The 230,686-nt window shown below is 54.8% G+C and carries 224 protein-coding genes and 1 pseudogene (2 of these 225 only partly in view); 76 read left to right on the plus strand and 149 right to left on the minus strand.

Annotation, left to right across the window (positions count from 1 at the left end):
- On the plus strand, positions 1-1,037 hold the 3' portion of the coding sequence (locus RO22_RS00255) for a TRAP transporter large permease (protein ID WP_041157252.1). The gene continues 247 nt to the left of window position 1, outside the view; only the last 1,037 of its 1,284 coding nucleotides appear in the window; its start codon lies off the left edge, out of view; its stop codon occupies positions 1,035-1,037.
- Between the two features lie 138 nt (positions 1,038-1,175).
- Here the strand turns inward: RO22_RS00255 and RO22_RS00260 are convergent, their stop codons facing one another.
- On the minus strand, positions 1,176-2,231 hold the full coding sequence (locus tag RO22_RS00260; RefSeq protein ID WP_041157483.1) for a substrate-binding domain-containing protein: 1,056 nt from the start codon (positions 2,229-2,231) through the stop codon (positions 1,176-1,178).
- 129 nt (positions 2,232-2,360) lie between these two features.
- Here RO22_RS00260 and RO22_RS00265 point away from each other — a divergent pair, with 129 nt between their 5' ends.
- Genes RO22_RS00265 through RO22_RS00285 form a run of 5 tightly spaced genes read left to right on the plus strand, consistent with a single transcriptional unit; the run spans position 2,361 to position 8,394 of the window.
- The gene (locus tag RO22_RS00265; RefSeq protein WP_041157253.1) at positions 2,361-2,855 is read left to right on the plus strand and encodes a formate dehydrogenase subunit gamma; all 495 of its coding nucleotides are present in this window, start codon (positions 2,361-2,363) and stop codon (positions 2,853-2,855) included.
- Complete coding sequence (locus tag RO22_RS00270; protein ID WP_041157254.1) at positions 2,852-4,408, plus strand: formate dehydrogenase beta subunit; 1,557 nt, start codon at positions 2,852-2,854, stop codon at positions 4,406-4,408. Before RO22_RS00265 ends, RO22_RS00270 begins: the two co-directional genes overlap by 4 nt.
- Positions 4,405-7,296, plus strand: coding sequence for a formate dehydrogenase subunit alpha (gene fdhF / locus RO22_RS00275; protein WP_041157255.1), 2,892 nt, complete (start codon positions 4,405-4,407; stop codon positions 7,294-7,296). The genes RO22_RS00270 and fdhF overlap by 4 nt, the downstream gene beginning before the upstream one ends.
- Entirely contained in the window at positions 7,293-8,138 is an 846-nt protein-coding gene (fdhD, locus tag RO22_RS00280; protein WP_052475463.1) for a formate dehydrogenase accessory sulfurtransferase FdhD, read from the plus strand. Before fdhF ends, fdhD begins: the two co-directional genes overlap by 4 nt.
- 10 nt (positions 8,139-8,148) lie before the next feature.
- Entirely contained in the window at positions 8,149-8,394 is a 246-nt protein-coding gene (locus tag RO22_RS00285) for a formate dehydrogenase subunit delta (protein ID WP_041157256.1), read from the plus strand.
- A gap of 100 nt (positions 8,395-8,494) precedes the next feature.
- Here RO22_RS00285 and RO22_RS00290 read toward each other — a convergent pair whose 3' ends face one another.
- A complete protein-coding gene (locus RO22_RS00290; protein ID WP_041157257.1) occupies positions 8,495-10,282 on the minus strand; it encodes a methyl-accepting chemotaxis protein in 1,788 nt (595 codons plus the stop codon).
- Positions 10,283-10,721: 439 nt separating this feature from the next.
- Between RO22_RS00290 and RO22_RS00295 the strand changes: the two genes are divergently transcribed.
- Positions 10,722-11,648 carry a YihY/virulence factor BrkB family protein gene (locus RO22_RS00295; protein ID WP_022521358.1) on the plus strand — a complete coding sequence of 309 codons (927 nt, stop codon included), beginning with the start codon at positions 10,722-10,724 and terminating at the stop codon, positions 11,646-11,648.
- 2 nt (positions 11,649-11,650) lie between these two features.
- Here RO22_RS00295 and ureG read toward each other — a convergent pair whose 3' ends face one another.
- The 8 genes from ureG to RO22_RS00335 form a co-directional block, all read right to left on the minus strand.
- A complete protein-coding gene (gene ureG / locus RO22_RS00300; protein WP_041157258.1) occupies positions 11,651-12,289 on the minus strand; it encodes an urease accessory protein UreG in 639 nt (212 codons plus the stop codon).
- Between the two features lie 29 nt (positions 12,290-12,318).
- Entirely contained in the window at positions 12,319-13,074 is a 756-nt protein-coding gene (locus tag RO22_RS00305) for an urease accessory protein UreF (protein ID WP_200890212.1), read from the minus strand.
- Positions 13,064-13,591 (minus strand): urease accessory protein UreE, encoded by a 528-nt coding sequence (gene ureE, locus RO22_RS00310; protein WP_041157485.1) that lies wholly within the window; start codon positions 13,589-13,591, stop codon positions 13,064-13,066. Before ureE ends, RO22_RS00305 begins: the two co-directional genes overlap by 11 nt.
- Before the next feature lie 158 nt (positions 13,592-13,749).
- Positions 13,750-15,465, minus strand: a complete 1,716-nt coding sequence (gene ureC / locus RO22_RS00315; RefSeq protein ID WP_041157260.1) for an urease subunit alpha — start codon at positions 15,463-15,465, stop codon at positions 13,750-13,752.
- Entirely contained in the window at positions 15,462-15,782 is a 321-nt protein-coding gene (locus RO22_RS00320; RefSeq protein ID WP_041157261.1) for an urease subunit beta, read from the minus strand. Before RO22_RS00320 ends, ureC begins: the two co-directional genes overlap by 4 nt.
- Positions 15,783-15,935: 153 nt before the next feature.
- The gene (locus RO22_RS00325) at positions 15,936-16,238 is read right to left on the minus strand and encodes an urease subunit gamma (protein WP_022521353.1); all 303 of its coding nucleotides are present in this window, start codon (positions 16,236-16,238) and stop codon (positions 15,936-15,938) included.
- Between the two features lie 37 nt (positions 16,239-16,275).
- Complete coding sequence (locus RO22_RS00330; RefSeq protein WP_009286154.1) at positions 16,276-17,160, minus strand: urease accessory protein UreD; 885 nt, start codon at positions 17,158-17,160, stop codon at positions 16,276-16,278.
- A gap of 227 nt (positions 17,161-17,387) precedes the next feature.
- Positions 17,388-18,749 (minus strand): diguanylate cyclase, encoded by a 1,362-nt coding sequence (locus tag RO22_RS00335; RefSeq protein ID WP_022521351.1) that lies wholly within the window; start codon positions 18,747-18,749, stop codon positions 17,388-17,390.
- A 411-nt stretch (positions 18,750-19,160) separates the two neighbouring features.
- On the opposite strand from RO22_RS00335, the gene RO22_RS00340 reads away from it, so the two are divergent.
- The 4 genes from RO22_RS00340 to RO22_RS00355 are packed head-to-tail and all read left to right on the plus strand — an operon-like array spanning position 19,161 to position 22,962.
- Entirely contained in the window at positions 19,161-20,129 is a 969-nt protein-coding gene (locus RO22_RS00340; RefSeq protein WP_009286156.1) for a metal ABC transporter solute-binding protein, Zn/Mn family, read from the plus strand.
- Between the two features lie 23 nt (positions 20,130-20,152).
- Positions 20,153-20,935 (plus strand): metal ABC transporter ATP-binding protein, encoded by a 783-nt coding sequence (locus tag RO22_RS00345; RefSeq protein WP_041157262.1) that lies wholly within the window; start codon positions 20,153-20,155, stop codon positions 20,933-20,935.
- A gap of 3 nt (positions 20,936-20,938) precedes the next feature.
- Positions 20,939-22,045, plus strand: coding sequence for an iron chelate uptake ABC transporter family permease subunit (locus RO22_RS00350; RefSeq protein WP_041157263.1), 1,107 nt, complete (start codon positions 20,939-20,941; stop codon positions 22,043-22,045).
- A complete protein-coding gene (locus RO22_RS00355) occupies positions 22,042-22,962 on the plus strand; it encodes a metal ABC transporter permease (protein ID WP_009286158.1) in 921 nt (306 codons plus the stop codon). Before RO22_RS00350 ends, RO22_RS00355 begins: the two co-directional genes overlap by 4 nt.
- A 97-nt stretch (positions 22,963-23,059) precedes the next feature.
- Here RO22_RS00355 and urtE read toward each other — a convergent pair whose 3' ends face one another.
- The 10 genes from urtE to RO22_RS00405 all read right to left on the minus strand — a co-directional run bounded on the left by urtE (position 23,060) and on the right by RO22_RS00405 (position 35,001).
- Positions 23,060-23,767 (minus strand): urea ABC transporter ATP-binding subunit UrtE, encoded by a 708-nt coding sequence (gene urtE, locus RO22_RS00360; protein WP_027957898.1) that lies wholly within the window; start codon positions 23,765-23,767, stop codon positions 23,060-23,062.
- Positions 23,767-24,603 (minus strand): urea ABC transporter ATP-binding protein UrtD, encoded by an 837-nt coding sequence (gene urtD, locus RO22_RS00365; RefSeq protein ID WP_022521345.1) that lies wholly within the window; start codon positions 24,601-24,603, stop codon positions 23,767-23,769. Before urtD ends, urtE begins: the two co-directional genes overlap by 1 nt.
- Complete coding sequence (urtC, locus tag RO22_RS00370; RefSeq protein WP_041157264.1) at positions 24,600-25,772, minus strand: urea ABC transporter permease subunit UrtC; 1,173 nt, start codon at positions 25,770-25,772, stop codon at positions 24,600-24,602. Before urtC ends, urtD begins: the two co-directional genes overlap by 4 nt.
- Before the next feature lie 3 nt (positions 25,773-25,775).
- Positions 25,776-27,389 carry an urea ABC transporter permease subunit UrtB gene (gene urtB, locus RO22_RS00375; RefSeq protein ID WP_041157265.1) on the minus strand — a complete coding sequence of 538 codons (1,614 nt, stop codon included), beginning with the start codon at positions 27,387-27,389 and terminating at the stop codon, positions 25,776-25,778.
- A 193-nt stretch (positions 27,390-27,582) separates the two neighbouring features.
- Positions 27,583-28,944 carry an urea ABC transporter substrate-binding protein gene (gene urtA / locus RO22_RS00380; protein ID WP_041157266.1) on the minus strand — a complete coding sequence of 454 codons (1,362 nt, stop codon included), beginning with the start codon at positions 28,942-28,944 and terminating at the stop codon, positions 27,583-27,585.
- Between the two features lie 415 nt (positions 28,945-29,359).
- A complete protein-coding gene (locus RO22_RS00385; protein WP_027957903.1) occupies positions 29,360-30,886 on the minus strand; it encodes a tripartite tricarboxylate transporter permease in 1,527 nt (508 codons plus the stop codon).
- Complete coding sequence (locus tag RO22_RS00390; protein ID WP_027957904.1) at positions 30,886-31,338, minus strand: tripartite tricarboxylate transporter TctB family protein; 453 nt, start codon at positions 31,336-31,338, stop codon at positions 30,886-30,888. The genes RO22_RS00385 and RO22_RS00390 overlap by 1 nt, the downstream gene beginning before the upstream one ends.
- Entirely contained in the window at positions 31,338-32,339 is a 1,002-nt protein-coding gene (locus tag RO22_RS00395; RefSeq protein WP_051430621.1) for a Bug family tripartite tricarboxylate transporter substrate binding protein, read from the minus strand. Before RO22_RS00395 ends, RO22_RS00390 begins: the two co-directional genes overlap by 1 nt.
- A 188-nt stretch (positions 32,340-32,527) precedes the next feature.
- The gene (locus RO22_RS00400; protein WP_041157267.1) at positions 32,528-33,259 is read right to left on the minus strand and encodes a response regulator; all 732 of its coding nucleotides are present in this window, start codon (positions 33,257-33,259) and stop codon (positions 32,528-32,530) included.
- A gap of 32 nt (positions 33,260-33,291) precedes the next feature.
- Positions 33,292-35,001, minus strand: coding sequence for a sensor histidine kinase (locus RO22_RS00405; protein WP_052475465.1), 1,710 nt, complete (start codon positions 34,999-35,001; stop codon positions 33,292-33,294).
- A gap of 101 nt (positions 35,002-35,102) precedes the next feature.
- Here RO22_RS00405 and RO22_RS00410 point away from each other — a divergent pair, with 101 nt between their 5' ends.
- Complete coding sequence (locus tag RO22_RS00410) at positions 35,103-35,873, plus strand: YdiY family protein (protein ID WP_041157269.1); 771 nt, start codon at positions 35,103-35,105, stop codon at positions 35,871-35,873.
- A 14-nt stretch (positions 35,874-35,887) separates the two neighbouring features.
- On the opposite strand, the gene RO22_RS00415 is transcribed toward RO22_RS00410, so the two are convergent.
- From RO22_RS00415 to RO22_RS00425, 3 genes are read right to left on the minus strand one after another with little or no spacing between them, the layout of a single operon-like run.
- Positions 35,888-36,658, minus strand: a complete 771-nt coding sequence (locus tag RO22_RS00415) for an ABC transporter permease (RefSeq protein ID WP_041157270.1) — start codon at positions 36,656-36,658, stop codon at positions 35,888-35,890.
- 34 nt (positions 36,659-36,692) lie between these two features.
- Positions 36,693-37,475: an ABC transporter ATP-binding protein gene (locus RO22_RS00420; protein ID WP_041157271.1), complete on the minus strand. Its 783-nt coding sequence runs from the start codon at positions 37,473-37,475 to the stop codon at positions 36,693-36,695.
- 2 nt (positions 37,476-37,477) lie between these two features.
- The gene (locus tag RO22_RS00425; protein ID WP_233975257.1) at positions 37,478-38,560 is read right to left on the minus strand and encodes an ABC transporter substrate-binding protein; all 1,083 of its coding nucleotides are present in this window, start codon (positions 38,558-38,560) and stop codon (positions 37,478-37,480) included.
- A 347-nt stretch (positions 38,561-38,907) separates the two neighbouring features.
- Between RO22_RS00425 and RO22_RS00430 the strand changes: the two genes are divergently transcribed.
- Positions 38,908-40,476 carry a BCCT family transporter gene (locus tag RO22_RS00430; protein ID WP_041157272.1) on the plus strand — a complete coding sequence of 523 codons (1,569 nt, stop codon included), beginning with the start codon at positions 38,908-38,910 and terminating at the stop codon, positions 40,474-40,476.
- Between the two features lie 24 nt (positions 40,477-40,500).
- Here the strand turns inward: RO22_RS00430 and RO22_RS00435 are convergent, their stop codons facing one another.
- Both RO22_RS00435 and folK read right to left on the minus strand, forming a co-directional pair.
- Entirely contained in the window at positions 40,501-41,319 is an 819-nt protein-coding gene (locus tag RO22_RS00435) for a flagellin (RefSeq protein WP_041157273.1), read from the minus strand.
- Positions 41,320-41,395: 76 nt separating this feature from the next.
- Complete coding sequence (gene folK / locus RO22_RS00440) at positions 41,396-41,842, minus strand: 2-amino-4-hydroxy-6-hydroxymethyldihydropteridine diphosphokinase (RefSeq protein WP_052475467.1); 447 nt, start codon at positions 41,840-41,842, stop codon at positions 41,396-41,398.
- 167 nt (positions 41,843-42,009) lie between these two features.
- Between folK and RO22_RS00445 the strand changes: the two genes are divergently transcribed.
- On the plus strand, positions 42,010-42,756 hold the full coding sequence (locus RO22_RS00445; RefSeq protein WP_027957912.1) for an SDR family NAD(P)-dependent oxidoreductase: 747 nt from the start codon (positions 42,010-42,012) through the stop codon (positions 42,754-42,756).
- 98 nt (positions 42,757-42,854) lie between these two features.
- On the opposite strand, the gene ybiO is transcribed toward RO22_RS00445, so the two are convergent.
- From ybiO to RO22_RS00470, 5 genes are all read right to left on the minus strand, one after another.
- On the minus strand, positions 42,855-45,254 hold the full coding sequence (gene ybiO, locus RO22_RS00450; RefSeq protein ID WP_041157274.1) for a mechanosensitive channel protein: 2,400 nt from the start codon (positions 45,252-45,254) through the stop codon (positions 42,855-42,857).
- A gap of 158 nt (positions 45,255-45,412) precedes the next feature.
- A complete protein-coding gene (locus tag RO22_RS00455; RefSeq protein WP_027957914.1) occupies positions 45,413-45,844 on the minus strand; it encodes a YqaA family protein in 432 nt (143 codons plus the stop codon).
- 17 nt (positions 45,845-45,861) lie between these two features.
- The gene (locus RO22_RS00460) at positions 45,862-46,683 is read right to left on the minus strand and encodes an IclR family transcriptional regulator (protein WP_041157275.1); all 822 of its coding nucleotides are present in this window, start codon (positions 46,681-46,683) and stop codon (positions 45,862-45,864) included.
- Positions 46,684-46,843: 160 nt separating this feature from the next.
- Positions 46,844-47,650: an enoyl-CoA hydratase gene (locus tag RO22_RS00465; RefSeq protein WP_041157276.1), complete on the minus strand. Its 807-nt coding sequence runs from the start codon at positions 47,648-47,650 to the stop codon at positions 46,844-46,846.
- 98 nt (positions 47,651-47,748) lie between these two features.
- Complete coding sequence (locus RO22_RS00470) at positions 47,749-48,699, minus strand: rhodanese-related sulfurtransferase (protein WP_041157277.1); 951 nt, start codon at positions 48,697-48,699, stop codon at positions 47,749-47,751.
- 210 nt (positions 48,700-48,909) lie between these two features.
- Between RO22_RS00470 and RO22_RS00475 the strand changes: the two genes are divergently transcribed.
- Positions 48,910-49,599, plus strand: a complete 690-nt coding sequence (locus RO22_RS00475) for a pirin family protein (RefSeq protein WP_041157278.1) — start codon at positions 48,910-48,912, stop codon at positions 49,597-49,599.
- Positions 49,600-49,709: 110 nt separating this feature from the next.
- On the opposite strand, the gene serA is transcribed toward RO22_RS00475, so the two are convergent.
- On the minus strand, positions 49,710-50,954 hold the full coding sequence (gene serA, locus RO22_RS00480) for a phosphoglycerate dehydrogenase (RefSeq protein ID WP_039857612.1): 1,245 nt from the start codon (positions 50,952-50,954) through the stop codon (positions 49,710-49,712).
- A 237-nt stretch (positions 50,955-51,191) separates the two neighbouring features.
- On the opposite strand from serA, the gene RO22_RS00485 reads away from it, so the two are divergent.
- The 4 genes from RO22_RS00485 to djlA are packed head-to-tail and all read left to right on the plus strand — an operon-like array spanning position 51,192 to position 55,094.
- Positions 51,192-51,482, plus strand: coding sequence for an exodeoxyribonuclease VII small subunit (locus RO22_RS00485; RefSeq protein WP_022521324.1), 291 nt, complete (start codon positions 51,192-51,194; stop codon positions 51,480-51,482).
- Complete coding sequence (gene ispA, locus RO22_RS00490; protein WP_009286173.1) at positions 51,476-52,369, plus strand: (2E,6E)-farnesyl diphosphate synthase; 894 nt, start codon at positions 51,476-51,478, stop codon at positions 52,367-52,369. The genes RO22_RS00485 and ispA overlap by 7 nt, the downstream gene beginning before the upstream one ends.
- A gap of 2 nt (positions 52,370-52,371) precedes the next feature.
- Positions 52,372-54,297 (plus strand): 1-deoxy-D-xylulose-5-phosphate synthase, encoded by a 1,926-nt coding sequence (gene dxs / locus RO22_RS00495; RefSeq protein WP_041157279.1) that lies wholly within the window; start codon positions 52,372-52,374, stop codon positions 54,295-54,297.
- Between the two features lie 32 nt (positions 54,298-54,329).
- Complete coding sequence (djlA, locus tag RO22_RS00500) at positions 54,330-55,094, plus strand: co-chaperone DjlA (RefSeq protein WP_027957921.1); 765 nt, start codon at positions 54,330-54,332, stop codon at positions 55,092-55,094.
- An 80-nt stretch (positions 55,095-55,174) separates the two neighbouring features.
- Here the strand turns inward: djlA and RO22_RS00505 are convergent, their stop codons facing one another.
- A complete protein-coding gene (locus RO22_RS00505) occupies positions 55,175-55,912 on the minus strand; it encodes an SDR family oxidoreductase (protein WP_041157280.1) in 738 nt (245 codons plus the stop codon).
- Between the two features lie 98 nt (positions 55,913-56,010).
- On the opposite strand from RO22_RS00505, the gene RO22_RS00510 reads away from it, so the two are divergent.
- Together RO22_RS00510 and RO22_RS00515 are read left to right on the plus strand one after the other, a co-directional pair.
- Positions 56,011-56,964, plus strand: a complete 954-nt coding sequence (locus RO22_RS00510) for an AraC family transcriptional regulator (protein ID WP_041157281.1) — start codon at positions 56,011-56,013, stop codon at positions 56,962-56,964.
- A gap of 42 nt (positions 56,965-57,006) precedes the next feature.
- On the plus strand, positions 57,007-57,630 hold the full coding sequence (locus RO22_RS00515; protein WP_027957924.1) for a glutathione S-transferase family protein: 624 nt from the start codon (positions 57,007-57,009) through the stop codon (positions 57,628-57,630).
- 72 nt (positions 57,631-57,702) lie between these two features.
- Here the strand turns inward: RO22_RS00515 and cheZ are convergent, their stop codons facing one another.
- From cheZ to ribA, 3 genes are all read right to left on the minus strand, one after another.
- Positions 57,703-58,389: a protein phosphatase CheZ gene (gene cheZ, locus RO22_RS00520; protein WP_022521318.1), complete on the minus strand. Its 687-nt coding sequence runs from the start codon at positions 58,387-58,389 to the stop codon at positions 57,703-57,705.
- A 281-nt stretch (positions 58,390-58,670) separates the two neighbouring features.
- On the minus strand, positions 58,671-59,390 hold the full coding sequence (gene trhA, locus RO22_RS00525; protein WP_041157282.1) for a PAQR family membrane homeostasis protein TrhA: 720 nt from the start codon (positions 59,388-59,390) through the stop codon (positions 58,671-58,673).
- 36 nt (positions 59,391-59,426) lie between these two features.
- Positions 59,427-60,062 (minus strand): GTP cyclohydrolase II, encoded by a 636-nt coding sequence (gene ribA / locus RO22_RS00530; RefSeq protein ID WP_041157283.1) that lies wholly within the window; start codon positions 60,060-60,062, stop codon positions 59,427-59,429.
- Positions 60,063-60,338: 276 nt separating this feature from the next.
- Here ribA and hemE point away from each other — a divergent pair, with 276 nt between their 5' ends.
- The 7 genes from hemE to RO22_RS00565 all read left to right on the plus strand — a co-directional run bounded on the left by hemE (position 60,339) and on the right by RO22_RS00565 (position 67,343).
- Positions 60,339-61,451 (plus strand): uroporphyrinogen decarboxylase, encoded by a 1,113-nt coding sequence (gene hemE, locus RO22_RS00535; protein WP_035539256.1) that lies wholly within the window; start codon positions 60,339-60,341, stop codon positions 61,449-61,451.
- Positions 61,451-62,317 carry a polyamine aminopropyltransferase gene (gene speE, locus RO22_RS00540; protein ID WP_041157284.1) on the plus strand — a complete coding sequence of 289 codons (867 nt, stop codon included), beginning with the start codon at positions 61,451-61,453 and terminating at the stop codon, positions 62,315-62,317. The genes hemE and speE overlap by 1 nt, the downstream gene beginning before the upstream one ends.
- Before the next feature lie 269 nt (positions 62,318-62,586).
- Entirely contained in the window at positions 62,587-63,612 is a 1,026-nt protein-coding gene (locus tag RO22_RS00545) for an amino acid ABC transporter substrate-binding protein (protein ID WP_041157285.1), read from the plus strand.
- Between the two features lie 101 nt (positions 63,613-63,713).
- Positions 63,714-64,904 (plus strand): amino acid ABC transporter permease, encoded by a 1,191-nt coding sequence (locus RO22_RS00550; protein ID WP_022521314.1) that lies wholly within the window; start codon positions 63,714-63,716, stop codon positions 64,902-64,904.
- Between the two features lie 15 nt (positions 64,905-64,919).
- Entirely contained in the window at positions 64,920-66,020 is a 1,101-nt protein-coding gene (locus tag RO22_RS00555; RefSeq protein ID WP_009286182.1) for an amino acid ABC transporter permease, read from the plus strand.
- 54 nt (positions 66,021-66,074) lie between these two features.
- On the plus strand, positions 66,075-66,851 hold the full coding sequence (locus RO22_RS00560; protein ID WP_022521313.1) for an amino acid ABC transporter ATP-binding protein: 777 nt from the start codon (positions 66,075-66,077) through the stop codon (positions 66,849-66,851).
- A 99-nt stretch (positions 66,852-66,950) separates the two neighbouring features.
- The gene (locus RO22_RS00565; protein ID WP_041157286.1) at positions 66,951-67,343 is read left to right on the plus strand and encodes a RidA family protein; all 393 of its coding nucleotides are present in this window, start codon (positions 66,951-66,953) and stop codon (positions 67,341-67,343) included.
- A 19-nt stretch (positions 67,344-67,362) separates the two neighbouring features.
- Here the strand turns inward: RO22_RS00565 and RO22_RS00570 are convergent, their stop codons facing one another.
- The gene (locus RO22_RS00570) at positions 67,363-68,826 is read right to left on the minus strand and encodes a diguanylate cyclase (protein ID WP_041157287.1); all 1,464 of its coding nucleotides are present in this window, start codon (positions 68,824-68,826) and stop codon (positions 67,363-67,365) included.
- A gap of 50 nt (positions 68,827-68,876) precedes the next feature.
- A complete protein-coding gene (locus RO22_RS00575) occupies positions 68,877-69,476 on the minus strand; it encodes a histidine phosphatase family protein (RefSeq protein ID WP_041157288.1) in 600 nt (199 codons plus the stop codon).
- Between the two features lie 173 nt (positions 69,477-69,649).
- On the opposite strand from RO22_RS00575, the gene phnD reads away from it, so the two are divergent.
- The 7 genes from phnD to RO22_RS00610 all read left to right on the plus strand — a co-directional run bounded on the left by phnD (position 69,650) and on the right by RO22_RS00610 (position 77,736).
- Entirely contained in the window at positions 69,650-70,642 is a 993-nt protein-coding gene (gene phnD, locus RO22_RS00580) for a phosphate/phosphite/phosphonate ABC transporter substrate-binding protein (protein WP_022521309.1), read from the plus strand.
- 56 nt (positions 70,643-70,698) lie between these two features.
- Complete coding sequence (gene phnC, locus RO22_RS00585) at positions 70,699-71,496, plus strand: phosphonate ABC transporter ATP-binding protein (RefSeq protein WP_022521308.1); 798 nt, start codon at positions 70,699-70,701, stop codon at positions 71,494-71,496.
- Complete coding sequence (gene phnE, locus RO22_RS00590; protein WP_022521307.1) at positions 71,483-72,295, plus strand: phosphonate ABC transporter, permease protein PhnE; 813 nt, start codon at positions 71,483-71,485, stop codon at positions 72,293-72,295. Before phnC ends, phnE (RO22_RS00590) begins: the two co-directional genes overlap by 14 nt.
- Positions 72,289-73,098 (plus strand): phosphonate ABC transporter, permease protein PhnE, encoded by an 810-nt coding sequence (phnE, locus tag RO22_RS00595; RefSeq protein WP_022521306.1) that lies wholly within the window; start codon positions 72,289-72,291, stop codon positions 73,096-73,098. Before phnE (RO22_RS00590) ends, phnE (RO22_RS00595) begins: the two co-directional genes overlap by 7 nt.
- Positions 73,099-73,190: 92 nt before the next feature.
- Positions 73,191-73,619, plus strand: coding sequence for a host attachment protein (locus RO22_RS00600; RefSeq protein WP_022521305.1), 429 nt, complete (start codon positions 73,191-73,193; stop codon positions 73,617-73,619).
- A gap of 125 nt (positions 73,620-73,744) precedes the next feature.
- A complete protein-coding gene (locus RO22_RS00605) occupies positions 73,745-75,616 on the plus strand; it encodes a methyl-accepting chemotaxis protein (RefSeq protein WP_041157289.1) in 1,872 nt (623 codons plus the stop codon).
- 11 nt (positions 75,617-75,627) lie between these two features.
- Positions 75,628-77,736: a methyl-accepting chemotaxis protein gene (locus RO22_RS00610; RefSeq protein ID WP_041157290.1), complete on the plus strand. Its 2,109-nt coding sequence runs from the start codon at positions 75,628-75,630 to the stop codon at positions 77,734-77,736.
- A gap of 4 nt (positions 77,737-77,740) precedes the next feature.
- Here RO22_RS00610 and RO22_RS00615 read toward each other — a convergent pair whose 3' ends face one another.
- Positions 77,741-78,667 carry a LysR family transcriptional regulator gene (locus RO22_RS00615; protein ID WP_009286188.1) on the minus strand — a complete coding sequence of 309 codons (927 nt, stop codon included), beginning with the start codon at positions 78,665-78,667 and terminating at the stop codon, positions 77,741-77,743.
- Between the two features lie 180 nt (positions 78,668-78,847).
- Here RO22_RS00615 and RO22_RS00620 point away from each other — a divergent pair, with 180 nt between their 5' ends.
- Positions 78,848-79,624 (plus strand): ferredoxin--NADP reductase, encoded by a 777-nt coding sequence (locus RO22_RS00620; RefSeq protein WP_007112363.1) that lies wholly within the window; start codon positions 78,848-78,850, stop codon positions 79,622-79,624.
- A gap of 156 nt (positions 79,625-79,780) precedes the next feature.
- On the opposite strand, the gene glnK is transcribed toward RO22_RS00620, so the two are convergent.
- The 3 genes from glnK to RO22_RS00635 all read right to left on the minus strand — a co-directional run bounded on the left by glnK (position 79,781) and on the right by RO22_RS00635 (position 81,941).
- Positions 79,781-80,119: a P-II family nitrogen regulator gene (gene glnK / locus RO22_RS00625; protein WP_027957942.1), complete on the minus strand. Its 339-nt coding sequence runs from the start codon at positions 80,117-80,119 to the stop codon at positions 79,781-79,783.
- 190 nt (positions 80,120-80,309) lie between these two features.
- Positions 80,310-81,557, minus strand: a complete 1,248-nt coding sequence (locus RO22_RS00630) for an ammonium transporter (RefSeq protein WP_009286189.1) — start codon at positions 81,555-81,557, stop codon at positions 80,310-80,312.
- A 45-nt stretch (positions 81,558-81,602) separates the two neighbouring features.
- A complete protein-coding gene (locus tag RO22_RS00635) occupies positions 81,603-81,941 on the minus strand; it encodes a P-II family nitrogen regulator (RefSeq protein ID WP_007112359.1) in 339 nt (112 codons plus the stop codon).
- A gap of 344 nt (positions 81,942-82,285) precedes the next feature.
- Between RO22_RS00635 and RO22_RS00640 the strand changes: the two genes are divergently transcribed.
- From RO22_RS00640 to RO22_RS00670, 7 genes are all read left to right on the plus strand, one after another.
- Positions 82,286-82,633 carry an accessory factor UbiK family protein gene (locus RO22_RS00640; protein WP_022521302.1) on the plus strand — a complete coding sequence of 116 codons (348 nt, stop codon included), beginning with the start codon at positions 82,286-82,288 and terminating at the stop codon, positions 82,631-82,633.
- A 143-nt stretch (positions 82,634-82,776) separates the two neighbouring features.
- Complete coding sequence (locus RO22_RS00645) at positions 82,777-84,954, plus strand: TonB-dependent receptor (RefSeq protein ID WP_235270457.1); 2,178 nt, start codon at positions 82,777-82,779, stop codon at positions 84,952-84,954.
- A gap of 49 nt (positions 84,955-85,003) precedes the next feature.
- Positions 85,004-86,002, plus strand: a complete 999-nt coding sequence (locus tag RO22_RS00650) for a helix-turn-helix transcriptional regulator (protein WP_052475469.1) — start codon at positions 85,004-85,006, stop codon at positions 86,000-86,002.
- A 157-nt stretch (positions 86,003-86,159) separates the two neighbouring features.
- Complete coding sequence (locus RO22_RS00655) at positions 86,160-88,262, plus strand: TonB-dependent siderophore receptor (protein WP_041157291.1); 2,103 nt, start codon at positions 86,160-86,162, stop codon at positions 88,260-88,262.
- A gap of 170 nt (positions 88,263-88,432) precedes the next feature.
- Positions 88,433-89,323: an ABC transporter substrate-binding protein gene (locus RO22_RS00660; protein WP_041157292.1), complete on the plus strand. Its 891-nt coding sequence runs from the start codon at positions 88,433-88,435 to the stop codon at positions 89,321-89,323.
- A gap of 86 nt (positions 89,324-89,409) precedes the next feature.
- A complete protein-coding gene (locus tag RO22_RS00665; RefSeq protein WP_027957947.1) occupies positions 89,410-89,697 on the plus strand; it encodes a DUF1778 domain-containing protein in 288 nt (95 codons plus the stop codon).
- The gene (locus RO22_RS00670; protein ID WP_027957948.1) at positions 89,694-90,194 is read left to right on the plus strand and encodes a GNAT family N-acetyltransferase; all 501 of its coding nucleotides are present in this window, start codon (positions 89,694-89,696) and stop codon (positions 90,192-90,194) included. The genes RO22_RS00665 and RO22_RS00670 overlap by 4 nt, the downstream gene beginning before the upstream one ends.
- Before the next feature lie 102 nt (positions 90,195-90,296).
- Here the strand turns inward: RO22_RS00670 and RO22_RS00675 are convergent, their stop codons facing one another.
- Positions 90,297-90,902 carry a GntR family transcriptional regulator gene (locus RO22_RS00675; RefSeq protein ID WP_027957949.1) on the minus strand — a complete coding sequence of 202 codons (606 nt, stop codon included), beginning with the start codon at positions 90,900-90,902 and terminating at the stop codon, positions 90,297-90,299.
- Positions 90,903-90,965: 63 nt separating this feature from the next.
- On the opposite strand from RO22_RS00675, the gene RO22_RS23980 reads away from it, so the two are divergent.
- Positions 90,966-91,436, plus strand: coding sequence for an OsmC family protein (locus tag RO22_RS23980; protein ID WP_081742675.1), 471 nt, complete (start codon positions 90,966-90,968; stop codon positions 91,434-91,436).
- A 179-nt stretch (positions 91,437-91,615) separates the two neighbouring features.
- Here RO22_RS23980 and RO22_RS00680 read toward each other — a convergent pair whose 3' ends face one another.
- On the minus strand, positions 91,616-91,948 hold the full coding sequence (locus RO22_RS00680; RefSeq protein ID WP_027957950.1) for a type II toxin-antitoxin system PrlF family antitoxin: 333 nt from the start codon (positions 91,946-91,948) through the stop codon (positions 91,616-91,618).
- A 166-nt stretch (positions 91,949-92,114) separates the two neighbouring features.
- On the opposite strand from RO22_RS00680, the gene RO22_RS00685 reads away from it, so the two are divergent.
- Both RO22_RS00685 and RO22_RS00690 read left to right on the plus strand, forming a co-directional pair.
- Positions 92,115-93,665: a YifB family Mg chelatase-like AAA ATPase gene (locus RO22_RS00685; protein ID WP_268747773.1), complete on the plus strand. Its 1,551-nt coding sequence runs from the start codon at positions 92,115-92,117 to the stop codon at positions 93,663-93,665.
- Positions 93,666-93,707: 42 nt separating this feature from the next.
- Positions 93,708-93,968 carry a HigA family addiction module antitoxin gene (locus RO22_RS00690; protein ID WP_041157294.1) on the plus strand — a complete coding sequence of 87 codons (261 nt, stop codon included), beginning with the start codon at positions 93,708-93,710 and terminating at the stop codon, positions 93,966-93,968.
- A 110-nt stretch (positions 93,969-94,078) separates the two neighbouring features.
- Here the strand turns inward: RO22_RS00690 and RO22_RS00695 are convergent, their stop codons facing one another.
- Positions 94,079-94,657: an NADPH-dependent FMN reductase gene (locus RO22_RS00695; RefSeq protein WP_022521278.1), complete on the minus strand. Its 579-nt coding sequence runs from the start codon at positions 94,655-94,657 to the stop codon at positions 94,079-94,081.
- Between the two features lie 219 nt (positions 94,658-94,876).
- On the opposite strand from RO22_RS00695, the gene RO22_RS00700 reads away from it, so the two are divergent.
- Complete coding sequence (locus tag RO22_RS00700; RefSeq protein WP_027957963.1) at positions 94,877-96,187, plus strand: esterase-like activity of phytase family protein; 1,311 nt, start codon at positions 94,877-94,879, stop codon at positions 96,185-96,187.
- Positions 96,188-96,264: 77 nt separating this feature from the next.
- Here RO22_RS00700 and RO22_RS00705 read toward each other — a convergent pair whose 3' ends face one another.
- Together RO22_RS00705 and wrbA are read right to left on the minus strand one after the other, a co-directional pair.
- Positions 96,265-96,900: a DsbA family protein gene (locus RO22_RS00705; RefSeq protein ID WP_041157295.1), complete on the minus strand. Its 636-nt coding sequence runs from the start codon at positions 96,898-96,900 to the stop codon at positions 96,265-96,267.
- Positions 96,901-96,915: 15 nt separating this feature from the next.
- On the minus strand, positions 96,916-97,527 hold the full coding sequence (gene wrbA / locus RO22_RS00710; protein WP_022521275.1) for an NAD(P)H:quinone oxidoreductase: 612 nt from the start codon (positions 97,525-97,527) through the stop codon (positions 96,916-96,918).
- 140 nt (positions 97,528-97,667) lie between these two features.
- Here wrbA and RO22_RS00715 point away from each other — a divergent pair, with 140 nt between their 5' ends.
- A complete protein-coding gene (locus RO22_RS00715; protein ID WP_041157296.1) occupies positions 97,668-98,570 on the plus strand; it encodes a LysR family transcriptional regulator in 903 nt (300 codons plus the stop codon).
- Between the two features lie 72 nt (positions 98,571-98,642).
- Here the strand turns inward: RO22_RS00715 and RO22_RS00720 are convergent, their stop codons facing one another.
- On the minus strand, positions 98,643-99,626 hold the full coding sequence (locus RO22_RS00720; RefSeq protein ID WP_041157297.1) for an alpha/beta hydrolase: 984 nt from the start codon (positions 99,624-99,626) through the stop codon (positions 98,643-98,645).
- Between the two features lie 217 nt (positions 99,627-99,843).
- Here RO22_RS00720 and RO22_RS00725 point away from each other — a divergent pair, with 217 nt between their 5' ends.
- Both RO22_RS00725 and RO22_RS00730 read left to right on the plus strand, forming a co-directional pair.
- Positions 99,844-102,030, plus strand: a complete 2,187-nt coding sequence (locus RO22_RS00725) for a malate synthase G (protein WP_041157298.1) — start codon at positions 99,844-99,846, stop codon at positions 102,028-102,030.
- Positions 102,031-102,100: 70 nt separating this feature from the next.
- Complete coding sequence (locus tag RO22_RS00730) at positions 102,101-102,517, plus strand: PaaI family thioesterase (protein ID WP_027957965.1); 417 nt, start codon at positions 102,101-102,103, stop codon at positions 102,515-102,517.
- 11 nt (positions 102,518-102,528) lie between these two features.
- Here the strand turns inward: RO22_RS00730 and RO22_RS00735 are convergent, their stop codons facing one another.
- The 3 genes from RO22_RS00735 to RO22_RS00745 all read right to left on the minus strand — a co-directional run bounded on the left by RO22_RS00735 (position 102,529) and on the right by RO22_RS00745 (position 105,278).
- Entirely contained in the window at positions 102,529-102,972 is a 444-nt protein-coding gene (locus RO22_RS00735; protein WP_027957966.1) for a DUF411 domain-containing protein, read from the minus strand.
- A 234-nt stretch (positions 102,973-103,206) separates the two neighbouring features.
- Positions 103,207-104,619 carry an ATP-binding protein gene (locus RO22_RS00740; protein WP_041157299.1) on the minus strand — a complete coding sequence of 471 codons (1,413 nt, stop codon included), beginning with the start codon at positions 104,617-104,619 and terminating at the stop codon, positions 103,207-103,209.
- Positions 104,616-105,278: a response regulator transcription factor gene (locus RO22_RS00745; protein ID WP_009286204.1), complete on the minus strand. Its 663-nt coding sequence runs from the start codon at positions 105,276-105,278 to the stop codon at positions 104,616-104,618. The genes RO22_RS00740 and RO22_RS00745 overlap by 4 nt, the downstream gene beginning before the upstream one ends.
- A 217-nt stretch (positions 105,279-105,495) precedes the next feature.
- Between RO22_RS00745 and RO22_RS00750 the strand changes: the two genes are divergently transcribed.
- The 4 genes from RO22_RS00750 to RO22_RS00765 all read left to right on the plus strand — a co-directional run bounded on the left by RO22_RS00750 (position 105,496) and on the right by RO22_RS00765 (position 109,504).
- The gene (locus RO22_RS00750; RefSeq protein WP_041157300.1) at positions 105,496-106,686 is read left to right on the plus strand and encodes a glycosyltransferase family 9 protein; all 1,191 of its coding nucleotides are present in this window, start codon (positions 105,496-105,498) and stop codon (positions 106,684-106,686) included.
- 77 nt (positions 106,687-106,763) lie between these two features.
- Positions 106,764-107,141 carry a diacylglycerol kinase gene (locus RO22_RS00755; protein WP_235270458.1) on the plus strand — a complete coding sequence of 126 codons (378 nt, stop codon included), beginning with the start codon at positions 106,764-106,766 and terminating at the stop codon, positions 107,139-107,141.
- Complete coding sequence (locus RO22_RS00760; RefSeq protein WP_041157301.1) at positions 107,123-107,809, plus strand: phosphatase PAP2 family protein; 687 nt, start codon at positions 107,123-107,125, stop codon at positions 107,807-107,809. The genes RO22_RS00755 and RO22_RS00760 overlap by 19 nt, the downstream gene beginning before the upstream one ends.
- A 24-nt stretch (positions 107,810-107,833) precedes the next feature.
- A complete protein-coding gene (locus RO22_RS00765) occupies positions 107,834-109,504 on the plus strand; it encodes a phosphoethanolamine transferase (protein ID WP_041157302.1) in 1,671 nt (556 codons plus the stop codon).
- A 461-nt stretch (positions 109,505-109,965) separates the two neighbouring features.
- Here the strand turns inward: RO22_RS00765 and RO22_RS00775 are convergent, their stop codons facing one another.
- Positions 109,966-110,349 (minus strand): DUF423 domain-containing protein, encoded by a 384-nt coding sequence (locus RO22_RS00775; protein WP_027957973.1) that lies wholly within the window; start codon positions 110,347-110,349, stop codon positions 109,966-109,968.
- Between the two features lie 137 nt (positions 110,350-110,486).
- Here RO22_RS00775 and thiS point away from each other — a divergent pair, with 137 nt between their 5' ends.
- From thiS to trmB, 3 genes are read left to right on the plus strand one after another with little or no spacing between them, the layout of a single operon-like run.
- Positions 110,487-110,693 carry a sulfur carrier protein ThiS gene (gene thiS / locus RO22_RS00780; protein WP_022521266.1) on the plus strand — a complete coding sequence of 69 codons (207 nt, stop codon included), beginning with the start codon at positions 110,487-110,489 and terminating at the stop codon, positions 110,691-110,693.
- Between the two features lie 10 nt (positions 110,694-110,703).
- Complete coding sequence (locus RO22_RS00785; RefSeq protein ID WP_041157303.1) at positions 110,704-111,513, plus strand: thiazole synthase; 810 nt, start codon at positions 110,704-110,706, stop codon at positions 111,511-111,513.
- A gap of 15 nt (positions 111,514-111,528) precedes the next feature.
- Complete coding sequence (trmB, locus tag RO22_RS00790) at positions 111,529-112,299, plus strand: tRNA (guanosine(46)-N7)-methyltransferase TrmB (protein WP_041157304.1); 771 nt, start codon at positions 111,529-111,531, stop codon at positions 112,297-112,299.
- 6 nt (positions 112,300-112,305) lie between these two features.
- On the opposite strand, the gene RO22_RS00795 is transcribed toward trmB, so the two are convergent.
- The 3 genes from RO22_RS00795 to RO22_RS00805 all read right to left on the minus strand — a co-directional run bounded on the left by RO22_RS00795 (position 112,306) and on the right by RO22_RS00805 (position 114,562).
- A complete protein-coding gene (locus RO22_RS00795) occupies positions 112,306-112,908 on the minus strand; it encodes a glutathione S-transferase family protein (RefSeq protein ID WP_022521263.1) in 603 nt (200 codons plus the stop codon).
- 45 nt (positions 112,909-112,953) lie between these two features.
- Positions 112,954-113,118 carry a hypothetical protein gene (locus RO22_RS23985; RefSeq protein ID WP_231500633.1) on the minus strand — a complete coding sequence of 55 codons (165 nt, stop codon included), beginning with the start codon at positions 113,116-113,118 and terminating at the stop codon, positions 112,954-112,956.
- A 529-nt stretch (positions 113,119-113,647) separates the two neighbouring features.
- Positions 113,648-114,562 carry an AEC family transporter gene (locus RO22_RS00805; RefSeq protein ID WP_009286215.1) on the minus strand — a complete coding sequence of 305 codons (915 nt, stop codon included), beginning with the start codon at positions 114,560-114,562 and terminating at the stop codon, positions 113,648-113,650.
- A 106-nt stretch (positions 114,563-114,668) separates the two neighbouring features.
- Here RO22_RS00805 and RO22_RS00810 point away from each other — a divergent pair, with 106 nt between their 5' ends.
- Both RO22_RS00810 and RO22_RS00815 read left to right on the plus strand, forming a co-directional pair.
- Entirely contained in the window at positions 114,669-115,172 is a 504-nt protein-coding gene (locus tag RO22_RS00810) for a hypothetical protein (protein WP_041157305.1), read from the plus strand.
- Between the two features lie 5 nt (positions 115,173-115,177).
- On the plus strand, positions 115,178-115,771 hold the full coding sequence (locus tag RO22_RS00815) for an SCO family protein (protein WP_041157306.1): 594 nt from the start codon (positions 115,178-115,180) through the stop codon (positions 115,769-115,771).
- A 1-nt stretch (position 115,772) separates the two neighbouring features.
- Here RO22_RS00815 and RO22_RS00820 read toward each other — a convergent pair whose 3' ends face one another.
- The 7 genes from RO22_RS00820 to RO22_RS00850 form a co-directional block, all read right to left on the minus strand.
- Positions 115,773-116,879, minus strand: a complete 1,107-nt coding sequence (locus tag RO22_RS00820; protein WP_041157307.1) for a PHB depolymerase family esterase — start codon at positions 116,877-116,879, stop codon at positions 115,773-115,775.
- 3 nt (positions 116,880-116,882) lie between these two features.
- On the minus strand, positions 116,883-117,563 hold the full coding sequence (locus tag RO22_RS00825) for an FKBP-type peptidyl-prolyl cis-trans isomerase (protein ID WP_041157308.1): 681 nt from the start codon (positions 117,561-117,563) through the stop codon (positions 116,883-116,885).
- 132 nt (positions 117,564-117,695) lie between these two features.
- Positions 117,696-118,139, minus strand: a complete 444-nt coding sequence (locus tag RO22_RS00830) for a universal stress protein (protein ID WP_022521256.1) — start codon at positions 118,137-118,139, stop codon at positions 117,696-117,698.
- Between the two features lie 21 nt (positions 118,140-118,160).
- A complete protein-coding gene (locus tag RO22_RS00835) occupies positions 118,161-119,444 on the minus strand; it encodes a TRAP transporter large permease (protein ID WP_022521255.1) in 1,284 nt (427 codons plus the stop codon).
- A 30-nt stretch (positions 119,445-119,474) separates the two neighbouring features.
- Positions 119,475-120,053, minus strand: a complete 579-nt coding sequence (locus tag RO22_RS00840; protein ID WP_022521254.1) for a TRAP transporter small permease — start codon at positions 120,051-120,053, stop codon at positions 119,475-119,477.
- A 354-nt stretch (positions 120,054-120,407) separates the two neighbouring features.
- Positions 120,408-121,469 (minus strand): TRAP transporter substrate-binding protein DctP, encoded by a 1,062-nt coding sequence (dctP, locus tag RO22_RS00845; RefSeq protein WP_022521252.1) that lies wholly within the window; start codon positions 121,467-121,469, stop codon positions 120,408-120,410.
- A 185-nt stretch (positions 121,470-121,654) separates the two neighbouring features.
- Positions 121,655-122,242, minus strand: coding sequence for a TIGR02444 family protein (locus RO22_RS00850; RefSeq protein ID WP_041157309.1), 588 nt, complete (start codon positions 122,240-122,242; stop codon positions 121,655-121,657).
- A gap of 29 nt (positions 122,243-122,271) precedes the next feature.
- On the opposite strand from RO22_RS00850, the gene RO22_RS00855 reads away from it, so the two are divergent.
- The gene (locus RO22_RS00855; protein WP_041157310.1) at positions 122,272-124,248 is read left to right on the plus strand and encodes an ATP-binding cassette domain-containing protein; all 1,977 of its coding nucleotides are present in this window, start codon (positions 122,272-122,274) and stop codon (positions 124,246-124,248) included.
- Between the two features lie 26 nt (positions 124,249-124,274).
- Here RO22_RS00855 and dtd read toward each other — a convergent pair whose 3' ends face one another.
- From dtd to RO22_RS00900, 9 genes are all read right to left on the minus strand, one after another.
- Positions 124,275-124,712, minus strand: a complete 438-nt coding sequence (dtd, locus tag RO22_RS00860; RefSeq protein ID WP_041157311.1) for a D-aminoacyl-tRNA deacylase — start codon at positions 124,710-124,712, stop codon at positions 124,275-124,277.
- Between the two features lie 90 nt (positions 124,713-124,802).
- Positions 124,803-125,648, minus strand: a complete 846-nt coding sequence (locus RO22_RS00865) for a universal stress protein (protein WP_041157312.1) — start codon at positions 125,646-125,648, stop codon at positions 124,803-124,805.
- Between the two features lie 124 nt (positions 125,649-125,772).
- Positions 125,773-126,603: a bifunctional hydroxymethylpyrimidine kinase/phosphomethylpyrimidine kinase gene (gene thiD / locus RO22_RS00870; RefSeq protein WP_041157313.1), complete on the minus strand. Its 831-nt coding sequence runs from the start codon at positions 126,601-126,603 to the stop codon at positions 125,773-125,775.
- Between the two features lie 139 nt (positions 126,604-126,742).
- Positions 126,743-127,855 carry a TRAP transporter substrate-binding protein gene (locus RO22_RS00875; protein WP_009286225.1) on the minus strand — a complete coding sequence of 371 codons (1,113 nt, stop codon included), beginning with the start codon at positions 127,853-127,855 and terminating at the stop codon, positions 126,743-126,745.
- 168 nt (positions 127,856-128,023) lie between these two features.
- Complete coding sequence (locus RO22_RS00880) at positions 128,024-129,430, minus strand: TRAP transporter large permease subunit (RefSeq protein WP_022521229.1); 1,407 nt, start codon at positions 129,428-129,430, stop codon at positions 128,024-128,026.
- Entirely contained in the window at positions 129,430-129,990 is a 561-nt protein-coding gene (locus RO22_RS00885) for a TRAP transporter small permease subunit (protein ID WP_009286227.1), read from the minus strand. The genes RO22_RS00880 and RO22_RS00885 overlap by 1 nt, the downstream gene beginning before the upstream one ends.
- 101 nt (positions 129,991-130,091) lie before the next feature.
- A complete protein-coding gene (locus RO22_RS00890) occupies positions 130,092-130,925 on the minus strand; it encodes an endonuclease/exonuclease/phosphatase family protein (protein WP_089691363.1) in 834 nt (277 codons plus the stop codon).
- Positions 130,926-130,930: 5 nt separating this feature from the next.
- Positions 130,931-131,563, minus strand: coding sequence for a thiol:disulfide interchange protein DsbA/DsbL (locus RO22_RS00895; protein ID WP_027957988.1), 633 nt, complete (start codon positions 131,561-131,563; stop codon positions 130,931-130,933).
- Positions 131,564-131,766: 203 nt separating this feature from the next.
- Positions 131,767-132,396: a c-type cytochrome gene (locus tag RO22_RS00900; RefSeq protein ID WP_022521226.1), complete on the minus strand. Its 630-nt coding sequence runs from the start codon at positions 132,394-132,396 to the stop codon at positions 131,767-131,769.
- A 350-nt stretch (positions 132,397-132,746) separates the two neighbouring features.
- Between RO22_RS00900 and yihA the strand changes: the two genes are divergently transcribed.
- On the plus strand, positions 132,747-133,385 hold the full coding sequence (yihA, locus tag RO22_RS00905) for a ribosome biogenesis GTP-binding protein YihA/YsxC (RefSeq protein WP_009286228.1): 639 nt from the start codon (positions 132,747-132,749) through the stop codon (positions 133,383-133,385).
- On the opposite strand, the gene RO22_RS00910 is transcribed toward yihA, so the two are convergent.
- From RO22_RS00910 to RO22_RS00940, 8 genes are all read right to left on the minus strand, one after another.
- Positions 133,358-134,116: an HAD family hydrolase gene (locus RO22_RS00910; RefSeq protein WP_041157314.1), complete on the minus strand. Its 759-nt coding sequence runs from the start codon at positions 134,114-134,116 to the stop codon at positions 133,358-133,360. The two genes, yihA and RO22_RS00910, sit on opposite strands and share 28 nt — an antisense overlap.
- A complete protein-coding gene (locus RO22_RS00915; RefSeq protein ID WP_041157315.1) occupies positions 134,113-135,057 on the minus strand; it encodes a tyrosine recombinase XerC in 945 nt (314 codons plus the stop codon). The genes RO22_RS00910 and RO22_RS00915 overlap by 4 nt, the downstream gene beginning before the upstream one ends.
- The gene (locus RO22_RS00920) at positions 135,050-135,760 is read right to left on the minus strand and encodes a DUF484 family protein (RefSeq protein ID WP_022521223.1); all 711 of its coding nucleotides are present in this window, start codon (positions 135,758-135,760) and stop codon (positions 135,050-135,052) included. Before RO22_RS00920 ends, RO22_RS00915 begins: the two co-directional genes overlap by 8 nt.
- A 16-nt stretch (positions 135,761-135,776) precedes the next feature.
- Positions 135,777-136,610 carry a diaminopimelate epimerase gene (gene dapF / locus RO22_RS00925; protein WP_022521222.1) on the minus strand — a complete coding sequence of 278 codons (834 nt, stop codon included), beginning with the start codon at positions 136,608-136,610 and terminating at the stop codon, positions 135,777-135,779.
- On the minus strand, positions 136,610-137,881 hold the full coding sequence (gene lysA / locus RO22_RS00930) for a diaminopimelate decarboxylase (RefSeq protein WP_022521221.1): 1,272 nt from the start codon (positions 137,879-137,881) through the stop codon (positions 136,610-136,612). The genes dapF and lysA overlap by 1 nt, the downstream gene beginning before the upstream one ends.
- Before the next feature lie 33 nt (positions 137,882-137,914).
- On the minus strand, positions 137,915-138,046 hold the full coding sequence (gene lptM / locus RO22_RS24930) for an LPS translocon maturation chaperone LptM (RefSeq protein WP_022521220.1): 132 nt from the start codon (positions 138,044-138,046) through the stop codon (positions 137,915-137,917).
- Positions 138,043-139,446: an argininosuccinate lyase gene (argH, locus tag RO22_RS00935; RefSeq protein ID WP_022521219.1), complete on the minus strand. Its 1,404-nt coding sequence runs from the start codon at positions 139,444-139,446 to the stop codon at positions 138,043-138,045. The genes lptM and argH overlap by 4 nt, the downstream gene beginning before the upstream one ends.
- 97 nt (positions 139,447-139,543) lie before the next feature.
- The gene (locus RO22_RS00940; protein ID WP_041157316.1) at positions 139,544-141,601 is read right to left on the minus strand and encodes an EAL domain-containing protein; all 2,058 of its coding nucleotides are present in this window, start codon (positions 141,599-141,601) and stop codon (positions 139,544-139,546) included.
- Between the two features lie 136 nt (positions 141,602-141,737).
- Between RO22_RS00940 and hemC the strand changes: the two genes are divergently transcribed.
- From hemC to RO22_RS00960, 4 genes are read left to right on the plus strand one after another with little or no spacing between them, the layout of a single operon-like run.
- A complete protein-coding gene (hemC, locus tag RO22_RS00945) occupies positions 141,738-142,682 on the plus strand; it encodes a hydroxymethylbilane synthase (protein ID WP_041157317.1) in 945 nt (314 codons plus the stop codon).
- Positions 142,679-143,458, plus strand: coding sequence for a uroporphyrinogen-III synthase (locus RO22_RS00950; RefSeq protein ID WP_041157318.1), 780 nt, complete (start codon positions 142,679-142,681; stop codon positions 143,456-143,458). Before hemC ends, RO22_RS00950 begins: the two co-directional genes overlap by 4 nt.
- Positions 143,459-143,471: 13 nt before the next feature.
- A complete protein-coding gene (locus RO22_RS00955; RefSeq protein WP_041157319.1) occupies positions 143,472-144,968 on the plus strand; it encodes a uroporphyrinogen-III C-methyltransferase in 1,497 nt (498 codons plus the stop codon).
- Positions 144,965-146,242 (plus strand): heme biosynthesis HemY N-terminal domain-containing protein, encoded by a 1,278-nt coding sequence (locus RO22_RS00960; RefSeq protein WP_041157320.1) that lies wholly within the window; start codon positions 144,965-144,967, stop codon positions 146,240-146,242. The genes RO22_RS00955 and RO22_RS00960 overlap by 4 nt, the downstream gene beginning before the upstream one ends.
- 60 nt (positions 146,243-146,302) lie before the next feature.
- On the opposite strand, the gene mscL is transcribed toward RO22_RS00960, so the two are convergent.
- The gene (gene mscL / locus RO22_RS00965) at positions 146,303-146,830 is read right to left on the minus strand and encodes a large-conductance mechanosensitive channel protein MscL (protein WP_022521214.1); all 528 of its coding nucleotides are present in this window, start codon (positions 146,828-146,830) and stop codon (positions 146,303-146,305) included.
- 150 nt (positions 146,831-146,980) lie between these two features.
- The gene (locus tag RO22_RS00970) at positions 146,981-147,424 is read right to left on the minus strand and encodes a universal stress protein (protein ID WP_041157321.1); all 444 of its coding nucleotides are present in this window, start codon (positions 147,422-147,424) and stop codon (positions 146,981-146,983) included.
- Positions 147,425-147,633: 209 nt separating this feature from the next.
- On the opposite strand from RO22_RS00970, the gene RO22_RS00975 reads away from it, so the two are divergent.
- Positions 147,634-148,536, plus strand: coding sequence for a LysR family transcriptional regulator (locus RO22_RS00975; RefSeq protein ID WP_022521212.1), 903 nt, complete (start codon positions 147,634-147,636; stop codon positions 148,534-148,536).
- Between the two features lie 18 nt (positions 148,537-148,554).
- On the opposite strand, the gene RO22_RS00980 is transcribed toward RO22_RS00975, so the two are convergent.
- From RO22_RS00980 to mdlC, 16 genes and pseudogenes are all read right to left on the minus strand, one after another.
- On the minus strand, positions 148,555-149,358 hold the full coding sequence (locus RO22_RS00980) for a universal stress protein (protein WP_041157322.1): 804 nt from the start codon (positions 149,356-149,358) through the stop codon (positions 148,555-148,557).
- A 28-nt stretch (positions 149,359-149,386) separates the two neighbouring features.
- Complete coding sequence (locus RO22_RS00985) at positions 149,387-150,595, minus strand: benzoate/H(+) symporter BenE family transporter (RefSeq protein WP_041157323.1); 1,209 nt, start codon at positions 150,593-150,595, stop codon at positions 149,387-149,389.
- A gap of 74 nt (positions 150,596-150,669) precedes the next feature.
- On the minus strand, positions 150,670-151,401 hold the full coding sequence (locus tag RO22_RS00990) for an ABC transporter ATP-binding protein (RefSeq protein ID WP_022521209.1): 732 nt from the start codon (positions 151,399-151,401) through the stop codon (positions 150,670-150,672).
- A complete protein-coding gene (locus RO22_RS00995; RefSeq protein WP_041157324.1) occupies positions 151,398-152,165 on the minus strand; it encodes an ABC transporter ATP-binding protein in 768 nt (255 codons plus the stop codon). The genes RO22_RS00990 and RO22_RS00995 overlap by 4 nt, the downstream gene beginning before the upstream one ends.
- Before the next feature lie 3 nt (positions 152,166-152,168).
- The gene (locus RO22_RS01000) at positions 152,169-153,227 is read right to left on the minus strand and encodes a branched-chain amino acid ABC transporter permease (RefSeq protein ID WP_041157325.1); all 1,059 of its coding nucleotides are present in this window, start codon (positions 153,225-153,227) and stop codon (positions 152,169-152,171) included.
- Between the two features lie 12 nt (positions 153,228-153,239).
- Positions 153,240-154,100, minus strand: a complete 861-nt coding sequence (locus tag RO22_RS01005) for a branched-chain amino acid ABC transporter permease (RefSeq protein WP_027958003.1) — start codon at positions 154,098-154,100, stop codon at positions 153,240-153,242.
- A gap of 65 nt (positions 154,101-154,165) precedes the next feature.
- A complete protein-coding gene (locus RO22_RS01010; protein WP_041157491.1) occupies positions 154,166-155,338 on the minus strand; it encodes an ABC transporter substrate-binding protein in 1,173 nt (390 codons plus the stop codon).
- Positions 155,339-155,427: 89 nt separating this feature from the next.
- A pseudogene (locus tag RO22_RS23990) lies at positions 155,428-155,655 on the minus strand (aromatic-ring-hydroxylating dioxygenase subunit beta); the annotation flags it as partial.
- Between the two features lie 47 nt (positions 155,656-155,702).
- Positions 155,703-156,677, minus strand: coding sequence for a catechol 1,2-dioxygenase (catA, locus tag RO22_RS01020; protein ID WP_041157327.1), 975 nt, complete (start codon positions 156,675-156,677; stop codon positions 155,703-155,705).
- A gap of 576 nt (positions 156,678-157,253) precedes the next feature.
- Positions 157,254-158,717 (minus strand): benzaldehyde dehydrogenase, encoded by a 1,464-nt coding sequence (locus tag RO22_RS01025; RefSeq protein ID WP_041157328.1) that lies wholly within the window; start codon positions 158,715-158,717, stop codon positions 157,254-157,256.
- A 33-nt stretch (positions 158,718-158,750) separates the two neighbouring features.
- The gene (locus RO22_RS01030; RefSeq protein ID WP_041157329.1) at positions 158,751-160,229 is read right to left on the minus strand and encodes a tripartite tricarboxylate transporter permease; all 1,479 of its coding nucleotides are present in this window, start codon (positions 160,227-160,229) and stop codon (positions 158,751-158,753) included.
- Positions 160,230-160,253: 24 nt separating this feature from the next.
- The gene (locus RO22_RS01035; protein WP_041157330.1) at positions 160,254-160,730 is read right to left on the minus strand and encodes a tripartite tricarboxylate transporter TctB family protein; all 477 of its coding nucleotides are present in this window, start codon (positions 160,728-160,730) and stop codon (positions 160,254-160,256) included.
- A gap of 73 nt (positions 160,731-160,803) precedes the next feature.
- Positions 160,804-161,763, minus strand: coding sequence for a tripartite tricarboxylate transporter substrate binding protein (locus RO22_RS01040; RefSeq protein ID WP_041157331.1), 960 nt, complete (start codon positions 161,761-161,763; stop codon positions 160,804-160,806).
- Between the two features lie 56 nt (positions 161,764-161,819).
- Positions 161,820-162,971: a mandelate racemase/muconate lactonizing enzyme family protein gene (locus tag RO22_RS01045; protein ID WP_041157332.1), complete on the minus strand. Its 1,152-nt coding sequence runs from the start codon at positions 162,969-162,971 to the stop codon at positions 161,820-161,822.
- A gap of 21 nt (positions 162,972-162,992) precedes the next feature.
- Positions 162,993-164,135: an alpha-hydroxy-acid oxidizing protein gene (locus RO22_RS01050; protein WP_041157333.1), complete on the minus strand. Its 1,143-nt coding sequence runs from the start codon at positions 164,133-164,135 to the stop codon at positions 162,993-162,995.
- A gap of 2 nt (positions 164,136-164,137) precedes the next feature.
- On the minus strand, positions 164,138-165,748 hold the full coding sequence (gene mdlC, locus RO22_RS01055; protein WP_041157334.1) for a benzoylformate decarboxylase: 1,611 nt from the start codon (positions 165,746-165,748) through the stop codon (positions 164,138-164,140).
- A 100-nt stretch (positions 165,749-165,848) separates the two neighbouring features.
- Here mdlC and RO22_RS01060 point away from each other — a divergent pair, with 100 nt between their 5' ends.
- Positions 165,849-166,748: a LysR family transcriptional regulator gene (locus tag RO22_RS01060; RefSeq protein WP_041157335.1), complete on the plus strand. Its 900-nt coding sequence runs from the start codon at positions 165,849-165,851 to the stop codon at positions 166,746-166,748.
- 208 nt (positions 166,749-166,956) lie between these two features.
- Here RO22_RS01060 and RO22_RS01065 read toward each other — a convergent pair whose 3' ends face one another.
- From RO22_RS01065 to salA, 10 genes are all read right to left on the minus strand, one after another.
- Complete coding sequence (locus tag RO22_RS01065) at positions 166,957-168,201, minus strand: benzoate/H(+) symporter BenE family transporter (RefSeq protein ID WP_041157336.1); 1,245 nt, start codon at positions 168,199-168,201, stop codon at positions 166,957-166,959.
- Between the two features lie 94 nt (positions 168,202-168,295).
- Positions 168,296-169,096, minus strand: coding sequence for a benzoate diol dehydrogenase BenD (benD, locus tag RO22_RS01070; protein ID WP_041157337.1), 801 nt, complete (start codon positions 169,094-169,096; stop codon positions 168,296-168,298).
- The gene (benC, locus tag RO22_RS01075; protein WP_041157338.1) at positions 169,093-170,118 is read right to left on the minus strand and encodes a benzoate 1,2-dioxygenase electron transfer component BenC; all 1,026 of its coding nucleotides are present in this window, start codon (positions 170,116-170,118) and stop codon (positions 169,093-169,095) included. Before benC ends, benD begins: the two co-directional genes overlap by 4 nt.
- A 24-nt stretch (positions 170,119-170,142) precedes the next feature.
- Entirely contained in the window at positions 170,143-170,631 is a 489-nt protein-coding gene (gene benB / locus RO22_RS01080) for a benzoate 1,2-dioxygenase small subunit (protein ID WP_041157339.1), read from the minus strand.
- A gap of 26 nt (positions 170,632-170,657) precedes the next feature.
- Entirely contained in the window at positions 170,658-172,040 is a 1,383-nt protein-coding gene (locus RO22_RS01085) for a Rieske 2Fe-2S domain-containing protein (protein ID WP_318025881.1), read from the minus strand.
- An 84-nt stretch (positions 172,041-172,124) separates the two neighbouring features.
- A complete protein-coding gene (gene catA / locus RO22_RS01090) occupies positions 172,125-173,099 on the minus strand; it encodes a catechol 1,2-dioxygenase (protein ID WP_041157341.1) in 975 nt (324 codons plus the stop codon).
- Positions 173,100-173,165: 66 nt separating this feature from the next.
- The gene (catC, locus tag RO22_RS01095; protein ID WP_041157342.1) at positions 173,166-173,456 is read right to left on the minus strand and encodes a muconolactone Delta-isomerase; all 291 of its coding nucleotides are present in this window, start codon (positions 173,454-173,456) and stop codon (positions 173,166-173,168) included.
- Between the two features lie 58 nt (positions 173,457-173,514).
- The gene (locus RO22_RS01100) at positions 173,515-174,633 is read right to left on the minus strand and encodes a muconate/chloromuconate family cycloisomerase (protein WP_041157343.1); all 1,119 of its coding nucleotides are present in this window, start codon (positions 174,631-174,633) and stop codon (positions 173,515-173,517) included.
- A 512-nt stretch (positions 174,634-175,145) separates the two neighbouring features.
- A complete protein-coding gene (locus RO22_RS01105) occupies positions 175,146-176,318 on the minus strand; it encodes an ABC transporter substrate-binding protein (RefSeq protein WP_041157344.1) in 1,173 nt (390 codons plus the stop codon).
- 67 nt (positions 176,319-176,385) lie between these two features.
- Entirely contained in the window at positions 176,386-177,699 is a 1,314-nt protein-coding gene (gene salA / locus RO22_RS01110; RefSeq protein WP_052475471.1) for a salicylate 1-monooxygenase, read from the minus strand.
- A 203-nt stretch (positions 177,700-177,902) separates the two neighbouring features.
- On the opposite strand from salA, the gene RO22_RS01115 reads away from it, so the two are divergent.
- On the plus strand, positions 177,903-178,808 hold the full coding sequence (locus RO22_RS01115; protein WP_041157345.1) for a LysR family transcriptional regulator: 906 nt from the start codon (positions 177,903-177,905) through the stop codon (positions 178,806-178,808).
- Between the two features lie 13 nt (positions 178,809-178,821).
- Here the strand turns inward: RO22_RS01115 and RO22_RS01120 are convergent, their stop codons facing one another.
- From RO22_RS01120 to RO22_RS01135, 4 genes are all read right to left on the minus strand, one after another.
- Positions 178,822-179,229, minus strand: coding sequence for a nuclear transport factor 2 family protein (locus RO22_RS01120; RefSeq protein WP_041157346.1), 408 nt, complete (start codon positions 179,227-179,229; stop codon positions 178,822-178,824).
- A gap of 39 nt (positions 179,230-179,268) precedes the next feature.
- Positions 179,269-180,090, minus strand: coding sequence for a 3-keto-5-aminohexanoate cleavage protein (locus RO22_RS01125; RefSeq protein ID WP_041157347.1), 822 nt, complete (start codon positions 180,088-180,090; stop codon positions 179,269-179,271).
- 113 nt (positions 180,091-180,203) lie between these two features.
- The gene (locus RO22_RS01130; RefSeq protein WP_041157348.1) at positions 180,204-181,706 is read right to left on the minus strand and encodes an SLC13 family permease; all 1,503 of its coding nucleotides are present in this window, start codon (positions 181,704-181,706) and stop codon (positions 180,204-180,206) included.
- Positions 181,707-182,138: 432 nt separating this feature from the next.
- Positions 182,139-182,615 (minus strand): MarR family winged helix-turn-helix transcriptional regulator, encoded by a 477-nt coding sequence (locus RO22_RS01135; RefSeq protein ID WP_041157349.1) that lies wholly within the window; start codon positions 182,613-182,615, stop codon positions 182,139-182,141.
- 170 nt (positions 182,616-182,785) lie between these two features.
- Between RO22_RS01135 and RO22_RS01140 the strand changes: the two genes are divergently transcribed.
- Positions 182,786-183,802, plus strand: a complete 1,017-nt coding sequence (locus tag RO22_RS01140) for an AraC family transcriptional regulator (RefSeq protein WP_041157350.1) — start codon at positions 182,786-182,788, stop codon at positions 183,800-183,802.
- Between the two features lie 23 nt (positions 183,803-183,825).
- Here RO22_RS01140 and RO22_RS01145 read toward each other — a convergent pair whose 3' ends face one another.
- The 3 genes from RO22_RS01145 to RO22_RS01155 all read right to left on the minus strand — a co-directional run bounded on the left by RO22_RS01145 (position 183,826) and on the right by RO22_RS01155 (position 187,070).
- On the minus strand, positions 183,826-184,890 hold the full coding sequence (locus RO22_RS01145; RefSeq protein WP_041157351.1) for a TRAP transporter substrate-binding protein: 1,065 nt from the start codon (positions 184,888-184,890) through the stop codon (positions 183,826-183,828).
- Positions 184,891-184,961: 71 nt separating this feature from the next.
- A complete protein-coding gene (locus RO22_RS01150) occupies positions 184,962-185,939 on the minus strand; it encodes a 3-hydroxybutyryl-CoA dehydrogenase (RefSeq protein ID WP_041157352.1) in 978 nt (325 codons plus the stop codon).
- 24 nt (positions 185,940-185,963) lie between these two features.
- Positions 185,964-187,070, minus strand: coding sequence for an NAD/NADP-dependent octopine/nopaline dehydrogenase family protein (locus RO22_RS01155; protein WP_041157353.1), 1,107 nt, complete (start codon positions 187,068-187,070; stop codon positions 185,964-185,966).
- A gap of 504 nt (positions 187,071-187,574) precedes the next feature.
- On the opposite strand from RO22_RS01155, the gene RO22_RS01160 reads away from it, so the two are divergent.
- Positions 187,575-188,624, plus strand: coding sequence for a TRAP transporter substrate-binding protein (locus RO22_RS01160; protein ID WP_052475472.1), 1,050 nt, complete (start codon positions 187,575-187,577; stop codon positions 188,622-188,624).
- Between the two features lie 85 nt (positions 188,625-188,709).
- Here RO22_RS01160 and RO22_RS01165 read toward each other — a convergent pair whose 3' ends face one another.
- The 24 genes from RO22_RS01165 to pobA all read right to left on the minus strand — a co-directional run bounded on the left by RO22_RS01165 (position 188,710) and on the right by pobA (position 211,450).
- Positions 188,710-189,492 (minus strand): class II aldolase/adducin family protein, encoded by a 783-nt coding sequence (locus RO22_RS01165; RefSeq protein WP_089691332.1) that lies wholly within the window; start codon positions 189,490-189,492, stop codon positions 188,710-188,712.
- Positions 189,493-190,548 (minus strand): ketopantoate reductase family protein, encoded by a 1,056-nt coding sequence (locus RO22_RS01170; protein ID WP_041157354.1) that lies wholly within the window; start codon positions 190,546-190,548, stop codon positions 189,493-189,495. It lies immediately after the preceding gene.
- An 11-nt stretch (positions 190,549-190,559) separates the two neighbouring features.
- Complete coding sequence (locus RO22_RS01175; RefSeq protein WP_041157355.1) at positions 190,560-191,126, minus strand: nuclear transport factor 2 family protein; 567 nt, start codon at positions 191,124-191,126, stop codon at positions 190,560-190,562.
- Positions 191,127-191,176: 50 nt separating this feature from the next.
- On the minus strand, positions 191,177-192,109 hold the full coding sequence (locus tag RO22_RS01180; RefSeq protein WP_041157356.1) for a flavin reductase: 933 nt from the start codon (positions 192,107-192,109) through the stop codon (positions 191,177-191,179).
- Between the two features lie 36 nt (positions 192,110-192,145).
- Positions 192,146-192,337 carry a 2-hydroxymuconate tautomerase gene (locus RO22_RS01185; protein ID WP_035565068.1) on the minus strand — a complete coding sequence of 64 codons (192 nt, stop codon included), beginning with the start codon at positions 192,335-192,337 and terminating at the stop codon, positions 192,146-192,148.
- A gap of 43 nt (positions 192,338-192,380) precedes the next feature.
- Entirely contained in the window at positions 192,381-193,409 is a 1,029-nt protein-coding gene (locus RO22_RS01190; protein ID WP_041157357.1) for a TRAP transporter substrate-binding protein, read from the minus strand.
- Between the two features lie 114 nt (positions 193,410-193,523).
- Complete coding sequence (locus tag RO22_RS01195) at positions 193,524-194,849, minus strand: TRAP transporter large permease subunit (RefSeq protein WP_041157358.1); 1,326 nt, start codon at positions 194,847-194,849, stop codon at positions 193,524-193,526.
- Positions 194,842-195,390 carry a TRAP transporter small permease subunit gene (locus RO22_RS01200; protein ID WP_041157359.1) on the minus strand — a complete coding sequence of 183 codons (549 nt, stop codon included), beginning with the start codon at positions 195,388-195,390 and terminating at the stop codon, positions 194,842-194,844. Before RO22_RS01200 ends, RO22_RS01195 begins: the two co-directional genes overlap by 8 nt.
- A gap of 24 nt (positions 195,391-195,414) precedes the next feature.
- Positions 195,415-196,371: a PDR/VanB family oxidoreductase gene (locus RO22_RS01205; RefSeq protein WP_041157360.1), complete on the minus strand. Its 957-nt coding sequence runs from the start codon at positions 196,369-196,371 to the stop codon at positions 195,415-195,417.
- Between the two features lie 16 nt (positions 196,372-196,387).
- Positions 196,388-197,146: an SDR family NAD(P)-dependent oxidoreductase gene (locus tag RO22_RS01210; RefSeq protein WP_041157361.1), complete on the minus strand. Its 759-nt coding sequence runs from the start codon at positions 197,144-197,146 to the stop codon at positions 196,388-196,390.
- Positions 197,146-197,631 (minus strand): aromatic-ring-hydroxylating dioxygenase subunit beta, encoded by a 486-nt coding sequence (locus RO22_RS01215; RefSeq protein WP_041157362.1) that lies wholly within the window; start codon positions 197,629-197,631, stop codon positions 197,146-197,148. Before RO22_RS01215 ends, RO22_RS01210 begins: the two co-directional genes overlap by 1 nt.
- A 5-nt stretch (positions 197,632-197,636) precedes the next feature.
- The gene (locus RO22_RS01220; protein ID WP_041157363.1) at positions 197,637-198,911 is read right to left on the minus strand and encodes an aromatic ring-hydroxylating oxygenase subunit alpha; all 1,275 of its coding nucleotides are present in this window, start codon (positions 198,909-198,911) and stop codon (positions 197,637-197,639) included.
- A gap of 36 nt (positions 198,912-198,947) precedes the next feature.
- Entirely contained in the window at positions 198,948-199,292 is a 345-nt protein-coding gene (locus RO22_RS01225) for a hypothetical protein (protein WP_041157364.1), read from the minus strand.
- A gap of 36 nt (positions 199,293-199,328) precedes the next feature.
- Positions 199,329-200,474: an acyl-CoA dehydrogenase family protein gene (locus RO22_RS01230; RefSeq protein ID WP_052475473.1), complete on the minus strand. Its 1,146-nt coding sequence runs from the start codon at positions 200,472-200,474 to the stop codon at positions 199,329-199,331.
- Positions 200,475-200,477: 3 nt separating this feature from the next.
- Entirely contained in the window at positions 200,478-201,614 is a 1,137-nt protein-coding gene (locus tag RO22_RS01235; RefSeq protein ID WP_041157365.1) for an amidase, read from the minus strand.
- A gap of 84 nt (positions 201,615-201,698) precedes the next feature.
- Positions 201,699-202,988, minus strand: a complete 1,290-nt coding sequence (locus RO22_RS01240) for a TRAP transporter large permease (RefSeq protein WP_041157366.1) — start codon at positions 202,986-202,988, stop codon at positions 201,699-201,701.
- The gene (locus RO22_RS01245) at positions 202,985-203,461 is read right to left on the minus strand and encodes a TRAP transporter small permease (RefSeq protein ID WP_041157367.1); all 477 of its coding nucleotides are present in this window, start codon (positions 203,459-203,461) and stop codon (positions 202,985-202,987) included. The genes RO22_RS01240 and RO22_RS01245 overlap by 4 nt, the downstream gene beginning before the upstream one ends.
- A 73-nt stretch (positions 203,462-203,534) precedes the next feature.
- Positions 203,535-204,575 carry a TRAP transporter substrate-binding protein gene (locus RO22_RS01250; protein ID WP_041157368.1) on the minus strand — a complete coding sequence of 347 codons (1,041 nt, stop codon included), beginning with the start codon at positions 204,573-204,575 and terminating at the stop codon, positions 203,535-203,537.
- 349 nt (positions 204,576-204,924) lie between these two features.
- Complete coding sequence (locus RO22_RS01255; protein WP_041157369.1) at positions 204,925-205,650, minus strand: aspartate/glutamate racemase family protein; 726 nt, start codon at positions 205,648-205,650, stop codon at positions 204,925-204,927.
- A 30-nt stretch (positions 205,651-205,680) separates the two neighbouring features.
- Positions 205,681-206,871 (minus strand): mandelate racemase/muconate lactonizing enzyme family protein, encoded by a 1,191-nt coding sequence (locus RO22_RS01260; protein WP_084625219.1) that lies wholly within the window; start codon positions 206,869-206,871, stop codon positions 205,681-205,683.
- Positions 206,872-206,887: 16 nt separating this feature from the next.
- Complete coding sequence (locus tag RO22_RS01265) at positions 206,888-208,210, minus strand: TRAP transporter large permease (protein ID WP_041157370.1); 1,323 nt, start codon at positions 208,208-208,210, stop codon at positions 206,888-206,890.
- Positions 208,210-208,737, minus strand: coding sequence for a TRAP transporter small permease subunit (locus RO22_RS01270; protein ID WP_041157371.1), 528 nt, complete (start codon positions 208,735-208,737; stop codon positions 208,210-208,212). Before RO22_RS01270 ends, RO22_RS01265 begins: the two co-directional genes overlap by 1 nt.
- An 81-nt stretch (positions 208,738-208,818) precedes the next feature.
- Entirely contained in the window at positions 208,819-209,844 is a 1,026-nt protein-coding gene (gene dctP, locus RO22_RS01275; protein WP_041157372.1) for a TRAP transporter substrate-binding protein DctP, read from the minus strand.
- A 421-nt stretch (positions 209,845-210,265) separates the two neighbouring features.
- Positions 210,266-211,450 (minus strand): 4-hydroxybenzoate 3-monooxygenase, encoded by a 1,185-nt coding sequence (gene pobA, locus RO22_RS01280; RefSeq protein ID WP_041157373.1) that lies wholly within the window; start codon positions 211,448-211,450, stop codon positions 210,266-210,268.
- A 146-nt stretch (positions 211,451-211,596) separates the two neighbouring features.
- On the opposite strand from pobA, the gene RO22_RS01285 reads away from it, so the two are divergent.
- On the plus strand, positions 211,597-212,499 hold the full coding sequence (locus RO22_RS01285) for a helix-turn-helix domain-containing protein (RefSeq protein ID WP_041157374.1): 903 nt from the start codon (positions 211,597-211,599) through the stop codon (positions 212,497-212,499).
- 5 nt (positions 212,500-212,504) lie between these two features.
- On the opposite strand, the gene RO22_RS01290 is transcribed toward RO22_RS01285, so the two are convergent.
- From RO22_RS01290 to RO22_RS01325, 8 genes are all read right to left on the minus strand, one after another.
- Positions 212,505-213,794, minus strand: a complete 1,290-nt coding sequence (locus tag RO22_RS01290; protein ID WP_041157375.1) for a TRAP transporter large permease — start codon at positions 213,792-213,794, stop codon at positions 212,505-212,507.
- Positions 213,784-214,329 carry a TRAP transporter small permease gene (locus tag RO22_RS01295; RefSeq protein ID WP_041157376.1) on the minus strand — a complete coding sequence of 182 codons (546 nt, stop codon included), beginning with the start codon at positions 214,327-214,329 and terminating at the stop codon, positions 213,784-213,786. Before RO22_RS01295 ends, RO22_RS01290 begins: the two co-directional genes overlap by 11 nt.
- A 12-nt stretch (positions 214,330-214,341) precedes the next feature.
- The gene (locus RO22_RS01300) at positions 214,342-215,367 is read right to left on the minus strand and encodes a TRAP transporter substrate-binding protein (RefSeq protein WP_041157377.1); all 1,026 of its coding nucleotides are present in this window, start codon (positions 215,365-215,367) and stop codon (positions 214,342-214,344) included.
- 444 nt (positions 215,368-215,811) lie between these two features.
- Positions 215,812-217,263 (minus strand): aldehyde dehydrogenase, encoded by a 1,452-nt coding sequence (locus RO22_RS01305; RefSeq protein ID WP_041157497.1) that lies wholly within the window; start codon positions 217,261-217,263, stop codon positions 215,812-215,814.
- A gap of 43 nt (positions 217,264-217,306) precedes the next feature.
- Positions 217,307-218,137 (minus strand): p-hydroxycinnamoyl CoA hydratase/lyase, encoded by an 831-nt coding sequence (locus RO22_RS01310; protein WP_041157378.1) that lies wholly within the window; start codon positions 218,135-218,137, stop codon positions 217,307-217,309.
- 163 nt (positions 218,138-218,300) lie between these two features.
- Positions 218,301-219,620, minus strand: coding sequence for a TRAP transporter large permease (locus RO22_RS01315; RefSeq protein WP_041157379.1), 1,320 nt, complete (start codon positions 219,618-219,620; stop codon positions 218,301-218,303).
- Complete coding sequence (locus RO22_RS01320) at positions 219,620-220,255, minus strand: TRAP transporter small permease (RefSeq protein WP_084625221.1); 636 nt, start codon at positions 220,253-220,255, stop codon at positions 219,620-219,622. The genes RO22_RS01315 and RO22_RS01320 overlap by 1 nt, the downstream gene beginning before the upstream one ends.
- A gap of 154 nt (positions 220,256-220,409) precedes the next feature.
- Positions 220,410-220,913 carry a MarR family winged helix-turn-helix transcriptional regulator gene (locus RO22_RS01325; protein ID WP_041157380.1) on the minus strand — a complete coding sequence of 168 codons (504 nt, stop codon included), beginning with the start codon at positions 220,911-220,913 and terminating at the stop codon, positions 220,410-220,412.
- 143 nt (positions 220,914-221,056) lie between these two features.
- On the opposite strand from RO22_RS01325, the gene RO22_RS01330 reads away from it, so the two are divergent.
- Both RO22_RS01330 and RO22_RS01335 read left to right on the plus strand, forming a co-directional pair.
- A complete protein-coding gene (locus tag RO22_RS01330; protein WP_235270459.1) occupies positions 221,057-222,868 on the plus strand; it encodes a feruloyl-CoA synthase in 1,812 nt (603 codons plus the stop codon).
- A gap of 94 nt (positions 222,869-222,962) precedes the next feature.
- Entirely contained in the window at positions 222,963-224,198 is a 1,236-nt protein-coding gene (locus RO22_RS01335) for a thiolase family protein (protein WP_041157381.1), read from the plus strand.
- Between the two features lie 161 nt (positions 224,199-224,359).
- Here RO22_RS01335 and RO22_RS01340 read toward each other — a convergent pair whose 3' ends face one another.
- Together RO22_RS01340 and RO22_RS01345 are read right to left on the minus strand one after the other, a co-directional pair.
- Complete coding sequence (locus RO22_RS01340; protein ID WP_041157382.1) at positions 224,360-225,553, minus strand: DcaP family trimeric outer membrane transporter; 1,194 nt, start codon at positions 225,551-225,553, stop codon at positions 224,360-224,362.
- Between the two features lie 217 nt (positions 225,554-225,770).
- Complete coding sequence (locus RO22_RS01345) at positions 225,771-226,448, minus strand: GntR family transcriptional regulator (protein ID WP_041157383.1); 678 nt, start codon at positions 226,446-226,448, stop codon at positions 225,771-225,773.
- 166 nt (positions 226,449-226,614) lie between these two features.
- On the opposite strand from RO22_RS01345, the gene RO22_RS01350 reads away from it, so the two are divergent.
- The 3 genes from RO22_RS01350 to RO22_RS01360 are packed head-to-tail and all read left to right on the plus strand — an operon-like array spanning position 226,615 to position 229,705.
- Complete coding sequence (locus tag RO22_RS01350) at positions 226,615-227,658, plus strand: aromatic ring-hydroxylating oxygenase subunit alpha (RefSeq protein ID WP_041157384.1); 1,044 nt, start codon at positions 226,615-226,617, stop codon at positions 227,656-227,658.
- Complete coding sequence (locus RO22_RS01355; protein ID WP_041157385.1) at positions 227,655-228,623, plus strand: PDR/VanB family oxidoreductase; 969 nt, start codon at positions 227,655-227,657, stop codon at positions 228,621-228,623. Before RO22_RS01350 ends, RO22_RS01355 begins: the two co-directional genes overlap by 4 nt.
- 59 nt (positions 228,624-228,682) lie before the next feature.
- Positions 228,683-229,705, plus strand: a complete 1,023-nt coding sequence (locus RO22_RS01360) for a TRAP transporter substrate-binding protein (RefSeq protein ID WP_041157386.1) — start codon at positions 228,683-228,685, stop codon at positions 229,703-229,705.
- 172 nt (positions 229,706-229,877) lie between these two features.
- Here the strand turns inward: RO22_RS01360 and RO22_RS01365 are convergent, their stop codons facing one another.
- Both RO22_RS01365 and RO22_RS01370 read right to left on the minus strand, forming a co-directional pair.
- Positions 229,878-230,141 carry a PAAR domain-containing protein gene (locus tag RO22_RS01365; RefSeq protein WP_041157387.1) on the minus strand — a complete coding sequence of 88 codons (264 nt, stop codon included), beginning with the start codon at positions 230,139-230,141 and terminating at the stop codon, positions 229,878-229,880.
- Positions 230,138-230,686 carry the 3' portion of a hypothetical protein gene (locus RO22_RS01370; protein ID WP_041157388.1) on the minus strand. 366 nt of this gene lie beyond the right edge of the window, so only the last 549 of its 915 coding nucleotides appear in the window; its start codon lies off the right edge, out of view — the gene reads right to left on this strand; it ends in the stop codon at positions 230,138-230,140. The genes RO22_RS01365 and RO22_RS01370 overlap by 4 nt, the downstream gene beginning before the upstream one ends.

Genomic DNA, 230,686 nt, shown 5'->3' on the forward strand with positions numbered 1-230,686 from the left:
CCCCTCTGTTCGCGCGTGTTCCAGGGCAATTACTCCATACCAACATTGCCGTCTGCACGCTGTTTGGTGCGGTTAGCGGGTCAAGCACCTCTACCGCAGCCGCCATAGGCGCAGTTGGCTATCCTGAACTGACAAAACGTGGGTATAAGCCAAGTGTAGTGGTGGGCACGTTAGCTGCAGGGGGCACCCTTGGGCTTCTCATTCCTCCCAGCTTGGCATTGATCATCTACGGAGCGACTCAAAACGTCTCTATCGGCCAACTCTTTATCGCTGGTATGCTGCCAGGCTTGCTCATTGCTGCCGCCTTTTCCACATGGATCATGATCCGCTCTAAAATTGGCGAGCCAGTAACCCCTACGTTTAAAGAGAAAGTGACCTTCAAGCACGTAATAACCGGACTCAAGGAGATATGGCCTCTTCCCGTACTTATTTTCTTCGTGCTGGGAACTATTTACCTGGGGATCGCGACGCCTACGGAGTCGGCGGCTTTGGGCGTAGTGGCCAGTATCGTTTTAGGTTTAACATGGGGTGATTTAACCTTCAAAAGACTATGGCAGGCGTTTAAGCACGCCTCGATCATGTTTACCGCTATCGGTATGATTTTGATTGGTACAGTGATCCTTTCTCAAGCCGTCAGCCTACTAGGCATTCCTCGTACTGCAGTCGAAACGATTGGCAACTTTGGGCTAGGCCCATATGGCATACTGCTGATGATCGTCATCGTCTATATCGTGCTAGGTTGTTTCTTTGATGGCATATCACTGCTTCTCATGACTCTCCCCATCACCTTCCCGATGATCACAAGCTTAGGGTTCGACCCCATCTGGTTCGGTATTATTGTCACGCTACTTATAGAGATCGGTATGATAACGCCGCCCGTAGGACTCAATCTTTTTGTCCTATCATCCATTTCTAAAAATGAAGTTAATTTAACATCTGCAGCAAAGGCCTCCTTGCCTTACTGGCTTATTTTACTTGGCGCCATAGGAGTATTTACGCTATTTCCCAACATCATTTTGTGGGTCACTAACTTTTAGGATAAGCGCCAGCCACTAAATGATATTGCTGAACTATAGGCCCTCTCTAGCTAAAGAGAGAGCCTATAGTTTAAATACGATACTCATGATACTTACACCAACGTAGCTACCTCTGACACTCTTCCAACCAGCGCGACCTTATAAAAAGCTGGCAAGCTCGATCACGCAGCCACACTGGCTCGGGCTATAACCCGGCAGGCGCTGCACCGCCTCCTGGAAGGAAGCGCTGCGCAGCGCTTGCAAAAAGTCGTCAAATTTAGGCTCTTTCAGGGAGCGTTTGTGGCAGGCCAGCAAGTAGTCTTCGGTGGCCAGCGGCACAAAATCAAGTCCAAACCGCTGCGCAGCTGCCTCGACACCGAAGCCTGCATCCGCCATTCCCGCCGCTACATAGGCCGCCACCGCCGAGTGGGTGTACTCCTCAATCTCATAACCGTTCACTTTGGCTGCAGCAATACCCGCCTCGGCCAGCAGGCCATCCAAAAGCTCCCGGGTTCCCGACGACGCCTGCCGGTTTATAAACGTGGCCGACCTGTCGGCCAGCGCTGCAACGCCATCAATCCCCAACGGGTTACCCGGCGCCACCATTAGCCCCTGTTGGCGGGCGATAAAACCTACCAGCCGATGATAGCGAGGCTTGAGCAGTCGGCGGTATTTGCGCCGCATGCTCTCGCCCACCGCGCCTCGGGGAAGATGGCAACCCGCCAGATCGCAGCTATTGCGGTTAAGCGCCGCCAACGCTTCCAGAGGGCTGCAGTACTGCAGGTCAAGCTGCAGATCCCCCAAATGCTGCGGCAGCAGCTCTATCGCAAAACCGTGGCTGGCGTGGAGACGCAGTACGGGGTGCACGCCTTCCTGGTGCTGCTGGATGGCAAGGTTAAGCTCTGAGCTCAGGCTATCAAGCTGCGGGCTTAACCGAGCGGTGGCGCGTTGTTCGGCCCATAGCAGCTTTTCACCCAGCGGCGATAACCGCGCCCCTCGCCCACGCGCCATTTCTACCAAGGTGACACCAAAAAACTCTCCGCCCTGGCGCAGTAAATTCCACGCATGGCGATAGGAAATACCCGCCTCTTCGGCAGCATGGGTCAACTTGCCATGACGATGCACCGCCCCCAGCAGGCGCAGAAGGTTGGTATCGAGACGGTGCCCATCTTCATCGCTAAAGCACCAGGTGGGCGTTACCTTGATCCGTTTCATAGGCATACAATTTCATATTTTGCAGTCATTAACTTGATGCTAGCGTTAGATCAACCGTGATGCACGTCTTTTTAAATATGAAAAACAGTGCATATTTACAACATAATAAACAGTAGTGAGGAAGGCACCATGAACCATTCCCAGGAGTGGGCGCCACAGGCTATTCAGGCCGAGGTCGACGCCCTGAAGCACAAGCCCGGCGCCCTACTGCCGATCCTCCACGCCCTTCAGGATCGCATCGGCTTTATTCCTGAGGCAGCAGTGCCGATCATCGCCGATAGCCTCCACCAGACACGTGCCGAAGTGCATGGCGTCATCAGCTTCTACCACCACTTTCGCACCACGCCGCCGGGGCGCCACGTAGTGCAGATCTGCCGCGCCGAGGCCTGCCAGTCGGTAGGGGCGCGCCAGCTCGAGGCCCACGCCAAAGCGCGTCTGGGGGTCGATTACCACCAGACCACGGCGGATCGCGAAATTACTCTCGAGGCCGTGTACTGCCTGGGCAACTGCGCCTGCGGCCCGTCGATCCGCGTGGACGACAGCGTACGCGGCCGCGTCACGCCGGAAGCCTTCGATGAATTGATAGATGAGCTACAAACCCGGCCGCTGGAGGTGATGGGATGAGCATCCGCGTTTATGTACCTCGCGATACCACCGCGCTTTCGCTGGGCGCCGATACGATCGCCAGCCGACTGGAGAGGGAGGCAACCGCACGCGGCCAACCCATCACGCTGGTGCGCAATGGCTCCCGCGGGCTGAGCTGGCTTGAGCCGCTAGTAGAAGTCGACACCCCCATCGGCCGGTTCGCCTACGGCCCGGTAGCCCCCGGCGATGTCACCGCGCTGCTCAATAGCGGCCTGCTGGAAGGCAGCGTCAGCCACCCACTGGCGCAGGGCCCCACGGAAGAAATCGACTACCTCGCCCGCCAGCAGCGGCTGACCTTCGCGCGTATCGGTATTACTGACCCGTTATCGATTGAGGATTATCGCGCCCATAACGGTTTTTGCGGCTTGGAGGCTGCGCTGCAACGCGAGCCCCAGGATATCGTCGAGGAAGTCAAAGCCTCGGGGCTTCGCGGACGCGGCGGGGCGGCATTCCCCACCGGCATCAAGTGGCAGACGGTGCTCGATACGCCAGCCGATCAGAAGTACATCGTCTGCAATGCCGATGAAGGCGACTCCGGCACCTTCGCCGACCGTCTGGTGATGGAGTGCGACCCCTACATGCTGATCGAGGGCATGGCGATTGCCGGCCTCGCGGTGGGCGCCACCCAAGGCTATATCTACCTGCGCTCGGAGTATCCGCTGGCGAAAGAGATCCTCGACGAGGCCATTCGCCGCGCCGAACAGGCCGGGTATCTCGGCGACGACCTCCGCGACAGCGGCCGCGCCTTCCATCTGGAAGTACGTCTGGGCGCCGGGGCATACATTTGCGGCGAAGAGACATCGCTTCTGGAAAGCCTGGAGGGCAAGCGCGGGCTGGTGCGCTTCAAGCCACCGCTGCCCGCCATCGAGGGCCTGTTCGGCCGCCCTACCGTGGTCAACAACGTGCTCTCTTTAGCTGCAGTGCCGTTTATCCTCGCCGAAGGTGCCGAGGCCTACGCATCCCATGGAATGGGCCGCTCCCGGGGCACCCTGGCACTGCAACTGGCGGGCAACGTTCGGCGCGGCGGCTTGGTGGAGCTGGCGTTCGGTACCACCCTGCGCACCCTGATGGAAGCGTTCGGCGGCGGCACGGCAAGCGGCCGAACGCTGCGCGCCGTGCAGGTCGGCGGCCCGCTGTGTGCCTACCTGCCCGAAAGCCAGTGGGATATGCCGCTGGATTACGAAACCTTCGCCGAAGTCGGTGCAGGCGTCGGTCACGGCGGTGTGGTGATGTTCGATGACAGCGTCGATATGGCCGAGCAGGCGCGTTTCTCCATGGAGTTCTGCAAGGTGGAGTCCTGCGGCAAGTGTACACCCTGTCGTATCGGCTCGACCCGTGGCGTGGAGGTGATCGATCGCATTCGCGCCAACGACAATCGCGAGGCCAACCTCGCCCTGCTGAGTGATCTTTGCGAAACGATGGTAGACGGCTCGCTCTGCGCCATGGGCGGCATGACCCCCTTCCCGGTGCAGAGCGCCCTGAAACACTTTTCTGAGGATTTCCAGCGGACGGCGAACGGAGACAGATCATGATTCAGCACTTCGACCCCAGCCAGCATGCCAGCAACGCCGGGCATAGCAAAGACCTCGGCACGCCCTTCCCTGCTCAGGCCGTCGGCACTGCCTCGGTGAGCCTTGATATCGACGGCGTGACGATCAGCGTGCCGGAAGGCACTTCGGTGCTGCGCGCTGCGGCGCTGGCGGATATCAACATTCCCAAACTCTGCGCCACCGATAGCCTGGAAGCCTTTGGTTCCTGTCGACTGTGCGCCGTGCAGATAGAGGGGCGTCGGGGCTTTCCCGCCTCCTGCACCACGCCGGTGGTGCAGGGTATGAAGGTGACCACCCAGAACGAACGGCTGGCCAAGCTGCGTCGCAACGTGATGGAACTGTACATCTCCGACCACCCGCTGGACTGCCTGACCTGCCCCGCCAATGGCGACTGTGAGTTGCAAGACATGGCGGGCAGCGTGGGGCTTCGTGAGGTGCGCTACGGCTTTACGGGCGAGAGCCATCTGGACGTCGTCAAGGACGAATCCAACCCCTACTTCACCTTCGATCCCAGCAAGTGCATCCTCTGTTCGCGCTGCGTGCGCGCCTGCGACGAAGTCCAGGGTACTTTCGCGCTAACCATCGATAGCCGCGGGTTCGACTCCAAGGTGTCGGCGGGCCAGAACGACGCCTTCATGGACTCGGACTGCGTCTCCTGCGGGGCTTGCGTGCAGGCCTGCCCCACGGCCACGCTGATGGAAAAAAGCGTCATCGATCACGGCTTGCCGGATAGAAGCGTGGTGACTACCTGTGCCTACTGCGGGGTGGGCTGCTCTTTCGAAGCCCAGATGAAGGGCGATCAGTTGGTTCGCATGGTGCCCTACAAGGGCGGCGACGCTAACCATGGCCACTCCTGCGTGAAGGGGCGCTTTGCTTTCGGCTACGCTACACACCCGGATCGCCTAACCACACCGATGATCCGCGACAGCATCGACCAGCCATGGCGCGAAGTAAGCTGGGAAGAGGCTATCGGCTTTGCCGCAACCCGTCTCAAGGCGATTCAAGCTGAGCACGGCCGCGAGAGCATCGGCGGCATCACCTCGTCGCGCTGTACCAACGAAGAGACCTATCTGGTGCAGAAGCTGATTCGCGCTGCATTCGGCAACAACAATACCGACACCTGCGCACGGGTCTGCCACTCGCCCACCGGCTACGGCCTGAAGACCACGCTGGGCGAATCCGCTGGTACCCAGACCTTTGATTCGGTGATGAAGGCGGACGCCATTATCGTGATCGGCGCCAACCCCACCGATGCCCACCCGGTGTTTGGCTCGCTGATGCGCAAACGCCTGCGCCAGGGGGCGAAGCTGATCGTCGCCGACCCTCGCCGTATCGACCTTTTAAAGACCCCGCACATGAGCGAGGCCCAACATCTGCCGCTGCGCCCGGGCACCAACGTGGCGCTGGTCAACGCGCTGGGTCACGTGGTGGTGACAGAAGGTCTTGAAGACAAGGCGTTCGTGGCCAAGCGCTGCGACACCGATGCCTATAACAGCTGGCGTGAGTTTATTGCTGAACCGCGCCACTCCCCGGAGGCCACCGAAGCGATTACCGGCGTACCCGCCGAGGCCGTGCGCCAGGCCGCCCGCACCTATGCCACGGCGGGCAACGGCGCGATCTACTACGGGCTGGGCGTCACCGAACACAGCCAGGGTTCGACCATGGTGATGGGCATTGCCAACCTGGCCTTGGCCACCGGCAACATTGGTCGCGAAGGCGTGGGTGTCAACCCGCTGCGTGGCCAGAACAACGTCCAAGGTTCGTGTGACATGGGCTCCTTCCCCCATGAGCTGCCTGGCTACCAGCACGTGGCCGACCCTATCGCCCGCGGCCGCTTCGAGGCCGTGTGGGGCGTGAAACTGGACGACGAGCCGGGGCTGCGCATTCCCAACATGTTCGATGCTGCCATCGAAGGCACCTTTAAGGCGCTCTATGTTCAGGGCGAGGATATTGCCCAGTCCGATCCCAACACTCAGCACGTCGAGGCGGCGCTCACGTCGCTGGACTGCCTGATCGTGCAGGATATTTTCCTCAATGAAACGGCCAAGTTCGCCCACGTGCTGCTGCCGGGTTCAAGCTTTCTGGAGAAGAATGGCACCTTCACCAACGCCGAGCGACGCATCAACCGGGTGCGCAAGGTGATGCCGGCGCTGGCAGGCAAGGAAGACTGGCAAGTCACCCAGTATCTGGCCAATGCGCTGGGCTACCCGATGCACTACACCCACCCCTCCGAAATCATGGACGAAATCGCTCAGTTGACGCCAAGCTTCGCGGGCGTCAGCTACGCCAAGCTGGAGGAACACGGCAGCCTGCAGTGGCCCTGCAACGCCGAGTACCCGCTGGGCATGCCGACCATGCACGAGGTTGAGTTCCCCATCGGGCTGGGCCGCTTTGCGATTACCGAGTACGTGGCCACCGAGGAGCGGGCCAACCGCCGCTTCCCGCTACTGCTCACCACCGGCCGGATCCTTAGCCAGTACAACGTGGGAGCCCAGACCCGGCGCACCGACAACCAGCGCTGGCACGACGAGGACGTATTGGAGCTACACCCTTCTGACGCCGAGCTGCGCGGTATCCGCGATGGCGACTGGCTGGGCATCACCAGCCGTGCCGGCCAGACGGTGCTGCGTGCGCGGCTCAGTGAGCGTATGCAGCCAGGAGTGGTTTACACCACTTTCCACCACCCCGGCAGTGGCGCCAACGTCATCACCACGGACAACTCGGACTGGGCCACCAACTGCCCGGAATACAAGGTCACGGCAGTGCAGGTGGAAAAAGTCAGCCAACCGTCAGCCTGGCAGCAGCGCTTTAGCGCCTTTGACCTGGCCCAGCGTGATTACCTGGCCAAGGCCCAGCAGGAGGTTCCATGAGTGCACCTATGAACGGCACGGCGTCAGTACCGCAGGCGGCCCTGATGCGCCAGCGGGTGGAAGTGCACCGGGGTACCAACGGCTGGTACGCCGATGCCCAGGAGGATCTACTGGCATTGGAAAGGCCAGTGGCACTGGTCTACAACGGCATCTCCCACGCGGTGATGATGGCCAGCCCGACGAATCTTGAGGAGTTTGCCCTGGGCTTCAGCCTTTCCGAAGGCATCCTGGCAAACGTTGACGAGTGCTACGATCTGGACATCCACGAACAGCCTCAAGGCCTCACCATTCATCTCACTATTGCCAGCCAGCGAATGGCCGAGCTCAAACAGCGGCGGCGCAGCCTGACAGGACGCACTGGCTGCGGGCTATGCGGTACCGAAGCCCTGGAGCAGGCAATACGCCCGATTCCCCATGTCATGGCGCCGCCCTTGAGTGATGCCGCCATCCAGCGTTCCCTGCGGGAGCTGTCCTCCCACCAGCCGCTGCAGGCGGCCACTGGCGCCAGCCACGGTGCCGCCTGGTGCGATGTTTGGGGGAACATTAGACAACTGCGCGAGGATGTCGGTCGGCACAACGCCCTGGACAAACTGATCGGCGCGCTCGCCCGCGAGGCCAGCCCGCTAGGTGAGGGGTTCGCGCTCGTCACCAGCCGCGCCAGCTACGAGATGGTTCACAAGTGCGCCAGTGCCGGCATTGGCGCACTGGTGGCTGTCTCAGCGGCCACCGCCCTGGCTGTGGAGCAGGCCCAGGCGTCGGGGCTGCTGTTGGCAGGCTTTGCACGGCCCGGCCGCCATTTGATCTACCATCGACCCGCTACGGCGGCAATGGCCACGGCTTAGGAGATACACCATGTCGTCGCACCACGATAACCAGCTGATTCACATGACCAACCAGATCGCCGCTAACCTGGGCGGCGGTCGCGATGAAGAAACGGCGGCAGCGGCCACCTGCCGCCACCTGGAAACCTTCTGGGCACGGTCAATGAAGCATCGCCTGGTCGCCACACTGGAACGCGAGGATGCCCTGCTTTCACCGCTGGCAAAGCGGGCCGTCATCTTGCTGGCTGAAGGACTGGCCAGGCGGCATGCCGGATAAGCATCACTGGCGTTAACACAATGGGGCTTGCCAAATGGCAAGCCCCGTTTTTATACCCATCTTTCCCAAGCGCTGATATCACAAGCACTGGTAGCGAACGTTAGAACTCTTCCCACTCATCTGCAGCATGCTTTGCCGGTGATGGCTTTGATGATGGCTGTGATGAGGAGTGCGATGAAAGCGCAGGGCGCTTCATGGCGCTATCACTGCCACGTTGCTGAGGGGCCGGAGACGCTAGCGCTTCGTGCCGCGGCGTGGGCTCATCGTCACCAAGTACGAAGGAGTTGATTAACTGATTCAGGTGCTCCGCATGGCGGCGCATATTGGCGGCAGCGGTGGTGGACTCCTGCACCATGGCGGCGTTCTGCTGGGTCATGGTGTCCATTTCAGCCACGGCAGTGTTGATCTGGCCAATACCGCTGCTCTGCTCTTTAGCGCCAGCGGTGATCTCACCGATTACATCGGTGACTTTCGCCACGCTGGAGACAATCTCACGCATGGTATCACCGGCGCTGCGTACCAGCTTCGCACCGGAGTTAGTGTGCTGAACCGATGCATCAATAAGCGCACGAATCTCTTTGGAAGCATCGCTGGAACGACTGGCCAGAACCCTAACTTCTTGTGCCACCACGGCAAAGCCGCGGCCATGCTCACCTGCCCTTGCGGCTTCCACCGAGGCATTAAGCGCCAAAATATTGGTTTGGAAGGCAATCGAATCGATCATGCTGATGATGTCACTGATGCGCGATGCGGAGTCGTTAATATCGCTCATGGTGCTTTCCACCTGCCCCATCGAGGTCTCACCTTCGCGGGCTACATCAGCAGTAGACTGCACCAGCGTATTGGCCTGCTGGGCATTGTCGGCGCTGTGATTAACGGTCGAGGTGATCTCTTCCATGGAAGCTGAGGTTTGTTGCAGGTTCGCGGCCGCCTGCTCGGTACGGGTGGCAAGCTCATCAGAGCTTTGTGATATCTCCCCCGCGGCCTGGTGCACGCTGAGCGTACTGCTGCGTACATCACGAAGTGTGTTCTGCATCCGCGCTACAAAGGCGTTGAATTGAACGCTAAGCTCGCCAATTTCGTCACCGCTTTCAACTGCTAAGCGACGGGTTAAATCACCGCGCCCCTGGGCAATATCGTGCATAGCCGCAGTAGTGCGCTTGATCGGCCCCAGCGTGCGACGCACCAAGCCATACGCTATCAGTGCAATCACAATAAATAGACCCAGACCCAACAAGGAGGCAAATATAATGCCCTGGCGCAAATCGGCGGCGGCCGCGGCTTCAAGTTCGGCAATAGCATCGTCAGCATCGGTGACATAAACGCCTGCACCAATGAGCCAGTCCCATTTTTCAAGGCGGTCAACGAAGGAGTGCTTGGGTTCAATTCTGTCGGTACCTGGGTAATCCCACATATAGCTGTAGAAGCCCCCGCCACTCTGAGCAAGCTGAATGATCTCGCGAATCAGATAAGTGCCATCGGGGGTTTGCGCGTCGATCATGTTGGTACCTTCACGCTCCGGTGCAGGCGCCGTGACGATATTGTTACCGTCATAGTCGTAGATAAAAATGTAGTTGTTATCTTCAAAGCGCATGGAACGCACCAGCTCGGCTACCTGCTGCTTGGCTGCCTCATCGTTGGCACCGGCTTGTTCGTAAATGGGCTCGATGGCAGAAGTCGCCATCTGGACGATATCGCGCACCGCATGGCGGCGCTCTTCAATCAGCATTTCACGCTGGTTTGCCAACGTATCGCGGGTGTCTTGGGCGCTGCTGTAGGCTTTAAACCCGACCAACACAACCGTTAGTAACAAAAGAGGGAGCAGTACAAGCATCAGTACCTTGGTTTGTAAACCAAGGGCTCGTTTGGGAGCAGAAGGAGTGGACATATGTGAGCAAGCTCCAGAGTCAGTCTTGAGTGAAGAGTTTTTAGTAGTTATAGGAGCCTTATCGACCTAAAGTGCACGAACTTTACCAGTTTTTTATTTTTTTACTTAAGATTCAAATAATTAGCAACTAATAGTTAGGTTCATAACCTAAGTTAAGGTTATTCATAAAGTAAAGGTTCACTGTGAGGATGTGGTGGCCAGGGATGGCCCGTTTTAAGCAAGTCGCTTAACCACAATCTTCGGTTGCCCTGACCTCCCTACCGCCTGGTCAGGGCGACCTTTTTGTTTGTAGGGCGGTAAGTTAGCTTCTGCCTCTTACTACTCTCTCCTGAAGCCAGATCAGGCAATTCGGGACTTCCTTGATATTTGCCCTTGTTATTTGCCATTGCCATCAGCGTATCATGGCGATAGGGCCTAATGTCCAAGGAGAATAGCAAGCATGGTTCGAAACCACCCATTTGTTAGCGCTGTCTTGCTCCTGCTCCCTAGGTTGGTTCACTTTGCTTGGCGCGTATTACGCAATTTTCTGAAAAATCACGGTGTCCTGCTGGCCGGCGGAGTGGGCTACAACATCCTGCTCTCTATCGTGCCGCTTTTTGCCGTGCTCGTTGTGCTGTTAACCCAAGTCGTCGATCAGCAGCACTTACTCAATGTGCTGGCCGTACAGGCACGCCATATGGCGCCTGCCCACGCGGAAGTGTTGCTGGAGGCCGTTCGCAGCCTGCTGGAATCGCGTGATGTGATTGGCATTCTGAGCTTTCCCATTCTGCTCCTGTTCAGCTCATTCGCCTTTCGTATGCTGGAAGACGCCCTGGCGATCATTTTCCATGCGCCGGATAGCCCGCATATCAAGCGCAGCGTTTGGGTTTCGGTAATGTTGCCCTACGCCTTTATGGTGGTACTGGGGGCGGCGCTTATGGTTCTCACGCTGGTAGTCACCCTGGCCAGTTCGCTTAATACGCTGGTGATGCTGCTATTTGAACGGGAACTGCCGCTGGCGGGGTTTTCAGAGCCGGTGCTTAACCTGGCCAGTTTCACTGGGGTGTTCCTGCTGTTCAGCGCTATCTACAAAGTGCTGCCGGTGGTGCGCATCGCCTTGCGTCGGGCAATCGTAGGAGGCTTTGTGGCAGCACTGCTGTGGGAGGGGGTTCGCCTGTTGCTGGTTTACTACTTCGCCAATCTCTCGTTCGTTAACGCCGTCTACGGTTCGCTGGCAGCGCTGGTGGTCGTACTGATTAGCCTGGAAGTGGGCGCCATCATTTTACTGCTGGGCGCCCAGGTGATTGCCGAATTAGAGCGCAATACCCGCCTTGGCTTGCCATGGCACGTCGACCCCAATCGCCAGCCGATTACGCGGGTCGATTGACGTTAGCTAGCGGTCACTTCGGCCTGCGGACGCCGCTCATCAAGCATCCCTTTATCGAGAATAAAGCGGATAATCTCCTCAAGCCCTACTCCGTCATAAAGATTGGTGAACACGAAGGGCCGCTCGCCGCGCATTTTCTTGGAGTCGCGCTCCATTACCTCTAGTGAGGCGTGCACCTGCTCGGCGATATCGATTTTATTGATAATCAGTAGATCCGATTTGGTAATGCCCGGCCCACCCTTGCGGGGGATTTTGTCGCCTGCCGAGACGTCGATGACGTAGAGCGTTAGGTCGGAAAGCTCGGGGCTGAAGGTCGCCGAGAGGTTGTCGCCGCCCGACTCGACCATGACCAGCTCTAGCTTGGGATGACGCCCCTGTAACTCATCGATGGCTGCCAGGTTCATCGAGGCGTCTTCACGAATGGCAGTATGCGGGCAGCCGCCGGTCTCAACCCCCAGAATACGATCCGCCGGTAGGGCATCGTGCTTGAGCAAAAAGTCGGCGTCTTCGCGGGTGTAGATATCGTTAGTGACTACGGCGATATCGTAGTAATCACGCAGCGCTAAACAGAGTTGCTTGAGCAGCGCGGTTTTACCAGAACCAACCGGGCCACCCACACCAACGCGTAAACAGTGAGTCATTGTTCTCTCCTCGTTAACTTCTAGGTCATCTAACTTCGAAACAGGCGCGAATATTGGGTTTCGTGCAAGGCGCTAGCCAGTGCCAGACCGGGCAGCACCGGGCCCAGCTCTTCATCATCCAGCGTAAGTGCCTGATTAACGGCATTCACTAGCGCGGGGCGCAGTTGTTCAATTACTCGCTGGGCAGCGGTGTGGCCAAGTGGCAAGGCTTTACAGGCCACCGCCAGTTGGTTCTCCATCCACGCCCAGGCAAACCCCAGCAGCGTTTGGCGAACAGACACGCCACGGACGTGGGCCGTGTAGGCAAACAGCGTTACATAACCTGCTTGGGGCGGAAGCAAGGGTGGGAGCAATCCCTCACTTTGCAACTGCTGCTCTCTCGGCAACAAGTTCAAGCTGCCCAGTAGGCGTTTTAGCGAGGCGCCCAGCCTGCTATCTTCGGCGGCGAGCTCGGCGGTTTCCCGGGTGGCGGCCAGCCACTCATCCCACGCGGCAATTGATTTACGACCTTCTGCCATGTCCGCTTGGCCAAACGCCTGACCAAATGCATCGTGCAACCGCGCCAGCACCGGCAGTTCGCAGCGGGTCAGGCCATCTTCCAGTACGCCGCTTAGCCATTCGGCAAGGCTGGCTTCATCACGCACCCAGTCCAGCTCAAAGGCGCTTTCCAGCCCTTGAGAAAAAGCAAAGGCGCCGATGGGCAACGCTGGGCTCACCAACTGCATCAGCCCTAGCAGCGCTAGCTCATCACTTTGGCTTTCTAGCGCAGTGAGTTCAGTGGGCATGGTGGTGCTCATGCGAGTGGTCATGATCGTGGTCGTGTGAATGACCGTGCGAATGACCATGTGAATGTCCGCCACCTACTTGGTTATAAGCACCCGGCTCCGGGTCGAACGTTGCGTTGTGGTGCTCTAGTTCGGCACCTAACAGCTCGGCGAGCTCTTCCAACACATGATCCGGCGGGAAGCGCACCCAGCCGCCCTTTTCATCTTCACCCAGCGCCAGCTGCACGTGGCGATTGCCCAGGTGGTAGGCCAGCCGCGCCAGCGGTAAGCCAGTACTCACTCGCGCGGTAACCACCGGTTCTACCGCGGCGCAGACACGCACCACTTCGCCGCTTTCGGCTTTTAGACCTTCGCCGCTGCGCAGCACCGGGCCGCGATCAAGAAACAACCCCAGCTCACGGCCACTATCGCTTTGGGCTTTTAAGCGCCCGCGAATACGTAGCTCAAAGGGCAGCGTGAGTGTGTCGCTCGCCGCGCTTTCCTCTATCGGCCCTAAGCGTTCTATGAGTTTAAGCATTGCTATCGTCCCGTTGAAATTTTCGCGGCCTAGCCGGGGTAGCTCTACGTGAGGGCGCTGTAAATACATCCTTGTAAGCTACTTTTGCCATCCATGGCAAAAGACCCTCACTACGAGCTACCCCGGCTAACCTGACTGTAGAGGTGTCGCCCACTTTTTCAGAACAAATGGTAGCGCTGGGCCAGCGGCAGCTCGGTGGCGGGCTCGCAGGTTAAAATTTCGCCATCGCAGCGCACTTCATAGGTTTGCGGGTCGACGGTTAGTTCTGGGCAGGCATCGTTTAGCTTCATATCCTTTTTGCGCACTTGGCGCACGTTTTTGCACGCCCCCAGTTCGCTATTTAGCCCCAGTGTCTCTTTGATGCCCGCATCCAGCGCGGCCTGGCTGACAAAGCTGAGCCGGGTTTGGCTGGCCGCACGGCCAAAAGCGCCGAACATATAGCGGTAATGCACCGGCTGCGGGGTGGGAATCGAAGCGTTGGGGTCGCCCATGGGCGCCGCCGCAATCATGCCGCCTTTGATCATCATCGCTGGCTTGACGCCAAAGAAGGCCGGTTTCCAAAGCACCAGATCCGCCAGCTTACCGACTTCGATGGAACCTACTTCGTGAGCGATGCCGTGAGTGATCGCCGGGTTAATGGTGTACTTGGCGATATAGCGCTTGGCGCGTAGGTTATCGGCACCCAGGGCTTCGTCTTCCGGCAACAGGCCGCGCTGCACCTTCATTTTATGGGCGGTTTGCCAGGTGCGGCAGACCACCTCACCGACCCGCCCCATGGCTTGGGAATCCGAGGCAATCATCGAGATCACGCCCAAATCGTGGAGGATATCCTCAGCGGCGATGGTTTCCCGGCGAATGCGCGAGTCGGCAAAGGCCACGTCCTCAGGGATATTGGGATCCAGGTGGTGGCACACCATCAGCATATCGAGATGTTCGTCGATGGTGTTGACGGTGTAGGGCCGCGTTGGGTTGGTAGAAGAGGGCAGCACGTAGGCTTTCGAGCAGGCAGTGAGAATATCCGGGGCGTGGCCGCCGCCAGCGCCTTCGGTGTGGTAAGTATGGATACAGCGCTCTTTAAACGCGGCCAGGGTGTCTTCCACAAAGCCCGACTCATTCAGGGTGTCGGTGTGGATCGCCACCTGCACATCATAGGCATCAGCGACGTTAAGGCAGTTATTGATCGAGGCAGGCGTGGTGCCCCAATCTTCGTGCAATTTGAGGCCCATGGCGCCTGCTTGGAGCTGGAGCTCTAGGGACTCAGGCAGGCTGGCGTTGCCTTTGCCCAGAAAGCCGATATTCATGGGCATATCGTCCACCGCTTGCAGCATCTTACCGATGTGCCAAGCGCCGGGGGTACAGGTGGTTGCGTTGGTACCAGTCGCCGGACCGGTGCCACCGCCCAGCATGGTGGTGATACCGCTCATCAGCGCTTCTTCGACCTGCTGGGGGCAGATAAAGTGGATATGAGAGTCGATACCGCCTGCGGTCAGGATCTTGCCTTCGCCGGAGATGATTTCGGTGCCGGGGCCAATGACGATTTCAACATCAGGCTGTACGTCTGGATTGCCTGCCTTGCCAATCGCCGCGATGCGGCCATTTTGAATGCCCACGTCGGCTTTGACGATACCCCACCAATCCAGAATCAGCGCGTTGGTAATCACGGTATCCATTACCGTGTCGTCAGCACGCTGGCTTTGGCCCATGCCATCCCGGATGACTTTGCCGCCACCGAATTTCACTTCGTCACCGTAGTGGGTGGCGTCCTGTTCGACTTCAATCCAAAGCTCGGTATCGCCCAGACGCACGCGGTCGCCCACCGTGGGGCCATACATATCGGCGTAGGCTTGCCGACTGATCTTATTAACCGGTTTCATTGCTTACCTCCGTCGAGCGTACCCATGACATCGCCGCGAAAACCGTAAATTTCCCGATTGCCGACATAGGGAATCAACGTGACTTCGCGGGTCTGGCCAGGCTCAAAGCGAATCGCCGTGCCTGCGGCCACGTCCAGGCGAAAGCCTCGGGTTTTGTCGCGATCAAACACCAGCGCCGGGTTGGCTTCGGCAAAGTGGTAGTGGGAGCCGATCTGGATCGGGCGGTCGCCGGTATTGGCCACCTCGACGCTAATCCGCTCACGTCCCGCGCACAGCTCGATTTCACCTTCTTTTAACTTGTATTCACCGGGAATCATTTGGTTGCTCCTTTGTTTTTTTGTGAGGTGTTAGGCGAGAGGTGTGAGGTGTAAAGAGAGAGGTATGAGGGGTGCGTAACCCACTACTACTCACCCCTAACTATTCACTCCTCACCCCTCACAATCCACCCCTCACTCCTCACAATTAACCCCTCACACAATTGGCGTATGGACAGTGACCAGCTTGGTGCCGTCGGGGAAAGTGGCTTCCACCTGCACTTCGTCGACCATCTCGGCGACACCGTCCATCACATCCTCACGGCTAAGGATTTCGCGACCATAGCTCATTAAGTCCGCTACGCTGCGGCCATCCCGGGCGCCTTCCATAATCTCGAAGCTGATCAGCGCCACCGCTTCCGGGTAATTGAGTTTTAAACCACGCGCCTTGCGGCGCTCCGCCAATTGGGCGGCTGAGAACAGCAGCAGCTTGTCTTTGTCTCTTGGGGTTAATTCCATGGAATGTGTCTCCAGCAGTGCATCGCAGTGATGCTAATTAGGTTAGCCAAATTCGTGGTGTATGTGCTTCACGCTCGATCCAGCGGGGGCGCAGCAGTTGCCAAGCCTGTTCGCATAACGCCCAGGCTTCGTTACGCGAGTTGCCTAAATAGCGCAGCAGCAAAACACCGTGGCGGACGGTGACCGCCCAGCGCGGGTTATCCGGCAGCGCTTCACGCAAGGCTTCAATGGCAGCAGGCGCGTCGGCAATCCCCACTGCCCAGAGCGTGGCCTGCACCGTGGCTCCGCCCTGACCCCATCGCCCGGCAAAGCGAGGGTGTAGTGGGTCTAGCGGTTGGCGCTCTAGCCACAGCGGTTTGCCATCCAGGGTTAAGCGGAAGTGCTGCTCAATGCGTCCGGAAACATAGGGTAAGTCGCTGGCCGGGCGGCCCAGCGCCATCACTTCCCAGCCCAGGCAACGGGCGCTGCCGTGAAGATCAATTTGGGTGCGCTGCTCGCCCTTGGAACCATCAAAGGCAATGGTCTCCTGGGGCAGCCATTCAAGTGTCGCGCCATCTTCAACGCTCAACCGGGTATGCTGCGTCCATGCCACGCCCTGGCTGTCGGCTTTATAGAGTTTATTGGCAGCCGGAGTCGTCAGCAGCGCATGGGCACCGCTCTCTACATGGGCACTAATGGTAAGCGCATCGCCGCTGACTAACCCGCCCGGCGGGTGAAGCACATAAACATGACAAGCCTCACTACGCCCTTCGGGATAGAAAGGGCGCTGCACCCGCAGTGGTCCCTGATGACGCGCCTGCACCATGCGAGTAGCACTGCCCCGATGAGCGAAGGTGAGTGCTAACGAAGCTGCCCAATGGCGGCCTGCATCGAAGCGGTGGCCAGAGGCAATGTGTGGTTTGGCGAGTTCGCACAGGATCATGGGTTGCTACCGCTTCCTTTTCACTAAGCCTTTGACATAGGTAAGCAATTAATGCGCCAAAATGGTGAAAAGCCCTGCTGTGCGGTCAATGGTAGGGATGAACGGCGGTGACTGGCAGTGCTACGCATCTAGGCGCACCAAAACAGCACCACATCAGACCTCAAATGCACCAAATAAATGCACTCACTACTTGCTTAGTGCTCAGCCTGCACTCACTCTTCACACCATTACTGCACAACGACCCGGTCACGCCCACCGCGCTTCGCTTCATAAAGGGCCTGATCAGCACGCTGCAGGGAGTGGTGATAGTCTGGGTGACCATCGTGAAGCGTTACACCCACGCTAATCGTCACGTTAAGCAGCGTATCGGCACCGGCGAGCATCGGCTCCTTAGCCACCGATTGGCGTAAACGCTCAGCAAATAACCGGCTGCCGTCATGGTCAGTATTGACCAGCACAATCAAAAACTCCTCGCCGCCCATGCGAAACACGTAATCACCCCCACGGGTGGAGCGATCAAGGATGCTCGCCACCTGCTGCAGCACGTTGTCGCCGGCGTCGTGCCCATGGGTATCGTTGATCGATTTGAAGTGATCGATATCTACCATCAACAGCGCAAAGCAGTGCTCCGAGTGGCGGGCAATGTCTATTTCGCGACTAAGCACCACTGACAAAAACTTGCGGTTGAGCAACCGGGTTAAGCTGTCGCGCCCTGCATCCAAACCGGAGGCGCGCTCTAATACATTGTCGAGCAGCATCAACACCGTACGGGCGGCATCACGAATCTCGCCCAGCGCCTTAAGTCGCTGGCTAGCATCTTCATGCATCAGCACTTCCAGCCACTCACGATCCACTTGCTGAATATGGCGTGAAATAGTGGCAATCTCCGGCACGCCCTCGAACGCATGGCACGCTTTATGGAAGTACCACAGACCAAAATCGGAATTGGATAACCGCGGCAGCGTGGCGATATCCTGCTGGGCAGCTATGGCAAACATCAGCGCATTCTCCCAATTCAACAACGCCGAACGCTGGCGTTCACGCTCGTCGCCAATGCTCTGGGTGAGTGAAAACAGCTTGTACGCCTCTTCAGTGCGCGCATTACGGTCACTGGCCACCGAGTAGGCGTGGCTCATGATTTCCATGGCCATATCAATATGGTCGGAGACGTACACCGAGGCATCCCCCGGCGATAGCGGGCTTTTGAACGTGGCGTTGATCTGTTGATAAAACACCTGCTTAAGCTGCCGCGCTCCACTTAGCACCAGGTTGACCGGAATATCGATGCGGGCATGCACCTGCCCCACTTTTTCCTGCTGCTCAACCAGGGACTCAAAATCGGCGTGCTCAACGGCAAACATGGCTTTCAGCCAGCGCTGCATTGAGGGGTGTAAACGCTGCTCCACTTGATCGTTGGAGAGAAACAGCGAAGCATGCGGGTCTTCCAACATCACCCGGTAAAAGTGGTCAGCAAAGCTTTGCCCGTGGTGCTCTACCAACGTCTCGACTGCTTGCCGCAACGGTTTGGGCGTGCGCTCCAGAAGCGCTTGCCACTCGGCGGCGAGCTGATGTTTATCTTTATAGCGCATACCCCACCTGCTTCTTATTGATCAACAGCCAATATTACACGCCAAGCATTTTCGTCAACCGAACACAGAGCAGGGTTTTAGCGAATAAGCCCACAAGCGGCTCGCATGGCGGCGCGGCAGCGGTGCTTCGCCATACTATAGGGCCAATCGGTAAGCGAGTGACGCTCCAAAACATAACCAAGGCCTGTTGATGCCTTACCTGGCGTAGAGGTACGTGAGTAGCGCACCTTGCGCTTACTCCCGCCATAACTCAGGCTCCCCTTTTCAGCCCACCTCAGCGCCTTTTATCCGCTTGACATTTCATGAATAGCGCCACAAACTTAGCCAAGGCTATACTTCTTTCCTCGGGACAATCAGTTTACACAAAGCAATTTCAGCCCATCTACCTCATGACGAGTCTGGAGCTAAATAATGGCAACAAAATATGCCGTGATTCTATTGGGAACGCTGCCTTTTAGTGCGTTGGCAACTGCCGATGAAACGCCCTTAAACGTGGTGGCAACGATTGGGATGATTGCAGATGTAGCGCAGGAAGTAGGCGGCGAATGCGTTAATGTGGAAGCCATGATGGGCCCCGGCGTAGACCCCCACCTGTATCAGGCAAGCGCTAGCGACGTGGCCTTGCTGCGGGGCGCCGAACACATTCTCTACTCAGGCTACTCATTGGAAGGACAGCTGGGGAGTGTGCTGGAGAATTTCTCGGCACGAACACCCACGCTTGCCGTGGCGCCCGCTTCCATTGATCCGGCGTCGTTGATCACCGCTCAGGATGTCTACGGAGTCGACCCTCACCTGTGGATGGATGTCTCTTTATGGGCCCAAACACTGCCCACCCTAAGCGATGCATTGAGCGAAGCACGCCCTGAGTGCGCCACGACGATTGAAACCAATACCGAGCGTTATCAGGCTCAGTTGCTAGCCTTGCATGAGTGGGTTAAAGAGAGCATTGCCAGCATCCCCGAAGAGCAGCGTATTCTTGTCACCGCCCACGACGCTTTCAGCTACTTTGGTCGTGCCTATGACATTGAGGTGGAAGGGATTCAGGGCATCAGTACCGAAACCGAAACTGGGATCGCCGATATTCGCAGCATGGCGGATAGCGTTGTTGCCCGTAACGTGCCCGCCATATTTGTCGAGAGCACCATCAACCCGCGCACCATTCAGGCAGTGATCGATGCCGCAAGGCAGCAAGGCCATGATGTGACCATCGGCGGCCAGCTTTATTCCGACGCCATGGGCGATGAAGGCACGGTAGATGGTACCTATATGGGCATGATCTACCGTAACACCCAGCACATTGTCGAGGCGCTAGGCGGTTCGCTGGCCCCGCTGCCAAAGGCACTGGATGACTGGGCCAGCGAGTGGCAACTCGCTCAATAAGCATTCGATAAGGCAGTGCATCCATGGCGATATTCAACCCTACAGACACCGCACTGAGCATTAAAAACCTGACGGTGAGCTACCATAACCAGCCCGTGCTATGGGATATCGATCTGGATATCCCCGCCGGTGTCATGGCGGGCATTGTCGGCCCTAACGGGGCGGGCAAGAGTACGTTGATCAAAAGCCTGCTTGGGCTGGTGCCGTCGTTGTCGGGAGAGGTGATGGTGCATGGACGGCCCTACGCCACACAGCGTAAACGGGTGGGCTACGTGCCCCAGCGCTCAAGCGTTGACTGGGATTTTCCCACCACGGCGCTGGATGTGGTCACCATGGGGCTTTACGGGCGCTTGGGCTGGCTCAAGAGACCGGGTCGCAAAGAGCGCCATGAAGCGCAGGAAGCACTTGAAATGGTCGGTATGAGCGCCTTCGCTGAACGACAGATTAGCCAGCTTTCTGGTGGCCAGCAGCAGCGCGTGTTTCTGGCTCGCGCGCTGGTGCAGCAGGCCGATGTGTATTTTCTTGATGAACCCATGGCGGGCGTCGATGCCACCACCGAGCGGGCCATTATCGATATCCTGCGCCACCTGCGCGACGCGGGCAAAACGCTGATTGTGGTACACCACGATCTGCAAACGGTTCGCACCTACTTTGACTGGCTACTGCTACTCAACGTGCGAGTCATCGCCAGCGGCAAGGCCGAGGAGGTGTTCAAGATCGATCACCTGCGCCAGGCTTACGGCGGCCAAATCGCGCTACTTAACGACAATGAATCGTTAATGTTTTCCGCCTCAAAGGTGAAGTAACCCATGGTGTGGCTTGAGCTTTTATCTGACTACACCTTTCAGAATGTAGTCATTGGCGCCTCGCTGCTGGGGCTGATCAGCGGCCCGCTGGGCTGTTTTGCGGTGCTGCGTCGCCAAAGCCTGCTGGGAGACGCAATTTCCCACGCAGCCCTTCCCGGCATCTGTTTAAGCTTTATCATCACCGGCAGCCGGGATATTGGCGGGATTATTATTGGTTCACTGATCACCGGCTCCGCCGCCGCGCTGATTATGCTGATGCTGACGCGCTTAAGCCGCCTGAAAACGGACGCAGCCCTGGGCACCTGCCTCAGTATCTTTTTTGCCGTGGGTATCGTTCTGCTCACCTATATCCAGAGTACCAATAACGCCTCCCAGGGCGGTCTTGAGGCCTTTCTTTTCGGCCAGGCCGCCGCGACGCTGCGCTCCGATTTATGGGTGATGGGCAGCATTACGCTGGTTACGCTGCTGCTGCTTGCCGTCTTCTGGAAACAGGCCAAGCTGGTCACCTTTGATGCGGAGTACGCCCGCACGCTCGGCATGCCTATCACCGTGATTGAAGCATCGCTCACCGCTATGGTTGCGCTAGCGGTCGTCGTCGGCCTGCAGATGGTCGGTGTGATTTTGATGGCCGCCATGATCGTGGCACCCGCGGCCGCCGCCCGACAGTGGAGCCGCCACCTAGGCGGCATGCTCACCATCGCCGCAGGCGTCGGTATTGTCAGTGGTGTTTCAGGGGCAACCATCAGCACCCTATCGCGTGGCCTGGCAACCGGCCCGCTGATTGTCCTTACCGCAACCGCCATCGTGCTTATATCGTTGGCATTGGCGCCCGGCCGTGGCCTGCTGTGGGGTGTGATAAAGCACTATCGCCAGAAGTCAGCGCTGCAGAAACAGCAGCTACTTTATGCGCTATATAAACACTCGGCCGATCCCTCATGCGCCCCCTCAACACTCGGTTCACGCAGGATGCTCAACAAGCTTAAGCAGCAAGGCTACCTAACCCGCTCTCCACGCGGTGCCACCCCAAGCGACGGCGGCTGGGGGCTAACGGCACAGGGCCAGGCGGAGGCTAGAAGAGTGGTCGCGGCTTTTGAGGAATTAGCATCATGATGGCAGAGCTACTGACCACAACTGCCCTGCCCATTATGCTAGTGGGCGCGATGGTAGGCATCGCCTCCTCGGCGGTGGGCACCTTTTTAGTGCTGCGCGGCAACAGCATGTTATCCGACGCAATCAGCCATTCGATTGTGTTTGGCATCGTCATCGTCTGGCTGCTGACCAAGCAACAGAGCGGGCCGGTACAACTGATCGGGGCCGCCCTCACCGGGCTGTTAACCGTCCTGCTCACCGAAGCCTTAGCAAGCACCAAACGGGTCAAGCAGGATACCGCTATCGGCCTGGTCTTCCCGGCGCTGTTCTCTATCGGCGTGCTGCTGTTGAATATTTATGCCAATGATGTGCATATCGACACGCATACTGTGCTGCTAGGGGAGATCGGTTTTGTCTGGCTGGATACACTCGACATCTTCGGCCTGCCCATCCCCCAGGCGCTGGTATCGATGAGCGTGATGACGGTGCTCAACTACGCGTTTATCGGACTCTTTTATAAGGAGCTGAAGCTGGCCACCTTCGATCCGGCGCTGGCCAAAACGTTCGGCTTTATGCCCTCGATTCTTTTCTATGTGCTGCTAATGCTAACTAGTTCCACTGCCGTGGCGGCCTTTGATGCGGTAGGCGCGGTGCTGTTTATCGCCTTTGCCATTGTTCCCGCCTCCGCCGCCTATTTGCTGACCGACCGGCTGTGGATGATGTTTATCATCGGTGCGCTAATTTCTATCGCCTCGAGTATTTCTGGCTACTACCTCGCAGTGTATCTCAACGTCTCCATTGGCGGCATGATGGCCGTCATGACCGGCGTATTCCTGATGCTCGCCTTTCTGGCAGGGCCACGCTACGGCGTGATTACCCAACTGGTCAAACGCCAACGGGCACGCCAGGCGCCGGTGGAGCCGCCGCCCAGCGTTTGAAGCCCAGCTTTTGGAAACACCGCTCATCCGCGCGCAAAAAAGCGACCGCCTTTCGACAGCCGCTTGGCCGGGCAGGCGGTAACCGGGTGTGGATAACTTAAACCGTCAGATGCTGCTTGATCAGCTCATTGGAGAGCTCGCTGATCTCCCCTTTGGCCACCGGTCGGCCGCGATCCATAATCACAAAGCGGTCGGCGTATTTACGGGCAAAGGGCAGCTTCTGCTCCACCAGTAGTACCGTAAGGCCATCCTCGTTGATCAACTGACGAATCACCTGACCAATTTGGGCGACGATATTGGGCTGAATGCCCTCACCTGGCTCGTCCAAAATCAGCAGTTTGGGTTCGATGACCAGCGCACGGCCAATCGCCAGTTGCTGCTGTTGCCCACCGGAAAGGTCGCCGCCACGGCGGTGTTTCATCTCCTTGAGCACGGGGAACAGCTCATAGACCCGCTCGGGAATCTTTTTTAGCCCGTCACTGCGGGCGGCAAGACCGGTGCGCAGGTTCTCCTCCACGGTCAGCAGCGGAAATATCTGTCGCCCTTGAGGCACGTAGCCAATTCCCAACCGCGAGCGCGCCTCAACGGCTTTTTTAGTCAGCTCGATCTCGCCGGTCTCGGAGGTGTAGCGCAGCTCGCCACTTTTGACGGCCACTTCGCCCATCACGGCTTTCAGCAGCGTGGTTTTACCCACGCCGTTGCGTCCCATCACGCAGGTACACTGACCGGCGGGTACCTCAAGATCGAGATCCCAGAGGGTGTGGCTTTCGCCGTAAAACTGGTTGAGCTTTTCGATCGCTAGCATCAGGCGGCCTCCTCGTCATCGGCACCCAGGTAGACCTCAATTACTTTGGGGTCGCTGGAGACTTGATCCATGGTGCCTTCCGCCAGCACGCTGCCCTGATGCAAGACCGTCACCTGGCGGGCAATCGAACGCACAAAGCCCATATCATGCTCCACCACTACCACGGACTGTTTACCGGCCAGCCCGGTGAGCAACTCGGCAGTGCGCTCCATCTCCTGCTCGGTCATGCCCGCCACCGGTTCATCCACCAGCAGCAGACGCGGGCGCTGCATCAGCAGCATGCCGATCTCCAGCCACTGCTTCTGGCCGTGGGAGAGAATACCCGCGGGCTGATGACGCAGCTCTGTCAGGCCGATGGTTTCCAGTACTTCATCGATGCGGTCTTTGATCTCGCCGGTCATGCGGGCGGTCAGGGTAGGAAAAATCCGCTTGTCGGCGGCCATGGCCAGCTCCAGGTTTTCAAACACCGACAACGCTTCGAAAACCGTGGGCTTTTGAAACTTGCGGCCAATGCCCAGGCTGGCAATATCGGGCTCGTTCATATGCAGCAGGTTATGGCGGCTGCCAAACCATACACTGCCGCTGGTGGGCCGGGTTTTACCGGTAATAATATCCATCATGGTGGTCTTGCCCGCCCCGTTAGGGCCGATAATGCAGCGCAGCTCACCGTCGTTGATGGTCAGGTTGAGGTTATTGATGGCTTTAAAACCATCGAAGCTCACGGTGACATCTTCCATGTAAAGAATCGGCCCATGGCGAACGTCCACCGGCGAGGCTTGGGGCGCCATAAAATCGAACACCCGGTCACGCTGGGACAGCGATTGCAGCAAACTCATGCGGAGGCCTCCTTGGACGTGTGTTGATGGTCAGGATCCGTCGTTTGTTCCTCGCGTTTACGGCGCTTGAGGTAGCGAAACAGCCCCGCGACACCCTTGGGCAGAAACACCGTGACCAGTACGAACATCGCACCCAGGGCAAACAGCCAGGCATCGGGCATGACGCCGGTAAAGATGGTTTTGGCGTAGTTAACTAAAATGGCGCCAATCACCGCGCCATACAGCGTGGCGCGACCACCCAGGGCGACCCACAGGACAATCTCGATGGAGAAAATCGGCGAGAATTCACTGGGGTTAATGATTCCCACCTGAGGAACATAGAGCGCTCCCGCCAGGCCTGCGAGCATCGCCGAGACCACAAAGACGAAGAGTTGAAAGCGCTCGACCCGATAGCCGAGAAAACGCGTGCGCGCTTCGGCATCGCGGGTGGCCACGCTCACCCGGCCCAGCTTGCTGGTCACAATCGCACGGCACAGGATATATCCCAGCGCCAGCGCAACGCCGGTGGCCAGGAACAACCCTAGGCGCGTGGCGTCGCTGCGCAGGTCAAAACCGACGATCTCGCGGAAGTCAGTCAGGCCGTTATTACCGCCGAAGCCCATCTCGTTGCGGAAGAAAGCCAGCATCAAGGCAAAGGTCAGTGCCTGAGTGATAATCGATAGATACACCCCGGTGACCCGTGAGCGAAACGCCAAAAAGCCGAATACCAGTGCCAGCAGCCCGGGGGCCAGCAGCACCATGGCAAAGGCGAACCAGGCCATATCGAAGCCGTGCCAGAACCACGGCAGACTGTCCCAGTTCAGGAACACCATAAAGTCCGGCAGTACCGGGTGGCCGTAGGTGCCGCGGTCGCCAATCTGGCGCATCAGGTACATGCCCATGGCGTAACCGCCGATGGCGAAGAAGGCGCCATGCCCCAGGCTTAAAATTCCCAAATAGCCCCACACCAAGTCCACCGCAACGGCCAGCAACGCGTAGCTTAGGTACTTACCGAACAGATTGACCGTATAGGCGCCCACATGCAGCGGGTTCTCCGGCGGAACCGCCACGTGCAGGATAGTGACCAGCGCCAGCGCGGCGACCAGAACGCCCAAAAAGATCTGCGTGGAACGCTCGCTGAATGGGCGTGTTAGCCAAAAATTCGTCGATGATTCGGTCGTTAATGACATCGCTTAGCCCTCCGCAGCCCGGCCCTTCTGCGGGAAGAGTCCACGCGGGCGTTTTTGAATGAATAGGATGATGAAGACCAGCACGATAATTTTGGCCAATACCGCGCCTGCCCAGGGTTCCAGCACCTGGTTAATGACCCCCAGCGATAGCCCGGCCACCAGCGTGCCCCACAGGTTACCCACGCCGCCGAACACCACCACCATGAAGGAGTCGATGATGTAGTTCTGCCCCAGGTTGGGGCCGACGTTGGTGAGCTGGGAGAGCGCAACTCCGGCAAGCCCGGCTACACCGGAGCCCAGCGCGAAGGTCATGATATCCACACGAGTGGCACGAATGCCCATGGAGCGTGCCATGGCGCGGTTCTGCGTGACGGCACGCACCTCGAGCCCCAGCCGCGTGCGGCGCATGATCAGCATCAGGCCGGCAAACACCACCAGCGCAAAGCCGAGCACGTACATGCGGTTTAGCGTTAATGAGAGTGCATCGTTAACCACCAGTGAACCGCTCATCCACTCCGGGGTAATCACGGTGCGGTTAAGCGGTGAAATCACCGTGCGCACCAGCTGCTGCAGAATCAAACTGATACCAAAGGTCGCCAGCAGCGTCTCCAGCGGACGGCCTTTGAGGAACTGGATAACACCGCGCTCGATCGCCACACCAGCCAAAGCGGCGACCATAAAGCCCGCGGGAATCGATAGAATCAACGCCAGCCCAGGCTGGCCGGGCAGCAGCTGCTGCATCGCCCAGGTGGTGTAGGCGCCCAGCATCATCAGCTCGCCGTGGGCCATGTTGATCACGCCCATGACCCCGAAGGTGATCGCTAGGCCAATGGCCGCGAGCACCAGCACTGAGCCGAGGCTCAAGCCGAAATAGAGCGTTTCCAGACCACGATTGATTTTGAGCTGCTGCTCAATGCCCGCCAGAGAAGCGGCAGCGGCATTGGCGACGACGGGATCATCACTATTGGCTGCCCGGCTCAATGCCACGCGGGAGCGGGGGTGAAGGCTGCCGTCCAGCGCTTCGATCCCGGCCATTTCACCTGCTTCGGCGCGGTAGATCGCCACGGCTTGGGTCAGCCGATAGCGCACCTGCTCGTCCTCTTCCTGTTCGATCAAGTCGTCGAGGGTGGGCACCAGCTCACCATCTACTTCACCTAACAGGCGCTCGGCCGAGGTGCGGCGGCGCTCCACATTAGGCGAGTAGAGGTCAACTACCGCGATGGCACTGCGCAGTTGATTACGTAGGTTGTTGTTGATGCCGATACGCTCCAGATCACGACGGGACATCTCGCCCAGCGCTTCGCCGGTTAGGACATCGGCCACCGGCCAGTCCCGGCCGCGGTTATCGAGCACCAGCACAAAGCGGTCATCTTCGGTACGCTGCAAGCGGCCATCCAGCAAGGCCTGCAGCCAGTCTCGGGCGCGTTCGTCATCGCTTTGCAAAATGGCGGTGATCGCGTCGCCTTTGTCAGCGTAAGATTCAACGTCCAGCGCCTCTAACAACTCGAGCGCGGCGTCATCGTCGGCAGTATTCGTGGAGCTCGTTTGTGCTTGGGCGGTCACTGTGATGCTTAACAACAGTAGGCACAGCAGCCCTAAGGAAAGGAAACGCCTCATGGGGTTCTTCCTTTGGTTATCTAAGAGGGTAACTGAATATATCGGTGCCAGCGCAGGCTTCCGCGAGGGCGCTGTAAACCCATCCTTGGGCGCTACTTTTGCCATCCATGGCAAAAGACCCTCGCTTCAGCCTGCCCTAGCACCAGCGAGCGGGCAGTTTTAAAAGAAGTTATTTCCACTGCGATAGACGTGCTTACTCAGCGAGCGCCGCTTCGGCTTCTTCTGCTGCGGTGCTGCCACCGCACGAGCCGTTCACGACGTTGAAGTTGCCGCACTCCATCGGCTTGCGCCAATCGGCAATCAGGTCACGGGAGCCAGGCAGGTAGTCAGACCAGGCGTCGCCCGCCACGGTAGACGGCGTCTGCCAAACGATATCGAACTGACCGTTGTCCTGAATCTCACCGATCAGCACCGGCTTGGTGATGTGGTGGTTGGGCATCATCGCCGCATAACCGCCGGAGAGGTTAGGTACGGTCACACCGATAATGGCGTCTTTCACCGTATCGACGTCTGTCGTGCCCGCTTTGCGAACCGCTTCGGCCCACATATTGAAGCCGATGTAATGCGCTTCCATTGGGTCGTTGGTCACTGCCATATCGTCGCCGGTGTACTCAATCCAGGCATCGATAAAGTCGTAGTTGTCATCGTTATCGACGCTCATGAAGTAGTTCCAGGCAGCCAAGTGGCCTACCAGCGGGCCAGTATCAATACCGGTAAGCTCCTGCTCACCCACAGAGAAGGCGATGACGGGAATATCGGCAGCGTCGATACCCTGGTTGGAGAGCTCGGTATAGAACGGCACGTTGGCGTCGCCGTTAACCGTCGAGATTACGGCGGTCGGTTTACCCTCTTCACCGAAGCGGCGAATTTCTGCCACGATGTTCTGCCAATCGGAGTGACCGAACGGCGTGTAGTTGACCATGATGTCCTCATCCGCAATGCCGTGTTCATCCTTGAGGAAGGCCTCGAGGATACGATTGGTAGTGCGCGGGTAGACATAGTCGGTACCCACTAGCGCAAAGCGCTCGATACCGACTTCGTTGATAAGGTATTCAACCGCAGGAATCGCCTGCTGGTTAGGCGCTGCGCCGGTGTAGAAGACGTTTTCAGAAGACTCTTCGCCTTCATACTGCACCGGGTAGAACAGCAGCCCGTTGAGCTCCTCTACGACGGGCAGTACGGATTTACGCGAAACCGACGTCCAGTTGCCGAAAATCACGTCCACTTCTTCCTGGTCTAGTAGCTCCCGGGCGCGTTCGGCAAACAGCGGCCAGTTAGACGCGGGATCAACCACCACGGCTTCTAACTGACGGCCGAGCAAACCACCGGCTTCGTTCTGCTGCTCGATAAGCATTTCGACGGTGTCTTTGAGGACGGTCTCACTAATCGCCATGGTGCCGGAAAGCGAGTGCAGGATACCGACTTTGATCGAGTCATCGTCTTGGGCGACGGCCTGGGTGCTGGCACCCATGACGGCAGCAGTGAGTAGAGCCGTCGCGAAACGGCCACGTGACAGGAATGAGAGTGAGTGTGTCGAGCGTTTTAGAATGGTCACTTGAACCTCCTTGCACCCCTTTTGTCCGGGGCTTGTTGATTGGCTTCGCACTCGGGGTTGTTGTGTTAGCTACCCCAATACGTCCACTAGCCATTAACACCTGCAAGGGGTGCGCCAGATTGGCACAAAGTTGTCTTATAGCTATCTAATCAGCCACTTAATAATCATCAGAAAATCTCGACTTTCTCAATATGCACCAAAATAAAGCGCAGAAAAGCAGCTAAAGCACCCTGCCAATGCACCAATAAGATTCGGCGCACCAATTAGATACGCGGGCTTTTAAAATACATAACAGCAACCCAGTGATTACTTATCAGTTACAGAACCACTCTTTGTTACCCGTCAAAAACGGAAATAAAAAAAGAGCGCCGACTTTCGTCGGCGCCCCGTTGCTCAACATTACTTCTTTAAGTATTTAATCGCTTTCAGGCGAACCTGAATTGGGGGTTGCCTTCATACCACGACGCAGCAGAGGGCCCACAATATAAGGCAGGATCAAGCCCAATCCAGCAAAAACCCAAAGGCCGATAGCCAGACCGCTATCCCAAAGAATCATCCAGTCGCCATCAGAGATATCCATGGCATGGCGCAGATTCTTCTCCATCTCTGGCCCCAACAACAAGCCAAGAATCACTGGCACCAGCGGAATCTCAAGCTTGCGCAGGACATAACCACCCACCCCAAAGGCCACCATAAAGTAGAGGTCAAAGATGGTGTTACTGATCGAGTAGATACCCACGAAGGCAATCATCGTGACGATTGGCAGCAAGTACATCGGCGGCACGGACAGCAGCTTGACGAAGATGCCCACCAACGGAATATTAAGGATCAGCAGCAAAAAGTTACCGATCAATAGCGCTGCGATCACGCCCCAGACGATGTCGGCATTCTGGGTGAACATCAGCGGCCCAGGGGTAATATTGAGCGAAATCAACAACGCTAAGAGTACTGCAGTAGTACCACTACCCGGCACACCTAGGGTTAGCATGGGAACCAGAGCACCGCTCGAAGCAGCGTTGTTGCCAGATTCTGGAGCAGCCACACCACGCGGGTCGCCTTGTCCAAAATAGCCTTTCTTACCCAACACACGTTTTTCAAGGGTATAGCTGATGAAGCTACCCAACGAAGCACCAGCACCAGGCAGCACCCCGGCGACAAACCCTAGCACCCCACCGCGAAAACTGGTGGGAAGAATCTCGCGGATATCTTTCCAGGAGAGCGAAAGTTTGTTGACCTTCATCTTCTCTTTACCACCGCCTGCACGCTCTTCGATGAAGAAGAGCAGCTCGGAAATGGCAAACAGACCGACGATAGCAATGATGAAGTCCACGCCTTCAAAAAGTTCGAGCACCCCAAAGGTGTAGCGCTGCACACCGGTATTGTCGATACCCACCGTGGCGATCATTAGACCAATACAGGCGGCAACCACTGTTTTGATGGGGTTTTTACCGGTAATACCGCCTAAGGTAGCGAACGCCAGCAGGAAGAGCGCAAAATATTCCGCAGGGCCGAACGTTAAAGCAAAGTTAGCCAACAATGGTGCCAGCAAGATCAAACCAATAGTGGCGATAAGACTACCGATAAAAGAGGCCACCGCAGAGATCGCCAGCGCCTCGGAAGCCTTGCCCTTCTGGGCCATAGGATAACCATCAAGACAGGTCATCATGGCCGGTTCATCGCCGGGAATATTTAACAGAATCGATGAGATACGCCCACCGTACATGGCACCCGCATACACTGACGTCAGCATAATCAGAGCCGTTTCTGGAGCGAGCCCTAAACTAAATGCCAGCGGTATCAGAATGGCCACGCCATTGGCAGGGCCTAACCCCGGCAAAGCGCCGATCAACGTGCCAAGAAAAGCACCTAGCAAGGCGAACATCAGGTTATGGGGTTGCAGAGCAACGCCAAAACCATCCATTAGGTAACCTAGAGTTTCCATCAGTTCACCTCCAGGAATGACAACAGACCCAGCGGTAAGGCGAGATCAAGTGCAAAACTAAACAGAAAGTACACGACTACTGCCGAGACTGCCCCGGTCATGTAAGCATTGAACGGCCGAGCCCCCATGCGCCAGCAAAGCGTTCCCACGGCAAGCGTAGTGCTAATAATGAAGCCCAGCGGCTGAAGCAGCATGGCGTAAAAGATCAGCACCACCACGGCGATGATTAGCTCGACACCCGTACGGCTCCAAGGCCAGGCGTTGTCGGGATCAGGGCGTACAATCAAATAAAGGCTGGAAATTGCCAGCACCACGGCCAGCAATTTCGGAAAAGTGTCAGGGCCGACGGCTTCGGCCCCACCAAACGGCTCCGGGAACTGAGTCGCGGCCCAGCCGTACGCAACGGCCAGGACGATCATCAAGACCCCAAAGATGCGGTCATTGAAAGTCATTACTGAATCAATCCAATATCTTTAGAGAGCTGTTCAATGTCACTGATCTGGTTGAGTACAAACTCTTCAAACTCACCAGCGGTCATGTGGAAAGGCATCAAACCGTTTTGAGCCATGACATTCTGCCACTCTTCACTCTGGTAAATAGTGTCCATGGCATCGGTCCAATACGCTTTAGCTTCTTCGGAGACATCCGCAGGCATATAAAAGCCGCGCCAGTTGGGGCCAAGGGCGTCGATGCCTTGCTCGCGTGCGGTGGGGATATCAGACAGGTCACCCGGTAGGCGCTCTTCGGAGAGTACCGCTAGGACGCGCAAGTCGCCAGACTCCATAAACCCTTGGGCTTCGGTGATATCACCGGTAAAGGCGTCTACGTGCCCGCCGATCACTTGGGTTAACGCTTCACCACCATTGTTGTACGAAAGGTAGGCAATACGCGGAAGATTCTCGACATCGGCTGCCTGAGCAGCAATCAACACTTTAAGATGATCCCAACCGCCCTTAGCGCTACCGCCGGCGAACTTGACACTACGCGGGTCTTCCTTAAGTGAGTCCATCAATTCATTCAGGTCATCGATCTCGGAATCAGCGGCTACGGCGATAATCCCGTAATCCGCACCTAGAGCACCGATCCAGTTGACCTGATCGGCGGTCAGCCCAGGGAATTGTCCTTGAGCCAGACGAGTCGTAGTAGCCGTGGACGCCGCTACCAGCAGATGGTCGTCACCGGCGCGCTTGCTTATAGTATGAGCAAACGCCACACCGCCACCAGCGCCAGCCATATTGATGGTTTGTACATTCGCCGGTACTAGATCAAGCTCCTGCATGACATTACCCACACTGCGGCAGGTAAAGTCCCAGCCGCCGCCTGGATCGGACGGAGCGATACATTCCACCTTACCCTCCGGTTCGAAGGCAGCGGCAGTGCTAGAGAAGGCTGTAACAGCCGCCAGTGGAAGGGCCAGCAGGGTTATATATTTAAAGGCAGGCTTGAGAATCATGGCGTTCTCCACGTATCAGTTTTGTTGTGTGATGAGTTTGTTGTTTAAAGCTTCTTATTGTGAGACTGCACGCCGCGAACGTTAGAAGACCACGCCCCTGACCGACAAGCTTGTGCGCATAAAAGACAAAATGTTCTTTATGGGCATTTTGTTCATTTTGTTCACGCCGACTTACTTATAGCATGCGCTTATAGAGAAGCCAGCCACTCGTGTGCTGCCTCCAACAGCCGATAGCGGCGCTCAGGCCGCCCTACATCACCATAGCCCAGCTCAGCACTCACCGCCTGCTCGGCAACTAAAAACTCTAAATAACGGCGGGCGGTTGAGCGACTGGCACCCATGATGCGCGCCATCTGCATGGCGGTGAGCGAGTCGGGTGCGTCGGCCAGGGCATCAATCACCCGGCGCAGCGTCAGCCGATCAATACCTTTAGGCAGGGTTTGGCTTTTAGCACGCAACGGCTCGCCGGGCTTCAGGCGCGCCAGCACGGAGTCCAGTTCATCCTGATTCATCTCGGCACGGTTGGCCAAGGCTTCACGCTCGCGACGAAAGCGGGTCAGCATTTGGGTCATGCGTGTGGCTTCAATGGGCTTAATAAGGTAGTCAAACACCCCACCACGCAGCGCCTCGCTGATGGTTTCCACTTCTCGTGCGGCGGTGACCATGACGATATCCACATGCACATAGTCGCGGCGAATCGCCCATAGCAGCTCCAAGCCTTCAACATCAGGCAGGTAGGCATCGAGCAAGATCAACTGGATGTTGGTGGCCTGCTCCGCCATGATCGCCTTGGCTTCGCTGCCGTTGCGCGCCATGCCCACCACATAAAAGCCGTCGCTCTGTTCAATGAAGGCCCGGTGGATATCGGCAATGCGAAAATCGTCTTCAATGACCAAAATGCCGTACTGCCCATCAGACATTGCGTTCCCCCTAGCCGTTGTGTTCACTGTTTTTAAATTTGTTGTTGAGACGGTTGTTGAGACTGCTGTTGGTCTTGCTGCGCACAGAGCGAGCGGTCGAGCACCGCGATAAAGCATGCGCCCCCCAGCTCGCTCTCCTCCAGGGTCACCGCACCGCCGTGCTGGCGACAGAGCCTGGCCACCAGCGCCAGGCCAATGCCCTGGTGTTTGCCCGTTTTGGTCGAAAAGCCTTCCTGGAAAATCGATTCGGCGAGCTGGGCAGGAACTCCGGGCCCGTTGTCCTCCACTTCGATCAACAGCTGCTCGCCCAAATCGGTGAAAAACAGGCGTACTTTGGGCGCTTTATTCGGCCCATTCAGCGCTGCGTGGCAGGCGTTGTCCAGCAAGTTACCCACCACGCTCATCATCACTTCTTGGCCGGTGGGCGTTAGCGGGCAGGAGAGTGAGCTTTGCTCATCGACTTCCAACGCTACGCCCAGCTCCCGCGCCCGGGTAAGTTTACCCAGTAGCGTACCGCTAAGCACGGCGTCGGCTACGTTGCGCATTAAAAAGCTCATCTGCGCCTGGGCGCGTTCGGTTTCCTGATGGATCAGCGCGAGGGCTTCCTCGATGCGTTCTAACTGCAGTAATCCTGAGATGGTATAGAGCTTATTGGAAAACTCGTGGGCCTGAGCGCGCAGCATATCCACATCGCGGCTGGCTTGGGTAAGCGCGTGGGATAGATCCACGATCTCGCGACGGCTGCGGAAAGTGGCCACAGCCCCCTCAATTTCGCCTTCGTGCAGAATCGGCACGCGGTTGACCACCACCGGGTGATCGCCCAGCCACATCTCCTGGTCGAACTCCTGTTCGCCGCGCCGGAGCACCTCCAGTAGCCGCGAATTGGGCACCACCTCGCGGATGGGTTGCCCCAGCAGCACGTGCTCATCGTCCAGATTGAGAAAGCGACGCGCCTGCTGGTTGACCAGGGTAATATGACCTTCCCGGTTAATCGCCAAAATGCCCTCATGGATCGACTGCAAAATGGCCTCTTTCTCCATGGCCAAGCGGGCAATTTCGTAGGGTTCCAGGCCCAAAATGACCTTTTTGAGATGCTGCGACAGCCAGTAGGCACCGGCAAAGCCTAGACAAATCATCAGCGCCACCAGCGCCCAGCCAAAGCTGTTGTAGCGCGCTACGTCCATGTCCACGCGATCCATCATAAAGCCGACTGAGACCAAGCCAATGATATTGCCCTCTTCGTCCCAAATGGGCGCTTTGCCACGAATGGCAGTGCCCAATGACCCGGTTGCCTCGGACACATAGTATTGGCCATGAATCAACGCCTGGTCATTATCGCCCCCCACCATTGGCTTCCCAATCCGCTCCGGCACGGGGTGGGAATAGCGAATACTTTGGGCGTTACCTACAACGACATAGCGCGCGCCCGTTTCATGGCGAACGCGCTCTGCGAGGGGCTGAATAATGAAAGAGGGGTCGGGAATTGAAAAGGCGTTGATAATTTGCGGCATCGACGCCACCGTTTTGGCCACCGCCAGCGCTCGCTCGCCCATCTGCTGGCTTATAATTTCCGCCTTGCGGTGATTGAGATACGTACCCTGTGCCAGTAGCATGCCTGCCAACAGCAGCCCGACTAGCAGCATCACCTGAAGGCGAAAACTGCGTTTGTACCAGCTGCGCCTTGCGCGGGTGCGGCGCCAGCGCTGCAGGTCGGCTAACGTTCGGGGGCGGGAAGCGCTCATAGGTAAACTCGCAATGCGTGACCGCGCCATTATGGCACGCGCTAGCCAACGGCGTTAATCGCCGTCACCCCAGAGTCATCGTTCGCTGATATAATGGCCTAATGCCGAAATCAAGGAGGGATGTAGTGGCGATCGTTAGATGGATACTCTTACTGGCCTGCTGGCCGCTATGGCTAACCGTGGCATATGCCAACCCGTTCTACGCCCCACCGCCCCCCCAGGAAGATGCGCCCGTATTCAGCGGCGATGCTGAACTGGGCTTTACCCGCCTCTCGGGCAATACCGATAGCCAGACGCTGATCGGTAAAACGCTGCTGACGTGGCTTACTGGTAACTTCACCTACTCGCTACGTGGTGAAGTGCGTAACGTCACCAAGGATGACGAAACCAGCGCCGAGCAGTACTTAGTCGCAGGACGCGAACGCTATGAACTGGATGGCCCCCACTATCTGTTTGGGTTTGCCCGCTGGGAGAAGGATCGCTTTGCCGGTTACGACCAGCAGCTGTCGGCGATTGGGGGTTATGGAAGACAGATTTTAGAGAGCAATACGCATCTTTTGTCGCTGGAGGCAGGACCAGGCTACCGTCATGACCGACTACGCGAACACGGCGATTATCGGTTAGCAGTGGCTTATACCGCGCTGGATTATCACTGGTTTTTTTCTGACTACGCCGATATTCAGCAGGAAATGTCGTTTGAGTATACCGACCAAAATACCACGTCTCGGTCGCTTACCGCGCTCACGGCAAGGCTCAATTCAAAGCTGTCGCTGCGCTTATCTCACGAAATCAAGCACAACTCCCAACCGCCTGACGACACCAGCGAGCGCACCGACAACACCACCAGCGCTTCACTGCTTTACCGCTGGTGAGCTGCGCACTGGCCCTAGCGATTCTGACCGCGGTGCGCCCAGCCGGTCATGCGTTTTTCCAACTGCGCAAATAGCTCGTACATCACCATCGCCATGGCGCTGATCACCAGCAGTCCGGCAAAGACCAGCCCCATGCGCATTTGCGAACCGGCGCTCATCATCAGATAGCCAATGCCCTGATTGGAGGCGACCGTTTCTGACACTACTGTGCCTACAAACGCCAGAGTAATGGCGACTTTCAGCGAGGCGAAGAAGTACGGCAGCGAGCGAGGCAGGCCCACTTTCAGCAGCACATCCATACGCCGCGCGCCCAGCACTCGCAGTACGTCTTCCATTTCAGGCTCCAGCGTGGCTAAACCGGTAGCCACGTTCACCACGATGGGGAAGAAGCAGATTAAAAAGGCGGTGAGTATCGCCGGCACCGAGCCGATCCCAAACCAGACGACCAGGATGGGCACGAAAGCCACTTTGGGAATGGCATTAAAGCCGACTAGCAGTGGGTAGCAAGCGTTATATAGAAAGCGCGACGAGCCGATAATAAAGCCCAACACCAGCCCCACGACCACACCCAATCCAAAGCCAATCAGCGTTGTCCAGAAGGTTTGCCAGGAGTGCATGGCGATAGGCCCGGAATAAGTTACCAGCGCCTGGGCCGTCTCCAAGGCACTGGGGAAGATAAAGCTGGGCACATCAAACACCCGCACCGTTACTTCCCAAATGATGACCAGTGCCACCACCGCTATCCACGGCGCCAATCGTTCGATTAACTGATTATTTTTCGTCATAAGTGCGCCTTTCATCAGGTGCTGGGGGCTTTTATTAAGTGCTGCGCACTTCGCCAATTTGAGCCCGCAGCTCCTGAACCAGATCAATAAAGGGTTTTTGGTAGGTGGTTTCCAGTGCACGGGGTCGCGGCAGCTCGATTTGACGGCGCTCGATCACTCGGCCTGGGCGGCGGCTCATGATGTAGACGGTATCGGCCAGAAACGCCGCCTCGCGCAGATCGTGGGTCACCAGCACTACCGTAAAGCGCTGCGCTTCCCACAGGTCGCGCAGCACGCACCACAGCTCCTCGCGGGTAAACGCATCCAGTGCACCGAAGGGCTCATCCAGCATTAGCAGGCGCGGCTGGTGAATCAGCGCCCGGCAGATCGATGCCCGCTGCTGCATACCACCGGAAAGCTGCCACGGGTACTGCTCTTCGTAGCCTTCAAGCCCCACGGTCTTGAGCAGCTTGCGCGCCCAGCCTACAAACTCTTCGCGCCGTTTACGAAACTGATGGCGGTAGGGTTTAACGATCTCCAACGGCAGTAGGACGTTATCCAGTGTGGTGCGCCAGGGCAGCAGGTTGGCGTTTTGAAACGCCATGCCGGAGATCTTCAACGGCCCGGTGACCGGTTCTCCATCCACTTGCACGGCACCGGTGGTAGGCGCATGCAGACCGGTACAGAGCTTCATAAAGGTCGATTTACCGCAGCCGGAGGGGCCCACGAAAGCGACGAACTCGCCTTCGTGAATACTCAGGTTGATGTCTTCAATGGCATTACCCGACGAATCATAGGCCAGGCTAACGTCATCAAAGGTGACGAACGCTGCCGACATGCTTATTCGCCCTCGGCCGGAAACAGCATGCGTTCTTCCTGGGCAGGTAAGTAGCTTGAACTAAACACCTGATCGGGCGAAGGAATTGACGTGAGGTCGTAAGCATCGGCAACCAGTTGAATCGCCTGAGCCAAGCGCTCGTCATCCACCCCGCCCACGCCATTTTCGCGCACTTCGGGAGTGTCGACGACGCCATCCAGAGCGAGTTTTAAGCGCCGCGTCTCCATTTCCACATCGATCAGGCCGTCGCGGTTTTTAACATACTCAATAGCAGCCTCGGGATCGGCAATAGTGTCACTCAGGGCGCGGTTGAAGGCACGCAGAAAGCCCTGCACGGCTTCTGGATTTTCTTCTGCGAAGGATTCACTGGCGATGATAGCGTTGCCATACAGCGGCACGCCGTAGTCCGGAAACGGCATAATAGTCAGCTCGTCTTCACTCATTCCCCGTTCTTCAAGATTGAGCAGGCTGGTGAAGTAGAAGCCAGTGATTGCATCCACATCGCCCCGGGTCAGCAGCGTTTCGCGCAGCGTAGGGTCGACGTTTTGCCACTCCACCGCGTCGGCGTCTAGATTATTAGCCGCGGCAAACACGCCCCAGGCGCGGTAGCCGGTATCGAAGGTGGGGGCGGCGATGGTTTTACCGGCTAAATCAGCCGGGCTCTCGATGCCGCGGTCTTTGCGGGCAAACACCGCCGCGGGGGTGCCGTCGTAGACGATATAGACGCCTTGGATACCGGGACCATCGGGGTTTTCGGCGAGAAACTCGACCAGCGCATTAAGATCGCCAAAGCCCATTTCGTAGGCCCCGGACGCCACGCGGTTAATCGCACCCGCCGAGCCGCTGCCGGAATCAATCTGAACGTCCAATCCCTCCTCAGCGAAGTAGCCTTTCTCAGCAGCCATTAAAAATGGCGCGGAGGGGCCTTCAAAACGCCAATCCAGCTGAAAACGTATTTGGGTATCGTCGGCGTAACTGATAGCCGGTATTAACATCAGCGCTGCCGCGCAGCCGGTGAGCAGGCGCACCGTAGAAAAACCTGGTGTTGCAGTGGGAAAACGGCGTTTAGAAGTGGAGGTCATCATCGTGATGCATACCTTGTATACAAAATATTCTTTAGCATTGCAGCAATACTGCCATTATTGATTTTTTATTTAATTTTCATGCTATTAGGTAGACAGCTAAGTGCCGCCGCCCTCCGCTATATGGCCAAAATGGTGCATTTGCCCCTGAGCAACGCACCAAGTTAAAACATATTAGACGTTGGTCTAAATTGGCGATATACTAAGCTCAGTTTCCTGTCTTGCGCCATTCCTTGAATGGCGCTTTTTTTTACCTGTTATTTGGCACGTTAACCAGCACTACGCCGCTTAACAAAAGGTGTTAATAGGCTGCTGTTTTAGCTGGCCCTCCCCCCTACAAGGTATTTAACATGAATCACCCCGCCTCTATCGGCGAAGCCCCTGACACTTACAGTTCTGGGCGGCTTTCGCTCGGCGATCCTATTGTTTTGCTCTTGAGCATCGGCTTTATCGTCGCTTTTTTGTCGCTATCACTTTACGACGTGACGCTAGTCGCTGAGTCCATCAGCAGAGGCTTCGCCTGGACGGCGTTAGCCTTGGGTAGTTACTTCCAATTGCTTCTGCTGCTCACTTTCTTTATTGCGATGGGATTGGCGCTCACACCCGCAGCAAAAGCCAAAATCGGCAACTTAGATGCACCAGAAATGAGCACGTTTAAGTGGCTCTCGATTATTTTGTGTACGTTACTTGCGGGCGGCGGGGTATTTTTTGCCGCCGGGGAGCCGGTCTACCACTTCATCGTCACGCCGCCCGCTTTTGAGAGCGAAGCAGGTACGGCGGAAGCCGTTTCCAACGCCTTGGGGCAGTCATTTATGCACTGGGGATTTATTGGCTGGGCGGTATTGGGATCGCTGACCGCGATCGTGCTGGCCCATGCTCACTATGTGAAAGGCCAGCCGTTACAGCCACGCACCCTGCTCTATCCGCTGCTGGGAGAGCGGCTAATGCGTGGCCCTCTGGGTGGAATCATTGATGCCTGCTGTGTCATCGCGGTTGTCGCCGGTACGGTAGGCCCTATTGGCTTTTTGGCTACACAGGTCAGTTTTGGCCTGCATGAAGTGTTCGGCCTTCCCAACAGTTACACCAGTCAATTGGTCATATTAGCGGTGTTAGCCAGCATGTACGTGCTTTCCGCCATGAGTGGCGTCCATAAAGGGATGCAGATGCTTAGCCGTTTCAACGTGTTCCTGGCCCTTGCCGTGGGCGGCGTGATTATGGTGTTTGGCCCAACGCTGTTTTTATTTAATAGCTACCTTTCCAGCATGGGTGTTTATATTAGTGAATTCTTCCCCATGGCGACCATCACAGCAGAAACCGCTCCCGACTGGTGGATGCAGTGGTGGACGGTATTCTTCTTTGCGTGGTTCATTGGATTTGGTCCGCTGGTGGCGATTTTTGTAGCGCGTATTTCCCGCGGCCGCAGTATCCGCGAGATGATCATCGCAGTGGCAGTTCTCGCCCCCATTGCCACCACCGTGTGGTTTACCCTGCTCGGCGGGTCGGGTATTTACTACCAAATGACGGGCGCCATTGAGCTAAGCGAGGCGCTTAATAACTTCCAGTTTGATGTCGCCACCTTGACGGTTGCCCAAGCGTTGCCGGGCGGGGCCTGGATGACGCTAGCCATTTTAGTGCTGACGACAATATTCGTAGCCACCACCGGTGACTCGATGAGCTACGCCATTGCGGTTGTTGGCGCAGGCCACGACGATCCAAGCCCTTATATACGCGCCTTCTGGGGGATCGCCATGGCGGTTATGGCGGCGGTGCTGTTATATATGGGAGCTGGTCAAATTTCGGCCCTTCAACAATTTATTGTGATAACCGCCATCCCGGTGTCGTTTATTCTATTGCCCTCACTGTGGGATGGCCCTAAAGCGGCCTACGCCATGGCCCGGGAACAGGGCATTATTGATTAAGAGAGCTGCGCTACAGTGCTTACCTTATAGCCCTTCCAGCAGGCGCAGAATCATCTGCGGCTGCTGGTTGGCCTGAACCAACATAGCAATGCCTGCCTGCTGCAGGATCTGGGCGCGCACAAGGTTGGAGGCTTCCTTAGCATAATCGGCATCCTGAATACGCGACTGGGCAGCGGAGGTGTTGATAATGTTGGTATTAAGCCCATCAATCACGCTTTCAAAGCGATTCTGCACGGCCCCCATATAGCTGCGCTGACGATCTACGCGCTTGATAGCGTCATCCATGGCCGCCAGCGGGCTCTCTGTCGCGCTTCCTTCCAAAACGCTAAAGCCCTCCAGCCCCAGCGCCTGCAAGCTCATCCCTTCAAAACGCACTGTGATGATATTGCCATCGTTAGCACCGACCTGGATATTTAGCGATTTTGACTCGTCAATCAATCTACTGCCATTGAAATTACTCTGCCCGGCGATCCGCTCAATCTCTTCTAAACGTTGATCAATTTCGTCTTGGATAGAAACAAGATCGTCGGAAGAGTTGGTACCGTTAGCTGCTTGTACACTCAGCTCACGGATGCGCTGTAGGTTGTCGTTAATCTGATTAAGCGAGCCTTCTGCCGTCTGCACCATTGATATGCCATCATTGGTGTTGCGGATCGCCTGGGTCATACCTTTGATTTGCGCCGTCATACGGTTGGCAATCGCCTGGCCGGCAGGGTCATCCTTGGCACTATTGATGCGCAGCCCAGAAGAGAGGCGCTGCATGGCGGTCTGCATGGCCTGCTGACTGCCGCGCAGATTATTCTGCACGATAAGCGACATCAAATTGGTATTTAGGCTGAACAACGCACACCTCGGGCAAAAGGGTAGCCCCCCCCAAAACCTGGAGGCTATGGCGTTACTATCGGCCTAAACGCAAAAATCATGAACACTTTTGAGGCTCAAGGCTGCGGCCACTACTCGCCAGCACTTCATCGACGGGCTTTTTCACGTAGTCGTGCAGGTAGTAACCGTCATCGACCACCTCTCCATCCCAAGCCACAATGTCTAGATCCATGGTACGTGGCCCCGATTTAATCGCTCCCCGAACACGTCCCAAACGATCTTCCACCCCTTTGAGATAAGCACGAAACGCTTCACGCTCAAGCGGTGTGCTCACCAATAGCGCGGCGTTTAGGAAGTCGGGTTGCTGCTGGTACCCCACCGGCTGGGTGCGAATCGTTTTGGAACGGGCCAACAGATCGCACTCACGGTTAATGATATCGACCGCCTGAGCCACATAGTGGTCTGGGTCGATGTTAGAACCTAAAGAGATCAAGCACTCATGCAGCGCTTCAGATTGTTTGGTAAACAACGTCGTTGGTGGCATAGCGACATCCTGTTAAAAGTGACGTCTTCTTGAATGGCCCTGTAAGCAGGACTCATCTATCAATACCTCTAAGCACGTGCCACGTGCAAGCTGTGTATAAGTTATTGACAAACGCTACACTCACGCAGAAAGTCTTCCTATACCAATAAAACAGTAGGGAACGCTTTATGCATCATCAGGCTGCTCTGGTAACCGGCGGTGCTACCCGCTTGGGCCGATTCTTCTCCGAAGCGTTGGCTGATGCCGGTTTTGATATTGCTCTACACGTTAATCGCTCCCGCAAAGAGGCCGAAGAGGTCGCCAGCGGTATCCGCGCTAAAGGGCGGGAGTGCGAAATATTTTCCTGCGATTTTTTAAACGAAGACTTAAACGACTTACTCCAGTCGGCCAAGCAGCGCTTCCCAGGGCTTAATTTGCTGCTGAACAGCGCCTCTGCCTATGAACCAGCGCCGATCTCGACGACCGAGCTGGCGATGCTGGAGACACAGTTCAGGGTCAATATGTTTACCCCGCTACTGCTCACCCGTTACTTTGCCGAAACCGTTCAAGAGGGCCAGGTGATCAATATCATCGATAATAAGGTGGCCTATCACCAGTATCCCTATGCAGCCTATTTGCTATCGAAAAAGAGCCTAGCGGAGATGACTCGTATGGCGGCACTGGAGTTCGCACCGCGCATTCGCATTAACGGCATCGCCCCTGGCGTGGTACTGCCCGCTTCCCAGCGCACTAGCGCCTATATTGAGTGGCGTATTGAAGGCATTCCGCTCAAGCGCCAGGGGCACCCCGACCACCTTGTACAAGCTCTGCACTACTTGTTGGACAACCCCTTTGTAGCGGGGCAGATTCTGTTTGTCGATGGCGGAGAGTCAATCAACCTAGAGGGGCGTCACTCGGAAAATTACTCGGCTTAAAGAACTTTACTTAAGAACTTGGCTTTAAAATTTCTTCTGCTCCAAACGCAGCGGGGCCGCCCGAAGGCGGCCCCGCTGAATGCTAAGATGAGCACCGTTTAGGTTTCATCAACATCGTCGTGGTCGGGCTTTAGATGGTCAGGTTCGCTAATCTTCTGCACGTCCTGCTGGGTGTCGCTCTTAGCAGCCGGTGTAGCCACCGCTGACTCCTCCACCTTTTTCTCTTTAGCGGTCGACTCCAATACCCGCACATGGGCAGGCGGTGGGTTGCCGTTTTTGTTATCGCCAAAGTAAAGCGTGGTGTGCGGGAAGGGTATTTCGATACCCGCCTCATCAAAGCGCAGTTTAACCAGACGATTGTAGGCACGGCCGACGGCCCACTGATCACCCGGCGTGGTTTTAATGACCACACGGATATTTACAGAGCTATCTGCCAGGGCAGTAACCCCCGCAACGGTGAGATCAGCCAGCAGCTTGTTGCCGTGCTCTTCGCTGGCTTTGAGATCCTCAAAGGCCAGTTTGAGCTGCTCAATGGCTTCGTCAATGCTCTCGTTATAGCCAATGCCGTATTCGCCCACATGGTTGCCGTACTCACGCATGTAGTTAGATACGGTATCCACACTGGAGAACGGCACGATGTGATAAGTACCGGATAGATCACGAATCCCTACAGAGCGGATACTGAGCCGCTCGGCGGTGCCCGTCACGCCGCCTACTGTCACCACGTCACCGGTGTTCATGGCATTCTCAACCTGGATAAACACCCCGGTGATAACGTCCTGCACCAGTTTCTGGGCGCCAAAACCAATCGCTAGACCAAGCACACCGGCACCGGCAATCAGTGGGCCGATATTAATGCCAATTTCCGACAGCACGATCATGCCGGTAATCGTGACCATAGCGATTGCCAGGGCATTACGAAACAGGCTGAGCAGGGTTTTTGCCCGCGCCGAGGGCTCACCGTAGCCGGTTTCCGGATTGAGCTTATGCTCGATCAGGCTTGCCAGACCCAGCCACACGGCGAGCGCCACGATCAAAATCACCGCAACACTGGTCAGGTTACCGACCAGCACGGCGCCACCTTCAGAGGCATACCAGGCAGCTAGGTCAAAGGCGCCCCAAGCGTTCAGCACCATCATGATGACCACAATCAGAATGATCGTACGCAGCACGCGAAGCGCATTGGGCACGTAGCTGTTCAAGCGCTTTTCAAGCAGCGGTAGTTTGCGCCGCAGATCGTCCGACAGGGTAATCCGACGGCCAATGGTCTGGGTAAGAAGCGAGGAGACCAATAACCCCACAACAATGGCAGCCAGGGACTTCAAGGTGGCAAACATTACAAACGGCAGCGCATCGCCAGGGCGCGTTAACGTCAGCACAAATACGATCAAGAAATAGAACAGCGCGAACAGGTGCCAGGTACGTGCAAATAGCTGCAGAGAGACGCGGCTGGCAGTCAGCGTTGATTTTGCCGCCATCTCGTTCAGGTTATCGCGCAGACGGGCGCGGTTTCTTAGCACCACAACCACCGCATAGATAAACGCCAACAGCATAATCAGCGTACCGACCGCTTGACCCAGCGAGGCCGCCACATAGAAGTTAACCAGCGGGACTACCACCATCAGGCCATAACCGACCATGCCGATCAGCCGCGCTAACCAGCGGTTCCAGTAGGAGGCTTCCTGGGCAGAGATAGGCAGTAGCCGCAGCCCTTCGTAGCGCGAAGAGAACAGCATCCGCACACCGGCTTTGAGCAGTTCAATAATCAAGAACGCATTTAAAAACAGCGAGGCACGGGTCGAGAGCTCCCCTGCTTCACCAATCGCAAAGGTGGCCAGCAGATTACCACCCACATAGGCCAAGCCGACAATCAGCACATCGATGACTGCCGCAATCGCCACGCAGAAAACCAAACGTAAAACGGGGGTTAAATTTTTACCATTCAGCGACCAGCCGCTGATTTTGGTAAACAGCGGCTTAGCCAACCGCCGAACAATCATAAACAGTGCAAAGGTGGCGACAATCACCATACCCAGATTAATCGCCGCACTGGTGAAGGCGGCCATATCAAAGACACTGTCGGCCTCTTGGCCAGAAAACAGACCGCCGACAATGCCTACCACTTGCTCGAATTGGCTACCCACATCGCTTACCACACGACTGGTGAGCTCAGCGAGTTGGCGTGGCAGCGAGACATCCTCCGGCGCTATCTCACTGCCTTGAGCGGCCGCTTCCGGGGAGAGTTCGGTAGCAACGCCATTGGGTAGCGCTGAGGCTTGATTGCGCAACATCTCAATCAACTCTTGCCGCGACTGCTCATCCTCTAGCAGGTTCGCCAGCGCCTCATAGGACGTAGGCGCTGCTTCTTCAGAGGATGCTGCACCATCGGCGCTGGCCGACTCACTTGGCGCGCTCTGCGCCATTGCTGGCGTGGCTATTAAGGCAATCATTGCCAATAGCCAGACACCTAGCCAGGGTAATAAACGAAGTGGCTTCACACCTAAACCTCCTTTTGGGTGAGTGTTCTGTTCAATCTAACGGCTGCTTAGTTTTACGCAAGCCAATAATAGGCAGCCCAAGTTGCTTACACTCTACACTGCCAGCGCCGCTTGTGAAAAAGTTGTACAGGTTAACATGACTTGATTAATAAGGCGTTTCACTGGCAAAGCGGTAATAGCCACTGCTGTGCTAGCAGTAACACCACCGCGTAACGCACACCTTTAGCGACCACAATCCACGCTAGCGCCCGCCACCAGGGCAGCCGGAAAACGCCGGCCAGTACAGTGAGAGGGTCACCAATAATCGGTGCCCAGGAAATCAGCAGGCTTAGCTCGCCAAAGCGATGATACCAGCGCTCCGCTCGGGCTAAGCTGCGTGGCGAGGCCGGAAACCAGCGGCGATCTTGAAACTGACGCGCATAGCGGCCCATCGCCACGTTGATCATGCTGCCGAGAGTGTTGCCCGCCGTGGCTACCGCCCACAGCCCCAGAGGCGGCTCACCGAGACACCACAGCCGCGCTAGCCACACTTCAGACCCACCGGGAAGCAGCGTGGCGCTGACCAGGGCGACAAAAAACAGGCTTAGCATAGACTCAGTGAGCGACGTTAACGGGGCACCTGCCCACCCAACTGCTGGGTTATCTCATCGGCCGTTTGGCGAACCAGCACCCCCAGGGTGAGTAAGCGATCTTCCGGGATGCGCGCCACCGGGCCAGACACCGAGATCGCCGCCAACGGCGTGCCGTGCTCATCAAACACACAGGCGGCCACGCAGTGCAGGCCAATGGCATGCTCTTCACGGTCACAGGCAAAGCCTTGGGCACGAATCTGCTCCGTTTCCATTTGAAGTGTGTCGGATTGATAGAGCGTATTGGCGGTCACTCTTGCCAACTCGCTGCCATCCAGCAGTTTGGCGCGCTCATCATCAGGCATCCACGCTAGCAGCGCTTTACCTACGCCAGAGGCATGCAGCGGCGCGCGGGAACCTAGGCGGGTGATCATGCGCATCATTTGCGGTGATTCATGCTGCGCTAAAAATACCGCCGTGACCCCATCGCGAATGCCCAAATTAGCGGTCTCGCCGGTCTCAGCGGTTAAACGGCGTAGAAAAGGGCGACTTGTGGCCACCACGTCGCGGGCTTCAAGAAAGCTATTGCCGATACGGAAGGTTTTGACATCGATTCGCCATAGGCCTTGCTCGTTCTCCTGGGTCACAAACCCCTGACTCTGCAAGGCTTGCAGCAAGCGGTGGGTGGTAGAGGGCGCCAATTCGGCCATCTCTGCCACTTCTGAAAGGGCCAACCCAAGCGGGCTGGCCGCAAGGTACTCCAACAGCGTTAAGCCACGCACCAACGACTGGCTATGGCCTCCGCTAGCTTTGGCGGTACTCGCCGGACGACCGACCGTCCTGCGTTTGGCTTCACTCACTTGGCTTTCTCCAAATAGGCACTACTAAAAGACGCTCCCAAAAGCGCTCCTACTACTTACTAAAAGCGCCCTTGCTGACGACGGCTTCCCTGAAAATACAAAGGGTGTCAGGATAACGTGACAACATGGCAATTGTCGCGTTTACGGAAACGAATTCCATTCAGCGATGGTTCCAGCGCGGTAGCCGCTTGGCTATAAACGCATCAATCCCCTCCCCCACATCTTCGGCCAACATATTGCAGGCCATGGTTTCCCCGGCAAAGGCGTAGGCTTCGTCGAGCGGCATGCTCAACTGACGGGCAAACATGGCTTTTCCGGTGCGCACTGCAACAGCACTTTTCGCGCAGATACTGGTGGTCAGGGCTTCAGTTGCTTCGTCCAGCGCGTCATCATCTGCCACGCGGTTAATCAACCCCCACTCAGCGGCTTGATCCGCGCTTATAAACTCCCCGGTAAGCAGCATCTCCATGGCGTGTTTACGCGCAACGTTGCGGGAAAGCGCTACCGCTGGAGTAGAACAAAACAGGCCAACATTGATACCGGAAACAGCAAAGCGTGCGCTGCGCGCCGCCACAGCCAGATCACAGCTCGCCACCAGTTGGCAGCCCGCAGCGGTGGCTATGCCCTGCACTTTGGCGATGACCGGCACAGGCAAGTGCACAATGGCCTGCATCACTTCGCTACAGCGGGCAAACAGCGCTTGATAGTAGGCTTTATCGGGGTTGGCACGCATCTGCTTCAGATCATGCCCGGCGCAGAAGGCTTTGCCTTCGGCGGCAAGTACCACACAGCGCACGCTGCTATCGTCGGCAATTTCGGCTAACGCGTCGTGAAGCGCTTGCAACATGGCTTCCGAGAGCGCGTTAAAGCGCTCTGGCGCGCTCATCGTCAGCGTTGTGACGCCTTGCTGGTCAAAACGTTGTAGGAGGGAGGCCGTTGTGGAAAGGTCATCAGTGGTGATGGGCATGGTGAACTCCTGAGGTTGAGTAACACTTTGCCCATCAGTCTAGCGCACAAGCTTTACGTACGTTTTTGTTTAAAAATCTTACCTACAAGTGCGCTACTTCATTTTTTCATTAGGCGGGTGTCACGGCCTAAGGGGTGCGGCTCGCCGCGCTGTTTGGCTAAATCGATTTGGCGTTGGCGCTCACGGGCCGCCGCGCGGGTCTTCTCCGGCAACGAGTCGATGCAGTGGGGGCAGCTAATCCCTGGCTCGTAAGCAGAAGACTGCATATCCTCGGCGGAGATCGGCATGCGGCAAGCGTGGCACTGCTCGAACTCGCCTTTGCTTAAGTCGTGGCGCACCGTGACCCGGTTATCGAACACAAAGCACTCACCGCGCCACAGCGACTGCTCTTCCGGGACTTTTTCCAGGTAGTTCAGCACGCCGCCTTTTAAGTGGTAGACCTCTTCAAAGCCTTCTTTAAGCATAAAGCTGGAGGCTTTTTCACAGCGGATGCCGCCGGTGCAGAACATCGCTACTTTCTTATGTTTTTCCGGGTCGTAGTGCTCGCGCACGTACTCAGGAAACTCTCGGAAAGTGGTGGTTTTAGGATCGATCGCCCGCTCGAAGCTGCCAATCGCCACTTCGTAATCATTGCGGGTATCGATCACCAGTACTTCTGGATCGGCAATGATGTCGTTCCAGTTTTCCGGCTCGACGTAAGTGCCCACGGTATCGTTAGGGTCGATATCCGGCACGCCGAGGGTGACGATTTCTTTTTTGAGTTTGACCTTGGTGCGGTAGAACGGCGTTTCGTCACAAAAAGACTCTTTGTGATCAATATCAGCCAAGCGTGGGTCAGCAGTCAGCCAAGTCAACAGTGCGTCGATACCTTCGCGGCTACCCGCCACCGTGCCGTTAATGCCCTCTTTGGCGAGCAGCAGCGTGCCCTTTACATCGTTATCGAGCATGGTTTGGCGCAGCGGTTCGCGCAGCGCTTCAAAGTCATTGAGGGTGACAAATTTGTACAGCGCAGCGACCACAATGGGCGGCGTTTGAACAGTTACTGACATGCAAAACTCCTGGTAGTCACCCTCGCAAAGGGCGGACCGGGTTAGAAGAGGCCAGGATTTTACTCGAAAGCTAACCAAAAGTTTAGCGCTGGCAATCACATTTAATACATCGATTTATTCGACAGGAACGTGCAGAAAGCTTCACCCCACGGGGCGTCAGTAAGGCGTATATTGTCATTATTCAATCTCACGCAACCTGCGGAGCACACCATGATTATTCGTCGTTCAAACGAGCGGGGCTACGCCGACCACGGCTGGCTGCGTTCTTTCCATACCTTTTCCTTTGCCAACTACGTTGACCGCAACCATATGGGGTTCCGCGCTCTGCGCGTGATCAATGAAGACCGCGTAGCGGGCGGCCATGGTTTTGGCGCCCACCCTCACCGGGATATGGAGATTATCTCCTATGTGCTTGAAGGTGAAATGGAGCACAAAGACAACATGGGCAATGGCGAGGTGATGCGCCCAGGCGATGTGCAGCGCATGTCGGCGGGCACTGGGGTACTGCACAGCGAGTTCAATCACTCCAAGGAGAATGAGCTGCACTTCCTGCAGATCTGGATTGAACCCAAGCAGCTCGGTATCAAGCCTAGCTACGAGCAGAAGGCTTTCCCTGTCGCTGAGCGTCAAGGGCAATGGCGTTTAGTGGCTTCTGAAGAAGGCCGCGACGGGTCTGTGAGCATCAACCAGGATGTGAACCTTTACGCAGGCTTGTTTAACGCTGGCGAACAGGCAACAGCGCCGCCTTCGCGCTACGCTTGGCTGCATGTAGTGAACGGCGAAATGGAGGTTAACGGTGAGACGCTGAGCGCAGGCGACGCCGCGGCGTTCCAACCGGATGAGGCGATTAACCTTACCGGCAAGGAAGCAGGCGAAGTGCTGCTGTTTGATCTTGCTTAAAGACCGAACCTACTAAACTGCCTAAACCGAAACGGCGCCTCGCAAGAGGCGCCGTTTTTACAGCCAACTTATTTAACCAATTGCGTTAGCTATTTTTTTAACCAATTGCGTTAGCTATTTTGCGCCGAGTAGAGCGCACGAATTTTCAGCGTGTGATCCACTTGCTTCAATGCTTCCAGCGCCTGGGGGCCGTAGGCTTTATCTACATCAATGACCACATAACCGACTTTTTCGTTGGTCTGCAGGTATTGACCGGAGATGTTGATGTCATTTTCAGACAGCACGCGGTTAATCTGCGACAGCACGCCCGGTACGTTATCGTGAATATGCAGCAAACGGTGCTTGTCCGGGTGAGCGGGCAGCGCCACCTCGGGGAAGTTGACCGAGGTCACGGTGGTGCCGTTATCAGAGTAAGTAATCAGCTTTTCTGACACTTCGATACCGATATTCTCCTGAGCTTCCAGGGTAGAGCCACCGATATGCGGGGTCAGAATCACATTCTCCAAGCCACGCAGCGGGCTCTCAAACTCTTCTTCGTTGCCTTTCGGCTCTACCGGAAAGACGTCAATCGCCGCGCCGTTGAGATTGCCCGCTTTAAGCGCTTCGGCAAGCGGTTCGATTTCAACGACGCTACCGCGGGAGGCATTAATAAAGATCGCACCGGGCTTCATGGCAGCGATCTCTTTTGCGCCGATCATCCAGCGGGTAGAGGCAAGGTCAGGCACGTGCAGGCTAATGACATCGGAACGACCCAGCAGCTCTTCAAGGCTTGCTACCTGGTTTGCATTACCCATACCCAGCTTGGCGATGACATCATAGTAAATGACGTTAAAGCCCAGCGATTCGGCCAGCACCGAAAGTTGCGCACCGATGCTGCCGTAGCCAACGATACCCAGCGTTTTACCGCGCGCTTCGTGGGAGTTCTTCGCTGACTTCAGCCAGCCACCCTGGTGAGCGCGGGCGTTTTTCTCTGGGATACCGCGCAGTAGCATAATCGCTTCTGCCAGCACCAGCTCGGCCACCGAACGGGTATTGGAGTACGGCGCGTTAAATACCGCGATACCGCGGGTGAGGGCAGCGGTTAAATCGACCTGATTGGTGCCGATACAGAAACAGCCAACGCCGACTAGCTTCTCTGCCGCCTCGAACACGCGCTCCGTTAACTGGGTGCGGGAACGAATACCAATGAAGTGAACATCGCGGATCTTTTCGATCAGCGCATCCTCATCAAGGGACGTCGGCAGGTGCTCAATATTGGCGTACCCTGACGTGTGAAAATTGTCCACCGCACTTTGGTGGACGCCCTCGAGTAGCAGGATCTTGATCTTGCTCTTGTCCAGGGACGTTTTGGCCATGGCTGAATCAACCTCTATGGTCGGCGGCATGCGCCGTGTATCGGTTCACGGGAGGCGCATATCGTAGCACAGCCCGCATCGTTCAGGCCGGGTGTGAATGATGAAAAGTCTGCGTGGTGACAATGAATGGATCGCAAGTCGCGCAACAAGCTGTATTGAAGAGGGCAGACGCCGCCCCCCAGCCTCGGTGTATACTGTGGGCTTATTTTAAAAATACCGGTTTACAGGCACCCCCCAATGAGTGACACGACATCACCCCCACAGGACTTTGCCGCGACGGTTGAGCAACTCGAAACCATCGTTGAACGTCTCGAGTCAGGCGAGCTCTCATTGGAAGATGCACTGACCGCGTTTGAACAGGGCGTGCGGCTGACCCGCGATGCCCAGCAGCGCCTGGATAGCGCCGAACTCAAGGTGCGGGCGCTGAGTGAAGATAGCGAAGGACGTTTAAACGTAACGCCCTTTACTGGCCCCGACGACCCTAAGGATGCGGCCGAGGATGAGAGCAAGGAGACGCCCCCATGGTAGCCATGCAGCCTAGCCAGCTTGCCACCCTGCGTCAGACCAGCAATGCCCGCGTAGATGCCACCCTAGCGGCGCTGTTTGATAACCGCCCAGCGGTAGCGCCACGCCTCGAGGCGGCAATGCGTCATGGCCTGCTGGCCGGCGGCAAACGCCTGCGACCGCTACTGGTGTATATGGCTGGTCAGGCACTCGGTGCTAAAGACGATGCTCTGGATGCCCCCGCCGCGGCCATTGAGCTAATCCACGCTTACTCGTTGATCCATGATGATCTTCCAGCCATGGATGACGACGACCTGCGTCGTGGTCAGCCCACTGTGCATAAAGCCTTTGATGAAGCGAGTGCGATTCTGGCCGGAGACGCCCTGCAGGCGCTGGCCTTCGAAGTGTTGGCCAGCAATGCGCACCCCCGGCTGAGCCATTTGGTGCACACCCTGGCCTCCGCCTCTGGCCGTGATGGCATGGTGGCGGGGCAGGCGCTGGATTTAGACGCCGTCGGCGATCACCCAGATGTCGATGCCCTGGCCCATATGCACGCCCATAAAACCGGCGCACTGATCGTCGCTGCAGTGCGTTTGGGCGGCCTGGTAGCCGTCGACGACGATGACCCGCGCTTAGACGCGCTTACTCGCTACGCCCGCGCCATTGGTCTAGCCTTTCAGATTCACGACGACATCCTAGATGTGACCGGCGATACCGTTACCCTAGGCAAAACGTCAGGCGCCGATGCCGCACGCGCCAAGCCCACCTACCCCAGCCTGCTGGGGTTAGCGGGTGCTCAACGCAAAGCGCACAGCCTGATTGACGAGGCCATTGCCGCACTCGCCCCATTAGGCGAGCGTGCTGCACCGCTGGCCGACTTAGCCCACTACATGATCGAGCGCGACCACTAAAGATGCCCATGAAGCTGTTCGACGAAATCCCCCGCGAGCGCCCAACGACGCCGCTGCTCGACTCCTTTGACCACCCCGCCGCGCTGCGGGCCATGAATGCCTCCCAGCTCGCCCAACTGGCCGACGAGCTACGCGCCTACCTGCTCTATAGCGTGGGTGTTTCCGGCGGTCACTTTGGCGCTGGGCTCGGCGTGGTCGAGCTGAGCGTTGCCCTGCACCATGTCTACCAAACGCCCCACGACCGACTAGTGTGGGACGTGGGCCATCAGGCCTACCCGCACAAGATTCTCACCGGCCGCCGCGAGGCCATGCTAAGTATTCGCCAGCACGGCGGTCTGGCAGCATTTCCACGCCGCGCCGAGTCCGAGTACGACACCTTTGGCGTCGGCCACTCCAGCACGTCGATTTCGGCGGCATTGGGTATGGCACTGGCAGCGAAGGCACAGGGCGATAAGCGTCACGTGTGCGCGATTATTGGCGACGGCGCATTGACCGCCGGCATGGCCTTTGAAGCCCTCGCCCACGCTGGCCACGTGAATGCCAATCTATTAGTAGTGCTCAACGACAACGAGATGTCGATTTCCGAGAACGTCGGCGGCATGGCGACCTACCTAGCCCGGGTGCTCTCCAGCAAGCCCTACCTGAAAATACGCGAAGAGAGTAAAAAAGTGCTTTCGCACCTGCCCGGCGCCCTGGAACTTGCCCGGCGCACTGAAGGGCACATGAAAGGCATGGTCAGCCCCGCCACGCTATTTGAAGAGATGGGTTTTAACTACGTAGGCCCCATTGATGGCCATGACCTAGACGCGTTAACCCATACGATCGAAAACCTGCGCGACCTCGACGGCCCGCAGTTTCTGCATATCAAAACGGTGAAAGGCAAAGGCTTTCTGCCCGCCGAAGCGGATCAGATTGGCTACCACGCTATTACTAAGCTGGAAAAGCCCGAAACGTTAGCCAACGCGACGACAGTCAAGAAACCGGTGGTTACCCCGCCACCCGCTAAGAAAAAATACTGCAATGTGTTCGGCGACTGGCTGTGCGATATGGCGGCAAGCGACAAGCGCCTGATGGGCATTACCCCCGCCATGCGCGAAGGCTCCGACCTGATTCGCTTCTCCAAAGAGTACCCTCAGCGCTATTTCGATGTGGCGATTGCTGAGCAGCATGCGGTAACGCTCGCGGCGGGTATGGCCTGCGAAAGCATGAAACCCGTGGTGGCGATTTACTCCACCTTTCTGCAGCGCGGTTACGACCAGTTGATTCATGACGTTGCCGTACAGAACCTGGATGTCACCTTTGCGATTGATCGCGCGGGCCTGGTGGGCGAAGACGGCCCCACGCACCACGGCAGCATGGATCTCTCCTTTCTGCGTTGCGTGCCCGGCATGGTGATTCTGGCCCCGGCGGATGAAGCCGAGTGCCGCGCCATGCTCAGTGCCGCCTATCACCACCCTGGTCCTGCTGCTGTGCGCTACCCCCGTGGCACCGGCCCAGGTGCGAAAATTCCCGCGCACCTTGAGCCACTCGCCATTGGCAAAGCGGAAGTGCGCCGCCATGCCGACAACGATGGTGTGCGTATTGCGCTGCTCGCCTTTGGCAGCCTCAACAGCGCCGCAGCGGAAGTCGCCGAACGACTCAACGCAACCCATATCAATATGCGCTCCATCAAACCGCTGGATCGCGATGCGGTGCTGCACGCAGCCGACGAGCACGAACTATTGGTGACACTGGAAGAAAATGTGGTTGCCGGTGGCGCAGGTAGCGCCGTGAATGAGCTGCTCCACGCCGAAGGCGTTCAGGTGGAAGTGCTCAATCTCGGCCTGCCGGACGCCTTTGTAGAGCACGGCACTCCCGCGCAGCTGCTTGCCGACTGTCAACTGGATATCGAAGGCATTGAGCAGGCTATTCGCGCTCGACTGCCATAAGCCATTATTTTTTAAATTACTTTGAGACTAATATGCTATTTCTAATTATTATTTTCGCCTTGATTGGCCTTGCGTTTGGAGGCCCGGTAGGGCTGCTGATTGGCGGTGGCCTGGGCTGGTGGCTAGGCAAGCGCCTTAGCCGCCGCCTGAATATCGCGCGGATGCGCATCCAGGAAGGCTTTTTGGAGTCGATTTTCTCGGTGATGGGCTGCTTATGCCAAGCCGACGGTAAAGTGACCGACGGCGAGTTGGACGTTGCCGAAAAGCTGTTTGATCAAATGCACCTCCAGGGCGAACAGCGCGCCAAGGCTCGCGCCGCCTTCGAGCGTGGCCGCGCCGATGACTTCGATCTAGACGCCGAGCTGGCCACCGTTAACCGCTTAACCCAACGCCAGCCGGTACTGCGCCAGGTATTTATCCAGGTTCAGCTTTCTGCTATCGCCGCAGATGGCGTGCTTCACCCCGCCGAGCACGAGATGATTCTACGTGTCGCCCGGGGCGTAGGCTGCAGCGACGCCGAAGTGCAGCAGATCGAAGCGATGTTGCACGGCGCGGCCGCGAACTCTCAAGGCGCCAGCGAAGAGGCTCTCAAGGACGCTTACCGCGTATTGGGGGTTTCTGATGACGCCAGCGATGCTGAAATCAAAAAAGCCTACCGCCGTCTGATGAGCCAAAACCACCCGGACAAACTGGCCGGCAAAGGCCTGCCCGAGAGCATGCGTGATATCGCACAGGCACGCACCAGCGAAATCGGCAATGCCTACGAGCGGATCCGCGAGGCAAGGGGGAACGCTTAGTCTGACCGCAATCGCCAATTTCCAAAAGCTAGTTAACGAGGCCCCACAAGGGTAACTTCGATAGCTCTAGGCCTTTGATCTTACCCTTGCGCCGTTGGCCGAACGACAATGTCTCCAATATCGACTTCGGATGGTTGGGCAATGGCAAAAGCGATGGCCGATGCAACAGCAGCAGGGTCAATGGCTATTGACTCCATGCTGTCCGCAACCTTATTTCGAAGCTCTTGAGAAGGGATAGCGTCGCCAAAACTCGTGCGAATTATGCCGGGAGATATCCCCGTTACTCGCAGGTTGGGGCCTGCTTCTTGTCGAAGTCCCTCGTGGATAGTGCGTACGGCATTTTTTGTACCTGCGTAAATAGCCTGCCCTGGAACGATCTTTAGCCCGGCTGTTGAAATCACACTCACGAAGTGCCCCGAGGACTGCCGACGGAAAATCGGTAGTGCAGCCGCGATGCCATAGATGACTCCGCGCAAATTCACATCAATCATCGCATCCCAATCGTCAACGCGCAGTTCATCTAACATTGAGATGGGGCCGATGCCTGCGTTGGAAATGAAAACATCAAGCTGACCAAACCGCTGACAGGCAACGTCAACCAGTCTCTGCAGATCCTCGCGGACGCAGACATCCGTTATTGCGAAGGCCGCTTCGCCCCCCATCAGCGTTATCTCTTCCTCGAGGCTTTCCAGCGCTTCCCTTTTGCGAGCCCCTAGAACTAGCTTTGCCCCCACTCCAGCCAGCTTAAGTGCGGTTTCTCGGCCAATGCCGCTGCTTGCTCCCGTGATAGCGATAACCTTGCCGCTGATACCCGTCATTTCATATCCCCCTTCTCGGTCAATGAAAATATTATGGTGAGCCTCAGCTGGTTTATCTATGCTGGAAAATACAGTTTTTTATAGAGATCGTATTAATAATGAGCGATACGCTAACGGAAGTATTTTCGCTACTCGATTTGCGTAGTGCGCGATGTACCAGACTCGAAGCCGGTGGGGACTGGGCACTTCGCTTTCCTGCAAAACCTGCTCTTAAATTCGCAGCCGTTATGCGTGGAGGCTGCTGGCTGATATATCCAAACCAAGAACATATCTGGCTTGATGAAGGTGATGTATTCCTTCTTTCACACACGCCACCCTACGTTATTGCCAGTGATCCCAACCTCTTGGCCGAGGACGGAGTGGCCGTTATCGACTGGGAACATTCCGATACTGGTCATTACGGCGGCGCCGAGACAGTACTGCTTGCTGGAAGCTTTCTATTAGATGATCTACACGCGCAATTATTGATCGACACTCTACCGCCATTCATGCGAATTCCGGCTGCTGCACCATCGGCAGCCTCTTTGCGACATACTTTAGAAATCCTGGATACCGAAATCCGTCGTACCGAGATTGGTTTCGGTTTAATGCGGCGACATTTAGCTGACATGCTGCTGGTTCAACTTCTACGTGCTTTTGCAAAACGGGAATATGCTGGCACCACAGCGGAACCTGAAGATGTTTTAACCAGCTGGATTGGAGCACTGAATAACTCTCAAATTGGCGCCGCGTTAGATCTCATGCATTCTGAGCCTAGTCGCCCCTGGACAGTCGCAGACCTATCACATCGAGTCGGCATGTCGCGATCTTCGTTCTCTAATGCCTTCCGAACAGCTGTAGGAAAATCACCGATCGATTACTTGTTGCATTGGCGAATGCAGCTGGCGCAAAGATTGATTCAGGAAGGCCTAAGTATCGCAGAGGTTTCTGAAACCGTGGGTTATATGTCACAGAGTGCTTTCGGCGCCGCCTTTAAACGAACCGTTGGACACTCCCCCAAAGCCCAGTTAAAAAAACCTGTGGGCAAGGAAGAGAATCGACAGCATCGCTAACGACCGCTAGATTAAAGAATCGTTTTTCGCCAGGAGCACGCCATGATCACGCTGTACAGCTTTCCCCACTCCCGCTCGCTACGAGCAGCGTGGACGCTTGAAGAGTTAGGCCTAGAGTATCAGTGCCAGCATGTGGCGCTGGATAAAGGCGAGGGGCAAACAGCCAAGCATTTGGCGCGTCACCCGGATGGCAAGGTGCCAGTTCTTGAAGATGGAGAAGTATCGCTATTTGAATCAGTGCCGATTTGCCGTTATCTAGCGGAGCAATATGGCGACGGCACCCTCCTACCCAGCAGCCCTGCCGCTCGAGCTCAGGTCGACCAGTGGCTCAGCTTTATCGTCACCGAAATGGAACAGCCATTGTGGAATCAGGCCAAGCATAAGTTTGCCTTGCCCACAGACAAACGCGTTCCCGCTATTTTGCCGGTCTGCGCATGGGAGTTTCAGCGTGCGCTAAGCGCGCTGGAGCGCCGCTACAACGGGCAAGAAAACTTGGTGGGTAACACCTTTACCCTTGCGGATCTGTTTTTAACCCATACTTTATCGTGGGCGGTCAGCATGAAGCACCGCTTACCCGAACCGCTATTGGCCTATCGCGAACGCCATATTCAGCGCGCCGCGATGGCTAGAGCAATCGAAAAAGAGCAGGCAGCAGCAGAGAGTTAATCAACATCTAAACGCTTTAAAAACCGTTGCTGGCAGTATGTGGCAACGGTTTTTAAACTAGTCGGGCGTTGCTTAAAAGCCAAGGTCATCAAGCAAATCGTCTACTTGATCCTGCCCTGCCACCACATCCGTCTTATTTTGGTTCACCTGCGGCCCGTTACGAAGCTTGGCATGTTCATCGCGGTCATCTTCCATCTTAACGCCGTCGGTGACGTGAGGAACATTATCGACCAGCACCTGAACAAGCTGCTCTTCGATGAGCTTGATGACTTCCATCATTTTCTTAATCACCTGACCGGTGAGATCCTGAAAGTCTTGGGCCATCATGATTTCAAGCAGCTCTTTTTGAGTAGCCCCGGTTGCGGTGGGAAGCTTACTGCTCAAAAAGTTCTGTGTATCCTCGACGAGCTTAGCATCACCTTCTACTGCCGCGAGCTTAGCTGCCGCCGCCTGCCAGCGCTCATTAAGCGCAGCGCCTTCTTCTTCAAGGCTGTCTTGCACCGGTTGAGCGCGCTCAACGGCATTCAATGCCCGCTCTGCGGCCTGCTCCGTCATTGAGGCAACGTAGTTGAGCCGGTCATTGGCATCCGGTATTGCCTGCGCCGCCTGGCTAATCTGCTGATCTAGGCCCAGCTCTTTCATGCTGTCCCGCAGTAGGCGCGTTAAGTGGCCTATGCGATGCACCATCTCATCAGTACTGTCTTTTTTGCCCAGTACCGACGGCATCGTCGTGTCGTGGGCGTTGTTAACAGTGCTCATGACAATCCTCTTGTTGGAAAAGCTTATTGAATGTCGTTTTGGGTGTGGCAATAGACATCACTATACGAACCCACTGTGTTTTTTCAGGATGCACGGCGTTAAATACATCAAGGTCTGCATCTAAACCTGATACTACTGTCGGCTCAACATCCTAAAACTTAAGTTTAACGTTTAGTCTACAGTGGGAAACTGCGAGTTACAGGTATTTTTAACCCCTTAAAAACCATCTAATTTACAGGCGGGTTCAAGCAGGCAATGGTTCGAAGTCGAGCGATTAACCATTAAGCAGCTGAAACGTGCGGTAGAACGGCGCTATAAACGGCAAAGTAGTGACAGATGCTGCCAGCCACTACAAACAGATGCCAAATCGCATGGTTGTAGGGAATCGCACGCACGGCGTAGAAAATCACCCCTAGCGTGTAGGTAATTCCTCCTGCGGCCAGCAGGGCAATGCCGGTCGTTGAAAGACTTGCCGCCATCTCTCCTGATGCCAGCACGATCATCCAGCCCATGAGTAGATAAATCGCCACACGTAATATCGAAAAACGTTGAGGCCATAGCAGTATGCAGGCGATCCCCACCAACGCCAGCGACCACACGGCGGCAAACAAAACCCAGCCTGTTGTGCCGCGCATATTGACGAGTAAAAAGGGCGTGTAAGTACCTGCGATGAGTAAATAAATCGCGCAGTGATCAAGTAACTGAAAGCGCTGCTTCCAGCGCCGATGAGGGATGCCGTGGTAAAGGGTAGAGGCGGTATAAAGCAGGACTAGCGTGGTGCCGTACAGGCTCAGGCTGACAATTTTCCACGGGTCGACATGGCCGGCGTAACTCGCCGCAACCAACAGTACTACCATTCCCACCAAACTGAGCACAGCACCGATACCATGGGTGATACTGTGCAGCCACTCTTCGAATACACTGAATTCGCCCTGCTCTTCGGGAGGGTTTTCACGCTGCTGTTTATACTGCTTGTACTGCTCCTTACTGACGGCGTTCATCCTGGAGCGCTCCTCGCATGCCATCCCCCACTCGTATCACCCCTTGCGCTCAATATCCACATCACTGGCGTGGGTGAAGTCATCCAAAGCCATCATATGACCAAGCTTGCCCGCTTTGGTTGAGAGATACTGCTCGTTATGAGGGTTGAGACCGGTGGTGATCGACAAACGTTCGACGACATTCACGCCGTCGCGGGTGAGGGCATCCACCTTGCGCGGATTGTTGGTCATCAGCCTTAACGATGTGATGCCCAAATGGTTAAGCATCGGCACGCACAGATCATAGCGACGCATGTCGGCGCCAAAACCGAGCTGCTCGTTGGCCTCGACCGTATCAGCGCCCTGATCTTGCAGGTGGTAGGCACGAATTTTGTTTAACAGGCCTATTCCCCGCCCCTCTTGGCGCAGGTAAAACAGCACGCCGCGGCCCTCTTCAGCGATGCGTTTCAGCGCTTCCTGGAGCTGATAGCCACAGTCGCAGCGCATGGAGAAGAGTGCGTCACCGGTCAAACACTCGGAGTGCACCCGCCCTAACACCGGCTCGCCGCCGGTCACATCACCCAACGTTAAGGCGATATGATCCTTGCCGGTAGCCTCATCTTCGAAGCCATGCATAGTAAACGTTGCCCAGGGCGTGGGCAGCCGGGAAGCGGCAATGAAGCGAATGGTCACAGGTTACCTCGCTGATTGACCAAACCAGTTAACCACACCAGTGTTGGCAAAGTGGGCCAGTATTCTAACAGGAAGCGGCGCCCGCCTCACGCTGACAAAGCGACTAAATAATGGAGAAAAATTGGCCGGGTGCGACGATTTTTGCCATCGAGTACGCCGCCCTAACACCTATCTTCAAGTACAATTGCCCTCATACGATCCCCAAAACGGTTTCTAGTACGCTCCCAAGTACGGTTTCCAATACGATGCGGGCAAATTTCCTAAGAGCAAGTGTCTATGACCACTACACCTTTGCAAAATGATCGCTTTCTTCGCGCACTAGCGCGCCAGCCCGTCGACCGCACCCCGGTGTGGATGATGCGTCAAGCGGGCCGCTACCTGCCGGAATACCGCGCCAGCCGGGCCGATGCGGGCAGTTTTATGGATCTTTGCCGCAACCATGACCTGGCCTGCGAAGTCACCCTGCAGCCCTTGGAGCGTTACCCGCTGGATGCAGCCATTCTGTTTTCAGATATCTTAACCATTCCTGATGCAATGGGCTTGGGGCTCTATTTTGAAACCGGCGAAGGCCCAAAATTCCGCAAAACCGTGCGTACACAGGAAGAAGTCGCCGCGCTAAGCGTGCCCGACGCCGAGCGCGACCTGGATTACGTGATGCGTGCGGTGTCGACCATTCGTCGTGAGCTGAACGGCCGCATGCCGCTGATCGGCTTCTCAGGCAGCCCCTGGACGCTGGCGACTTACATGGTGGAGGGCGGCTCCAGCAAGGACTTCCGCCATCTGAAAACCATGCTTTACGATACCCCGGATACCATGCACCAGTTGCTGGATACGCTGGCGCATGCGGTAACTGACTACCTGAACGCCCAAATTCGCGCGGGCGCCCAGGCGGTGCAGATTTTTGATACCTGGGGCGGCGCACTTTCTACCCCTGCGTACCTTGAGTTCTCGCTGCGCTACATGGAGCAGATCGTTTCGGGACTGATCCGCGAGCACGACGGTCGCCGCGTACCGGTGATTCTCTTCACCAAAAACGGCGGCCAGTGGCTTGAGCATATCGCCTGCGCCGGTGCCGATGCATTGGGGATCGACTGGTCTACCGAGCTTTCCGATGCCCGTGCCCGGGTTGGTCACAAAGTGGCGCTACAGGGCAATCTTGATCCCAACGTTTTGTTTGCCCGCCCCTCGGCTATCCGCGCTGAAGTAGCCCGCGTGCTGGAAAGCTACGGCCATGGCCCTGGTCACGTGTTTAACCTGGGCCATGGAATCAGCCAGTTTACCAACCCCGACAACGTCACTGCCTTTATGGAGGCACTGCACGAATTGAGCCCGCAGTATCACCGCGATATTCCAACGCACACAAATGCACAGCACTCAGGAGCCAATTGATGAGCGATTTACGCGACGACCAATGGTTTACCGAAGTCTTTGATAGCCACGGCAGCGCTTTCTCACTGAAGATCTCTGAAAAACTGCTGGATGTACAGAGCCAATACCAGCACCTAGAGGTCTACGCCACCGAGACCTACGGCAACCTAATGGTGCTGGACGGCTGCGTGATGCTGACTGATCGCGATAACTTCCTCTACCATGAGATGATTGCGCATCCGGCGCTGTTTACTCACCAAGAACCCAAGCGTGTAGTGATTATCGGCGGCGGCGACTGCGGCACCTTAAAAGAAGTTCTCCGCCACCCAGGTGTGGAGAAAGTGACCCAAATTGATATCGACGAAGAAGTGACTAAAGCGTCTGAGCGTTTCTTCCCGTCGTTGGTAGCGTCGAATAACGACCCCCGTGCTGAACTGCTGTTCGCCGACGGCGTCAAGTGGGTGGACGATGCACCTGATGAGAGCATCGATGTGCTGATTATCGACTCCACCGACCCGGTTGGGCCCGCTGAAGGGCTGTTTAAAACCGATTTTCTCAAGCGCTGCCACCGTATTTTGAAAAGCGGCGGCGTAATGGTGCAGCAGAGCGAATCACCGATTTACCACAGTGGCTCGATCATCCGAGAGCTGCGCAACGACATGTTGAAAGCCGGTTTTGACAGCGTTGCCACGCTGCCCTTCCCGCAGCCGGTTTATCCTTCAGGCTGGTGGAGCGTAACATTGGCGGGTAAAGCCACCGACGTGAATACGTTCCGCGAGCAGGCAGCCACCAACCACGACTTGCCGCTTGAATACTATAGCGTTGACGCCCATCGAGGTGCGCTCGCCCTTCCGCCATTTATGCGCAAGGCATTCGCAGCCGAGTAAACCACGCCTAATACCTGCCTTCGTGTTACCGCCCACCTCAGCTTGCCCTATTACGGTGCAATGCGAGGAGGGCGGTAACCTTTTTTGCACCTAGACCTTCGTCTCGAATTCGTTGAGTAGCGTTGAAAAGCGCTGAATTAACGCCTGTACCCTTGTTGGCATCTTCCTTGCTAGGTTTAGTGACATGCTACGGCATGCATAACTATTTCAACTACTGGTTTCATTAACTGATTTCAGTAGCTGATTCCAATAACTTCGAGGGAAACTAGATGTTCAATAAAAAACACTTAGCGCTTCTGGCGTCCGCTGGCTCACTTAGCCTGGCGGGAATGGCAACTGCTCAAGCCGACACCCTGGAAGATACCATTGAGCGTGGCGCCGTTCAGTGTGGTGTGAGCGATGGTTTGCCGGGCTTCTCAGCTCCGGACGACGACGGTAACTGGCAAGGTATCGACGTTGATGTATGCCGCGCTGTAGCGGCAGCGGTACTCGGCGACTCAGAAGCCGTCAACTATATTTCACTCAACGCCGTAGAGCGCTTCACCGCCCTGCAATCAGGTGAAGTCGACGTTCTATCACGTAATACCACCTGGACGACTACCCGCGATACTACTCTGGGCCTGAACTTCACCGGGGTTACTTTTTACGACGGCCAGGGCTTCATGGTATCCCGTGACCTGGGTATTACCGGTGCTGATGAACTCGACGGCGCCTCCATCTGCATTCAGTCTGGCACCACTACCGAGCTGAACCTAGCTGACTACTTCCGTGCTAACGACATGGAATTCAACCCGATCGTATTTGATACCTCTGAGCAAACCGTGGGTGGCTATCAGGCCGGCCGCTGTGACGTGCTAACCTCCGATACCTCTCAGCTAGCGGCGCTACGTATTCAGCTAGACGATCCTTCAGCCTCGATGATCCTGTCTGACGTTATCTCCAAAGAGCCACTAGGCCCTGTGGTTCGTCATGGTGACGATCTTTGGTTCAACATTGTGAAATGGTCGCTGTTCGCCATGATTAACGCCGAAGAGTACGGCGTCACCAGTGAAAACGCTGAAGAAATGCTTAACTCTGAAGACCCCAACATCGCTCGCTTGCTAGGCCAAGACGGCAACTACGGTGAAGGCATGAACCTAGAAGCAGATTGGGCCTACAACATTATTAGCCAAGTGGGTAACTACGCTGAAAGCTTCGACCGCAACGTGGGCATGGGCTCGCCGCTGGAAATTGAGCGCGGTGTTAACGCCCTGTGGACCGACGGTGGTTTCCAGTACGCTCCCCCGATTCGCTAAGCGTCTCGCTTGACCCCGGCCCGCCGCCCTCTTCACAGGTATCTGTTTAAAGGTCGTGGCGGGCCATTTGATTGACCTTCCGTGTAGCGGAGACGCCATCCATGTCTGTAAGACCTAACGTTCGCCCCGCTGGCCACAAGCCGCCGTTTTGGCGAGACCGCGCTAAGCGCGCACTTATTTTTCAGCTTATATTGGTCGCCGTTGTCGCGGCTTTCCTGATCTATATTATCGGCAATACCCAAGCCAACCTGAATGCTCGCGGCATTACCACTGGCTTTGGCTTCCTGGGCAACACAGCCGGCTTTGGTATTGGTCAAAGCTTAATCGAGTACTCCTCCCAAAGTACCTACGGCCGCACTTTTGTGATTGGCTTGCTCAATACGCTGCTAGTCGGTGGATTGGGGGTGTTAGCTGCCTCGATTATTGGTTTTATCGTCGGTATCGCGCGGCTATCGCCCAACTGGTTGATCGCTCGGCTAGCCAATGCGTATATCGAAACGTTTCGTAATATCCCCCTGCTGCTGCAAATTTTCTTCTGGTACTTCGCGGTACTGCGGACGTTACCTAGCGCTAGAGAGAGCATGGCCTTTGGTGAAGCCATTTTCCTGAACGTGCGCGGGCTGTACCTGCCTCAGCCACTGTTCGAGTCAGGGTTTGGTCTTATCCCAGCTACCTTCGTGGTGGCTATTATTGCCAGCATCGCACTGGTCATGTGGAACAAGCGCCGTCACGAAGCCACCGGCAAGCGCCTACCGGTTTTCTGGATGTCTCTGGTGATTATCTTTGGCCTACCACTGCTGGTACTGGTCGCTACAGGTGTACCGGTGACCTGGGAGATGCCGGTACTGCGCGGCTTTAACTTCGGCGGTGGTATCACCATTATCCCTGAATTTTTGGCCCTGTGGCTGGCGCTGTCTATCTATACCGCGTCCTTCATTGCGGAGATTGTGCGCTCGGGCATCCAAGCCATCCCCCATGGCCAAACGGAAGCCGCCCAGGCATTGAGCTTGCCGCGCAAGCTAGTGCTGCGCCTAATCATCATTCCCCAGGCTATGCGCGTCATTATTCCGCCACTCACCAGCCAATACCTCAACCTGATTAAAAACTCGTCACTGGCCACCGCCATCGGCTACCCCGACCTGGTATCGGTTTTTGCCGGCACCACGCTCAACCAGACCGGTCAGGCAATCGAAGTCATTGCCATGACCATGGCGGTTTATCTGATCATCAGCTTGCTGGTGTCCATGTTCATGAACTGGTTCAACGCTCGCGTTGCGCTGGTCGAACGCTAGGCCGGAGGCGACCCCATGATTCACAATAAAGAAACCATACCTCAGCGCCCGGCGCCTAAAGGCACCATTGGGCCGGTTGCCTGGCTACGCGGCAATCTGTTCAACGGCCCTATCAATAGCATCTTCACGCTACTGGGCCTGTACGTGCTCTATCTACTCGTGGTGCCAACGGTTCAGTGGGCATTTATTGATGCCAACTGGGTGGGCGACAGCCGCGAAGACTGCACACGGGTGGGCGCCTGCTGGGTATTCGTTAACGCACGCTTTTCCCAGTTTATGTACGGCCTCTACCCGAGTGAGGAGTATTGGCGCGCCAACATCGTGTTTGCCATGTTCGCGGGCATTATTGCCTGGATGGTCATTCCGCGCCTGCCGTTTAAGCGCTGGATGACACTGTTTGCGCTGCTGATCTTCCCGGTGATCGCCTACGTGCTGCTACACGGCGGCTACTTTGATCTACCGCGTGTCTCCACCCACCGCTGGGGCGGTTTGATGCTGACGCTGCTACTGGCTAGCGTGGGGATGATTGGCGCACTGCCTATTGGCATTGTATTAGCCCTTGGGCGACGCTCGAACATGCCCATCGTCAAAACCTTCTGCGTGATTTTTATCGAGTTTTGGCGCGGTGTGCCGCTAATCACCATTCTGTTTATGGCCTCGGTGATGCTGCCGCTGTTCCTGCCGTCTGAACTTAACGTGGATCGCCTTATACGTGCGCTAATCGGCCTGACGCTGTTCCAAAGTGCCTATATGGCCGAGGTTATTCGCGGTGGTTTGCAGGCGATTCCCAAAGGGCAAGATGAGGCCGCCGCGGCACTGGGGATGACGTATTGGAAGCGCATGGGGCTAATCGTGATGCCTCAGGCACTGAAAATGATGATTCCTGGCATCGTCAATACGTTTATCTCACTGTTTAAAGACACCACCCTGGTCATGATCATCGGGCTGTTTGACCTGTTGGGCATTGTGCAAGCGGCGCTTTCCGACTCGCGCTGGCTGGGCTTCTCGGTAGAGGGCTATGTATTTGCCGCGTTCGTGTTCTGGATATTCTGTTTCAGCATGTCGCGCTACAGCCAGTACTTGGAGCGCAAGCTAAACACCGGCCATAAGCACTAGTTCGAGTTTAAATACGAGCGCCGCATCTCATTACGTTTTAAGTAGGATTTCAACATGACACAAGCAGCCACCAACACCTCTGACACCAGTGCTTCTGACCTGATGGTCGAGATGCACAACGTTAACAAGTGGTACGGCGATTTTCACGTACTGCGGGATATCTACCTTGAGGTAAAACGCGGCGAACGTATCGTGGTTTGCGGCCCATCAGGTTCGGGTAAATCAACGCTAATTCGCTGCATTAACCACCTTGAAGAGCACCAAAAGGGTGAAATTGTGGTGGGCGGTCTACCGCTGACCCAAGACGTCAAACGCATTGAGCAGATTCGTCGTAGCGTCGGCATGGTGTTTCAGCACTTCAATCTGTTCCCGCATTTATCAGTGCTGGAAAACTGCTGTATTGCGCCAATGTGGGTACAAAAGAAGCCCCGCAAAGAGGCCGAAGCGCTAGCCATGGAGTACCTAGAACGGGTGCGCATTGCCGAGCAGGCAACTAAGTACCCGGGGCAACTCTCGGGCGGTCAGCAGCAGCGCGTAGCGATTGCCCGCTCGCTGTGCATGCACCCCGACGTGATGCTGTTTGACGAGCCCACCTCCGCCCTCGACCCCGAGATGATCAAAGAGGTGCTGGACGTTATGGTGGAACTGGCGGAAGAGGGCATGACCATGATCTGCGTGACCCACGAAATGGGCTTCGCCAAAACCGTCGCCGACCGGGTGATCTTTATGGATCAGGGGCAAATCATTGAAGAGAATGCGCCAGAGCCGTTCTTCAACAACCCGCAGTCTGAACGTACCCAGCTGTTCTTAAGCCAGATTCTGGGGCATTAATACACAGCCCCAGCGACAAAGCAGCTGTGGATAAGTTCGTCATCATGGGCCTCACTTGAGGCCCATGATGTTTTAAAAACATTAAAAAAGGATAAAAACATGATTGAAAAGCTGTTTATCGACCGCGCCCCGCAACCGATTGCGCCTTTTTCCCACGCCTGCCGCGTAGGTGATCTGGTCTTTATCACTGGCCAGATGCCGACGGTGCCAGAGACCAACGAGATGCTTTTGGGCACCTTCACCGAACAGACTCATCGGGTAATGCAGAACCTGGCGATTGTGCTGGAAGAAGTCGGAAGTGCCTTCGAATATGTGGTGCAGTCCCGGGTGTTCATTACCAATATGGGCCACTTCGACGAAGTGAATAAGATCTACGCCAGTTACTTTCCCCAGCCTCTACCCACCCGCACCTGTATCGGGGTAACCGGCTTGGCCGGCGGCGCTGATGTGGAAGTCGATATGATTGCCTGGATTCCACCGTCGCAGCAATAAACCTCATCAGTCGTCGTCATCACGGCTGCCAGTGAGCCACAACGCGATTTCGCCCCGCCTCTTTGGCGGCATAGAGCGCTTGGTCGGCCTGGGCAACGGCTACTGCCTGACTGTGGTCTAAATCACTGGTGAGCGCCAGAGGTGCAATCCCCACGCTGACGGTGAGTGTCACCATCATCGGCGCTTGCGAATCACCCGCCGTCAGGTAAAACGGCTGCTGGGCTACTCGTTGGCGAATACGCTCACCCAGCTGGACTACCTGTTGGTGCGATAAATCACCCGCCGTAACAGCAAACTCTTCACCGCCGAACCTTGCCAGACAATCCTCGGGCCGCAGGGCCTCGTGTACTCGCTTTGCCATTTCCACCAGCAGCGTATCCCCCGCGGGGTGACCGTAGCGATCATTAATATGTTTGAAGTAATCAATATCAATCATCAGCAAATAATAGGCTGCCGCTTCAGCTTGCTCATTGAGTTGTGCTAAGTGATTAGCCAAGCCACGTCGATTGCGTGTGCCGGTCAAGGCGTCAAACTCCGCCGCCGCCCAGGCCTGCTCTTCGCTTTTTTTACGTTGACTAATATCGATGACTAGGCCGCCGATACGCGCTAAATAGCCATCATCGGAGTAGTAGCTTTCCATCACCAGCTCATGCCAACGCCATTGCCCGGATGCGACCCTGAGCTGAACATCAATGCGGCATTGGGTTTGCAGCCGCTGTTGGCACTCGCGGATCAAACCAAACACCCGTAAGCGGTCAGTGGGCATGGCATGAGCCAGTAAGCGGCGCAATGGGAGCCTTGCATAATCACCAGGATAACCCAGCGAAAGCAGCAACGCCGAAGAGCACCAGGTTGCGCCACTGCGAGTATTAATCTCCCAGGTGCCGCAGGCGGCGACCTGCTGCAGCAGATCAACCTGCCGCTGCCTGCGGGTAAGCTGCTGACGATAAATAGCCGAAGCGATCAGTTCAGCGCCGATCACTAGCGCCTGCAACCCCGCTCCCTCCCAGTCAACTTCACGCTCACAGTCATCGAAGCCCAAAGTGCCCCACCACTGACCATCCACCATAATCGGAACGGTCACCATCGATAAAATCGACTGGCTTTCCAAATTGTCGCGCAGCGACCCTAAATCCACCTGCGAGGTAATACAGGTGTGCGAGTCACCACGCTCCCGACGATTGACCATTTCCTCATACTCGGAATCGTCGATCAGCGTGGTAAAAAAGCGAAAGCGTTTTTGCGTTCGCTCACGATAGTGCGATGAAGATGCCCACTCAAAAACAAAATCCTGCAAGACACCGTTTGGGTTGCGCTCTATGGTTTGAAATATCCACACCCGATTGACACCCGACGCTTCCCCTAGCGCCGCCAATAGCTGATCGACGCCCTCACTCCAAAAGTGCGCGTCGATGAGCGCGCGGCTGCCCACAGCAAGGGCATTCAGCAGGCTCGGCGCATCCGGCGAAAAAGGAGCAGGCATAGCAGGTTCTCTTTACTTTTCTTAGAGACTACCACACAGCTTTTAGTGGATTACACGCCATGCCCATAAAGAGTAATGCTAGCGGGTGCTAACGGGGTTTGCTCACGGTGGGACGTCAGCGGTTTCCCGGCCAGGGCAGTCAGCAGAATTTGCAGCGGATCACCGTGACTGACGAGCAGAATGACTTCCCCGCTTACCTGTTGTTCCCAATCACCGATCACCGCCTGCATACGGCTCGCCACCCGGCTCAACGCTTCTACTCCATGGTGCTGGTGTTCAGCATCCTCGGCATCTAACGCCCATACACTGGGATAGTGCTCGTCCCCCAACCCCTCTAGTTCGCCAAAATTTCGTTCCCGCAAGCGCGTATCCACGTTGGGTACCAACTCGAACCTGGCCGCCACATGGGCAGCGGTTTGGGTGGTACGCAAAAAGTCTGAATGCACCACGCGGGTCGGCACAGGCCACTGCCAGTCGGCAACGAGCTGGGCAAGCTGTTGCTCACCATGTTCGGAGAGACCAAAGTTTTCCACCCCGCGCCCCGGCGAGCTGACAATCACCCTCTGTTGATTAGCCTGACTATGGCCGTGGCGCATGAATAAATAGCGGTTGCGCCAATGGTCGGAGAGCGGCTGTAAAGTATTTGACATAAGTTTGTCACAAACCCTAGATTGAAGGTGTCTACTTTCGAAAATAACCATCCTTGACGCGGAATGTCCACTTACGAAACAGTTTCCGCTTTCAATAGTGGCAAAACGCAGCCAAGGAAATACAGCCTGACCCATAGCAAGAACACAACAATAACGCACAAACGAGGCTCACCATGACAACTTCGCTCTTCCGCCAGCGCCCGCTTGCGATACTTATCGCTACATCCCTACTACCGCTCACCCTGCTCTCTACCCATGCCTTCGCGGAGTGCGAACGTGGCGCCCTGGATACCATCTATTGTGATGAAGATGGCGATATGGTGGCGGATCGCCCTGCCGATGAGGCTGAGTGGGTCAATCCAGACACGCTGATTTTTGCTTATACCCCCGTGGAGGATCCGGCTATCTATTCGGATATCTGGCAGCCGTTTATCGATCACTTGGCCGAGGTTACCGAACGGGATGTGCGTTTCTTCGCCGTACAGTCAAACGCTGCCCAAGTTGAAGCCATGCGCAGCGGTCGGCTGCATATCGCTGGCTTCTCCACTGGCCCTACGCCGTTTGCGGTGAATTTGGCCGGTGCCGTGCCGTTTGCCTTGATGGGCTCTGATGACGGCCAATTCGGTTACACCCTGCAGTTATTTACTCATGTCGACTCTGATATCCATGAGGTTGAGGATCTCAAAGGCAAACGCGTTGCCCATACCTCACCCACCTCAAACTCGGGCAATTTAGCCCCTCGTGCGCTGCTGCCGGAACTCGGCATCACCCCCGATGAGGATTACGAAGTGGTCTATTCGGGTAGCCACGACCAATCCATGCTGGGCGTGGTGGCCAAGGATTACGACGCGGCCCCCGTGGCCTCAGAAGTCGTCGAGCGGATGGCAGCACGCGGTCTTTACGATGAAGAAGACGTGCGCCTGATCTACGAATCCGACCGTTTCCCCACTACCTCCTATAACTACGCGCACAACTTGCATCCCGACCTGGTCGAGAAAATAGAGGAAGCCTTTTTTAGCTTTGATTTTGTCGGCACCGAACTTGGTGAAGAGTTTGAGGGCGTCGAGAAATTCATACCCATCAACTACCAAGACAACTGGCAGGTAATTCGTACCATCCAAGCGGCCAATAACGTGAGCTATACGCCAGAAAACCTGGAAGAGTAAACGTAGCGCACCGCCGCCGGCGGTGCGGTTATTGTCTCGACGATGGAAGCGGACACATGCTGGAAATTACCAATCTGGTCAAACGTTATGGCCACGATGAAGCCGTGCTGAAAGGGCTTGACCTCAAGGTAGAGGGAAACAGCGTTGTTTCTATCGTAGGCGCCTCGGGTGCGGGCAAAAGCACCATGCTGAGATGTATCAATCGCCTGGTCGAGCCAACCTCCGGCTCGATCAAACTCAACGGCAATGAGCTGGTGAACCTGAAAGGCGCCGAGCTGCGCCGTGCTCGCCGCAAGATCGGCATGGTGTTCCAAGGTTTTAACCTACTGGATCGCTTGACCGTGATGGAGAACGTGTTGGCCGGGCGGTTGGGTTATGTGAATCTCTATCAAGCGATATCGCGCCGCTACCCTCAGGCTGATATTGAGCGTGCGTTTGTGCTAATGGAGCGGGTGGGAATCGCTCATTACGCCAACAAGCGCGCTGATGAGCTATCCGGTGGCGAGCGCCAGCGGGTAGGCGTCGTGCGAGCCCTGATGCAGGAGCCTGATGTTCTGCTGGCGGACGAACCAACTGCCTCGCTGGATCCACGCACCTCCGAGCAAATCATGATACTGCTGCAAAGCCTGGCCAGTGAGCTCTCGCTGCCAGTACTCATCAATATCCACAACGTCGCACAGGCCAAAACCTATACCGAGCGGATTGTGGGCCTACGCCACGGCAAGATGATCTTTGATGGGTTGCCTGCCGATTTCAACAAAGACGCGTTAGACGCCATCTACGGTGGCATTGAAGCGCCGGACGATGCGATTACTGATACGCCAGCGGAGGAACCCTCACATGACTCCGCCTGAGGCCCCTTCAACGGCGCCCCGCACCTGGCGAAAGCCGCCGTTCATTGCCAACCCGTTGCTACGCTATGGGTTAATCGTGGTTGCCGTGGTTTATCTGGTCTGGGCGTTCGGCTCGCTGCCGTTCAACTGGGCGCGGATCTCTGAAGGGTTGCCCCGCGCGGCACGCATATTTAGCGGCGGCTTCCCACCCAGCCTAGAGCGCTACGAGCTGCTGCTGACAGGCTTTAAAGAGAGCTTTCAAATCGCCATTCTGGCGACGCTATTGGGGGTTTTACTCTCTATTCCCTTTGCCGTGATGGCGGCACGTAATATCGCCCCAATGCCTATCTATGTGATTGGCCGGTCGGTGATTATCGTATCGCGCAGCTTTCATCCGGTAATTGTTGCCATCCTGTTTGTCGCTGCCGTTGGATTTGGCCCACTCGCAGGTATTCTGACTCTGACACTCTACTCCATCGGCTTTGTGGGCAAGTTGCTCGCCGAAGAGATCGAGGAGATTGATTGGGGCCAAGTAGAGGCGATGAAAGCCGCCGGCGCTGGCTATGTGGCCATTCTGTTTTATGCGGTCTTTCCGCAAATTCTGCCACGCCAGGTAGGGCTATCCATGTACCAATTGGATAGTAACTTGCGCGCATCAGCGGTGGTCGGAATCGTTGGGGCAGGCGGCATTGGCGGCACCCTGATGAATGCCTTTGGGCGTTACGACTACGATTTCGCCTTTGCGATTCTGCTCATTATCATCGCGGTCATTTTGCTCAGTGAAGGTGTCAGCGGCTGGGTAAGGAAAAAAATATGGTAGATCACGCACAGCAGCTTGCCGATCGTATTTGGCAACGCTATGACCGCAAACAGCGCCTGATTCGTTACGCCGTTCTGCTAGCTACCTTGATGTTAGTGGTTTGGGCGGTGCGCGATATTGATATTTTCTGGCCCTGGGTGTGGGATGCGCCCAACCAAATCTCCGGGCTTGGCGCACGCATGTGGCCACCCAGTGCGGCGGGGCTCAATGGCATTATCGCAGCGCTGATCGAGACCGTGCATATCGCTACGCTGGCTACCTTTCTGACGATTTTCCTGGCGCTCCCGGTGGCCTACATCGCCGCCCAGAATACTACCCCCAACCGCGCCTGTTTGTGGTTTGGTCGCTTCATTCTGGTCTCAAGCCGTTCGGTGAACACCATCATCTGGGCGCTGCTGTTCGTGGCCATTTTTGGCCCTGGGGTATTAGCGGGCATACTCGCCATCATGTTTCGCTCGATTGGCTTTATCGGCAAGCTGATGGGCGAAGCAATAGAGGAGATTGACCGGCGCCCCGTAGAGGCCATGGAAGCCACCGGGGCCTCCAAGGCCAAAGTGGTCGCCTATGCAATCGTGCCTCAGGTCATGCCCGCGTTTTTTGCCATCGTCATCCTCCGCTGGGATATCAATATCCGCGAATCGACGGTACTTGGGTTGGTGGGCGCCGGGGGTATCGGCGTTATCCTCCAGGGCGCAATTGACACCTTTGCCTGGCCTACCGTGGCGACCATTTTGATTGCCATTATTGTGCTGGTACTGATTGGTGAAGCCGTCACCAGCTTGCTGCGTAGCAAGGTGCTGTAACCCACGTTGCTTAAGCCGAGGCAAGCGTTTGACCTAACGCCAAACGCTTGCCATGGTTAGATGACCATCAACGACATGGAGTATGCACAGCGATGACAACCTATATCGTGGTAGCCGACGCCGCTCGCGCACGCATTTTTACCCGAGATGCCTTAACGTTGGCAGAGCAAGAAAGCATGGTTCACGCTGAAGGACGTCTACACGAAGGTGACTTGGTCACCGACGGTCGAGGCGATGTGCATGAGTCGATGTCCACTACCTCTCGCTCGGCTGGCGAAGAGGGAACGGCTACTAAGCACGAAAACGAGTTGTTTGCGAAAGAGGTCGCTCAGCGACTTTATAGTGCTCGAGTAGGCAACAGTATGAAGAAGCTCATTATGGTGGCGCCACCTAAATTTTTAGGGCTTTTACGCGATAAACTCGATGCCCCTACCCAAAAGCTGGTGATTCATTCCCTATCAAAAGATCTAAGTAAAGCTTCAATGGCCGATATTCAACAAGCAGTTAGTGATTTACGCTAGTAATATCCAAAACTTAAAGACCATGTAAGACTAAAGAAAGGGTCGCTCTCGCCGATAGCCTAGAAGACATTATAAACGGTACCTCCCCCTGAGTACTGACATGCACTTCTACGTCGAGAGCGACCATGCTATCTACCCTCCGAGCACGCATCCTATTGGCTGCATTAGTGGCGATTACCCTCGCCCTGGTGGTTAACGGCATTGCCAGTTACACCACCGTAAAACAGCACAATAGCCAGCAAGTTAACCGCAACTTAGAAGCCGTTGTTCGCGGTAATACGCAAGCACTTCAGGAATGGACGGCTTCTCGCGCCACTATGCTATCGGCCCTGGAACAGGCCACTATAGAAGACAACCCGCTGTCAGCACTGCAACAGCTGACCGCATCCGGTGGGTTTATGACCTCCTATATGGCTTATCCAGACACCCCAAACGCTATTTTTTCTGATGGTTGGGAGCCACCTAGCGATTATGATCCGCGCCAGCGCCCTTGGTATCAAGACGCAGTCAATGCAGAAACAACCGTAGTAACAGCACCTTACATCGACATGATCAGTAACGAGCTAGTCGTATCATTTGTACACCCCTACTACCGCGGGGGTGAACTAATCGCTGTGGTGGGCGCCGATATCAATATTAATGATGTTGTAGAGATTGTAGCGGCCATTGCTCCTACCCCTTCAAGTTTCGGCTTCTTAACCACTGGCGATGGCACCTTGGTGGCCCACCCGGATAGCAACCTCAGCCTAGAGCCCTCCACCACCCTCAACAGCGAACTGGATAACAACCGCTTAGCACAAATCACTAGCGCGGAGCAGCCTCAAGCCATGGAGCTCCAGGGCAGCAATAAGCTACTGCTTGGCCAGCCAGTAGGTGGCAACAGCGACTGGCAACTTGTAGTGGCACTCGATGAAGCAGAGGCAACAGCGGGCCTGCGCGCCATCGCCAAGACATCGATAGTCACGCTGCTGATTGTGGCCGCAATCACGGCAGTGGTCTTCGGTTTGCTGCTTTCTCTGCTGCTACGCCGCTTGCTGGGAGTTCGTAATGCGATGGATGATATCGCATCGGGAGAGGGCGATTTAACCCGACGCTTGCCCGAAGAGGGTAATGATGAAGTCACTCAAATTGCCAAGGCCTTCAACCGTTTCGTAGGTAAAATGGAGGCCGTATTAATCGATGTACGCACCAGCAGTGAATCTGTTCACCACGCGGCCAATGAGATCGCCATGGGTGGCCAGGACTTATCACGCCGCACCGAGAACGCCGCCTCTAGCCTGCAACAAACGTCCGCTTCGATTGAAGAAATCACCAGCACCGTGCAGCACACTGCTGCCTCGGCTCAGGAAGCCAACAAGCTCTCTCAAACTGCCTCAGAAGTAGCCAACGAAGGCGGCAAGGTGGTGGCGAATGTGGTTACCACCATGGAAGACATTACCCACGCCTCCGATAAAATCGGTGAAATCGTCACGTTAATGAACAGCATCTCTTTCCAGACCAACCTGCTGGCGCTTAACGCGTCGGTGGAAGCTGCCCGCGCTGGCGAGCATGGCCGTGGTTTTGCCGTGGTGGCCGACGAAGTACGCAAGCTGGCTGGGCGTAGCAGTGATGCCGCCAACGATATTCAAAAGCTGATTGAGGACTCTCAAACCAAGGTTAACAATGGCACCACTTTAGTGCGTAATGCGGGATCTACCATGCAAGACATCGTCGCGCATATTACCCGCGTTACCGATGTTTTGGAGGAGATCAATGCGGCCACCAGCGAGCAAAGCGATGGCATCAATCAGGTCAACATTGCCGTCGCAGAACTGGATCGCATGACTCAGGAAAACGCGGCCATGGTGGAAGAGTCCACGACCGCCGCCGAGCAGCTAAAAGAACAGGCCGATCATCTGGCAGGCACTATCAGTAGTTTTAAGCTGTCTCACGCCGCGGCACCTGCCCTGCAAGTGCAGTACCAAGCACATGACAACCGCCGCCATCACATTACTTAAGGGGTAACGTTATGCATTTTCGTTCGTTACGCTCTTTTGTCGTCGCACTTGCGGGCCCTTGCTTGCTCGCGATTGTGGCTGCGCTAGTCATCTATAACTTGGTCGCCGCGGCCCGCACCCAGCAAACGGTGAAGGAGCATACCGGCGCATTGATGGAAAGTGCATTGAATGCGCGCTTGGATGCCATTGCCGAAGCAGAGGGTGGGCGTATTCAGCGCGAACTCAACAATGCCATGACTATCGCCAATCAATTGGCGACTACTAATGCTTTGATGGGTATGGAGGATGAAGAGGGGCGCCGCTCGCTTTACCTGAACCGCCGCGAACTATCTAACTTAGTGCGCCAAACTGTGGCCGACAACCCGACACTGCTGGATGCATTTATCGGCTGGGAGCCCAATGCGTTTGGTGACGACGCACGATATGCAGGAGATGAGCGCTATGGCCATGACGGTAGCGGTCGCTTTATGCCCTGGTGGTACCGCACCGAGGATGAAACGCTAGAAGTGCTGCCGCTGGGAGATACCATGGAGAGTGAAGAACGCCTTCCCAGCGGCGTTCGGGAAGGAGAATACTATCTTTGCCCTCGTGAAACCCTAGTTCCTTGCATTATCGATCCGGCGGCTTATGACTATGGCGGCGAGACGCAACTGGTCACTTCGTTTAACGCCCCCATTTTGGTGGATGGCGAGTTTCGTGGCGTTGCGGGGGTAGACCTCTCCCTTAACTTTATCCAAACCCTGCTAAGCGATGCCAACCAAGCGCTATACGAAGGCGCTGGGCGCATGGCTCTCGTCGCGGGAAGTGGGGGGCTAGTCGCCGACACGACAGGCGTAGAGAGTCTGGGCTCGCCTGCCAGTGACTCCCTTAGCAGTACAATTCTCGCGGGCATCCGAGAGGCATCAGAGCAAGGTAGCCTGCAAAGCAGCGTTAACGATGGTCTACTGCAGCGCTATCAGCCTATTACCATTGGCGATACTCGCCTCCCCTGGGTGTTGGTACTCCAGCTCCCTGAAGACGTAGCGCTTGCGGAGTTAGGCGAGCTGCAAGCAGTTCTCAGCGAGCAGCGCCAGCAAAATACGCTGGGCATGACGGTAGTAGGGCTACTTCTGGCAGCATTGGGGGTGGCAGCGCTATGGTGGATTGGCGGGCGAATCGCACGGCCTCTTAAGCGGCTTGCAAGCCGCATGGCAGAGATTGCTTCAGGCCATGGTGACCTTACCCAACGTCTACCGGTGCATGGGCGAGATGAAAGTGCCGCGGTAGCTGAGCAGTTCAATGCCTTTGCAGAAAAAATTCAGGTTATTCTGCTGGATGTGCGCCGTAGTAGTGAAGCCGTCAACCACGCGGCTAATGAAATTACTCAAGGTGGCCACGACCTCTCACGGCGCACTGAACAGGCCGCTGCCAGCCTGCAGCAAACCTCCTCTGCGATGGAAGAAATCAGCAGCACCGTTAGCCATACCACTCACGCCTCGCAAGAAGCCAGTGGGCTTTCACAAACCGCCTCGCAGTTAGCCTCGCGTACCGACAGCGCGTTTGAGCAAGTCGTGGCAACGATGGATGATATTCGCTCCAATTCCGATGAAATTCAGGCCATCGTGACCGTCATCGACGGCATCGCCTTTCAGACTAACCTGCTTGCCCTGAATGCTTCTGTGGAAGCCGCCCGGGCTGGCGAACACGGTCGTGGGTTTGCCGTGGTCGCCGACGAAGTTCGCAAATTAGCCTCTCGCAGTAGCGAAGCCGCCAAGGATATCCGCCAGCGTATTAATACTTCGGCTGGCAAGGTTGAAAGCGGTACCCAAATGGTTCGAGATGCGGAGTCGGCAATGCACGAATTAGCAGAAAGCGTCACGCGGGTAACGCAAATGTTGGGAGATATCAGTACGGCCGCTCGAGAACAAAGCGAGGGCATTAGCCAGGTGAGCATTGCCGTCACCGACCTAGACCAAATGACCCAGCAAAACGCCGCGCTTGTGGAGGAGTCGACGACCGCCGCTGAACAGCTAAACGATCAGGCGGATAGGCTCGCTGCGCTGGTAGGCGGCTTTACACTTGAGCCAAAAAACGCCCCTAGCAACCATCAGTTGCCTGCTCCCGAATTGACTGAGCGATAAACGCTTAAGGAATCGGCGGCAGCGCAATATCGTCGCTGCGCTTGGCCCCAGCGGTCATTTCACGGCACAGGCGCAGAAATTCGCGCACGCCGGTGGTGAGGTATTTGTGCCGGTGCCAGATAAACGTAAACTGACGCTTTAGATCCAACTCCGGCGTAGGCAGCGGCACCAAGCTGCCGCGCCGGAAGGCATCTCGCAGTGCCAGGCGCGAGACACAGCCAATCCCCAGCCCTGATTCCACGGCACGCTTAATACCTTCCGTATGCTCTAGCTCTAGCAGGGTGTTAAACCGGCTGCGGCGGTGGCGCGCGGCATGCTCCAGAGTCATGCGGGTGCCAGAGCCCTCTTCGCGCATAATCCAGTCCTCACGCAGCAGTTGTTCAAGTTCAAGGTGCTCGCGGCCTGCCAGTGGGTGTCGCGGCGAGCAAAACACGCACAGCTCATCTTCCACCCAGGGTTGGCTGATGATCATGTCATCGTCGCACTGCCCCTCGATCAAGCCTAAATCCAGCGAGTGCTGGCGCACGCCTTCGATAATATGGCGCGTATTGCGCACTGCCAAGCGCACCCGGCTACCGGGGTGGCGCTGCATAAAATCGCTGATCAGCAGCGTGGCCAGGTAGTTGCCAATGGTCAGCGTAGCCCCTACATCCAGCGACCCAACCCCTTTCTGGCCACGTAGAAGCTCTTCAATCTCTTCGCCGCGATCCAGCAGCGCCACCGCTTTGGGCAACAGCTGAAAACCCAGTGCGTTAAGTTTTAAGCGTTTACCAATCCGATCCAGCAGTTGGCAGTCGAACTGCCGCTCAAGCTCCGCAAGCGCCGTGCTGGTTGCCGACTGAGACATGGCCAGCGCCCGCGCCGCATGGGAGACGCTCTCATGCTGAGCAACCGCCACAAAGACTTCCAACTGCCGCAGGGTGTAGTGCATAGAGTCTGACCTTTATTTGATCTATATCTATTTTTCAGATAACCGTTATCAATATAATTCGCTTAACAGATATACCACCCTTTGCTTAGACTTGCTGGCAACATATTTAATCATTTTTATTCTTTTTAAGAATATGACCGATGCGGACTAGCGCCAGCATCGACTAATGGAGAAAACGGCATGAGTAAGTTTGCTCTGGAAGAAGTGCTTAGCGTCCATCACTGGAACGATACCCTGTTCAGCTTCCGCACCACCCGCGAGCGCAGCCTGCGTTTCAAAACCGGTCAGTTCGTGATGATTGGTTTGGAAGTGAACGGCAAGCCGCTGATGCGCGCTTACTCCATTGCCAGCCCCAACTACGAAGACCACCTTGAGTTCTTCAGCATTAAAGTACCCGACGGCCCGCTCACTTCACGCCTTCAGCACCTGAAAGTAGGCGATCAGATCATGGTTAGCCGCAAGCCCACCGGCACACTGGTATGCGATGACCTACTGCCGGGCCGCAACCTCTACATGCTCTCCACCGGTACCGGCTTGGCGCCGTTTATGAGCCTGATCCAGGATCCTGAAGTGTACGAGCGCTTCGAGAAGGTAGTGCTGGTTCACGGTGTGCGGGAAGTTTCTGAATTGGCCTACGCCGACTTTATCACCAAAGAGTTGCCAGCCCATGAATACCTGGGTGAAGACATCGCTGAAAAGCTGGTCTACTACCCCACCGTTACTCGGGAGGAGTTCCACACCATGGGGCGCCTAACCGACCATATCCGTACGGGCAAGCTGTTTGAAGACACCGGCCTGCCGCCCATTGATCCGCGCCAGGATCGCGCGATGATCTGCGGCAGCCCCGCCATGCTGGACGATACCAGCGCGCTACTTGACGAGCTGGGTCTGAATATCTCGCCGCGCATGGGCGAGCCGGGCGACTACGTCATCGAGCGTGCGTTTGTCGAGAAGTGAGACGTAAATAGTGAATCGTAATGAGTGAGTGGTGAAAAGAAAAAAGTTTATAGCCGCCAGAATGATCGCATCACTCATACAAAGCCCCTGGGGAGAGCATCCACAGGGGCTTTGTCTACTCGGCACTACTTACCATTCACACCTTACCCTTCACCGTTAAACCGCGTCTTTGCCCGTTTCGCCAGTACGGATACGAATCACCTGCTCCAGCGGCATCACAAAGATTTTGCCGTCGCCGATTTTACCTGTGTTCGCCACCTGGGTGATGGCATCAATCACCTGCTCGACCATGTCGTCGTCCACGGCGACTTCCAGCTTCACCTTGGGCAGGAAGTCCACCACATACTCAGCACCACGATACAGCTCGGTATGCCCTTTCTGGCGCCCAAAGCCCTTCACTTCCGTCACCGTAATACCCTGAACGCCGATATCGGAGAGCGACTCGCGTACATCGTCGAGCTTAAACGGCTTGATAATCGCTGTGATCAATTTCATTACCATATCCTCTAACTGGGTGGCCATGATGGGGTCGGGTTGAACGGCTGCTAATGTTGCAGCCGTTAACCGCTAACTACCAGCATACACCGCTATCGACAGAGAATAAAAAAGCCTCCCACTAAGGGGAGGCCAGAAGGAGCACGCCTGCTCACTAGGTCAGCATTAAATTATTTCTTAATGCCGCTGTTTATTTCTTAATGCCAAATTCGGGATAGGCTTCGAGACCGCACTCAGCGATATCAACGCCTTCATACTCTTCTTCTTCGCTAACCCGGATGCCCATGATGGCTTTCAGGATGAGCCATACCACCAGGCTGGCCAGGAATACCCAAGCGAAGATACCTACGATACCGATGATCTGGGCACCGAATGATGCGCCGTCATTGTTCAGCGGCACTGCCAGCACGCCCCAGATACCGACAACACCGTGAACCGAGATCGCGCCGACCGGATCATCCAGCTTCACTTTATCGAGGGTGACGATGGCTGCGACCACGATGATGCCGCCAATCGCGCCGATAATGGTAGCGCTCAGTGCGGTCGGAGAGAGCGGATCGGCGGTGATGGCCACCAGGCCAGCCAGGGCACCGTTCAATGCCATGGTCAGGTCAGCTTTGCGGAACCACAGTTTGGCCAGGATCAGTGCCGCAATCACACCACCTGCCGCTGCTGCATTCGTGTTTACAAACACCTGTGCCACGTTGTTAGCAGAATCGACAGCCGCAAGTTTAAGCTCGGAACCGCCATTGAAACCGAACCAGCCCATCCACAGAATGAAGGTACCCAGCGTTGCCAGCGGCATGTTGGCACCGGGAATAGCGTGGATAGAACCGTCTTTACCGTATTTACCTTTACGTGGGCCTAGCACGATCACACCCGCTAACGCAGCCGCCGCACCGGCAAGGTGCACAATGCCGGAACCCGCATAGTCAGAGTAGCCCACTTCAGACAACCAGCCGCCACCCCAAGTCCAGTAGCCAGACACCGGATAGATAAACGCGGTCATTACCACAGCAAAGGCCAGGAATGCCCACAGTTTCATACGCTCAGCGACGGCACCCGACACAATTGACATGGCGGTTGCCACGAACACGACTTGGAAGAAGAAGTCAGAACGCATGGAGTAGTAGGGCGCGTCATCGCCGCCTGCGGTAACCGCATCCACACTGTTTTCAGCGCCAATCAAGAAGCCCAGATTGGGCAGGAAGCCGCCAGCGCTGCTGGAGTACATGATGTAGTAGCCCACCAGCAGATACATGGTGCAGGCAATGGCAAACAGCGCGATATTCTTGGTCAGGATCTCAGCGGTGTTTTTGGAGCGTACTAAGCCCGCCTCTAACATGGAGAAGCCTGCCGCCATCCACATGACGAGCACACCGCAAATTAGAAAGTAGAACGTATCGAGCGCGTAGCTCAGATCAGTCAACTCATTCATTGTAAGTTCCCCGTTGAACTATAGAAATGATCCGAAAAAGCAGCGTTAAACGGCGTCTGCACCGCGCTCGCCTGTCCGAATCCGAATAACGTCTTCAAGCGGTGTCACAAACACCTTGCCGTCACCGATCTTGCCGCTGTTAGCCGCACTACAGATTGCATCCAATACGCTCTCCAAACGGGCGTCGTCTACGGCCACTTCCACTTTTACCTTGGGTAGAAAGTCGACGACGTACTCCGCGCCACGATACAACTCGGTATGCCCTTTCTGACGGCCAAAACCTTTAACTTCAGTGACCGTAATGCCCTGAACGCCGTTGTCGGCCAATGCCTCACGAACGTCGTCGAGCTTAAATGGCTTGATGATAGCGGTGATGAGTTTCATCCCGGATCTCCCCTGCTGGATAAGTCCTGCTAGATTGGTAGCGGCACAGCCGCCAGAATAAGCACCTGAACCGATAATGCGCATACTGTGCCAGCTGACTTTTTTTTCTTACAAGTCAGTTGATTAGCCGCTACCAAAAGTAATCTTCAGGGCTAAATCCGAGCAAAGCCATTGTCATACCACCGCTATTGCACCAAAAAAGAGCGTAAGCAAAAGTAGCCTGCTCTATTTCGATGCACACCCTGAGTTAAGCAGTAAAAGCACGCGATACATGCGAATTCGCCAACTGTTGCGTATCCTTACCGGTAAGCAATATTTAAAGCAGGTTTATCTAGGAGAGAACGATGGCGCCTCAAGACCGTATTAGCCGCTTGGCCCAGCAGATTGGTGACCGTTTACAAAACGCCTCCCAGGCGCCAGAAGATATTCAAAAGGGCGTGCAGCAAGTCGTGCGTGGCGCCTTCGACCGCCTGGAGCTTGTCTCACGGGAAGATTTCGACATTTTAATGGATGTACTGCAGCGCACCCGTTCGCGGGTAGAGGCGTTAGAGCGCCAAGTCGCTAACCTTGAAGCAGCCGTTGATGCCTCCGCGCCAACGACATCCACGCCACTCGAAGCTGAAGCCCCACCGGTCCCAGAGCAGCATGCGCCGGAATCAGATGCAGAAGACGAGAAGAATAAACCCGCTTAACTTTCAAGCTTCATTAGCAGCAATAGGGAAATGGCCTATTGCTGCGCGAACCACAAAATAAATACGAATCACTATCGTTGACTTTGTTTTTCGTGGTGATACTCTCCGCCTTTGATTTTCTTACCGTCTGCGGATTGTTCACTATGCACGCCCTGTCACTATCAAACCTATCTGTTGCAAAGCTGCCTTTTGCAAAGCCTTTTTTTTCGCCGTCGTCTGTTTCAATATCTGGGCTTATTGGCACCGGCCTGTTACTGAGCTTCTCCAATGGCGTTGTCGCCCAAAATACTGCGTCTAGCGCCGACGAGACCATGGTGGTCGTTGGATCGCGCACTCCTAGTCAGATCAGTCAAATTCCCGGTGCTGTATGGGTAATTGACAAAGAGATGCTGCAACAGCAGACCCGCAATGGTGCAGACCTAAAGACAGCATTGGGGCATCTGGTACCGGGGTTGGATCTGGCGCCGCAAGGGCGCACCAATTATGGGCAAAACATGCGAGGCCGGGGCGTGCAGGTACTCATTGACGGCGTATCGCTGAACAGTTCCCGTGGGCTTTCCCGTCAGTTCGATGCCATCGATCCCTTCAATATTGAGCGTGTGGAAGTACTTTCCGGCGCCAGCAGCCTATATGGCGGCGGTGCGACGGGGGGCTTGATCAACATCATCACGCGCAAAGGCGAGGAAGGATTGAATTGGCGCACGGAAGCGGGCATTACCACCGGCTTCAACAACAGCGATGACATAGATCGACGCCTCGCACAATCCATCAGCGGTGGTAACGAGCGGGTTCAAGGCTATCTGGGTACCGCCATTGGCGACAACGGCCGCCACTATGACGGCAGCGGCCAGGAAATCTTTCCCGATATCGCCCAGACCGACCTACAGGATAATCGCAGCATTGATGTATTGGGCAACCTCTCTTTCCGCTTGACCGATGAACAGAGTCTGGAACTGGGTGCCCAGCTGTACCGTTCAGGCTATGAAGGTGACCGGGGTGTTTACTTTCCCAACCTCGACGCTGCCACGCCCAACTTGAACGATGCCGAAATTCGCGATGGCTACCGTTCACAGCGCGATCCGGAAACCGACCGTAAGCTCGTCAACGTCAACTATCACCACGCCAACCTGTGGGGGCAAAACTTCTACCTGCAGGCGTTCCACCGGGAGGAGGAGTCCAGCTTCCAGGCATTTCCCTACCCAGTCTCCAACGGCCTGCAATTTCGCGCCTCGCAACAAAACACCGATTTAAGCGGCATCAAAGCGCTGTTTGAATCGCGCCTGGGTGATGACGTTTCGCTAACCTACGGCCTTGATCTGGATCGGGAAACCTTCGATGCCAGCCAGATGCTGTTCGATACCGACATATCGGATGCTTCCGGCGGCCTGGTTCAGCAGGCATCGGGGGTTGAGCCCCGCTACCCCGGTTATCAAGTGGACGGGCTTTCAGGCTTCCTCCAGGGCGATTGGCAGGCCACCCAGGCGCTCAAGCTCTCCGCAGGGTTGCGGCAGCAGCATATGGACGTCGAAGTGGATGAATTCCAGGGGATTCCTGGCGGCAAGAATGACTACGAAGCAACGCTCTTCAATGCCAGCGCTCTTTACGACTACCGCAACGGTCACCAGAACTGGCTGCAATTTAGCCAGGGCTTCGAACTGCCAGATCCTGCCAAATATTACGGCAAGAGCCCCGACGTAAGTGTCGATAACAACCCGTTATCTGCCATCGAGACGGATCAGATAGAGCTAGGCTGGCGCTACCAGGGTGGCAACTGGACGACCCAAACAGCGCTTTACTACGCCTGGTCGGACAAAGCGGTAGAGAACGCCGAGGATTTAAGCGTCAGCGTCGTCGATGAGAAGAAACGCGACTTCGGCCTGGAAAGCGCCGTGACCCGTTACTTTGATAATGGCCTGGAGGCAGGGGGCACTCTGCACCTGGTGCGTTCCGAGCAGGAGAACGACCAAGGGGAGTGGGAGAAGCGTGACGCCCGCTATGCATCGCTCTCTTCCGCCACTGCCTTTATTGGCTGGACGGACTATGTACGTTCGGCTCGCTTGCAGGCCAACCACAACTTCGACCTGAAAGACGATGCCGACCGCGAGATCGATGGCAATACCACCCTCGACTTATCGCTCAGCCAGGAAACCGATTTTGGCACCTTAAGCCTGGGAGTGCAGAACCTGCTGGATGATCAGTACTCCACCGTCTGGGGTCAGCGAGCCGCCATGTTCTATTCGCCCTACTACGGCCCAGAGTACCTCTACGACTACCAGGGCCGCGGGCGTACTTACACCCTGAACTGGTCGATGGAGTACTGAGTGCTGGTTCGCTACTCGCTGACAACCGCTCAAGGGTGAGGTAACGGGGATGGCCACACTCGGCTCAATAACGCCATCTTGCGTACCACTAACCACCCATGACCTGCTGGCTATTGGTCAGCGCTTCGGGATCGACTACCGCTTTCCCGAAGCGCCTGACCGCTCCCAGCCAGCGCCTTGTGTTGCCCATGGGCGGGTGATGGACGTCGAGGTAGACCCCACACTGCGGGTGACACACTCTGATCTTGATGTCCTGCACGCTTACGCCTCCACTTCCCGGCGTGCCGCGCCGTGGTTTCTCAGCGTGATACTCGAGGGCCATATCCAAGTCGGCCTAGGGCACCAGTCGTTTCAGTTGCAGGCCGGCGACGCCTTCAGTGCCCATTTCAACGAGCAGACCGGACTTGAGGTCTTCCAGCCCGCGCCACAACGATTGCGCATTCTCAACGTATCGATTCTGGCTTGCACAGAGCCTCTCTCTTTCTCGCCCATTAACTGTTCGCCTATCAATGTTGCCCCTCCGGCAACGCCCGTACTGCATACTTGGCAGGTGCCGCAGTTCCTTATTCATAGCCTGGAGGCAGCACTGGCTTCGAACTGGTCAGTAGAGCGGCAGCGCCTGCTATGGCAGGGGCTCGCGCTCCAGTTGTTAGCTCATGGGCTGCCTGCCGCCTCCCTTGAGTCCAGCGACGAAGAAAAGGCAGTCAGCCTGCCACCGGGTTTAACCCAGCGCGACCACCAGCGCCTGGAGCACTTGCGTCAGCAGCTCGAACACTCCCCCAACCAGGATTATCGGCTTGAGCAGTTGGCCCGCAATGCCGCGATGAGCCCGAGCAGCCTACGCACCAAGTTTCACCGCTGTTACGGCTGCTCGATATTCGACTACCTACGACGTTGTCGCCTGACCCAAGCTCAAGCGTACTTACGCAAAGGTTATAGCGTGCAGCAAACCGCTCACGCCTGTGGCTACCGCCACGCCACCAATTTTGCCACCGCCTTTAAGCGCGCTTTTGGCATTGCGCCCCATGAAGTACACCATCGCCATTAAAGCCGCAGGGTTGTTTTTGGAGCGCTAAGTTCCTCTGTTGGACGTTTTTTGGCAGTACGCATACTCCCTTTGTCATTGCGCATACCTTTCAGTAGCCATTAAGCGCAATAATTCTCATTAACACATTGGTTAATTGATGCTTATTGCAGGTGCCTCCATGCTCATCCCCCATCACCGTTTTCTACGCTCTCCGCTTAGCGTCGCCGTTCTCTCGGCACTGGCTGTTTCCCCGGTATACGCTCAAGAAAGCACCGAGTTAGCCACCGTCACGGTGACTGCCCAGCAGGCTGCCACCAAAGTGGAAACGCCGACGATCGAAATACCCCAGAGCGTTTCCACGATCACCCGCGAACAGATGGATAACCGCGGCGTAAGTACCGTGCAGCGCGCCACCGACTACACGCCAGGTGTTTACAGCAATCAGGTAGGCGCCTCCAATCGCTTCGACTACCTGGTACTGCGCGGTTTTTCTGACGGCAGCTTGAGCAATACCTTCCTGGATGGCCTGAAAGTAATGGGGGATGCCAACTCCCATAGCAGTATGCGCATTGACCCATGGTTTCTGGAAAGCATTGAAGTGGTGCGCGGGCCCGCCTCGGTACTCTATGGACGCGCCTCCCCTGGCGGGGTAGTCGCCCTGAACAGCAAGCGGCCAGAATTTGAACAGGGCGGTGAGCTGCGTTTTCGAGTGGGTAATAATAACCAGCGCAGCGCCGCTTTTGACCTCACCGGCCCTATTGGCGAAGAGCAGCGGGTGGCCTTTCGCCTGACCGGGATTGCCAGCGCCGCGGATACCCAGTTTGGCCCGGCAGAAGAGGAGCGCTATGCCATTGCGCCCCGGCTCACCTGGGATATCACCGATGACACCAGCCTCACCGTAGAAGCCTACCTACAGGATGAACCCGAAGGCGGCTACCACTCCGGCGTACCCTATGAGGGGGCCGTGGTCGCCCATAATGGCCACAAGATCAGCAACAACTTCTTTGATGGTGAAGAGGATTACGACACCTACGAGCGAACCCAACGCATGTTCGGCTACGCCCTGGAACACCGCTTCAACGACCAGGTGACCGGCCGTCAATTGATGCGCTATCTCAATTCCGACGTAGTGCTCAATCAGGTCTACGGCTTTGGTTGGACGTCACCGACGTCTAATGAACTCACCCGCTACTACTCCGGCAGCAATGAATCTCTGGAAGCCTGGACACTCGATAACCAGCTTGAAGCCACACTCAGCAGCGGCTTTATGGATCACACGCTGCTGTTTGGAGTGGATTACCAGCAGCGGGAAAACGACGTGTCATGGCCCACTGGGTATTTCCCGCCGCTCAATGCGTTTGACCCGGTTTATGGCAGCGACCCCATCGAGTTTTACGCCCCGGTGCGCGAACGCCATGAGATCGACCAGACCGGGGTTTACCTGCAAGACCAGATAGCCCTCGATAACTGGCGCTTCACCCTGGGTGGCCGCTACGACTGGGTCAATATCGACAATGCCAACCGCGATAGCGGTGATACCAGCTCCCTTAGCGATACCCAGTTCAGTGGCCGCGCCGGGGTGGTCTACCTGTTCGATAACGGCGTAGCGCCCTACCTGAGCTACTCTACCGCCTTCACCCCCACCAGTTTCGTGGATGAGAGTGGCGATCTGCTCCAGCCCATGGAAGGCGAACAGTGGGAAACCGGCGTTAAATACCAGCCTAACAGTAGCCAAAACCAATACAGCGCGGCGCTGTTCCATATCGGTCAGGAGAACGTCGCCACCAAAGAGCAGCCCACCGACCCATACCGAGCCGTAGGGGAGATCGAATCCCAAGGGCTGGAGCTGGAAGCGCAAACCCAGCTAACGGATACCCTCTCGGTTCAGGCAGGCTATAGCTTCACCGACATCACCTACGCCAAAAGCGACGACGGTAACCAGGGCAACAACGCCATTTACTCCCCCCGCCACCAAGTACAGCTCTGGGGCCGCTACGAGGCCAACAAGGGCTGGCTAAACGGCGTGGATATGGGTGTCGGCGTGCGTCACTACGCGGATATCGCCGCTGACCGGGCCAATACCGAAACCGTGCCCGACTACACTCTGGTGGATGCCACCATTGGCTACGACCTCAGCCAACTCGGCGTAGAAGGGGTCGAAACACGTTTAAACGTGAACAATTTATTGGATAAAGAGTACGTGGCCTCCTGCAACTCCCTGGAGTACTGCTACTTCGGTGCCGAGCGCGGCGTCACCGCCAGTGTTCACTACCGTTTCTAAACGCTCGTGCTAGGCGACGGCTCAAGCCCTTGTCTAAGCATTATTAACTTATTGTAACCTAACCTGCCCAGGCCACTGTGCCTGGGCTTTTTTTCTTGAATGCAGGTTTGCAAACAATAAATATTATCGTTTAAATACAGCTCTTATTTTCTGGATGGCCTCTCACCACCATGTGCCACACCAACCTGTTCTCATTGCTCGCGCGCTGCGGGCTGTTCGCCGTTTGTATGCTGAGCGTTTCTACTGCCCAGGCGCAGTGGGCCACGGTGGACTGGACGATTGCCGAAACCTTGCTGGCGATTGATGCGCCGGTTAGCAGCGTGGCTCAGCAAAGCGATTATCAGGAGTGGGTGGGCGAGCCCCATATACCCGACAGTGTCACCGATATGGGGCTACGTACCCAGCCCAATATGGAACTGCTGGCTCAAGTGCCACCAGAACAGACGCTGATCTCGCCCATGTTTGCCGGTTTGACACCGCGCCTGGAGCGCATCGCCCCGGTCACTTCATTCTCGCTCTACTCCCCCGGCACCGATACCTGGCAGGAAATGCAAACCCTGACCCGTCAGCTGGGCGAGTTAACCGAGCGCCAGCCCCAGGCCGAGCAGCTTATTGAAGAAACCCAGGCCTTGATGACCAGGCTGCGCGAATCCCGGCCCCTCTCACAGTCAGAAATCGCGCCGCTACTGATGGTGCAGTTTATGGATGCCCGCCACGTGCGGGTGTTTGGGGAAAACAGCTTGTACAACGCCGTTCTGGAGCAGCTCGACCTCCCCAATGCCTGGGATCAATCCACAAATGCCTGGGGATTTGCGCTGGTAGGGATTGAAGCGCTGGCGCGCTACCCCGAGGCAACGTTGGTGATCATCGACCCGCTGCCCACAGGAGTCGAAGAGAAGCTTGCAAAAAGCGGCCTGTGGCAGCAGCTCCCCAGTGTCAGGCACAACAGGATAGTTCACCTGCCGCCGGTATGGAGCTTCGGCGCACTTCCCTCCGCCCAGCGCTTTGCCCGGAAGCTGACTACGGCGCTAGAGGCTGCGCCAGCGGATTTAGCGTTTTAGCCCGCGGATACCTCGATCACATCAAATTGAAAAAGGCACCATTTTGACGTACATTTATTCTAGATGAACCACATCAGGAATCCGTCATGAACGTAGCCACCGATGCCAAACAAGAGCGTATTAATCTCCGGTTGAAACATAGCGCCAAAATGGCGCTTGAACGCGCGGCAAGCTTCGAAGGGAAAACCGTCAGCAATTTCATTCTGACCAGCGCGTTAGCGCATGCCGAAAAAACCATTCATGCGCATGAAGCCATGAGTCTAAACAGCCAAGACGCTGAAGCCTTTTTCCATGCGTTGGATAAGCCGGTTAGCTTTAACAAAAAACTGGCAGCCGCTTTCGAGGAGCATGACCGGCGTGTCACTAGCCAATGACCGATGATACAAACCTGGTCATACGACCACTGAACAGCGATCACTACAGGCCAGGGTTTCACTGCGGCGTACCCTCACTGGATAACTATATTCAAAAACAGGCGCGCCTTGATGTGAAGCGTCGTGTCAGTCGGGTATTTGTGGCAACAATGGTGGAGCAGCCAACAAGCATTGTGGGCTATTACACGCTCTCCACGCTGTCGATTGAACTCGGGCAATTGCCCCAAGACCTCGCTCGTAAACTCCCGCGGCACCCTATCCCAGCAGCCCTGCTCGGCAGGTTAGCGGTTAATAAAGGCGCCCAGACCCACGGGGTGGGAAAAATGTTGCTGGTCGATGCCATTAAGCGAACGCTGGCTGTCAGCGATGAGATCGCCATTTACGCCATGGTAGTCGACGCTATTGATGAGCGAGCACAGCGCTTTTATGAACAGTTTGGTTTCTCGCTTCTCAGTTCAGACAGCCAACGCCTATTCCTTCCGCTTAAATCCATCTGAATGTATTGCCTCAGAATTTATTAGTAGTAGCCAAATCGTCTTAGCGTATGTTTTCCTTCCATTAAACTTCCTCTCCGACAAAACCTATTTGCCAGCCTATACTTAGCCACTAGAACCTAACTTAGCGCGTGAAGCGATAATGTGACTGCGTAGGATGGAGCTGGCCTCTTCGCTCAAACCATTTACAAACGCACGAACGATTGCCTCGTGATCATCTAACCAGCGGTTAGTTTCTGATGATAAATCTTCATAATTGCTAGCATACAAGGCACAGCTAGTCCGCAACTCCTCGACAATGGCTAGCTGACGCGGTCTACGCGCAGGTAAGTAAAGCGCTCTGTGAAATTGCCAATCTCCTGTTTGCCATCCCGGGCGTCCCGCTTCCAGGGATGACTTTTTGAGTGCATAGCTAACTTCCGTGTGATCACTGTTATTTGCTAGATAGATAGCGCGCTCAAGAAGGTCGCACTCAAGTGTAACCCTAAGGTCATAGATCTCATCTAGCTCTTCGGACGTTAAAGAGATGACACGGGCTCCCTTTCCTGGAATGACATGGACTAACTTCTCCGTGGCAAGAGCCTGTAAAGCATCTCTCACAGGTATACGACTGACCTCATATTTAGCGGCAAGCGCAGCCTGATGCAGCATCGATCCAGGGGCATACCGTCCTTCTAAAATTTCCATTCGAATTTTTTCGACAAGACCCATTGTCATTCCCTTCAACGCAAGTGTATACATGTATACATACTATCAAAACCAAGAGACAAAACCATGGGTCATGAATATTCTTCACATGTTGTTTGGACTGGAAGTCGTGGGAACGGTACGACTGGCTACCACGATTTTGATCGGACTTGGGATATTTCCATAGCTGGTAAGTCTGTCATTCACTGTTCTAATGACCCACTTCTAGGTGGTGATCCAACAAAGATGAATCCAGAAGACCTTTTGCTATCAGCATTGTCTGCCTGCCATATGCTCTGGTATCTGCATTATGCGTCCGATGAAGGCATCGTGGTTACATCTTATGCAGATGACCCTGTCGGGCTAGGAAAGGTCGGACGAGGAGGAGCAGGGCGTTTTTCATCCGCTACTTTGCGTCCTCAAATAACGGTGAAGACAGGGACTGATTTACAAGCTGCAGAAGCTATCCACCACCGGATACATGAGGTTTGCTTTATTGCACGATCAATAAATTTTCCTGTGAACTACGAGCCCACCTTCACTACAGAGGGAAGCTAATTAATAGCATTTCCACGACTGGATGATGCTTGTATCAACCGTTCTACTCTGCTCGTCTACGCGTTGGCCTAATTGACGACGGGATCTTTACAGCCGTTTCACCTTCGCGGCGAGCATTTCGGTTTTTTCCCAAAACATCGGATGGGCATAGATTGTCCATCCATTCACCGCTAGAGATTTCATTCGTCATCATTCTCTTCCAGCACCTCTTCGAGGTCTGCCTCCATGCCTGCGATGAGACATTCGACCTCGACAAAACTACCTGCGGTAACAGGACAAATGCTCTCTGGATACACCAGAAGATCGCGCTCTAAAAAGTTAAGAAAATTAACCATCACAGGACCATGTTTAGTCTCATTACTGGCACGGGAAAACACCACTTCACCATTCGAGCGGACGGAATAGTGGATACGGTCTCGCCGTTTCAGCTTTAGCGCCCGGCGAATCGATGCTGGAACAGTCGTTTGATAGCGATCCGTCAGAGTAGAGTGATCTGCAATGGGAGTGCTCATCATCGCTCTCCGCTTAGTGGCAATGCAAAAGTGATGCGCGATAATTTAAGGCAGCCGCATTACCTCGACAAGCTGCCCAACTATTTTAAACCGGCCACTTAAGCGCTACCAAAGCGTTCTTCATTACGATAGGTTAAGCACTTAAGATAAAGTAGAGTTCGCTTACATTGGGTTTAGGGCTTTTAGCAAACAACAGCGAGGGAGTGCAATGACGCTAGCCATTGTAGCCACGCGGGCAGGCGTAGGTTTAGATGCACCGGCGGTGCATGTTGAGGTGCATCTGGCTAACGGCTTGCCGGGTCTAACGCTAGTGGGCTTGCCGGAAACGACGGTAAAAGAGAGCCGCGAACGGGTGCGCAGTGCACTGGTTAATGCGGGTTTTGATTTTCCCAACACTCGCCGTATTACCTTAAACCTCGCCCCCGCTGATCTTCCCAAAGAGGGTGGCCGTTTTGATCTGCCCATTGCCCTAGGTATCCTCGCCGCCTCCGGGCAAATTCCCGTGGAAGCGCTGGAAGGTATGGAGTGCGCTGGTGAGCTGGCCCTGGATGGCAAACTGCGCGCGGTGCCGGGCATACTGCCCTTTGCCCTGGCCACCCGGCGGGCAAAAAAAGCACTGATCATTCCCCGCGACTGCGCCGATGAGGCCGCCCTAGCAGGCGATTTGCCGGTGCTGCCTGCCGATACTCTCTGGCAGGTAGTAGCTCACCTACTCGACCAAGAGAAGATCTCCCCACACAAACTCAGCGCTTCGGTGAAAACCACCGCCCCGGTGGATGACCTCGCCGATGTGCGCGGCCAGCAGCAGGCGCGCCGGGCGCTGGAAGTCGCTGCGGCCGGGGGGCATAACCTGTTGTTTGCAGGCCCTCCTGGCACCGGTAAAACCATGCTGGCCAGCCGCCTGCCGGGCATTCTGCCGCCGCTTTCCGAGGAGAATGCCTTGGAAGTCGCTGCCGTGCGTTCGGTTTGCGGGCTACCGCTGGAAGCAGACTGGGGCAAAAGGCCATTTCGACAACCCCATCACAGTGCCAGCGGCGCCGCCCTGGTAGGTGGCGGCTCAAAACCCAAACCCGGTGAGATTTCGCTGGCCCACCACGGCGTGCTGTTCTTGGATGAGCTGCCGGAGTTTTCCCGCCATGTGCTAGAGGTACTTCGGCAACCGCTGGAAACCGGCGAGATTCATCTCGCACGCGCCAGTCATGAACGTCGCTACCCTGCTCAATTTCAGTTAGTAGCCGCAATGAATCCCTGCCCCTGCGGCCACTTGGGCGACCCACGCCAGCGCTGTCAGTGTACCGCCAGCCAAATCCAGCGTTATCAAGCACGGCTTTCCGGGCCATTGCTAGACCGTATCGATCTGCAAGTGGAAGTGCCCGCGCTGCCGCCAGAGCAGCTCACCGCACAAACCCAAGGCGAGTCGTCAGAAGCCGTGCGCGAGCGGGTGATGGCCGCCCGAGAACGCCAAATGGCCCGTGGCGCGCTGAATAGCCAGCTAAGCGGCAAAGCCCTGGAAGCCGCCTGCGCGCTTAACGATGAAGAGCGCGCTTGGCTTGCGGGCGTGCTGGAAAAGCTCAAGCTCTCCGCCCGCGCCTATCACCGCGTACTACGTGTAGCCCTGACCCTTGCCGACCTTCAGGGCGAACCCAAACCCACCCAGCCGCATCTAATTGAGGCGATTGGATACCGACAGCTGGATCGGATGCTAAAAGGGACTTAGCATTGAAATAGTCGATTACCACTCATAAAGGGAGGTGACAAAATGGCAAAACTTCCTAATATCCATCCCGGTGAAATTTTGTACGAAGATTTCATGCAGCCAATGGCGCTGAGTAAAAATGCGCTGGCTAAGCAGATGGGCGTCCCAGCGACCCGCATTGGTGAAATCACCTTGGGCCGCCGAGCGATTACGGCAGATACTGACTTACGTCTAGCCAAGGTCTTCGGCACGAGCGAAGGTTACTGGCTTCGTTTGCAGAACGCCTACGACCTGGAAGAAGCCCGCCGTCACCAAGTGGCATGACCAGCTCTCTCATTTAACGACTCAAACACCCGTACTTACATTGAGGCCATTGGATACCGCCAGCTGGATCGGATGCTAAAGGGGGGCGTAAGCCCCCGAAAGCCGGACGGTTAGTGGGTGGCGGCCAGTGAGTCCACTAGGCGCTGACACAGCGCATCCAGCTTCTGCCCCGTGGTTTCATCATGTAACGCGCCACTATCGTTGAAGGCGCTGCCAGCTTTCGCCAGCGACAATGGCTGTGGCAGCACGACCAGCCCCAGATTGGCTAACAGTTGTTGACCAAGCGGTAGCGCACGGATGCCACCTAGCCCACCAGGGGAAGCCGCCACCAGCGCTGCCCACTTACCGGCAAATAACTTGAGCCCCGGCGTATCCTGATAAGGTCGTGACAGCCAGTCCAGTGTGTTTTTCAGCAGCGGCGTGATAAAGCCGTTGTACTCTGGCGAAGCGATCATCACTGCCTGGTGATCCGCCAGAATCTCACGCAGCTTCAGCACATTCTCCGGCACGCCCCGGGCTTCAATATCTTCATCAAACAGTGGGCAGGGATAATCTTTTAAATCGATAAAGGTTGCTTCCCCGCCAAGCGCCTCAATACGCTTGGCGGCCAGCTTGGCTAGCTGCTTGTTCAGTGACGCTTCTCGGGCACTGCCTGCAAAGACCAGTACCTTTTTGACCGATGATCCCATTGCCATTTCCTCTTTGAATAATGTATTTGAAAGCCACACCATTTATTAATATTTACGCCTGTTGAGCAAGACGTATTTTACGACTCAGGGCCAGACTCGACGTGAAACCCTGCTGCCATTAAAACGTCTGCACTTTGTCATTCAACTATCACTATTACGGATGAAAATTAGCAAAAGCTGCACCTGCCCTAATTTTTCCTCCGAAATGGTGAAATAGTGATGACAAAGCCGTTACTAGCGACTGCTCTACTCGCCTTTGCGTTTACCAGTGCGGCACACGCCCAGCAGAGTTTTCCCGCCACATTGTCCGGCCATGCCCAGCTACCCGGCAGCACCTTTGTGGCAGCTCCTTCCGGTGCCGCTGAGCACTATAACGTCTCAGGCCGTTTTACTGGCCAAGAGGGCCGCGTTGAGCAGTTGTATACGAACATGCAAGCCACCGGCTTAGCGCTACCCTTCCCCAGCCAGCCCCTGCAGGGTTTTTCAGGTATTCGCTCACTTGGCAATGACCGTTTCCTGGTGTTGACCGATAACGGCTTTGGCTCCAAGGCGAACTCCTCCGACGTCATTCTGATGTTTAACATCATAAAGACCGACTGGGACACTGGGCGTGTCATCATCGAGGAAACCGTTCAACTCTCGGATCCAAACCGCAAGGTGCCCTTCCCGATTATGAATGAAGCCACTCCTGGTCGTTTTTTAACCGGGGCTGATTTCGATATTGAATCGATACAGCCGGTGGGCGATAGCTACTGGATTGGCGATGAGTTTGGCCCGTGGATTATCCAGGTGGATAATCAGGGCGAAGTTCTGCAAGTGCTGGCCACCAATCCTGGTGGGACGCTGATGCGCTCCCCCGACAATGCCTTTGCCCTCACCCCGAACCCTGGCGCGCCTCTCGCTGATGATGTGAGGGTGTTTCGCTCCGGTGGTTATGAGGGCATGGCGCTCTCCGAAGACCAAACAACCCTCTACCCCTTACTGGAAAAGCCCATCTGGGATAGCAACGCCAACGCCCCGGAAACGATTGATGGCACCCCCGTATTAAGAATGTTCGAGCTCAACACTAAAACCGGCGAATGGGGCGACACAACCCGCTACTACCCCTTGGAATCAGCGGATCACGCCATCGGCGATTTCAACCTCATTGGCGGAACTCGCGGCTTGATCATCGAGCGTGATAGCCGCCAGGGCGACCCGCGAGAAGAGTGGGCAGACAACCCTGCCGAGTTCAAACGCATCTATCTCGTCGATCTCGAACGTACGGACGAGCAGGGTGTGCTTGAGAAAATCGCCTATATCGACTTGATGGACATCCAGGATCCAGAGGGCCTTGCACCGCGCGGCACGATCAACGGCACCTTTAACTTTCCCTTTGTGACCATTGAAAACGTGGATCGTGTCGATGAGAGCACCATCGTGGTCGCCAATGACAACAACTACCCTTTCTCGATTGGCCGCCAGCAAGGCCGCGCCGATGATAATGAGCTAATACTGCTCGATGTAGAGGACTTCCTGAACGCCCAGTAATGTGAGCAAGCGTGGGGCCGGGGCGCTCAATTATGACCCTAGCCTCACGTTAAAACGTCAGCAATCTCTCGACAAATTCAGCCAATATGCTGGCGGACTTCCTGTAACTGGAGACGCAGGCTTTCTATCGGTTGCGCACCATTAATCAGCCATCTGTCTTCAACAATCAATGTCGGCACCGACTGAACTCCCAACTTGGACGCGAGGTGGTGATCCTTTTTCACCGCCTGCTGAGTTGTTTCCGAGAGCACGTCTAGATCATAACGAACCATGTCGAGCCCGATTTCTTCAGCCAGTGATCGCAGCACCTGGCTATCACCGATATTGCGGCTCTCCGTCAGGTGCGCGTACTGAACACGATCAAACATACGCCAGTGCCCTTGTTGACCTGCCTGCATTTCAGCCGCCTTACACGCCAGCGCGCCAGGCATCCCGTGAGGATACTCGAAGGTTTGGGCACGCATACCATCAATGTTGATACGCGGGGTATCCTCTGCGGCAACGCATTTTTCCCAATGACCGAGAATTGTTTCTTTGGCATCACCCATAGAGCCGAAGGCTTCTAGCATGGCTTTTCTACTTGCTTGAAGCGTAAAGCACTGGTGATGCACATCCAGGTTCAACTGCTTGGCAAGCGAGTGCAGCCGGGGAGAGAGAAGGTAACACCAACCGCAAACAACATCGTGCACAAACACCACCTTTAATGGATGCATGTCTCACCTCCCCCTCTAATCGTTGTGTGAACTGAGCGAACGCGCAATGGATGCCACGTGCTGACCCTGAAATTCAGCAATGCGCAGCTCTACCGCCGACGGCTGCCGCGAGCCATCTGTCGCCGCCAAGGTTGATGCGCCATAGGGTGTGCCTCCGCTGATCTCGTCCATCGTCGTAAGGTCGGGACAAGAATAAGGTACCCCCACGATGACCATGCCGTGGTGTAACAAGGTGGTATGGAAGGACAATAGGGTGCTCTCTTGACCTCCATGCTGACTCGCGGTGGAAGTGAATGCTGCACCAACTTTGCCGATAAGCGCCCCCTTAGCCCAGAGTCCACCGGTTTGATCTAAGAAATTGCGCATCTGGGAGGCCATATTGCCAAAGCGAGTGGGCGTGCCGAAAATAATGGCATCGTAATCAGCCAGTTCACTCGGCTCGGCGATAGGCGCAGACTGATCCAATTTAGCCCCCGCCTTGAGGGCGACCTCTTCTGGCATCAGTTCTGGCACGCGTTTGATGGTCACTTCAGTGCCAGGGATGCTGGCCGCGCCTTTCGCTACAGCGTCAGCCATCGTCTCGATATGGCCATAGGTTGAATAATAAAGGACTAGTACCCGGGTCATCGTGATTCTCCATGCGTTGCTATTCGAATACGTTCTGAGTAGGCGATCTCGTCGATGCCATGAATCCCAGGATAAGCTTTGTTTAAATAGAGATAATCAGTAGTATTCGAAAATGATATTTTCCTTACTGGAAACAATGCATGGATAAGCTGACGGCAATGCGCACCTTTCGGCGAGTCGTAGAGCTGCAGAGCTTTTCTGCGGCCGCGAACGACCAGCGGCTCTCCAACGGCGCTGTGAGTAAACAGGTAGCGGAACTGGAGGCCAGCCTTGGGGTAACGCTGTTGACGCGTACCACCCGGCGGCTGAGCCTTACCGATGCGGGGCGGGCGTACTACGAACGCTGCGCCTGCATCCTCGACGACATTGAAGAAACCGAGCTAGCGTTGGGAGTTCACCAAGCAATCCCGCGGGGATCTCTTAAGATCAACTGCCCCATGTCGCTGGGGCTTTTGCATATCGCGCCTTTGATCCCCGTATTTGCCGAGCGCTACCCGGAAATCAACATCGAACTGGTTATGAATGACCGCCGCGTAGCGTTGGTGGAGGAAGGATTCGACGTCGCCTTACGTGCCGGTGACCCACTGGAAGATTCATCACTGATCGCACGCCGACTACAAAGCATTCATCGCGTATTGTGCGCCTCGCCAGGCTATCTCGAGCGATTCGGCGAACCGACAACACCTCAAGCACTTTCTGAGCATAAATGCCTGCTCTACAGCCTGGGCGCCGCACCGGAAGTGTGGAGCCTTGGCTATGCAGGGCAGACTATCGAACAGCGAGTGAAAGCAACCCTGACCGCCAATAGCAGCATCGCCCTGCGAGAAGCGCTGCTTGCGGGCATGGGCATTTCTCTAACCCCGACCTTCGTAGTCAGTGCGGATCTCAAGGCTGGGCGCTTGATTGAAATAATGCCGACATACCGCCCCCCTGAGCAAGGCCTCTATATTCTCTATCCAGCCAGCCGCTACCTCTCGCCAAAGGTACGCTGCTTTGTAGACTTCATGGTAAATCAGCTCGGCGGCACACCGCCCTGGGGGTAAAGCAGGGCTCATTGAGAGGGTAGAACAGGGCCCTAGATCCAGGGATGCCTCTAGGGTCTGGAATTGCCGACGTTATTTACTAACACTATCGACAAACCCATCTACAAAATTATCCAGCGCTTCAAACAGCACTTCACGAATGGGATCTGCCTCATTTACCAAGTGGTGGCGAGCTTCCGGGTGGCGGTGAATTTCGGCATTGGGAAACTTCTTCGCCAAAATCGCTAAATTCCACTCCCAATCGACGGTCAAATCCTGCTCGCCCTGGAGTATCAGGGTAGGCAGCGGGTTGGGCTCCTGGGCCAGTAGGCGAGGCATCCAGCGGCGCATGGCGCTCACCCAGGCAACGCTCAAACGCTCGGGCTGCAGCGGGTCACCCTCGCGTAGAAACTCGGTGAACTGCTCGTCGGTAGAGTTGGGGCGATATTTACGCGGCAACTCTTTTACAAACGGGCTGGCAATCAAGTGCAGCCAGCTGGTTTGGCTCCATCCCCAAGGCCGCACCAGGGGCGCCAGCAGCACCAAACCCGACCAGCCGGAAGCCCCACGACGGGTGAGTGCATCGGTAGCCAGAATCGCCCCACCGGTACTCTGGCCCACGCCTAACCACGGCTCAGGCGCCATGCCTTGGCTCTTTAGAGTCATCTGCAAGTGAGCCAGGCAGTGCTGATAATCATCGAAATCTTCTATTGCCGCCCGCGCACCGCTGGAAAGGCCGTGGCCGGGAAGATCCCACAGCACCACTCGCCAACCCTTAGCCAGCAGGCGTTCAAGCAAATGGCGATATAACCCCATATGATCGAAATAGCCGTGCACCACAAAGGCAGTGCCCACCGGCTGCGGGGGGCTCCACACTTGGCACCACAGCGCAAAGCGCCCCGTATCGATAAAGCCTGCATGCACTTCACTGGTATCTAACAGCAGTGCTTCCAAGCCATAGTGGTGGAAATAGTCTTGCATGGCGTTTGCCAATAATTCCCCAGGCAACAGGCGGCTAAGGGCGGTATCGCCCGAGGCGTGGCGAAACAAGCCTTCCAGATGTTGGAAATCACTCATCGATGTTTCTCCATAACGCCATTGCCCTTTGACCTAGGCACGGCTGATGTTTCGCGCTTTCAGAACCAAATGCCTAGTCATTTGGTCGAGCATTTTAGCGCATTAGGGTCTACGCTGTTTACATGCCCGGCCAGGTGTGGAATTATTTTCCATAAATACATTTTACGCTGACCGTAGCAAACACATCACCCACTGGCATCCTCACAGGAGAAACCCCATGAGCGAGCGTATCACGCGCCACCGTTTACAGGTGGCAGCCGATCTAGATCGTTTTATAAATGAGCAGGCGCTACCGGGAACAGGTGTTGATGAAAACGCCTTTTGGGCCGGTGTGGATGCCCTGTTTCATGATTTGACCCCTAAAAATCGTCAATTGCTCGAAGAGCGCGACACGCTGCAAGAGAAGCTAGATGCATGGCACCGGGAAAACCCCGGCCCGGTCACCGATATGCCGGGATACCGCCGCTTCCTGAAAGAGGTTGGCTACCTGGCAGAAGCGCCGGCTAACGTAAAAGCGACCACCGCCAACGTTGACCGTGAAGTTGCCGTTCAGGCAGGCCCGCAGTTGGTTGTGCCGGTGAGCAACGCACGCTATGCGCTGAACGCGGCGAACGCCCGCTGGGGCAGCCTTTACGACGCCCTGTACGGCACCGATGCGATTTCCGAAGAGGATGGCGCGGAGAAAGGCACCAGCTTTAACCCGAAACGTGGCGCCAAAGTGATTGCCTACGCCCGTGGCGTGCTTGACCGCGCGGCACCGCTGGCGACTGGCTCGCACCGGGATGCGGTGAACTACGCCATTCGTGATGAGCACTTGGTAGTAACGCTGGAAGGTGGTCGTGAAACCGGCTTGAAGGATTCCGGCAAGCTGATCGGTTTTAACGGCGAAGCGGCGAAACCCGACGCGATTCTGTTGGGGAACAACGGCCTGCACCTGGAAATCCAGATCGACCCTAACGACGCCATCGGCAAAACCGACCCGGCAGGCGTTAAAGATGTCGTGGTGGAAGCCGCCCTGACCGCCATCATGGATTGCGAAGACTCCGTTGCCGCAGTGGATTCAGAAGACAAGGTGGGCGTTTACAGTAACTGGCTGGGCCTGATGAAGGGCGATCTGGAAGAGAAGATCGAAAAAGGCGGCAAGACGTTTACCCGCAAGCTGAACGCCGACCGCACCTGGCAAACCACCGATGGCAGCAGCGTCACGCTGCCCGGCCGTTCGCTGATGTTCGTGCGCAATGTGGGTCACTTAATGACCACACCGGCGATTTTGGATGAGAACGGTAACGAGCTGCCGGAAGGTATCCTTGATGCCGTGGTTACCTCGCTGCTCGCGTTGCATGATCTGAAGAAAGACGCTGACCAGCCGCGCAACTCGCGCACTGGCTCTGTTTATATCGTCAAGCCGAAGATGCACGGCCCTAAAGAAGTTGCCTTCGCCAACGAGCTGTTTAGCCGCGTTGAAGACATTTTGGGCATGAACCGCGACACCCTGAAAATGGGTATCATGGACGAAGAGCGTCGCACCACCGTTAACCTCAAGGCGTGTATCGCTGAAGCGGCTTCACGGGTGGCATTTATCAACACCGGCTTCCTCGACCGTACCGGCGACGAAATGCATACCGCCATGGAAGCGGGTCCCATGGTGCGCAAGGGCGACATGAAAAGCGCCGCTTGGATTCAGGCCTACGAGAAGAGCAACGTGCAAGTGGGCCTTGCCTGCGGTCTGCGCGGTCGTGCCCAGATTGGTAAAGGCATGTGGGCCATGCCTGACCTGATGCACAACATGCTAGAGCAGAAAATCGGCCATCCGAAAGCGGGTGCCAACACGGCTTGGGTGCCTTCACCTACGGCCGCTGCGCTTCACGCGCTGCACTATCATCAGGTCAACGTCACCGACGTTCAGCGCGAGCTGGAAGCGTTGGGTGAGCCCGACTACCTGGACGACCTACTCACCGTGCCAGTAGCGGAAAACGCCAACTGGTCAGATGAAGAGAAGCAGCAGGAGCTGGATAACAACTGCCAGGGTATTCTCGGCTACGTAGTTCGCTGGGTAGAGCACGGCGTCGGTTGCTCGAAAGTGCCGGATATCCACAACGTAGGCCTGATGGAAGACCGCGCCACGCTGCGTATCTCCAGCCAGCACATTGCCAACTGGCTACACCACGGCATTGTCGATGCACCGCGAGTGGAAGAGACCCTCAAGCGCATGGCCAAGGTAGTCGACGAGCAGAACGCTGACGACCCCACCTACACCGCCATGAGCGCCGATTTTGAAGGCTCCACCGCTTTCAAAGCCGCCTCCGACCTGATCTTCAAAGGCCGCGTACAGCCTTCCGGCTACACCGAGCCGCTACTCCACGAGTGGCGTCAGGTGCATAAGGCCCAGGTGCATAAGGCATAGTAAGTTCGTTTTATGGTGTAATCAGCCTCGAGGTTCATCCCTCGGGGCTTTTTTATAAAGGAAAACAACAATGACCATAATGACTGCCGAGCAAATCGAACACTTTTTAGACGAAGTGTTTCCCCAGCGGATGGGCAAGATAGAGAGCGTGGGCGAAATGACGGCGACCCTGCGCTTGAAGATCGGCAACGAGCATCTGCGCCCCGGCCCGCGGGTTTCCGGGCCCACCATGATGGGCTTTGCGGATGTAGCTATGTATGTGGCGATATTGGCGCAGATTGGCCCCGAACCCATGGCGGTGACCAGCGACTTAAACTGCCACTTCCTCCGCGCAGCGTCAGGTGATCATGACATTATCGCCCACGCCAAGCTGATCAAACTCGGCCGCCGCTTAGCGGTGGGCGAAGTTCAACTCTTCTCAGTCAGCGACGAAACGCGCCCCGTGGTGCATGTCACCGCCAGCTATGCGCTGCCCGAAAAGCCTTAAGGGACCGTCAATTACGGCGCCAACGTCATAAACGGCTCATCTTGTTGGTCGCTAAAGGCGTAAACGTTATAGGGCTCGCTCTGAGGCCCCGGCATACCCGGCGTACCGATGGGCATCCCCGCCAGGCCAATGCCATCTATGTCGGGTTGCTCTTCAAACAGCTTGGTAACCGCTCCCATCGGCACATGGCCTTCAATCCAGTAGTCACCTATTTCGATGGTATGACACGACCCCAAACCATAGGGCACACCCGCCTGCTGCTTGATATCCCCCAGCTCTACGTCATCTACAATCGTCACTTCTACACCAAGCTCTTCAAGATGGCGCGCATATTCGTCACAGCAACCGCACTGGGGGTTTTTATACAATGTGGCCTCGTCCGGCAACGCAGCTTGAGCCGAGGCGGCTCCTAGGAGTAAAGCACTAGATAAAACCGTAGCGGTAAAACGTTTCATGAGCGATCTCCTTGAGGTGTGTGACTAAACCAATAGCTGGCCAGCAGGACTATACCCAGCTCTATCAGCCATAGGCCCTCAGTCATAAGCTCTATCAACAAAAAAGTTAGTGGCATCCATTAACTTTTTATCTTACAACCTATAGGTAGCCCCAAGGTCAAGCGGCAAAATAGACGCAAATCTGACTTTGGGCGCATGCATAGAGGAAAATATAACCCACAGCCCTCACCTACCTTAGATGGCTTGCAGCTTGTTTTTTCCCCACGTAACACTGACCGCTAGCCCGTTGGGCATGCGGTTACTAAGTGCAAGGCGTGCGTCTTGGCGCTGAGCCAACTCCGAAACAATCGACAAACCCAATCCGCTGCCGGTAGTACCCTGACCAGACGCGCGCCTAAAGCGCTCAGTGACTTTATCCAATAGTGCCTCGGGGAGTCCGGGGCCAGTATCTTTCACAATAAGTTGAGGAAAACCCTCCTCAAGCGCCAATTCTACCTCCACCCAGCCGCCTTCTGGCGTATAGCGCAAGGCATTATCCAGTAAGTTACGAAAGAGAATGCCCACCTCGACTTCGTCGGCGCGAACCTCCAGCCGGGTTAATCCTGTTAGCCTCAAATGCTGATCTCGCTCTTCAGCGAGTGGCCATAGCTCTGCTACCAATTCAGCAACAATAGGATAGAGATCGATAGTGGCCGGTGAGGTTGTGGCTACTTGATCCAAACGAGCCAAAATAAGCAGTTGTTCTACCACCCGCTGCAGCCGTTCTACTCCGATATAAGCCTTTTTTAATGATTGCTCTCCCCCCTCCTGCGCGTTATCCAGATGAATTCTCAGCGCTGCTAAGGGAGTACGTAATTCATGGGCCGCATCTGCTGTAAAGCGCCTCTCGCGCTCTAACGTTTCTTTCAACCGGGCGATAAAGTCGTTTAGCGATTGGCGTAATTCATTAAGCTCTTGAGGAACCGGGTCATCAATTTTACGCAGGTCGTGGGCGGAGCGGCCTTGTACTTGGTTGGAAAGCGCTTGAATGGGCGCAATACCTCGCCGGATAATACGACTCATCAGCCAAAGGAGGAGTGGAAGCAAAAAGAGCATCGGCAATAAATTGTTCCAGGTGATGCGCTCCACCACTTCATCATGAAACGAACCTCGCAGCCCCATGCTGATCCAGGTATTGCTGGCAACATCGAACATGCTGAAAACCCGCCAACGATGACCATCGTAGCTTTCCCAACGAAAACCCTCCTCTAAAGGCGCGGGGAAAGGCCCGGCATCATTCCATTTGCCCCCTAGAAGCCTGGGTGAGCCATCGGCATTCCAAAAACCCAGTACTAATTTAAGCTCTTCCTCGTGGTAAAGCTTGATACCTGATTCAAAGCTGCTGTCGGGCACTGCGTTACCGTCGCGATATAGCTGAGCCGGATGTTCTGGAAGGCCCATGCGCGAAGCCAGTCGAGCATAGTCGTCAATGGTCGCGTTGGGATCGAGTTGGCCAGCCACAATCCGGCTATGCAGACTAAGCTGTGTATCGAGAATTTCTTCTAGCTCGTGATCCGTAATTAAGTAGGCCGCGGTAACCGCAACTCCCCCGGCGACAACCATGGTAATGGCCAGGGTACGAAGTAGATAACGCCGTATCGATATCATTGTGCTTGGCTATCCAGCCGGTAGCCAATTCCGCGCACATTAATGATCAAATGTTTTTCAAGTTTTTTACGCAGATGATGAATGTGAACTTCCACCGCATTGGACTCTATCTCATCGCCCCAACCGTAAAGCAAACTTTCTAAACGAGGACGAGATAGCACTCTGTCGGGATGCCTAGCTAGCTCTAACAACAAGGCATACTCCCGTCGGCCCAACTTTACGTCTTTGCCCCGCCAACTCACCGCATGACGAGCCTCATCAATACTCAGTGCACCCAGCGTCAACATCTGCGAGGCGCGTCCCTCAGCGCGCCGCATTACGACACGCAAACGGGCAAGCAACTCCTGCAAATTAAATGGCTTGAGTACATAGTCATCCGCCCCAGCATCTAAGCCGCCAATACGGTCTTCCATCGCATCACGGGCCGTCAAAATCAGAATAGGCAGAGTTGATTGCTGACGGAGTAAATGCAGTACCTGCATACCGTCCATATCGGGCAGCCCAAGATCCAAAATAATCACACTGAAGGTCTCGCTATTGACAGCATTGATTGCTTCACGCCCAAGCATAAACCAATCGACTGTATACCCCTCTCGCTCCAGGGCTGTCTTAATGCCATCCCCAAGCAGGGGATCGTCTTCTATCAGCAGTGCGCGCATTTTGCTTCCTCAATCGTCAAACCTTTATCGTGGATGCCAAAACTTAAGCTTTTCTTAAATACGGAGACTTATAACCCACAAAGTAGTTTCGTCTAAACTAAACCAGTAAGCCTACCACCCTATTTTTGTAAAGCTCTTACACAGTTTAACTCTTCTTTAAGTTATTAGGCTCATGCTGCCTCTTCCGACGTGGGAAAAGCCAAAAGAGCGCCAGAGCATGCATTTACTAACCCTCATTAGAACAAACTATTACTTAAAAATAATGGCTCGTGGTTTAGAAAAAGGAATGAAACGATATTTACTGAGAGGTATACGGTATATCGTCAAACCGCCTGCGCCAGAAACCATCGACAGCCTTGTGGGTATAGAAAAAATTCTAATTATTCGCCCCAATTTTCGTCTGGGAAATGCGCTAATCAGCACCCCTGTCATTGATGCTTTTCGTGAACGTTTTCCTTCCGCACGCATAGACTATCTAGCGACGGATAAAACTTTTCCACTGTTGCAACAACGACCTATTGACCATTTTTATTTACTGTCGAGATCCGCGATCCTTCATCCTTGGAAGTGTGTGACATTATTACGACACCTAAGGGCTCAACGTTATGATCTAGCGGTACAAGTGAGCGGAGGATCAACGAGCGGTTTTATAGTGACCCAGTTAATAGGGGCACGGTATAGCATGGGTTCACGTAAAGGTCACCAGCGATGGTACAGCATTGAGGCGGAAGGGAAGTCATCACATGCCTACGATGCCATCATTAATTTAACACATCAGCTCGGTGTCGCTTGCCGTAATCGGCCATTGCTCCAGCTAACGAAGCAGGAGCGCTCTCAGGCAATGACGAAGATAAGACAGCTAACCAGTCTTCATAGCGATCACCCATCAGATACTGACTTTATTGCTATCTTCGTAGGTGGGCATCAAAACAAACGTTGGCCGTTGGCATTTTGGCTAATGCTCATCGATGCCATGGAAGCCCACAAAATACGCTATGTCGTTTTCCTTGGGCCCGAGGAGTTTAGGCTTCTAGCACCTATTGAGCAGCGTTTAAAGTCCTCCCTCTACGGCAGCTTATGCCCACCTCTTCCTATCCGTCACTTTGCCGCCGTTTTGGAGCGTGCCCAATTACTCGTGACACCAGACTCAGGGCCTATGCATTTAGCGGCAGCGCTCGACGTCCCCACAATATCCCTGGTACGCCAGCAAAAATCTCTCGCCTTCGTACCTCGAGAATCCTATGACACCATCCTTTGGCGCCCTGAGATCAACACGGTAGTAGAAGCCATACAAGCTAATGTTGACGGGCAAGCCTCAACGCCCCCCGGTCAGCCGAACTCTGTAAAATACTATCCAAAACAGTACGTAACACCACCACCTAGTGCAGTCCATACGTACGCCCGTTAATGAATGAAAGCGCATAACTATTCGTTAAGTTTTGCGCTTTATAGTGGCCCTAATATTACGTCACCGAGTCTACCGCCTTGCATATTTCCACTACGCCAAAACCCAATGGCAAGGGTTTTAAACGTATTTTCCGTGCTTCTATTAATGCAGTTTCTGGTTTAGAAGCTTGCTGGAAAAATGAATCCGCTTTTAGGCAAGAGGTATTGCTATGCCTCATCCTCTACCCCTTTATATTTTTTGTTAATGTCACTTGCGTGGAAAAAGCGTTGCTGTTTTTTTCACTTACATCTGTATTGATAGTGGAACTCATCAACTCCGCCATCGAAAACACTATTGACCGCATCGGACTTGAAAATAACGAACTTAGTGGGCGAGCTAAAGACATGGGAGCAGCCGCCGCCATGTTGACAATTCTCATGATGGTCGGTGTGTGGCTATGCGTACTGCTAAACTAAACTCCCTCAAACCCTTGGTAACTGTTTGGCTTTTATTTTTGGCAGCCATGTCAGTTTTTAGTGTTTTAGGCATAGATTTTTCGCTAGCTGATTTTATATATCATCTTCAGGATAATACTTGGGCATGGAAAGACACCTTAATTACCCAAGATATTCTTCACAAAGGCGGTAAGTGGCTAAGTCTGGCTATGGGATTAGCCACACTTCTTCTATTGATACTAAGCACCACTGCTACTCGTCTTAAAGACTATCGCACTCCACTTTTTTATCTTTTTTCTGCAACGCTTGTTTCGGCATTACTTGTGGCGACTATTAAGCACCTGGTGAGCATGGAATGCCCTTGGGATTTAATTCGCTATGGAGGGGAACGAAACTTTATTGGCTTGCTCGACATACGCCCTCCTGTAATGCCAGCGTCCGCTTGCTTTCCAGCCGGGCATGCCAGCGCAGGATATACGTGGATAGCACTTTACTTCTTTTTGGCCGCCACACTGCCCCGCTGGCGATGGGCAGGGCTTGTGCTGGGTTTAGGGCTTGGCCTTACGTTTGGGATCACTCAACAGTTACGCGGGGCGCACTTTCTGTCCCACGACCTCTGGACCATCATGATTTGCTGGACTGTAAGCTTTGCCCTTTCAAGATTTTTATTACCTCCCAGAGTGCATTAATTTTTTCACACAGAGAGCCTTTCGATGCCCCCTTTGTTGTCCTTGCCTTTAAAAATTGTTTACACCGCTGGGCATTATCGTCCCATATTGAGCACGGAGCAACTTGTCTTATGGGCCGTTGTCATATTCAGTGTTTTTTACAATGCGCCTTTTTGGCAACAAGCCCTTGTTGGCTATGATCTTCTTGCAGTTCAGACGTGGCTTACCTTCGCCAATATGTTTTTGGTAATGACCTGCATTCATTTTTTGGTCTTCGTTAGCCTTGCTGTTCGAACATTGGTAAAACCCCTATTAATCTTACTGTTTCTAATAGCCGCCTTCGTCAGCTACTTTACCACTTACTATGGCACCTATTTTGATACTTCAATGTTAGACAATGTGCTTCAAACGGATACTAACGAAGCACGGGAGCTTCTTACAGCTGGCTTGCTGATTCATTTGGCAATCTTTTTTGGTTTGCCTACCCTTATCATTTGGAGAGTTAAAATCGCGCCTTCAACCTGGAAGAAGGCTGTTTTGCGCCGCTCAGCTTATTACCTCGCCAGTACGACTATATTGCTGTTAGCGATCGTCTTATCTTATCAAGAAGTATCGTCACTCATGCGCAACAATAAAGAGCTTCGCTACTTGGTGACTCCAGGCAATTATATTGTTTCGATGGCGCAGGCAGTTTTCAGCCAGCACGCTTCCGCAAATACGGTGCGCTCCCCAGTGGGAGAAGATGCCCGTATCAGTTCACAAGTGGGTGACAAACCCACGCTGCTCGTCATCGTGGTGGGCGAAACGGCGCGGGCGGCGAATTGGGGGTTAAATGGTTATGAACGTCAAACCACGCCCAAACTTGCCCAACAGCCCGACGTTATTAATTTTTCAGACGTTACCGCATGCGGCACCAGCACGGCTGCCTCATTACCCTGCATGTTTTCATTACCGGGGCGTGCCGATTACGTTAAATTCTATGCTCAGCAACATGAATCCTTACTGGACGTATTAGCACACGCCGGTTTAGAGGTCACCTGGCTTGATAACCAGTCGGGCTGCAAAGGCGTCTGCGAAGGAGTGACGACAAAAGCACTCTCTCCAGAGGACTACGCTTCTTTATGCCAAGATGGGCGCTGCTTGGACGAGGCACTGGTTCAAGCCTTAACCATGCAAATTAGCAGCACCCCAACTGATCAGGTGATAGTGCTGCATCAGCTAGGCAACCATGGCCCCAGCTATTACCAGCGTTACCCTGCTGACTACGAACGTTTTGTTCCTGCTTGCACCACCGCTGATTTAGCGAAGTGCTCAAGAGATGCCATTACCAATAGCTACGACAATGCCATTCTATATACCGACACTGTGTTGAATCAGGTAATTGAGACGTTAAAGCGCCAGGATGACTACGCAGCTGCGATGATCTATCTCTCTGATCATGGTGAATCACTGGGTGAAAAAGGGCTTTATTTGCACGGCATTCCCTACGCCATTGCCCCCGACGAACAGACGCATGTGCCTATGGTTTGGTGGCTTTCCAGCACCTTTTCACAGCAGCAAGGGCTAGATACGGACTGCTTACACCAGATTTCCGACAAAGCCGCCTCACACGACAACCTATTTCACAGCGTGTTGGGTTTGCTTGGCGTATCAAGTACTGTCTACCAGCAGGAACAAGATATTAGCCAAACGTGCCGACAACCCAACAGCAGTTAAACGCGTAAGTAATCGGTAATTATTCAGTGGCAAAATTGATTCAGCTTCATCACAACTCAGGTGCGTCGGCATGCTCATAACTCTTTTATCAAAGACTCACCCGTTTTTTGAAAGGCGGCTCTTATCAACAAAAAAGACAGCACCTGAGGATTCGATAAATAAGGATGATACTGCTCTCATTTTCAAGCAATGGTTTTCATTTCGGTTATGCGTAGTTTTAATCAGCTTGCTAAGCGCTCTCCTTATGCTATTTGAGATAGAGTCACTTGAAGTCATTATCGCTATTTTCAGTATTGGGGTTAGCAGCACAGCGCAGCTATTGAGGTTAGGCAATACAAGCACAGCTATGTGTAGCCGTATTTACCCTTTACGGGGCGAGGTGATAGAGACACTGGACGCGATAGGTATGGCAGGCGTTGGTACTGTGGTTGTTTTATATCTTTTAATCTAACTGCTACCTGTTAAGTGCGGCTGCATAATAACGCTATCACCCCAAGCGCCAGCCAACCGGCCATCAACAGCAGCCCGCCAATAGGAGTGACAATGCCAAGATTCAGTCCTGCCAGCACCATCAGGTAGAGCGAGCCTGAAAAGCAGCCCATGCCTAGCGCCCACAGCGCCAGCACCCAACGCTGTCCGGCAAGCGGCTGCACTTGGCGCCATACCAGCACGATCATGATGGCCAGCGTGTGCCAGGCCTGGTAACGCACACCGGTTTCAACGGCACTCACCATCGCTTCTGTGGTGCGCGCCGCCAAACCATGGGCTGCATAGGCGCCTAGCATCACCAGTATGGCGCCTGAAAGGGCCGCTATACACCACCACACTTTATCTGTTCGCTGCACGCTGCTCTCCTACTCCTATTATGGTTGGCATACATCACGCTGTTTGCACCTACGGCTTACCTTGCGCGGTGTGAAACCGCTACAATAGAGAATGCCTTAGAGAACGAACTACCACGACGAATGAGACACGCCTATCTATGTCTATCCAGATACGTCTAAACGGTGAACCCCATACGCTGTCGACCGGCCTAACCGCCGCTGACTTAGTTGAACAGCTGGGCCTTAGCGGTCGTCGTATCGCCGTCGAAATTAACGAAGAGATCGTCCCCCGCAGCCAGCACGCCGACACCCGCCTGGTCGATGGCGACCACGTAGAAGTTGTCCACGCGATTGGCGGCGGTTAGAGGAAACACTATGACCCAACAAACGCATGTAGCGCTAGCCGATACCCCGCTAACCATCGCCGGACGCGATTTTCAATCGCGCCTGCTGGTGGGCACTGGCAAGTACAAAGACTTTACCGAAACCGGCGCCGCCATTGCCCAAAGTGGCGCTGAAATTGTGACCTTTGCGGTACGCCGTACTAATTTAGGCCAGGACGCCGATGCGCCCAACCTGTTAGACGCTATTTCCCCCGATCGCTACACCCTGCTGCCCAATACCGCCGGTTGCTACACCGCTAAAGATGCGGTGCGCACCTGCCGCCTGGCCCGCGAGCTGCTCGACGGTCACAATCTGGTCAAGCTGGAAGTGCTCGGCGACGATCATACGCTTTACCCCAATGTGGTCGAGACGCTAAAAGCCGCTGAAACGCTGCTCGCCGATGGCTTTGACGTCATGGTGTACACCAGCGACGATCCTATTGTGGCACGCGAACTAGAAGCCATGGGCTGCTGCGCCATCATGCCGCTGGGCTCGCTGATCGGTTCGGGCCACGGCATTCAAAACCCACACAACGTGCGCTTGATTGTGGAACAGAGCAAGGTACCGGTACTCGTGGACGCGGGCATTGGCACCGCTTCTGATGCTGCCATGGCCATGGAGCTAGGCTGCGACGGCGTACTGCTTAATACCGCCATTGCCCACGCCCGCGAGCCGCTACGCATGGCCAACGCCATGAAGCTGGCCGTGGAGGCCGGGCGCGATGCGTTTCTAGCCGGCCGTATGCCGCGCCGCCAAGCCGCCGATCCTTCTTCACCTTTCGCTGGCCGTATTAACGGTTAATTGATTCGAGACCCCATGACTGAACCCAACGATACCGTACCAGAAAGTCACACCGCGCCCGAAAGCAACGCCACTACAGGGCCGGAAGGTACGGATGCACCGCTGCATCGCCGCGGCATTAAAAGCTATGTGATCCGCGCGGGCCGTATGACCCAGGCGCAAAACCGTGGCTTAGAAGATATTTGGCCGCGTTTTGGCCTGACCATCGCAGACGGCCGCCAAGATTTGGACGCGCTGTTTGGCCGTCAGGCACCGCGGGTAGTGGAAATCGGTTTTGGCATGGGCAACTCGCTGATAGAACAGGCCGAGACTCACCCAGACACCGACTTTATCGGCATCGAAGTCCACGCTCCTGGCGTTGGCAAACTGCTCGATGAAGTTGATAAGCGCGGCCTGACTAACCTGCGCGTTTACCGCGAGGACGCCCTGGCAGTGCTTGAGCAGTGCCTGCCCGAAGGCTCGCTAACCACGCTACAGCTATTCTTCCCCGACCCCTGGCCGAAGAAGAAGCACCACAAACGGCGCATCGTACAGCCTGCCTTTGTTGAGCTGATTCGCACTCGCCTGATGCCTGGCGGCACCTTCCATATGGCCACCGACTGGGAAGCCTACGCAGAGTGGATGGCCGAGGTAATGGAAGCGGCCCCCGGCTATGCCAATACCGCCAGCGCGGAAACCGCCCCGTATGTGCCGCGCCCGGCGTTCCGCCCATTGACCAAGTTTGAAGCCCGCGGCGAGAAACTCGGCCATGGGGTTTGGGATTTGATCTACGAGCGGCGTGATTAACCTGCGCTATTCAAACGTGGTAAGCGCAAAGCTCTCGCCCTCCACCACCTTCGCCTGCCAGGCATGTAGCGTCGGGTAGCGGTTTTGCCAATCAAAGGCCGGTAGGCGGAAACTGATATAAGCCAGTGCAACGGCAACGGTAATCGCCCCCAGGGTACGCTGGGCACTACCTGCCAGCACGCTGGGGTGGGCATTGAGTGTTATCAAAGTGCGTTCGATCGCTTTTAAACGGCGCTGCCCCAACAGCGTCGTATCCACTTCATTACCAGCATACTTACGGCCGATCACCACGTTGAAAGCGGCGTCCATCAAGCCCTGCCCCAACCCTGCCAGCGCCAGGGTTTCAGCTAGTGCTTTACTGGGCATCAGAGATGGCCCTTCACCCACTGCATCCAGATAGTGAGCAATCAACAACGACTCGGTGATGACGTCTCCTTCATCGGTTACCAGCGTTGGAATACGGCTAAGCGGCGTAATCTGTACAAGCTCGCTATCCGCCGCCCAAGGGTCACACCAGCAAAGCTCAGTGCGCTCGATCAGTTGCTTTTCATAGAGACACACGCGCACAACACGTGCATAGGGAGAAGAGGTATTTAAATAGAGCTGCATGACGGCCTCATGTTTATTTTAAAAAGATCGCTAAGCGACTTAAGGCTAGTCCAGTTTAGCGTTAACTACCCGATGCATGGTGCCACTTCCGCTTTCAAAAGCGTCGATATTCGCCAGCGTGGTCTCGGCGATATTAGTCAGCGCCTCGGCAGTGAAGAACGTTTGATGACCGGTGATCACGATTTGCGCGATGGCGTCAGCATCAATCAAATGGTGAGTCTCAGGCGTTAACGGGCAGTACCTTTTAATCTGAGGCACTAGAAACGGGATGATGAATGATAGAGGGGTAGAAAAAAGAAAGCCGCTCCAATGGAGCGGCAAAAAGACCGTGACTAGCAATGAGAGGGAGAAACCATGACAGGAAACTGGCGGTTTCTGTCATGGTTGCCAGCGTCTCATCAAACGCTGACAACCACAATGTAATAGTTCTCATTTACCGCGTCAATACAAATACGAATATTTTTTATTACCACTTGCTGATAGCAAAGATCGCACCCGCAGGAGATGAATAAGAAACTGGAACCCATAAAAAAGAAAGCCGCTCCATTGGAGCGGCAAAAAGACCGTGACTAGCAATGAGAGGGAGAAACCATGACAGTAAACTGGCGCTGATTCTGAAATCAACAGCTGTCCTGGTTGTCAGCGTCTCATCAAACGCTGACAACCACACTGTAATGGTTCTCATTTACCTCGTCAATACAAATGCGAATATTTTTTATTTAACTTTGCAGCCTCGCTGTCAACTAACCAGCTGCAGCCAAAAAGGCAGGGTGAGCATGGCCAATAGGGTTTGGCCCGTAATGATCGCCGCCATCAACTCGGCATCGCCACCCAGTTGACGGGCTAGGATATACGCCGAGGTGGCGGTGGGCAGTGCTGCAAACAGCAGCGCTACGTCGCGGCTTACGGGATCCAGCTGCAAGATCCAGGTGAATGCCAATACCAGCGCGGGCATGAGCAGCAGTTTAACGCCATTGGTGGCCAGCACGCCGCGGTCAATGCGTAGCAGTGCCGCTGGGCGCAGCGCCACACCCACGGCCACCAACCCCAACGGCAGCGCCGCACGCCCCAGTAGCTCTACCGTATCTTGACTCCAGCCGGGCAAACCAACGTTCGTAAGGTTCAGACCAATGCCCGCCAAGCAGGCAAGGATCAATGGGTTTTTAATCAGCGCCATCGCACTTTTACCTACGCTAGCACCGCCGAGTGTGCCAGCGGCGACAAAGCTGGCCACACACATCACGTTAACTACTGGCACCATTAGTGCCACGGCGACGGCTGCGGTGGTCGCTCCTAAGCTGCCGTGTAGCGCGGCGGCGCCAGCAACGCCCACATAGGTATTAAAACGTACCGCGCCTTGAAATACCGACGTAAACGCCGCAGGCGTTAGCTGTAGCCAGCCACGTAAACGCCAGAGCAGCAAGCCAAACAGCGCCATCGCGCCCAGCAGCACCAGCGCCAAGCGGCCGACCGGCACTCGGCTTACATCCGCAGTGGCCAAGGTGCTTACCAGCATGGCGGGAAACAGCACAAAGTAGATCAGCCGCTCCATCTGCGGCCAAAAGGTGTCGCTGGGCCAGCGCCAATAGCCAAGCACGGCGCCCAGTAAGATCAACAGAAATAGTGGGCCTAAAGCGCCAGTGATACTCTCCATTTATGTCCCTTTTGCCTGCGACATCCCAGCACAGCGATATCGGTGCGATTACTGTTACCATGGCAATGATTCCCCGCCCCACGGCTTGCGTAGCGATTATTCTGCCATGAAGATGACATCAAAACCTGCACACTCAGCGGGCTTTCCTGCCTTAAGGGTACTGATATTGGTCACTGGCTTGGCGCTAGCGGCCTGCGCGTGGTATGCCTTTTCACATTGGCTCCACCGCGACAGTGATGTGACATGGTTTCCACCCACATCAAGCTGTAACCTGCATGCAGCGCCCTGCTCCGCCACTTTGGGCGATAAGGGCAGCATCACGCTCGCGGTTCAGGCAAATGGGCGAATCGATGCACTGGAGATATTACCACTGGAAGTGGAAGTCGATGGTGTAACGGCCACCCAGGTCGAGGTAGATTTTATTGGTCGAGATATGGATTTGGGGCTACACCGTTTTGCCCTTAGCGCAGGTGCACCCGGCCATTTTCAAGGTCACGGTCAAGTAGGGATTTGCACTCAAAGCGTTATGCCTTGGCGTGCACGTGTCATACTGGAAACCGCAGAAGGCAAGGTAGGCAGTTGGTTCGATTTTGACGTAATTCGGAGTTAACGCATATGGCAAGGAAACCCTTATGGCTAGGCACCGGTTTAGTCGCGGCTTTACTGGTGGTCAGCGGTATAGGCCTCTATCAGTATGCCTTCGCCCCCAAAGAGGGCGAACCGGTAGGAGGCCCAGTTGAACTGCCCTCTACCCAGGGTGATTTCTCGTTAACCCAGTTAGATGAAGATCAAGTCGCGATACTCTCCTTTGGCTACACCTACTGTCCCGACATTTGTCCCATGACCCAATCGGTTAAGCGTCAAGCCCTGGCCCAGCTCTCTGAGGAGCAGCGCGAGCGTGTAGTGCCGGTGATGGTCACCGTTGACCCCGAACGCGACACCATCGCGCGCATGCAGGAGTACATGGGCTTTTTCGGCGAGGAGTTTATCGGCGTGGTGGGCAGTCAGGAACAGCTTGAGGATGTTGCCTCACGCTATGGGGTGATATGGCGGAAAGTCGAAGCGCCGGATTCAGCAATGGACTACACCATTGATCACAGCGCCTCGCTCTTTTTGGTTAATCGCGAGGGCGATATTCTTCAGCGAGTGCTCTACTCACCGACCCCGCATGGTTTAGTTTCCGCATTAGAGAGCGAACTAGACGGTTAAGCTAATCGGCTTGTTCAGGTGCTGCCTGTAAATGATCCAGCATCGCCAGCAGCGCGCCAATTTGGGTACCGCTACGGGTATCGTGCTGGGGGCTTAACTGCCAGGTACTTTCAGCAAACCCCCACCAATCCCAGCAGCCCTGGGGGTTCGCCATACTGCTTTCTGCCTGAGGATAGAGCACGATTTGCTGATGCGCTGCCGCCCAGGCATTAAGCCCGGTGTAGCGTATGAACGTATCGCCAATGGCCTCTGCGTTCATTTGGCAGCCGTGCAGCGCCAGCGTTACCGGGCACTCCCCCGCATCACAGCCTTCAGGTATAAACACATAGCCGGTGTCCGCTAGGCCCTTGACCGCAAACTCTGACTGATCAAACGCGACTAGTTCGCCCCCTTGCTCATCCTCTGGCTCACGACTAGACTCGCCAGCGTCCGAGGCTGCTCGTTCGGGGTAGAGCCAATCCAGCATTTCTCCAGCAATATCGTCATCGCAGGATAACAGGAAACTACCGCCACCCTGTCGGCAATCGCCCCACTCCTGGGGCCCGGGAGCCGCTTCACTGGGTAAGCGTATCGGCCAGCCATGTCCCGCATTTTCACTGCGCGCAACGCGTAGCTGATCAGGCGAAGCAAGCCACTGCTGCCACTGCTCAGCAAGCAGGTCGCCGAGCTGTGGCTCAACCACTTCATCCTCTTCACCGTGCCATAAGTAGGCCCTGAGCTGGCTAAGCGCCTCAGTGCTGCCTACCTGTTCAAGCTCAATATAGCGTTGACGACGCGCCTCCAACTCATCCAGCGAAGGCGCGCCACGGCGGGTCATCATGCATTGATTAAGCGCCAAACTCAGCGAGCCCTGCGCGCAACTCCAGGGCCCTGCTGCCAGTACACCTAGGCCACTAAACCGCTCGGGCCAAGCCACCGCTAGCTGGGTCGCCATATAACCGCCCGACGATACTCCCACTACGCTGGCCTGCTCACTCGCAGCACTCAGGGCGGGCAAATCCTCAGGCTCACTGTCCGTCTCTGCCTGCGCTAGCAGCGGCGTGCATAGACCTAAGCAAACCAGTGCCTGAGCGAGAGAATGCAGGTTAGAAGAGGGGGTTGAAGTCATCCCTTATTCGACGCCTAGCAGTTCAACGCGGAAGGTCAGTACTTCGTTAGGCCCGATCGGTCCTTGACCATTTTTGCCGTAAGCAATATCCGCAGGGATATAGAGCATCCAGCTATCGCCAACGCTCATCATCTGCAGCGCTTCCTGCCAGCCTTCGATCACCTGATTGGTCTGGAAGCTGACGGACTCACCGCGCTCAAAAGAGCTATCGAAAACGGTGCCATCCAGCAGCATGCCTTCGTAATTCACTTCGACGGTATCTTCAGGGCCAGGCGTGGCGCCATCGCCAGATTCAAGCACTTCATACTGCAGGCCAGAGTCAGTCACCGTCACTTCCTCGCGCTCAGCGTTCTCGGCTAGGAAGGCTTCCCCCTCTTCGAGATTGTTCTGCGCTATCTCTTCGGCTTCCGCTTGCCGCGCTTGCATTGACTGCTCTTGGAACGCCATCAACGCTTCGGTCATCTCTTCTTCACTGAGCGCCAAGTCATTGCCTTCAAACACATCGCTCATGCCGTCGTGAAACGCACCCAAGTCGAGGTCTTCGATGTCTGCCTGCATGCTTTCACCCAGGGTCACACCCAGACTGTAAGCCAAGCGCTGTTCATCGGTTTCGGGCGCTGCCGCGGCAAAAGGGGCAACCAAAAGCAAACCTGTCAGAGCCGTAGTAGAGAGCAGTTGTTTCATGAAAGATCCTTTTTATAGCGGCGCCGTACGCCGATCAGTGTCATATAAAGACTAACACCCACCGCCCCGAGCTGCATCTTCGGGGAGGTGGGCGCCAATAAGACCACAAAATGGGAGAGAGGTTTAGCGGATTTAGACCACCAGCGTGGGGCAGTGTGCTGCACCCGCCACCCGTTGAGAAACGCTGCCTAGCAGCGGGTTCTTCTCGCCATTGGTGCCCTGGGCGCCAATCACGATCAGATCGCACTCCCGCTTACGAGCAAAGCGCACAATAATGCGCGAAGGTCGCCCGCCCTTCACAAAAGCACGCACGCGAGCACTGTCAGCGCCCAGCTCAATCGCATGAGATTTTGCGTGCACAGCGATCTCGGTGGCGTACTCTTTTAGCGCATCGTCAGGGATATCCAGCTGGTTGGGCCGCACCATAGAGAGCGAGGCCTCCAGCAAGCTATGGTGTTTAAACACGCACAGCAGATAAAGCTCAGCGCCGGTCAGCATATGCAAGCCCACCGCTTTTTCCAGCGCCCTTAAGGCGCCTTTAGAACCATCCACCGGGACTAAAATGCGATTAAACATTCGCGTACTCCTTGTGGCTGTTTAGCGGAAGGCGACATCGCGCAGGAACAGCGCAATTTGTGGGAACATGATCAGCAGTGCAGCCGCTAAAATCAGCATGAAAATAAACGGTGGGGTGCCTTTGATCACATCCCAATAGGGGCGCTTGAAAATCGCAATAGCGGTGAAAATATCGCACCCAAAGGGCGGAGTTGCCGAACCTATCGCCACCTGCAAGGTAATCAAAATACCCACCAACACAGGATCCAGGCCTGTCGCCGCAATGGCGGGTGCGAAAATGGGCGTTAGCACCAGAATGACCACTATCGGATCCACAAACATACAGGCCACAAAGAAGGAGATACAGATGGCAATCAATACGCCCGTGGGGCCAGCTTCGTTGACACCCACCGCCTCCAGAATCATTTGCGGAATCTGAGCAAACGAAATGATCCACGAGAAGCCATTACCCACCGCGACCAGGATAAAGACAACGGCGGTAATCAAGCCGGTAGATTTGGCGATGGCATAAATGTCGTTCATCTTAAGTGAGCGGAAGACCACAAACTCAAGCAAAATGGCATACAGCACACAGGCTGCAGCAGCTTCAGTCGGGCTGAAGATACCGCCGTAAATACCACCGACAATAATGACCGGAAAGCCAAGCGGCCAAAGAGCCTGCTGAACCGCTACTGCGCGCTCTTTCCAGCTCGATTTTGCTTCAGTAGGTACATCTTTCACGATGGCGTAGATAATGCAGTAAATCGAGAACATAACCAGGATCATTAACCCTGGCCCAATCCCGGCAATAAATAGCTCGCCGATAGAGGTGCCCGAGATAACCCCGTAAATGATCATGCCGATACTGGGCGGAATCAAAAACGCAATATCGCTGGAATTGATAATCAGCGCCAGCGTGAAAGAGTCTGAGTAGCCCGCTTTAAGCATTTTTGGACGCAGCGGCGAGCCAACAGCGACCACGGTTGCCTGGGTAGAACCGGATACAGCACCGAACAGCGTACACGAAGCTGCCGTGCTCACCGCCAAGCCACCTTTAATATGGCCGATAAACGCCATCACCATATCAATCAATCGGTTAGCGGACTGCCCGCGGGTCATGATATCAGCGGCAAGGATAAACATGGGAACCGCAATAAGTGAGGCTGGGCGTATACCCGCCATCATCTGCTGGATCAGCGTATCCATCTGGCCGAAGCCGTTAAACATCATATAGAAGCCGATTACTGCAGCGGTAATCAGCGGAATCATCATTGGAAAGCCCAGCAGCAGCAGGGCAATCATGGTGGTGACCATTATTGTCGTCATAGCTGTTCCCCTAGGGTGCAATGCCCCGCGTTAGACTTCTGTTTCGGTGTCTTTATATCCATCCACCACGCCCGTCGAGAGATAGACATCGTGGGACGTGAAGTTTTTAACCGCGGTCAGCAAGTATTGAATACCGGTGATTAAAAAGCCCATCGGCACCCATAGGTAAATGATCCACACCGGCAAGCCCAAGGAGGGCAACACCCTGCCTTTGCTATGCAGATCCAGGATATAAACGATCGAATAGTAGAGCAGGAAAAACATCACTAGCGATGTGAACAGCGCGATGCAGATCATTAGCGCTCTGCGCCCACCTACCGGCAGCGCATCATAGATAGCCGACATGCGAATATGACGACCATGACGGGCTGCATAGCCAATACCCGCAAAGGTAATCATGATGATCAAAATGCGGTTTAGCTCACCGGAGAACATGATGCTGTTGCCAAATACAAAGCGGGCAACCACGTTGGTGACCGTATTCAGCGCCATTAGCAAAACACCCATCGCGAGAATCACGGCTTCTATTTTGCTAATTGCAGTGTCGATCACGCCTAGTACCCCCGGCAAGCCGGAACGGTAACTCTTTTCCATCTCGTCATCGGTCATGGCCGGACTCCTTTTGAACGGCTCTAACGGCAACAGTTACGTGCCGTAGGCACAATAAACACAGCGTTATTCCAGAGCTATCTCAATCCAAGCTATCTCGTCAAAACCCGCCTATTTCCCAACTTGCCTAAACCAGAGCTGCTAGACAAGTCTTACCTCGTGCAAGGCGAGGAGTTAACTAAAGCGTAACGGCTTGCGGCCGCCGATGATTCAACGCTAGATGTACGTAACCCAACGGTAACGATGTCAAACCCCAGCCCGAGTAGCCCCCGCCTAACCGCCGCAAAACAAAAAGGGGCAGCCTTTGCTGCCCCTTGATCAATCAACCGTTCGCCAATGCGGCTTTAAGGATGATTACTCGTTTGTTACGGCTTCAAGGTCAGCTTTAAACTGCTCGAGCAGCTCTTGACCACCTTCACCGGTCATTTCCAGGAAGGCTTCTTCAACCTGCGGGGCACGCTCACGGAAAGCTTGAATTTGCTCTTCGTCGAGACGTGTCACCGTCACTTCATCAGATGCTTCCTGAATTTTCGCTAATGATTCTTCAGCCAAGCCTTTGATATGCTCGATAGTGTGGTCATAGGCAGCTTCAGAGGCTTCATTCACCAACGTTTGATCTTCTTCAGACAAACCTTCGTAGAAGTCCTGGTTGGCCATCATCGCAGTAGTGAACCAGCCGTGACCGGTAAACGTCAGGTGCGGAGACACTTCGTACAAACCGCCAGACTCAATCCAGAAAATCGGGTTCTCTTGACCATCAATGATGCCGGTCTGCAGACCACCGTAGACTTCACCCCAAGGCAACGGCGTCGGCGTTGCACCAAAGGCGTCGTAGGTCTCCGACAGCAGCGGGTTGGTCATGGTACGGATTTTCTTATTATCCATATCTTCCGGTGAGCTAATCGGCTCGTCGGTCGTCACGACCATTTCGCCTTCCGGATACATCTTCAGCAGCTCTAGGCCTTGCTCGGCGTAAAGCTCAGGAAACATCTCGTTGATAGCCTTACTTTCGTCGAAGAACGTCAGTACGGTCTCTTCGTCGGTCGGTAGCAGGTAAGGAATAAAGAAGATTTGTGCTTCCGGAATGAGCGCACCGGTAAAGCCAGGCGACTGGTTTACAAACTGCAGGATACCGTTCTGAGTCTGCTCCATAATGTCGTCAGACTCGCCCAGCTCACCAAAGCGGTAAACCTGTACGGTGTGGTCTGAGTTATCTTCAATGTACTCTTTAAAAGCATAGGCAAAGACGTCTTGAACGTCGCCTTCATACTCCTCGTGAGCATAGCGCCAGTTGTCTGCTTGAGCAGCGGCGCTTAGACCAAACAGCAGTGCACCCACACTTGCCGTGGTCATTAACTTTGTAGTTACAGACTTTGTAGTTACAGAACGTGTAGAAACGAATTTGCTTGCCTTCATGCGGTGTTCCCCTTGCAGTGGTAAGCGCGCTTTACGAGTGCGCAAGAACCTGGATAAGCCTCGCGTATCTCAACACGACACTGTTGTTCGCTAACCGGTGTTCGCTAACCGGCAATGGTGCTGCTCTATACTGCGTTCTAGCGGGCGAATAGCGCTAGGTATTTCAAATACAGCTTAATTTCAGGCTAGCGCGCTCCTTGGTGAGGGTCAAGCTGGCAAGTAAGCGTTTGTAGCGAATCAAGCCACTCACTTTGCTCCTTTATACCCCCCTCGCCTTGATGGGCACACCTTCCTAAAAATAGCTGACTTAGCAGCCATTTAGCTGCATTTGGCGACTTTTCGACAACGTTGACCACGCGTTCCTCATCGCTGAGCGGAGCCAAAGCCCACGCTTGCCAACGTTGAAGATTCTCACGCTCTGCCATCAGCTCGGCCTGTTTGATGGTCTCGCGCAGCGCTTTCACGGACTCGCTTTCTGTCGCTGAGGCTTTTAAGTCTTGGCGTAACCCACGCAATACCTCCGTTACATGGCATTGCCAAAGGTGACGCTGCTCACGCTGGTCAGCCAGCGCTCTAGGCTCGGCTTCCAGACCGCAAGAGTAGAGCCAACAATGAAACAGCATCTCGCACACATCCAGCCCGGCCTCCTCTTGAAGCTTCAGACAGGCTGCTTCAACGCCGGGTCTAGCGTAGAGCGTCAGTGCAAAATCCCATAACGGTGTCTGCTGTAGGCGCTGCAATCGGGTAGAATCAAGCGTAATAGAATATCGCATCAAATGACCCACTTTCTTCGGGAGAAGGCATGATCGCACTGCGCCAAGTCGCCTTGCAACGCGGCACGCAAACGCTACTCGACAACGCGGACATTACCCTTAATAACGGGGTAAAGGCCGGGATTATCGGGGCAAACGGCGCCGGTAAATCGAGCCTATTCAAACTGCTGCTCGGCGAGCTTGCGCCCGACCAGGGCGATGTCGAGATGAGTGGCGGCCAGCGCATTGCGCATATGGCCCAGGAAGTTGACGCCCTCGACCGCCCAATTATCGAGTATGTACTCGATGGCGACTTGGCGCTACGCCAAGCAGAAGCTGACTTATTGGCCGCCCAGGAAGCCGGGCAAGCCCACCGCGAAGCCGAACTGCACGGTTTGATTGAGACCCTGGATGGCTACCGTGCGGAGTCGCGTGCGGCGCAATTGCTGGTGGGGCTGGGCTTCGTCCAGGCTGACCTCGCCCGCCCGCTCTCGGCGTTTTCCGGCGGCTGGCGGATGCGGGTCAATCTTGCTCGTACGCTGTTTATGCCTTCCGACCTACTGCTGCTGGATGAGCCTACCAACCACCTGGATCTAGATGCCCTGCTGTGGCTGGAGCAGTGGCTAACCCGCTATCCTGGCACCCTGCTGCTGATTTCCCACGACCGTGACTTTTTAGATGCCGTATGCGATCACATCGTGCATATGCACCACCAAACCCTGGAGCTATACCGCGGCAATTACTCCCAGTTCGAGCGCACTCTCGCCGAAAAGCTTGCTCTGCAGCAGGCTGAAGCCGCCAAGCAGCAGGCTCGCCGGGAAGAGATCGAACGCTTTATCGCCCGCTTTAAAGCCAAGGCGACCAAGGCCAAGCAGGCACAAAGCCGGGTAAAAATGCTCGAGCGCATGGAAGATATCGCCGTCGCCCATGTGGACTCCCCCTTCCACTTTACGCTGCCCGCCGCCGATAAAACCTCGCATCCTCTGCTGGTGCTTGACCAGGCGCAGCTAGGCTATCGCGGTAAAAAGGGCGACGGCAGTGACGACAACATCCAGCTAGACAAGGTCAACGTCACCCTGCTGCCCGGTAGCCGCATTGGCTTGCTAGGCCCCAACGGGGCAGGTAAATCAACGCTGATTAAGTCGCTCACCGGGGAGCTTGAGCTGCTTAACGGCAAGCGCGTACCCGGCGAGCATTTGGCGATTGGGTATTTTGCTCAGCATCAGCTTGAGAGCCTGGATGTTTCATCGACGCCCTTTGTGCATATCCAGCGACTCTCACCCACCGCCAGCGATCAGGATATCCGCAACTTCCTGGGCGGCTTTGGCTTTAAGGGCGATGACGCCTTCGGCACAGTCGCCAACTACTCTGGAGGTGAGAAAGCCCGCCTGGCGCTGGCCCTCGTCGCTTGGCAAAAACCCAACCTGCTGCTGCTCGATGAGCCCACCAACCACCTGGACTTAGAGATGCGCGAGGCGCTGACCCAAGCGCTGGCAAGCTTCGAAGGCACGGTTATTCTGGTCTCCCACGACCGTCACTTACTGCGCGCCACGGTCGATGAGTTCTGGCGGGTGGCGGATCACCGTGTCGAGCCCTTCGATGGTGATTTGGAAGATTACCGGGCTTGGCTTAAAGCGCGCCTGGAAGAGAGCCGTCGGGATTCCCGCGGTGAAAAAGCCGAGCGCCAGAACCAGCAGCCTAGCGGCGACAGCCGAGAAGCGCGCAAAGCATCCCGCAAAGCGGCTGCCGAACTGCGCGAGAAGCTGCGCCCACTGAAAAAGCAGCGCGACCAAGCAGAAAAAGCCATGGAGAAGACCCAACACGAGCTTGATAAGGTTGAACAAGTGCTGGCAGACCCAGAGCTCTACACCGACAGCAGCCGCAAAGCCGAACTGACCAAGACGCTGAGTCAGCAGGCAGAGATTAAAGCGCGCCTGGATGAATCAGAGCGGCAGTGGCTCAGCGCCGAAGAGGCGTTGGAGACAATGGAAGCAGAGCTGCTCGCCAGTGAAGAGGCGGCTAGTTAGCGGAAAGCGAATACTCAACAATAGGGCTAGCTTTCCAACAAAAACGTTACCGGGCCATCGTTAATTAGCGCCACCTGCATATCAGCGCCAAATTCACCGGTGGCGACGTGCGGCCAGGCAGTACGGGTCTGGGTCACCAGCAAGTTGAACAGCTCTTCACCCTGGGCGGGAGGAGCGGCGCTGGAGAAGCCCGGCCGCAGCCCCTTACGGGTATCCGCCGCCAGGGTGAACTGGGAGACGAGCAACAGACCACCGTTCACCTGCTGCAGGTTATGATTCATCTTGCCGTCGGCGTCGCTGAATACCCGGTAGTGAAGGAGCTTGTGCAGCAGTTTTTCCACGCTAGTCCCATCATCGTGCTTCTCCACTCCTATCAGCGCCAGCAGTCCATGGTCGATACTGCCGACGATTTCGCCCTCCACTTCCACGCTGGCGCGCTTCACGCGCTGAATGAGTGCCTTCAAAACGTCTCTCTCCCCACTAGCAAACGGCCATTATAACGACCGCTCGTTAATTTTTCCCTAGCAGGGCATCGCGAAACGCTTCCCCCAGAGTTACCAAGCACGGCAGAGCATTAGATCGCAGTGCGGTTCACACAGCAGCATCTCGGTTAGCTGGCTGGTGTGATGGGGCTGACCGCGACTACCGATCATCACGAGATCGGGCGTGTGGCGCTTCATATATGCTTGCAGCACATCACAGGGCGCGCCTTGTTCTAACACCAACTCCACATCGGGAACTCCTTCTAACTCGCGCATCAGGCTATCGACTTCGTTACTCAACTGCTCACGCAGGCGCTGCACTTCATGTTCACGCCAATGGGCGTAATAGGCTTGCGAACCCAACTCGCGCTCGCCGGGTAGCGTCCAGGCGTGCAGCAAGGTCAGCGTGGCTTCAGGGAAGCGAATCAGCGCCTCTTTCAAGGTATGCCGCGCCGTCAGCGAAAAATCGATAGGTACCAGAATATGCTGCCAGGGCTGGGTCGGCTGGTGAGAAGAGACCACCACAGGGCATGGTGCGCTGCGCAGCACGCGCATTGCCGTGGTACCCGCAAGCAGGTCTTTTTGCCCACGCTTGCGATGCATGCCCAGCACAATCAGCTCAGCGTTGCGTTCATGAGCTTCGCGGACGATTTCAACGTGAGGCGAGCCGGTCACGGTCTGGATCAGCGTTTTCGGCGCCTCTAGGGCGTAGTCTTCGCGTAGATCCGTCAACATGGTGGTGATGTCTTCCACTACCGCGCTCTCGACATCCAATAGCACACGTCTGGGCAGGTAAGGATCCAACACGTGCAGCACGTCTAGCTGAACCCCCTGGGCATAGGCCAAACGCAACGCCCGAGCAAAAGCGGCACGATTATCAGCGGAAAGATCGGTGGCAAACAGAATGGTGCGAGGCATGGCGAAACGCTCCTCGGCTGAGCAGCTCAGCCTTACAAGCCGTTAAGCAAACACTCCTTAGCATGGTGTGCAATGTCCATTCTCGCAAGCACTGTTGCCCAAATGCCACTGGCTACAGCTAGCATCACCACCAAGCGTGAAAATGGTGCACCGGGCCGCGCCCTTTTCCTACGTTTAAGCGCACGCTCGCCTCCAGGGCTGCATGCAGCCACTGCTTGGCATCACTGATAGCGGCTACCGGGGCATCCCCTTCGGCATACACGGGTAGCTTCGCCAAGCAGGCGGCGATCGCTGAGGAGAGCGCACAGCCGGTACCGTGCAAATTGTCGGTATCGATTCGCGAGGCGGGCAACCACTCATGACCATTGGGGGTTGCCAGCAAGTCTGGGCAGGTTTCCCCGCGCAGATGGCCGCCTTTCAGCACCACATAGGGCGCGCCCAATTGCGTTAACCCCGGCAGCATCGCTTCCATGGCGTCTAAACTGGTGGGCGACGGCGTGTCGAGCAATACAGCGGCTTCCGGCAGATTGGGGGTAATCACATCGGCTAGCGGCACGAGAATATCGCGGACTGCATGAATACCGGCGTCGTCGACCAGAACATCCCCGCTCTTGGCGACCATCACAGGGTCGAGCACAATCCAGCGTGGGCGGCGCTGACGCAGCACATCAGCAATAACCTCGGCGACTTCACGGCTCGCCACCATGCCAATTTTAACCGCGTCTATCACCACATCATCCAGCAGGTGTTCCAACTGCTCGCGTATGGCCTGAGGCGAAACGGGGTACACCGAGGCCACCCTGCAGGTATTCTGGGCAATCACCGCGGTAATCACGTTGGTGCCGTAAACGCCAAGGGCTGAAAAGGTTTTTAGATCTCCCTGCAGCCCGGCGCCCCCCGAGGGATCGGAGCCGGCGATGGTAAGCACATTGCGAAGACGGGAATGGGTAGACATGGGGCTCCTTCACGGCAAAAACGTCACTGTACGCCTAGGATACCCAAGCTGGGCGACTTATGCTGCCGAAAACGTACATACCAAACACACTAACGAGCCGCCCGAAGGCGGCTCGTTAGTGTGTATCAAGCACGGCAAACTATTGCGCGGTGTCACCTTCCGGGTTGCGGGCGTTGTAATACGCCTGCTCGGAGATGGCGTGGTAATCCTCGACCTTCTCCTGGAACGCTTGATAGGAGTCATAGATACGCGTAGCTAATTCGCTCGATTCAGCCAGCTCGGCGACCACATCTTGAGAGTGCTCACGCGCCTGGGCCAGTACGTCATCGGGAATGCGGCGTAGCTCAACATCGTGCTCGTTCACCAGGGTTTCCAGCGCATCGTTGTTACGTGCGGTGTACTCATCCAGTACGCTCTGGTTAATGTCGCTAATAGCGGTACGCAGGATCGCCTGCAAATCCGCTGGCAGCTCCGCGAAAGCCTCTTCGTTGACAATCGCCTCAAACATGACCGTCGGCTCGTGCCAGCCTGGGTAGTAATAATAGTCGGCGGCTTGATGTAGTCCGAATGCCAGGTCGTTGTAAGGGCCAATCCACTCTGTTGCGTCAATCGCACCGGATTGCAGCGAAGTAAAGATCTCGCCACCCGGCATATTCACAATCGCGACCCCCATGCGGCTCATCACTTCGCCACCCAGGCCCGGCATACGCATTTTCAGTCCGTCGAGGTCGGCAACCGAATTGATCTCTTTGTTGTACCAGCCCCCCATCTGCACGCCTGAGGCACCCGCCACCATGACGTCAACGCCGAAGTCATCGTAGAGCTCGTTCCACAACTCCATACCGCCGCCATAGCTTAGCCAAGCGTTCATCTCTTGTGCATTCATGCCAAACGGCACGGCAGCAAAGAACTGCGCAGCAGGCGCTTTGCCTTTCCAGTAGTAGGAGGCGGAGTGGCCTAGCTCAGCGGTACCGTCAGAAACGGCGTCAAACACCTCAAACCCCGGTACCAACTGGCCAGCACCGAAGACTTCAATGGTCAGGCGGCCATCCGACATTTCATCGACCAGCTGGGATAACCGCTCGGGACCCTGACCAACACCTGGGAAATTTTTCGGCCAGGAGGTGACCATTTTCCAACGGAATTCTTCCTCTTGCGCCTGGGCGTGATTATCAACGCTAGAGACTGCCAACAAACTGGCGGAAAGTGCAGTCGTCATGGCGATGGCAGTAGGGAGTGTCTTGGCTTTCATACAATAACCCTCTTACTTTCTATTATTACTATTATGAGTAGGGAATACTCCGCCTAGCGTAGAACACTAGGCGGTTTACTTCAGGCCATTAATGGCTATTTACTGCTTATTAATTAGGTTGCCACTTCTTAACGTTGATAGCAGCGATGTTTTTCAACTAACCCTTTATTAGCCAAACTGCGCTGGCAGCCACGTTGCCAACTGCGGGAAGAACGTTAGCATCAGCAACATACCCAGTTGCATTAGGATAAACGGGATAACGCCACGGTAAATAGCCGAGGTAGATACAGATGGCGGCGCTACGCCACGCAGATAGAACAGCGCAAAGCCGAACGGCGGCGTTAAGAACGACGTTTGTAGGTTAATCGCGATCATGATGCCCAGCCAAATCGGGTCAAGGCCCATGGCAAGCAAGATCGGCCCGACAATGGGCACCACCACAAAGGTGATTTCGATAAAGTCGAGAATAAAGCCGAGCAAAAAGATCACCAGCATAACGATGATCGTCGCGCCGACCACCCCACCAGGCATACCCTCGAACAGTTCGGTCACCATGTGTTCGCCGCCGTAAGCGCGAAACACCAGCGAAAACAGCGCTGCACCGATCAGGATCAAAAACACCATGGTAGTCACGTGAGTGGTCGAACGCAGCACGTCCTTCAACGTCGCCCAATCGAGCTGACGATAAGCCAGCGCCAGTACTAAAGCGCCGAAGGCGCCTACCGCTGAAGCCTCGGTCGGCGTGGCAAAACCACTAAGAATCGAGCCCAGTACCGCCACAATCAGCACCACCGGTGGCACCAGCCCTTTGAGCAGTAGCATGCCAATCCCTGAGGTATGACCAAGCTCGGCCATCAACTCTTCACGGTCGGCAGCAGGCGCCATATGCGGACGCAACCAGGCCACCAGGGCCACATAGACCATGTACATCACGACCAGAAGTAGCCCAGGCACCAGCGCGCCCATAAACAGGTCGCCCACGGAGACCGTTTTAGGGCTGAAGATACCCATATCCAACTGCGCCTGCTGATACGCCGATGACAGCACATCACCAAGCAGTACCAAGGCAATGGAAGGCGGAATAATCTGCCCCAGAGTGCCGGTGGCGCAGATGGTGCCGGTTGCCAACGAGGTGCTGTAGCCACGCTTTAGCATGGTGGGAAGCGACATCAGCCCCATGGTGACCACCGTGGCCCCCACAATACCGGTAGAGGCAGCCATCAGCATACCCACCAGGGTCACCGAAATACCCAGGCCACCGCGCATGGCACCAAACAGCAGGGCCATGGCATCCAGCAGCGTCTCAGCCACTTTGGATTTTTCCAGCAACACGCCCATCAAGACAAATAGCGGCACCGCCAACAGCGTTTGGTTGGTCATTATGCCGTAGAGCCGGTTGGGCAAGGCGGCAAGATAGCCACTATCAAAGTTAGCGTCGATACCGATGGCTTCCAACCCGAGTCCCATTCCGGCAAACAGCAGCGCCGTGCCCGCCAGCGAAAGCGCCACGGGAAAGCCGAACATCAACACAATACAGATAACGGCAAATAAAATAACTGGCATAAATTCCAGCATCAAACACGCTCCTCAAGGTGATTTCCACCAGCAGCTCCCGGCGTTATCCGCCCGGTCATCACGTAGCCATTGCGCACAATTTCAATCACGCCTTGCACGATCATCAGCACGGCAAACAACGGTATCAAGGTTTTCAGAGCGTAGACTGCCGGAATACCGCCGTAATCGGAGGAGGTCTCCAGAATACGCCAGGAGTTGGCCACGTAGCCCAGACTGGAAGCGATGATAAAGACCATCACTGGAATCAATAGCGTGATAATGCCCACCACATTGATTAACGCCTGGCGACGCGGGGTCATGCCTCGATAGAAGATATCCACCCGCACGTGGCCGTCGTGGCGAAACGTATAGGCGGCAGCGAGCATAAACACGCTGGCGTGCATATACATCACTAGTTCTTGCATGAAGATGCTATTCACACTGAAGGCATAGCGAAGCAGTACAATCGCGAACTGAATCAACATCATAAGGATGATCAGCCACGCAAGGGTACGCCCGAACCATTCGGAAGCGCGGTCCAGCGCACCAATAAAAGCAGGTAGTTGTGTTGTGTCCGACATGGGAGTGTCTCGCGTAAAACGGCTAAGGGGATCAGCGTCCCAGACAATAGCGCATATACGCGGACAATGCAGCGCTCACGGAGTGCACAGCGTGCTTATTATTAAACGCTTGAACGAATTGCCGCTAAACAGGCCTCGGGCAAGGGTAAATCGACAGCAATCGGCAGGTGGTCAGAGAAGAGATGATCCAGCACCCGCACTTCGGCGGCCTCTAACGATTGCGAAAGCAGAATATGATCCAACGCATGGCGCGGCTGCCAGGAGGGGTAACTGAACAGGGGTTTAACCGGGTGCAGCGGTAGCGACGCACTAAAACGCTCGTGAGCGTGCAGTTGGTCAGGGGTGCAGTTGAGATCCCCCATGACCACCACGTGGCGCAGTGGTTGAATGATATCGCTTAAGTAGTTGAGCTGACGCACCCGGCCGCGGTGGCTTAGCGCCAGGTGGGCAACAAAGATATGCAGCGCATCAGGCCCTTCGCCAAAGCGGGCGTGAATCGCACCGCGCCCTGGCATTGCCCCCGGCAAACGGTGCTCTTCTATTTGGCTGGGTACCAAGCGCGAGAGTAAACCGTTACTGTGCTGGGCAATGTGCCCCAGATTGCGATTGAGCTGCTGAACATGATGGGGAAACCCTGCTTGGGCAGCGAGATACTCCACCTGATTGACGCGGCTTGAGCGAAAACTACCGCCATCGACCTCTTGCAGCCCCACCACGTCAAACTTGCTCAGCACTTCGCCCATCACGTCCAGCCGCTTCTGGCGACGCGGGTTGGGCAGTAGGTGCTGCCAACTGCGCGTAAGATAGTGATGGTACGCCGAGGTCTGGATGCCCACCTGCAAATTAAAGGTCAGCAAACGCAAGTGCCCATCTTCAAACAGCGTCGAGCGTGAGCCATTGATGGCTGTTGTGTCACGCTCCCTCGCTTCACGCAACACGGTTACTCTGCGCGCTCTTCACGCACCTGCTCAACCAACGCTTCAGCGACTTTCGGCATGTTTTCCAGGCTACCGGCTGAGCTCGGCGTCACCAGAAAACGGCCATCAATCACCAGGGCAGGCACACCCATTAACTTCATTTTGCGCATACGGTTATTGGCATCATTCACTTCGCTACGCACACTAAAGTCAGTCAGCGCTTGCTTGGCCTCTTCTTCGCTGACGCCGTAGTTGGCAAAGAAAGCAGCAATCTCATCGGGCTCTGTGAGCGACTGATTTTCCTGATGAATGGCGTTAAAGAAGTCGGCGTGTAGCTCCTCTTCGATACCCAGCGACTCAGCTGCATAGAATGCTGTAGCGTGGGTATTCCAATCCCCACCCATGGTGGCGGGCATTTTGACGACACTAACGTCATCGTCCAGGGTCTCGTACCACTCATTAATCGGCGTTTGCAGGCGGTAGCAGTGCGGGCAGCCAAACCAAAATACTTCGGTGACTTCAATTTGCCCGTCATCAACCTGGGTTTCTACCGGCGTTTCAAGCAGCTCATAATGTTGGCCTTCAACCACTTCCTGGGCACTCACTGCCGCAGAAAGCCCCAAACCGGCCAGTGCGACCATTAACGTTTTAAACATCGCTCGCGTTTTAGACATTGTAAAAGTTTCTCCATGGGTAAGCGAAGGGTGAGACCGTGGATACATTAGCGGGTTCCCTCAGTTAGCAAACGTTGCCAAGAACGTTGCCTAGTGAGAACCCGCAAACGGCATAAGGAAGTATGTAGGCTGTCTATGTGTGGTTTTAAACGCCCAGGGTTAGAACGTTAGTTCAAACCCAACACTTAGTTTAAACCCAATACATAGTTAGCCACTGCTTCCATATCGTTGTCGCTCATTTTTGAAGCGATGTCGCCCATGATGTTATTGGGGCTATTGTTACGATCACCTGAGGCGAATGCCTGCAACGTTGAGACCGTGTACTGAGCGTGCTGCCCAGATAGACCGGGGTAAACGGCGCTGCCGATACCGACACCCGTTGGCGTATGGCAGGCTGAACAGGCAGGAATGCCCTTGGACATATCACCAGCGCGGTAAAGCTCTTCACCGCGAGCCAGCAACTCAGCGTCTTCGTCGCTGGTCTGGCCCAAGTTGGCATCCTGGCGTGCAAAGTGTGCTGCCACATCCCAGGCATCCTGGTCGGAGAAGTCATCCACTTGGCCGGCCATTTGGGGAACCATGCGGTTGCCGTCGCGGATATCCATAATCTGTTTCGCCAGATAGGACATCTGCTGACCCGCTAGATTAGGGAAAGCGCCCGATGGGCTAATGCCCTGTTGCCCATGACAGGCGGCACAGGTCTGGGCCATTTCCTGGCCAGCGGATGCGTCAGCATCAGCTTGATAGTCCGTTTGAGCGTGGGCGATGCCAACGGCGCCCATGGTAATTGCTAGGCTTGCCAGTAACTTTCTCATTGCTATTCCACTATGCCGTTTTATGTTTGACTGGTACGCACCCTGGGCGCTTCCCAGGTTTCACAAGTTACCAGGGTTAGCTCCGCCAATACCAACCTTCGCTAATACCAACAACGTATCGCGATGGTACACTAGCGCCCCAGGTCGCAGATATAAACCGCTTGCATTATAACGAATCACCCCAGCGGCGGGAATGCAAGTGCTGGACTGCTTTAGGGGTAATTCGTCGCGGTACTGCTCTCAATTCTCTATCATGAGTCGCTATCATGCGTTCTACTTTATCGAAGCGATAGAGAGGTGATAGTGCGCAGAGTAGGCCGCTTTTATGTTCGTTTTTCAGGATCAACCCAATGACTACCCCCCATGATAGCCCAGTCCCTCGGCTGAACTACCCGACGGCAAGTTTTCTTATCAGCGCCCCCACCCTGGCCCTGTGCCCGGACGATACCGGCGCAGAAGTAGCCTTTGCCGGGCGTTCAAACGCGGGCAAATCCAGTGCTATCAACGCATTAACGCAACAAAATGCGTTAGCGCGCACCTCGCGCACACCGGGGCGCACCCAGCTGATCAACTTTTTCAGCGTTATGAACGACGAGTCGCGGCGTTTGGTCGACCTACCCGGCTACGGCTACGCCAAGGTGCCGGAAGCGGTCAAGCTAGAGTGGCAAAAGCACCTAGCCGAGTACCTGCGCAACCGTTTCAGTCTACGCGGCTTAGTACTGCTAATGGACGTGCGCCACCCGCTCACCGAGTTCGACCAAATGATGCTCGATTATGCTGACCAGCGCGGAATGCCGGTGCATATTTTGCTCACCAAAGCCGACAAACTGAAAAAAGGCCCTGCCAGCGCTGCGTTGCAAAAAGTGCGCTCACGCTTGAAAGAGTGGGAAGACCTCGTCTCTGTTCAGCTGTTCTCTTCACTCAAGCGCGACGGCGTCGATACGCTGTCCCAGAAGCTCAATCAGTGGCTGTATACACCGCCAGAATGAGGCGCCTCTAACTTCTCGAGAATGCTGGGCAGCTCTTTAATATGGGCAATACGATGCACGCGCGTGGGGAGCGGTTGATCCTCTGTTTCAGAAATCCATACCGCGTGCATGCCCAACTGCTGGGCAGGTAACACGTCCTCCTGCCACGAATCGCCCACGTGCATAGCACACTCGGGGGAAACGTTTAAGCGCGACAGCGCGGTGAGGAATGGCGTCGGATCAGGCTTGGGCGCCAGTAACTCACCCGCGGCAATGGCCACCGGAAAGTAGCCAGCCAGCGGCTGACGTTTAAGATGAATATTACCGTTGGTGATCGCCGCCAACTGATAGCGCTCTGCCAGGGCAGCCAGCAGTCCGGCCGCTTCTGGATGGGGCGTGACCTGCACGCGCAGGCGGTGAAACTCATTCATCGCTGCTGCTGCCCACATCAACGCAGCACTGCGGTGCAGACCTGCGTGTTCTAACTGGGCCTCCAGTGAGCGCAAACGTAGCCAAGTGAAGTCGCCGCGCCGTTCGGGCACCTCTTTGGCCAACTGTTGACGGCGCTGCAGATAATCCAGCCCGCCGCTTTCGTGGGATAACGCCAGCGCTGTTTCCTGGCGTGCCGCTCGCCATGCCTCAAGTGCCTCCAGTAGCCAGCGGTAGTGGCCCTCTTCGGTACGCGCCATGACTCCGTGGTTGTCCCATAGGGTGTCGTCCAAATCGAAGGTAATGGCCTGCAGCATCGTCATGGTTTGCTCCTGGGGCTATTCTTACTGTCGTTGGGGCCTCGTTTAGCACGGGGGTGCGCTGCGTCGTAGCTGGTCGCCAGATGCTGCCAATCAAGCCGGGTGTAGATTTGCGTGGTCGATAGATTGGCGTGCCCCAACAGCTCTTGCACGGCGCGCAGATCCTGGCTCGACTCCAACAGGTGACTGGCAAAGGAGTGCCGCAAACGGTGCGGGTGCAGGTGTTCGGGCAAGCCACGGGCAATCGACAGCTGAGCTAAACGCTTTTGAATGGCACGATGGCCCAAGCGCTGCCCGCGTTGGCCCACAAATAGCGCCTGCTCAGTAATAGGTGCCAGCGCTGAGCGACATCCCAGCCACTCAGCCAGCGCCTGCTGGGCGCGGCGCCCTACCGGCACCTGACGCGGCTTGCCGCCTTTGCCGATCACCCTTACCCGGCTATTCTGCAAATCGCCCAAATCAAGCGCCGCCAGCTCCGCTAAGCGCAGGCCACTGGAGTAAAACAGTTCAAGAATAGCCTGATCTCGCACGCCCAGCGGCGAGCCATCGTGGGGGGTATCGAGAAAGCGCGCCAGGGCGTCGACATCCACCGGGCGCGGCAGGTGGCTGGGCTGTTTGGGCGTACGCAGTAGTCCCACCGGGTTATCGACCAGCACACCCTGCTTGACCAGGTAATCGGCGAAGCGGGAAAGTGCCGCCCGCCGCCGGGCAAGGCTTCTAGGCGCCAGCCCCCGGCTACGCTCCGATCCCAGAAAAGCCCGCAGCAGGGCGGTGTCTAACGCTGCAGGATTTGTCACATCGCGTCGCTCGGTGAAGTTACACAGTGCGGCCAAATCATGCTGATAAGCCGCCACCGTGGCAGGGCTAGCATGGGACGCCAGCGCTGCTAAAAAAGCCTCAACGCGCTTGGCTATCGTTATTTCCGTTGGGAGAGCTTCAGCCATAGTCGCCCAGGCGCACCAGCAGGCGCGCGACGATATCGCCCAAGTACTCAGTGAACAGCGTATCCATGCTGGCCCGATAAGCATCGGGGCTGGGGCTGGCCAGTAGCAAATAACCCAAAGGATCACCCGCCGAGAGCCGTGAAATCGCACAGGAACCGGCTTTGCGCGGCGCTTTGACATGGGGCAGCAAGCACTTCCAGTCGCTGACGCTAAGCTTCACACAACGGCTGGTGCGGCCATCCAGCAGCGCCGACAGCCGCGTGCTGGCATGTTGATCAAGCACGTGCCGTGGCGGTTGAGGCGGCGTCGGTTCACTATCGCTTAACGTGGCCGGACACCACAGCGCCATGGCCGGGGTTTCAAAGCGCTCGCTAAGCTGGGTGGCCAGCGCTTGCGCCAGCGCATCGCGATCCGGCGCTTCCACCAGGGCTATCAACGTTTCCCGCAGCCGGCGGTACTGGGATTCGTTATGGCGAGCAGTCTCCAGCAGGTGCTCCAGGCGGCCCTCGGCGGTTTCCGCGCGCTTACGCAGGTCTAACACCAAGCGTTCTAGCAGTGACACCGCCCCGTCGATATGCGGGTGGGGCACCTGCAGCTGCTGCAGTAACCCTTCACGACCGACGAAAAAATCGGGATGGCGCGCCAGCCAGAACGCCACTTGATCAGGCTCGAGCGTTTTGCGGGGTTCAGGGGCTTGTGACATCGCCGTTCTCCTCGAATTAATTAAGTGCTACGCGGCCATCGAAGACGCGTGTAGCTGGCCCCACCATCGTTAGCGCCCCTTCAGGGTCAGGCCACTCAATGCTGAGCTCTCCACCGGGTAAATGGACTTTTACGGGGCTTTTTAGCAGCCCCTGGCGAATACCGCTGGCCACTGCAGCGCAGGCACCGGTACCGCAGGCCAGCGTTTCGCCACTGCCGCGCTCATACACACGCAAACGAATTTCACTGGGCGAGAGTACCTGCATAAAGCCCACGTTAACACGCTTGGGAAAACGCGGATGCGCCTCTACCAACGGCCCGAGGCGCTCCACCGGGGCGCTATCAACGTTCTCAACCTGCATCACAGCATGTGGGTTTCCCATAGAGACCACGCCGATCTGCAGCGTTTCATCACCCACTTGTAACTGATGCAGGGGTTGATCCCCAGGGGCATCGAACGGCAGCGCCAAAGGGCTAAACCGCGGGCGGCCCATATCCACTCGCACCATACCGTCGTGCTGCACGGTCAGCACCAACGGGCCCCCGGCGGTTTCTACGTGGATTTCATGCTTGTGGGTCAATCGCTGATCGCGCACGAAGCGGGCAAAGCAGCGTGCACCGTTGCCACAATTTTCCACTTCACTGCCGTCAGCATTGTAAATGCGGTAGCGAAAATCCATCTCTGGATCCCGGGGCGGTTCGACGAGCAACAACTGATCAAAGCCAATGCCGAAACGCCGGTCTGCCAGTGCACGAATCTGAGCTTCGTCCAACCGGGCGCGCTGAGTGACTAGATCCACCATGACAAAGTCATTACCCAGGCCATGCATTTTGGTGAAGTGTAACAGCATCAACGCCCCCCTTCGGGCAGCAGCGCTTCACCCGCCCACAGACTGGCAACGGTTTCCCGCGCGCGCACCACATGGCAGCTGTCGCCATCAACCATTAACTCGGCGGCGCGAGGGCGACTGTTATAGTTCGACGCCATAACAAAACCGTAGGCCCCCGCCGAGCGCACCGCCAAAAGATCGCCTTCGGTAATCGCCAGCTCGCGTTCCTTACCCAGGAAGTCACCCGTTTCACACACTGGGCCCACTACGTCGTAAAGGGCGCTTTCGCGTGTTTGACGAGTATCCACCGGCACAATCGCCTGCCAGGCCTGGTACAGCGCCGGGCGAATCAGGTCATTCATGGCCGCATCGACAATGGCGAAGTTCTTGGTCTCTCCAGGCTTGAGAAACTCTACCCGAGTGAGCATGACACCCGCATTGGCGGCGATGGAGCGACCGGGTTCAAACAGCAACGTAAGCGCTTCGCCACCTTCCCAACGCGAAAGCCGCGCCAACAGTTGGCTAGCGTAATCAAACGGCTGGGGCGGTTTTTCATCGCGGTAAGGCACGCCTAAACCGCCACCTAAATCAAGGTGCTCGATTTCGATGCCCCGCTCACGCAGCCGCTCCATAAGCACCAGTAAGCGATCAAGGGCATCCAGGAAGGGTGCGGTTTCAGTTAGCTGTGAACCGATGTGGCAGTCGAGCCCCTTCACCTGCAAATTGGGCAGGCTTGCGGCTAGTTCGTAAACCGCCAACGCTTCATCCACCGGGATGCCGAACTTATTATCCTTCAAACCAGTGGAGATATACGGATGAGTACCCGCATCCACGTCTGGGTTGACCCGCAATGAGACCGGGGCAATTTTCCCCAACTCACCGGCGACACGATTCAAGCGCTCAAGTTCGGGGCGTGACTCAACGTTAAAGCACTTAATGCCCACGTCCAGCGCACGAACCATTTCATGGGGTTGCTTGGCAACGCCCGAAAACACTACTTTCGCCGGGTCGCCACCGGCTTTTAGCACCCGCTCAAGCTCACCGATAGAGACAATATCGAACCCCGCGCCCAGCTTGGCCAACAAGCCCAGCACCGCCAGGTTAGAGTTGGCTTTCACCGCGTAACAAATCAGGTGCGGGTGACCACCCAGTGCTTCGGTATAGGCGCGAAAGTGACGTTCAAACGTCGCTTTTGAGTAGACGTAGCAGGGCGTGCCGAACTCGTCGGCAATGCGTGACAGCGGTACATCTTCGGCGTACAGCACGCCATCGCGGTAATTAAAATAGTCCATGGTGCTCTCCCCTTCTCCTGGGCCTGCAGCTATCTATTCAGACGCCTGGGCAGATTGCTCGTCAGCGGGTGCATCTTCCGGCAGATAAAGCGGCCCTTTTTGCCCACAGCCGACAACCGCGGTTAACAGCAGCGCCGAAAGGGCCATGATTGCCAGCGTTTTCATGCGCCCGCCTTGAGCGCACTCAGCGCCTCACGCGCTCGCTGGGCAGCTGCCCGCACCTGGTTGGGTGCTGTGCCACCAATATGGTTCCGGGCGGCTACCGAGCCTTCCAGGGTCAACACCTCGAACACATCCTGCTCGATGGTATCGGAGAACTGTTTGAGCTCATCCAGGCTCATCTCAGACAGGTCTTTTTCGCTTTTAAGGCCATACGCCACCGACTGCCCGACGATTTCGTGGGCATCGCGGAAGGCCACGCCTTTACGCACCAGATAGTCGGCCAAGTCCGTCGCGGTAGAGAAACCACGCCGCGCCGCTTCATACATGCTGGCTTTCTTGGGCTCAATGGCGGGCACCATATCGGCAAACGCTTTTAAGCAGTCGCGCACGGTATCCACTGCATCGAACAGCGGCTCTTTATCTTCCTGATTGTCTTTGTTGTAGGCCAGCGGCTGCGATTTCATCAGCGTTAGCAGCGACATCAGGTGGCCGTACACGCGGCCGGTTTTGCCGCGCACCAGCTCAGGCACATCGGGGTTTTTCTTCTGCGGCATGATTGAAGAGCCGGTGCAGAAGCGGTCGGGCAAGTCGATAAAGTTGAACTGGGCGCTGGTCCATAGCACCAGTTCTTCGCTCATGCGCGAAAGATGCATCAGTAGGATGCTGGCGAAGCTGGTGAATTCGATAGCGAAGTCACGATCTGAGACCGCGTCCAGAGAGTTTTCTGTTGGACGGTCAAAGCCTAATAGTTCCGCTGTCACGTGGCGGTCGATGGGATAGGTAGTGCCAGCCAGGGCGGCAGCACCCAGCGGCATTACGTTGACGCGCTTGCGGCAGTCCAGCAGGCGCTCGTGATCCCGGGCCAGCATCTCTTGCCAAGCCAGAATATGGTGGCCAAAGGTGACCGGCTGGGCGGTTTGCAGGTGGGTAAAACCGGGCATAATGGTCTCGGCTTCACGATCAGCCAGTTCGATCATGCCTTCACGCAGACGCTTGAGCTCCACTTCGATAACATCGATCTCATCGCGCATAAACAGGCGAATATCGGTGGCGACCTGGTCGTTGCGCGAGCGCCCGGTGTGGAGTTTTTTGCCGGTAATACCGATCTTTTCGGTCAGCCGCGCTTCGATGTTCATATGCACATCTTCCAGCGGCACCGACCAGTTAAACTCGCCGCGCTCGATTTCGCCCTGAATCTCGTTCAGGCCATTAATAATCGCATCACGCTCGTCATCGGTGAGCACGCCTACCCGAGCCAGCATAGTGGCGTGGGCGATGGAGCCCTGGATGTCCTGGGGGGCCAGGCGCTGGTCGAAATTAACTGACGCGGTGAAGCGTGCAACAAAGGCATCGGTGGGCTCGCTAAAGCGACCGCCCCAAGACTGATTCGTGGCTTGGCTCATCGAAGATATATCCTGCTGACAAAACAATGGAGTCGTTAGCAGAAAGTGTACCAGAGTCACCACGGTCAGCGGCACGCCGTTTTTATTTCTGTGGCGGCTAAGAGCGTGACGTTACGACGGCAGGTGGTTTGTGGAGAAACGCGTGCAGGGCACTTAGGGACATGGGGCGGGCAAAGTAGTAGCCCTGATAGTAGTCACAGTGACGCTGCTGCAGGTAGCCAAACTGCTCTGCCGTTTCTACGCCTTCTATCAACACTTCGAGCCCCATTTTCCCCGCCATGGCGACCACGCCGTCGATAATAGCGGCATCGTGGCGGTCTGAAATCACATCGCGCACAAAGGATCGGTCAATCTTGATGCGATTAATCGGCAGCCGCTTTAAATAGCTTAGGCTAGAGAAGCCGGTGCCAAAATCGTCTAGTGCAATCAGGACTCCCAGCGCTCGCAAATTCTTTAACGCCTGGATTGCTTGTTCGGCGCTATCCATCAGCACCCCCTCGGTAAGCTCCAGCTCTAACAACGCTGGCGTTAGACCGCTGCTCGCCAGCACCTGCTCAATGGAGGTGAGGAAGCCAGGGCGTTGAAACTGCATAGGCGAAATATTGACCGCCATGGTGATCTCGCCTAACCCCAGGCCATTGAGCTGCTGGGCATCGCGACAGGCAGTAGCCAACACCCACTCGCTAATGGGAATGATCTGACTAGTATCCTCGGCAAGGCTAATAAAATCAGATGGTGGGATATTGCCGCGCTCAGGGTGCTGCCAGCGGATCAGCGCTTCAACCCCCACCACGCGACCGCTTGGCGCGTGAATCTGCGGCTGGTAATGAAGCTCGAACTGCTGCTGCTCAATGGCTTGCTGTAGCGCGCTGCGTAAGCTAACCCGTTCGCTCACCTTGCGGTTCAAGTCTTCGGTATACCAGTGGTAGGTATTGCGCCCGCGCCGTTTGGCTTTATACATTGCCAAATCCGCCTGCTGAATAAGCTGGCGGGGGTTGTCCATGCTGCCGTCATTGATGGCAATGCCGATACTGGCGGTGATGCGCAGCTCGCTGTCGCGGTACCAGTAGGGCGGCGAAAGCCCCTGGAGAACCCGCTCGACCACCTGTATCACATCGTCCTGATGGGCTAGATCCGGCAACAACACCACAAACTCATCGCTGCCAAAACGCGCGACGGTGTCCCAGGGGCGCAGTTCATTCTCCAACCGCCTGGCCACTTCAACCAGAATAAAGTCGCCCACTTCATGGCCCAAGGTATCGTTGATCGGCTTAAAATCGTCCAAATCGATAAACAGCACGGCTATATAGCGATGGTAGCGGCGCGCCATCACGCCTCCCTCTTCCAAGCGCTGACCAAGTAACAAGCGGTTGGGCAGCCCGGTCAAGGCGTCGTGATGGGCGTTATGGTCAAGTTGAGCCTGATATTCGCGCTGTTCAGAGATATCATTCTGTACGCCTACAAAGTGGGTCACTTGGCCGTTCTCATCGCGTACAGGTGAAATGTGCAAGTCGTTCCAAAAAACCGTGCCGTCATGCCGATAGTTACGGATGACCACGTGTACTTCACGCTGCTCGGCAATCCCTACCTTTAGCTGCTTGACAGTGGCGGGGTCGGTTTCTTCCCCCTGTAGGAAACGGCAGTTACGCCCCAGTGCCTGGTTGCGCGAATAGCCGGTAATGCGCTCAAAGGCAGCGTTGACGTAAACCAGAGACAGATCGCTGCTCTGAGCATCGACAATAAGAACACCATTGGTGCTTGATTCAACGCTACGCTCCAATAATTTTAGCTGTTGTTCGCTGGCTTTACGCCGCGTAATCACCCGGGCGATTACGTAAATCACGTCCTCCCCCAATGACGGCGAAATTTCTAACCAGTGCTGCTTGCCGGTTGCGGAAACAGCGCGCACCTCAAAAGGAATGACCTTTTCGCCTTGGTGCACTCGCTGTAACGCCCGTTCGATCACCGGGTGGTCAAGGGGGTTAATGACGACACCACAGGAACGCCCGATCAACTGTTCAGAGGTATATCCCAGCAGCGTCTCGAAGGCTGGATTGACTTGCAGCAGCGTGCCTTTAAAGTCGATACAGCAGAACAGATCCCGTGAAAGCAGGAAAAACTGGTCAAGCTGGCCGCGGGGTAACACTGAGGACATACAATTTCCTAGGGGGACGGATAAAGCACGTTACGGGAGCATAATCAGTTCCGTTATTTTTACTGTGGCGCTCGGTGCTTTATGATGACACTTATCATAGCTTGACTCGCCGTGTCTGCGGTATAGGGAGAATAACGTGCTATCAATCACCAAACTGCGCATTGCCACGCGTAAAAGCCAACTGGCCATGTGGCAGGCTGAGTACGTTCGTGACCGCTTAATGGCGGCTCACAGCGGCCTTGAGGTCGAGCTTGTCGCTCTGTCTACCAAGGGCGACAAAATTCTCGATACACCGCTTTCAAAAATTGGCGGTAAAGGGCTGTTCGTTAAAGAGCTGGAAGACGCCATGCTCGATGGCCGTGCCGATATTGCCGTCCACTCGATGAAAGATGTACCCATGCACTTCCCCGAAGGGCTGGGCCTGTCGGTCATTCTAGAGGGCGCCGACCCTACCGATGCGTTTGTATCCAACCACTACTCTAGCATTGATGAGCTCCCCGAAGGGGCGCGTATTGGCACCGCCAGCTTACGCCGCGGGCTGCAGATACGTGAAGCCCGCCCCGACCTGCAAATTCTCAACTTGCGCGGCAACGTACAAACGCGGCTAGGTAAATTAGACGCGGGCGAATTTGACGCCATCATCCTGGCGACCTCGGGCCTTAAGCGGCTGGGCTTGGATGAGCGGATTGCCCAGGCACTGCCGCCGGAAGTGTGCCTGCCCGCCTGCGGCCAAGGAGCCCTAGGCATTGAGTGCCGCCTGCATGACCCCGAGCTGATTGCGTTGCTAGCCCCGCTGGATGACGCGGATACCGCGACGCGTGTGCGCGCCGAACGGGCCATGAACACGCGCTTAGAGGGCGGCTGCCAAGTGCCTATTGCGGGCCACGCGGTGCTGGATATTGAAAATGAAACCCTTTGGCTACGCGGCTTAGTGGGCAACCCAGAGGGCACCGAAGTGCTGCGCGCCGAAGGCCGTGGTTCGATGCATGAGCCCGAAGCGTTGGGCATTCGCATTGCCGAAGAGCTGCTCGACCAAGGCGCTGGCGATATTTTGGCTGAGGTTTACGGCCGCGCCATATGAGCCAACCGGTACTGATCTGCCGCCCTGGCGAGCGAGGTGAAGCACTGGCTGCTGCTCTGCGCGAGCGGGGCGAGAGCGTTGAATCACTCAACGTGATGCAACTCGAAGTCTTACCAGAAACCCCTGAAATGCGGCGTATCTGGCTGGATATTGATCAGTACCATAAGATAATAGTCATCAGCCCCTTTGCGGCCACTTGCTTAAGTGAAGCGCTGGATCGCTTCTGGCCACAGCTGCCCATTGGCATTGACTACTACAGCGTTGGCAGCGCCACCGCGGCAACGCTTTATGATCAGTTGGGTGTCCGCGTGCATGTGCCTTCGCCGAGTGCGGGCGAAGATACCAGCGAAGCACTGCTTGCGCTTGCCTCGCTTCAGCAATTAGCGCACCAGCGCATTCTACTGGTGGCGGGCGAAGGTGGCCGCCCGCTGCTCGCTGAAACGCTTGCCGAGCGGGGGGCGCAGGTGACTCGCGTAGCGGTGTATCGACGCACGTTTCACCCCCTTGAACCCGCTCTGCAAACGCGCCTTTTTTCAGGTAATTACCGGGCGTTGATCGTCACCAGCAGCGAACTGCTGGAACATCTGGCAAAATGGTGCAATCAGGCGGCCTTGAACCAACCGCTAATCGTTTCCAGTCGCCGTTTGGCTACACTGGCTGGCATACTGGGTTTTTGTGACCCCAAGGTGGCGTCCGGAGCTACGCCAGCTGCGTTGATAGCGGCGTTGGAGACCTGCGACCCACAGGGTGCCGATGTCGATCAAGGAACTTACTAAGGGCTAGCGACACATGAGCAAACAAGTAAACGATCAGGACGATGTACAACCAACGTCCTCCGATGCCTCTCAAGGCGTCCCTAAAACGACCGACAAAGCAGCTTCCACGACCGACGCGACTGAGCCCAGCAAGCCGAACACACCGCCGAGCTCAACAACACCTGCTCAGAGTGGCACTAAAAATAGCCGGTCGCGGCGGCGTGGAAAGAGCTCGTCCACTGCGAGCTCAACCGCTGCTAGCAGCACTACCAGCACGGCTAAATCGGCAGATACCACATCCAGCAGCGCAGCCTCACCTTCCCAGAGTGCCGCTCAACCCAGCCCATCCTCCTCAAGCGGGTCGGCTTCTAGTTCGCCATCGTCAAGCGCCGCTTCGTCCAAGCCGACCAGCAACAAATCATCGTCGGGTACTACGCCGCCCACCGGCCACAAAGGCAGCGGTAACGGCCAAAGCGGTGGGGGCAAAAGCGGAGGCAGTAAAAGCGGCGGCCTCGCGATTGCCCTGGTGATTATCCTGGCGATTGCCTTGGCATTTATCGCTTGGCAGGGCTGGCTGCGCCTGGAGAGCCAGCAGCAACGCCTCGACGAAGTCGCACAGCAGGCTGAGGGGAGCGCATCACAACAAGCGGTTAGTGACCTCGAGTCACGCCTTGATAGCGGCGAAGCCGAGCGCGATGAAGCGCTGCAGAGCACACTGGGTGACCTGCGTGATGAATTTGACAGCTACCGCAGCGACGTCGATGAGACCCTGGGCCAAGTGCTGGATCAACTCTCGCAAGAGCAGGACACCGACGAGCGCGACTGGTTGCATGCCGAAGCCGCCTACCTGCTGCGTTTGGCCAATCAGCGTTTACAGCTGGAAGGCGACGTTGACGGCGCTGCAGCGCTGCTGCGTACCGCCGATGCTCGCCTAGTAGATGCTGACAACCCGGCGTTGACGCCCGTACGCGCAGCGATTGCCAATGAGCTAGCCGCCCTTGACGCCGTGCCCCAGGTTGACCGTACCGGCCTCTACTTAGCGCTCAATGCCCAACAGGAACGCATCTCCTCTCTGCGACTCTCTCAAGAAATTGAGGAGCAAGCGGTAACCTCCAGCATCGAGCAGCCGCCGACCGGCACTTTCCAGCGCCAGCTGGCGCGCTTCGGTGAAGAGCTCAAAGACCTGGTAGTGGTTCGCCATCACGATGAAGCGCTGGAAGCGCTGATTACCCCAGAGCAAGAGTCTTACCTACGTCAAAGCCTGCGCTTAGTGCTGGAGCAGACTCAATTGGCTCTACTCAACGAAGAGAAAGAGCTTTATGACGCGAGTATCGACAAAGCGCTACAGCTGCTGAACGACTACTACGACACCACTCGTGAAGAGACCCAAAGCGTTATTACGCGCCTTCAAGAGCTCAAGGAAGCAGAGGTAAAACCCGAGCTGCCCGATATCAGCGCTTCACAGCAGGAACTCGCACGCTTTATCGACAACCGCTATGAGACGCGTGGCCAAAGCGGAGGTGATTCATGAGAAAGCTTGTTCTCCTCATTGTCGCAGGCCTCGCCGTCGGGGCCCTGTTTGGGCACCTGATGATGTCGGTGCCCGGCTATTGGCTGATCCGCGTGGGCGACTCATCCATCCAGACATCGTTTTGGTTTGGTCTGGTGCTGCTGTTTGCCGCCTTTATCGTCCTACACTTTGTACTGCGATTGCTCAGCGGCATTATTCGCCCTATGGGGCGTTTTCGTAGCTGGAACAGCCGCGCACGTAACCGTCGCGCCATGCAGCGCACCGTGCGTGGCCTGGTAGCACTGACCGAAGGACGCTGGAAAAAAGCCGAAAAAACCCTGGTTAATGCCGCCGATGACTCCAGCACACCGCTGGTCAACTACCTATCCGCAGCGCTGGCGGCCCATTACCAGGGCCACCACGTGAAATCCCAGGAGCACCTGAATCAGGCGCAGCTAACCACCGACGGAGCCGATACGGCCGTTGGCTTGATGCAGGCGCAAATGATGATTGAGCGTCAGCAGCCGGAAGAAGCGCTGGCGATTCTTAATCGCCTGGATAAGAAGCTCTCCAACCACCCGCAGGTGCTCAAGCTACTCAAACAGGTGCATTTAAGCGTCAACGATTGGGAAGGCTTACGGCGTTTGATTCCACGCTTGGCGGCGCAGAAGCTCATTACCCAGCAAGAGCGTGAGCAGTTGGAGTTTAAAGCCTACCGCGAGCTGATCGTGTTTGAAGCGCAAAACCCCACCAACATTGAGCGGGTGCGTGGCCTTTGGGCTGATATGCCCGACTACCTGCGCGGCAACACCGAGCTGATCGTGCTGTACAGCGAAGCGCTGATTCAAGCCAACGAAGAGCCCATTGCCGAGCGCTTGCTCAACCACTCGCTGGATCACCACTGGGACGCACGCTTGGTAAAACGCTACGGCCTGCTGAATGTGAACACCGGTCGCCAACTAGTTAAAGCCGAGAAGTGGCTGCAGGAGCGCCCCAACGACCCCGAGCTGCTGCTCGCCTGCGGTCGCCTCTCGCTGCGCACCGGCCAGTGGCAAAAGGCGTTGGAGTACTTTGAAGCCAGCCAGCGGCAGCGCCCCAATGGCGAAGTTTGCGCTGAACTTGCACGTCTCTATGCAAGCCTTGGCGAGCATAATAAGAGCCAGCTCTACTATCGCCACAGCGTCGAAATGCTGGCCAAATCGCTGCCATCGCTGCCGCAACCCAGCGATGCTAACGACAGCAAAAAGCCCGGCAGTAAGCAAAAAGACAGCAAAACCATTAAGAAAAGCGCCTAGGGTTGCTGCTGGTATAACGTGAAAGGGCGCCACTTCAGCAGTGGCGCCCTTTTTAGTGGCTCAAGGTTTGGCGGGTGGCATTTGCGGTGGCGCAGAGGTAACTTCAACCGGCGTTTCAGCCTCCGCTGGCTGATCCAGCATTGCTGTGCAGTGGCCACAGCGCGTGGCTTTGATCGGCACCACCATCAAACAGTAAGGGCACGGCTGCTCCGTAGGGTTCGCAGGCGCTACCGCCTCTTCGCGCTTTAATCGGTTAATGGTGCGTACCAATAAGAAGACCACGAAGGCGACAATCATAAAGCTGACCACCGCATTGATAAAAAGCCCGAGGTTTAGCGTTACCGCCCCTGCCGCCTGGGCATCCGCCAGCGTCGCATAAGGGCCGCCCACCGCCCCTTGGCGTAACACTACAAACAGATTGGAAAAATCCACACCGCCCACCAACAAGCCAATCAGCGGGTTCATCACATCCGCCACCAGGCTCTGCACAATCAGCGTAAACGCCCCACCGATAATGATCCCCACCGCCATATCGACGACATTGCCTTTTACCGCAAACTCTCGGAATTCCTGGAAGAATTTTGCCATGTTCAAACGTCCTAACGTCTCGTTTTAGCCAATACCCTAGGTTATAGCGTCTTGCTAAAAGCATGGGCTAGGGTGTGTTAGACGGCAAGTAAATTTATTCAGGTTGAAAACCATTTCGGGAGAGGTGCGGGCAGATATCGACGTTGCTTTTTATTGACTCACCGTAATCACAGGACACTTGGCTGAATGGCCCACTTTGTGCGATATGCTGCCAATCACCACCCCCGCCAAGTCGCTTAACCCTCGGCTTCCCATCACAATGGTATCGATATTATTGGCGTTGGCAGCCTCTATAATGGCGCGGGCTGGGTCACCTTGCGTCAGCAACTCTTCAATGTGCTTAGCGCCCTCTGCCTGCGCGGAACTCACCGCCTGGGCCAGTAGCTGTTCACCCACCTTCTCGCGTTCAGCAAGCGTAGTGCCTGCATCAATAGCACCAGTGCCCCACACCAGTGTGGTCGTATAGGCAAGCGTTTCAGGTACATGTAATAAGTAGAGCGTTGAGCCTTCTCTATCCAGCAGCTTACAAGCCACCTTCAAAGCTTGTTTAGCGCTCTCAGAGCCGTCGACAGGAACTAAAATCCGCGCATACATGACTGGTTTATCCCTCTTTTATTCTGCCGCTCATTACTAAAGTCGTAGTCGATATTTCGCTTTTAAACGTTTAAATGCTGGTAGCGTTGTAGCGCTTGGTTAAGCTGGTTTAAACGTTGTCTGAATTCGTGAAGAGCATCGCCAGCTTGGTAGCAACCGAATGGCAAAGCCAATATTGTTTAAGTAGCCGCTCATACCTTGGAGGTATCATGGAACTACGCCACCTGAGATACTTCTGCGTTGTCGCTGAAGAGCTTAACTTTACCTGTGCGGCTGAACGATTGCATATGTCTCAACCGCCTCTTTCCCGCCAAATCAAACAATTAGAACAAGAGGTGGGGGCTGAACTGTTTGAACGAAGCTCTAGAGGCTTGCGTCTAACGCCTTCAGGTGTGTTTTTTCAGCAGCACGCTCTGCAGATATTAGAGAAAGTAGAAGTCACCATCGACGCCACTAGACACATGGCGCGTAGCAAGCGTGCGCTGTTCGGCATTGGCTTTGTACCGTCCGTTTTTTACGGGCAGCTCCCAATGCTCGTGCGTGATTTGCGCCGCATGGATAATGTTGAGCTCTCCCTGGCAGAGCTTACGACGGTACAACAAATTCAGGCGCTCAAAGCGGGTCGCATAGACATGGGTTTCGGGCGTTTACGTATTGATGATCCCGACGTAGAGCAGGAAATTCTCTTCGATGAACCATTGATTGCCGCCCTTTCGAGCGGTCATCCACTAGAGGGCACTACCCCTTCCTGCGAGGAGCTTGCCCGCTATCCACTCATTCTCTTTCCCGCTAAGCCACGCCCTAGCCTAGCAGATATGGTGCTGGGTATTTTCCGCCGCCAAGGCTTGAAGGTAGAGGTGGTACAGGAAGCAAACGAGGTTCAGACGGCGCTCAGCCTTGTCGCCTCAGGTATTGGCATTACGCTGGTTCCTGAACAGGTTAAGCGCGTTCGACGGGATGGCATTTGCTATGTGCCATTGGCCGATAAGTCAATTACATCACCCGTTATCTGCAGCCGTCGGCGGGGCGAAAAACCCTACCCGCTAATGCAGGAAGCCAATGCTATTTTAGAAGTACTCGTTGAAAATCGCCGCTCTGGGCGCTACCCATAGTTGCAGCAAGCCAGTGACTCAAGGTCGCAGAACAACCACAGGGCAAGAAGCTTCATGCAGCACCTCATGGCTGACACTGCCTGCCACCACCTGCGAAAGGCCACTGCGGCCATGGGTTGTCATTGCGAGCATTATATTATGGCTATCAGCCAGGTAACTGACGATAGAGTCCGCGGGGTTGCCATGAAGCACCTCCCAGTCAACTTCTAATGCTTGCTCATTCTCGACACGGCGCGCCAGCGCGTTTAGATAGGCTGACTCCATCACATCAGTATGGCCTAACGCTGTTGATTTTCTGGCGACGGAGGTATCCATCACTTGCAGCAGTTGCAAACGAGCCCCCAAACGCTTCGATAAAGCTGCTACATGGGGCAAAATTTGCTCGGATAGCTTAGACCCATCGACACAAACGGCTAACACATCGACCTGCTGGTGAGCACGACTATCATAACGTGGGCCACACAAATAAACCGGGCGGTGGGCTCGGCGCACAACTCCCGCCGTTACGCTACCTATTAGCATTTCTGACACGGGCCGCCGACCGTGCGCCATCATGCATAGACCGCTACTTTCTTGGCTGGCAAGATCACCGAGATACTCCTTGGCACTGTCATGTGCAACCACATCGAGTGCTACCGCCTCCAGATGATGAGCCGCAATTCGCGCCTGTAACGTAGAGCGCCGCGCTGCTATATCGCCCTGCATCGGCACCACTGAGATAACGTTTACATCCGCTCCCAATTGCGCCGCAAATATCTGGCCAAATGCCAAAGCACGTAAGGAGTCTTCACTATCATCCATCGCCACAAAGATCTTTTGCATGATTACACTCCGGCTACCACTACAGTAGCTACTGTTGTTTTTGAGTTTTCTGGTCAAGCGAGCGAAAGCGTCGATGCAGTAGGTTGTAGGCAAGTGCCCCAACGATTACCCCCCAAAAGGCAGAACCCAGTCCTAAAAAACTGATTCCCGACGCTGTGGCAATGAACGTAATGACGGAGGCTTCCAGGTGGTTCTTTTCGGCAGCAAACGCACTAATGTTGCTGGAAATAGCACCAATCAACGCTAGGCCCGCAAGTACCGCCACAAACTCCCCCGGCAACGAGGTGAATAGAGACACAATAGTGCCCGCAAAGATGCCACCAATCAGGTAGAAAGCCCCGTTCGCTACCCCCGCTACATAGCGCTTGCCAGGATCTTCGTGAGCTTCCTTACTGGTACAGATTGCCGCGGTAATCGCTGCGATCACCGTGGTAATACCCCCAAAAAAGGCAGTAAAAAAAGAAGTTAAACTCGCCACGGTTACAATTGGCTTGGCCGCCGTGTTATATCCGGAACTTCGCATGATCGCCATGCCCGGCAGAAACTGACCGGTGAGACTGACGAGTACCAGCGGGATGGCAAGGCTCAAGGTAGCGTTCCAGGTCCACTCTGGGCGGATAAACTGTGGTTCGGCAAGCTGGACTGAAACGCCTTCTAAACTTGCGCCTTCTAAAAAGACAGCCAACATGACGCCAACCACTAATAGCAGCACCAGACTGTAGCGGGGAGTTAACCGCTTAAAGACGAGATAAGCGATAATCATACCAATCGCCAGTGCTGGCACGCTCTCCAATGAGACGAAGACGCCCACACCAAACTGAAAGAGAATGCCCGCCATCATCGCGCTAGCAATGCCTGGTGGAATCATCTGAATAATTCGGTCAAAGGAGCCCGTAACACCGATCACAAAAATGATCACCGCTGCAGTCAAATAGGCCCCCACCGCTTCATTGAGTGACAGCCCTGGGAACAGGGTCACTAATAGTGCCGTGCCAGGCGCTGACCAAGCGGTCACTACCGGCACCTTCAGCCATAGACTTAACAAAATACCCGAGACTGCTGCACCGATAGAAATGGCCCAGACCCACGATGTCATCATCGCATTCGATATTTCGGCACTTTGGGCCGCCTGGAAAAAGATGGCGAGAGGACCGGAATAAGAGACCAGCACTGCCACAAATCCAGCTGCGATCGCCGGAATCGACAGGTCTTTTTGCAATTGCTTGTGAAATTGCATGCAACACACTTCCCCGTGTCAGTATTTAACGAGTAGCCAACGGCTCCGGCAAGCGTCTGCTTGCCGGAGCCGTTTCAAGCAACGCCGAGGTGGGTTTCAAGAATTGAAGGGTTATCTTTTAGCCCCTGAGAATCACCGCTATAAACCACTTCCCCCTTGACGAGTAGCAGGTGTTTTTCTGCTATCTTCAGAAGGTTATCGATATTTTTATCGACGATAATGGTAGAAATGCCGGTCGCTTTGATCTCACCTATAATCTTCCAAATCTCATCGCGAATCAGCGGTGCAAGACCTTCGGTCGCTTCATCAAGGATCATCAGATCGGGGTTGGTCGTCAGCGCGCGTCCAATAGAAAGCATCTGCTGTTCGCCGCCTGAGAGAAAGGAGCCATCATGATTGATACGTTGGCCCAACCGCGGGAACGTATCCAGAACGCGCTCTAGTGTCCACGGAGACTCCCCCCGCTCATTAGGACGTGCAGCCATAATCAAATGCTCACGCACACTGACGCCTGGAAAAATACCGCGCCCCTCCGGCACGTAGCCGATCCCTTGGCGAATCAGTTGCCAGGGGCGCCGCTTGGTAGCCGAGACACCCTTAATAAACACCTCGCCGCGCCGCGGTGGGACAAACCCCAGTATCGACTTCAGCGTAGTTGTCTTGCCCATACCGTTGCGGCCCAGCAGACTCAGCGTCTCACCAGGCATCAGGGTCAAATCCACCCCATGCAAAATATGGCTCTCACCGTAGTAAGTGTGTAGCCCTCGGGCATCTATTAATGGCGTATTGGTTTGCTCTGCGCTCATGCGGTTGCCCCCTCTTCATGACGCCCCAGGTAGACATCGCGTACCTTTTCGCTGGTGCGTATCTGCTCTGTCGGGCCACTCTCCAACACACAGCCATCGACCATTACGGTAATGCGATCAGCCAAGCGGAAGACCGAATCCATATCGTGCTCAATCAACACCAGCGTGTAGTGATCCGTTAGGCTGGCGAGCAGTTCGGTGACTTGAGCGGTCTCTTCACGCCCCATTCCCGCCATTGGCTCATCAAGTAGCATCAGCGATGGTGCCGTCGCCAATACCATCGCGATCTGCAGCTGGCGCTGTTCGCCATAGCTCATATCTGATGCGGTCGTATAAGCACGGTGGTTCAATTGGCAGGTATTCAGTACCTCCTGAGCGCGCTCGCTTACCTGCCGCGCGGTTTGGCGCGAACGCCAGCTGCCAAACACACCACCCATGTGAATACGAGCCGCCAGTTCGCAGTTCTGCAGGCAGCTGAGGCGTGGAAATATGTTCGTCTTCTGGTGACTGCGGCCAATGCCCAGGCGGGCGATCTGGCGCGCGCTTTTACCCTGGATCGGCCGACCGCGATAGAGCACCTGGCCTTCAGAAGGAGGGATCTCACCAGAGAGCAGATTGATTAGCGTACTTTTACCCGCGCCATTAGGGCCCAAAATAGCGTGGATTTCATTAGATTTAACGTCAAAATCAACGTCGTTGACTGCCACTAAACCACCAAATCGGCGAGTCAACCCATGCGTGGCTAAGATGACTTCATCGCGCATAGCTTAGCCCTCCTTATTGTGGGTAATGGGTTGAACGGAGGGAGACGCTTTGGGATTTTCGACGGTGTCAGTCGTCGTTTGACGCTTGCGGTTCCAGGGTGGTGCGATAATCAAGCCCGCAATCCCGCGAGGAAGCACCAGTACGGCAACGATAATGGTCAGCCCCATGAGTATCGGCCAGTGAGTAGTGGTATGCTCGTAGATATAGAGCAGAATCTCATAAGCGAAGGCGCCTAAAATTGGGCCAAAGATGGTGCCCATGCCGCCTAAAATAAGCATCATTAGCACTTCGCCAGAGGTATGCCAGCCAAGCTGAGCCGGATTAGCAAAGCCGTACTGCATCGCCGCTAACATGCCAGCAATCGCTGCCATAACCCCAGCGATAACAAAGGCAACCAGTTTATAGCCGCTGGTGGCATAGCCTAAGGCCTGCATTCGGTGCTCGTTGTCATGAATACCGTCGAGCACTTGACCAAAGTAGGAGCGAGTGAGCCAGCGTAGAAAGAAGTAGCCGAGAAGCAGCATCCCTAAACAGAAGTAAAAGAAGCTGTAAGGGTTATCAAGATCTACCAGCGTACGCTCCCCTAACGCCAAGCTCGGTCGAAACATAATAAAAACACCATCGGTTCCCCCCGCGAACTGAGACGTACTGATGAAGTAGTAAAGCATCTGGCCAAATGCCAGGGTTGTCATGATGAAGAAGATACCTTTAGTGCGGATCACTAAAATGCCTATAACTAATCCCACACAAGCAGAGACGCCCATGACAAGAGGCAGCATCCACCACATTGACGCCGGACTAAAGTCAGGGCTGGCTAACGCCAGGGTGTAAGCGCCTAAACCGAAGAAGAGCGCATGACCCAGGCTGACTAAGCCCACGATGCCAACTAACAGATCCAGGCTCATGGCAAACAGTGCCAGGATTAACATCAGTGTTAGTTTCTCTAACATGAAGTTGGCCTGATTACCGAATACGGCTTCTCCCCACAGAGGAAAAGCAGCCACCAACGCCGTTAATACCAGCATGATGAACGCAACGCGTTTAGGATATCTATGCAACATTTCTTACTCTCCTCACGCGAAAAGACCGCGCGGTTTCACCAGCAATACCGCTGCCATAATCAGGTAGATCACCATGCTGGCAAGGCTAGGGATGAGCACTGCCCCAAAGGTGGTGGCCATGCCAATAATAATGGCCCCCCAAAAGGCCCCCTTAATGGAACCAATACCGCCGATGACGACAACCACAAAGCAAGTGATGAGAATGCTATCGCCCATTCCTGGCGCGATAGAGGTGAGCGGTGCGGCGATCATCCCTGCAAAGGCAGTGAGCGCAACACCTACGCTGAAGATGAGCGTAAAGAGGGTACGCACATTGATTCCCAACCCTTCAACCATGTCACGATTAACCGCGCCAGCCCGAATGATGATCCCCAGCCGCGTATGGCGCATCACCCAATAGATCACTCCAGCCAATGCTAGGCAGACGCCCATCACAAAGAGGCGGTAGACTGAGTACTGCAGGTTGTCGGTCAGTTGAATACTGGCATCAAACGGCGCGGGCACCGCAACACGATGCACATCCCCTCCCCAAATAATCCGCTGCGCCTCGTTGAGCACTAAAATCAGTCCGAAGGTTAGCAATACTTGATATAGGTGATCGCGCTTGTAGAGCGTATCCAGAAACAGCCGCTCAATGATGAGCCCCAGTGCAATAGCAATAGGAATAGCCGCCAGAATCGCCAGCCAAAAATTGCCCAAGCGCAGGGTCAGGTCGTAAGCTAAATAGGCGCCAATCATATACATAGCGCCGTGGGCCAGGTTGATGATTCCCATAATGCCGAAAATCAACGTCAAACCGCTGGCAATCAAAAAAAGCAGCAGACCGTACTGCAGACCGTTAAGTAGCTGTACGCTGAAAAATGCGAGATCCATAAGATCCCTCCGAGAATCAGAGTGAGGGGCAGGTCATACCCACCCCAGAGTGCATACAGATGTTGTTACATCTGGCAGGCTTCATCGGGTACTTCTAGATTCTCATGAGCGATACGAACGACTTCGTGCTTGCCGTCGCGGATCTCGCGCAGATAAACATTTTGAATGGGGTGGTGGGAGTCGGAGAAGCTCAAGGGTCCACGCGGACTCGCCAACTGAACGTTGGCCAATACATCAATCAAGCGCTCCTGATTTGAGGTATCGCCACCCAGTACTGAGAGAGCTTGAACCAACATCATGCCCGTGTCGTAACCCTGTACCGCGTAAGTATCGGGCAGCTCACCGTAGGCATTTTCGTAGGCCGAAACGAAGGATTGATTCGCGTCGTTTTCGAGGGTTTCGGCGTAGTGCAGCGTAGTCATCACACCTTCTCCGGCATCGCCCAGTGCCGCTAAATTACCCTCGGTAAGGAAGCCTGACCCCAGCAACGGGATGCTCTCTTTAAGACCTGCCGAGGCATAATCCCGAACAAAGCTGACACCGCCACCGCCCGCAAAGAAGGTATAAACAGCGTCAGGCTCAAGGCTAGCAATTTGCGTCAAGTAACTCTGAAACTCAGTACTGGGAAACGGAACTAAAATCTGCTCGACAATCTCACCGCCCTCAGCGGTAAAAGCCTCCTCGAAACCTGCCAGATCCTCTTTACCACCGGCATAATCCCAGGTGATCGTCACAATTTTGCGATGCCCTTGATCGTAGGCCACTTTGCCCATGGGATAGCTGTCTTGCCACATACTGAATGAAGTGCGGAAGACATTCGGCATGCACAGCTCATTAGTAGCGGCACCCAGCCCCGCGTTGGGAATAATTGTAATCGCGCCTGTCTGCTTAGCCACTCGCAGCATGCCCATGGCAACACCGGAGTGTACGGGCCCAATGACGAAGTCAACATCGTCTCCGTTAACTAGACGGCTCATGTTCTGAGGTGCTTTGGAGGGGTCAGCCTCTGAATCAAGCTCAACGTATTCCACATCACGACCGCCTAACTGACCGCCCTCTTGCTCAATGGCAAGTTTCAGGCCGTTAGTAATGGCTTCTCCAAGTGCCGTATAGGTACCTGAGTAAGGGAGCATCAAACCTAGTTTCACCGGATCTTCATTGGCGATGGCACTGCCTGCTGACAGCATAGCAGTAGCGCTTAGGAGCATGGCAAGAGAGGTCTTTTTAAATGTTTTCATTATATTTTCACCAGGGTTGAGTTGTTGTTGGGTGGTTATTAGCAAGGTGGATACCGCAATAAGTGACATCCCTGTCTTATCTCTATCGATTACACGTGGTAAACATCGATGACTTGATGGATATAGTCGTTGTTCAACTGCACGACTTTTCTTGTGATCAGCGGGCTCTCTCCCGATACGTCCAGGGTGTAGAAGCACGTGCCGAAGAAGCTGTCGGTCTTCTTGTAGCGATGGTTGAGCGTGTGCCAGTTGAACCGCAGGTTTACCGTGTCCCCCTCTTGCGACAGGATTTCCAGGTTGCTTACTTGGTGGGTGGTGCGCGGCTCGGGCGGGCCAAGGGGAGGGCCCGCTCAAGGTAGAAGGGTTAAACCTTGGCAGTACCGGCGAGCTGGCTGGCAAGATCCTGCTCGTCTTCCTTGGCGCGGGGACGGGCGTGACGCACTTGCAGCTCGGGGGCTTCGGTTTTAGCCAGTTCGACGTTAAACACTACGTGGGAGAACGGGCCCTCCAGGTCACGCTTGGCGATCTCGGCCGGGTCTTCGATCCGTTCAGCGGGCACCACCAGCTCTTCCCGTGTCGCGAAGGCGAAGTCGTCAAAGGTGTAGGGGTCGCCCGCCAGGTTGATCTGGGTGGTCAGGTGCTGATGGCCCGGTGCGGAGACGAAGTAGTGGATATGCGCCGGGCGTTCGCCGTGACGGCCCAGGGACTTGAGCACCACATCGGTGGGGGCGCCTTCGGGCACGCCGTAGCCGGAGGGAATGATGCTGCGCGCGGTGTAGCGGCCTTCGCTGTCCGCATAGATCGTGCGGCGCATGTTGTACTCATCCTGGGAGGGATCAAAGAACGAGTAGCCGCCCTTGGAGTTGCAGTGCCAGATTTCAACCTTGGCGCCGGGGATCGGGGTACCGTCGACATCGCGCACCTGACCGGTCAGCCACATCACCTCGGCATCGGGATCACTGCCGTCGTCCATGCGGGCGAAGCCTTCCGCTTCCGGGGCACCGGCCACGTAGAGCGGGCCTTCGATGGTACGCGGAGTGCCGCCGGTGCGCTTGGCTTCGGCATCAATGGCGTCCTGGCGCATATCGAGGAAGTGGTCAAAGCCGAGACCGGGCGAGAGCAAGCCGAACTGGGTCTGACCGCCCAGGGCATTGAGCAGGTTAACGCCCGCCCAATACTCTTCCTCGGTGACATCGAAATCATCGATCAGCTTGAATAGGTCGCCGACCAGGCGGTGAACAATCTGCTTGGCGCGGTCGTTGCCACCCGCTTGGTCGAAGCCGGCGACGGTTTTGATGAAGTCTTGAACATCGGGAGTGTCGAATATTTTTACGGTCATGGTGAAACCCTATCGTTGGTTTTATTATCGTTGTCTTGGTGCCCGGCGATAGCGTCAGTATGTTCAAGGTAAGATTGGTGTGCGTCTATCTAGGGCCTAAAGACGACGGTTGTTGTTGTGTTCGCCACTAATATGGGCTAGATCGCGGTTACCCGACCAATATCGTTTGAGTTCCTTTCCATACTTCATAGGTATCTCGGAGGGGCACAATTTTGAATATTTGTGTCCTAAGTGGAACCGCCACAAAATAGCTAACCTTTTATTTTAAAAGTGATATTGTTAAAAACTAATGAAAATTCTGATAATAATAGCCAGCGAGGCTCATCATTAATTAATCCTTTAAACCGATATAGCGGTTTTCGCGAGGCATAACGTTCATCTGCTCCGCTCCATAAGGAGTAACCATTAATTTCAACTTGCGACAAAAGGATAAAGGGACTGTGAAACGCAAGGTAAGACAACAAAAGACCCGCACCGGCAAAGCAGACGCGGGCCAAGGAGGAAGCATATTCAAAAAAATAAGCCCTCTAACCTCCTGATCTAGCATTGTGGCCATTTTTGAAAAGCAGCGCGTGCCTAGAAAGGATAGGAGATAGGAGTATCCATCACACTAACCCATTGGGATTGGGTAAATTCTTCTAGATTGGCAGGGCCGCCAAATCGTCCTGAGTTCCCTGAATCTCCGAAGCCGCCGAAAGGAACATGGAACTCATTATTAACGGTTTGATCATTAATATGGATCATGCCTGCAGGCACTCTGTCTGCAAGTTTCATGGCTCTGCCTATGGAACGAGAATGAATGGCAGCGGCTAGACCGTAAGGTGAAGCTGCTATCATCTCAACCAGTTCATCTTCACTAGAGAAAGTGATCACCGGCGCCACTGGGCCAAATAACTCCTGCTGGCAAGCAGGCATATCGATACGAACATTACTTAGCACGGTAGGCCGATAAAACTGATCATGGCTATGACCACCAGTGATTAGCTTAGCGCCTGCGTCTACGGATTCAGCGATGATCTTATTAATTTTTGCAAGCTGGCTAGCGTTAATTAACGGTCCAATATCTGAAGCTCCAAGGTATGGGTCTGCTACCCTAAGACGTTCTGCACGCTCGGCTAAACGGCTGATATACTCCTCTGCAACGCTCTCATGGACAAAGTGCCTACCAGCCTGCATACAGATTTGGCCCTGATGAAGATAGGCGCCCCAAGCGCCATGGGATGATGCTGCCTCGATATCTGCATCATCAAGCACGATAAATGCATTATTTCCCCCAAGCTCCAAGGCAGACTTTTTGAGCAACTCTCCACACGTTCTGCCTATCCTTTTCCCTACATTTGTCGAACCAGTAAAGGAAATCATGGCAGTCAATGGATGCTCTACTAACGCTTCTCCAGCCATAGCACCACCAGGAATGACTTGCAGAACGCCAATAGGCAGTCCGGCCTCTTCAAAAAGCCTAGCGATCAACAGGCCTCCCGTTACCGCACTCTGAGGATCCGGCTTTAAGACAACGCTATTGCCCACTGCTAGCGCAGGCGCCACCGAACGCATGGCCAGCAGCAGTGGAAAATTCCATGGTGTGATAACACCGACAACACCTAATGGGACACGTCGACATGTATTGCGTCGCCCAGGGATCGTTGAGGGTAAAGTTACACCATCAGGCTGCATCGTCATGGCAGCCGCCATATTCAATTGCTCGTGGGTAGCATAAAGTTCAGCTTCGGCTTTAGGTGCAATCGAGCCACACTCTCGAATATTCCACTCTATAAATGTATCTTTGTGCTGGAGAATCAACTCAGCTGCTCGGCGTAAAATCTTGCCTCGTCGATCGAACGATAAGTTAGCCCAATGGGATTGCTGCTTCTTTGCTTCCGTAACGGCTGAACGAATGTCATCACCACTACCTAGCGCAATCTTAGCTAAAACGTTGCCTGTTGCTGGTTCAACAACGTCGCTGGCGCCTCCTGTGGATTCACGCCAATCATTTAGGTAGATCTTGTTGCTGAACGTTTCTGCGCAAAAGAACTTATTCATTGTAGTTTTTCCTTCTATTGTTTGAGCGATCAATTAGATTTTTGCTTTTCGAACTTGACCAATTTCAGACCAAACTGCCCATACCGCTGTGATAATAGAGATAACGATAAAAAATAGTGGTATTGGTCGCGTCAGCAGAGGTAAATAGCTACTGCCATATACAACTAATCCGCTGCGTAGATTCTCTTCTGCCATTGGAGTTAAAATAAAGGCAATGATAAATGGGCCAAGTGGAACTTTTGCTCGCACTAAAATGTATCCTAAACAGGCAAAGCCACACATCGCTATCACATCAAAAAAACGGCCGGATACTGAGTAAGCGCCAATAAAACAGAAAATAATGATGGGCGGTAATAGCCAAGCTTTATCAACATACATCATCCGAGAAATTAATGGAGTGGCAAACCACATAACCACCAACATGATGAGATTGGCTGAAAGCACGCCTGCAATGATGGTGTACGCTACCCCCGGGTTTTGAACAAACAAGAGAGGGCCCGGATTCAGATTATGCATTACCATCGCACCTAGTAGAATAGCGGTCACAACTGAACCAGGTATTCCTAAGGTAATCAGTGGCACCAGGGATCCTACGGTTCCGGCATTGTTAGCGGACTCAGCGGCGACGATACCTTCGCTGCAACCACTCCCGAACTTTGAGGAATTCTTTGAAAATCCTTTAGCTACGGAATAGGAAGCAATTGAGGCCGTCGTTCCCCCAATACCCGGAAGAATACCGATCCAAGTGCCAATAATGGAAGATCTAGCAAAATTCCACAGGTTTTCTTTAAAGTCTTTGGCGCTAAAGGTTACTTTTTTAGAACTACTTGCCTTCTGGATAATATTTTCACTTTTCTTACCACTATCGATCATTACTTGACCCAGAACTAAAAGGCCCAACATAACGGGTAACAAATTAAAGCCATTGTCTAACTCTGCAATGTTAAATGTTAGCCTTAACGACCCTGAAATAGGATCAATACCGGGTAGCGCAAACAAAGCACCAAGCGCCGCTGCAAGAAGTCCATTCATGAAACTCCCTTTAGAAATAGCAGCAATGAGAGTAAGGGCCACCACGGTCATGGAAAAAATTTCATAGGGGCCGAACCGAACCGCTAAGGTCGAAAGCAGTGGCGATAACGTCGTTAATACTAGCCATGCGAACATACCGCCTATAAAAGAAGCGATAACACCAAGCCCCAGAGCACGTGCCGGCTCTCCTCTTTGCGCCATGGGAAAACCATCTAACGTCGTCATAATAGCCGACTCAGTCCCAGGCATTCGCATCAAAGTGGCACTGATTAAGCCACCTGTTGTTGAGCCAATGTACATCGCAACCAGTAGTATAAGAGCATCTGTTGCCTGCATGTAATAGGTCATAGGCAGTGCCAACGCAATCACCATCGCACCGGATAAGCCTGGTATTGAGCCTATTAATATTCCCACCACAGTCCCGAGCAGCACCCACATCGTGCCCGATAGTGAAAAGACTTCAAGATATGCGCCAATCATAATTATCGCCTATTAAAAATAATATTAAAAATTGAAGTACAAGACATCGGTTACGACGTAATCCAACATGAGTGAGAAAGCCATTAAAGCCACACACTGAATAGCAAATCTTCTCAAAACATTAGGTCTTTTAAGAAAAGACATTGCTAATAGCATGAACAGAAAAGCACTGATCCAAAATCTCACATTAAAAAAACAAACCAAGACTACAAAGGCGATAAAAATAAGCAACATGCAGAAAGATTTTAAAAAGCTCAGCTGACCTTCCTCATCATCTTTTTCAACTCTTAACAATGTATTCTTGTCAAAAAAAAGCCGGAATACTTTTAAGGCGACTAGAAAGATAGTAATGGAGGCTATACTACTTGGGAAGGCGGCGGCTCCCATAGGCTCGTACGTAGGCTCCGGAAGTCCACTTGCACTGATAAAAATCAACACACCTATCATCAACGATAGAATCAAAAAACTAATTTCATATCTGAGCCTGAATATAGTTATCATTGGGCTCTCCAGGGAGTTGTGTCATAAAGTGAAAGCAGGAGCAGACCTCCTTTCACTTTTTAATTATTACTAGTTAATTGGATAAACTACCTTTTACAGTGTCGGCTACTTCAACGAATGAAGCGTACTCCTTATCGACAAGGTCACGTAGCTCTTCTCCTCTGACGATTTTCAATACTTCACCGGATTCTGTTAGATATTTATGCACTTCTTCGCTTTTAGCTGCTGCTTCGATGGTATCCGCCAATACGTCAATATGTTCTTGTGGGGTGCCAGCAGGTGCCCAGTAACGCCGATTTAAACAAGCCGTTACGTCATAACCCTGTTCTTTTGCCGTTGGCAAGTCAGGCGCGAAGTCATAACGCTCATCCCCTAATACCGCCAGGGGCCGTATTTTTCCCGCTGCCCGCTCTAACCATAAGGGAGAAAGTAATGCCATCTGTGTAAAGCCACCTTGCAATGAGGTAAACCTCGCTGACGTTGCGCCGACTGGAACAATCGGCCACTGAACACCTGCTTCGTTCATCAGTTGCACGGAAGGAAAATGGGTGGCTCCGCCAATATCATCCGCCTGACGGAAGTCCCCAGGATTCTCGTTAATATCACTGATCATTGCATCTAGATTGGTGTAGGGAGAATCCTCTTTAACAGCAACAAACATACATGCTTCGCTGACTTGTATGATGGGTTCAAAATCTTTTGGTGTGTAATTGACACGCTCAATAGCGGACGCAGCGAACATTTCTTGGTGTATCTGCAAAATGGTGTAGCCGTCAGGGGCTGAGGCGAGCAACTGCCGCGTCCCTACAGCGCCACCCGCCCCTGGGGCATTGGCCACCACAATGGGCTCCGGGAGTAGACTGTTGTTATTAACAGACAGCTGAATGGCACGAGCCAAACCATCGGTTCCCCCCCCCGCGCCGAAAGGGACAATCAGTCTGATAGGCTGGGTTGGATAACTCTCCGTTGCGAGACCTGTAGAGGCGGTTGTCATCACCATTATTGTTAAGAGAACAGTCGTAAGAGTCTTCATAATGATTTTCCTATTGTTATTAAATATTCATTCAGCATTGAGCTAGCGCTTAGTTGTTACTTACCCATTCCTCGAGAAGTTGGCATCTTGGCAAGTTCTTTTAATGCATCTTGGTTTAATGTAAAACCTAGACCTGGATCATGGGGGGCGTGCAGGAAGCCGCTCTCCGGTTTTGGTAAACCATTGAAAATTTGCTCCAGGCATTTGACGGCGAAGATGTGGTACTCAACCATGCCACCGTTTCTTACACCTGCATGTAGATGGAGATTATGGAAGGGCCACGCACCCCCATTGTCTATGCCGATGTTAAACGCTTCTGCCATACCCGCAATTTTAGCGCACTGTGTATAGCCCCCACTAATGGCTACATTGGGCTGCAGAATATCCAGGGAGTCGTTGAGCAGCAGTTGCTTGAATTTTGATGACTGTCCTTCATTCTGACCGCCTGCTAATGGAATGCGAGTCCGAGAGCGCAACTGGTTTAGCTGCTGAGGATCATTACCTATTAAAGGCTCTTCAAAGAAAGAGATATTGTATTCTTCAACCCGTTCAGCCAGCCAAGCGGCATGGTAAGGATCAAGGTTACAGTTGGCATCAAGGAAAATTTCAGCCTCATCGCCTATTGCCTCCCTGAGGGTTTGGACTCGGCCGATATCGTTACGAACAGCTTCTAATACCGGTCTTGGCTCGTCGCGGCGTTTAAGTGCATTGTGACCCACAACCATTTTAAACTTGTTAAACCCTTCTGCCTGCCAAGTTTGTGCGACCTCCGCCAACTGATCGTTGTCAAAGAAGTCGAAACCGATGGTCGCGTAGGTGATGACTTTGTCGCGGGCGCCTCCTAATAGCTTCCAGATTGGTTGGCGTAGCGCCTGACCCTTGATATCCCATAGCGCAATGTCCACAGCTGCTATCGCGTGGCAGGCATAACCTGATTGGCCGCGTGGCGTCAGCAACCAATATAATTTATTCCAGACTCTATCTGTACAAAGGGGATCGTCACCGTTTATTGCGGGTGCAATAATATTGTTGATGGTAAACGCGATGACTTCTTCTTCCGTAATAGCCGTCATACCCACGCCAACCAGACCATCATCCGTGGTTACCTCCACCACGCAAATACCGAGTGTGGCTTTTTTAGTTTTTCCACAGGAGGAAAACTCTGCCGGTACATTAACGGCTGTTGCTTTGACATCTACAATTTTCATTAACTAAATACTCCTACTGTTTTATTGTTGAGAGGCGTGTTCAACTAAACCTTTGGTTAGCTGATTCACTGTGGAGCAACCCAGTTGCTTCATGCATCCTTCAAACTCTTCCTTGAGGATAGTCAGCGCTTTAAAAGCTCCCTCCTCGCCTGCCGTAGCGAGCCCGTAAAGAACAGCACGGCCAATTAATACTGAGGACGCCCCCAACGCTTTAGCTTTGGCAATATCTCGCCCACGGCGAATCCCTCCATCCACTAAAATACGTCCTTCTAGGGTTTGCGAGCTTATTTTTGCAAGTGCATCTACAGGGCTCATCGTTGTATCTAGCTGCCGTCCACCATGATTTGAAAGAACGACACCATCAATGCCATATTGTTGACATTTATCAACATCTTCCTGGTGCAATATGCCCTTTAAAATAATTTGGCCGGGCCATAAATCACGGAGCATCGCTAAATCATCCCAGGTAAAGCCAGCATCCATAGATCGACGAAGTAAAGCAGCCCGTGCCTCGGGAGAAAGTTCCTCATTGGCTAAGTTGCCAAGTTTAGGAGTACCATGCTTTAAGTAATCCATCGTCCAAGCTGGATGGGTGAGACCATCGAAAATCGTTTTTAGGTTGTAGCGCATGGGTAAACCAAAACCATTCTTTAAGTCCCTTTCGCGCTTACCGTTAAATACGACGTCTGTCGTAATAATTAGCTTGCTGTAATCCAAGCTTTTTGCACGTTTAACCAAACTGGTTGCTAGCGTCTTCTCGATTACATAGAGCTGGAACCAGCGCTCTCCTTCGGCTTGCGCGGCGACAGCTTCAAGCGAGTCATTTGAGGCAGTTGACAGCACAAAGGGAACACCCGCACGAGCGGCAGCACGAGCCAACGCTATATCACCGTTTGGCCAAAATAGTGAATTCAGGCCTGTAGGGGCGACTACACCTGGAAACGACGCCGGACTACCGAGAATTTCCGTTGTTGGATCAACCGCTGTAAGGTCGACTAAGCGGCGTGGCCTGAATTTCCACCGATCATAGCTGATATTATTTTCAGTTAAATCGCGCTCATCTTCTGCCCCACCCTCAAGATAATCAAAGACGATCTTAGGAAGTCGTGCCCGAGCCGCCCTGCGCATGCCTTTTATGTTATAAATTTTGTTTAAGCGCGACATCCTTACACTCTCTCAATCGTAGCTTCGATGAGTACAGGCACATTACTAACGATAGCGTTATCGAAAGCTTGGGAAAATTCTGCGCGAGTAGAAACCCTATGCGCTGCAATACCGTAACCTTCAGATAGCTGCATAAAATCAACCCCGTCTATTTCGATACCCGGTACATTTTGAATCTTGAATTGTTGGCTAAACCACTTTAAAGCACCGTAGCCGCCGTTATTAATAATGATGAAAATGACAGGAATCTGATAACGTGCCGCTGTCCATAATGACGATATGCTGTAGTGAGCAGAACCATCACCTATAAAAGCAACGACGGGGCGCGTCGGATCAGCCAGCTTTACACCTAGTGCGGCTGGCATAGCAAATCCAAGCCCGCCGGCAGCGGCGAAGTAGTAGCTACCTGGCTCCTCCATGCCTACTCTTTCCCATAACGTGGCGATCGTGGAGGTAGCTTCATTTAAATAGACTGTATTGCGCGGTGCGATTGCATCAACAATGTCGAATATAGCGCTGGACTCAAGTTGGCTGTGATCAACCTCAGCACGCTGGATAGGCTTGCGAAAATTAGGGCAATCGCCTGCACGATCCGTTATACGCTCTGTCAGACAAGTTAGAACGGCATCCACATTAGCGACCATGGCATCACCGACGGGAGCCCTAGCAGCCTCTTGGGCATCCCCAGTCACTAAGAACAATTGCGAATTTTCCGGCAAAAGGGTACCCGGATCATTCTGGTGATAACGAAAGACCGGCCCGCCAAGCACTAAAATCAGGTCATGCCCATGCAGTTTTTCTGCAAGGCTTGCCTCACCGGCAGGAAGTATACCTGCGAAGCAGTGATGATTAGTCGGGAACGGGCATCGGGGGGCCGACGGCGCTATCCAAACAGGGGCATGCAATTTATCGGCGAGTAGTGCCGCTTTGCGGTTACATCGCAACGCATCGACTTCGGGTCCCAGCACCAGCACTGGATTTGAAGCTTTTGCAAGTGCCGCTAGTAATGGCCGGAGTTCATCCAGAGAGGGCGCACCAAAATGGACAACTTTTCGCGTTGCTAAGTGTAACGCATCATGAGCAATCGGCTGATCCCAGTCATCATAGGGAATAGAAACATAGACAGGTCCCTTTGCAGGGGACATAGCTAGGTGAAGCGCACGGCTGATGGCATGGGGCACCTCTTGGGCACTAAGCGGTTCGTAACTATCCTTCACCAATGGCATTGGTAACATGACGGCACTTGAATTTTTTAGCAATGGGTCAGAATACACCATCGTCCGCGCCTGCTGACCGGCGGTCACCACTAGCGGGGCATGTGAATTCACTGAGTTGCTTAAAGCACCCATAGCATTTCCAGTACCTGCCGCGGCATGCAGGTTAACGAAACCTGGCAGCCCGGTAGCCTGAGCGTACCCTTCAGCCATACCTATTGCGACGCCTTCATGCAGACAAAGTATGTAATCAAAGTTTTCTGGAAAGTCCTTAAGAAAATTGAGCTCATTGGACCCAGGATTACCAAATATCTTGCTAACTCCATGCTCTCTAAGTATCTGATATACAGAATCTTTTACGGTTTTATATGAATTTTTTTCCACTAGATTTAATCTCATTTATTTTATTTAATTTCAACATATCACCGACTATAAATTTGAACAAATAAATACTTTTTGCTACTTTATATAGATACCATCTATATAGCAGGAAGGCATGATGAGCCCCAAAGTAGACTTAAATCTTATTAAGATTTTTTTGGCAATATATGAAACTGGAAGTGTAAGTGGAGCCGCCCAAAGGATTCATCTAACACAACCATCAGTTAGCTATTCGCTATCCCGACTTCGTTCTCTATTAAATGATCCCTTGTTTCATCGGACACGCGATGGAATGCAGCCCACCTTTTCAGCAGATAAACTTTACGAAACATTTCGCACTTCTTTAATGAATATTGAACTCGCAATTGCATCGACGAGTGAATTCAATCCATTATTGTCTCGACGAACATTTAGAATTGCGCTATCAGACTTAGGCGAAGTCTTCCTACTACCTATATTAATGAAAAAATTTCGTGCATTAGCACCTAATATTTCCATTGAAGTGGTCTCTATGGAAGTAAACCAAGTTGAGGATTGGCTATTTAAAGGTCGTATTGATGCAGCCGTTGGAAACCTAACTTTTCTTAAAGGCAAAGTGGATTATTTATCTATTTTTGAAGAATTCTACACATGTCTTGTCTGCGCACAACACCCACGGATCGGCAAGCAACTTACGCTGGATCAGTTTCTTAACGAACACCATGTAAGTGTATCACGAACAACAGGACATTCACTTGTTGAAGATATACTAAAGAAATTGGAAATTTCTCGCCATGTATCCCTTACGATTCCACACTTTTCAGTCTTACCTAGCATTATACCCGACAGTGAAGTAATTGCTTGCCTACCTAGCAGGGTCGCTGGAATGTTCGCCAAAAATGGAAACACTAAGGTTATGGAAATCCCCTTAGATCTTCCAAAGTTTGAAGTTGGCGTTTATTGGGCAAACCAACTTGAAGATACCGTAGCCCAACAATGGCTCACCCAAACTATTCATCAAGAACTTACAAATATATAATACTTTTCAATATAGAGCAAGCCAATGTAAATTAACATCAACTCTTTTAGACACACTGAATATTTTTAATTTATTGGTCAACTCTCTAGCCTTACAAACCTATTCCTTATTTTTTAGACTTATGCAATCAGTAAAAAAGACCCGCACTGAGTAGACAGATACGAGCCAAGGAGGATAACGGTTAACGTGCTATAGATAGAAAAGAGCTTCAGCCACTTTTACTGACCATCTCGCGATTAAAGATAAATTCGAAGTCCTTAGTTTCAAAGATTGCCGAGACAACAACACCCAGAACTAACGCCCAGAACGTGGCGCCAATACCGAGAATCTGAATTCCCGACGCGGCAATTAGAAAGGCAAACAGTGCACCTATTTCATGCTTTTTGCCTGAAAAGGCGATAGCCATTGAAGAGGTAATTACTCGCATGAGTGCCAGACCGGCGATAATGGCGATAAAGTAGCGCGGCGTAGCCTCCAGTAGACTGACCACATAGCCGTAGAAAGGCGCGGCGACCACAAAGATAGCTCCGGCAATCACCGCCGCTACCCAACGTTTGTCATGAGCCCCTGCTTCCGGTGAGGCGCAGACACCGGTCATGGGGGCGGCAATACAGGTACTGTGCAGATTGAAAAAAGCCGACACCATGGTGCCTAAACCGCCCACCGCAGTGATCGCATTAGCGGGCACTTCTTTGTAGCCCATTCCCTTCACTAGGCCGACGCCCGCTGGCGTTTCCATACCCACCAAAATGATCGCAAGTGGTAAACCGTAGGTTAGGAAGGCACCCAACGTGAACTCGGGAACGATGAACTCGGGAAAACGGATCGTCGCCTCGATACCAGACAGGTCAACGCCGGTTGCCATCAAGTACACAATGCCCGCCAGCATCGCCACAACCAGAGGCGGAACCTTACGTAAGAGGCGAGCAGAGAGGAAAAAAGCCAGGATCATGATAGAGGCTGGCACGATAGCGCTCTCCAACGGCTTAACCATGTTGAGGCCAAAGCTAAGTAGCATACCGCCCACCATGCCCATCACTATTGGCATCGGTATCAAACGCATAACGATACCCATCACCCCGGTCACACCAGCGACTAGCGTAATAACCCCCGCAATCAAGCTAGCGCCTAATGCAGCTTCTAAGCCGATTACAGGGATGACCGCTGCAAACATCAATGCACCGGGGATGGAGTTAGCCATTGGCAACGGCAAGCGGTAATAGGCCGGCATGAAGAGTCCAAATAGGCCGTTGATCATCAAGTAGCTGATCACCCAAATCATGATGAAGGAGGAGTCCAGGCCGGCAGAGGTGCCGGCGCTAATGTGAACGACCCCAACACTGAGCCCTAAAATTCCCGCCACTAGCCCAGTACTGGCGTTGTCGACATTGAGGTCGCGCATAAAATCGCGGGGCGCGTGCCTTAGACTGACGCCTTTCTCAATATGTTTCACGGTTTTCTCCAGGGGGTATTATTGTGCTTAGAGTTGTAACTTAATGTTTTAATTTTAATTATCAGTATTCAGCTAAAACAGGAACGACCAGCTGCTAGCCAAGGTCACCGCCTGCCACAGGCAGAACACTACCGGTGATATAACTCGCCTCATCGGAGGCAAGGAATAGAATAGGCGCGACCATTTCATCCAGGGTGCCATAGCGGCTCATTAAACAGCTCTGCTTGGTCTGATCGATATGCGCCTGAAACCACGCCTTCTCCGTCTCGTTACTGGGCGTTGGCGTTCCACGCGAAATTCGCCGCGGCGGCGCTTCGGTCCCCCCTGGCGCCGTGGCGACGACACGGATACCGTGCTCTGCATACTCAAACGCCAGCGACGCAGTCATCGCATTGATACCGCCCTTTGCTGCCGAGTACGGGATACGGTGAATACCCCGCGTTGCCGCTGAAGAGACATTGACGATGACACCGCTGCCCTGCTCAACCATTGTTGGCAGCGCCGCACGACAGCACCAAAGTGTAGGCATTAAAGAACGGTTGATCTCAGCGGCGATTTGCGCCTCGCTAAACTCGGTAAAAGGCTTGAAGTTAATCGCCCCGCCAACGTTATTAACCAGAATATCGATACGACCAAAGTGAGAGAGCGTCGCCTGCATGACTTGCTCGGCGCCTTCCCATTTTTCTAGGTCGGCTTGTACCGCAATCACTTCGCAGCCCTGCTTGCTTAGCCCAGCAACGATCTCGTGGATATCATCAGCGCGATCTACCAAAACCAAGCGCGCACCTTCAACGGCGGCGCGCTCAGCAACCCGCTGCCCAATTCCTTGAGCAGCACCCGTGACCACCATTACTCGATCTTGAAAACGTGGGCCGTCAAAACGTTGATAGCTCATGCACTCTCTCCCACTTGATTAGGTGTGAACTTCTCATAGTGGAAGCTCTGGGGCTCGATTCCTTCAGCGTCGAAGTACTTCAGCACAGCATCTACCATCGGGGGTGGGCCACATAGGTAAACGTCCACATCGCCGTCATGCATTACCACGGCGTCCATGTGGTGCGTCACGTAACCTTTACGCGAATGCTCGCTAGCCTCGTCGACCACCACGGTGGCGTAGGTGAAGCTAGGAATTTTTTCTACGAAGGCATCTAACGCATCCGTTTTGACTAGGTGGTCATCTTTATTGACGCCGTAAATCATATGAATCGGTGCATCACAGCCCTTTTCGACCAGTTGCGCTAACATTGAGAGGAACGGAGCCAGACCCGTGCCGCCAGCAAGCATAAGCACCGGGCGCTTCACTTCTCGCAGGTAGAAGCTGCCCAGCGGGCCGGTCAGCGTAAGCTTTTCGCCCACCGCCGCGCGCTCGGTTAAATAGCCGCTCATTACCCCATTGGGGATGTTGCGAATTAAGAAGGTGGCGCGCTTATCCCCCGGCAAGGAGCTGAAAGAGTAGGAGCGGTGCACCTCAGTACCGGGCACATCAATATGAATGTACTGCCCCGGCAAAAAGGCGAGGCCCTCGGCATCATCCAAATCAACGACTAGCTCAATACTATCTTCGGAAAGTTGCTCAACTGCTGCTACCGTGCTCTCAACCTTGCCCACCTGTGTTTTACACAGCGTGGATGCCACTGGCACTTGAATAACGCAATCCGAAGAAGGCACCATCTGGCACGTGAGTACCTGGCCTTCAGCTGCTTCCTCATCGGAAAGCGCATCCTCCAAGTACTCATCACCCATGTCGAACTCACCCTGTTCGCAGTGTCCTTTGCAGGTACCACACACGCCATCAGAGCAGTCCATAGGCAGGTTAACTTTTTGCCGGTAAGCGGCGTCGAGAACGGTTTCTCCCTCTTTACAGCCAATGAACCGGGTCACGCCGTCCTCAAAGTTGAGGGCAATGGTATAACTCATGGTTAACTCTCCTCTCTCCTCAGGTCACACGTGATACACGTCGATGACCTGATGGATATAGTCGTTATTCAACTGCACGACTTTTCTTGTGATCAGCGGGCTCTCCCCCGACACATCCAGGGTGTAGAAGCACGTGCCAAAGAAGCTGTCGGTCTTCTTGTAGCGGTGGTTGAGCGTATGCCAGTTGAACCGCAGGGTTACCGTGTCGCCCTCTTGCGACAGGATCTCCAGGTTGTTCACCTGGTGGGTGGTGCGCGGTTCCGGCGTGCTCGCCCCGCTGCGCTCGGTCTTGATCCGGTAAACGCGATCCTCTAACCCTTCACGGTTGGGGTAGTAGATCAGCGAGATTTCGCTGTGCGGATCACGGGTCAACTGGTCGTCGTCGTCCCAGGCGGGCATCCAGAACTCGGCATCTTTACGGTACAGCGTGAGCCACTCGTCCCACTCCCGGTCGTCCAGCAGCCGCGCTTCGCGGTACAGGAAGGCTTGGATATCGTGATAGCTAATGCTCATGGCACTTATCTCCTCTCTTCTGTCGCTTAGGCGGACGCGGTGGCGATAAACTGGCTGCGCTCTTTGTCGATGGCGCGCAGCATTTCGTCGACCCAGTGCTTGTGGTGCAGCACGTAGAGCCCTTCGTCTTCCGGGGAGGCGCCACTGAGCAGGGGCTTCATGTCGATCGCTTGAGCCGTTTCATCGGCGCCTTCCACCCACTGTTTGGCCCCGCGGGAGAGGTCGTTCCATTCGGCCAGGGCGCCGTTGTAGCCCTCTTGGCAGGCGCGGAACTCTTCGAGGTCGTCGGGGGTGCCCATGCCGGAGACGTTGAAGAAGTCTTCGTATTGACGGATGCGCACACGCCGATCCTCGGCGGCTTCACCTTTGGGGGCGAAGCAGTAGATGGTGACTTCGGTTTTGTCCACGGCGATCGGTCGAATCACGCGGATTTGCGTGGAGAACTGATCCATCAGGTAGACGTTGGGGTAGAGGCAGAGGTTGCGCGTTTGGTTGACGATGGAGTCGGCACGGGCCTCGCCTAACTGCTCCTGGATCCACTCTTTGTGCTGATAGACCGGGCGCACTTCCGGGTTGAGCAGTCGGGTCCACAGCATCATGTGGCCGTTTTCATAGGAGTAGAAGCCGCCTTTGCTTTTCGACCAACCGTCGGCGTCCACCGCTTTGGTGCCACCGGTGTCGTAATTGCGGCGTTCCATGGTGGAGGCGTAGTTCCAGTGCACGGAGCTGACGTGGTAGCCGTCGGCGCCGTTTTCGGCCTGTAGCTTCCAGTTACCGGTGTAGGTGTAGGACGAGGTACCGCGCAGGATTTCCAGGCCTTCGGGGGCTTGGTCGACGATGTTGTCGATGACCTTGGTGGTTTCGCCCAGGTGTTGTTCGAGCGGTTGTACGTCGTCGCTCAAGCTGCCGAACAGGAAGCCTTTGTAGTTTTCAAAGCGCGGTAGACGCTTGAGATTGTGGGAGCCATCCTGTTTGAACTGGTCAGGGTAGGCGCCGTTCTTCTCGTTTTTGGCTTTGAGCAGTTGACCGTCGTTTTTGAACGTCCAGCCGTGGAACGGGCAGGTGAAGGTGCCTTTGTTGCCGCGCTTGCGGCGGCACAGCGTGGCGCCGCGGTGGGCGCAGGCGTTAATCAGGCCATGCAGCTCGCCTTGCTTATCGCGGGTGATAATCACCGGCTGGCGTCCCATGGTGACGGTCATGTAGTCACCTGGTTCAGCGACCTGGCTCTCGTGGGCCAGGAACAGCCAGTTGCCTTCGAAGATGTGCTTGAGCTCAAGTTCAAAGAAGGCGGGGTCGGTGAACATGCTGCGGTGGCAGCGGAAGATGCCATTGTCGGGGTCGTCTTGGACGGCGCCGCGCACGCGGGCTTCGAGCTGATCAAGCTGGGTGGTCATGATCTCTCTCCTCAATACTTAGGCATAACCTGGGGTAGTAGGCGCTGACGCGCCAGACGGTGGTCGACAGGCAATCGTCAGCGCGAGGTCATGGGGCTTTTAAACCTTGGCGGTACCGGCAAGCTGGCTGGCCAGGTCCTGTTCGTTCTCTTTGGCCCGCGGGCGGGCGTGACGCACCTGTAGTTCGGGCGCCTCGACGGGGGCCAGCGCCACATCGAACACGACGTGGGAGAACGGGCCCTCCAGGTCACGCTTGGCGATCTCGGCCGGGTCTTCGATCCGCTCGGCGGGGACGACCAGCTCTTCGCGGGTGGCAAAGGCAAAGTCATCAAAGGTGTAGGGGTCGCCCGCCAGGTTGATCTGGGTGGTCAGGTGCTGATGGCCGGGAGCGGAGACGAAGTAGTGAATATGCGCCGGGCGTTCGCCGTGACGGCCCAGTGACTTGAGCACCACATCGGTGGGGGCGCCTTCGGGTACGCCGTAGCCGGAGGGAATAATGCTGCGCGCGGTGTAGCGGCCGTCGCTGTCTGCGTAGATCGTGCGGCGCATGTTGTACTCGTCCTGGGAGGGATCAAAGAACGAGTAGCCGCCCTTGGAGTTGCAGTGCCAGATTTCAACTTTGGCGCCAGGGATCGGGGTACCGTCGACATCGCGCACCTGACCGGTCAGCCACATCACCTCGGCATCGGGGTCACTGCCGTCGTCCATGCGGGCGAAGCCTTCCGCTTCCGGGGCACCGGCCACGTAGAGCGGGCCTTCAATGGTACGCGGGGTGCCGCCGGTGCGCTTGGCTTCGGCATCGATGGCGTCCTGGCGCATATCGAGGAAGTGGTCAAAGCCGAGACCGGGCGAGAGCAACCCGAACTGGGTCTGGCTACCCAGGGCATTAAGCAGGTTAACGCCCGCCCAATACTCTTCCTCGGTGACATCGAAATCATCGATCAGCTTGAACAGGTCGCCCACCAGGCGATGAACGATCTGCTTGGCGCGGTCATTGCCGCCTGACTGATCAAAGCCGGCCACGGTTTTGACAAAGTCTTGGACTTCGGGAGTATCGAATATCTTTACGGTCATGGTGAAACCCTCTGTTTGTTATAGGGTGTTGTTTTAGTAATATAATCTGGCGTGATACGTAGATAATTAGCTGTCGTCGTCGCGCACCGAAGAGGGGTGACGACACAGCGGTTTGACGCTGATCTCCATATAGGGGAATAGCGGCAGGTTACTGACGACTTCCTGCAGCTCAGCGTTGTCTTCCACATCAAAAATACTGACATTCGAGTAGCTGCCCGCTACCCGCCACAAGTGACGCCATTTACCCTGACGCTGCAGGTCTTGGGAATACGCTTTTTCAGTCGCCTTAATCTTCGCCGCTTGCTCGGCTGGCATATCGGTCGGCAACTTAACGGTCATCTCTACTTGAAACAGCATACGTCTCTCCTATTGGATCGCGGGCGAACGCAAACGATGGCTCTATTTACCGTGGCGTTTATTTACGCGAGTAGTGATTCAATTTATCTTCATCTAAGGTGACCCCCAGTCCCACCCCTTGAGGTACTTCCACCCCAAACTCGGTGTAGTTGAGGGGTTCAGCGACGATGTCGTCTTTCAGCAGCAGCGGGCCGAACATTTCCGTGCCCCAGGCCATCTCGGGCAGCGTCGCCCAGGTGTGTAAAGAGGCAGCGGTGCCAATGGTGCCCTCTAGCAGTGTGCCGCCATAGAGGCCAACTCCGGCCGCTTGCGCCACATGAGCCAGTTCCAGCACGCCGTGAATACCGCCGGATTTGGCAATCTTCAGCGCAAAGGCACCACTGAAGCCACCGCACACGAGATCAAGCCCGTCGCGGGCATCCTGCACGGCCTCGTCAGCCAGCATTGGCACATTGAAGCGGTTAGCCAAACGAACTAGACCGGCGTGTTCACGGGCAGCAATGGGCTGCTCGATTAACTCAATACCGGCATCCTGCAGCGCCTGAATACCCCGCACCGCAGTCGACTCATCCCAGGCCTGATTAACATCAACGCGCACACTGGCACGGTCACCCAGCGCCTCTTTAATCGCCGCCACATGACGCACGTCCTGATCAAGCGGATTAGCGCCAATTTTAAGTTTGAAGTCGCAATGGCGACGCTGCTCTAAACGCAGCAGCGCCTCATCGATATCTTTGGCGGTATCGCCGCTGGCCAACGTCCAAAGCACGGGTAAGTGCTGTTGATGAGCGCCACCAAGAAGGTCAGCGATACTCAAGCCCAAACGCTTGCCCTGGGCGTCTAATAACGCGGTTTCTAGCGCTGACTTGGCGATCATATTGCCGCGGGCGTGTCGATTGAGCCGGGCGCGCAGCTGATGGGCATTATGAGAGGGCTGACCAATCAGTAACGGTGCTAGGTAGGTATCAATATTGCGCTTAATGCTCTCCGGGCTTTCCGGGCCATAAGCGAGGCCACCAATCGTGGTGCCTTCGCCGAGCCCTTCGATACCATCAGAGTGGCGCATGCGTACAATGACCATGGTTTGGCAGGCCATGGTGGTCATGGAAAGTTTGTGAGGACGAATGGTCGGTAAATCGACCAGTAGTGTCTCAATATGTTGAATGACGGTTGACATGCAGGCTCCAGCGTCTGGCAATCGTTGACTTGATGTCAGTTTGATTGCGCGAGGAAGAGGGAACCAATATTGTTTAGGTGCTTAGCCATACCGAGGAGGTATCAACACAGGGAGATGACTGCTTGTTTTTTAGCGGGTAACTACCTTGATTTAACCACCTCGCCCTCTGTTCAGCTTCTCCAGCTCTACTCACATTCTGTAATTTTCTATATTAATCAATAGATTGTTAAATACGGTGGCGTTTTAACGGCGGTTTACCCATAAATGAGCGGTGTAATGATAGGTAAGGCATAGCAACACGGTGAGTACATAATATCTGCGACTAACTATTAAGGTGGCGGCATACTTGCCCCCACGCCACAGCCAGCTGGGTGACTATCTCTTTTACGACAAAAGAATAAAACACATCATTGAGGCATGAGGCGTAAAGGAAAGGAAAGGCAGCACGACGCTAGTCACACGATTTAGTCATACTGCCAACAATAAGAGGCGCTAATTCTCTTAAAACTCACTTACATCTGGCAATCAGCATCTGGTGACTCGAGTAGCTCATGCGCTACCGATAATACCTGGTGCCGACCATCGCGGATCTCACGCAGGTAGATATTTTGTATCGGGTGGTGGGACTTGGAGAAGCTCAATGGCCCACGTGGGCTCTGCAGCTCAACGGCAGCGAGTGCGTCAATGAGTGCATCGCGGTCAGTGGTAGCACCTTCTACTGCATCAAGCGCTTGTATGAGCATGGCACCCGTGTCATACCCATGCACGGCATAGGCATCAGGCATCTCGCCGTAAGCCTCTTGATAAGCAGCTACGAAGCTCTGATTGTCTTCACTCTCCAGCGTTTCCGCGTAGTGTAGCGTCGTCAACACTCCCTCGCCCGCGCCCCCCAATGCTGCCAAATTACCTTCGGTCATAAAGCCAGAGCCCAACAGGGGAATATTATCCTTAAGTCCGGCTGCAGAGTAGTCACGCACAAAGCTGACACCCCCTCCACCCGCGAAGAACGTATAAACCGCGTCGGGGTTGAGGCTGGCAATTTGCGTCAAATAACTTTGAAACTCAGTGCTGGGAAAAGGAACCAGAATTTGCTCAACAATCTCACCACCGGCTTCAGTAAATGCTTCCTCAAAAGCAGCAATATCCTCTTTACCACCGGCATAATCCCAGGTAATCGTTACCATCTCACGGTGACCGCGATCATAGGCTACTTTCCCCATGGGATAACTGTCCTGCCACATGTTATGCGAAGTACGAAAGACATTGGGCATGCAAAGTTCGTTCGTTGCCGCCCCCAAACCAGCATTGGGAATAATGGTAATAGCGCCGGTTTGCTTGGCAACGCGAAGCATCCCCATAGCCACACCTGAGTGGACAGGGCCAATAACAAAGTCGACCTCGTCACTGTTAACTAATCGGCTCATATTCTGGGGGGCCTTGGAGGGATTGGCCTCGGAGTCAAGCTGGACATACTCGACTTCACGCCCTCCAAGCTGTCCACTATTCTGCTCAATAGCGAGTTTCAAACCATTGGTAATAGCCTCGCCCAGTGCCGTGTAGGTACCCGTATAGGGCAACATTAACCCCAGCTTTACAGGCTCGCCATCTTCAGCCATCGCAAGTTGCCCTGCCAGCAAAAAGCCTGCTCCAAGTAACGACGTCAGTGTTGTATTATTTGTTTTCATCGTTGCACTCTTTGTTGTAGTTCGTCTTTATAAAAGAAGTTATTGCTTTAAATGGGTAGCTTTTGGCTTACCCCCAGTTCTCGCTTGCTTCAAACTTCAAGCTATTTTTAGCGGCAATCACATCATCGTGCGGGTCATGATTCCAGAGCCACTCGAAGCGACTTTCAAGATTGTTAATTAGCTCGGCTTCATCGTCGCCGATGCCCTCTCCTGCATATTCGTAGACATCGCCCGCCTCATGGGAGGTACGCTGCACTTTGCAGGTACGGCTATGGCGTACTTGTTCAAAGGCAGACAACACAGTACTCACGTTGTTGCTACGGCAACTGGCATCCGCCAGCAGAGTCGCCAGCACATAGGCGTCCTCCAGCGCCTGACCGGCCCCCGCCCCCTGGTGAGGCACTAATGCATGGGCGGCGTCGCCAACGATCAGTACGCGGTCGCGTTGGTAGCGGGCAAGCTCAGGTAACTCATGCAGCGCCCAGCGCGTTGGTTCAGGAATGCATTCAAGAATGGCTTGGCAAGCCGGACTCCAACCTTCAAATACTTCTAGCATTTCCTCCTGGCTGACGGCTTGAACCCACTCTTCGCCTTCGGGCAGTTTAGGGTTCGGTATCGAACGATCCGTAATGAAGGCCACGACGTTAACGAGTTGGGACTGCTTAACCGGGAAGGTCAGAATATGGCGATCTTTGCCAAGATACATCTGAGGCACCAATGCCAAGCGCCTCTCGCTGCCTTTAGCCTTTAGAGCAGCCTCTAGATCCCTGGTGGGAATCATGCCGCGATAAGCGTAAGTGCCACTCCAGAACGGAGTAATTTCGCCGTACTGCTCCGGGGGTAGCACATGGGGGCGCACCGCCGACTTAATGCCGTCAAAGCCGATGATCACATCACCAGTAAAGTGAGTGCCATCATCGAAGCTGGCGGTGGCGCTGTCGGCGTCTTGCTTAACGTCTATACAGAGTTTGCCGAAGTGGGCGATACCCTCAGGCAGATTGGCAACAATCGCATCAAGAAAATCGGCACGATGCACCGAGGATTGGCCAACGCCAGGGGCTAAACTGGCGGTTAAGTAACCATCATCACTACCACGCCGCCATTCAAACCAAACATCCTCAAAGGGCGCTGGTGAGGAGTCGGCAATACGCTGATACGCGTCTTCCAACCCCAATAGCTGAATGGCTTTTACCGCATTGGGGCCAAAGGAGACACCCGCACCAATCTCTGAGAACTGAGGAGCCGCTTCGAAAAGCTGAACATCAAGCTGACTATCACGGGACAACGCGACGGCGAAGGCCACCCCTCCGATGCCACCACCTACGACGCCAATCGAAAGACGTTTTGGCTGTATATTTGCTACTGTGCTGTTAGCTACCATGATTTAACTCTGCTCAGGGGCTTATTCGTTATGTGTTGAGCGTTATGCTCTCCCCTAACGCTATTCGGAAGCGCCAACTGCCACCACACAGCTTCCTTCATTCAGACTATAAACGGCGCTAATAACAATATGAATCAACCAGTTAAAAACCTCTCTGACGGCTGCATTCGACTATTGTGGAATACGTTGCGAGGCGCAAGGTGATGGAGAAACTTGCCAACATTGACCTGAATCTGCTGGTTGTTTTTGACTTGTTGTACCAAGAACAAAATACACAACGGGTGGCGCTGCGCTTGGGTATCACCCAACCGGCGGTGAGCCATGCACTGAAGCGTTTACGCCACTTGCTGGAGGACGAACTTTTCGAGCGCACGTCGCAAGGTCTGCAACCTACGCCCCGTGCCAGTCGACTGCACCCCGGCATTGCGGATGCGTTGGCACGAATGAACGACACGCTGAACCTATGCGACGATTTCAACCCCGCTAAGAGTGAGCGCACTTTCCATATCAACATGACCGATATCGGTGAAATAGTTTTTCTCCCACGCCTGCTGCAACATCTTTCACGCCATGCGCCGGGGGTTTCACTCAACACCGTGCGCAGCCACCATAATGACCTGAAAAACGAGATGGAGGAGGGAGAGATAGATTTGGCAGTTGGCCTGATCCCACAATTAGGGGCAGGCTTCTACCAGCAGCGACTGTTTGTACAACGCTACGTTTGCTTAATGCGCGAGCATCACCCGCTCGCTGCAGAGGAGTTTAGCCTTGAGGCGTTTCGCACAGCGCATCACGCTGTGGTGGTTGCCCGGGGAACCGGGCATGGCATTATCGAAGAGCAGCTTGCGCACGCTGGGGTTGTGCGCCCAGTTCGGTTAACACTGCCGCATTTCGCAGCTGTTCCCTATATCGTCAGCAGCAGCGATCTAGTGGTGACGGTCACCGATAAATTAGCCGAGGCAACGCGAACACGTTTCGGGTTAGTCATTCGCGAGCATCCCCTAACGTTCCCAGAAATCCCGATTAATCTTTTCTGGCACCGTCGCTTTCATCAAGACCCAGGCAACCGCTGGCTGCGTGGGCTGATGTTTTCTCTGTTCTCTGAATAGGTGTCATTAACGCCTAGGAGCTCGGCTTCGCCCACGCGGCGCGGGTGCTATGGGCTGCCGTTTTATTGGTAATTTTCCAGATGCCGTCGACCTTTACCAAGGCAATCACATCGACCCAGGAATCCGCTAGGTTGTCGCTATTATCAAATCCTAGCAATACGCTGGCGACTTCTCCCGCCTGGGTAACGGCAATAAAGCGGCTCTTTACTTTACGGTGGCTAGCCGCCCAGCGCTCGAAACGGTCGCTGATCAGATCAGTCGCCAGCTTACCATCAGCGTCCACAGCAAAAATCCACGCATCCTTATGAAACGCTTCCTCCAGCTTTTCACTACCGCCTTGAAAGCCATCGACATATAGCTGCACAACGCGTTTGATCTCCTCGATCTCAGGTGCCTCACCTACGACAGTAACATTGGTCATCTCTTTACTCCTGCGGTTTTATTGCCGGTTTTGTAGTGTTTATAACCCAAGCATCTCACGGGCCTGCTGCCAGGTTGCCACTGGGCGCTCATACCTTTCGCAGAGAGCTACGGTGCGCTCGACCAGCGCGGCGTTGGAGGGCGCCAGCGTATTACTGTCCAGGCGAACGTTATCCTCAAGCCCAGTCCGAGTATGACCACCAGCAGCAATAGACCACTCGTTAAGCAGGTATTGATTGGCGCCGACGCCTGCGCCGCACCACTGCGCATCCGGCGCTAGCCGCTTGAGCGTCTCGATATAGAAATCAAAGGTAGGTTTGTCCGCTGGCATCGCGTTTTTAACCCCCATCACAAATTGAACATAGAGCGGCGTCTTTAGCTTACCTTGCTTGGAAAGGCTCACCGCCTGATGGATATGCGACAGATCAAACGCTTCAATTTCAGGCTTAATGCCATACGTGAGCATCTCATCGGCCAGCCACTCCACCAGTTGCGGCGGATTCTCGTAAACACGATTGGGGAAGTTATTGGAGCCCACCGAGAGACTGGCCATATCAGGCTTCAGCGACAGCATCCCGCCGCGCACCTCACCGGCGCCGGAGCGCCCGCCGGTTGAGAGCTGAATAATCATGCCAGGGCAGTGCTTCTTAAGCCCTTCCATTAGGCGACCAAACTTCTCCGGGTCGGATGAAGGCGTTTGGTCATCGTTGCGCACATGGCAGTGGGCAATGCTAGCTCCCGCCTCGAACGCCGCCTGAGTACTTTCAATTTGCTCTTCAACCGTAATCGGCACGGCAGGATTGTTCTCTTTGCGCGGCAGGCTGCCGGTGATAGCGACACAAATAATACAGGGCTGAGACATGGAAACCTTTCTTTGTTCATATTGCGAACACTAATTTGTATTACGAACAAAATAGAGCGAATCGTTACCAGCGTCAAATCCGAATCGCTACCAATGACGTTGACAACCACATTTTAGAAAGAGACATCGAATACCAAAGGGACAATGGTGTAGAGCGCGACCATAATCACCAGCAAACCGATGACGTTGAGCCAGATACCTGCTCGGATCATGCTCTTGATTGGAAGATCCCCTGTTGCGAAAGCCACTGCATTGGAAGGTGTCGCCACGGGCAACATAAAGGCGCAGCTCACGGCAAAGGTAACCACGATGGTCATCAGGAAAGGTTCAATACCCAGCCCCACGGCAATAGATCCCATAATCGGGAAGAAGGCAGCCGCCGTCGCCGTGTTACTGGTTAGCTCGGTCAATAGGATAATGACGATAGCCGTGATGGCTAGGATCAGGATTGGAGGTAACCCCGATAATCCCGAGACGCTCTCGCCAACCCACGCACTCAAGCCAGTGGCGGTGAATTGGGCTGAGAGTGTTAGGCCACCGCCAAACAAAATCAGCACCCCCCAGGGCACGTCACGAGTAGCCGACCAATCCAGCAACGCCCCTTTTCCATTAGAGGCAGGAATCACAAACATCAGAATCGCCGAGAGAATCGCCACACTGGTATCGTTGATGTTACCCAACCAAGGCAGTGCACTCTGCACGACAGGAATTCTCGCGATTAACGGCAGGAATACCCAGCAGAACACTGCCCCGGCAAAAACCATCAATACACGTGACTCCTCAGGCGATAGTCGGCCCATCCCCTTGAGCTCTGCCTCAATCATCGCCCGGCCACCCTGGATGCTCTCGACTTCCGAGCGGAACACCAGTTTGTTAAGCACAAACCAAGCCAGCATTAGCATAGTGAATGAGAACGGCACACCCACCAGCATCCAGTGACCAAATCCGATGCTAAGCCCGTGGGTGTCTTCCATGTAGGCGCGCATTAGCGCCATCGGCGGCTGGCCGATCAATGTGGCCATGGAGCCAATGGTGATGGCATAGGCAATGCCCAGTAGCACAGAGGCAGAAAACTTGGGCGTGTCATCACCGTTACCCAGTGACTTCACTAGCGCAATGATCGAGCCTCCAATGGGCACCATGATCACTGCGGTGGCGGTATTGCTGACCCACATGGTGATAAACCAGCTAGCGAACATCAAACCGAAGACGATTTGAGCCGGCTTAGTACCCACGGTGAGCACCGTCAGTAGCGCGAAGCGGCGGTGTAAATTCCAGCGTTGCGTTGCCAAGCCCAGCAGTACGCCACCCAATACTAGAAAGACAATGCTGTGAGCATAGGGCGAGGCGGTCTCACCGACCGAGGCAATATCGAAAAAAGGGAACAGTACAAGCGGCAACAGCGACGTGGCAGGAATAGGTATCGCTTCTGTCATCCACCAGGTGGCCATCAGCATAGCAATGCCCGCCACTAGACGAGCATTGAAGGCCAGCGTTTCAGGCAAAAGGAAGAAAACACCCAAGCCAATGACGATACCCATTACAAGTGAGATTGGCTTGAAAGCAGAGGTTTCAGCGTAGGGCGCTTGTTCAACGGCCCCTGTGGTTTGCGACATGATCGTTTTACCCGCATAGCAATAACAGTGCAGGTGAGTGTTACGACTGATGGGCCGAGTCGCCAATACCTCTCAGGTTGATGCACATACCTAACTGAGTAAATTGACATGAATACAGAGAACTCTATATAGTCAATAAAATCAGTTATTTAACTATAAAATAGCTGCTATTTTCGTACTTGACCTATTCGTGACTTTCACAAGGGATAGGGAATATCCTGCTTAATTACGACGTATAGTTTACGACTAATGGATGGGCTACTGCGAAAAGCGTGGCAATTTCACTACCCGCGTGACGTTTAAGCAAAAGCGCTAAGCGGAAGTTTGAATAAAAAGGAGTAGTTCAGGAAAGGGCAGGGCTATTAGATAGCCCATAGGGCAAATGTAAGCACTTTGGCCGCGATGGCAGTAATTCCAGCGTCCCTCTAGACCTTAAAGCGCGTTTAAGTTATGAAACATCCTACTCAAGCACTGATTGATATACACAATGTCCTGTTTACTGAAATCGGCAAAGGCTTTTTCCACCAGACGGCTAGTAACTTGCCGCGCAATATCCAGCTTTGCCTCACCCGCCTCGGTAAGCTCTACTTCAGTGACGCGACCATCCTGCGGGCTGGCCTCTGTTTTAAGCAAACCCGACTCTTGCATTCGGTATACAATTTTGGTGATAGTTGACAATTTTGCAACAGCGTGTACTGATATATCCGACATGCTAAGGCGCCCATGTTCATGTAGGATCATGAGAATGCGCCACTTAGACGAACTGAGCCCGAGTGGTTTCAGTAGTGTATCGACATCAGCGCTGTATTTAGCATTCAGCCTCGCGACCCAATAAAAAGGAAAATCACGCGAGCGAAATTCATCGGCAAGAGGAAAAAAGGAAGACGATAATTCATCCTTGTCGACCATAAGAAGCGCGCCATCCAAAAAAATAGTGGATTATTCTAGCATATATCCATTCGAGTGTAAGCGCCTGGGAGCTTCTAGAGATAGAGCGTGCCATCTACTGGCCCAGCCGCTATTGCCTCGGCTTCACACCCCAAAACCATCACCTGCTTGGTGCATTGTTGAGGTGAACCATGGGTACAACACCGTTTCTGCTGCAGAAGCACGCTATTCTGCGCACCGATTCACAAGAGGTCATTCGTGAGCATGTCACCCACTACCTCTGCCCACATCGCATGCGTTTATTTGACGGCCCGCGACTTGCCTCACGTTTGAGTGCCGTCAGCTTCGACCAATTGGCCATTATCGAATTGCAATATGGTGCCAATGTCGAAATTGATCCCGTCGAAGAGTCAAACGTTTACCTGTTTCGTATCACTCTCGAAGGCCAGGGAACCATCGTATACGCTGACCGTCAGGTCAGTATGATTCAGGGAGGTGTTACTGTCACATCCCCCTGTCAACGCGCTCTCATTCAAACTTCTCCGAACTGCCATAACATCATCGTTCGAGTACCGCGCCACCGGTTGGAACAACGCCTTTCGTGTCGACTTGAACAGCGCATTGATCTTCCGATCATCTTTGACCACTACTTTCCCGAGCATTACCCCGGCACGGTCTTTCTTCTGGATACCATCAAGTATTTTGCCCGTCTCACCGACTCTCTTCACCAGCAAAATGCTCCGCGCCAGCAGATCAAGCTGATGGAAGACTACTTATATGACAGCCTGCTGGGGCTGTTCATGAATAACTACAGTCAGCGCTTGAGTGGCACCCCCTCTCCTCTGCCACACTATGTAAAAAACGCCAAAACCCATATAGACCAGAACCTCAAGCAGGGTATCGAGCTCGATACTCTGGCCTCGATGATGGGGGTATCAAAGCGCACGCTTCAGTACGGCTTCCAACAATTTATTGGGCTCTCGCCCAAAGCCTATTTTACTCAGCAACGCATGAAGAGTGTGCACCAGGCGCTGCTTGATGCCCCTCGCGGTCATCGCGTCACCGATGTCATCATGCAACATGGCATCAACAGCCCTGGCCACTTCTCCGCACAGTACAAGGAGGTCTATGGGGTGACCCCAGTGCAAACACTGCAGTCAAACCGCGAACATACTACTGGTAACGAATTGGCCAACGTCTGGCCCTGAGCTTACTGTCACCTCTGCTCTTTTTATTCAGCCTCGGTACGATATTCCTCGATCAGCTCCTGCATTCTTTCTGCAAAGGCGTACGCGGGCAGGCCCTGTTGCTCTGCATCCGACAAGATAGTTTCATTGACCGGCGCGAGCTGGTCATCCCAACGGCTAGCCTCATCATCGTCAAGCGCTATTACTTCAACGCCCTCTTCCTGCTGCGCCCACTCGAGTGAACGCTGTATATGCTCATCGAGATATTGGCCGGTGAAGGTTGCCATCTCCGGCGCCAACTCCTCGATCACCGCCTGTATATCAGCAGGGAGCGCCTCCCACTTCTCTCGCGACATCAGCGCCGCAAAAATGGTGTTAGTTAAGGGATAGTCGGTCACGTACTTAGCCAAACGCGCGAACTGCATATCCATTAGCACTTCCCGGGAAGCCGCATACCCATCGATAATGCCAGATTGAAGTGCCTCACCGGCATCGGCTTGCGACATACCTACTGCTGTTACTCCCAGTGCGTCCAGCGCCCTGGAGTTATCGCCGGAAATTCTTATTTCCAGCCCCTCCAGGTCTTCCAGTTGATGAATCGGTTCAATGGTTTGAAAATAAGCAGGCTCCGATGTAAAGGCCGTGATGACCTTGAACTCTTCGAGTTCGGGCATCTGGTCACCAAACTCTTGAATCAGTTGGTAAGTCATGCGGCTGGCGACTTCTGAATTGACGTCCTGGCCGGTCAGACTCCCGGCCAAGTTGATCAGAGGAAAACGGCCCGGCTCGTAAGAGGTGGCGGAAAGCCCTATATCCGCAACACCATTCAACACCCCATCGTACATATTGCTGGCCGTGAGTAAGGAGCCCCCGGGGAAGAGGTCGACCTCGACACGACCATCGGTACGTTCATTGAGCTCTTTCGCCCAGTGCTCCATCTGAATGGCCGGAAAGCTCTGCGCAGGGGCAAAGAAAGCGTAGCTGAGGGTAATCACTTGGGACTCGTCGCTAGGCTCATCGACTACCTCCTCCTGTGCATCGCTACACCCCACCAACGCCATTGCAGCTATTAGTACCGTTAACGTTCCCACCTGTGTACTCGTTTTCATTATGACTATCCTCGGCGAAGGCCTACAGGAACAGCATGGTTTCCAATAGGCGCTTTATAGGCTGTGAAGGATTAATAACGGGTAGTGACTGCTGGCATCAGGTCAAGCAGCTCGAGACGCTTTAGAAAAGCGTCGGAGCGCTGCTTTCGGTAGTTCGACAGATCGACCCCTGAGTAGTCGAAGAAGCCCACGCCATCTTGGAAGCCTCGACGCTTCTCTTGCATATTCCGGGTAATAACCTCAGGTGACTTGAATCGGTTATCCAGCTTGTCGCACAGGTAGTTGGAGGCGTAGAAAAGCGTATCGCCACCGCCCCAATCGATGAACTCCAGCACTCCCAGCACCGAATAGCGCAACCCCAGCCCGACTCGAATAGCCACATCGATATCCTCGGCACTGGCAACGCCCTCCTCGACCATACGCGCGGCTTCATTCATGAGCAGCACCTGCAGGCGGGGAATGATGTAGCCCGGCGCCGCCTCGCACAGCACCGGTACTTTTCCTATCCCTTTAAGCACCGTGAACAGCGCATCGACATAACGCTGCTCGGTATCCTTGCCCCGGCTTACCTCCACTAAGGGCATCAAATGGGCAGGATTAAGCCAGTGGGCGTTCATAAAACGGGCCGGATGGCTAACCATGCAGGCAAGTTCGGTGACCAGAAAAGTGGACGTCGTTGAGGCGATAACAGCCTCTTTATCCAAATGTCGGCTTGCCCAGGCCAGCCCTTGCTGCTTAATCTCGCTGACTTCAGGCAGCGCCTCGAAAACCAGACGGCTTCCCGCCAACATCTGCACCTGCTGGTCATCCACGATACGAAGCTGCTTCACCATTGAAGCGATCTGCTCTTCCTGAATGAGCCGCTTCTCCTGAAGATACTTGAGCTCCGTCACTAGCCGACTGCGAGCCTGCTCATAATAGTGCTGACGCTCTTCAGGGCTGCGCGACTTGAAGTCGATCAGCACGACCTCCTTCCCAGCCAGAATGAATGAGAGGGCAATACCTTCTCCCATTCTTCCTGCTCCCAAGACGATAATGTTGTCCTGCATGATGCGGTCTCCTCTATCGATAGGTCAGGCCTGAATGCCATACGTCAATAAAGAGTGCATCTGCCCCTGGGAAAGCGAATCCAATCCCAGCATTTCCAGCGTTCGGCCTTGGGCATAGAGATTTTGGCCTGTGATCGCCGAAGCAATGCTCAAAAGCCCCTCCGCCACTGGCGTGGGCTGCCCCGCCCAGCGGCCAACCGACACGATGAAGGAGAGCCCCATTCGGGTGTCCTCCAGCATGTAACGATGGCTATGAAGATTGATGTTTTCTCGCCAATCGCCACTATCGGTCAGTTTGCCGTGGGCGCCACGACCATACATCCACTCCTCTCCTTCGTAGGCATAGTGGTTAGCAAGAGGAAAATGGGAGGGCTTATAACCTAGCCTCTCGCGTACCGCGATACGTTCATTGTCTAGCGCGGTGGTTACGCTGCGGATAGAGGGCTGGGTTCCTTCATTGTGAATATCCCAGGCATCAAAATGCTCTAGCGGCCCCGCATTCATCATAATTAAAGGCGGATGGATAATAGGGCCAGCGTTCATTAAGGCGCCACTAAGGCCATCTTCGATGGGTTCAACGCTGGGGTAGGCCTCCCGCAATACAGAGAAGGCGTGTGCTGACAGTTCGCTGGGGAAGACGCCGGTAGGGAGCCGGGTTGCATAAACGCTAATGACTACCTTATTAGCACCGTGCTTACGCGCCAAATAGGGCAGCGTTCCCGTTTCACAGAAGGCCACTTGACTATCGTTGCCTGCTTTTCGCATCGCTCGGTGGAACAGGTAGCTGCCGAATGTACCTGGGGGTAGAAAAACCACCTGATCATCCCGTAGTAACGGCCCCAGTTGGTCGGCTAGAGTGTCATGGGAGGTGGCGGGTAACGGCACAATCAGCAGCTCCGCCTGTTGCGTCGCCTCCTCCAGGCTATCTGTTAGAGATAGTTGGTCCTTGTGAGTACCAATCTGAATACGCCGTTCACCCTGCGCATCCTTAAGGTCCAAATGGCCCAATTGACGCAACTCTTGCAGAGCATTGCCATCCCGCCGCCACAACGTTACGTCGAAACCTTTCTCCACCATCTCGATTGCTGCGGCGTAGCAGCCATGTCCACCGCCAATAACGCTGACTTTCATGCTTATCTCCGTTTCTTGTTAACGCCTTCAGGGTCGTTAAACGGTATAGCCATCGGGTTACTGACGGATATCCACAATACGCAACCGATATTCAAAAAACGCAACTAGCTAATAGCGGCTCGCTAAAACTGGTCGTCTGTCGATAAAGCCCCCCTTATTTATGGGAATATGCGTAATTAGCCACTATTCGAGGCGTCGAACTAATGGGTAGTGAGTGTGAATGCACCAAGGGTATGTACTTTATTCACCAAGGTGCGCTTGAGTGGTGCTTTGCCAGTAAGAAGTGACGAAATGCGGGGTTACCGTGACTCAACATAGCAACCTTCGACTCGCGTTAAGTAAATAATAATTTAGGTGTTTTTAAACGACTGGAACTCAACTTGCATTGCTTTCAAATGGAAGTGGTTCACTTAACAATTTACTTTACTTTTCATGTGATGCTGAATGTTTATACGCTCCTTCATGACCGGCATTCAACAAACAACAAAAGAGAGGATGTTCCCCATGACGATCAACATGCACAAAAAAAACGCGCTTTTGCAGCACCGACCCTCACTGCTGCGTTTAAGCAGTCTCGTGGCGGGTGTGATGCTAAGTTCAGCGACCCTGGCTAGTGATATCAACCTCAATTACGCTTTCTTTGCTCCCGCTCAGACGTTTCCCGGTGTACAGATGCAGTTCTGGGCCGATGAGCTTGAAAAACGCACTGAGGGGAAGGTCGCCGTCAACACCTTTCCAGGTGGCACCCTACTCACCGCCAGCAACATGCTGGATGGCGTACTTAATGGCGTCGCTGATATTGGCCTCACGACAACCTCCTACGAGCCTGCACGCTTTCCGTTACTGAACCTGATCGGTGACTTCAGCGGTATCGATGTTAACTCTGAAGTGGCCAGCCAAGTTGCCTACCAATTGGTACGCGAGTTTCCCCAAGAGCAGTTCGGTCTTGAGGATTTCAAAGTGATTACTGTATTTACTTCCGAGCCGGGGTATCTCCAGACGCGAGAGCAGGTGAGCACGCTTGAGGATCTATCCGGCCTGGAAATTCGTGTGCCGGGCGAGTCCGACTCCCTGCGCACACTCGGGGCCGTGCCGATTGGCATGTCTCAAGCTGAAACCGGCGAAGCGCTCCAGGCCGGCATTGTTCAAGGGGTAGCGTCCTCCCGCGAAACCCTGATGGATCTTCAGTATGCCCGCTATCTCGACTATATAGTGGACTACCCTCTCTCCAATGTTGTGATGCTGGCAGTAATGAGCCGCCAACGCTGGGAGTCGCTGCCGGAAGATGTCCAACAGGTCATTGATGAGCTAGGCGCTGAAGCCTCTCAGTACGCCGGGCACTATCTTGATAATCATGTTCGCGAAGCCATCATCTGGGCGCAGGATAACCACGATTTGGAGGTTGTCACCCTGAGTGAAGAAGAGCAGAAGCGCTGGGCGGGGCGTATCGAACCGCTAAATGAGCAGCGTATCGAGCAGGTTGCGGCGCAGGGCCTACCGGCAGAGGAACTTTACGACCGCATGTTGGCGTTAATCGAGCAATACCAGCAGTAACATGCATAGATCGGTGGGCCGCCCATCGTCAGCCCTGAGGCAAACAGGCAGCCCATCTGCATGTCTTTTTTAGAAAGGGCGTGGATTAGAAAGGGAGTGGACGCTCGGACTTAAGCTTGCGCACCATGGCAACAAAGAACTCGTTGGCGAAGCCGCTTTCGCGAATCAGCTCGGCAGTGAGGTCTGCACACTTCTGACTAATTGAGGTATCGATTTCCACATCCTCGCCACCCAAAGCTCCTGCTGCGCACTGGTTTTCCGCCGCCCGCTGGACGGTCCACAGTAGGAACAGCGCCTTCTCAATCGAGGACTCGCCCACAGCGATCCCATGGTTACGTAGTACCAGCACGTGCTTGTTACCCAGGCTCTCCAGCATGCGCGTTTTCTCGTCGGCGAAGAGCGTGATGCCTTCGAAATCATGGTACCCCACGCGGCCATAGAGCTGGGCACCGTAGAAATCGTGGTGGGTAAAGCCCTTTTTCTTCTGCACGATGGCCGAGATGGGTATGGTATGAGTATGTAGCAGGCAGTGGATATCCTCCCGCGCCCCGTGCACAGCGCTATGCAGAGCAAAGCCAGCGGGATTGGCGTTGTACTCAGAGGCCTCGACCTTGTTGCCGTCCAGGTCAACCTTCAACAGATTAAGCGGTGTCACTTCCGTGTAGTTAAGGCCGAAGGGATTAACCAGATAGTGATTGTCTGAGCCCGGCACTCGGGCAGAGATATGGTTGAAAATGGTTTCGGTCCAGCCGAAGAAATCGACGAGATGATAACAGTAGGCGAGTTTAAGGCGCTGCTGCCACTCCTCGTCGCTGCAGTGATCAGGTTTGAGAACGTTGTTCGGCATGGGTAACGGCTTGATAGTCATCTAAGAATTCTCCTTGCCACCGTGGGCATGGGACTGACGAAGAGCGCTGTCTTCAAAGTATCGCGTAAGGTGGAGAATGGACTTGATAGTGGGGACGGGAATACTTCTCCTGTCCGCCAGTTCGATCACTCCCTCGACGATCGCCGCGAGTTCAAGGGCTCGCCCCTGTTGATAGTCCTGTAGCATGGAAGTTTTGACAGCGCCCATGCTGGCGCCAAGATCCAGAAGTTCTTGTAACTTCATATCAAGGCGACTGCCGTAGGCTTTTGCAGTAAGACGCGTTTCTTCAAAAAGTTGGCTTACGACCTTTTGCAGCGAGGGGTGGCTATACAGCTGTGCCAGCGTGGTACCGGTCATCACCGAGAGGGGGTTGGACGTCAAATTCGCAGCGATTTTGTTCCATACGGCATCTCTAATACTCTCTGTATGGCGCGTCATGATGCCACTGTTTTCCAATACCTTAACAAGTGTTTCCATACGACTATTCGCGGCGTCGGGCGTGGCGACTATATCGCCAACAATCAGCCGGGGCGGGGTATTTGAAATCGCAATGCCCGGAGCCTGCAGATGTGCCGAAATATAGACAACGCATCCGATGATGGCGCTGGCAGGAAGGCAGCGAACCAGCTCACCTTCTGGGTCTACCGCTTTTATATGGACGGTTTCCATAGGGGCTGTGTTGGCGGCACAAGGCTCCACGGCATCCATGAGTAACCACCACGGCGTACCGTTCACCATGGGCACCAAGCATGTATGTTGGCCGAACAGCGGTTGTAGTTGTGGCAACAGGGAGGGTATAGAGTGAGCTTTAGTACATAGAAAGACGATGTCTTGCTCACCGAGTGAGCCGCAATTATCCGCAGTAATGACGTTGGCGGTGTGTTGCCCCTGCTGATCAATGAGACAGACACCCTTTCGCTTGATGGCCGCCAGCGTGCCACCCCGAGCCAACACGCTGACGGTATACCCTGCCACTGCAAGGCGTGCCGCCAGGGTAGTACCGATGGCGCCGGCACCCACGATGGCTATTCTTGGAGAAGCAATGGAGGCTAGCATTAGGTTCCTCCTTAGGGTTTCATTAACACCGACGCAGCAGGAAAGTCCGTTGCCCAGCCCTCTTTCAAGGGGGCTACAAACACATTTTCCGTCCGTGTACGGGTAATTAACCAGCGTCCGTCATCCTGCTTTCTAAAGGCGTTATTAAGCCGTGATGAACGCAGAAGCGAGCTACCATCAGAAAAAATCCACGGCTGGCAGTGCACCCACTGCCCAGTCGCTGTATTGCCCTTGACGTGAATCTGTTCAGAGGTCAGGTAGTGCACATTCAGGAGTAATTGAGGATCTTTTTTCTGCCCCCAGAAATTCTCGAAGTGGCGTCGAATAGCTGTAGCGCCCACTAGACGTCCAAACTGACCGTCGTAATACTCACCGACCCCCTCCCAAACCGCATCCTCAGTATAGAGCGCCATGATTTGATTAATGCGCTGCTCGTCGCTCTCGATACCGTACTCCGGCATAGGGGTGTCACAAAGAAACATATATCGGGTTTGAATCCGACGAATTTCGGACTCGGCCTCTAGGGTATCGACGCGATCCATAAGTCGTTGAAACGCTGCTGCAGACACTTCCGTCATATCATTTTCCTCCGGTGGTAGCGCTATTTTCTACTCTTCGCCGTGACTCGTCAGGGGGTTCCTAGCTGCTCAATAACACGCTCAAGTCCCCCTTTCAGAATGCTCATCTCCTCCTCGCTCACGCCTTCAAATACCTTCTGCTCATACTCCCGCGCCATTTGCAGCAGCTTGCGCGCCAACTCGCCTCCCTCATTCGTCAGGGCAACGGTAGCGGCGTTATCATCACGGTCACTTACCAGCCCCCGGCGGGTCAGACCGCTTAAAGTGTCCTTCAGGTCTTCGATGGGCTGAGCAACACGTTGGGCAATGGTTTCAAGGGGCAGCGCTCCTCGATCAAGCAGCAGGGTCAGCACTCGCCACTCCTTCTCGTCCACCCCCATGTGCTCGAGGCGAGGATAGAAATCCTTACGATAGGCAGACAGGGACTGACGCAACAGATAGAGAAAGTGATGCCCCAGAAGCCCCTCTCCCGTCTCGACCTCCTCTTGAGGAATCGTCATCGGATGAGGCTCAGGCAGGGCATAGCGCCCATTGTGGAAGACTAAAGCGCCACGACCATCCTGGTAGTCATACTTCAGCACCTCCCCGACGATGATGAAGTGGTCTCCGCCTTCGTATACCTGCCAAGTGCGGCACTCAAAATGGGCCACAGCGCCCACTATTCGTGCGCCGCCTCCAACCCCCTCTTCAAGGTCGATCCCCTGGAACTTGTTCTCACCCCGCTGGGCGAAACGGTTAGAGATGGGCACCTGATCACTGCCCAGTACATTGACCACAAAGTGCTCTGCCTGGCAGTAGGCATCCAGGCTATAGGCGCTTTTATCGATGCTCCATAGAATCAGCGGCGGTGTCATGGAGACGGCATTGAAGCTGCTTGCCGTTACGCCATAGTGCTCACCTCCCGTATCACGGGTGGTTATCACTGTTACGCCAGTGGCGAACTTTCCCAGGGCGTTTCTAAAATCTCTGGTATCAATACTCATGAACTGTCTCTCTTGTACTATTTTTGCAGAGAAGTATCAGCGGCCTAGTTTTTCACCGGTGACGCCACCTATCCCATACTCACTTTTGGGCACCTCGCTGATAATCACCCGAACGTTCTCTTTAGGTGCGCTTATCGATGACACTACGGCATCGGTTACCTCGCTGATCAGCGCTTCTTTTTGCTGCGAGGTTCTTCCTGACATCATGTATACGTGAACGGTAGGCATAGCTATCCTCATCATCCGCACTAGATTGATGTGCTGGCGGCTGTTAAAAAGCAGTCAGCTCGCGGTACTCGTCATAGCGCTCGCTAAAGTTTTGATACGACGCAATGACGTCGGCAAAGTCGTTATCACGCTGAGCCGCTTCTTCCAGCACCTCCTCTGTGGCCAACTGCAAGGCAGCCAACACCTCTTCAGGGAAGCGTTCAACGGTTACTCCAGCGCTGCGAAACTCTTCCAGGGCGGCGGATTGAGCCTGCATATCGTGGGCAAACATACGAATGCTCAAATCACTGCAGGCATTGCGCACGGCCAAGCGCTGGCTTTCTGCCAATCCGGCCCATACGTCAGCGTTAACCAGCAGTTCATTGAGGCTGCCGGGCTGATGCCAGCCAGGGAAGTAGTAGTGCTTGGCAACTTCAAAGAAGCCCGCACTGGTATCAATGGTGGGAAAGCTGAGTTCAGCGGCGCCAATGCGCCCCGTATCAAGCCCGAGAAATGTCTCGCCAGCAGGAATGGAAACCGGCGACACTCCCAAGCGACTAATCACCTCGCCACCCAGACCACTAATGCGCATGCTCATGCCATTGAGGTCTTCAACACTGGTGATTTCCTCGGTGAACCATCCGCCCGCTTCAGAGATCATGCTGCCGCAGGGAATCGGTACGACATTATGGGGTGCGTACAGCGCCTCCCACAGTTCGAGACCGCCGCCGCCATATAGCCAGGACAGGTACTTCGGCACATCGGGGCCGAAGGGAATGCTTTGAAACAGCGCGGCGGCCGGAATCTGACCTGCCCAGTAGCTGGCGGCCGACCAACCTGCGTCCAGGCTGCCGTTACCGACGTTCTCCAGAATTTCGAACGGGGGTGAAAAGGACCCAGCATCATAAGGGGTGAAGGTCAGCTCCCCGTTGGTCGCCGTGGCCACATCCTCGACAAAGCGATGTATTGAGGTATCGATGACCTCAAGACTGAAGGGAAAAGCGGATTGCAGGGTCAAATTCTGGGCCATCGCGGTAGAGGCGAGTAGCGACGCTCCTGTACCGATAATGGTGCTCTTCAAAGACAATTTCATGGTGTTAACTCCTGTTCTATTTGTTTAGTAAGTTCTATTTCCTAAGTTCTATTTCCTAAGTTCTATGTCTTAAGTTCTATGTCTTAAGTTCTGTGCGGTGATGGTTGTAACGGCTTACAGCATGAGCAGCCCCGGGAACAGCAGGATTAGTAGCAAGACGAACAGTTGGATGGCGATGAAGGGCAGTACGCCTCGATAAATATCCAGGGTGGCAACGCGATCACCTACGGCCCCTTTCAAATAGAAGAGCGATACGCCGAACGGTGGAGTGAGAAAGGAAGTCTGCAAATTGATAGCAAACAGAATGGCAAACCACACCAGTAGCGCCCCACCGGTAAGCCCATTCGACAGTTCCAGCTGGGTGATGATAGGCACAAAGATAGGCATCAGAATCAAGGATATTTCCAGCCAGTCCAGGAAGAACCCCAGCACGAAGACCAGCAATAGGATGAGGATTAACACGCTCCAGCTGCCGCCCCCCATCAGCCCCAAGCTACTGCGAATTAAGCCATCACCGCCGACCCCTTTAAAAATTAGCGAGAAGCAGGTCGCCGTAATGACCAACATCATAATCATGGCAGTGGAGACAACTGTCTCTCTCGCCGCTGTCATTACCGATTCCACATCGATTTTCTGCATGACACCGGCAAACCCCAACACCGCCAGCACGCCAACACCGCTGGCCTCCGTAGGCGTCGCCACCCCATAGACGATGGTGCCAAGCACGATGGGGATCAGTACGAGGAAAGGGAACAACGCCAGCAGGTTGCGCCCAACGCCGCCACCTTGCTGCTCATCTGGGCATTTGATATCCGTTAAAGGCGAACGCCGCTGCCCCCATGCAAGGGCAAGCGAATAGAGGGTGTAGAGCAGTAGCAACAAAGCACTCGGGATCAAGGCAGCCTTAAACAGATGGCCGACGGGTACCGACACCAGGCTGGATAGAATGATCAGCATAACGGAAGGCGGCATCAGGATGGCGAGCGTGCCCGAGGCTGAAATGAGCCCCGCCGACGCCGATGCTGAGTAGCCAGCATCGAGCATTCGAGGCAGCGCCAGTACCGCCAGCAGGACAACGGAAGCGCCAACAACACCTGTGGTTGCTGCCATCAACCCGCCGATGAACAGCACCGTCAGCGCGAGATGGCCAGGGAGCCTGCGCAGCAAGCGTTCGCTGACGCGGAAAGCATCACGGGCCAAGCCGGTTCGCTCCAACAGCAACCCCATCATGATGAACATCGGGATGGCAACGTAGAGCCAGTTGCTCAGCGCGTTCGCATACACGCGCGTCAACATGAGATTGGAGAAGGCCAAGGGGAGATCTGAAAACAGCAGAAAAATGGCCGACACCCCACCCAACACCAGTGCCACCGGATAGCCCGACAAAATACCCGCAAATAGCAGCAGCACCATAGAAAGAGGCAGCCAGAGTTCAAGCATGATCCGAGCTCCCTGACATAAATAACCAAGTTCGTTTCACTAACAGATATACCAGCACCGCCAAAAACAGGGTGATACCAATAGGCAGGGTGGCCTTGATAACGTATATGTCCGTCAGCCCCCCATCTGTCGAGCGCTCACTGGTCAGGTAGGCGCGCTCGACAAATCGATAAGCGGGCAGAAGTAGCAACGCAAAGAAAGGAATACCGAACAGTGCATGCCCGACAATATCGATCGCATGCCGATAGCGTGCCGATAAACGGGAGTGGAACACATCAACCCTAACGTGCCGGTCCAGCAGTAAGACCGGGGCGATGGCCATCATGATGGCCACTGCAAAAAGCAGTACCTGTAACCCCATCAAAGAGTTGAACGTAATTGCTCCCCCCACCAGCCAATGGGGCGTTTCAAACGCAATGAGTTGCGACACTCCAAACAAATGCATCAACACCCCCGCACCGATGACAAAGGCGATCAGTAACAGGCAGAGGCCACACAGGTTTAGAATCGGCTCACATAGTCTTGTTTTGACGGCATGCATGCGGTTTCCCTTTACGCTGGCGGATCAAAGGTCAATGACTAGGCGTGCGCTTTTGGCCCTGGAGCAGCACACGGCAATCTGGTCGTTATCTTCCTTTTCTTCTTCGCTGAGAAAGTGGTCACGGTGATCGGGAGTGCCCTCCAGCACCTCGCAGATACAGGTGCCGCAAACCCCCTCTTCACAGGAAACATTGACCTTGACGCCCGCCGCCTTGAGCGCCTGGGCGATGGACATGCCCTCTTCCACCTGAACGGTGACGCCGCTGGCAACCGCTTCAACTTCAAATGCGGCACCGCTGGTATCCACTTCTGCAGAGAAGTACTCTGAATGCACACGATTCTGTGGCCACTCCGCCTGACGGGCAGCATTAATCACCCAGTCCATAAAACCGGTGGGGCCACATACATAGAGGTGGGTATGGGCGGGTTGTGACGCCAGCAACGTCTCTATTTCCAGCCGCTGGGAGGCCTCCCCATCATCGAAGTGCATCACTAACGCATCGCCAAAGGCAGACTCAAGCTCATCAATAAAAGCTGCCTTTTCACGCCCACGGCAGCAGTAATGCAACTCGAAGGAGCGTCCGGCATCGCGCAGCTCGTACGCCATGGCAATCATTGGCGTAATACCGATGCCACCGCCCACCAACAGGCTATGCGGTGCCGATCCATCCAGTGGGAATAGATTGCGTGGCACGCCAACCTTCACCTGGACACCTTCGTGTAGGCGTTCGTGTACTGCCTTGGACCCTCCCCTGGAAGCGGGGTCAAGCAGCACCCCGAGCCGATACCGGTGGCGCTCTCCTGGGGGGTTACTCAGCGAGTATTGGCGCACCAACCCTTCATCAAGGTGAATATCAATGTGGGCGCCTGCTTCAAAGGCAGGCAGATCAGCGCCACTCTCAGCAGCCAGATCGATCACTGCGATCTCATTGGTATGAATATCGCGGCGCACAACGTGCAGGGTCATGATGTCATCTTGCATTGTCATCTCCAGATGCTCAGCGCATGTAAATGCCGCCATTGACGTCCCAGCAGGCACCGTTTACAAAAGCCGCCTGAGGGCTGGCAAGAAAGCTCACCATTTGCGCGACCAGCTCAGGGGAGCCCAGCTGGCCTACGGGGATATTGGCAAGCGCTTTATCCAGATTGTCACCGAGTACCTCACGCACCATCGGGGTATCCAGTGGCCCCGGCGCAATGGCGTTGCAGGTCACCCCGTCCGCCGCCAGATCGCGGGCGAAAATCTTGGTCAAGGTCAGAATGGCGCCCTTGGAGGCGGCATAATGAGCGCCAGTGGCGGTACCGCCGTTCTGTCCTGCCAGCGACGCCAGGTTGACGATGCGGCCATAGCCCCGCTCTCTGAAGTGGCGACCAAAGATCTGGCAACCGGCAAAGACACTGCCAGCGTTGGTGGTCATCACTTCGTTAAAGTGGGCTGGGTCAATATCAAACACTCCCTGTACAGCGGTTCGGGCTGCGTTATTGACCAGCACTTCGCAACTTCCCCAGCGCGCGACAATCTTGTCCAGCACGCACTGAAAATCCTCTGGCTTGGCGACATCGAGGGTCGCGGTCACCGCGGTTTCCCCGGCCAGGTCGAGTTCGGATGCCAGCGCTTCGGCGGGCCCGGTGTCGATATCGGTGATAACGACACGAAACCCCGCCTTATGCAGTGCGCGTACGATGTGAACCCCGAGTCCACGTGCGCCGCCGGTCACCACTGCGGTCTGAATTTTGTCGGGTAGTGGTACGCTCATCAGAACAAATAGCTGAACGAATTCAGCACTCCATCAGAGTTGAGTAGACGAACCACCTTCTCCTGAAGACGGAAGCCGGTATCGGAGGACGTGAGGGTGTAGCGCACATTGGCGGCCCAAATGCGCTGACGCCCAAACTTGTCTTCAACCAGGTGCTCCGCGCATGAAACGACAACCGTATTGCCATCGACGGCATCTATCACAAAACGAGACAAGGTGCGTACGGTGACGGCAGGGGGTGCCGAAGAGATCGAGAAACCATCCTGGAAGCGTTTAATACGATCCCGGCGCATCTTGTCATCGTCGTAACAGAGGTTGAGCACTGCCGCGTAATCGTCGGCGTCTTCGATAGGAATGATGTACAAGCCCTCTGGCTGCCACAGATCGAGCCAAGCGTCGTACTCTTTTGCGTCCAGAATCGCCGCTTCGTGCCAGATAAACTGCGTGACCTGCCAGAGCAGGTTTTCATTGTCGATTGCGTTCATTTCGTTCACTCCTGCATCATCCGTTTCCACATCGCATAGGCGGCACGCATGCCCGTTTCATCCGATACATGACCACGTGGCCCTGCCTCGCCCGGCACTTCCTTCTCGATGCCACGATTGACCAGAATCGGCAGTTCGGCACCGCCATCGACCCCCCGCTGGATTCGCTCCCAGACCTCGGCATCGTCGGGAGAACCAAAACCCATGGGACCCTGAAAGTGTTCATGCAAGCGTAGGCGTACGCGATTGGCGATGTCGGGACCTCCCTCCATACCAATGGCAATGTGGCGAATATCAGTTTTATCGACAGCAACGGGCGTCAATACCCGGAAGAAGGCCATTGAGCACGCCACGTTGGGGAACAGATTAAGATTGAACCCGGAGCCACCTACCGCGCGCACAATGCGGCGGACTTGATCTTCCGGGTAGCCTTCGTCGCGCAGTTCCTGCGCCAGCTCTGCAAAACGCTCTGGAATCTTGCGATCGAGGTCCTCCTCTAGATCGACGAGTTCGGGAATCATGACCATGACGGAGTGACCGTTACCCAGGTCTTCAACGAAGCCTTCGCCATCAAGGAAGGTGAACGTCTTTTCAGCTTCCTCATCGAGGGATTGCAGGAAGGATTTATGCACGATCGGAAAGTGATAGGCGTCGGTGGTGTTCTCGAGCTGAACCTTCCAGTTCATTGGCACCGAAAACTGATGTTCACCAAGGGTTTTTACGGGGTATCCACCACCCTGTTTCATAAACAGATCGATCCACTTCTTGGCAGCCCCCAGGAAGTCTTCCAATGGCTCAATGCCCTCGTTGAAAGTGGCGAAGACCATACCCTGATAGCTTTCAACGCGTAGCTTGAGCATCCCATGCTGTGACTTATCGAAATCATCGCCATACTGTTCGGGATTCGGCAAAGCACGCAGACTGCCATCGAGTCCATAGCCCCAACCGTGATAAGGGCATTGGAAAGATGAGGTCTTGCCCTTGTGAACCTCGCACACCGTCGCTGCCCTGTGGCGGCAGCGATTAACCATTACATGGATATTGTCCTTACGGTCACGTACCACGATGACCGGTTCACGACCTACTTTGGACAGCTTAAAAGACCCCTTATCGGGGATCTCGCTGGTATGCGCTACCCATACCCAAGTGTTACGGAAAATCTTCTCTTGCTCTTGCTCAAACAGCGCCGAGCTGGTGTACATCGGGGTCGCAATCTTATCGTTATTGACCAGTTGATCTGGTTCGAGCGCGATGTTTTTGACGTCGATTAATTGGTTCATTTTGTTCTCCTCATGCCTAGCCAGCTAATGCTGTCTTTATTCAGGTACCACCAACTCACGGCCGATACGCGCTTCGACACGGGCGTATTTCCAGAGCTTATAGGTGCCATCCCCCACCGGGATGGTGCGGAAGAAGTTGCAGGCGGCTACAACAGTCTCGTAATCAGGGACATCGGCCATGATGTAGGCGGTCCAGGGGGCGGTGGTGGAAGGGCCGACCATGATGCGGTCGTCATCCATGATCCCCAGGATAGTGACGCCAGGAAGTTCATCGATGCCTTGCATCATCTGGCTGAAGGCTTGCCAGACTTGTTTGCCTTCCTCGGCCGTAGCATTCATGAAATTTTGATTGATACCGATGCAGAAAAGTACGCGATGCATAGTGTTGATCTCCGTTGGTTAAACTACGTAGGGCGGTTATAGGTAGCCCGGTAAAGGATCGTGGCCGAAGAATATGGCGCCGGCATTCTTCCAAGTGATCTCGCCCATAAAGGCGTGTTGGGTGCACAGCTGCGAGTCGCGCAGGATTCGCGACAGGGGGTGGCCGTTGTCGGCCCCTGTCATGCCGCTGATCTGATATACGCTGCGAATCGACTCCGCGCACTCGTGGGTCAAATGGGTGGTGGAGAGGCGCAGCAGGTTGACCTGCTCACGGCTTGGCTCGCCACCGGCCTGAATGCTTGCCCAGGCGGCGTCGGTACTCTCATAGAAGAAGGCGCGGGCGGCGCGAACTTTGGCCTCGGCCTTGCCGAGGGCAATCTGGGCATACTCACGCTCACCCAGATTGGGGGCGCCGGTGACTGATTTACGCCCACCAGCCATGGCGCGGACGATATCCAGTGCCTCCCGGGCCAAGCCCAGGGTAGTCACTGCCAGTACCTGAGCGGCGAAGGAGAGTGATGGGTAGCGGAAGAAGGCGGTATCGACGTTGGGCTTGCCGCCGCGCACGAAGGTCCAGGCCTCTGGAACATAGGCGTCCTCGACCACGAGGTCGTGGCTGCCGGTGGCTACCATGCCCAACATATCCCAGGTCGGGTCGATCTTCACCTGGTCGCGGGGCAGCACTGCCATGCGCGGCAGAGCACCCTCTTCGGCGGGGAGAATGCCCACGCCACATAGCGATGCCCCCATACAACCGCTGGCAAATTTCCATCTCCCTTTGATACGGAAACCGTTATCGACCCGCTCAGCGGGTTGGGGCGGAAAAATCCCTCCAGCGAAGACGATGTCAGGGGAATCCCCCCAAACTTTCTTTAGGGTCTCCTCGGGTAACGCGGCCAAGTAGGCGGGGTTCATGCCAAAACTCGCTACCCAGCCAGAGGAGCCATCCGCCGCCGAGATCGCTTCGACCATTTTCAGGAACTCGGCGGGCGACTTCTCATCACCGCCGTAGGTGGCAGGTACCATGGCGCGATAGACACCAATGGCTTTGAACTCGTCAATGATGTCCATGGGGATATGGCGCAACTCCTCGAGCTCTTTGCGCCGGGATCGGATTGACTCCAGCAGCGCATCAAAACGCTCCTCGCCTCCCCACTGTGATTTATCAATGTGTTGTTGCATGATTCACTCCTTTTTTTGTTCCTCTCCCGCTGACGAAACCCGGCCCATGAGTTGCAAAGCAGCCCTGCACACACCCGCGTCATCGCCACGACGTCCAATCAGTTGCATGGAGACAGGCAATGTTTGCTGAGACTCAAGAGGGATCGATAAGGCGGGATGCCCAGAAAGGTTGAAGGGCCGCGCAAGGGACGATATTTTCAAATCCTGGTGGCCCGAAAACGCATCCTGAACGGTCATGGGAAAATGCGGCAACGTTGGCAGCACCAGGACATCATGCCGCTCTAGCACTGCATCTACTTCGGCGGTAAAGGCACGACGTATGCACTCTGCCTCCTTTAGCTCGGCATCGGTCGTCGCGGCAGCGGCCTGCAAACGCTGATCGACATCCGCGCCCACCTTGCCAGTGGCAAGCAACGCTTCGCAGGCACGGAAAGTTTCACGATTAATGATCACCATGGCAGCCTCGAACGCCTCGGCCATAAGCGGCAACGCGATATCCCCACGCGCCAAGCCAGAAAGGCTAAGCTGCTCCTCGATGCTTGCCCAAATGGCCTGCTCGGCACTCACGCCGATACACCCCAGTACAGGCGCAGCCCCCTCCATTGACGACTGAAAGTGAGGGTCAATCGCCGCCATGAAAGCTATCAGTACGTGAAGGTCACAAGCCAAGGGGCCTACGCAATCGAGGCTACTTTCCGCTGGCATAACACCTTGGCGACTCAAGCGCCCGAAGGTGGGCTTAAGACCGTAGACACCACAGCAAGCAGCGGGGACGCGAATAGAGCCACCGGTGTCTGTACCAATGCCAATATCGGCAAGACCAGCGGCCACCGCGGCGGCCGACCCACTGGAAGAACCACCAGGGATAAGGCTGGGGTAGCGCGGATTCTCTGGCGTGCCAGCCCAGTCATTGATGCCCGTCATACCAAACGCCAGCTCATGCAGATTGGCCTTCCCCACGATGTGGTATCCCGCTTTGAGCGTCCGCTCGACGATCTCTGCATGGGCCACGGCTGGCGGTGTGTCAGCAAGGGCAGCGGATCCTGCGCAGGTGGGGAAACCGGCGATATCGATCGTATCTTTGACGACCACTTTGCGTGGCCCCTGCCCCAGGCTTAACCTCGATGTCAATATAGTCACCTCAGCCACCTCGCTAGACTTATCACATGAAATTTCAAGTAAATAGGCATAAAATTTATAACCATTTATATAATCGGGTAAACGCTAAAGGACGAACAATACAAGTTGAGGAATAACCAACAGCAAGGCAATGCACAGCAGATAAGGGGGTATGAAGTAACCCACTCCACGGAATGTCTCTCCCATTCGTAACTCTGCATCCAAGCTCTTTACAATGAAAGCGTTCACCCCCACCGGCGGTGTAATCGCCCCCATACTGGTAACGATACATACCACCACGCCGAACCAGATTGGGTCGTAACCCAAGGCAAGCGCTACGGGAAAGAAAATCGGGATTGAGATAATTAAAAATCCCATCGCATCCATTAGCGCTCCGCCGATCACATAGATCAGCAGAATACAGGCCATTACCATTATGGCTGGCAAGGGCAATGCCGCCGCCCACTCGCCCACCATGTAAGGCAGCCTTGTGATGGTAAGAAAACGCCCGAAAATGACCGCTCCAGCAACCAACATCAAGATCATGGCCGATGATTTGAGTGCATTAGCGATGGCCTCACTCAAGACTGCCCAAGAGAGCTTTCCTTGTATCAAGGTAATCAGCATTGCACCAATGCAGCCCACCGCAGCAGCTTCTGTTGAGGTGAACCAGCCCGCAAATAGCCCCCCCAGTACCAGTGTAAAGAGGGCACCAATTTCGATAACACCTTTCAGCGAACGCCACCTTGCAGACCAGCTCGAACGCACACCTGCTGGCCCCATATCCGGGCGACGCCGACAGAGTAGTCCAATCGTCGCGATGAACAGCACGACCAGGATAAGCCCAGGGACAATACTGGCTAGAAACAGGTCGCGAATGGCCAGCTCGGCTTGCAGCGCAATAACAATCAGCACAGAGCTTGGTGGAATGATGACCCCCAGGGTGCCCCCCGCTGCTACACTGCCAGCACTGAGCGCGCGGCTATAGCCAAATTTCTTCATTTCGGGGAGAGCAATGGTGCCGACAGTGGCTGCTGTGGCGGTGTTCGAACCGCTAACCGCTGCAAAACCTGCGCTGCTAAGGATCGTCGTTGTGGCCATGGAGCCACGGAAATGGCCTATCCAGGCATAGGCAGCTGCAAATATCTTTTCCGTTATCCCCGAGCGAAACAGTAATTCCCCCATAAAAATAAATAGGGGTATGACACTAAGAGAGTAACCCGATAACTGCTCCCAGATTCCTGAGCTAATAACGTTATACGCGGCAATAGGGCTAGTCATGTAAAGCATGCCAAAAAACCCCACCATGAACATAGCGAAGCTAATCGGCATTTTTAACAAAATAAGAAGAAACAAACAGAGCACGCCTAACAAAGCTACCAGCGTCATACTCATTGTGTTACCACCTTTTTTAGACTACTCAAAAAGTCTGCTAAAAGAACCAAGCAAAAAGCAGAAAACCCTAGTGCCACTAGATAAACAATGGGGTAAAACGCAATACGCAGTGTTTGCGATAAAGAGCCTCTTTGCATAGCGCTAAAGCCATACTCCCAAAGCTTCCAAGCCACCATGGAGAAGAATAAAAAACTTGCACCTGAGACCAAGACATAGAGAACGCTTTGCAGACGGGTGGGCAAATGTTCGACCAGCAAGTCCAGCTCAATATGGGCTTTAGTAAGCTGGGAGTAAGCGAGTGATAGCGACACTACCACTGCTGTTAGCCAGCCCACCATTTCGGTGGTACCACCAAATGAAGAGCTAACTTGGCGCATTATGATGTTACCGACCACCAAAAATACCATCATTAGTAATGCCGAGCCGGCTACATAGAGTAAGAGACGGCTAATTACCCAATTAAATTTATTCATGGTAACTACCTAGGTCTATCAGCATGGCGCTTACTGGGCGCAAATACATGCGCCCAGACAAAAAGCGTCGGCACTATTGGTTTTGTTCGATCAGCTCAATAAACCGATCGCGCAACTCAAAGGCAGGAAGCCCTTGAGCAGCCACCTCTTCCAGCCGTTGCTCATTGATGGGCTCCAGCAAGGTCGACCATCGCTCTGCCTCCTCCTCGGACAAGGAGAGCTGCTCAAGATCATGGTTCTCAGCAGCCCACGTCAAGGATTCCTGGATGTGTTCATCTAGATACTTACCTGCATAGGAGGCCATTTCGGCACCCAATGCATCGATCTCCTGCTGAACGTTTTCAGGTAAAGCGTCCCACCGCTGCTGATTCATCACCGCAACGAAGACAACGTTGGTCAGAGGATAGTCAGTGATATAGCTCACATTGCGGGCATACTGCAGATCCATCAGCGTCTCACGTGAACCTACATAGCCATTAACGATACCCGCCTGAAGGGCTTCCCCCGTTTCCGATTGGGTGAGACCCACAGGCACGCCACCAAGGGCTTGAACAACGGCTGTACTGTCGCCTGGCACCCTGATCTCTTGGCCCTCAAGATCCTCCAGCGAAGTCACTGATTCTTGCGTATGTAGGTAGCCTGGCTCTGAGGTGAACGCCGTAATGACTTTAAACTCTTCCAAGCCCAGCGTTTCTGCAGGGAACTCTTTGATCAGTTCGTACACTGCCTGGCTGGCTGTCTGCGAATTCACGTCGATACCCGTTAGATTTCCGGCCAAATTGAGTAACGGAAAACGTCCCGGCTCGTATGAGGTGGCAGAGAGACCGATATCGGCAACACCGTTTAAGACGCCATCGAACATATTGGCAGCCGTCAGCAGCGTTCCGCCTGGGAAGGTGTTGACGTTTACCTGGCCATCGGTTCTTTCGTTAAGCTCTTTCGCCCAGTGTTCCATCTGCACGGCAGGAAAGGTTTGGGAAGGCGCAAAGAAGGCATAGCTGAGGTTGATATTATCCGCTAACGCACTGGTGCTGAGTAACACCCCAGCGCATACGCCGCTCAAGCGTGTCAGTCGGCGAGAAGTTTCGAGCCACAGCTTTTTTTGGCTGGTCATTGGTCATTAGCCCTATTTGTTTTTGTGTTGAATGTTAGGTAAGCCTAGCAGAAAACATTCAACATCACATGAAAAGTAAAGTAAATACTTAAATGCACTTCAGTAATAAATGCAAAATAAGTACCGTCTTCCGTATTATCTTTAATTTTCAATCAATTAAGAACATACGCTACATCTCTCAATTCTCTCGAACTGCTGCAGTAAACGTTTAGGGGGCTGAGTAGCACCAAAAAAGTGCAGCAATATGCCGCAAAGCATGCCCTCAGGGTCACGTTTTACCTCTATCAGCAACGTGTACCATGAAACTAAACCGTGCATTTTCGTTAACACTCAAACCTTTAGGTAGCGGTTAATCATCTAACATAAAAAGTTTCCCGCCTGTATCTGCCCGGCCTGACAGTCCTAATAAACGCACTGCCCCCCAAGCACCGGCTAATGCACTTGAAATAACAGGGATATTCAGTTCACTCTCCAACTCACTGGTCACTACTTCCGTACGTAGGCCACCGCAAGAAATAAATAATGCGTCAGCCTCCCTTTTTGCACTCTTCATAGCCTCAAGCCCCAATTGGCGCAGCTCATCTTGTGACACAGCAAGGATATCCTCTACCCGCTCAAGCCCCAGCCCATGCAGATGCACAACCTCGAACCCACTTTCAACAAGGAACTCCTCCAGTAATCGGTTCACACTCGACACATATGGCGTTGCCACTACCAATCTTTTGGCGCCAAATGCGTCAAAAGCCTTCGTTACCGAATCACTCATAGTAGTAGCGGGTAGCCCGCTTTCCGACTGCATGATCTCAACAAGCTGCGCATTATACTTAGGGCCACGATAAAAACTGAGCGAGGTTCCCATAAGCGAGACAGCCTGCACCCCGTCAGCCGCAAGTAAACGACTCAGCTCACCAACTCTCTCGATCACACCATCGTAGCCTTCAGGAGTAAGCTTTCCCAAACCCAGCCCCACTGCCACAAAATCTACCTTATCACCATATAACGCTAGCGGCTCAGGCGGTACTTCGCCGGATGCTGGTGGCACAATCAGCCCTACCTTAGGCTTTAGTGTACTCATAGATCATTCCTCCCCATTTCATTTTACTGATTATCCTTTACCATTCCCGCACGCCGATGGATTTCTGCTAAATTCCTCTACAGCATCCATATTGGGCGAAAAGCCCAAGCCTGGGCTTTTGGGCAAAGCAAGCACTCCGTTCTCTGGTACAGGTAGTCCAGTAAAAATCTGTTCACACAACAGTACCGCCGGATGGTGGTATTCCACCAACCCACCATTTGCAAGACCAGCATGTAAATGCATATTGTGGAAAGGCCAGGCCCCCCCATTGGCGATGCTGGTATTAAAGGCTGCAGCCATACCAGCAATCCGTACACATTGGGTAAATCCCCCGGTAATAGCTACATTCGGCTGTATAATGTCAACGGCCTGCTCTACTAACAAATCACGGAAACGAAAAGCCTGCCCTTCGTTTTGGCCTGCCGCGATACGTACAGTTGTGCGACGTCGTAACTCACTCAGGTGGCGTACATCATTCTGCAATACTGGTTCTTCGAAAAAACCAAGGTTAACCGGCTCCAACATTTTCGCCAGTTTGAAGGCGTGAACGGGGTCAAGATTACAGTTAGCATCAATATAGATATCGACTTCATCGCCTACCGCGTCACGTACAGCCATCACGCGTGCAGCGTCTTCTCGAATCACAGCTTCTAAGTCTCGCCGATGTCGATGTCGCATGGCCTCACCTGCCACCGTCATCTTCAGTCGGCGATTGCCCTGTGCCACCCAATGTTTAGCGGCGGCAACTAGTTCCTCCTGGCTGAGAAAGCCGAAACCAAAAGTGGTATAGACAGGAACTTCCTCGCGCGCTCCTCCCAGTAGCCTCCATAACGGCACCCCCATCGCCTGGGCTTTTATATCCCACAGGGCAATATCGAGGGCAGCAATAGCATGGGAAGCATACCCAGACTGCCCCCTGGGTGTTAGCACCCAGTTCAGCTCTTCCCATATTGCTTCAGTAGTTATAGCGTCACGCCCCATCACTGTGGGTGCAATTACATTGTTGATTGCTGAAGCGACCACATCCTCTTCCGTAATGGCGGTGAACCCATAACCCTTGATGCCATCTTCAGTCTCAACTTCACACAGACAGGCTGATAAAGGCATGGTGCGGCTTACGCCTACCACCTCAACTTTGACAGGAATATTCATCGGCCAAGCCTTGGTCTTGACGATCCGTTGCGGCCGAAGCTGTATAAACTCATGGTCGTTTTTGTTCATTAGTATCTCCAGGCAATCAGTTTCGCCACATGGTTTCCGGCAACCACAGGACAATCTGTGGAAACACCACTAGTAACAGCGATGCAAACACTATGATGATGAAGAAAGGCAAGGAGCCCTTCATAATCTCTTTCATGGAGACATTATTGACAATGCTCTTCACGACAAACAAATTGATTCCCAATGGGGGGGTAATGCAGCCCAGCTCCATGTTCAGCGTGATAAGCACACCAAACCATACGGGGTCAAAACCAGCATCCAGGGCAAACGGTAAAAACATGGGTGCCACAATGACGACAATGGCAAAAGGTGGCAGGAAAGTGCCCAGCACCAACATCATTAGCCATACCGCTAGCAGTGTTAGCCATTTATTGCCGAACAGATCGAGCAGGCCGGAAGAAATCGCCGTCACAGCACCATTATAGGAAAGGAAGGAACCGAGATAGTAAGCAAAGGCAGCAATGATCAACACCATGGAAGTATCACGCACTGTCTTAAGCAACAAACGCGACCAAATCTCAAAGGAGGTAACACGGTAAATCACCAACACAAGCAGTATTGAAGCAATTGCCCCCACAGAGGCCAGTTCCGATGGCGTCGCCCATCCGCCATAGAGCGCAACCATGATCATCACGACCATCAGGAAAAATGGCAGTACCCGTAACAACGGATACTTGGTCTTACCCTCCTGCTCATCATAACGTCGCGATATTTCGAGTACTTCAGGATTGGTCTTTTGATAACGCCACATGCGCCATATCACGTACATGGAGAACATGATGGCCACCATGATCGCTGGCACCACTCCCCCCATGAACAGCTTACCAATAGAGGTTCCTGTTACCACGCCATAGAGCAACAACACAATGGATGGGGGAGTAAGAATGCCCAACGTTCCTCCACCCACCACCAGACCACAAGCCAGCGCTGGTGGGTAGCCCCGAGAGATCATTTCAGGAATGGCGGAAGAACCAATAGCTGCGGCAGTCGCAGGTGACGAGCCGGACATAGCCGAAAAGACAGTACAGCCCCCCACTGAAGCCACCCCCAATCCCCCAGGAATGGGCAATACTAGGCTGAGAGCTCGGTAGATATCCTTTCCTGCCGGACTAACAGCAATGATCGTGCCCATGAAGATGAACATGGGCACGGCTATAAGATCAATGGAGTCCAGTGACTGAAAGGTATATTCAGCGATGTACCATGCATCACTTCCCGACCCGGAGACCACCATCATTATTAAGGTCGATACTGCAAGTGAATAGGCAATTGGTAAGCCAAAGAAAATTAGCAGCAATAACAGGCTGACCGTCAAGATGCTCAACAGTATCGGATCCATCAATGCTCTCCCTGTAGGGCGTCGGCAGGCACAGCCTGACCGTGTAGTCGAATCAGGATGTCCAAAACGAGATTGATGATTAAAATGGCAGTCCCAATCGGGATAGCCAGATACGGGATCCAAAGAGGTGGGCCCCATAGGCTCATGGAGCGCCACTGCGTATGCCAAGCATTAAGCACCATCTCTAGCGACGACCAGAACAGCAAGCTGAACAGAACCAAAGCTATTGAATCTAAAACAATCCGATGCGCCAATCGAGCCTTGCCTGTGAAGCGCACACGCAGGATATCAATAGCAATCTGGCTTCCAGCACGATCAGAGTAGGCAAGCCCCAAAAAAGCGGCATAGATCAGTAGATAGACACTGGCTTCCAACTCCCAGATCGTATTCATACCGAACAAGCCTCGTCCGACCACCGCCCAGGTAATGGCACCACAGGCAAATAAAATGCCGCATGCTGCTATACCGCCAATCAGGAAGTTCAGCCTATCAAGCCAGACTCTTAGCCGATTAAGTAAAATAAGCATTCTTACCTCGTTAAGCACAAGTCCTGATCTTGGAAGTATCCCGAAGATTTCTTCCTTATTATGATAAAAGTGGGGCTAGTGTCAGAGGGGAGTCTCTACAGCCTCCAAGGCTGCTTTTCCCTCGGGGACTCGCTCTATGAAGTAGGGCCACGCCGTATCGCGAGCATTCGAAACCCAGGCAGCCACCTCCTCGTCTGAAAGTTCGTGCACCTGTACTCCGGCACTCTCAAACTCCTCGGCGATACGCTGGCTATCCTCAATCATCTTTTCTGCAAACCAAACTTCTGATTCCTGGATAGCTTCCATCACTAGGTCAAAGTGCTCACTGCCAATCTGCTGTTCCATATCTGTAGAAAGCAAGATGGTATGCATGCCACCGATGTAGCCAGGCCCGACCTGCAGATGCTCAATAACTTCTTCCAGGTTGTAACCCTCAAAAGAGGCAAACTGAGTTAGCACTCCGGTTAGCACCCCTGTCTGAAGGGCCTGGTAAAGCTCAGACGCTGGCAAAGATGTAATTGTTGCTCCATTGGAATTCAACATTTGCTCAGAAGCAGCTCCCAACCCTCGCATTCGCAAGCCGTCAACATCCTTTGGCAATATTACAGCTTCGCCAGTGCTGCCAATGGTGGCCATTGCCCAGCCTGAACCCGCCAGTATCGCTCCTGTGCTTTCGACAGCCTCGGTTAACATGGGCCAGATGGCTCTGTCACGCCATACTAGTCCATCGGTGGGGGCAGTAACTAAACCGGGGAGTGCACCAATTTCGGCTAAAGGTATCATCCCAGCCAGCCACGGCAGTGGATAAATGGTCAGATCAATTCTTCCTTGACGTAGTGCACTGTGCTGAGCTTGAGCACGGGAAATTTCCTGGTTGGGGAAAATATTGATAGTCACTTGGCCATCCGTCTTCTCCGAAACATTGTCAGCAATAAATTGCGCCCATTCATGGCGAGCATCATTTTCTGTATAGGAGTGGCTAAATCGCAAGACTTCATCAGCGATTGCAGATGTACTCAATAATACACCGATACACAGAGCCCCTAGATGGGTTGGCATCTTCTGCCACTGTGTCGCCGTGGGCCGCAGCTGCTTTATATTAGTCATCCGTTGTTATCTCCATTTGTTGTTATGTTGAATGTCAGCAAAAGCCTGACATAAACATTCAACATCACATGAAAAGTAAAGTAAATGCCCAGATATGAAACGTCTCTTAATAAGCAAAAAACTCGCCTATTAAAATTAAAACAACAGTTATCATATAGATAAATATTATCTAGGAAATTAACTAGCCTGCTAAATAACAAAAAGACTGCTAAATCAGCGACCGAGCACCAATGCTGTGCGTATTAGAGTGGATCTGCTCGCTTTTGACTCAATCATTCAAGAGTAAGCCTTCCATAAGTTATAAACACAGCCTCCATTACTAGCTTAGGGCTCCGAAAACACCTTTCTAACCGAACCCAAAAGCACAAAAAAGCCCAAGCGTCAGCCTGGGCAAGGAGGATAAATGCACAACGGGTAGGCGCTACTCGAGTGGTTCGTAGGGCAAACCCACATAGTTTTCCGCGATGGTTGTCAGCCCCGCCTCTGAGCTAGTGACGTAGTCAAGTTCGGCCAGCTGCATGCGGCTGTTAAAATCCTCTTGGTCAGAGAAGTTATGCAGCATGGAGGTCATCCACCAGGAGAAGCGCTCCGCCTTCCAGATGCGCTTCAGGCACGTTTGCGAGTAGCGCTCGATCAAATCTGTGCGCCCCTCTTGGTAGACCTTCACCATTAGTCGATAGAGCGTATTCACATCACTGGCGGCCAGATTAAGCCCTTTGGCACCGGTGGGCGGTACAATATGCGCCGCATCGCCGACCAGGAACAGCCGCCCGTACTGCATTGGTTCGACCACATAGCTGCGCAGCGGTGCGATGCTCTTCTCAATCGAAGGCCCAGTCACCAGCTTTGCGGCAACGTCATCAGGCAGGCGGCGCTTCAGCTCCTCCCAAAAACGCTCGTCCGACCAATCTTCTACCTTTTCATCCAAGGGTACTTGAAGGTAGTAACGGCTGCGGGTGGCAGAGCGCATGCTACACAGACTGAAACCACGCTCGTGGCTTGCGTAAATCAGCTCATCAGAGACCGGGGGCGTGTCCGAGAGCACCCCCAACCAGCCAAACGGGTAAACCTTTTCAAACTCTTTAATGCGCTCTTGAGGGATCGCTTGGCGGGAGACACCATGATAGCCATCGCACCCGGCGATGTAGTCGCACTCAAGCCTGACCGTTTCACCGTTATGTTCAAAGGTGAGGTAGGGGCTGTCGCTCTCCAGGTCGTGGGGCTGCACGTTTTCCGCCTCGTAAAGCGTTGTCGCGCCAGCGGCGGCGCGGGCTTCCATCAGATCCCTCGTCACCTCGGTTTGGCCGTAAACCATGACTTTACTGCCGCCGGTCAGTTCATCCAGTGCGACTCGCACGCGGCGGTTGTCGAAAACAAGCTCAAAACCGTCATGGGGTAAGCCCTCTTCATCCATGCGCTGGTCAACACCCGCTTCGCGCAGCAAGTCCACCATACCTTGCTCAAGCACACCGGCACGGATACGGCTCAATACATACTCACCGCTACGCCGCTCAACAATCACATTATCAATGCCTTGGCGATGGAGTAGCTGCCCCAGCAGTAGGCCAGAAGGGCCAGCGCCAATAATCGCGACCTGTGTTTTCATAGGGGATGCCTCATCATTGTCATTATCTAAAACTTATGACTTGTATTTTTCAATGAAACACGTCGCATAATAAGGCATGATCTATATCAATTATTGGACATTTAGCGCTTTTTCACCCCACCTTAGTCGTATAGGAGATACCGGTGATGCCAGCCTCGTCGGCAACGTCCGTGCCCGTATTTAAGCTCTATGGCGAGACGCAGCATTGGCCCACGCCAGACTTGCTCCACTGCGAATCCATTCCTGAGCGCAGCCAGTTACATGACTGGCGTATACGCCCGCATCGCCACGCCGATCTAGTGCATATTCTGTTTATTTCTCAAGGTAGCGTTGAGTTAGAACTGGAGGGAACGAACCATCAGCTGCAGAGCGCCAGCGCTATCGTGGTGCCCGCCATGACCATTCATGGCTTTCACTTCTCACCGGATGTGCAGGGGCACATCATTACCCTGGCCAAGCCATTGGCAGACCACTTACATGCGTTAATGGGTGAGAACAGTACGCTAAAAAAAGCAAACTTCTACCCTCTACTTCAGCCCAACCGGGCAGAGCGAATTGCCACGCTGGTGTCTCAGGTCGACCAGGAGTACCGCCAACCCGCCCCCGGACGGAACAGCCTACTCGAAGCACTTATTCAAGCTTTGGTGGTAGAGCTCTCACGCCTTTGTGCTTATACAGGCAACACGGCAAAGCGCTACGGCCCCCGCCAAAGTGACAAAGGTCGGCAGCATTTAGAGCACTATCAAGCGCTAATCGAAGCGAACTATCGCGAGCAGCCGAGTATTGAACAGTTAGCCGAGCAGATTGGGGTGAGTAGCGCGCACTTGAATATGCTCTGCCGCCAACTCGCCGGGCGCAGCGCCCTGCAATTGCTGCATGAACGTTTGCTGCTGGAAGCCAAGCGCCAGCTCACCTATACCAATATGACCATTGGCCAAGTCTCTGACAGCTTAGGCTTCTCTGAACCGGCTTACTTCACGCGCTTTTTTAAGCGCAATACAACGTTATCACCTCGCGACTTCAGAATTCGTCAGTCGCGAGAGCGTTAATACCGTTAGAGCAAGAAAAAGGTAGATAGCACCGGGAAGAGGATTAAGAGCGTCAAGCGGAGCAAATCAGAGACAACAAAGGGGGTCACGCCCTTGAAAATCTCCCCTAGCCCCACGTGCGGCGCCATTGCTTTAATCACAAACACGTTCATCCCCACCGGCGGGGTCATTAGTCCCAGCTCAACGGTCAGTACGGTCAAAATACCGAACCATACCGGGTCGATACCCATCGCCTGAATAATCGGATAAACCACCGGTACGGTGATTACCAGCATCGCGATGGAATCCATAAACATACCCAACACAAAGTAGAGCGCCAGGATGCACAGCACCACGACGATAGGAGTTAGATCCATGCCGTAGAGCAGGTCAGTAATGGAAAATGAAATACGCGACACCGAGATGAAGTAACCCAGCGTCTCAGCCCCCACCAGCATAAAGAACACCACCGCAGAGAGCGCCAAAGTCTCTTGTACGCTGTGCCATAGCTGCGCACCGCGCATGCCTTTCACCAGGGCGTAAAGCAGCGTGGCGAACGCCCCGACGCTAGCGCCTTCCGTCGGTGTAAAGGCACCAAAATAGATACCTAAAATCATCACCAGGAAAACGCCAAAGAAGGGCACTAAGCCGGTCAGCGAGAGCAGCTTCTCTTTCCAGGCAGTGGGTTCACCTGCCACGGCAAGGGAAGGACGCAGATACATGACTATCGTAATGGTCAGTGAATACATCACCAGCCCCAGCAGACCGGGAATCAGCCCCGCCATGAACATATCGCCAACGGACTGTTCGGTAAGAATGGCGTAGATAAGCAGCGCGATACTGGGTGGAATCATAATGCCCAGCGTGCCGCCTGCGGCTAGCGCGCCGGTTGCTAAACCACGGTTATAGCCATAGCGCTCCATCTCCGGCAACGCTACCCGGGTCATGGTGCTCGCAGTCGCTAACGAAGAGCCGGAGATAGCGGAGAAGATGCCGCAAGAACCCACGGCCGCAATCGCCAGGCCACCCTTCCAGCCACCGCAAATAATACGGGTTGAATCAAACAGCTTACCGGCCATCCCCGAATGAGCAGCCAGCACGCCCATTAAGATAAACATGGGCACGGCGCTGAAACTGTAGTTAGAGAGTACTTCCACCGGCACGGTTTTTAACTGAGCGACAGCCGCATCCCAGCTAATGATCTGGGCAAAGCCCACCACTCCCACGATCAGCATCGTGAGAGCAACCGGCACGCGCAGAATCATCAATACCAATAAAAGCCCTAACCCAATGGCACCAATCGCTTCACTCCCCATGCGCTGCCTCCTCACCCACTGCATAAATAACGCCGAGCAAGGCGTGAATAAAACTACGTATTCCCAGCAGCAAACTGAGCACCGCTGCCAACTGGTAAATCGGCCCCATGGGCAGTCGCAGGTCTTGGGTTATTTCACCGTGCCGACTGGCCGCTGCGGCTGAATCCAGCAAGCCCACAAAAAGAATCAGTCCCAGCGCCATAAAGCCGAGGAAAAAGAGCCCTTGCAGGCGATTTTTTATCGCTTGCGGCAAGCCGTGAGAGAACGCCTCTACCACCACTTGGCTTTTCTCCACATTAGCGGCCATGGCGGCCAATAGCGCAAACAGCATCAAATAGCTGACCAGCTCTACGCTACCGGAAACGCGCAGTGCAATCGCACCTTCCGTTACACGCGATAGATAACGCGTACTTACATCGGCAATAGTCACTGCCAGCAACCCAATCAGTGCGATGCCAGCCATCAAGCGACAAATGAGGGCCAGCCAGTGGCTGGCCTTGTAGAGAACTTGTTGAGAGCGGAGAGTAGACTTCATAAAACCTTACCCCTATTGGGTACCACAAGACTCACTGGCTGCCAGTGCTGCTTGATATACATCTCGAGCCTGATCCAAACCGCGCTCTTCCAGCTGCGTTAGGTAGTTTTCAATACCGGTTTCGAGCGGTTCTTGCCAATCAGGATGCGCTAGCGGATTTTCAATTTCACGAATGGTATGGCCAGCATCAGTCGCTTCTTGCTTGCCTTCTACGTCTAGGCGGTCAAACACTGCACCGGCGTTTTCAGCCCATTTCATGCCTGAGTTATTATCGATTACCGCCTGCTGTTCAGGCGTCAAATTATCGTACGCGCGCTGATTCATGGTGGCGACAAAGATCAAAGTGTAAAACGGTACTTCGGTGTGGTAGCTCACCAGCTCGTTGATGCGGAAGCCTTTTAAACCTTCCCAAGGGAAACTCAGGCCATCAATGACACCGCGCTGCATGGAGGTGTAAATATCGGGGGCTGGCATACCCACGGGGCTTGCGCCCATATTTTCCAGCATCTCACCCGCCACAGCGGTGGGGCGGCGTATACGCAGCCCTTCCAGATCGGCAGGCGTTTGCACATCGGTGTCGATGGTGTGGATGCCGCCCGGGCCCGTGGTAAACATAAACAGCGGGCGGGTATCTGCGTATTCGCTGTCCAAATGGCCGTCGTCATAGAGCGTTTGCAGTACGCAAGCACCTTGCGTTGCCGTGCTCGCTACCCCAGGTAGCTCAACGATCTGGGAGAGAGGGAATCGACCGGCAGTATAGCCCTGGGCAGTGGCACCAATATCGGCAATACCGTTGGCAGCAGCTTCATAAATGGAATCCGGTTTGGCTAAAGTACCGGCGGGAAACATTTGAATGGTTAGATCGCCATTGGATTCTTCGGCGATCGTATCGGCCCATGCCTGCAAAACATCTTCATTAACGCCTGAAGGGCCAGGCCAAAAGTGGGCCATACGCAAGGTGGTCTCTGCCTGGGCCGAGCTAACCGCCAGGCCAGTAATTGCCGCTGCCAAAACACAACGGGATAGGGACATTTTCATAGGAGCCTCCAGGACTTTTTTGGATTATTGTAAGTTCGCATAGCGAATACTAGTTCGCCTTATGCGACCACATTAGTCCACTATCAGGCGTAGGGCTAATCGACATTCGTCTATGTTTAAGCACCGCAGCAAGCCTTTACACCCGCACGATCTCAGATCCTCAGTGTTCCGGCCAACACCCCCAGCGCAAAAGGCACAATGACAACAAAAAATTGGACTTTTCCAATATTACTTCACGACTATGGTCGAAGCAGCGACTAGTAGCGCAATTAACGATCGCCTGAAGCACCAAAAAAAAGCCACCTTTAAACACACCAAGGCGGCTTCAGTGTGAAAAATACGATTACCTTGTCAGATCGATATATTTCTCTACCGAGCGAGTCGCCCCACCATAAGGATTTCTTATTGACGTCGCTTTCTTACCAGACATCCTTCTTGCACTAGCTAAATGGGATAATGGCGCGGGCCAAGCTGCATGGTCATCCAGCGCAGATCGGTGAACTCATCAATCCCGGCCTTACCGCCAAAGCGTCCGTAGCCGCTCGATTTAACGCCGCCAAAGGGCATCTGCGGCTCATCGTGAACGGTGGGTGCATTGATATGGCAAATACCCGACTCAATGCGCTGCGCAAACTGCATCGCCCGGGCGGTGTCGCGGCTGAAGACGGCGGCAGAAAGGCCATACTCACTATCGTTCGCCACACGCAGGGCTTCCTCTTCATCTTTAACACGCATCATCGCCACTACCGGGCCAAACGACTCTTCGCCATAGAGGCGCATTGCCTGGGTAACACCATCCACCACGGTCGGCTGCATAATGACGCCTTCGGCCTTGCCGCCACAGGCTAAACGAGCGCCATGCTGCTGGGCGTCGTCAAGCAGGGCGTTGAGCTTCTCGCCCGATTCGCGATTGATCAGCGTACCCAGCGCGTTACCTTCACCTCGGGGATCGCCCGCGCGAAGCGTTTGTGCTTTGCGAGCCAGTTTTTCGACGAAGGCATCAGCGACCGCATCCACCACAATCAGCCGCTCAGTGGACATACAGATCTGGCCCTGATTGAAGAAGGCGCCAAAGGCGGCGGCCTCAACGGCAGCATCCAGGTCGGCATCTTCAAGCACCACGAACGGCGCCTTTCCGCCAAGTTCCAGCAAGACCGGCTTAAGATGGCGCGCCGCTTTTTCGGCAATAATGCGCCCCACCTGAGTAGAGCCAGTGAAATTAATACGACGCACGGCTTGATGCTCAATCAAGGCCTCGACCACCTCGGCGGCCTGAGGTGGTGCATTGGTCACCACGTTAACGATGCCTTCGCCCAGGCCCGCCTCAATCAGTACCTCCCCAATCAGGTGATGTGTCGCAGGGCACTGTTCAGAGGCCTTAAGAATCACCGTGTTGCCACACGTCAGCGGCGTCGCAATGGCACGCGTGCCAAGAATGATAGGCGCGTTCCAGGGGGCGATCCCCACCACCACTCCGCAGGGTACCCGCACGCCCATCGCCAAACTTCCGGGCACGTTGGAGGGTATTACCTCACCACCTACCTGCGTAGTCAGCGACGCCGCCTCGCGCAGAATGCTGGCAGCGACCATGACGTTAAAGCCTGCCCAGCCTGGCGTAGCGCCGGTTTCATCTACCATGCGTTCGATAAACTCAGCCTGTCGCGTTTCCATGACCTCTGCAGCCTTGAGTAGCTTGGCGCGCTTTTCGCCGGGGCCCTTCGCTGACCAGGCTGGAAACGCCTTCGCAGCTGCTTCAACCGCCCGGATCGCATCCCCAGCGGATGCCGCCGCGGCCTGGGTGACGACATCACCGGTGAGAGGGTTGGTTCGAGTAAAGGTCGCGTCTTGGTGAGCAGCACACTGCTCACTACCAATTAAAAGATTAAGATCCATGATCTGACTCTCCTCAAAAGGGTGGTCGAATATTGGTATAAAGCCCTTACCGCTGGTAGCTCTCCAACCCCGGCTTGATGCTCTTTTCATCGAGGAACTGTTTAAGCCCTTGGGCGCGACCCTGCTCAGGATCAAGCTGCTGCGCCTGATCGAGCTTGGCGTAGAGGTACTCTTCGTTCTGCTCCCAGGTCAGTTCGCGGCACATTTTGAAGCCGATCTTGGCAGCACGCAGCACAACGGGGTTCTTGTCACGCAGCGTAGCGGCCAACTCGCGGGTGGCTTCGCGTAGCTCGGTCAGCGGTACACTTTTATTAACCAGCCCCATTTTGGCTGCCTGGGGGCCGGTAAATGTTTCCCCGGTCATGATGTAGTAGAGCGCTTCCCGGTGGCCCACGGTATCGGCCATGGCTTTGCTGACCAGGTTGCCTGGGGGAATACCCCAGTTGATTTCTGAGAGGCCGAATACCGACTCATCGGCGGCAATCGCCAAATCGCAGGCAACCAGCGGTGAGAAGGCCCCACCAAAGCACCAGCCATTGACCATGGCGATGGTGGGCTTGGCGTAGTGACGCAGTAGCTTCCATTGCCAGGTAGAGGCGTCGCGGCGCACCTTGACCTGCACAATCTCGGGGCTGGCATCGATCTCGCGGAAGTACTCTTTAAGATCCATACCGGCCGAAAAGGATTCGCCTTCGCCGGTCAACACCAGCACATGGGCCTCTTGATCCAGCTCGATAGTCTCCAGCACATCAATCATTTCACGATTGAGCGTCAGGCTCATGGCGTTGCGCTTTTCAGGGCGATTCAACGTCACCCAGGCAATGCCCTCTTCAACGTTAACTTTTACGGTTTGCCAGCGATCTTGGTAGTTACTCATCTCTTGCTCCTTGGGTTTTATCAAACGACTTACAACGTTACTTATCAAAAACGACTGTTTAACAATCTGTTCAGCGCTGAACTTTTCGATTAGCTATCTCCTCGCCATCAAGGTGGGCGTTAGCCTTCGCTGGCTCGCGTCATGGGACATGTGTCCACCTTGATCAATTGATTAAGTAGACGAAGCCCAGCGAGATGGCGGGGAAGAGCACCAGCAAAATAATGCGAATAAGATCGGCCGCTAAAAAAGGCAGGATGCCTTTAAAGGTCTCCGTTAAGGGAATGCGGGGAGCCATGGAGTGGATAATGAAAATGTTCAGCCCCACCGGCGGCGTGATCATGCCAACCTCGACGACCACCAGCGCTAAAATACCGAACCATATCGCCACATCCGTTGCGGGCATGCCGAAGTCCATCCCCGTGACGATAGGCAGGAAGATAGGCACGGTTAACAAGATCATCGAGAGGCTGTCCATAAAGCAGCCAAGCACCAAATAGCAGAACAGAATGCCGGCCAGAACCACCCAGGGGCTGATCTCGAGCCCCACTATCCAACCGGCGGTCATTTGCGGAAGCTGGGTCAGGGCAAGGAAGCTATTGAAGACACTGGCGCCGAGCACGATGAAGAAGATCATCGCCGAGGTCACCGCGGTTTCAAGGACGCAGTCCCGCAGGCCGTTCCAACGCAATCCGCCTTTTGTTATTGCCAGAGCACCGGTGGAGACCGCACCGACGGCAGCAGCTTCGGTAGGCGTAAAAATGCCGGTATAGATGCCCCCAATCACCACGATAAAGATCGCCGCTCCTGGCCAGACCTCCAGCAGTGAGCGCCAACGCTCGCTCCGGGATGCTTTCGCCTTACTCGGCGCACTATCAGGAAAAAAGCGCACGTAGAGCGAGATGGCCAGCATATAGCTGAACACTGCTAACAATCCCGGCACCAGGGCGGCAGCAAACATTTCATTAATGTTTTTCTCGGCCAGGATTGCGTAGATAACCAACACCACAGAAGGGGGAATCAAAATGCCCAGGGTGCCGCCAGCAGCCAGTGCGCCGGTCGCCAGACTCCCACGGTAGCCTTGCCGCTCCATTTCGGGCAGCGCCACTTGGGTCATCGTGGCAGCGGTAGCCAGCGAAGAGCCGCAAATAGCGCCAAAAGCACCGCAGGCGCCTATGGTGGACATCGCCAGCCCACCGCGGCGGTGCCCCAGCCAGTCGTTGGCCGCCTGAAACATGGCCCGGGAGAGACCCGCTCTCGCCGCAAACTGCCCCATGAGCAGAAAAAGCGGAATAATGGATAGCGTATGGCTGGAAAAGTGTTCGTAAGGGAGCGTCTTTAAACCATTTAAAATTCCCATCGGCCCGGTGATCAGCATCATCCCTACGGCACCAACAACCAGCATGGCCAAGCCGATGGGAATACGCGTAGCCATCATGAATAGCAGAACCACAAAGCCGCTAGCGCCCAAAGTGAGTGGTGTCATCACAGGTCTCCCTGGGCGGAGCTTTCTTGAACCTCAGCCGAGCTGCTTTGAGTCGAACTATTTTGTTTAGAACCTGGCTGTAGCGGATCGTAAGTAAACGCATCGCAGGTGCGATAGAGACAAACCAGCGTCAACAGCGTGAACCCCACCAGGCCGCCGACGTACCCCCACCAGAGCGGTATATCCAGCAGCATGCTGGTTTCCATATAGCGTCGTTTATCGAGCAAGCCATGAAAGAGGCGCCAGGTCATTAACCCTGCCACCACCAAAAAGAGCGTTTCGGCGACAACGGCGAGCAGCCGCTGAACAATGGGCGGCGCATGCATGACCAGTAAATCCACCGTGACATGCCCACCGCGAAGATGGCAGTAAGGTAAAAACAGAAAAACGGCAATGGCAGTCCCCATTTCCACCAGCTCGTAATCGCCAGTGATTGGGCCCACCCACTCCAGCATCGTCATATCGCTTAATACTGGCGCACTGGCTACCCACCGGCCAAGAATGCTGACGACGGTGATGATCGCGAGTGCTGCGACCAGCAAGCCGCCGCTTATCGCGGCAACCCTACAGGGTGTCTCAAGACTACGGCGCATCAATGCAGTGCCGAGTGTCGGTACCGTCGCTAAGCTGCTCATCGTTTCGTCTCTTTGTTTTTGGAATTCGCTGTATGGCTGAAACCAACCTTGCGCTATACACCGCGAGACCGTCACAACCAAACTAGTTACTTAATATAAGTAATTGTCTTTGAGAGAGCATGCAAGCGTTGCCGACAAAAATACGCCTAAAGTTTTATTCCTCGATGGTGTCCGCTGCGTATATTTTCACTAACAGAGATAGAAGCTGACGCCGTTCAATCTCGCTAAGTGTTTGAGTTGCATTGATATCACTCTGTTCAGCCAGTTCTTTTAGCTGTTCGGTTAAGGCTTCGCCTTTTTTGCTAAGAAAAATCCCGTGGGAGCGCTTATCTCGCTTACATCGCACCCGCAGAGCCAGCCCTCTTTCCTCTAGATTATTAATTAGGCTAACGATTCTGGGCGGATCAATATCCAGTATCTTGGCTAAATTGGTTTGGGTGATACCGGGATAGCCTTCAATCACCACGAGCGAAGAGAACTGGGCAGGGCGTATTTCATACTCCTGCATGGCCTCATTAAAATGTTTGAAAACAGCAAGCTGGGCCCTTCTCAAGGCGTACCCAAGGCGATTTTCAAGAACCAGCCCCGCGACAGAAGTCGGCTCTTTTTCGTCGGGCTCAACTTGCTGAACAGAAGTACTTTTTTTAGATATGGTCATGCGTTAATTCCCATCTCATTTAAACAATTACAACCAAGGTCTTAAATCAGCATCCTAGCTAATCATCTAGTTAAAAACTATAACTATATTCGCCAAGATGACAGCACACAACAAATCCAAGATTTTTCGCTATGGAGCTATTCATGTCACTCCCCCCTCCGCTTACTAACACCACCTTCCATGAGTACCGGCTACACGGGGGCGATGTTCCCAGTTATCCCAGCAGCATGACCCAGCGCCTAACCCATTGGGCAAGCGAAACACCCATGAATACCTTTTTGGCCGAGCGCGAAAAGGGCCAGCACGGGTGGCGAACGCTAACCTTTGGTGAAGCAATGCCACAAGTGAACCGCCTGGCACAAGCACTGATTAATCATGGCCTGTCGACGGAGCGGCCGCTGATGGTGCTGTCGGGAAACAGCATCGATCACGCACTGCTTGCCTGTGCCGCCATGCATGTGGGCATTCCCTACGTGCCGGTGTCACCCTCTTACGCGCTGTTATCCGAGGACTTCGTTAAGCTACGACATGTGGTGGAACTGGTGACCCCGGGGATACTGTTTGTCGATGAGGAGGCGCGCTTTAGTCGGGCGCTGGCGGCCATTTGCGATAATAACGTCACCTGTGTGGCCAAGGTACCTGCTCAGCGAGCCCTGGCGTTTGACTCACTGGCAGCGACGCCGGCAAGCGCTGAGGTTGACGATGCCTACGCCCGTGTAACGCCTGACAGTATCGCCAAACTACTCTTTACCTCAGGGTCGACGGGCATGCCGAAGGCGGTGATTAACACCCATCGCATGCTATGTAGCAACCAAGCCATGCTGGCGAAACGACTGGGCTTTTTGGAGCAGCGCAAACCCGTGCTAGTCGATTGGCTACCCTGGCATCACACCTTCGGCGGCAATACGATTCTGGGGATGACGATTCATAACGGAGGCTCGTTATACATTGATGACGGTAACCCCACCGCTCAGGGGGTTCAGCGAACCATCGAGAACCTGCGCGAAGTGTCGCCGACGTTTTACTGCAATGTTCCCAAAGGGTTTGAAGCGCTAGTCGAGCATTTGCGTAATGATGACACCCTGCGTGAAGCCTTTTTCCGTGACCTGGAAATGCTGCACTTCGGTGGTGCCGTGCTACCCGCCCATGTGCGCGCTGCTCTGGAAGCGTTAGGCGAACAGACTCGCGGCACCCCCGTCCCCATGTTAACGGGCCTGGGCTCCACCGAAGCATGCATGGCATTTTGCACCGAAGAGCCCAGCGATACACCGGGACTAATCGGGCAGCCTGTACCTGGCATGGCGCTGAAACTGGTAGCGACGGATGATAAGTGGGAGGCGCGCCTCAAGGGCCTTAACATCACGCCGGGCTACTGGCGCGATACACAGCGAACCAGCGAGGCGTTTGATCACGAAGGCTACTACTGTACCGGGGATGCCATGCGCCTTCTTGACCCCGACCACCCCGAACGGGGGCTAATCTTTGATGGCCGACTAAGCGAGAATTTCAAACTGGTGACCGGCACCTGGGTCAATGTGGGCACCCTGCGCCTGCACCTTGTCGAACACTTTGCCCCGTTGGTACAGGACATAGTGGTGATCGGCGAAGGGCGTGACTACCTGACGGGAATCGTCGTGTTGAACCTTCCCGCCTGTGAGCAGCAGCTTGGCTCAGCGGATATCTCTCTTGATGCTCTGGCCACCAACGCCAGCCTGCACCAGTGGTTCGCGCAGCGCCTGGCTACCCACTGCCGCGGCCAGTCAAGCTCCATGCGTTTAGAGCGCCTATTGCTACTCGACCAACCGCTTTCCGTTGACCGTGGCGAACTGACCGACAAGGGCTCGGTGAATCAACGACTCGTGCGCGAGCGCTACTCGGAACTCGTGGCGTGCCTATACGCTGAGCCACCCCAGGATCCACGCATCATCCTACCCTCGACTAACTCAGCGTCTTAATAGCGGGACTTTTGAACATCAAGACGGCAGCCATTACCACTGGAGCGCATGGGCGGCCCTATGCCGCTCGCTACGCTAATCTGGGAGAATAACTATGACACGCGGGCACTACACGGCATTTGAGGATACCCATTTAGTTGCCGCTGTACGCACACCGTTCACCGACCTGAACGGTGCACTGGGGGCGATCTCGCCCACTGACCTGGGCATCAAGGTCGCCAAGGAAGTGCTCAACGTGAGCGGTGTGGCACCGACAGACGTTGATTCAGTGATCGCTGGATCCGTGGCCCAAGCGAGTTTCGATGCCTATTTACTTCCTCGTCATATTGGGTTGTATGCGGGCGTCCCCCAGGAGGTTCCTGCCCTGCACGCGCAGCGCGTCTGCGGCACCGGCTTTGAACTGTTGAAACAAGCCGCGGAACAGATTGCGCTCGGACAAGCCAGGTGCGTGCTGTGTGTCGGCACGGAATCCATGACCCGCAACCCGATTGCAGCCTACACGCATCGCGGCGGATTCGGGCTTGGCGCACCGGTGGCCTTCAAAGACTTCCTATGGGAGGCGCTAATGGATCCGGCACCCAATGTATCGATGATTCAGACCGCCGACACACTGACGCAGCGCTATGCCATCACTCGTGAGCAGGTAGACGCCTATGCCGAGCGCAGCTTCTCACGGGCGGTCGAAGCCCAAGCGCAAGGGATTCTCTCCGCGGATATTATTGCTGTTGAAAACGATACCTTCTCCCTCCCCGGTTATAGTGATAGGGGTATTCGTCTACCTCGTAAAATTCCCCACGTAGACCAGGATACGCATATTCGGCCTTCGCCTCGGAAGGTATTGAACCAATTGCCACCGGTATACGACGATGGCGTACAAACGGCAGGTAACAGCGCCGCCGTTGTCGACGGCGCAGCAGCGGCACTGGTGATGGCAGGTACTCACACGGCCAAGTCATCTCTCGCACGCCTATGCGCCACGGCCGTGGTTGGCGTAGCCCCCGAGATCATGGGTATTGGGCCAGCACCCGCCATTCGGCTACTGCTGGAACGCAGCGGCCTCACACTCGATGATATCGACCGAATAGAAATCAACGAGGCTCAGGGTGCGCAGGTGCTCGCCGTCGCCCGCGAGTTGGATCTCGACCCAACCAAGCTCAACGTTCATGGCGGAGCTATCGCCATCGGCCACCCATTGGCCGCAACTGGCTTGCGGCTAGCAATGTCCTTGGCCCGACAACTCAAGCGAGATGGCTTGCGCTATGGCATAGCAGCAGCTTGCATTGGCGGAGGTCAAGGCATGGCCATTCTGCTTGAGCACTCAGCCGAATAAACCGCTCGTTCACGTCTTTAATCTACGCCCTTTTGTGCCAGCTTGAGAAAGCACTCTCTTCCATCCGTGACCCAAAAAAGGCTGGCAAAGCGCCAGCCTAAAACGTGATCGAAACAGCAGTAAATCACTTACACCTTCACGTCACTGCAAAACGTAGATCGCTAGAACTGGAAGGTGGCACTCGCCTGAAGGCGACTCGCATCATTGGAGACCCCATTCACCTGTTCGATATCCGCATGCTGGTACTCAAGACCGACTGACATGCGCTCGGTAACATCCCAAATCACATTGGCAAACCCATAGTCGAGCGTTTCGAAATGATCGCCATAGCCTGCGGGTAGGTCTTGCTCAAGACGCGAAACGCCCACAGAACTGAACCAGCTATCCGTCCAGTAGTGATTAAGTGAGAGACCAAATGCCCGGGTTTCAATAGCCTCAAGATTGTTACCGTTCACATAGACGTCAGGTGCGTTACGGTGACCTACGTTGCCAGGGTTACCCATATAGTTACCGATACCTTCACCGTAGGTGGCACTGCCTCGCAAGCTGGTTGACGCATTAAATGGCAAATTAAACTGCGCCTGCACCCCATAGCCAGTGACTTCGTCATCAATGGTATTGGTGATGTTATTGGTCGAAAGTTGACGCGCTATCCCCGATAGCGCAAATAAACGCTTATATTCGTAGCGCAGCGTCAAATCTGGAAGCTGACTCTCCCCATCGGCCACTGAAGCATCATTGCGGGCAATAACCGTAGTGGGGTTTTCCAATGCAACCGAGAAACTCCCTTCCCCAACAGGCTGCGTATAGCGCAACTGAGCCTGCCGCTCGAAGGCGTAGCCCTTAGGGTCTCCTAGTGCCAGGGTGCGTGTCCCGCCCACGAAGCTCATAAAATTTGACCACGTTTGCCCGGCGAGAAAACCGTTCAGTTCGCCATACGCATGGCGTAGCCCGAACTTACCATCAGGAACAAAATGCCCTTCGAAGTAAGTTGATAACCGCCCATAGTCAGTTGCGGTGTGGGTGCGGAAATTCAGGCGGGACTCATAGGCCGTAAAGCTGGTTCGACCATCGGTTCTATTACCTGGGTTCATAACGGCGTAAGGATTAGTTGATGTTCCCAGGTCGTAGTCGAAGTCGTAAAACGCATCGAGCTTAACGTACCCCCCAAAGGCAATATCTGTTTTGGTGCCTGGAATATTAATCGTTGATCGATGATTCCAGGGCGGACCTACACGGCTTGGCTCACCGGTAACGACAGGTTGTCCGGCTTCTACAACATCAAACGCATGGGCCTGGGCAGCAAGCGCACAGGGAGCGAGAAGGGCGCATGCAACAAAGTGGTTAATTTTCATTGTTTGTCTCTGCTTTTGGTCGTAGTGGCTAGTTGTAGTTGTTCTCAATGCGAACTCTGATCCGCATTACGTACCAAAGCTGCAAAAAAAACCTCCATCTGTCAATTACAATGGAGGCCATACACCTTTTGTATTTAATAAGCCTTTGAATAAAAATGATTTTATATAATTAATACTTTGGTTTAATTACACTCTATAACTAAATTATTAGGTATTTTTATTCAGAATCGGCCAGTAGTTCAGGGTACCGCAGCCCGATCAGCGCATGCTCGCGCATCAGCATTTCGGCCCTGGCCCCCTCTCCTCTCTTAAGTGACTGAAATATAAGCTCATGATGAAACTGAGCTAACTGCAATTTTTTAAATTCACGCCCCAAGTCATCGCCATCAATAATGATTGAGTCGGCGGCAGCAAAGGGAAGGTGATTATTTCTTGCAATGGCATCTGCTACGACACCGCTGCCGATGGAATGAATGATAATGCCGTGGAAATGAGCATTAAGCTCACTCCATTGATTGATATCGGACTCTACAAGGTATCCTTTGGCGATTAGCTTTTTTCCTTTTTGGATCCAAAACTTCAATTCCTTATCGACACTAGACGGCAGCCCTTGCTCCGCCAGATGCCGAGCGGCCAGCCCCTCCAGCACCCCACGAACCTCAACCGCGCAGTGCACATCTGCTTGGGTAAATTCACGCACCATAAACCCGCGCTTGCCCGCCTGCTGCAGCAACCCCTCCTGCTCCAGAGTGCGAAAAGCCAGCCTTACCGGCGTTCTCGAAACACCCAATTGCTCCGCAACCGCGACTTCACCAAGGCGCTCCCCTGGAGCGTATGCACCCTCACTGATCAATTTTCGCAGCCGACTGACGACACTTTTATCGTTGTTACTCATTTATTTTTCCTCTCATATCAACACTGTGTTGCTATTCATTGGCGAGCTCTACGAAAGTATAGGTTGACTGCAAAAACCTTCCTAGCCTTTACTTTGGATCCAATAATCATAATTACAACACTAAACCAAAAAGGAGTTAACCGTGACTCAACAAGCCCCCTTTCCAATGAACACTTGGTACGTCGCCTGCACCCCTGATGAGCTTACCGAAAAGCCACTCGGGCGAACTATTTGCAACAAGCAACTAGTTTTCTTCCGTGGTGACGAAAACCGCGTGGCCGCCGTAGAGGATTTCTGCCCCCACCGTGGCGCGCCACTCTCCTTGGGCTTTGTACGTGATGGCAAGCTGGTTTGCGGCTACCACGGCCTTGAAATGAACTGCAGCGGCAAATGCGACAGCATGCCCGGTCAGCGGGTTCGCGGCTTCCCAAGCAATCGTGCCTATCCTGTTGAAGAACGCCACGGCTTTATCTGGATCTGGCCCGGCGACCCCGATAAAGCTGACGCCGACTTGATTCCCGAGCTGCACTGGGCCAACAACCCCGACTGGGCTTATGGCGGCGGCCTCTACCATATTCAGTGTGAATATCGCCTGATGATCGACAACCTCATGGATCTTACCCATGAGACCTATGTGCATGCCTCCAGCATTGGCCAGCCAGAAATAGAGGAAGCCGCACCGGAAACGGCGGTTAACGGTAGCGAAGTGATCACCAGCCGCGAGATGGAGAATATCCCTGCACCGCCTTTCTGGCAGGCCGCCCTAAGGGGTAACGGGCTTGCCGACGACGTACCCGTTGATCGCTGGCAGATTTGCCGCTTTACCCCGCCCAGCCATGTGTTAATTGAAGTCGGCGTGGCCCATGCGGGCAATGGCGGGGCCAACGCACCGGCCAATGTAAAAGCTTCAAGTATCGTAGTCGACTTTATCACCCCAGAATCAGACACCTCTATCTGGTACTTCTGGGGAATGGCCCGCAACTTCAAGCCGGAAGATCAGGCGCTCACCGACAAGATCCGTGAGGGCCAGGGCAAGATCTTCGAAGAGGATCTTGAGATGCTCGAGGCACAGCAACGCAACCTACTTCTCTACCCCGACCGCCAACTGCTGAAGCTCAATATTGACGGCGGGGGCGTACAAGCGCGCCGCATTATTGATCGCATCTTAAAAGAGGAGCAGGCCGAGCAACCCCAGGAGGCAACGGCATGAGCCACCCCTCTCTATCGCTTATTGTCGAGGTAAAAGCTCGCCATGAGGAGGCACTTGGCATCGCCACCTTTGAGCTTGCTGACCCTCATGGCCGTCCGCTTCCTCCCTTTAGCGCAGGCGCCCATATCGACGTGCAGGTGAAAGAAGGGGTAATCCGGCAATACTCGCTGTGCAACCACTCAGAGGAGCGGGATCGCTACTTGATCGGCGTATTGCGTGATGAAGCCTCCAGAGGAGGCTCCATCGCCATGCACGATGAAATTAAAGTGGGCAACCTGCTACTCATCAGCGCGCCCAAAAACCACTTCCCGCTTAAACCCGCAAAGCGCACTTACCTGCTGGCGGGCGGGATTGGCATCACCCCGCTGCTGTGTATGGCGGAGCGTTTAGCGCGCACCGAGGCAGACTTCGAGCTGCACTACTGCGCGCGTTCTGCCGAGCGCATGGCCTTTCGCGAGCGTATCAACACATCAAGTTTTGCCAATAGAGCGCACTTCTACCTGGACGACGACACCGCGGCCCCAACCCTCGACCTGGAAAAACTGCTTAATGAGCCAGAGGCTGACGCCCAGGTCTACGTCTGCGGCCCTAGCGGTTTCATTAACGCCGTCATATCCACAGGCAAGCAGTGTGGCTGGCCAGCCGATCAACTGCACACCGAGTACTTTGCAGGCGCGGAAACAACCAGCGAAGACGACGGCAGTTTCGAGGTGCGTATCGCCAGCAGCGGCGCTGCCTTTACCGTGCCCGCCGACAAAACGGTTTACCAAGTGCTGGCTGAAAATGGTATCGACATTATGGTGTCCTGCGAGCAGGGAGTCTGCGGCACCTGCCTAACCCGTGTACTTGAAGGCGAACCCGACCACCGGGATTTATACCTGGATGACGATGAGCACGCGGCCAACGACCAGTTCACGCCCTGCTGCTCCAGAGCCAAGAGCAAAACCCTTGTGTTGGATCTTTAAATAAACATAAAAACAGTTACAAAAACGTACCCCGTTGACTAGCAATCAGGATAACGACAATGAATAAAATACCCACCCACCTAGCCAAGGCAACCCTGTTTGGCGTGCTCGCCGTTTCATTCACTGTCCCTGCCGTGGAAGCCAGTACCACACTTCGAGTGGCGCACGTTTGGCCGGGTGGCTCAATGATAGACCGTGAGCTGTTTCAGGCCTGGGCTGAAAGCGTCGAAGAGGCGTCAGATGGGCGGCTGAAAGTAGAAGTTTTCCCCAGCCAGACACTAGCGAAATCGGCTCAAACCTACGAAAGCGCTGTCAGCGGTATCGCCGATATTGGCGCCTCTGCCCAAGGTTATACGGCGGGCCGCTTTCCACTCACACAAGTCGTCGAGCTGCCGGGCGTGTCATCCAGCGCCCGCCAAGGAGCCTGCATACTCCAGTCGCTTTACGATCAGGGATACTTTGAACAGGAGTACGCCGACACGCGCCCTCTGTTCTTGTTTACTACCGGCCCCGGTTATCTGCATACAAAAGATCAGCTGATTGAAACACCGGCTGACCTAGAGGGGCTTCGCCTACGCCGCCCCACACCAGTGGTGGGTGACATGTTCGAACGCCTAGGCGCCCAGGCGGTGGGTATGCCAGCGCCGGATGTGTTTACCTCCATGCAGCGTGGTGTCGTCGACGGCCTCAGTTTCAACTGGGAAGGCATGAAGACCTTCCGGCTGAACGAACTGGCGCAGTACCATACTGAAGTCCCTCTGTATGACCTTTCGCTGTTTGCCACCATGAGCCAGCGCAGCTACGACAGTCTGCCAGCCGATTTACAGCAGGTGATTGATGACCACAGCGGCTTAGAATGGTCGCTTCGCGCGGCGGAGGTTTACGACGAGATGATACGCCAAGGGCGTGAAGAAGCCGTCGAGGCCGGACATGAGTTCGTCGTCATCGAAGACGCGCTCGAAGACCCTGAATGGGGCCCCGTGCTGCAGCAAACCATTGATGATTACTTAGAGGACATTGGCGGCTCTGCCAACGACATCTACAAAGCCGCGATGGATTTACAGCAAAGCTGTCAGGTTTAGATGTGAAGCTATAATAAAAGGGCAGCCAACGCAGGCTGCCCATTGTTCTTACCCACTTAGCATTAACTCAATGGATAAGCACCACATTCCCCAAATGATGCGCCTATCACTAACCGTCCAACGACTCCGTTCAATTCCTGTCTCCTTCCACAACTGTTATTCCGCATAAGCGCTACGGCTGAACCTTTGCACTGCTCGACGCCGTAATAATCTCTCCACCATGATCAGTTTTGCAGCCCAGGTAGGCCGTGGGCCTACCATCATGGTTAGAGTGGCTTGAGCCTTCGATGATGGTGGCGCCGCAGCCGGTTTTATCACCCACCCGCGCCACGGGCTGGCCCTCTACTTTAGAGGGCGAACCGGTGACAATTTCCGTGGTGCCGTGGCCGGGAATGGGGCAGCGGTGCAGGTCGCCTTTGCGGGCAACGGGTTTCATCGGCAGATTTCCCACTGACCATCGCGTTGAATAAAGTAGAGTCTAACGAAACTAGCTTGGTACTCTTGCCCTGCGTGACCAAACGCAATGGGCACATTAACTCCTTCCGTTGTCAGCCAGGCCACACGATTACCCGCCCCCAGATTTAACGTCAACGGCTCTTCAGGGAAGGGGTCTAGCTGGAAAAGGTTTGGGTTATCAAAGAACATGGTGAAGCTTGCTCGCTGGCGCACGTAGGCCTCGGGCTCACCGGAAGCCTGAGCAAGCTCTTCAATCATGGTTTTCGAGGCATTCATGAGCGCATCGTTATCTTGCGCCTCAAAAAGGGTATATAGTCGACGATACTCACGGGTCAGGCTATCGCGGGTAGTGTCACTGTCCCTTAATACGTCCCCCTCCTCCCAGCACCAAGTGGGCATCGGCTGACGGTTATTAAAAGGTACTTCCAGTCTGAAATAGTCATCATCCCAACGGATGGCACTAGCTACCACACTTAATGGAGCTTGATCATCTACGTTAACAACTTCTGGTTTAAAACCTTCGAG

The sequence above is a fragment of the Halomonas sp. KHS3 genome, from assembly GCF_000830495.1.
GTDB lineage: Bacteria > Pseudomonadota > Gammaproteobacteria > Pseudomonadales > Halomonadaceae > Vreelandella > Vreelandella titanicae.

Bases quoted from the DNA above. Each gene is read 5' to 3' on its own strand.
- RO22_RS00740 (WP_041157299.1), bottom strand. From the start codon at position 104,619: ATGATATCGATACGGCGTTATCTACTTCGTACCCTGGCCATTACCATG.
- RO22_RS01245 (WP_041157367.1), bottom strand. From the start codon at position 203,461: ATGAATAAATTTAATTGGGTAATTAGCCGTCTCTTACTCTATGTAGCC.
- RO22_RS01050 (WP_041157333.1), bottom strand. From the start codon at position 164,135: ATGTCGCGCTTAAACAAAATTTATAACATAAAAGGCATGCGCAGGGCG.
- RO22_RS00340 (WP_009286156.1), top strand. From the start codon at position 19,161: ATGGCAACAAAATATGCCGTGATTCTATTGGGAACGCTGCCTTTTAGT.
- RO22_RS01260 (WP_084625219.1), bottom strand. From the start codon at position 206,871: ATGAACAAAAACGACCATGAGTTTATACAGCTTCGGCCGCAACGGATC.
- RO22_RS01340 (WP_041157382.1), bottom strand. From the start codon at position 225,553: ATGAAAATTAACCACTTTGTTGCATGCGCCCTTCTCGCTCCCTGTGCG.
- RO22_RS00915 (WP_041157315.1), bottom strand. From the start codon at position 135,057: ATGGCTGAAGCTCTCCCAACGGAAATAACGATAGCCAAGCGCGTTGAG.
- RO22_RS00510 (WP_041157281.1), top strand. From the start codon at position 56,011: ATGAGCGATACGCTAACGGAAGTATTTTCGCTACTCGATTTGCGTAGT.
- RO22_RS01115 (WP_041157345.1), top strand. From the start codon at position 177,903: ATGGAGAAACTTGCCAACATTGACCTGAATCTGCTGGTTGTTTTTGAC.
- salA (WP_052475471.1), bottom strand. From the start codon at position 177,699: ATGGTAGCTAACAGCACAGTAGCAAATATACAGCCAAAACGTCTTTCG.
- RO22_RS01315 (WP_041157379.1), bottom strand. From the start codon at position 219,620: ATGACACCACTCACTTTGGGCGCTAGCGGCTTTGTGGTTCTGCTATTC.
- RO22_RS00760 (WP_041157301.1), top strand. From the start codon at position 107,123: ATGCGTACTGCTAAACTAAACTCCCTCAAACCCTTGGTAACTGTTTGG.
- RO22_RS01145 (WP_041157351.1), bottom strand. From the start codon at position 184,890: ATGAAAACGAGTACACAGGTGGGAACGTTAACGGTACTAATAGCTGCA.
- RO22_RS01200 (WP_041157359.1), bottom strand. From the start codon at position 195,390: ATGCATGCCGTCAAAACAAGACTATGTGAGCCGATTCTAAACCTGTGT.
- RO22_RS01175 (WP_041157355.1), bottom strand. From the start codon at position 191,126: ATGACGGAAGTGTCTGCAGCAGCGTTTCAACGACTTATGGATCGCGTC.
- RO22_RS00805 (WP_009286215.1), bottom strand. From the start codon at position 114,562: ATGGAGAGTATCACTGGCGCTTTAGGCCCACTATTTCTGTTGATCTTA.
- RO22_RS00600 (WP_022521305.1), top strand. From the start codon at position 73,191: ATGACAACCTATATCGTGGTAGCCGACGCCGCTCGCGCACGCATTTTT.
- RO22_RS01005 (WP_027958003.1), bottom strand. From the start codon at position 154,100: ATGGATCTCGCATTTTTCAGCGTACAGCTACTTAACGGTCTGCAGTAC.
- RO22_RS00655 (WP_041157291.1), top strand. From the start codon at position 86,160: ATGCTCATCCCCCATCACCGTTTTCTACGCTCTCCGCTTAGCGTCGCC.
- mdlC (WP_041157334.1), bottom strand. From the start codon at position 165,748: ATGAGATTAAATCTAGTGGAAAAAAATTCATATAAAACCGTAAAAGAT.
- RO22_RS00850 (WP_041157309.1), bottom strand. From the start codon at position 122,242: ATGCGATATTCTATTACGCTTGATTCTACCCGATTGCAGCGCCTACAG.
- RO22_RS00455 (WP_027957914.1), bottom strand. From the start codon at position 45,844: ATGCTAAGCCTGTTTTTTGTCGCCCTGGTCAGCGCCACGCTGCTTCCC.
- cheZ (WP_022521318.1), bottom strand. From the start codon at position 58,389: ATGAGCACTGTTAACAACGCCCACGACACGACGATGCCGTCGGTACTG.
- RO22_RS00715 (WP_041157296.1), top strand. From the start codon at position 97,668: ATGGATAAGCTGACGGCAATGCGCACCTTTCGGCGAGTCGTAGAGCTG.
- ureE (WP_041157485.1), bottom strand. From the start codon at position 13,591: ATGCTTAAACTCATAGAACGCTTAGGGCCGATAGAGGAAAGCGCGGCG.
- RO22_RS00785 (WP_041157303.1), top strand. From the start codon at position 110,704: ATGACCCAACAAACGCATGTAGCGCTAGCCGATACCCCGCTAACCATC.
- RO22_RS00505 (WP_041157280.1), bottom strand. From the start codon at position 55,912: ATGACGGGTATCAGCGGCAAGGTTATCGCTATCACGGGAGCAAGCAGC.
- RO22_RS01105 (WP_041157344.1), bottom strand. From the start codon at position 176,318: ATGAAAACAAATAATACAACACTGACGTCGTTACTTGGAGCAGGCTTT.
- RO22_RS01325 (WP_041157380.1), bottom strand. From the start codon at position 220,913: ATGACCATATCTAAAAAAAGTACTTCTGTTCAGCAAGTTGAGCCCGAC.
- fdhD (WP_052475463.1), top strand. From the start codon at position 7,293: ATGAGTGCACCTATGAACGGCACGGCGTCAGTACCGCAGGCGGCCCTG.
- argH (WP_022521219.1), bottom strand. From the start codon at position 139,446: ATGAGCCAAGCCACGAATCAGTCTTGGGGCGGTCGCTTTAGCGAGCCC.
- RO22_RS01150 (WP_041157352.1), bottom strand. From the start codon at position 185,939: ATGCAGGACAACATTATCGTCTTGGGAGCAGGAAGAATGGGAGAAGGT.
- RO22_RS01125 (WP_041157347.1), bottom strand. From the start codon at position 180,090: ATGTCTCAGCCCTGTATTATTTGTGTCGCTATCACCGGCAGCCTGCCG.
- RO22_RS01265 (WP_041157370.1), bottom strand. From the start codon at position 208,210: ATGGATCCGATACTGTTGAGCATCTTGACGGTCAGCCTGTTATTGCTG.
- RO22_RS00605 (WP_041157289.1), top strand. From the start codon at position 73,745: ATGCTATCTACCCTCCGAGCACGCATCCTATTGGCTGCATTAGTGGCG.
- RO22_RS00430 (WP_041157272.1), top strand. From the start codon at position 38,908: ATGAATCACCCCGCCTCTATCGGCGAAGCCCCTGACACTTACAGTTCT.
- RO22_RS00995 (WP_041157324.1), bottom strand. From the start codon at position 152,165: ATGCGCGATGAAGTCATCTTAGCCACGCATGGGTTGACTCGCCGATTT.
- RO22_RS00285 (WP_041157256.1), top strand. From the start codon at position 8,149: ATGTCGTCGCACCACGATAACCAGCTGATTCACATGACCAACCAGATC.
- RO22_RS00960 (WP_041157320.1), top strand. From the start codon at position 144,965: ATGAGAAAGCTTGTTCTCCTCATTGTCGCAGGCCTCGCCGTCGGGGCC.
- RO22_RS01355 (WP_041157385.1), top strand. From the start codon at position 227,655: ATGAGCCACCCCTCTCTATCGCTTATTGTCGAGGTAAAAGCTCGCCAT.
- RO22_RS01225 (WP_041157364.1), bottom strand. From the start codon at position 199,292: ATGCATCGCGTACTTTTCTGCATCGGTATCAATCAAAATTTCATGAAT.
- RO22_RS00415 (WP_041157270.1), bottom strand. From the start codon at position 36,658: ATGACGAAAAATAATCAGTTAATCGAACGATTGGCGCCGTGGATAGCG.
- RO22_RS01195 (WP_041157358.1), bottom strand. From the start codon at position 194,849: ATGCTTGAACTCTGGCTGCCTCTTTCTATGGTGCTGCTGCTATTTGCG.
- RO22_RS00885 (WP_009286227.1), bottom strand. From the start codon at position 129,990: ATGTCGGACACAACACAACTACCTGCTTTTATTGGTGCGCTGGACCGC.
- RO22_RS01295 (WP_041157376.1), bottom strand. From the start codon at position 214,329: ATGAAGTCTACTCTCCGCTCTCAACAAGTTCTCTACAAGGCCAGCCAC.
- RO22_RS01360 (WP_041157386.1), top strand. From the start codon at position 228,683: ATGAATAAAATACCCACCCACCTAGCCAAGGCAACCCTGTTTGGCGTG.
- RO22_RS01010 (WP_041157491.1), bottom strand. From the start codon at position 155,338: ATGAAAACATTTAAAAAGACCTCTCTTGCCATGCTCCTAAGCGCTACT.
- RO22_RS01140 (WP_041157350.1), top strand. From the start codon at position 182,786: ATGGGTACAACACCGTTTCTGCTGCAGAAGCACGCTATTCTGCGCACC.
- RO22_RS01330 (WP_235270459.1), top strand. From the start codon at position 221,057: ATGTCACTCCCCCCTCCGCTTACTAACACCACCTTCCATGAGTACCGG.
- RO22_RS00745 (WP_009286204.1), bottom strand. From the start codon at position 105,278: ATGCGCGCACTGCTGATAGAAGACGATCCCCTGCTTGGGGATGGCATT.
- RO22_RS00670 (WP_027957948.1), top strand. From the start codon at position 89,694: ATGACCGATGATACAAACCTGGTCATACGACCACTGAACAGCGATCAC.
- RO22_RS00705 (WP_041157295.1), bottom strand. From the start codon at position 96,900: ATGCATCCATTAAAGGTGGTGTTTGTGCACGATGTTGTTTGCGGTTGG.
- RO22_RS00615 (WP_009286188.1), bottom strand. From the start codon at position 78,667: ATGCACTACACCCTGCGGCAGTTGGAAGTCTTTGTGGCGGTTGCTCAG.
- RO22_RS01160 (WP_052475472.1), top strand. From the start codon at position 187,575: ATGACGATCAACATGCACAAAAAAAACGCGCTTTTGCAGCACCGACCC.
- RO22_RS00560 (WP_022521313.1), top strand. From the start codon at position 66,075: ATGACACAAGCAGCCACCAACACCTCTGACACCAGTGCTTCTGACCTG.
- RO22_RS00840 (WP_022521254.1), bottom strand. From the start codon at position 120,053: ATGACCGATGACGAGATGGAAAAGAGTTACCGTTCCGGCTTGCCGGGG.
- RO22_RS00390 (WP_027957904.1), bottom strand. From the start codon at position 31,338: ATGACTTTCAATGACCGCATCTTTGGGGTCTTGATGATCGTCCTGGCC.
- RO22_RS01030 (WP_041157329.1), bottom strand. From the start codon at position 160,229: ATGATTGGCGCATATCTTGAAGTCTTTTCACTATCGGGCACGATGTGG.
- mscL (WP_022521214.1), bottom strand. From the start codon at position 146,830: ATGGCAAAATTCTTCCAGGAATTCCGAGAGTTTGCGGTAAAAGGCAAT.
- RO22_RS01170 (WP_041157354.1), bottom strand. From the start codon at position 190,548: ATGCTAGCCTCCATTGCTTCTCCAAGAATAGCCATCGTGGGTGCCGGC.
- RO22_RS01365 (WP_041157387.1), bottom strand. From the start codon at position 230,141: ATGAAACCCGTTGCCCGCAAAGGCGACCTGCACCGCTGCCCCATTCCC.
- wrbA (WP_022521275.1), bottom strand. From the start codon at position 97,527: ATGACCCGGGTACTAGTCCTTTATTATTCAACCTATGGCCATATCGAG.
- lysA (WP_022521221.1), bottom strand. From the start codon at position 137,881: ATGGACTATTTTAATTACCGCGATGGCGTGCTGTACGCCGAAGATGTA.
- folK (WP_052475467.1), bottom strand. From the start codon at position 41,842: ATGCCACCAACGACGTTGTTTACCAAACAATCTGAAGCGCTGCATGAG.
- RO22_RS00555 (WP_009286182.1), top strand. From the start codon at position 64,920: ATGATTCACAATAAAGAAACCATACCTCAGCGCCCGGCGCCTAAAGGC.
- RO22_RS01165 (WP_089691332.1), bottom strand. From the start codon at position 189,492: ATGACTATCAAGCCGTTACCCATGCCGAACAACGTTCTCAAACCTGAT.
- RO22_RS00835 (WP_022521255.1), bottom strand. From the start codon at position 119,444: ATGACGACAATAATGGTCACCACCATGATTGCCCTGCTGCTGCTGGGC.
- RO22_RS00475 (WP_041157278.1), top strand. From the start codon at position 48,910: ATGATTATTCGTCGTTCAAACGAGCGGGGCTACGCCGACCACGGCTGG.
- RO22_RS00810 (WP_041157305.1), top strand. From the start codon at position 114,669: ATGAAGATGACATCAAAACCTGCACACTCAGCGGGCTTTCCTGCCTTA.
- RO22_RS01350 (WP_041157384.1), top strand. From the start codon at position 226,615: ATGAACACTTGGTACGTCGCCTGCACCCCTGATGAGCTTACCGAAAAG.
- glnK (WP_027957942.1), bottom strand. From the start codon at position 80,119: ATGAAATTGATCACAGCGATTATCAAGCCGTTTAAGCTCGACGATGTA.
- RO22_RS00565 (WP_041157286.1), top strand. From the start codon at position 66,951: ATGATTGAAAAGCTGTTTATCGACCGCGCCCCGCAACCGATTGCGCCT.
- urtE (WP_027957898.1), bottom strand. From the start codon at position 23,767: ATGCTAGCGATCGAAAAGCTCAACCAGTTTTACGGCGAAAGCCACACC.
- RO22_RS00350 (WP_041157263.1), top strand. From the start codon at position 20,939: ATGGTGTGGCTTGAGCTTTTATCTGACTACACCTTTCAGAATGTAGTC.
- RO22_RS01240 (WP_041157366.1), bottom strand. From the start codon at position 202,988: ATGAGTATGACGCTGGTAGCTTTGTTAGGCGTGCTCTGTTTGTTTCTT.
- RO22_RS01215 (WP_041157362.1), bottom strand. From the start codon at position 197,631: ATGAACGCAATCGACAATGAAAACCTGCTCTGGCAGGTCACGCAGTTT.
- RO22_RS00610 (WP_041157290.1), top strand. From the start codon at position 75,628: ATGCATTTTCGTTCGTTACGCTCTTTTGTCGTCGCACTTGCGGGCCCT.
- phnE (WP_022521307.1), top strand. From the start codon at position 71,483: ATGACTCCGCCTGAGGCCCCTTCAACGGCGCCCCGCACCTGGCGAAAG.
- RO22_RS01285 (WP_041157374.1), top strand. From the start codon at position 211,597: ATGCCAGCCTCGTCGGCAACGTCCGTGCCCGTATTTAAGCTCTATGGC.
- RO22_RS01220 (WP_041157363.1), bottom strand. From the start codon at position 198,911: ATGAACCAATTAATCGACGTCAAAAACATCGCGCTCGAACCAGATCAA.
- RO22_RS00660 (WP_041157292.1), top strand. From the start codon at position 88,433: ATGTGCCACACCAACCTGTTCTCATTGCTCGCGCGCTGCGGGCTGTTC.
- RO22_RS01120 (WP_041157346.1), bottom strand. From the start codon at position 179,229: ATGACCAATGTTACTGTCGTAGGTGAGGCACCTGAGATCGAGGAGATC.
- ureC (WP_041157260.1), bottom strand. From the start codon at position 15,465: ATGAAACCGGTTAATAAGATCAGTCGGCAAGCCTACGCCGATATGTAT.
- RO22_RS00970 (WP_041157321.1), bottom strand. From the start codon at position 147,424: ATGTATGCGCGGATTTTAGTTCCTGTCGACGGCTCTGAGAGCGCTAAA.
- RO22_RS00695 (WP_022521278.1), bottom strand. From the start codon at position 94,657: ATGGGATCATCGGTCAAAAAGGTACTGGTCTTTGCAGGCAGTGCCCGA.
- RO22_RS00900 (WP_022521226.1), bottom strand. From the start codon at position 132,396: ATGAGAAAGTTACTGGCAAGCCTAGCAATTACCATGGGCGCCGTTGGC.
- RO22_RS00445 (WP_027957912.1), top strand. From the start codon at position 42,010: ATGCATCATCAGGCTGCTCTGGTAACCGGCGGTGCTACCCGCTTGGGC.
- ureG (WP_041157258.1), bottom strand. From the start codon at position 12,289: ATGACTCACTGTTTACGCGTTGGTGTGGGTGGCCCGGTTGGTTCTGGT.
- RO22_RS00680 (WP_027957950.1), bottom strand. From the start codon at position 91,948: ATGAGCACTCCCATTGCAGATCACTCTACTCTGACGGATCGCTATCAA.
- RO22_RS00325 (WP_022521353.1), bottom strand. From the start codon at position 16,238: ATGGAATTAACCCCAAGAGACAAAGACAAGCTGCTGCTGTTCTCAGCC.
- RO22_RS01250 (WP_041157368.1), bottom strand. From the start codon at position 204,575: ATGACCAGCCAAAAAAAGCTGTGGCTCGAAACTTCTCGCCGACTGACA.
- RO22_RS00675 (WP_027957949.1), bottom strand. From the start codon at position 90,902: ATGGGTCTTGTCGAAAAAATTCGAATGGAAATTTTAGAAGGACGGTAT.
- RO22_RS01205 (WP_041157360.1), bottom strand. From the start codon at position 196,371: ATGCAAGATGACATCATGACCCTGCACGTTGTGCGCCGCGATATTCAT.
- RO22_RS00295 (WP_022521358.1), top strand. From the start codon at position 10,722: ATGGTTCGAAACCACCCATTTGTTAGCGCTGTCTTGCTCCTGCTCCCT.
- phnE (WP_022521306.1), top strand. From the start codon at position 72,289: ATGGTAGATCACGCACAGCAGCTTGCCGATCGTATTTGGCAACGCTAT.
- RO22_RS00980 (WP_041157322.1), bottom strand. From the start codon at position 149,358: ATGCAAAAGATCTTTGTGGCGATGGATGATAGTGAAGACTCCTTACGT.
- RO22_RS00920 (WP_022521223.1), bottom strand. From the start codon at position 135,760: ATGTCACAAGCCCCTGAACCCCGCAAAACGCTCGAGCCTGATCAAGTG.
- RO22_RS01190 (WP_041157357.1), bottom strand. From the start codon at position 193,409: ATGAAATTGTCTTTGAAGAGCACCATTATCGGTACAGGAGCGTCGCTA.
- RO22_RS00470 (WP_041157277.1), bottom strand. From the start codon at position 48,699: ATGTCAGTAACTGTTCAAACGCCGCCCATTGTGGTCGCTGCGCTGTAC.
- RO22_RS00880 (WP_022521229.1), bottom strand. From the start codon at position 129,430: ATGCTGGAATTTATGCCAGTTATTTTATTTGCCGTTATCTGTATTGTG.
- urtC (WP_041157264.1), bottom strand. From the start codon at position 25,772: ATGTCATTAACGACCGAATCATCGACGAATTTTTGGCTAACACGCCCA.
- RO22_RS01025 (WP_041157328.1), bottom strand. From the start codon at position 158,717: ATGAATAAGTTCTTTTGCGCAGAAACGTTCAGCAACAAGATCTACCTA.
- RO22_RS00735 (WP_027957966.1), bottom strand. From the start codon at position 102,972: ATGAAACGTTTTACCGCTACGGTTTTATCTAGTGCTTTACTCCTAGGA.
- yihA (WP_009286228.1), top strand. From the start codon at position 132,747: ATGACTACCCCCCATGATAGCCCAGTCCCTCGGCTGAACTACCCGACG.
- RO22_RS00795 (WP_022521263.1), bottom strand. From the start codon at position 112,908: ATGCAGCTCTATTTAAATACCTCTTCTCCCTATGCACGTGTTGTGCGC.
- RO22_RS23980 (WP_081742675.1), top strand. From the start codon at position 90,966: ATGGGTCATGAATATTCTTCACATGTTGTTTGGACTGGAAGTCGTGGG.
- hemE (WP_035539256.1), top strand. From the start codon at position 60,339: ATGACCACTACACCTTTGCAAAATGATCGCTTTCTTCGCGCACTAGCG.
- catC (WP_041157342.1), bottom strand. From the start codon at position 173,456: ATGCTGTTTCAAGTAGAGATGACCGTTAAGTTGCCGACCGATATGCCA.
- RO22_RS00720 (WP_041157297.1), bottom strand. From the start codon at position 99,626: ATGAGTGATTTCCAACATCTGGAAGGCTTGTTTCGCCACGCCTCGGGC.
- pobA (WP_041157373.1), bottom strand. From the start codon at position 211,450: ATGAAAACACAGGTCGCGATTATTGGCGCTGGCCCTTCTGGCCTACTG.
- RO22_RS01185 (WP_035565068.1), bottom strand. From the start codon at position 192,337: ATGCCTACCGTTCACGTATACATGATGTCAGGAAGAACCTCGCAGCAA.
- RO22_RS00825 (WP_041157308.1), bottom strand. From the start codon at position 117,563: ATGAAACAACTGCTCTCTACTACGGCTCTGACAGGTTTGCTTTTGGTT.
- catA (WP_041157341.1), bottom strand. From the start codon at position 173,099: ATGACCGTAAAGATATTCGATACTCCCGAAGTCCAAGACTTTGTCAAA.
- RO22_RS01310 (WP_041157378.1), bottom strand. From the start codon at position 218,137: ATGAGTAACTACCAAGATCGCTGGCAAACCGTAAAAGTTAACGTTGAA.
- urtD (WP_022521345.1), bottom strand. From the start codon at position 24,603: ATGAGTTTGCTGCAATCGCTGTCCCAGCGTGACCGGGTGTTCGATTTT.
- RO22_RS00265 (WP_041157253.1), top strand. From the start codon at position 2,361: ATGAACCATTCCCAGGAGTGGGCGCCACAGGCTATTCAGGCCGAGGTC.
- RO22_RS00855 (WP_041157310.1), top strand. From the start codon at position 122,272: ATGATCGCACTGCGCCAAGTCGCCTTGCAACGCGGCACGCAAACGCTA.
- ispA (WP_009286173.1), top strand. From the start codon at position 51,476: ATGGTAGCCATGCAGCCTAGCCAGCTTGCCACCCTGCGTCAGACCAGC.
- RO22_RS01300 (WP_041157377.1), bottom strand. From the start codon at position 215,367: ATGAAAATGTCCCTATCCCGTTGTGTTTTGGCAGCGGCAATTACTGGC.
- RO22_RS01155 (WP_041157353.1), bottom strand. From the start codon at position 187,070: ATGAAAGTCAGCGTTATTGGCGGTGGACATGGCTGCTACGCCGCAGCA.
- RO22_RS00385 (WP_027957903.1), bottom strand. From the start codon at position 30,886: ATGGAAACTCTAGGTTACCTAATGGATGGTTTTGGCGTTGCTCTGCAA.
- dctP (WP_041157372.1), bottom strand. From the start codon at position 209,844: ATGACTAATATAAAGCAGCTGCGGCCCACGGCGACACAGTGGCAGAAG.
- RO22_RS00515 (WP_027957924.1), top strand. From the start codon at position 57,007: ATGATCACGCTGTACAGCTTTCCCCACTCCCGCTCGCTACGAGCAGCG.
- RO22_RS00305 (WP_200890212.1), bottom strand. From the start codon at position 13,074: ATGCCCACTGAACTCACTGCGCTAGAAAGCCAAAGTGATGAGCTAGCG.
- RO22_RS00895 (WP_027957988.1), bottom strand. From the start codon at position 131,563: ATGTTTAAAACGTTAATGGTCGCACTGGCCGGTTTGGGGCTTTCTGCG.
- RO22_RS00645 (WP_235270457.1), top strand. From the start codon at position 82,777: ATGCACGCCCTGTCACTATCAAACCTATCTGTTGCAAAGCTGCCTTTT.
- djlA (WP_027957921.1), top strand. From the start codon at position 54,330: ATGCTATTTCTAATTATTATTTTCGCCTTGATTGGCCTTGCGTTTGGA.
- RO22_RS01060 (WP_041157335.1), top strand. From the start codon at position 165,849: ATGAGCCCCAAAGTAGACTTAAATCTTATTAAGATTTTTTTGGCAATA.
- phnC (WP_022521308.1), top strand. From the start codon at position 70,699: ATGCTGGAAATTACCAATCTGGTCAAACGTTATGGCCACGATGAAGCC.
- trmB (WP_041157304.1), top strand. From the start codon at position 111,529: ATGACTGAACCCAACGATACCGTACCAGAAAGTCACACCGCGCCCGAA.
- RO22_RS01255 (WP_041157369.1), bottom strand. From the start codon at position 205,650: ATGAGTACACTAAAGCCTAAGGTAGGGCTGATTGTGCCACCAGCATCC.
- RO22_RS01270 (WP_041157371.1), bottom strand. From the start codon at position 208,737: ATGCTTATTTTACTTAATCGGCTAAGAGTCTGGCTTGATAGGCTGAAC.
- RO22_RS01040 (WP_041157331.1), bottom strand. From the start codon at position 161,763: ATGAAGACTCTTACGACTGTTCTCTTAACAATAATGGTGATGACAACC.
- RO22_RS00330 (WP_009286154.1), bottom strand. From the start codon at position 17,160: ATGATCCTGTGCGAACTCGCCAAACCACACATTGCCTCTGGCCACCGC.
- RO22_RS00985 (WP_041157323.1), bottom strand. From the start codon at position 150,595: ATGCAATTTCACAAGCAATTGCAAAAAGACCTGTCGATTCCGGCGATC.
- RO22_RS01035 (WP_041157330.1), bottom strand. From the start codon at position 160,730: ATGATAACTATATTCAGGCTCAGATATGAAATTAGTTTTTTGATTCTA.
- RO22_RS00725 (WP_041157298.1), top strand. From the start codon at position 99,844: ATGAGCGAGCGTATCACGCGCCACCGTTTACAGGTGGCAGCCGATCTA.
- RO22_RS00465 (WP_041157276.1), bottom strand. From the start codon at position 47,650: ATGCCCATCACCACTGATGACCTTTCCACAACGGCCTCCCTCCTACAA.
- RO22_RS00290 (WP_041157257.1), bottom strand. From the start codon at position 10,282: ATGTCCACTCCTTCTGCTCCCAAACGAGCCCTTGGTTTACAAACCAAG.
- phnD (WP_022521309.1), top strand. From the start codon at position 69,650: ATGACAACTTCGCTCTTCCGCCAGCGCCCGCTTGCGATACTTATCGCT.
- RO22_RS00730 (WP_027957965.1), top strand. From the start codon at position 102,101: ATGACCATAATGACTGCCGAGCAAATCGAACACTTTTTAGACGAAGTG.
- RO22_RS01345 (WP_041157383.1), bottom strand. From the start codon at position 226,448: ATGAGTAACAACGATAAAAGTGTCGTCAGTCGGCTGCGAAAATTGATC.
- RO22_RS01180 (WP_041157356.1), bottom strand. From the start codon at position 192,109: ATGAGTATTGATACCAGAGATTTTAGAAACGCCCTGGGAAAGTTCGCC.
- RO22_RS00950 (WP_041157318.1), top strand. From the start codon at position 142,679: ATGAGCCAACCGGTACTGATCTGCCGCCCTGGCGAGCGAGGTGAAGCA.
- RO22_RS00750 (WP_041157300.1), top strand. From the start codon at position 105,496: ATGCATTTACTAACCCTCATTAGAACAAACTATTACTTAAAAATAATG.
- RO22_RS00820 (WP_041157307.1), bottom strand. From the start codon at position 116,879: ATGACTTCAACCCCCTCTTCTAACCTGCATTCTCTCGCTCAGGCACTG.
- dapF (WP_022521222.1), bottom strand. From the start codon at position 136,610: ATGCTGTTACACTTCACCAAAATGCATGGCCTGGGTAATGACTTTGTC.
- RO22_RS00545 (WP_041157285.1), top strand. From the start codon at position 62,587: ATGTTCAATAAAAAACACTTAGCGCTTCTGGCGTCCGCTGGCTCACTT.
- RO22_RS00650 (WP_052475469.1), top strand. From the start codon at position 85,004: ATGGCCACACTCGGCTCAATAACGCCATCTTGCGTACCACTAACCACC.
- RO22_RS00990 (WP_022521209.1), bottom strand. From the start codon at position 151,401: ATGAGCGCAGAGCAAACCAATACGCCATTAATAGATGCCCGAGGGCTA.
- thiD (WP_041157313.1), bottom strand. From the start codon at position 126,603: ATGTCTACCCATTCCCGTCTTCGCAATGTGCTTACCATCGCCGGCTCC.
- RO22_RS01000 (WP_041157325.1), bottom strand. From the start codon at position 153,227: ATGTTGCATAGATATCCTAAACGCGTTGCGTTCATCATGCTGGTATTA.
- RO22_RS00975 (WP_022521212.1), top strand. From the start codon at position 147,634: ATGGAACTACGCCACCTGAGATACTTCTGCGTTGTCGCTGAAGAGCTT.
- RO22_RS00355 (WP_009286158.1), top strand. From the start codon at position 22,042: ATGATGGCAGAGCTACTGACCACAACTGCCCTGCCCATTATGCTAGTG.
- RO22_RS00320 (WP_041157261.1), bottom strand. From the start codon at position 15,782: ATGATTCCCGGTGAATACAAGTTAAAAGAAGGTGAAATCGAGCTGTGC.
- RO22_RS00875 (WP_009286225.1), bottom strand. From the start codon at position 127,855: ATGAAAGCCAAGACACTCCCTACTGCCATCGCCATGACGACTGCACTT.
- RO22_RS00700 (WP_027957963.1), top strand. From the start codon at position 94,877: ATGACAAAGCCGTTACTAGCGACTGCTCTACTCGCCTTTGCGTTTACC.
- RO22_RS00575 (WP_041157288.1), bottom strand. From the start codon at position 69,476: ATGTCAAATACTTTACAGCCGCTCTCCGACCATTGGCGCAACCGCTAT.
- RO22_RS00570 (WP_041157287.1), bottom strand. From the start codon at position 68,826: ATGCCTGCTCCTTTTTCGCCGGATGCGCCGAGCCTGCTGAATGCCCTT.
- dctP (WP_022521252.1), bottom strand. From the start codon at position 121,469: ATGAAGGCAAGCAAATTCGTTTCTACACGTTCTGTAACTACAAAGTCT.
- RO22_RS00830 (WP_022521256.1), bottom strand. From the start codon at position 118,139: ATGTTTAATCGCATTTTAGTCCCGGTGGATGGTTCTAAAGGCGCCTTA.
- RO22_RS00550 (WP_022521314.1), top strand. From the start codon at position 63,714: ATGTCTGTAAGACCTAACGTTCGCCCCGCTGGCCACAAGCCGCCGTTT.
- benD (WP_041157337.1), bottom strand. From the start codon at position 169,096: ATGAGCTATCAACGTTTTGACGGCCCACGTTTTCAAGATCGAGTAATG.
- RO22_RS01130 (WP_041157348.1), bottom strand. From the start codon at position 181,706: ATGTCGCAAACCACAGGGGCCGTTGAACAAGCGCCCTACGCTGAAACC.
- RO22_RS00270 (WP_041157254.1), top strand. From the start codon at position 2,852: ATGAGCATCCGCGTTTATGTACCTCGCGATACCACCGCGCTTTCGCTG.
- RO22_RS01230 (WP_052475473.1), bottom strand. From the start codon at position 200,474: ATGCAACAACACATTGATAAATCACAGTGGGGAGGCGAGGAGCGTTTT.
- RO22_RS00400 (WP_041157267.1), bottom strand. From the start codon at position 33,259: ATGTCTGATGGGCAGTACGGCATTTTGGTCATTGAAGACGATTTTCGC.
- RO22_RS01045 (WP_041157332.1), bottom strand. From the start codon at position 162,971: ATGAAAATTGTAGATGTCAAAGCAACAGCCGTTAATGTACCGGCAGAG.
- RO22_RS00640 (WP_022521302.1), top strand. From the start codon at position 82,286: ATGGCGCCTCAAGACCGTATTAGCCGCTTGGCCCAGCAGATTGGTGAC.
- RO22_RS00425 (WP_233975257.1), bottom strand. From the start codon at position 38,560: ATGATGACCTCCACTTCTAAACGCCGTTTTCCCACTGCAACACCAGGT.
- RO22_RS00865 (WP_041157312.1), bottom strand. From the start codon at position 125,648: ATGCCTCGCACCATTCTGTTTGCCACCGATCTTTCCGCTGATAATCGT.
- RO22_RS00940 (WP_041157316.1), bottom strand. From the start codon at position 141,601: ATGTCCTCAGTGTTACCCCGCGGCCAGCTTGACCAGTTTTTCCTGCTT.
- RO22_RS00395 (WP_051430621.1), bottom strand. From the start codon at position 32,339: ATGATTCTCAAGCCTGCCTTTAAATATATAACCCTGCTGGCCCTTCCA.
- RO22_RS00955 (WP_041157319.1), top strand. From the start codon at position 143,472: ATGAGCAAACAAGTAAACGATCAGGACGATGTACAACCAACGTCCTCC.
- lptM (WP_022521220.1), bottom strand. From the start codon at position 138,046: ATGAAAACGCTGGCAATCATGGCCCTTTCGGCGCTGCTGTTAACCGCG.
- RO22_RS00485 (WP_022521324.1), top strand. From the start codon at position 51,192: ATGAGTGACACGACATCACCCCCACAGGACTTTGCCGCGACGGTTGAG.
- RO22_RS01290 (WP_041157375.1), bottom strand. From the start codon at position 213,794: ATGGGGAGTGAAGCGATTGGTGCCATTGGGTTAGGGCTTTTATTGGTA.
- RO22_RS01335 (WP_041157381.1), top strand. From the start codon at position 222,963: ATGACACGCGGGCACTACACGGCATTTGAGGATACCCATTTAGTTGCC.
- benC (WP_041157338.1), bottom strand. From the start codon at position 170,118: ATGAGTTATACCATTGCCCTCAACTTTGAGGACGGCGTGACCCGGTTC.
- RO22_RS01100 (WP_041157343.1), bottom strand. From the start codon at position 174,633: ATGTCAACCGTCATTCAACATATTGAGACACTACTGGTCGATTTACCG.
- RO22_RS00765 (WP_041157302.1), top strand. From the start codon at position 107,834: ATGCCCCCTTTGTTGTCCTTGCCTTTAAAAATTGTTTACACCGCTGGG.
- urtB (WP_041157265.1), bottom strand. From the start codon at position 27,389: ATGAGGCGTTTCCTTTCCTTAGGGCTGCTGTGCCTACTGTTGTTAAGC.
- RO22_RS00410 (WP_041157269.1), top strand. From the start codon at position 35,103: ATGCCGAAATCAAGGAGGGATGTAGTGGCGATCGTTAGATGGATACTC.
- RO22_RS01320 (WP_084625221.1), bottom strand. From the start codon at position 220,255: ATGAGCAGCTTAGCGACGGTACCGACACTCGGCACTGCATTGATGCGC.
- thiS (WP_022521266.1), top strand. From the start codon at position 110,487: ATGTCTATCCAGATACGTCTAAACGGTGAACCCCATACGCTGTCGACC.
- speE (WP_041157284.1), top strand. From the start codon at position 61,451: ATGAGCGATTTACGCGACGACCAATGGTTTACCGAAGTCTTTGATAGC.
- RO22_RS00335 (WP_022521351.1), bottom strand. From the start codon at position 18,749: ATGCGCTATAAAGATAAACATCAGCTCGCCGCCGAGTGGCAAGCGCTT.
- benB (WP_041157339.1), bottom strand. From the start codon at position 170,631: ATGAGCATTAGCTATCACGATATCCAAGCCTTCCTGTACCGCGAAGCG.
- RO22_RS00635 (WP_007112359.1), bottom strand. From the start codon at position 81,941: ATGAAACTCATCACCGCTATCATCAAGCCATTTAAGCTCGACGACGTT.
- RO22_RS00665 (WP_027957947.1), top strand. From the start codon at position 89,410: ATGAACGTAGCCACCGATGCCAAACAAGAGCGTATTAATCTCCGGTTG.
- RO22_RS00910 (WP_041157314.1), bottom strand. From the start codon at position 134,116: ATGACGATGCTGCAGGCCATTACCTTCGATTTGGACGACACCCTATGG.
- RO22_RS00620 (WP_007112363.1), top strand. From the start codon at position 78,848: ATGAGTAAGTTTGCTCTGGAAGAAGTGCTTAGCGTCCATCACTGGAAC.
- RO22_RS00260 (WP_041157483.1), bottom strand. From the start codon at position 2,231: ATGAAACGGATCAAGGTAACGCCCACCTGGTGCTTTAGCGATGAAGAT.
- catA (WP_041157327.1), bottom strand. From the start codon at position 156,677: ATGACCGTAAAAATATTCGACACTCCCGATGTTCAAGACTTCATCAAA.
- serA (WP_039857612.1), bottom strand. From the start codon at position 50,954: ATGGCCAAAACGTCCCTGGACAAGAGCAAGATCAAGATCCTGCTACTC.
- RO22_RS00815 (WP_041157306.1), top strand. From the start codon at position 115,178: ATGGCAAGGAAACCCTTATGGCTAGGCACCGGTTTAGTCGCGGCTTTA.
- RO22_RS01210 (WP_041157361.1), bottom strand. From the start codon at position 197,146: ATGAGCGTACCACTACCCGACAAAATTCAGACCGCAGTGGTGACCGGC.
- dxs (WP_041157279.1), top strand. From the start codon at position 52,372: ATGCCCATGAAGCTGTTCGACGAAATCCCCCGCGAGCGCCCAACGACG.
- RO22_RS01135 (WP_041157349.1), bottom strand. From the start codon at position 182,615: ATGGTCGACAAGGATGAATTATCGTCTTCCTTTTTTCCTCTTGCCGAT.
- RO22_RS00345 (WP_041157262.1), top strand. From the start codon at position 20,153: ATGGCGATATTCAACCCTACAGACACCGCACTGAGCATTAAAAACCTG.
- RO22_RS00420 (WP_041157271.1), bottom strand. From the start codon at position 37,475: ATGTCGGCAGCGTTCGTCACCTTTGATGACGTTAGCCTGGCCTATGAT.
- RO22_RS00690 (WP_041157294.1), top strand. From the start codon at position 93,708: ATGGCAAAACTTCCTAATATCCATCCCGGTGAAATTTTGTACGAAGAT.
- trhA (WP_041157282.1), bottom strand. From the start codon at position 59,390: ATGAACGCCGTCAGTAAGGAGCAGTACAAGCAGTATAAACAGCAGCGT.
- fdhF (WP_041157255.1), top strand. From the start codon at position 4,405: ATGATTCAGCACTTCGACCCCAGCCAGCATGCCAGCAACGCCGGGCAT.
- RO22_RS00405 (WP_052475465.1), bottom strand. From the start codon at position 35,001: ATGAGCGCTTCCCGCCCCCGAACGTTAGCCGACCTGCAGCGCTGGCGC.
- RO22_RS00630 (WP_009286189.1), bottom strand. From the start codon at position 81,557: ATGAATGAGTTGACTGATCTGAGCTACGCGCTCGATACGTTCTACTTT.